Annotated in this window: 204 protein-coding genes, 2 tRNA genes and 4 pseudogenes (1 of these 210 running past the window's edge); 114 read left to right on the top strand and 96 right to left on the bottom strand. The window is 71.7% G+C overall.

Going from position 1 to position 224,841, the window contains the following annotated elements; genetic code table 11:
- Positions 1 to 769, top strand: the 3' portion of a protein-coding gene (locus ACIBM5_RS02780) for an aldo/keto reductase (protein WP_396005019.1). The gene continues 8 nt to the left of window position 1, outside the view; the window shows 769 of its 777 coding nt (coding positions 9–777); the start codon falls outside the window, past its left edge; it ends in the stop codon at positions 767 to 769.
- On the opposite strand, the gene ACIBM5_RS02775 is transcribed toward ACIBM5_RS02780, so the two are convergent.
- Positions 754 to 1,602, bottom strand: coding sequence for a hypothetical protein (locus ACIBM5_RS02775; protein WP_396005018.1), 849 nt, complete (start codon positions 1,600 to 1,602; stop codon positions 754 to 756). The genes ACIBM5_RS02780 and ACIBM5_RS02775 overlap by 16 nt on opposite strands.
- 377 nt (positions 1,603 to 1,979) lie before the next feature.
- On the opposite strand from ACIBM5_RS02775, the gene ACIBM5_RS02770 reads away from it, so the two are divergent.
- The gene (locus ACIBM5_RS02770; RefSeq protein ID WP_020552598.1) at positions 1,980 to 2,486 is read left to right on the top strand and encodes a MaoC family dehydratase; all 507 of its coding nucleotides are present in this window, start codon (positions 1,980 to 1,982) and stop codon (positions 2,484 to 2,486) included.
- 238 nt (positions 2,487 to 2,724) lie between these two features.
- Here the strand turns inward: ACIBM5_RS02770 and ACIBM5_RS02765 are convergent, their stop codons facing one another.
- On the bottom strand, positions 2,725 to 3,669 hold the full coding sequence (locus tag ACIBM5_RS02765; RefSeq protein WP_396005113.1) for a ribokinase: 945 nt from the start codon (positions 3,667 to 3,669) through the stop codon (positions 2,725 to 2,727).
- Between the two features lie 44 nt (positions 3,670 to 3,713).
- Positions 3,714 to 4,115 carry an NUDIX hydrolase gene (locus ACIBM5_RS02760; RefSeq protein ID WP_391585220.1) on the bottom strand — a complete coding sequence of 134 codons (402 nt, stop codon included), beginning with the start codon at positions 4,113 to 4,115 and terminating at the stop codon, positions 3,714 to 3,716.
- A gap of 189 nt (positions 4,116 to 4,304) precedes the next feature.
- Between ACIBM5_RS02760 and ACIBM5_RS02755 the strand changes: the two genes are divergently transcribed.
- The 4 genes from ACIBM5_RS02755 (at position 4,305) to ACIBM5_RS02740 (ending at position 7,977) form a co-directional block, all read left to right on the top strand.
- Positions 4,305 to 4,940 (top strand): DUF6758 family protein, encoded by a 636-nt coding sequence (locus ACIBM5_RS02755; protein WP_396005017.1) that lies wholly within the window; start codon positions 4,305 to 4,307, stop codon positions 4,938 to 4,940.
- A 299-nt stretch (positions 4,941 to 5,239) separates the two neighbouring features.
- Entirely contained in the window at positions 5,240 to 6,088 is an 849-nt protein-coding gene (locus ACIBM5_RS02750) for a PHP domain-containing protein (protein WP_396005015.1), read from the top strand.
- Positions 6,089 to 6,268: 180 nt separating this feature from the next.
- Complete coding sequence (locus ACIBM5_RS02745) at positions 6,269 to 7,354, top strand: S-(hydroxymethyl)mycothiol dehydrogenase (protein WP_391585217.1); 1,086 nt, start codon at positions 6,269 to 6,271, stop codon at positions 7,352 to 7,354.
- Entirely contained in the window at positions 7,354 to 7,977 is a 624-nt protein-coding gene (locus ACIBM5_RS02740) for an MBL fold metallo-hydrolase (RefSeq protein ID WP_391585216.1), read from the top strand. The genes ACIBM5_RS02745 and ACIBM5_RS02740 overlap by 1 nt, the downstream gene beginning before the upstream one ends.
- 127 nt (positions 7,978 to 8,104) lie before the next feature.
- Here ACIBM5_RS02740 and ACIBM5_RS02735 read toward each other — a convergent pair whose 3' ends face one another.
- Positions 8,105 to 8,269, bottom strand: coding sequence for a hypothetical protein (locus ACIBM5_RS02735; protein ID WP_391585215.1), 165 nt, complete (start codon positions 8,267 to 8,269; stop codon positions 8,105 to 8,107).
- Between the two features lie 312 nt (positions 8,270 to 8,581).
- On the opposite strand from ACIBM5_RS02735, the gene ACIBM5_RS02730 reads away from it, so the two are divergent.
- Positions 8,582 to 9,670 (top strand): NYN domain-containing protein, encoded by a 1,089-nt coding sequence (locus ACIBM5_RS02730; RefSeq protein ID WP_396005014.1) that lies wholly within the window; start codon positions 8,582 to 8,584, stop codon positions 9,668 to 9,670.
- Positions 9,671 to 9,679: 9 nt separating this feature from the next.
- Here the strand turns inward: ACIBM5_RS02730 and ACIBM5_RS02725 are convergent, their stop codons facing one another.
- The 3 genes from ACIBM5_RS02725 to ACIBM5_RS02715 all read right to left on the bottom strand — a co-directional run bounded on the left by ACIBM5_RS02725 (position 9,680) and on the right by ACIBM5_RS02715 (position 13,610).
- Entirely contained in the window at positions 9,680 to 10,747 is a 1,068-nt protein-coding gene (locus tag ACIBM5_RS02725) for a class I SAM-dependent methyltransferase (protein ID WP_396005012.1), read from the bottom strand.
- 272 nt (positions 10,748 to 11,019) lie between these two features.
- A complete protein-coding gene (locus ACIBM5_RS02720; RefSeq protein ID WP_396005011.1) occupies positions 11,020 to 11,913 on the bottom strand; it encodes an alpha/beta fold hydrolase in 894 nt (297 codons plus the stop codon).
- A 107-nt stretch (positions 11,914 to 12,020) separates the two neighbouring features.
- Positions 12,021 to 13,610 carry a DEAD/DEAH box helicase gene (locus tag ACIBM5_RS02715; RefSeq protein ID WP_396005010.1) on the bottom strand — a complete coding sequence of 530 codons (1,590 nt, stop codon included), beginning with the start codon at positions 13,608 to 13,610 and terminating at the stop codon, positions 12,021 to 12,023.
- Between the two features lie 437 nt (positions 13,611 to 14,047).
- Here ACIBM5_RS02715 and ACIBM5_RS02710 point away from each other — a divergent pair, with 437 nt between their 5' ends.
- On the top strand, positions 14,048 to 14,728 hold the full coding sequence (locus ACIBM5_RS02710; RefSeq protein ID WP_391585210.1) for a ferritin-like fold-containing protein: 681 nt from the start codon (positions 14,048 to 14,050) through the stop codon (positions 14,726 to 14,728).
- 125 nt (positions 14,729 to 14,853) lie between these two features.
- On the opposite strand, the gene ACIBM5_RS02705 is transcribed toward ACIBM5_RS02710, so the two are convergent.
- The 3 genes from ACIBM5_RS02705 to ACIBM5_RS02695 form a co-directional block, all read right to left on the bottom strand.
- On the bottom strand, positions 14,854 to 15,084 hold the full coding sequence (locus tag ACIBM5_RS02705; RefSeq protein ID WP_396005009.1) for a DUF3107 domain-containing protein: 231 nt from the start codon (positions 15,082 to 15,084) through the stop codon (positions 14,854 to 14,856).
- 188 nt (positions 15,085 to 15,272) lie between these two features.
- A complete protein-coding gene (locus tag ACIBM5_RS02700) occupies positions 15,273 to 15,911 on the bottom strand; it encodes a TetR/AcrR family transcriptional regulator (protein ID WP_391585208.1) in 639 nt (212 codons plus the stop codon).
- 219 nt (positions 15,912 to 16,130) lie between these two features.
- A complete protein-coding gene (locus ACIBM5_RS02695) occupies positions 16,131 to 16,376 on the bottom strand; it encodes a hypothetical protein (RefSeq protein ID WP_396005008.1) in 246 nt (81 codons plus the stop codon).
- A 307-nt stretch (positions 16,377 to 16,683) separates the two neighbouring features.
- Here ACIBM5_RS02695 and ACIBM5_RS02690 point away from each other — a divergent pair, with 307 nt between their 5' ends.
- The 3 genes from ACIBM5_RS02690 (at position 16,684) to moeZ (ending at position 20,818) form a co-directional block, all read left to right on the top strand.
- The gene (locus ACIBM5_RS02690; protein ID WP_391585525.1) at positions 16,684 to 17,541 is read left to right on the top strand and encodes an alpha/beta fold hydrolase; all 858 of its coding nucleotides are present in this window, start codon (positions 16,684 to 16,686) and stop codon (positions 17,539 to 17,541) included.
- A 10-nt stretch (positions 17,542 to 17,551) separates the two neighbouring features.
- On the top strand, positions 17,552 to 19,480 hold the full coding sequence (locus ACIBM5_RS02685) for a DUF3152 domain-containing protein (RefSeq protein WP_396005007.1): 1,929 nt from the start codon (positions 17,552 to 17,554) through the stop codon (positions 19,478 to 19,480).
- 156 nt (positions 19,481 to 19,636) lie between these two features.
- The gene (gene moeZ, locus ACIBM5_RS02680) at positions 19,637 to 20,818 is read left to right on the top strand and encodes an adenylyltransferase/sulfurtransferase MoeZ (RefSeq protein WP_396005006.1); all 1,182 of its coding nucleotides are present in this window, start codon (positions 19,637 to 19,639) and stop codon (positions 20,816 to 20,818) included.
- 166 nt (positions 20,819 to 20,984) lie between these two features.
- On the opposite strand, the gene ACIBM5_RS02675 is transcribed toward moeZ, so the two are convergent.
- The gene (locus ACIBM5_RS02675; RefSeq protein WP_396005005.1) at positions 20,985 to 23,327 is read right to left on the bottom strand and encodes a YbhN family protein; all 2,343 of its coding nucleotides are present in this window, start codon (positions 23,325 to 23,327) and stop codon (positions 20,985 to 20,987) included.
- 214 nt (positions 23,328 to 23,541) lie between these two features.
- On the opposite strand from ACIBM5_RS02675, the gene ACIBM5_RS02670 reads away from it, so the two are divergent.
- The 5 genes from ACIBM5_RS02670 to ACIBM5_RS02650 all read left to right on the top strand — a co-directional run bounded on the left by ACIBM5_RS02670 (position 23,542) and on the right by ACIBM5_RS02650 (position 33,206).
- Complete coding sequence (locus ACIBM5_RS02670) at positions 23,542 to 23,886, top strand: MGMT family protein (RefSeq protein ID WP_391585203.1); 345 nt, start codon at positions 23,542 to 23,544, stop codon at positions 23,884 to 23,886.
- Between the two features lie 236 nt (positions 23,887 to 24,122).
- Positions 24,123 to 27,374 carry an ATP-dependent helicase gene (locus ACIBM5_RS02665; protein WP_396005004.1) on the top strand — a complete coding sequence of 1,084 codons (3,252 nt, stop codon included), beginning with the start codon at positions 24,123 to 24,125 and terminating at the stop codon, positions 27,372 to 27,374.
- 144 nt (positions 27,375 to 27,518) lie between these two features.
- Complete coding sequence (locus ACIBM5_RS02660; protein ID WP_396005003.1) at positions 27,519 to 28,232, top strand: hypothetical protein; 714 nt, start codon at positions 27,519 to 27,521, stop codon at positions 28,230 to 28,232.
- A gap of 112 nt (positions 28,233 to 28,344) precedes the next feature.
- On the top strand, positions 28,345 to 31,929 hold the full coding sequence (locus ACIBM5_RS02655; protein ID WP_396005002.1) for a UvrD-helicase domain-containing protein: 3,585 nt from the start codon (positions 28,345 to 28,347) through the stop codon (positions 31,927 to 31,929).
- Positions 31,930 to 32,045: 116 nt separating this feature from the next.
- The gene (locus tag ACIBM5_RS02650) at positions 32,046 to 33,206 is read left to right on the top strand and encodes a PP2C family protein-serine/threonine phosphatase (protein WP_396005001.1); all 1,161 of its coding nucleotides are present in this window, start codon (positions 32,046 to 32,048) and stop codon (positions 33,204 to 33,206) included.
- Positions 33,207 to 33,221: 15 nt separating this feature from the next.
- Here ACIBM5_RS02650 and ACIBM5_RS02645 read toward each other — a convergent pair whose 3' ends face one another.
- The gene (locus ACIBM5_RS02645; RefSeq protein ID WP_396005000.1) at positions 33,222 to 34,070 is read right to left on the bottom strand and encodes an endonuclease/exonuclease/phosphatase family protein; all 849 of its coding nucleotides are present in this window, start codon (positions 34,068 to 34,070) and stop codon (positions 33,222 to 33,224) included.
- A 97-nt stretch (positions 34,071 to 34,167) separates the two neighbouring features.
- Between ACIBM5_RS02645 and ACIBM5_RS02640 the strand changes: the two genes are divergently transcribed.
- Both ACIBM5_RS02640 and nudC read left to right on the top strand, forming a co-directional pair.
- A complete protein-coding gene (locus ACIBM5_RS02640) occupies positions 34,168 to 35,586 on the top strand; it encodes a dipeptidase (protein ID WP_396004999.1) in 1,419 nt (472 codons plus the stop codon).
- Entirely contained in the window at positions 35,583 to 36,503 is a 921-nt protein-coding gene (nudC, locus tag ACIBM5_RS02635; protein ID WP_396004998.1) for an NAD(+) diphosphatase, read from the top strand. The genes ACIBM5_RS02640 and nudC overlap by 4 nt, the downstream gene beginning before the upstream one ends.
- A gap of 73 nt (positions 36,504 to 36,576) precedes the next feature.
- Here nudC and ACIBM5_RS02630 read toward each other — a convergent pair whose 3' ends face one another.
- On the bottom strand, positions 36,577 to 36,846 hold the full coding sequence (locus ACIBM5_RS02630; RefSeq protein ID WP_396004997.1) for a mycoredoxin: 270 nt from the start codon (positions 36,844 to 36,846) through the stop codon (positions 36,577 to 36,579).
- 150 nt (positions 36,847 to 36,996) lie between these two features.
- On the opposite strand from ACIBM5_RS02630, the gene ACIBM5_RS02625 reads away from it, so the two are divergent.
- The 4 genes from ACIBM5_RS02625 (at position 36,997) to ACIBM5_RS02610 (ending at position 40,548) form a co-directional block, all read left to right on the top strand.
- Positions 36,997 to 39,192, top strand: a complete 2,196-nt coding sequence (locus tag ACIBM5_RS02625; RefSeq protein WP_396004996.1) for an ATP-dependent DNA helicase UvrD2 — start codon at positions 36,997 to 36,999, stop codon at positions 39,190 to 39,192.
- Positions 39,193 to 39,367: 175 nt separating this feature from the next.
- Positions 39,368 to 39,790, top strand: coding sequence for a hypothetical protein (locus tag ACIBM5_RS02620; protein WP_391585193.1), 423 nt, complete (start codon positions 39,368 to 39,370; stop codon positions 39,788 to 39,790).
- Positions 39,791 to 39,928: 138 nt separating this feature from the next.
- On the top strand, positions 39,929 to 40,267 hold the full coding sequence (locus ACIBM5_RS02615; RefSeq protein ID WP_355541030.1) for a WhiB family transcriptional regulator: 339 nt from the start codon (positions 39,929 to 39,931) through the stop codon (positions 40,265 to 40,267).
- Positions 40,268 to 40,326: 59 nt separating this feature from the next.
- Entirely contained in the window at positions 40,327 to 40,548 is a 222-nt protein-coding gene (locus ACIBM5_RS02610; protein WP_355541032.1) for a hypothetical protein, read from the top strand.
- Between the two features lie 114 nt (positions 40,549 to 40,662).
- On the opposite strand, the gene ACIBM5_RS02605 is transcribed toward ACIBM5_RS02610, so the two are convergent.
- Together ACIBM5_RS02605 and ACIBM5_RS02600 are read right to left on the bottom strand one after the other, a co-directional pair.
- A complete protein-coding gene (locus tag ACIBM5_RS02605) occupies positions 40,663 to 42,039 on the bottom strand; it encodes an ABC1 kinase family protein (RefSeq protein WP_396004995.1) in 1,377 nt (458 codons plus the stop codon).
- Entirely contained in the window at positions 42,036 to 43,142 is a 1,107-nt protein-coding gene (locus ACIBM5_RS02600; protein ID WP_396004994.1) for a ThiF family adenylyltransferase, read from the bottom strand. Before ACIBM5_RS02600 ends, ACIBM5_RS02605 begins: the two co-directional genes overlap by 4 nt.
- Positions 43,143 to 43,361: 219 nt before the next feature.
- On the opposite strand from ACIBM5_RS02600, the pseudogene ACIBM5_RS02595 reads away from it, so the two are divergent.
- From ACIBM5_RS02595 to ACIBM5_RS02580, 4 genes and pseudogenes are all read left to right on the top strand, one after another.
- Positions 43,362 to 43,973 (top strand): annotated as a pseudogene (locus ACIBM5_RS02595) (M48 family metallopeptidase); the annotation flags it as partial.
- A 436-nt stretch (positions 43,974 to 44,409) separates the two neighbouring features.
- Entirely contained in the window at positions 44,410 to 46,212 is a 1,803-nt protein-coding gene (locus ACIBM5_RS02590) for a TerD family protein (protein ID WP_391585190.1), read from the top strand.
- A gap of 7 nt (positions 46,213 to 46,219) precedes the next feature.
- Positions 46,220 to 46,906, top strand: coding sequence for an AIM24 family protein (locus ACIBM5_RS02585; protein ID WP_396004992.1), 687 nt, complete (start codon positions 46,220 to 46,222; stop codon positions 46,904 to 46,906).
- Between the two features lie 22 nt (positions 46,907 to 46,928).
- Positions 46,929 to 47,684, top strand: a complete 756-nt coding sequence (locus tag ACIBM5_RS02580) for an AIM24 family protein (RefSeq protein ID WP_396004991.1) — start codon at positions 46,929 to 46,931, stop codon at positions 47,682 to 47,684.
- Between the two features lie 85 nt (positions 47,685 to 47,769).
- Here the strand turns inward: ACIBM5_RS02580 and ACIBM5_RS02575 are convergent, their stop codons facing one another.
- Both ACIBM5_RS02575 and ACIBM5_RS02570 read right to left on the bottom strand, forming a co-directional pair.
- A complete protein-coding gene (locus ACIBM5_RS02575) occupies positions 47,770 to 48,300 on the bottom strand; it encodes an NUDIX hydrolase (RefSeq protein WP_396004989.1) in 531 nt (176 codons plus the stop codon).
- Positions 48,297 to 49,775, bottom strand: coding sequence for a zinc-dependent metalloprotease (locus tag ACIBM5_RS02570; RefSeq protein WP_391585186.1), 1,479 nt, complete (start codon positions 49,773 to 49,775; stop codon positions 48,297 to 48,299). Before ACIBM5_RS02570 ends, ACIBM5_RS02575 begins: the two co-directional genes overlap by 4 nt.
- Before the next feature lie 398 nt (positions 49,776 to 50,173).
- On the opposite strand from ACIBM5_RS02570, the gene ACIBM5_RS02565 reads away from it, so the two are divergent.
- The 4 genes from ACIBM5_RS02565 (at position 50,174) to ACIBM5_RS02550 (ending at position 53,336) form a co-directional block, all read left to right on the top strand.
- Positions 50,174 to 51,241 (top strand): NAD-dependent epimerase/dehydratase family protein, encoded by a 1,068-nt coding sequence (locus ACIBM5_RS02565; protein ID WP_391585185.1) that lies wholly within the window; start codon positions 50,174 to 50,176, stop codon positions 51,239 to 51,241.
- A 212-nt stretch (positions 51,242 to 51,453) separates the two neighbouring features.
- Positions 51,454 to 51,876: a molybdenum cofactor biosynthesis protein MoaE gene (locus ACIBM5_RS02560; RefSeq protein ID WP_391585184.1), complete on the top strand. Its 423-nt coding sequence runs from the start codon at positions 51,454 to 51,456 to the stop codon at positions 51,874 to 51,876.
- Between the two features lie 123 nt (positions 51,877 to 51,999).
- The gene (locus tag ACIBM5_RS02555; protein WP_391585183.1) at positions 52,000 to 52,236 is read left to right on the top strand and encodes a hypothetical protein; all 237 of its coding nucleotides are present in this window, start codon (positions 52,000 to 52,002) and stop codon (positions 52,234 to 52,236) included.
- Between the two features lie 47 nt (positions 52,237 to 52,283).
- Positions 52,284 to 53,336, top strand: coding sequence for a PDZ domain-containing protein (locus ACIBM5_RS02550; protein WP_396004988.1), 1,053 nt, complete (start codon positions 52,284 to 52,286; stop codon positions 53,334 to 53,336).
- Between the two features lie 193 nt (positions 53,337 to 53,529).
- Here ACIBM5_RS02550 and ACIBM5_RS02545 read toward each other — a convergent pair whose 3' ends face one another.
- On the bottom strand, positions 53,530 to 54,072 hold the full coding sequence (locus ACIBM5_RS02545) for a PPA1309 family protein (protein ID WP_391585181.1): 543 nt from the start codon (positions 54,070 to 54,072) through the stop codon (positions 53,530 to 53,532).
- A gap of 153 nt (positions 54,073 to 54,225) precedes the next feature.
- Here ACIBM5_RS02545 and ACIBM5_RS02540 point away from each other — a divergent pair, with 153 nt between their 5' ends.
- Complete coding sequence (locus tag ACIBM5_RS02540; protein WP_396005112.1) at positions 54,226 to 57,309, top strand: UPF0182 family protein; 3,084 nt, start codon at positions 54,226 to 54,228, stop codon at positions 57,307 to 57,309.
- 112 nt (positions 57,310 to 57,421) lie between these two features.
- Positions 57,422 to 57,495: transfer RNA gene (locus ACIBM5_RS02535), tRNA-Met, on the top strand.
- 205 nt (positions 57,496 to 57,700) lie between these two features.
- Here ACIBM5_RS02535 and ACIBM5_RS02530 read toward each other — a convergent pair.
- Positions 57,701 to 57,973: a hypothetical protein gene (locus ACIBM5_RS02530; protein ID WP_391585179.1), complete on the bottom strand. Its 273-nt coding sequence runs from the start codon at positions 57,971 to 57,973 to the stop codon at positions 57,701 to 57,703.
- Between the two features lie 320 nt (positions 57,974 to 58,293).
- Between ACIBM5_RS02530 and ACIBM5_RS02525 the strand changes: the two genes are divergently transcribed.
- From ACIBM5_RS02525 to ACIBM5_RS02515, 3 genes are all read left to right on the top strand, one after another.
- Positions 58,294 to 58,370, top strand: a tRNA-Met gene (locus ACIBM5_RS02525).
- Positions 58,371 to 58,509: 139 nt separating this feature from the next.
- Positions 58,510 to 60,435, top strand: coding sequence for a sel1 repeat family protein (locus tag ACIBM5_RS02520; RefSeq protein ID WP_396004987.1), 1,926 nt, complete (start codon positions 58,510 to 58,512; stop codon positions 60,433 to 60,435).
- 735 nt (positions 60,436 to 61,170) lie between these two features.
- Positions 61,171 to 62,220 (top strand): hypothetical protein, encoded by a 1,050-nt coding sequence (locus tag ACIBM5_RS02515; RefSeq protein WP_396004986.1) that lies wholly within the window; start codon positions 61,171 to 61,173, stop codon positions 62,218 to 62,220.
- Positions 62,221 to 62,236: 16 nt separating this feature from the next.
- Here ACIBM5_RS02515 and ACIBM5_RS02510 read toward each other — a convergent pair whose 3' ends face one another.
- A complete protein-coding gene (locus ACIBM5_RS02510) occupies positions 62,237 to 62,653 on the bottom strand; it encodes a Fur family transcriptional regulator (RefSeq protein ID WP_396004985.1) in 417 nt (138 codons plus the stop codon).
- A 123-nt stretch (positions 62,654 to 62,776) separates the two neighbouring features.
- On the opposite strand from ACIBM5_RS02510, the gene ACIBM5_RS02505 reads away from it, so the two are divergent.
- On the top strand, positions 62,777 to 64,234 hold the full coding sequence (locus tag ACIBM5_RS02505; protein WP_396004983.1) for a catalase: 1,458 nt from the start codon (positions 62,777 to 62,779) through the stop codon (positions 64,232 to 64,234).
- Between the two features lie 88 nt (positions 64,235 to 64,322).
- On the opposite strand, the gene ACIBM5_RS02500 is transcribed toward ACIBM5_RS02505, so the two are convergent.
- Together ACIBM5_RS02500 and hisN are read right to left on the bottom strand one after the other, a co-directional pair.
- A complete protein-coding gene (locus ACIBM5_RS02500; protein ID WP_391585174.1) occupies positions 64,323 to 64,724 on the bottom strand; it encodes a cyclic nucleotide-binding/CBS domain-containing protein in 402 nt (133 codons plus the stop codon).
- 239 nt (positions 64,725 to 64,963) lie between these two features.
- Positions 64,964 to 65,761, bottom strand: a complete 798-nt coding sequence (gene hisN, locus ACIBM5_RS02495; RefSeq protein WP_391585173.1) for a histidinol-phosphatase — start codon at positions 65,759 to 65,761, stop codon at positions 64,964 to 64,966.
- 194 nt (positions 65,762 to 65,955) lie between these two features.
- Between hisN and ACIBM5_RS02490 the strand changes: the two genes are divergently transcribed.
- The 4 genes from ACIBM5_RS02490 to ACIBM5_RS02475 all read left to right on the top strand — a co-directional run bounded on the left by ACIBM5_RS02490 (position 65,956) and on the right by ACIBM5_RS02475 (position 69,103).
- The gene (locus tag ACIBM5_RS02490; RefSeq protein ID WP_396004982.1) at positions 65,956 to 66,495 is read left to right on the top strand and encodes a hypothetical protein; all 540 of its coding nucleotides are present in this window, start codon (positions 65,956 to 65,958) and stop codon (positions 66,493 to 66,495) included.
- Positions 66,496 to 66,600: 105 nt separating this feature from the next.
- Positions 66,601 to 67,710, top strand: a complete 1,110-nt coding sequence (locus tag ACIBM5_RS02485) for a ferritin-like domain-containing protein (RefSeq protein WP_396004981.1) — start codon at positions 66,601 to 66,603, stop codon at positions 67,708 to 67,710.
- A gap of 84 nt (positions 67,711 to 67,794) precedes the next feature.
- The gene (locus ACIBM5_RS02480) at positions 67,795 to 68,484 is read left to right on the top strand and encodes an HAD family hydrolase (RefSeq protein WP_396004980.1); all 690 of its coding nucleotides are present in this window, start codon (positions 67,795 to 67,797) and stop codon (positions 68,482 to 68,484) included.
- 73 nt (positions 68,485 to 68,557) lie between these two features.
- A complete protein-coding gene (locus ACIBM5_RS02475; protein ID WP_391585169.1) occupies positions 68,558 to 69,103 on the top strand; it encodes a DUF2087 domain-containing protein in 546 nt (181 codons plus the stop codon).
- A gap of 25 nt (positions 69,104 to 69,128) precedes the next feature.
- Here the strand turns inward: ACIBM5_RS02475 and ACIBM5_RS02470 are convergent, their stop codons facing one another.
- Positions 69,129 to 69,905, bottom strand: coding sequence for a DUF4097 family beta strand repeat-containing protein (locus ACIBM5_RS02470; RefSeq protein WP_396004979.1), 777 nt, complete (start codon positions 69,903 to 69,905; stop codon positions 69,129 to 69,131).
- 234 nt (positions 69,906 to 70,139) lie between these two features.
- Here ACIBM5_RS02470 and ACIBM5_RS02465 point away from each other — a divergent pair, with 234 nt between their 5' ends.
- Positions 70,140 to 70,655 (top strand): DUF2231 domain-containing protein, encoded by a 516-nt coding sequence (locus ACIBM5_RS02465; protein ID WP_396004978.1) that lies wholly within the window; start codon positions 70,140 to 70,142, stop codon positions 70,653 to 70,655.
- Positions 70,656 to 70,674: 19 nt separating this feature from the next.
- Here the strand turns inward: ACIBM5_RS02465 and rsgA are convergent, their stop codons facing one another.
- Together rsgA and aroA are read right to left on the bottom strand one after the other, a co-directional pair.
- Positions 70,675 to 71,715 (bottom strand): ribosome small subunit-dependent GTPase A, encoded by a 1,041-nt coding sequence (gene rsgA, locus ACIBM5_RS02460; RefSeq protein ID WP_391585166.1) that lies wholly within the window; start codon positions 71,713 to 71,715, stop codon positions 70,675 to 70,677.
- Between the two features lie 13 nt (positions 71,716 to 71,728).
- Positions 71,729 to 73,006, bottom strand: a complete 1,278-nt coding sequence (aroA, locus tag ACIBM5_RS02455; protein WP_396005111.1) for a 3-phosphoshikimate 1-carboxyvinyltransferase — start codon at positions 73,004 to 73,006, stop codon at positions 71,729 to 71,731.
- A 69-nt stretch (positions 73,007 to 73,075) separates the two neighbouring features.
- Between aroA and ACIBM5_RS02450 the strand changes: the two genes are divergently transcribed.
- The 5 genes from ACIBM5_RS02450 to ACIBM5_RS02430 all read left to right on the top strand — a co-directional run bounded on the left by ACIBM5_RS02450 (position 73,076) and on the right by ACIBM5_RS02430 (position 76,283).
- Entirely contained in the window at positions 73,076 to 73,846 is a 771-nt protein-coding gene (locus ACIBM5_RS02450; protein ID WP_396004977.1) for an SOS response-associated peptidase, read from the top strand.
- 118 nt (positions 73,847 to 73,964) lie between these two features.
- Positions 73,965 to 74,612, top strand: coding sequence for an alpha/beta family hydrolase (locus tag ACIBM5_RS02445; protein ID WP_396005110.1), 648 nt, complete (start codon positions 73,965 to 73,967; stop codon positions 74,610 to 74,612).
- Positions 74,613 to 74,760: 148 nt separating this feature from the next.
- Positions 74,761 to 75,396, top strand: a complete 636-nt coding sequence (locus ACIBM5_RS02440; protein ID WP_063744985.1) for a sigma-70 family RNA polymerase sigma factor — start codon at positions 74,761 to 74,763, stop codon at positions 75,394 to 75,396.
- Positions 75,393 to 75,713 (top strand): mycothiol system anti-sigma-R factor, encoded by a 321-nt coding sequence (gene rsrA, locus ACIBM5_RS02435; RefSeq protein WP_391585164.1) that lies wholly within the window; start codon positions 75,393 to 75,395, stop codon positions 75,711 to 75,713. Before ACIBM5_RS02440 ends, rsrA begins: the two co-directional genes overlap by 4 nt.
- Positions 75,714 to 76,067: 354 nt before the next feature.
- A complete protein-coding gene (locus tag ACIBM5_RS02430; RefSeq protein WP_355535427.1) occupies positions 76,068 to 76,283 on the top strand; it encodes a biotin/lipoyl-binding carrier protein in 216 nt (71 codons plus the stop codon).
- Between the two features lie 52 nt (positions 76,284 to 76,335).
- Here ACIBM5_RS02430 and ACIBM5_RS02425 read toward each other — a convergent pair whose 3' ends face one another.
- The 6 genes from ACIBM5_RS02425 to ACIBM5_RS02400 all read right to left on the bottom strand — a co-directional run bounded on the left by ACIBM5_RS02425 (position 76,336) and on the right by ACIBM5_RS02400 (position 81,765).
- Entirely contained in the window at positions 76,336 to 76,530 is a 195-nt protein-coding gene (locus ACIBM5_RS02425; RefSeq protein ID WP_020557291.1) for a hypothetical protein, read from the bottom strand.
- Between the two features lie 50 nt (positions 76,531 to 76,580).
- Positions 76,581 to 77,144, bottom strand: coding sequence for a GNAT family N-acetyltransferase (locus ACIBM5_RS02420; RefSeq protein WP_396004976.1), 564 nt, complete (start codon positions 77,142 to 77,144; stop codon positions 76,581 to 76,583).
- A 23-nt stretch (positions 77,145 to 77,167) separates the two neighbouring features.
- On the bottom strand, positions 77,168 to 78,859 hold the full coding sequence (locus tag ACIBM5_RS02415; RefSeq protein ID WP_396004975.1) for an acetolactate synthase: 1,692 nt from the start codon (positions 78,857 to 78,859) through the stop codon (positions 77,168 to 77,170).
- 147 nt (positions 78,860 to 79,006) lie between these two features.
- Complete coding sequence (bioB, locus tag ACIBM5_RS02410; protein ID WP_396004974.1) at positions 79,007 to 80,041, bottom strand: biotin synthase BioB; 1,035 nt, start codon at positions 80,039 to 80,041, stop codon at positions 79,007 to 79,009.
- Positions 80,042 to 80,046: 5 nt separating this feature from the next.
- Entirely contained in the window at positions 80,047 to 80,772 is a 726-nt protein-coding gene (gene bioD / locus ACIBM5_RS02405) for a dethiobiotin synthase (RefSeq protein ID WP_391585160.1), read from the bottom strand.
- Between the two features lie 207 nt (positions 80,773 to 80,979).
- Positions 80,980 to 81,765, bottom strand: a complete 786-nt coding sequence (locus ACIBM5_RS02400) for a GntR family transcriptional regulator (protein WP_391585159.1) — start codon at positions 81,763 to 81,765, stop codon at positions 80,980 to 80,982.
- A 323-nt stretch (positions 81,766 to 82,088) separates the two neighbouring features.
- Between ACIBM5_RS02400 and ACIBM5_RS02395 the strand changes: the two genes are divergently transcribed.
- The 5 genes from ACIBM5_RS02395 to ACIBM5_RS02375 all read left to right on the top strand — a co-directional run bounded on the left by ACIBM5_RS02395 (position 82,089) and on the right by ACIBM5_RS02375 (position 88,347).
- Positions 82,089 to 83,381 carry an extracellular solute-binding protein gene (locus tag ACIBM5_RS02395; RefSeq protein WP_396004973.1) on the top strand — a complete coding sequence of 431 codons (1,293 nt, stop codon included), beginning with the start codon at positions 82,089 to 82,091 and terminating at the stop codon, positions 83,379 to 83,381.
- Between the two features lie 220 nt (positions 83,382 to 83,601).
- Entirely contained in the window at positions 83,602 to 84,606 is a 1,005-nt protein-coding gene (locus tag ACIBM5_RS02390; protein WP_391585157.1) for a carbohydrate ABC transporter permease, read from the top strand.
- Entirely contained in the window at positions 84,603 to 85,436 is an 834-nt protein-coding gene (locus ACIBM5_RS02385) for a carbohydrate ABC transporter permease (RefSeq protein WP_391585156.1), read from the top strand. The genes ACIBM5_RS02390 and ACIBM5_RS02385 overlap by 4 nt, the downstream gene beginning before the upstream one ends.
- A gap of 6 nt (positions 85,437 to 85,442) precedes the next feature.
- Entirely contained in the window at positions 85,443 to 86,909 is a 1,467-nt protein-coding gene (locus ACIBM5_RS02380; protein WP_396004972.1) for a glycoside hydrolase family 3 protein, read from the top strand.
- A gap of 367 nt (positions 86,910 to 87,276) precedes the next feature.
- A complete protein-coding gene (locus ACIBM5_RS02375) occupies positions 87,277 to 88,347 on the top strand; it encodes an SIS domain-containing protein (RefSeq protein ID WP_396004971.1) in 1,071 nt (356 codons plus the stop codon).
- Positions 88,348 to 88,530: 183 nt separating this feature from the next.
- Here ACIBM5_RS02375 and ACIBM5_RS02370 read toward each other — a convergent pair whose 3' ends face one another.
- The 3 genes from ACIBM5_RS02370 to ACIBM5_RS02360 form a co-directional block, all read right to left on the bottom strand.
- Complete coding sequence (locus ACIBM5_RS02370) at positions 88,531 to 88,806, bottom strand: DUF4235 domain-containing protein (protein WP_396004970.1); 276 nt, start codon at positions 88,804 to 88,806, stop codon at positions 88,531 to 88,533.
- Positions 88,807 to 88,875: 69 nt separating this feature from the next.
- A complete protein-coding gene (gene nagA / locus ACIBM5_RS02365) occupies positions 88,876 to 90,030 on the bottom strand; it encodes an N-acetylglucosamine-6-phosphate deacetylase (RefSeq protein ID WP_396004969.1) in 1,155 nt (384 codons plus the stop codon).
- 339 nt (positions 90,031 to 90,369) lie between these two features.
- Complete coding sequence (locus ACIBM5_RS02360; protein ID WP_396004968.1) at positions 90,370 to 91,548, bottom strand: 8-amino-7-oxononanoate synthase; 1,179 nt, start codon at positions 91,546 to 91,548, stop codon at positions 90,370 to 90,372.
- A 78-nt stretch (positions 91,549 to 91,626) separates the two neighbouring features.
- Here ACIBM5_RS02360 and ACIBM5_RS02355 point away from each other — a divergent pair, with 78 nt between their 5' ends.
- Positions 91,627 to 93,096, top strand: a complete 1,470-nt coding sequence (locus tag ACIBM5_RS02355) for a sensor histidine kinase (protein ID WP_391581148.1) — start codon at positions 91,627 to 91,629, stop codon at positions 93,094 to 93,096.
- A gap of 170 nt (positions 93,097 to 93,266) precedes the next feature.
- Here the strand turns inward: ACIBM5_RS02355 and ACIBM5_RS02350 are convergent, their stop codons facing one another.
- Together ACIBM5_RS02350 and ACIBM5_RS02345 are read right to left on the bottom strand one after the other, a co-directional pair.
- Complete coding sequence (locus ACIBM5_RS02350; protein WP_020557388.1) at positions 93,267 to 93,521, bottom strand: WhiB family transcriptional regulator; 255 nt, start codon at positions 93,519 to 93,521, stop codon at positions 93,267 to 93,269.
- Between the two features lie 315 nt (positions 93,522 to 93,836).
- Positions 93,837 to 94,766, bottom strand: coding sequence for a diacylglycerol/lipid kinase family protein (locus tag ACIBM5_RS02345; protein ID WP_396004967.1), 930 nt, complete (start codon positions 94,764 to 94,766; stop codon positions 93,837 to 93,839).
- 74 nt (positions 94,767 to 94,840) lie between these two features.
- Here ACIBM5_RS02345 and ACIBM5_RS02340 point away from each other — a divergent pair, with 74 nt between their 5' ends.
- The gene (locus ACIBM5_RS02340) at positions 94,841 to 95,275 is read left to right on the top strand and encodes a hypothetical protein (protein ID WP_396004966.1); all 435 of its coding nucleotides are present in this window, start codon (positions 94,841 to 94,843) and stop codon (positions 95,273 to 95,275) included.
- Positions 95,276 to 95,375: 100 nt separating this feature from the next.
- Here the strand turns inward: ACIBM5_RS02340 and ACIBM5_RS02335 are convergent, their stop codons facing one another.
- From ACIBM5_RS02335 to ACIBM5_RS02325, 3 genes are all read right to left on the bottom strand, one after another.
- Entirely contained in the window at positions 95,376 to 96,365 is a 990-nt protein-coding gene (locus ACIBM5_RS02335; RefSeq protein WP_391581151.1) for an RNA polymerase sigma factor SigF, read from the bottom strand.
- Positions 96,362 to 96,805 carry an anti-sigma regulatory factor gene (locus ACIBM5_RS02330; protein ID WP_391581152.1) on the bottom strand — a complete coding sequence of 148 codons (444 nt, stop codon included), beginning with the start codon at positions 96,803 to 96,805 and terminating at the stop codon, positions 96,362 to 96,364. Before ACIBM5_RS02330 ends, ACIBM5_RS02335 begins: the two co-directional genes overlap by 4 nt.
- 263 nt (positions 96,806 to 97,068) lie before the next feature.
- Positions 97,069 to 97,635 carry a CGNR zinc finger domain-containing protein gene (locus ACIBM5_RS02325; protein WP_396004965.1) on the bottom strand — a complete coding sequence of 189 codons (567 nt, stop codon included), beginning with the start codon at positions 97,633 to 97,635 and terminating at the stop codon, positions 97,069 to 97,071.
- A gap of 373 nt (positions 97,636 to 98,008) precedes the next feature.
- Between ACIBM5_RS02325 and ACIBM5_RS02320 the strand changes: the two genes are divergently transcribed.
- Entirely contained in the window at positions 98,009 to 99,202 is a 1,194-nt protein-coding gene (locus ACIBM5_RS02320; protein WP_396004964.1) for an NADP-dependent malic enzyme, read from the top strand.
- Positions 99,203 to 99,415: 213 nt separating this feature from the next.
- On the opposite strand, the gene purB is transcribed toward ACIBM5_RS02320, so the two are convergent.
- Complete coding sequence (purB, locus tag ACIBM5_RS02315; protein WP_391582178.1) at positions 99,416 to 100,858, bottom strand: adenylosuccinate lyase; 1,443 nt, start codon at positions 100,856 to 100,858, stop codon at positions 99,416 to 99,418.
- Between the two features lie 139 nt (positions 100,859 to 100,997).
- Here purB and ACIBM5_RS02310 point away from each other — a divergent pair.
- From ACIBM5_RS02310 to ACIBM5_RS02300, 3 genes and pseudogenes are all read left to right on the top strand, one after another.
- Positions 100,998 to 101,332, top strand: a pseudogene (locus tag ACIBM5_RS02310) (YnfA family protein).
- A 90-nt stretch (positions 101,333 to 101,422) separates the two neighbouring features.
- A complete protein-coding gene (locus ACIBM5_RS02305) occupies positions 101,423 to 102,691 on the top strand; it encodes a YhjD/YihY/BrkB family envelope integrity protein (protein WP_396004963.1) in 1,269 nt (422 codons plus the stop codon).
- A gap of 12 nt (positions 102,692 to 102,703) precedes the next feature.
- A pseudogene (locus ACIBM5_RS02300) lies at positions 102,704 to 103,105 on the top strand (class I SAM-dependent methyltransferase); the annotation flags it as partial.
- Positions 103,106 to 103,121: 16 nt separating this feature from the next.
- Here ACIBM5_RS02300 and ACIBM5_RS02295 read toward each other — a convergent pair.
- The 7 genes from ACIBM5_RS02295 to ACIBM5_RS02265 form a co-directional block, all read right to left on the bottom strand.
- Positions 103,122 to 104,156, bottom strand: coding sequence for an EamA family transporter (locus tag ACIBM5_RS02295; RefSeq protein WP_396004962.1), 1,035 nt, complete (start codon positions 104,154 to 104,156; stop codon positions 103,122 to 103,124).
- Positions 104,157 to 104,187: 31 nt separating this feature from the next.
- Positions 104,188 to 104,883: a GPP34 family phosphoprotein gene (locus tag ACIBM5_RS02290; RefSeq protein WP_396004960.1), complete on the bottom strand. Its 696-nt coding sequence runs from the start codon at positions 104,881 to 104,883 to the stop codon at positions 104,188 to 104,190.
- A gap of 47 nt (positions 104,884 to 104,930) precedes the next feature.
- Positions 104,931 to 105,275: a hypothetical protein gene (locus ACIBM5_RS02285; protein ID WP_396004959.1), complete on the bottom strand. Its 345-nt coding sequence runs from the start codon at positions 105,273 to 105,275 to the stop codon at positions 104,931 to 104,933.
- A 9-nt stretch (positions 105,276 to 105,284) separates the two neighbouring features.
- Complete coding sequence (locus ACIBM5_RS02280; RefSeq protein ID WP_396004958.1) at positions 105,285 to 106,208, bottom strand: SPFH domain-containing protein; 924 nt, start codon at positions 106,206 to 106,208, stop codon at positions 105,285 to 105,287.
- Between the two features lie 197 nt (positions 106,209 to 106,405).
- Positions 106,406 to 108,466, bottom strand: coding sequence for a hypothetical protein (locus ACIBM5_RS02275; protein WP_396004957.1), 2,061 nt, complete (start codon positions 108,464 to 108,466; stop codon positions 106,406 to 106,408).
- A 275-nt stretch (positions 108,467 to 108,741) separates the two neighbouring features.
- On the bottom strand, positions 108,742 to 109,377 hold the full coding sequence (locus tag ACIBM5_RS02270) for a response regulator (RefSeq protein ID WP_396005109.1): 636 nt from the start codon (positions 109,375 to 109,377) through the stop codon (positions 108,742 to 108,744).
- Positions 109,378 to 109,388: 11 nt separating this feature from the next.
- Entirely contained in the window at positions 109,389 to 110,642 is a 1,254-nt protein-coding gene (locus ACIBM5_RS02265) for a sensor histidine kinase (RefSeq protein WP_396004956.1), read from the bottom strand.
- Between the two features lie 389 nt (positions 110,643 to 111,031).
- Here ACIBM5_RS02265 and ACIBM5_RS02260 point away from each other — a divergent pair, with 389 nt between their 5' ends.
- Together ACIBM5_RS02260 and ACIBM5_RS02255 are read left to right on the top strand one after the other, a co-directional pair.
- Positions 111,032 to 112,408: an FtsW/RodA/SpoVE family cell cycle protein gene (locus ACIBM5_RS02260; RefSeq protein ID WP_396004955.1), complete on the top strand. Its 1,377-nt coding sequence runs from the start codon at positions 111,032 to 111,034 to the stop codon at positions 112,406 to 112,408.
- Entirely contained in the window at positions 112,405 to 113,877 is a 1,473-nt protein-coding gene (locus tag ACIBM5_RS02255; protein WP_396004954.1) for a penicillin-binding transpeptidase domain-containing protein, read from the top strand. The genes ACIBM5_RS02260 and ACIBM5_RS02255 overlap by 4 nt, the downstream gene beginning before the upstream one ends.
- Before the next feature lie 54 nt (positions 113,878 to 113,931).
- Here ACIBM5_RS02255 and ACIBM5_RS02250 read toward each other — a convergent pair whose 3' ends face one another.
- A complete protein-coding gene (locus tag ACIBM5_RS02250; RefSeq protein ID WP_396004953.1) occupies positions 113,932 to 114,540 on the bottom strand; it encodes a TetR/AcrR family transcriptional regulator in 609 nt (202 codons plus the stop codon).
- A gap of 139 nt (positions 114,541 to 114,679) precedes the next feature.
- On the opposite strand from ACIBM5_RS02250, the gene hpnH reads away from it, so the two are divergent.
- The 4 genes from hpnH to ACIBM5_RS02230 all read left to right on the top strand — a co-directional run bounded on the left by hpnH (position 114,680) and on the right by ACIBM5_RS02230 (position 118,423).
- Complete coding sequence (gene hpnH, locus ACIBM5_RS02245; RefSeq protein WP_360316710.1) at positions 114,680 to 115,684, top strand: adenosyl-hopene transferase HpnH; 1,005 nt, start codon at positions 114,680 to 114,682, stop codon at positions 115,682 to 115,684.
- A gap of 163 nt (positions 115,685 to 115,847) precedes the next feature.
- Positions 115,848 to 116,162 (top strand): hypothetical protein, encoded by a 315-nt coding sequence (locus ACIBM5_RS02240; RefSeq protein ID WP_396004952.1) that lies wholly within the window; start codon positions 115,848 to 115,850, stop codon positions 116,160 to 116,162.
- A gap of 555 nt (positions 116,163 to 116,717) precedes the next feature.
- Complete coding sequence (locus ACIBM5_RS02235; RefSeq protein WP_396004951.1) at positions 116,718 to 117,086, top strand: hypothetical protein; 369 nt, start codon at positions 116,718 to 116,720, stop codon at positions 117,084 to 117,086.
- Positions 117,087 to 117,454: 368 nt separating this feature from the next.
- Complete coding sequence (locus ACIBM5_RS02230) at positions 117,455 to 118,423, top strand: helix-turn-helix domain-containing protein (RefSeq protein WP_396004949.1); 969 nt, start codon at positions 117,455 to 117,457, stop codon at positions 118,421 to 118,423.
- Positions 118,424 to 118,635: 212 nt separating this feature from the next.
- Here the strand turns inward: ACIBM5_RS02230 and ACIBM5_RS02225 are convergent, their stop codons facing one another.
- Positions 118,636 to 118,890 (bottom strand): hypothetical protein, encoded by a 255-nt coding sequence (locus ACIBM5_RS02225; protein ID WP_391582165.1) that lies wholly within the window; start codon positions 118,888 to 118,890, stop codon positions 118,636 to 118,638.
- Positions 118,891 to 118,939: 49 nt separating this feature from the next.
- On the bottom strand, positions 118,940 to 120,181 hold the full coding sequence (locus ACIBM5_RS02220) for an MFS transporter (RefSeq protein WP_396004948.1): 1,242 nt from the start codon (positions 120,179 to 120,181) through the stop codon (positions 118,940 to 118,942).
- Between the two features lie 57 nt (positions 120,182 to 120,238).
- Between ACIBM5_RS02220 and ACIBM5_RS02215 the strand changes: the two genes are divergently transcribed.
- The 8 genes from ACIBM5_RS02215 to ACIBM5_RS02180 all read left to right on the top strand — a co-directional run bounded on the left by ACIBM5_RS02215 (position 120,239) and on the right by ACIBM5_RS02180 (position 127,777).
- Positions 120,239 to 121,114 carry an acyl-CoA thioesterase gene (locus ACIBM5_RS02215; RefSeq protein WP_396004947.1) on the top strand — a complete coding sequence of 292 codons (876 nt, stop codon included), beginning with the start codon at positions 120,239 to 120,241 and terminating at the stop codon, positions 121,112 to 121,114.
- Positions 121,115 to 121,153: 39 nt separating this feature from the next.
- A complete protein-coding gene (locus ACIBM5_RS02210) occupies positions 121,154 to 121,528 on the top strand; it encodes a VOC family protein (protein WP_391582162.1) in 375 nt (124 codons plus the stop codon).
- A gap of 213 nt (positions 121,529 to 121,741) precedes the next feature.
- Positions 121,742 to 122,521, top strand: coding sequence for an enoyl-CoA hydratase/isomerase family protein (locus tag ACIBM5_RS02205; protein ID WP_396004946.1), 780 nt, complete (start codon positions 121,742 to 121,744; stop codon positions 122,519 to 122,521).
- Between the two features lie 3 nt (positions 122,522 to 122,524).
- Complete coding sequence (locus tag ACIBM5_RS02200; protein ID WP_396004945.1) at positions 122,525 to 123,454, top strand: SDR family oxidoreductase; 930 nt, start codon at positions 122,525 to 122,527, stop codon at positions 123,452 to 123,454.
- A gap of 203 nt (positions 123,455 to 123,657) precedes the next feature.
- Positions 123,658 to 124,797 (top strand): magnesium and cobalt transport protein CorA, encoded by a 1,140-nt coding sequence (locus ACIBM5_RS02195; protein ID WP_391582159.1) that lies wholly within the window; start codon positions 123,658 to 123,660, stop codon positions 124,795 to 124,797.
- Between the two features lie 164 nt (positions 124,798 to 124,961).
- Positions 124,962 to 125,702, top strand: a complete 741-nt coding sequence (locus ACIBM5_RS02190; RefSeq protein ID WP_396004944.1) for an alpha/beta fold hydrolase — start codon at positions 124,962 to 124,964, stop codon at positions 125,700 to 125,702.
- 147 nt (positions 125,703 to 125,849) lie between these two features.
- On the top strand, positions 125,850 to 127,163 hold the full coding sequence (locus ACIBM5_RS02185) for a sensor histidine kinase (protein WP_396004943.1): 1,314 nt from the start codon (positions 125,850 to 125,852) through the stop codon (positions 127,161 to 127,163).
- On the top strand, positions 127,127 to 127,777 hold the full coding sequence (locus tag ACIBM5_RS02180) for a LuxR C-terminal-related transcriptional regulator (RefSeq protein ID WP_391582156.1): 651 nt from the start codon (positions 127,127 to 127,129) through the stop codon (positions 127,775 to 127,777). The genes ACIBM5_RS02185 and ACIBM5_RS02180 overlap by 37 nt, the downstream gene beginning before the upstream one ends.
- A 131-nt stretch (positions 127,778 to 127,908) precedes the next feature.
- Here ACIBM5_RS02180 and ACIBM5_RS02175 read toward each other — a convergent pair whose 3' ends face one another.
- Positions 127,909 to 128,112 (bottom strand): hypothetical protein, encoded by a 204-nt coding sequence (locus ACIBM5_RS02175; RefSeq protein WP_158695784.1) that lies wholly within the window; start codon positions 128,110 to 128,112, stop codon positions 127,909 to 127,911.
- A gap of 546 nt (positions 128,113 to 128,658) precedes the next feature.
- Between ACIBM5_RS02175 and ACIBM5_RS02170 the strand changes: the two genes are divergently transcribed.
- Both ACIBM5_RS02170 and ACIBM5_RS02165 read left to right on the top strand, forming a co-directional pair.
- Positions 128,659 to 130,086 (top strand): hemolysin family protein, encoded by a 1,428-nt coding sequence (locus ACIBM5_RS02170; protein WP_391582155.1) that lies wholly within the window; start codon positions 128,659 to 128,661, stop codon positions 130,084 to 130,086.
- On the top strand, positions 130,083 to 131,150 hold the full coding sequence (locus tag ACIBM5_RS02165) for a hemolysin family protein (RefSeq protein ID WP_391582154.1): 1,068 nt from the start codon (positions 130,083 to 130,085) through the stop codon (positions 131,148 to 131,150). The genes ACIBM5_RS02170 and ACIBM5_RS02165 overlap by 4 nt, the downstream gene beginning before the upstream one ends.
- Before the next feature lie 83 nt (positions 131,151 to 131,233).
- Here ACIBM5_RS02165 and ACIBM5_RS02160 read toward each other — a convergent pair whose 3' ends face one another.
- Both ACIBM5_RS02160 and ACIBM5_RS02155 read right to left on the bottom strand, forming a co-directional pair.
- Positions 131,234 to 132,382 carry an epoxide hydrolase family protein gene (locus tag ACIBM5_RS02160; RefSeq protein ID WP_396004942.1) on the bottom strand — a complete coding sequence of 383 codons (1,149 nt, stop codon included), beginning with the start codon at positions 132,380 to 132,382 and terminating at the stop codon, positions 131,234 to 131,236.
- A 32-nt stretch (positions 132,383 to 132,414) separates the two neighbouring features.
- Positions 132,415 to 132,705 (bottom strand): hypothetical protein, encoded by a 291-nt coding sequence (locus tag ACIBM5_RS02155; protein WP_396004941.1) that lies wholly within the window; start codon positions 132,703 to 132,705, stop codon positions 132,415 to 132,417.
- 372 nt (positions 132,706 to 133,077) lie between these two features.
- Between ACIBM5_RS02155 and ACIBM5_RS02150 the strand changes: the two genes are divergently transcribed.
- The 4 genes from ACIBM5_RS02150 (at position 133,078) to ACIBM5_RS02135 (ending at position 136,627) form a co-directional block, all read left to right on the top strand.
- Positions 133,078 to 133,737, top strand: coding sequence for a hypothetical protein (locus ACIBM5_RS02150; protein ID WP_396004940.1), 660 nt, complete (start codon positions 133,078 to 133,080; stop codon positions 133,735 to 133,737).
- Positions 133,738 to 133,807: 70 nt separating this feature from the next.
- Positions 133,808 to 134,329, top strand: coding sequence for a pyridoxamine 5'-phosphate oxidase family protein (locus tag ACIBM5_RS02145; RefSeq protein WP_396004939.1), 522 nt, complete (start codon positions 133,808 to 133,810; stop codon positions 134,327 to 134,329).
- 54 nt (positions 134,330 to 134,383) lie between these two features.
- Positions 134,384 to 134,938 carry a TetR/AcrR family transcriptional regulator gene (locus ACIBM5_RS02140; RefSeq protein ID WP_396004938.1) on the top strand — a complete coding sequence of 185 codons (555 nt, stop codon included), beginning with the start codon at positions 134,384 to 134,386 and terminating at the stop codon, positions 134,936 to 134,938.
- Positions 134,939 to 135,058: 120 nt separating this feature from the next.
- Positions 135,059 to 136,627, top strand: a complete 1,569-nt coding sequence (locus ACIBM5_RS02135) for an MFS transporter (protein ID WP_396004937.1) — start codon at positions 135,059 to 135,061, stop codon at positions 136,625 to 136,627.
- Positions 136,628 to 136,791: 164 nt separating this feature from the next.
- On the opposite strand, the gene ACIBM5_RS02130 is transcribed toward ACIBM5_RS02135, so the two are convergent.
- On the bottom strand, positions 136,792 to 137,268 hold the full coding sequence (locus tag ACIBM5_RS02130) for a GNAT family N-acetyltransferase (RefSeq protein WP_396004936.1): 477 nt from the start codon (positions 137,266 to 137,268) through the stop codon (positions 136,792 to 136,794).
- Positions 137,269 to 137,406: 138 nt separating this feature from the next.
- Between ACIBM5_RS02130 and ACIBM5_RS02125 the strand changes: the two genes are divergently transcribed.
- Positions 137,407 to 138,249: a metallophosphoesterase gene (locus tag ACIBM5_RS02125; RefSeq protein ID WP_396004935.1), complete on the top strand. Its 843-nt coding sequence runs from the start codon at positions 137,407 to 137,409 to the stop codon at positions 138,247 to 138,249.
- Between the two features lie 69 nt (positions 138,250 to 138,318).
- Here the strand turns inward: ACIBM5_RS02125 and ACIBM5_RS02120 are convergent, their stop codons facing one another.
- Positions 138,319 to 138,726, bottom strand: coding sequence for a VOC family protein (locus ACIBM5_RS02120; RefSeq protein WP_396004934.1), 408 nt, complete (start codon positions 138,724 to 138,726; stop codon positions 138,319 to 138,321).
- 156 nt (positions 138,727 to 138,882) lie between these two features.
- Positions 138,883 to 139,743 carry a helix-turn-helix domain-containing protein gene (locus ACIBM5_RS02115; RefSeq protein ID WP_396004932.1) on the bottom strand — a complete coding sequence of 287 codons (861 nt, stop codon included), beginning with the start codon at positions 139,741 to 139,743 and terminating at the stop codon, positions 138,883 to 138,885.
- A gap of 52 nt (positions 139,744 to 139,795) precedes the next feature.
- Between ACIBM5_RS02115 and ACIBM5_RS02110 the strand changes: the two genes are divergently transcribed.
- The gene (locus ACIBM5_RS02110; protein ID WP_391582143.1) at positions 139,796 to 140,248 is read left to right on the top strand and encodes an RpiB/LacA/LacB family sugar-phosphate isomerase; all 453 of its coding nucleotides are present in this window, start codon (positions 139,796 to 139,798) and stop codon (positions 140,246 to 140,248) included.
- Here the strand turns inward: ACIBM5_RS02110 and ACIBM5_RS02105 are convergent.
- From ACIBM5_RS02105 to ACIBM5_RS02090, 4 genes are all read right to left on the bottom strand, one after another.
- Positions 140,214 to 140,975, bottom strand: a complete 762-nt coding sequence (locus ACIBM5_RS02105; RefSeq protein WP_396004930.1) for an HAD family hydrolase — start codon at positions 140,973 to 140,975, stop codon at positions 140,214 to 140,216. The genes ACIBM5_RS02110 and ACIBM5_RS02105 overlap by 35 nt on opposite strands.
- A 135-nt stretch (positions 140,976 to 141,110) precedes the next feature.
- Positions 141,111 to 141,797, bottom strand: coding sequence for a TIGR00266 family protein (locus ACIBM5_RS02100; protein WP_396004929.1), 687 nt, complete (start codon positions 141,795 to 141,797; stop codon positions 141,111 to 141,113).
- Positions 141,798 to 141,893: 96 nt separating this feature from the next.
- A complete protein-coding gene (locus tag ACIBM5_RS02095; protein WP_391582140.1) occupies positions 141,894 to 142,670 on the bottom strand; it encodes a VOC family protein in 777 nt (258 codons plus the stop codon).
- A gap of 296 nt (positions 142,671 to 142,966) precedes the next feature.
- Positions 142,967 to 143,584 carry a hypothetical protein gene (locus tag ACIBM5_RS02090; RefSeq protein ID WP_396004928.1) on the bottom strand — a complete coding sequence of 206 codons (618 nt, stop codon included), beginning with the start codon at positions 143,582 to 143,584 and terminating at the stop codon, positions 142,967 to 142,969.
- Between the two features lie 291 nt (positions 143,585 to 143,875).
- On the opposite strand from ACIBM5_RS02090, the gene ACIBM5_RS02085 reads away from it, so the two are divergent.
- The 6 genes from ACIBM5_RS02085 (at position 143,876) to ACIBM5_RS02060 (ending at position 150,580) form a co-directional block, all read left to right on the top strand.
- A complete protein-coding gene (locus ACIBM5_RS02085) occupies positions 143,876 to 145,405 on the top strand; it encodes an efflux RND transporter periplasmic adaptor subunit (RefSeq protein ID WP_396004927.1) in 1,530 nt (509 codons plus the stop codon).
- Complete coding sequence (locus tag ACIBM5_RS02080; RefSeq protein WP_396004926.1) at positions 145,402 to 146,241, top strand: ABC transporter ATP-binding protein; 840 nt, start codon at positions 145,402 to 145,404, stop codon at positions 146,239 to 146,241. Before ACIBM5_RS02085 ends, ACIBM5_RS02080 begins: the two co-directional genes overlap by 4 nt.
- A complete protein-coding gene (locus ACIBM5_RS02075) occupies positions 146,238 to 147,458 on the top strand; it encodes an ABC transporter permease (protein WP_396004925.1) in 1,221 nt (406 codons plus the stop codon). Before ACIBM5_RS02080 ends, ACIBM5_RS02075 begins: the two co-directional genes overlap by 4 nt.
- 99 nt (positions 147,459 to 147,557) lie before the next feature.
- Complete coding sequence (locus ACIBM5_RS02070) at positions 147,558 to 148,379, top strand: DUF5666 domain-containing protein (protein ID WP_396004924.1); 822 nt, start codon at positions 147,558 to 147,560, stop codon at positions 148,377 to 148,379.
- Between the two features lies 1 nt (position 148,380).
- Positions 148,381 to 149,112, top strand: coding sequence for a response regulator transcription factor (locus ACIBM5_RS02065; protein ID WP_396004923.1), 732 nt, complete (start codon positions 148,381 to 148,383; stop codon positions 149,110 to 149,112).
- A 10-nt stretch (positions 149,113 to 149,122) separates the two neighbouring features.
- Positions 149,123 to 150,580, top strand: a complete 1,458-nt coding sequence (locus ACIBM5_RS02060) for a sensor histidine kinase (protein WP_396004922.1) — start codon at positions 149,123 to 149,125, stop codon at positions 150,578 to 150,580.
- A gap of 50 nt (positions 150,581 to 150,630) precedes the next feature.
- Here ACIBM5_RS02060 and ACIBM5_RS02055 read toward each other — a convergent pair whose 3' ends face one another.
- Positions 150,631 to 151,041, bottom strand: a complete 411-nt coding sequence (locus tag ACIBM5_RS02055) for a VOC family protein (protein ID WP_396004921.1) — start codon at positions 151,039 to 151,041, stop codon at positions 150,631 to 150,633.
- 257 nt (positions 151,042 to 151,298) lie between these two features.
- Positions 151,299 to 153,440, bottom strand: a complete 2,142-nt coding sequence (locus ACIBM5_RS02050) for an MMPL family transporter (protein ID WP_396004920.1) — start codon at positions 153,438 to 153,440, stop codon at positions 151,299 to 151,301.
- 305 nt (positions 153,441 to 153,745) lie between these two features.
- Between ACIBM5_RS02050 and ACIBM5_RS02045 the strand changes: the two genes are divergently transcribed.
- The 3 genes from ACIBM5_RS02045 to ACIBM5_RS02035 all read left to right on the top strand — a co-directional run bounded on the left by ACIBM5_RS02045 (position 153,746) and on the right by ACIBM5_RS02035 (position 156,822).
- Positions 153,746 to 155,686: a histidine kinase gene (locus tag ACIBM5_RS02045; protein ID WP_396004918.1), complete on the top strand. Its 1,941-nt coding sequence runs from the start codon at positions 153,746 to 153,748 to the stop codon at positions 155,684 to 155,686.
- Positions 155,687 to 155,934: 248 nt separating this feature from the next.
- Positions 155,935 to 156,510 carry a TerD family protein gene (locus ACIBM5_RS02040; protein ID WP_020548622.1) on the top strand — a complete coding sequence of 192 codons (576 nt, stop codon included), beginning with the start codon at positions 155,935 to 155,937 and terminating at the stop codon, positions 156,508 to 156,510.
- 192 nt (positions 156,511 to 156,702) lie between these two features.
- Positions 156,703 to 156,822 (top strand): Rv0909 family putative TA system antitoxin, encoded by a 120-nt coding sequence (locus ACIBM5_RS02035; RefSeq protein WP_379989414.1) that lies wholly within the window; start codon positions 156,703 to 156,705, stop codon positions 156,820 to 156,822.
- 43 nt (positions 156,823 to 156,865) lie between these two features.
- On the opposite strand, the gene ACIBM5_RS02030 is transcribed toward ACIBM5_RS02035, so the two are convergent.
- Positions 156,866 to 157,681 (bottom strand): TetR/AcrR family transcriptional regulator, encoded by an 816-nt coding sequence (locus ACIBM5_RS02030; protein WP_396004917.1) that lies wholly within the window; start codon positions 157,679 to 157,681, stop codon positions 156,866 to 156,868.
- 69 nt (positions 157,682 to 157,750) lie between these two features.
- On the opposite strand from ACIBM5_RS02030, the gene ACIBM5_RS02025 reads away from it, so the two are divergent.
- Positions 157,751 to 158,200: a PaaI family thioesterase gene (locus ACIBM5_RS02025; RefSeq protein ID WP_355541924.1), complete on the top strand. Its 450-nt coding sequence runs from the start codon at positions 157,751 to 157,753 to the stop codon at positions 158,198 to 158,200.
- A 50-nt stretch (positions 158,201 to 158,250) separates the two neighbouring features.
- Here ACIBM5_RS02025 and ACIBM5_RS02020 read toward each other — a convergent pair whose 3' ends face one another.
- Entirely contained in the window at positions 158,251 to 159,171 is a 921-nt protein-coding gene (locus ACIBM5_RS02020) for a LysR family transcriptional regulator (protein WP_391582128.1), read from the bottom strand.
- 88 nt (positions 159,172 to 159,259) lie between these two features.
- Between ACIBM5_RS02020 and ACIBM5_RS02015 the strand changes: the two genes are divergently transcribed.
- From ACIBM5_RS02015 to ACIBM5_RS02005, 3 genes are read left to right on the top strand one after another with little or no spacing between them, the layout of a single operon-like run.
- Complete coding sequence (locus tag ACIBM5_RS02015; RefSeq protein WP_396004916.1) at positions 159,260 to 159,973, top strand: succinate dehydrogenase cytochrome b subunit; 714 nt, start codon at positions 159,260 to 159,262, stop codon at positions 159,971 to 159,973.
- Between the two features lie 5 nt (positions 159,974 to 159,978).
- A complete protein-coding gene (locus ACIBM5_RS02010) occupies positions 159,979 to 161,955 on the top strand; it encodes a fumarate reductase/succinate dehydrogenase flavoprotein subunit (protein ID WP_396004915.1) in 1,977 nt (658 codons plus the stop codon).
- Positions 161,952 to 162,698 carry a succinate dehydrogenase/fumarate reductase iron-sulfur subunit gene (locus tag ACIBM5_RS02005; RefSeq protein ID WP_396004914.1) on the top strand — a complete coding sequence of 249 codons (747 nt, stop codon included), beginning with the start codon at positions 161,952 to 161,954 and terminating at the stop codon, positions 162,696 to 162,698. The genes ACIBM5_RS02010 and ACIBM5_RS02005 overlap by 4 nt, the downstream gene beginning before the upstream one ends.
- A 527-nt stretch (positions 162,699 to 163,225) precedes the next feature.
- Here ACIBM5_RS02005 and ACIBM5_RS02000 read toward each other — a convergent pair.
- Positions 163,226 to 164,002: a FadR/GntR family transcriptional regulator gene (locus ACIBM5_RS02000; protein ID WP_391582124.1), complete on the bottom strand. Its 777-nt coding sequence runs from the start codon at positions 164,000 to 164,002 to the stop codon at positions 163,226 to 163,228.
- Complete coding sequence (locus ACIBM5_RS01995; RefSeq protein WP_396004913.1) at positions 163,999 to 164,934, bottom strand: aldo/keto reductase; 936 nt, start codon at positions 164,932 to 164,934, stop codon at positions 163,999 to 164,001. The genes ACIBM5_RS02000 and ACIBM5_RS01995 overlap by 4 nt, the downstream gene beginning before the upstream one ends.
- 115 nt (positions 164,935 to 165,049) lie before the next feature.
- Here ACIBM5_RS01995 and ACIBM5_RS01990 point away from each other — a divergent pair, with 115 nt between their 5' ends.
- Positions 165,050 to 166,249 carry a DegT/DnrJ/EryC1/StrS family aminotransferase gene (locus ACIBM5_RS01990; protein ID WP_396004912.1) on the top strand — a complete coding sequence of 400 codons (1,200 nt, stop codon included), beginning with the start codon at positions 165,050 to 165,052 and terminating at the stop codon, positions 166,247 to 166,249.
- A 115-nt stretch (positions 166,250 to 166,364) separates the two neighbouring features.
- On the opposite strand, the gene ACIBM5_RS01985 is transcribed toward ACIBM5_RS01990, so the two are convergent.
- Positions 166,365 to 166,511: a hypothetical protein gene (locus ACIBM5_RS01985; protein WP_396004911.1), complete on the bottom strand. Its 147-nt coding sequence runs from the start codon at positions 166,509 to 166,511 to the stop codon at positions 166,365 to 166,367.
- Between the two features lie 100 nt (positions 166,512 to 166,611).
- Between ACIBM5_RS01985 and ACIBM5_RS01980 the strand changes: the two genes are divergently transcribed.
- The gene (locus ACIBM5_RS01980) at positions 166,612 to 167,121 is read left to right on the top strand and encodes a MarR family winged helix-turn-helix transcriptional regulator (RefSeq protein ID WP_391582121.1); all 510 of its coding nucleotides are present in this window, start codon (positions 166,612 to 166,614) and stop codon (positions 167,119 to 167,121) included.
- A 189-nt stretch (positions 167,122 to 167,310) separates the two neighbouring features.
- Here the strand turns inward: ACIBM5_RS01980 and ACIBM5_RS01975 are convergent, their stop codons facing one another.
- Positions 167,311 to 168,057, bottom strand: a complete 747-nt coding sequence (locus ACIBM5_RS01975; protein WP_396004910.1) for an NDP-sugar synthase — start codon at positions 168,055 to 168,057, stop codon at positions 167,311 to 167,313.
- 126 nt (positions 168,058 to 168,183) lie between these two features.
- Here ACIBM5_RS01975 and ACIBM5_RS01970 point away from each other — a divergent pair, with 126 nt between their 5' ends.
- The 3 genes from ACIBM5_RS01970 (at position 168,184) to ACIBM5_RS01960 (ending at position 170,075) form a co-directional block, all read left to right on the top strand.
- Positions 168,184 to 168,912, top strand: a complete 729-nt coding sequence (locus tag ACIBM5_RS01970) for a hypothetical protein (protein WP_391582119.1) — start codon at positions 168,184 to 168,186, stop codon at positions 168,910 to 168,912.
- Positions 168,909 to 169,499: a hypothetical protein gene (locus ACIBM5_RS01965; protein ID WP_396004909.1), complete on the top strand. Its 591-nt coding sequence runs from the start codon at positions 168,909 to 168,911 to the stop codon at positions 169,497 to 169,499. The genes ACIBM5_RS01970 and ACIBM5_RS01965 overlap by 4 nt, the downstream gene beginning before the upstream one ends.
- A gap of 111 nt (positions 169,500 to 169,610) precedes the next feature.
- Positions 169,611 to 170,075, top strand: coding sequence for a hypothetical protein (locus tag ACIBM5_RS01960; RefSeq protein ID WP_396004908.1), 465 nt, complete (start codon positions 169,611 to 169,613; stop codon positions 170,073 to 170,075).
- 29 nt (positions 170,076 to 170,104) lie between these two features.
- Here ACIBM5_RS01960 and ACIBM5_RS01955 read toward each other — a convergent pair whose 3' ends face one another.
- Together ACIBM5_RS01955 and ACIBM5_RS01950 are read right to left on the bottom strand one after the other, a co-directional pair.
- Positions 170,105 to 172,366: a PI-PLC domain-containing protein gene (locus ACIBM5_RS01955; RefSeq protein ID WP_396004907.1), complete on the bottom strand. Its 2,262-nt coding sequence runs from the start codon at positions 172,364 to 172,366 to the stop codon at positions 170,105 to 170,107.
- Positions 172,367 to 172,498: 132 nt separating this feature from the next.
- The gene (locus ACIBM5_RS01950) at positions 172,499 to 172,963 is read right to left on the bottom strand and encodes a DUF4442 domain-containing protein (RefSeq protein ID WP_396004906.1); all 465 of its coding nucleotides are present in this window, start codon (positions 172,961 to 172,963) and stop codon (positions 172,499 to 172,501) included.
- An 88-nt stretch (positions 172,964 to 173,051) separates the two neighbouring features.
- Here ACIBM5_RS01950 and ACIBM5_RS01945 point away from each other — a divergent pair, with 88 nt between their 5' ends.
- Positions 173,052 to 173,858 (top strand): enoyl-CoA hydratase/isomerase family protein, encoded by an 807-nt coding sequence (locus ACIBM5_RS01945; RefSeq protein ID WP_396004904.1) that lies wholly within the window; start codon positions 173,052 to 173,054, stop codon positions 173,856 to 173,858.
- A 14-nt stretch (positions 173,859 to 173,872) separates the two neighbouring features.
- Here the strand turns inward: ACIBM5_RS01945 and ACIBM5_RS01940 are convergent, their stop codons facing one another.
- Positions 173,873 to 174,229: a hypothetical protein gene (locus ACIBM5_RS01940; protein ID WP_396004903.1), complete on the bottom strand. Its 357-nt coding sequence runs from the start codon at positions 174,227 to 174,229 to the stop codon at positions 173,873 to 173,875.
- 199 nt (positions 174,230 to 174,428) lie between these two features.
- Between ACIBM5_RS01940 and ACIBM5_RS01935 the strand changes: the two genes are divergently transcribed.
- Positions 174,429 to 175,802 carry a CoA transferase gene (locus tag ACIBM5_RS01935; protein WP_396004902.1) on the top strand — a complete coding sequence of 458 codons (1,374 nt, stop codon included), beginning with the start codon at positions 174,429 to 174,431 and terminating at the stop codon, positions 175,800 to 175,802.
- 200 nt (positions 175,803 to 176,002) lie between these two features.
- The gene (locus ACIBM5_RS01930; RefSeq protein WP_396004901.1) at positions 176,003 to 176,509 is read left to right on the top strand and encodes a hypothetical protein; all 507 of its coding nucleotides are present in this window, start codon (positions 176,003 to 176,005) and stop codon (positions 176,507 to 176,509) included.
- Positions 176,510 to 176,577: 68 nt separating this feature from the next.
- On the opposite strand, the gene ACIBM5_RS01925 is transcribed toward ACIBM5_RS01930, so the two are convergent.
- Entirely contained in the window at positions 176,578 to 177,393 is an 816-nt protein-coding gene (locus tag ACIBM5_RS01925) for an SAM-dependent methyltransferase (protein WP_391582110.1), read from the bottom strand.
- A gap of 188 nt (positions 177,394 to 177,581) precedes the next feature.
- On the opposite strand from ACIBM5_RS01925, the gene ACIBM5_RS01920 reads away from it, so the two are divergent.
- Positions 177,582 to 178,001, top strand: coding sequence for an STAS domain-containing protein (locus ACIBM5_RS01920; protein ID WP_396004900.1), 420 nt, complete (start codon positions 177,582 to 177,584; stop codon positions 177,999 to 178,001).
- Here the strand turns inward: ACIBM5_RS01920 and ACIBM5_RS01915 are convergent.
- Both ACIBM5_RS01915 and ACIBM5_RS01910 read right to left on the bottom strand, forming a co-directional pair.
- A complete protein-coding gene (locus ACIBM5_RS01915; protein WP_391582108.1) occupies positions 177,912 to 178,901 on the bottom strand; it encodes a sigma-70 family RNA polymerase sigma factor in 990 nt (329 codons plus the stop codon). The two genes, ACIBM5_RS01920 and ACIBM5_RS01915, sit on opposite strands and share 90 nt — an antisense overlap.
- 106 nt (positions 178,902 to 179,007) lie before the next feature.
- Positions 179,008 to 179,331 (bottom strand): UBP-type zinc finger domain-containing protein, encoded by a 324-nt coding sequence (locus ACIBM5_RS01910; RefSeq protein WP_396004899.1) that lies wholly within the window; start codon positions 179,329 to 179,331, stop codon positions 179,008 to 179,010.
- 237 nt (positions 179,332 to 179,568) lie between these two features.
- On the opposite strand from ACIBM5_RS01910, the gene ACIBM5_RS01905 reads away from it, so the two are divergent.
- From ACIBM5_RS01905 to ACIBM5_RS01895, 3 genes are all read left to right on the top strand, one after another.
- Positions 179,569 to 181,053, top strand: coding sequence for a flavin-containing monooxygenase (locus tag ACIBM5_RS01905; protein WP_396004897.1), 1,485 nt, complete (start codon positions 179,569 to 179,571; stop codon positions 181,051 to 181,053).
- Between the two features lie 124 nt (positions 181,054 to 181,177).
- Positions 181,178 to 182,101: an SDR family NAD(P)-dependent oxidoreductase gene (locus tag ACIBM5_RS01900; protein ID WP_396004896.1), complete on the top strand. Its 924-nt coding sequence runs from the start codon at positions 181,178 to 181,180 to the stop codon at positions 182,099 to 182,101.
- 32 nt (positions 182,102 to 182,133) lie between these two features.
- Positions 182,134 to 183,069, top strand: a complete 936-nt coding sequence (locus ACIBM5_RS01895; protein ID WP_396004895.1) for an alpha/beta fold hydrolase — start codon at positions 182,134 to 182,136, stop codon at positions 183,067 to 183,069.
- Positions 183,070 to 183,277: 208 nt separating this feature from the next.
- On the opposite strand, the gene ACIBM5_RS01890 is transcribed toward ACIBM5_RS01895, so the two are convergent.
- The 6 genes from ACIBM5_RS01890 to ACIBM5_RS01865 form a co-directional block, all read right to left on the bottom strand.
- Positions 183,278 to 185,506: a HelD family protein gene (locus ACIBM5_RS01890; RefSeq protein WP_396004894.1), complete on the bottom strand. Its 2,229-nt coding sequence runs from the start codon at positions 185,504 to 185,506 to the stop codon at positions 183,278 to 183,280.
- Positions 185,507 to 185,820: 314 nt separating this feature from the next.
- Positions 185,821 to 187,392: a putative Ig domain-containing protein gene (locus ACIBM5_RS01885; protein ID WP_396004893.1), complete on the bottom strand. Its 1,572-nt coding sequence runs from the start codon at positions 187,390 to 187,392 to the stop codon at positions 185,821 to 185,823.
- A gap of 804 nt (positions 187,393 to 188,196) precedes the next feature.
- On the bottom strand, positions 188,197 to 189,213 hold the full coding sequence (locus ACIBM5_RS01880) for a TIGR03617 family F420-dependent LLM class oxidoreductase (protein ID WP_396004892.1): 1,017 nt from the start codon (positions 189,211 to 189,213) through the stop codon (positions 188,197 to 188,199).
- Entirely contained in the window at positions 189,210 to 190,115 is a 906-nt protein-coding gene (locus tag ACIBM5_RS01875; protein WP_391582100.1) for an SDR family NAD(P)-dependent oxidoreductase, read from the bottom strand. Before ACIBM5_RS01875 ends, ACIBM5_RS01880 begins: the two co-directional genes overlap by 4 nt.
- 105 nt (positions 190,116 to 190,220) lie before the next feature.
- A complete protein-coding gene (locus ACIBM5_RS01870; protein ID WP_396004891.1) occupies positions 190,221 to 190,853 on the bottom strand; it encodes a response regulator in 633 nt (210 codons plus the stop codon).
- Entirely contained in the window at positions 190,850 to 192,100 is a 1,251-nt protein-coding gene (locus ACIBM5_RS01865) for a sensor histidine kinase (protein ID WP_396004890.1), read from the bottom strand. Before ACIBM5_RS01865 ends, ACIBM5_RS01870 begins: the two co-directional genes overlap by 4 nt.
- Positions 192,101 to 192,371: 271 nt before the next feature.
- On the opposite strand from ACIBM5_RS01865, the gene ACIBM5_RS01860 reads away from it, so the two are divergent.
- On the top strand, positions 192,372 to 192,929 hold the full coding sequence (locus ACIBM5_RS01860) for a heme-binding protein (RefSeq protein ID WP_396004889.1): 558 nt from the start codon (positions 192,372 to 192,374) through the stop codon (positions 192,927 to 192,929).
- A gap of 227 nt (positions 192,930 to 193,156) precedes the next feature.
- Here the strand turns inward: ACIBM5_RS01860 and ACIBM5_RS01855 are convergent, their stop codons facing one another.
- Together ACIBM5_RS01855 and ACIBM5_RS01850 are read right to left on the bottom strand one after the other, a co-directional pair.
- Positions 193,157 to 193,360 (bottom strand): hypothetical protein, encoded by a 204-nt coding sequence (locus ACIBM5_RS01855; RefSeq protein ID WP_391582096.1) that lies wholly within the window; start codon positions 193,358 to 193,360, stop codon positions 193,157 to 193,159.
- Between the two features lie 675 nt (positions 193,361 to 194,035).
- Positions 194,036 to 194,643 (bottom strand): annotated as a pseudogene (locus ACIBM5_RS01850) (family 1 glycosylhydrolase).
- An 85-nt stretch (positions 194,644 to 194,728) separates the two neighbouring features.
- Here ACIBM5_RS01850 and ACIBM5_RS01845 point away from each other — a divergent pair.
- A complete protein-coding gene (locus ACIBM5_RS01845; RefSeq protein ID WP_396004888.1) occupies positions 194,729 to 198,679 on the top strand; it encodes an ABC transporter ATP-binding protein in 3,951 nt (1,316 codons plus the stop codon).
- Positions 198,680 to 199,172: 493 nt separating this feature from the next.
- Here the strand turns inward: ACIBM5_RS01845 and ACIBM5_RS01840 are convergent, their stop codons facing one another.
- Genes ACIBM5_RS01840 through ACIBM5_RS01830 form a run of 3 tightly spaced genes read right to left on the bottom strand, consistent with a single transcriptional unit; the run spans position 199,173 to position 203,176 of the window.
- On the bottom strand, positions 199,173 to 201,713 hold the full coding sequence (locus ACIBM5_RS01840) for an FtsX-like permease family protein (protein WP_396004887.1): 2,541 nt from the start codon (positions 201,711 to 201,713) through the stop codon (positions 199,173 to 199,175).
- A gap of 6 nt (positions 201,714 to 201,719) precedes the next feature.
- Positions 201,720 to 202,499: an ABC transporter ATP-binding protein gene (locus ACIBM5_RS01835; protein ID WP_396004886.1), complete on the bottom strand. Its 780-nt coding sequence runs from the start codon at positions 202,497 to 202,499 to the stop codon at positions 201,720 to 201,722.
- Positions 202,496 to 203,176, bottom strand: a complete 681-nt coding sequence (locus ACIBM5_RS01830) for a hypothetical protein (RefSeq protein ID WP_396004884.1) — start codon at positions 203,174 to 203,176, stop codon at positions 202,496 to 202,498. The genes ACIBM5_RS01835 and ACIBM5_RS01830 overlap by 4 nt, the downstream gene beginning before the upstream one ends.
- A 438-nt stretch (positions 203,177 to 203,614) precedes the next feature.
- Between ACIBM5_RS01830 and ACIBM5_RS01825 the strand changes: the two genes are divergently transcribed.
- Entirely contained in the window at positions 203,615 to 204,877 is a 1,263-nt protein-coding gene (locus ACIBM5_RS01825) for a sensor histidine kinase (RefSeq protein WP_396004883.1), read from the top strand.
- The gene (locus ACIBM5_RS01820) at positions 204,874 to 205,548 is read left to right on the top strand and encodes a response regulator (protein ID WP_396004882.1); all 675 of its coding nucleotides are present in this window, start codon (positions 204,874 to 204,876) and stop codon (positions 205,546 to 205,548) included. Before ACIBM5_RS01825 ends, ACIBM5_RS01820 begins: the two co-directional genes overlap by 4 nt.
- A 287-nt stretch (positions 205,549 to 205,835) precedes the next feature.
- On the opposite strand, the gene ACIBM5_RS01815 is transcribed toward ACIBM5_RS01820, so the two are convergent.
- From ACIBM5_RS01815 to ACIBM5_RS01805, 3 genes are all read right to left on the bottom strand, one after another.
- The gene (locus ACIBM5_RS01815) at positions 205,836 to 208,370 is read right to left on the bottom strand and encodes an ABC transporter permease (protein WP_396004880.1); all 2,535 of its coding nucleotides are present in this window, start codon (positions 208,368 to 208,370) and stop codon (positions 205,836 to 205,838) included.
- A complete protein-coding gene (locus ACIBM5_RS01810; RefSeq protein WP_391582088.1) occupies positions 208,370 to 209,203 on the bottom strand; it encodes an ABC transporter ATP-binding protein in 834 nt (277 codons plus the stop codon). Before ACIBM5_RS01810 ends, ACIBM5_RS01815 begins: the two co-directional genes overlap by 1 nt.
- A gap of 164 nt (positions 209,204 to 209,367) precedes the next feature.
- Positions 209,368 to 210,753, bottom strand: coding sequence for an MFS transporter (locus ACIBM5_RS01805; protein WP_396004879.1), 1,386 nt, complete (start codon positions 210,751 to 210,753; stop codon positions 209,368 to 209,370).
- Between the two features lie 337 nt (positions 210,754 to 211,090).
- On the opposite strand from ACIBM5_RS01805, the gene ACIBM5_RS01800 reads away from it, so the two are divergent.
- Entirely contained in the window at positions 211,091 to 211,582 is a 492-nt protein-coding gene (locus ACIBM5_RS01800) for a hypothetical protein (protein ID WP_391582086.1), read from the top strand.
- A 162-nt stretch (positions 211,583 to 211,744) separates the two neighbouring features.
- Entirely contained in the window at positions 211,745 to 212,812 is a 1,068-nt protein-coding gene (locus tag ACIBM5_RS01795; RefSeq protein WP_396004878.1) for an aminotransferase class V-fold PLP-dependent enzyme, read from the top strand.
- An 88-nt stretch (positions 212,813 to 212,900) separates the two neighbouring features.
- Here the strand turns inward: ACIBM5_RS01795 and ACIBM5_RS01790 are convergent, their stop codons facing one another.
- The gene (locus ACIBM5_RS01790) at positions 212,901 to 213,782 is read right to left on the bottom strand and encodes a TIGR03620 family F420-dependent LLM class oxidoreductase (RefSeq protein ID WP_396004877.1); all 882 of its coding nucleotides are present in this window, start codon (positions 213,780 to 213,782) and stop codon (positions 212,901 to 212,903) included.
- Between the two features lie 278 nt (positions 213,783 to 214,060).
- On the opposite strand from ACIBM5_RS01790, the gene ACIBM5_RS01785 reads away from it, so the two are divergent.
- A complete protein-coding gene (locus ACIBM5_RS01785) occupies positions 214,061 to 214,960 on the top strand; it encodes an AIM24 family protein (protein ID WP_396004876.1) in 900 nt (299 codons plus the stop codon).
- Between the two features lie 52 nt (positions 214,961 to 215,012).
- Here ACIBM5_RS01785 and ACIBM5_RS01780 read toward each other — a convergent pair whose 3' ends face one another.
- The 3 genes from ACIBM5_RS01780 to ACIBM5_RS01770 form a co-directional block, all read right to left on the bottom strand.
- Positions 215,013 to 215,870: a thioesterase family protein gene (locus ACIBM5_RS01780; protein WP_396004875.1), complete on the bottom strand. Its 858-nt coding sequence runs from the start codon at positions 215,868 to 215,870 to the stop codon at positions 215,013 to 215,015.
- A 112-nt stretch (positions 215,871 to 215,982) separates the two neighbouring features.
- Positions 215,983 to 216,411, bottom strand: coding sequence for a proteasome activator (locus tag ACIBM5_RS01775; protein WP_396004874.1), 429 nt, complete (start codon positions 216,409 to 216,411; stop codon positions 215,983 to 215,985).
- Between the two features lie 45 nt (positions 216,412 to 216,456).
- Positions 216,457 to 216,777 (bottom strand): hypothetical protein, encoded by a 321-nt coding sequence (locus tag ACIBM5_RS01770; protein ID WP_396004873.1) that lies wholly within the window; start codon positions 216,775 to 216,777, stop codon positions 216,457 to 216,459.
- A 348-nt stretch (positions 216,778 to 217,125) separates the two neighbouring features.
- Here ACIBM5_RS01770 and ACIBM5_RS01765 point away from each other — a divergent pair, with 348 nt between their 5' ends.
- Complete coding sequence (locus ACIBM5_RS01765; protein WP_396004872.1) at positions 217,126 to 217,731, top strand: PadR family transcriptional regulator; 606 nt, start codon at positions 217,126 to 217,128, stop codon at positions 217,729 to 217,731.
- A gap of 182 nt (positions 217,732 to 217,913) precedes the next feature.
- Here ACIBM5_RS01765 and ACIBM5_RS01760 read toward each other — a convergent pair whose 3' ends face one another.
- Both ACIBM5_RS01760 and ACIBM5_RS01755 read right to left on the bottom strand, forming a co-directional pair.
- A complete protein-coding gene (locus ACIBM5_RS01760; protein WP_396004871.1) occupies positions 217,914 to 218,897 on the bottom strand; it encodes a ketopantoate reductase family protein in 984 nt (327 codons plus the stop codon).
- Between the two features lie 224 nt (positions 218,898 to 219,121).
- A complete protein-coding gene (locus ACIBM5_RS01755) occupies positions 219,122 to 219,643 on the bottom strand; it encodes a GNAT family N-acetyltransferase (protein WP_396004870.1) in 522 nt (173 codons plus the stop codon).
- Positions 219,644 to 219,943: 300 nt separating this feature from the next.
- On the opposite strand from ACIBM5_RS01755, the gene ACIBM5_RS01750 reads away from it, so the two are divergent.
- Positions 219,944 to 221,158 (top strand): pyridoxal phosphate-dependent aminotransferase, encoded by a 1,215-nt coding sequence (locus ACIBM5_RS01750; RefSeq protein ID WP_396005108.1) that lies wholly within the window; start codon positions 219,944 to 219,946, stop codon positions 221,156 to 221,158.
- Positions 221,159 to 221,210: 52 nt separating this feature from the next.
- Here the strand turns inward: ACIBM5_RS01750 and ACIBM5_RS01745 are convergent, their stop codons facing one another.
- Both ACIBM5_RS01745 and ACIBM5_RS01740 read right to left on the bottom strand, forming a co-directional pair.
- The gene (locus ACIBM5_RS01745; RefSeq protein WP_391582076.1) at positions 221,211 to 222,128 is read right to left on the bottom strand and encodes an LLM class F420-dependent oxidoreductase; all 918 of its coding nucleotides are present in this window, start codon (positions 222,126 to 222,128) and stop codon (positions 221,211 to 221,213) included.
- Positions 222,129 to 222,181: 53 nt separating this feature from the next.
- Positions 222,182 to 223,114 (bottom strand): glutamate ABC transporter substrate-binding protein, encoded by a 933-nt coding sequence (locus ACIBM5_RS01740; protein ID WP_396004869.1) that lies wholly within the window; start codon positions 223,112 to 223,114, stop codon positions 222,182 to 222,184.
- 209 nt (positions 223,115 to 223,323) lie between these two features.
- Here ACIBM5_RS01740 and gdhA point away from each other — a divergent pair, with 209 nt between their 5' ends.
- Positions 223,324 to 224,685, top strand: coding sequence for an NADP-specific glutamate dehydrogenase (gene gdhA, locus ACIBM5_RS01735; RefSeq protein ID WP_396004868.1), 1,362 nt, complete (start codon positions 223,324 to 223,326; stop codon positions 224,683 to 224,685).
- Positions 224,686 to 224,841 lie beyond the last annotated feature (156 nt).

The raw sequence follows: 224,841 nt of genomic DNA, 5'->3' as shown, positions 1-224,841 counted from the left end.
CCAATCGGTCGACACCGCGGTGAACTACGGCGGCTTCGAAGCACATGCACGTCTTGCGAGCGTGGCTGGGGACTTGCTTGACCGCCTACACGTCTCGACAAAGGTCGGATTTTTCCCGACGCCAAGAGGGGCGGAACACTCACTCGACCCACACCGGTTACGAGCGGCTGTGGAAAAGGCGGCCCGAGACCTGGGCCGTGAGCCGGACGTGGTCCTTCTTCACAGCCCGGAAAGGTCACTTGCGTGCCTGGGCCGGAACAAGGCGAAAGCGGTTTTCAACGCAGCCTGTGCCGAACTTACGGCGGCCACGGGGGTGGGCCTGTGTGGTGAATGGGGCATCGCGTCTTGGGATCCGCGCTGTCTACCCCCGCTTGTTGATGCCAGCCTGCCGACGCCGGACGTTTTGATGGTTCGCGCCGGCCTGCTCGCGGGAATCGAAGTTCTGGACACAGCCGATCTGCTTGCCATCCGGTGGCAAATCGACAGGCAGCGGTTCTGGGGCATGAGTCCCTTCGGCGGAAGCACAACGAGCGAGGTGTGGAGCCGAGTGGATCCGCGGATCTTTCTCCGGGATCCTCAGAGCGCAACGCGGATTGAGGCCGCCTTCCGGGTTTCGTACCACCTTCCAGGTGTGTCCCGCATGGCCGTGGGCGCTGATGATCCCGACCACCTGCGAGCCCTTGTCAAGTCACTCAAGGTCCTTCCACACACGGAACGGCTCTCCGCCTATCGCGGCGGGCTGCGAGCACGGGCTCAGCAGCGGGCCTGAAGCTCCTCGATCAGCCGCCCCGCCGCATGGCGCGCGGGCTCGTACAGGGGGTCGGCGGGGTCGCCATACCCGCCGATCACCTTGGCGCAGAAGAACAGAGCCATCACCCGGCCCTCCGTACTCTCCAGATCCGCCCGACGTTCACGGCGTACGCGCTCGGCCACATCCGGAAGGGCAAGCGAGGTTCCCCAAAGGGTGGCGGCATCCAGGCCACGGGGGGCCATGCCCCAGTCTTCCCAGTCCAGAATCCAGCACTCGCTCGACGACGTCACGTTCGCCCAGTGAAAGTCGGCGTGTGCCGGCAACCAAGTGCGAACTGCCGTGTCGAGGGGCTGCGGAAATGCTTCTCGGATCGTCTGCGAGACCAGGTCCTGGGTGATCGTCACCGTGTCCGGCGTCGCGACACGGGTGGTCTTTTGCTCGGCCAGGGCATCGAGTGACCTGTTGAGCGACACCCACCATTCATCCGGCAACAGCGGATTGCATAGAAGCCTCCCACCCGGTTTCACCGGCCGAGCGGTCACCAACTCGGTCTCGTCCGCCCGCCACATTGCCCGTGCTTCGTCATCCCTCCAGGACATGCCGGCAATCCATTTCGGTTGGAGAACGCCGCTCAAGACCGCGGCGGCCTCGATCCCGTTCCAGCCCTGGCCTTCGATCCGGGACAAGGGGCGACGCTCGATGCGCACCCACGTGCCCCGGTCGGTGGCTCCGCCGACGGATCTCCGCTTGCGGACCACGGTGGTCATATCGAGGCGCGTCTCCAAGCCGCGTGCGACACGATCGAGGACTCCTTCGATGGCCTCGGTACGCAAGTCCCCTACACCGCTCATACAGCGAACCTAACGCTTACGGACCCCGGCCGAGTCCTCCGTCGCCCGGCTGCGAGCCATCCGAGATGCCTCCTTCGAAGTGAGTGGAACAGGCGCGCAGGGCGTACGTGGCTCATGATCTACGTCACGGGGAACCCTCTACTGCGGCCACCCGGAAGGTACCTATCCTCGAACTCTCGCGTCGGCCCGGGGCATCGATCGATCGATCGAGGTCATGGGCCGCGTGTATGGGCACATCGTGGGGTTCGCACTCGACCGTCGTCGGCGGGTGCCGGATTGCGCGCTGGGCCCTGGTGTCGGGCAGGTCGAAGCCGGGCCGAAGCGGTGCCGGCCTCCGGTCGTGGATATGACGTTTTCGCAGGTGAGAGGGGACCGAAATGCAGTTCGGCCGCTACTACGAGGAGTTCGAGGTCGGTGCGATCTACAAGCACTGGCCGGGGAAGACCGTGACGGAGTACGACGACCACCTGTTCTGTCTGCTCACGATGAACCACCACCCGCTGCACATGGATGCCAACTACGCCGAGAACACCACCGATTTCGGCAAGAACGTGGTGGTGGGCAACTACATCTACTCGCTGCTGCTCGGCATGTCGGTGCCGGACGTCTCCGGCAAGGCGATCGCCAACCTGGAGATCGAGTCGTTGCGACACGTGGCACCCACGTTCCACGGGGACACCATCTACGGGCAGACCCTGGTGCTGGACAAGTGGGAGTCGAAGTCCAAGGACGACCGCGGGGTGGTGTACGTGGAGACCAAGGGGTACAAGCAGGACGGCACGCTCGTGTGCGTGTTCAAGCGCAAGGTCATGGTGCCCAAGGAGAGCTACGGCGAGAAGCGCGGTGGCGAGCAGCCCGGACGCCCCGAGTTGATCGAGGGCTGATCGGGCGCTGATCGAGCGCCGACCGGGGCTTCGCCCCCCGGGCGGCCGACCGGGGGTCCCGCCCCGGAATCGAGCGCGGGCGGGTCGCCCAGGGACGGCGCGGCCCGCCCGTTTTTTCGCGTCCGGGGGGCGGTTTGCACGCCCTGCGGGAGGACGCCTGTCCTACGTCGGACCGCCCGCCCCGCGGCAGTCCGCCGGCCCGACGCCGGCCCGCCTGCCCCGAGCCGGCCCGCCCGGCCTACGGCAGTTCGTCCGCCGTCGGGTACGACGACTGGGCACCCGCGCGCCGGACCGCCGCGGCGCCCACCCGGACCGCGTACCGGGTCGCCGTGACCGGGTCGTCGCCGGCCGCCAGGCGCCACGCGAGCGCGCCGGTGAAGGCGTCGCCCGCGCCCGTGGTGTCGACCGCGGCCACCTTCGGCGCGGTGACGTGCACCACCTCCGCGTCGCCCTCGGCGACCAACGCGCCGCCGCTGCCCAGCGTGAGCACGATCGAGCGCGGACGCGCGTCGAGCGAGCGCCATCCCTTCAGCGCCTCGTGTGCGTCGCCGCCGCCCGCCGTCGCGCTCGCCTCGTGCTCGTTGAGCACCAACGGGTCGCACGCTCGCAGCACCGACGTGGACATCGCCACGGCCTTCGGCACGACCGGCGACAGGTTCAACACCACCCGGGTATTGGCCGCGTGGCAGCGCCGGACCACCTCCCACACCGTGTCGAGCGGGATCTCCAACTGGAGCGAGACCACCGCGGCGGCCTCGATCGCCGGTGCCAGGTCGGCCACATCCGCCGGCCCGAATCGCCCGTTCGCCCCGGGCGCCACCGTGATGGTGTTCTCGCCCGCGTCGTCCACCGTGATCAGCGCCACGCCCGAGGCGCCCGGCACGGTCCGCATCGCGTCGGTGCGTACGCCCTCCCGGCGCAGCGTCGCGAGCAACATCCGGCCGTGGTCGTCGTCGCCGACCCGCCCGGCCAGCGCGACGTCGGCGCCCAGTCGGGCCGCCGCGACCGCCTGATTGGCGCCCTTGCCACCCGGGTGCACGGCCAGATCGCCGCCCAGGACCGTCTCGCCCGGCCGCGGATGCACCGGCACCCGGACCACCAGATCGGCATTGATCGACCCGACCACGAGCAACCGCGCGCGGCTCCCGCCGGAGCCGGCCTCGACCCCGCCGGCCTCCCGCACACCGATCCCGTGCCCGCCGGTCCCGCTCACGACACCCCCGGCACTCACGACACCCCTGGCACGTTCCACTCGCGCAGTGCGTCGAGCAGACCGTCGACCAGGTCGAGTCGACTCAGGTCGCCGGTGGCCACCCACCGCACCGCGTCCGCGTCGTCGCCCGCGCGCAACGCCCCGCCGTGCGGCGTGCATGCGTAGTCCCTGATCTCGTACGTCCCACCCTCGGGCGCGGGTCGCAACACCGAACCGACGAGCGGTCCGACGGTCACCTGCAGCCCGGTCTCCTCGACCATTTCGCGAGCGAGTGCGACCGCGTCGGTCTCGCCCTCCTCGACCCGCCCGCCGGGCAGCGACCACCGTCCCTCGCCCGGCATTTTCGCGCGTTGCACCAGGAGCACCCGACCCTCGGAGTCGAGGACGATCGCGCCGACGCAGGGAATGAGCCGCATGCCTCCGGAGCCTAGTACTCGGCGCCGACGCGCAGCGGGAGATCGCCCGTGGACCGCGCGGCGCCCGGCAGCGCAAGGGCGCGCAGTCCCGGCGCGGTGCGCGCTCCCGTACGCCGGTCGGCGGTGTGAACGCACCGAAGGAGTGATCGTCCTTGACGCGGAGCCCTGGGCAGTGGACCGTCTTGTCCTATGAAGGGCGAGCCGAGCTGCCCCCGCTGCGGCGGCCGGGTCCGCGCTCCGGGTCTGTTCTCACAGACGTGGGAGTGCGAGATCCATGCAGCCGTTCCGCCGCTGCAACCCGTCGTGCCGCCCAGTGTCGAGGCGCTGGACGCGGTGGTGCGCCGCTCGCGGGTTCCGGTCTGGTTGCCCTGGCCGCTGCCGGTCGGCTGGTTGTACACCGGCGTCGCGCACGCGGGCGACGATCGGGACGGCTCGCGGGCCGTCGCGGTGGCGTGCACGGGCCCCGCACCGCTGGGCGGACGCGGCGAACTGTTGTTGGTCGCCGAGGAGGTGGGCGTCGGACTCGGCGCCAGGTACGCCGGTTTGCCCGGGCACGACCCGGGCGGCGACTTCGTCAAGTCCGCACCGGCCAAGGTGATGGCGGCCGGTCGGCCCACCCCGCTGTGGTGCGTGATCGACGCGCCGCCCGACCGCGCGGTATACGCGGGCGAGGCAATGGGCCTGTGGTTGTGGGCGATCCTGTGGCCGGGCAAGGCCGGCCATCTCGTCTACGACGACGTGGTGCTCACCGATCTGCGGGAAGCCGGGGCCGAGTTGCAGTTGTTGCCGTGCGGCGCGCTGTCCCCGCAACTGCTGGCGTTCTGACCGACCCGGAGCCGGGGTTCGGACCGGCCGATCGGAGCCGGACCGACCAGAACCAGGCCGACCAGAACCAGGCCGACCCGAACCAGGCCGACCGCAACCGGTCTCGGGCGAGCAACCTACCCGGCCGCCCGCAACCGCACCCGCCGGGCTCGAACCCGTCCCTCGCCCCCCACAGCCCACTCGGCAGGCACCCCGGCCGGCCGGCCCGCGCACGACCCGACGGCCGCCCCGCGAACCCGCTCGATCAGGGTCGTTAGGGTCGAGAGCGTCCATCGACCCTCCCGGCAGACGAGGTCAGCGTGCGCATCGACCTGCACACCCACAGCACCGCATCCGACGGCACCGACACGCCCGCCGAACTGGTCGTCAAGGCGCGTGCGGCCGGTCTCGACGTGGTCGCGCTCACCGACCACGACACCACCGCCGGCTGGACGGCCGCGGCCCAGGCGCTGCCGCCCGGGCTGACCCTGGTCCCGGGCGCGGAGATCTCGTGTGTGGCCGAGGGCGGGATCAGCCTGCACATGCTGGGCTACCTGTTCGACCCGGCGGAGCCGGAGTTCGCCCGGGCCCGCGAACTGGTGCGCACCGACCGGATCCGCCGGGCCGAGGCGATGGTCGAGCGCTGCCGCGAACTCGGCGCCCCGATCACCTGGGCCCGAGTCCTGGAGATCGCGGGCGGCGGCGCGGTGGGTCGGCCGCACGTGGCCACCGCGCTGGTCGAGGCGGGCGTGGTCGCCGACGTGTCGGGGGCGTTCACCGCGGAGTGGCTCAAGGACGGCGGGCGGGCGTTCGTCGAGAAGTACGAGATCCACGCGGTCGAAGCCGTCCGGCTGATCGGTGGCGCGGGCGGGGTCGCGGTGTTCGCCCACCCGGGTGCGGTCAAGCGCGGCCGGACCGTCTCGGACGCCACGATCGCCGAACTGGCCGAAGCCGGCCTGGCCGGGGTCGAGGTGGACCACATGGACCACGACGACGCGATGCGGGCGCACCTGCGCGGTCTCGCCGGTGAGCTGCGACTGATCACCACCGGTTCGAGTGACTACCACGGCACCCGCAAAACCATCGATCTCGGAGAAAACACCACGGATCCGGAGTCCTACGAGGCGATAACGGAACTGGCAACAGGGGCAGCACCCGTCACCGCGTGAACCGGTTCGACGTCACCGTCCTCGGCTCGTCCTTCGTCACGCTCTTCGTGATCGGGCCCGCCCGGCGTCGTCCGGCCGTACCCGAGCCACAACTGTGCGCGGGCGGCGTTCGGGGGTTCGTCGAGGTGAAGCCATAAGGTGCGAAGCGGAGAATCCAGCGGTTGGGGAGAGGCGGAGGACATGAGCAAGTCGGTACGCGGCGTCGTCGCGCGCAGCAAGGGCGCACCGGTCTCGATCGAGACCATCGTGGTGCCGGACCCGGGTCCGGGCGAGGCGCGTGTGCGGGTCCGGGCGTGCGGCGTCTGCCACACGGACCTGCACTACCGCGAGGGCGGCATCGGTGACGAGTACCCGTACCTGCTCGGCCACGAGGCCGCCGGTGTCGTCGAGTCGGTCGGCGAGGGCGTCACCGAGGTGGCCGTCGGCGACTTCGTGATCCTGAACTGGCGTGCGGTGTGCGGCGATTGCCGTGCGTGTCGACGCGGCCGTCCGCAGTACTGCTTCGCGACGCACAACGCGAAGCAGAAGATGACCCTGGAGGACGGCACCGAACTGAGTCCCGCGCTCGGCATCGGCGCGTTCGCCGAACTGACCCTGGTCGCCGCCGGACAGTGCACCAAGGTCGACCCCGAGGCGGACCCCGCCGCGGCCGGCCTGCTCGGCTGCGGTGTGATGGCCGGCCTCGGCGCGGCGGTGAACACCGGCAACGTCGGGCGCGGCGACACGGTCGCGGTGATCGGGTGCGGCGGCGTCGGCGACGCGGCCATCGCCGGTGCCCGGCTCGCCGGCGCGGCGAAGATCATCGCCGTCGACCTGGACGACCGGAAGCTGGAGTGGGCACGCCGGGCCGGCGCCACCCACACGGTGAACTCGAAGGCGGGCGACCCGGTCGAGGCGATCCGCGAACTGACCGGCGGTTTCGGCGCCGACGTGGTGATCGACGCGGTCGGCCGCCCGGAGACCTACAAGCAGGCGTTCTACGCCCGCGACTTGGCCGGGACGGTGGTCCTGGTGGGCGTGCCGACCCCGGAGATGACCATCGAGCTGCCGCTGCTGGACGTGTTCGGCCGCGGCGGTGCGCTCAAGTCGTCCTGGTACGGCGACTGCCTGCCCTCGCGCGACTTCCCGATGCTGATCGACCTGTACCGCCAGGGGCGCTTCGATCTGGACGCGTTCGTCAGCGAGCGGATCACGCTGGAGGACGTCGAGGCCGCGTTCGAGAAGATGCACCACGGCGACGTGCTGCGTTCGGTGGTGATCCTGTGATGCGGATCGACCATGTGGTCACCTCGGGCGTCTTCTCGCTCGACGGCCAGGACTTCGACGTGGACAACAACGTGTGGATCGTCGGCGACGGCCGCGAGGTGGTGGTCGTGGACGCCGCGCACGACGCGGCGGCCATCGCGGCCGGGGTCGGCGACCGTACGGTGACCGGCATCGTGCTCACCCACGGTCACAACGACCACATCAACGCCGCCGCGGAGTTGGCCGAACTCACCGGCGCGCCGATCCACCTGCACCCGCAGGACCGGATGTTGTGGGACGCGGTGTACCCGGACCGCGCACCGGACGTCGCGTTGGCCGACGGCGAGGTGCTCACCGTCGCGGGCACCGAGCTGCGGGTGCTGCACACGCCGGGCCACGCGCCCGGCGCGGTGTGCCTGTACGCGCCGGAGGCCGCCGTGCTCTTCTCCGGCGACACGCTGTTCAAGGGCGGTCCCGGTGCCACCGGGCGCTCGTTCTCGTCGTTCCCGCTGATCCTCGACTCGATCCGGGGACGCCTGCTGGCGCTGCCCGAGCACACGCGGGTGCTCACCGGGCACGGCGACGAGACGACGATCGGCGCCGAGGCGAAGGACTACGACGCCTGGGTGGCGCGAGGGCACTGAGCCGTCGGGCCCCGGGGCGCGGAGCGGGGCCGCAGGGCCCCGAGCCGCCCGGCTCCGGCCCGGGCCGTCCGCGGACATGACGAGGGCGCTTCCCCCAAGCGGGGAAGCGCCCTCGGTTCATGGGTAATCAGCCGGCGTCCGCCACCTTGACGGGGCGGATGTACAGGCGCTCGCCGAATGCTTCGGCGCGTTTCAGGGCAGCCTGCACGGTGTCGATGTCGACGGCGCAGTTGACCGGGTTGGACCCGGTCTTTTCCTGGGCTCGGCTGAGGTTGGTGATTCGGTAACGCATACGCGTCTCCCTTCCCTCCGGTCCGAAGTCGTACGGAGCCGCATGGTGCCGCGACCCCGTCTACAAGGATTGGGTGCCGGGATCCGCAAGGATCAGCCTGACCCGGCAGGGGTCACAACCGGCACCGCCCTGAACAACAGCAGTCACACCGATATCATTCCCGTGACTGAAATGTTCCTTTCCTGACTTTCCTCGACTTACACGTGACGCATGACGCGACATTGCCCGCGAGGCAAGCGAGGACGCGACGGCGACCGGCATAGGACAATGCCGGTCTGAGCACATCGACCGGGCGCCGTACGCGCAGCCGCCATGGGAGGACGAGAGACTTTGCACGATCCGGGAGAGGACGACGTCCGGACGGGCGCGACGGCCGCCTTCGGCGCTGTGGTGCACGAATCCGGCGGGGACCTCGGCGCCGAGCAGGGAGGCCCGCTCGAGGACCACCCCGTCGCGGGCTTCGAAGACACACCCGGAGCACTGCCCGACCTGACGGAGTCGTTCACCCGACCGGCCGTACTGGTCCAGTCCGTCTCTCCGCCCCTGCACTTCGGCACCCACGCGCTGTTCGTCGACGTCGGCTACGTGTACGCGGCGATGGGCCTGCTGGTGGCCGGTTCGGCCGAGCGCAGGGCCTTCCGGGTGGATGCCGAGCAACTGATCACCGGCCTGATCGACGAGGCCCGCCGGGTCTTCCCGGAGGGTCGACTACTGCGGGTGTACTGGTACGACGGCGCGCGCGAGCGGGTGCACACCGTGGAGCAGCGGCAGATCGCCGAACTGCCCGACGTCAAGGTCCGGCTCGGCAACCTCAACGCGCACAACCAGCAGAAGGGCGTCGACTCGCTGATCCGCAGCGACCTCGAATCGCTCGCGCGCAACCACGCGATCGACGACGCGGTCGTGATCAGCGGCGACGAGGACCTGGTCTCGGCGGTCGAGGCGGCCCAGTCCTACGGCGTACGGGTGCACCTGTGGGGCGTGGAGCCCGCCTACGGCACCAACCAGGCCGACCCGCTGGTGTGGGAGGCCGACGTCACCCGGATGTTGCACCGCGAGTTCTGCGAGACCTGCGTGACGCCGGTGATGTTGCCGCCGTCGCACGCCGGCGCGCTCGCGGTCCAGCCGGGCGGCCCGCCGACCGCCGACCAGGCGTGGCGGATCGGCCAGGAGATCGCCAAGCGCTGGCTGGTGGTGCGCGGCCGGGAGAACCTGGCCGACCTGATGCCGGGACCGATGTTGCCGCAGGCGATCGACCGGGGCCTGCTCGTGGACGCGGAGAGCGTGCTGCAATATTCGCTCCGCCCGCACGAGGACCTGCGGCGCGCACTGCGCAACGGCTTCTGGGACCGCCTCAACCAGGAATTCGGCCTCCCGGGCACGGAACTGACGGAGGGCTGAGCGGGTCGGTCAGTCCTTGCGGGCCACGTAGTACAGGTTCAGGAAGTCGCCCTCCAGCGAATGCGTCCGGACGTCGGTGAAGCCGGCCTCCGCGAGCGCGGCGCGGGCGGCCTGTTCGCCCCAGACGGTGCCCAGGCCCTCGCCGCCCTCGCCCAGCGAGACGGTCATGCAGTAGAACACCGAGAACGTGTACAGCGCGGGCCCCAGCGGGTGGTCCAGGTTTTCCTCCAGCTTGCTGGAGGCGGCGATCTCGCCCATCAGGAACACCCCGCCCGGGCGCAGCGCGGCGGAGACGGCGGCCAGCGTGCGACCCGGCCGGGCCAGGTCGTGGATCACGTCGAACGCGGTGATCAGGTCGTACGAGCCGAGCGGTTCGGCCGCGTCGACCACGGCGAACTCCGCGTTCTCCAGGCCCAGTTCCTCGGCCTCGCGGCGTGCGGCGGCGATTCCCTGGGTGGAGATGTCCACGCCGCGGACCCGGCTGCGCGGGAATGCCCTGGCCAGCACGTTCATCGCGTGCCCCTGGCCCGTGCCGACGTCCAGCACGTCGATCCCGGCGGTCAGCCGCTCGGTCAGCCCGGGTGCCAACGGCAATACGCCGTCCACCAGCGCCGCGTCCCAGACCCGGCCGGACTCCTCGGCCTGGAGCTCCTGGAAGCGCGGATAGGCCGAGTAGGGCACGCCGCCGCCCTGCCGGAACGCGTTCACGACGGGCTGCTCGACCTCGCCCATCAGCGCCAGGTACTGGGTGATGCCGGCCAGGTTCTCCGGTCCGGCCGCGCGGGTCAGCGAGGCCGCGTGTTCGCGCGGCAGCAGGTAGGTGGCGGAGTCGGGGGAGTATTCGACGATTCCGCCGGTCACCATGCCGCCCAGCCACTCGCGCACGTAGCGCTCGGTCAACCCCGAGGCGCGGGCGATCTCCTCGCTCGTCGACGGCGGCAGCCCGGCCATCGTGTCGAACAGCCCGGTCTGGTGGCCGACGCTGATCATGAAGGCCAGACAGCCGTCGTCGATGATGTTGATCATGCGTCCCGCGAAGGCTTCCTGCCGCGCGGAATCGACTTCGATGAGCGTCATGGCAACTCCCGGTCGGTCGGCTCGACGGGAGCCGCCGTGGGTGCGCGGGCCTCGCGCCGGGGGTGCCGCCCCGGACGTTCCGACACACCGGAAACACGGGCGACGCCCGCGGTGAAAGACGTGTCTCCCAGCCACGCTACGCCCGATCCGCCCGCTCCGGGAGCCGACACCGGGCCGGGGCGGCGAGCCCGGTGTGAGCGCCCGGGCCGACCGATCCACGCCGAGCCGGGCCCCGGCCCGCGGCCTGGCGGGGGCGGATGTCCCGGCGCCGCTCAGGCTCGATCCGCGTACGCCGCCACGCTCGCCCAGAAGTCGGCCAACGCCGCGGCCGTGGCATCCGGCGACTCCACGTTCGGGGAGTGGTGGGTGTCCGGGATCACCACGTGCGGTACGCCCAGCCGGTCGGCCATCGCGGCCTGCCAGGGCAGCGGCCACGCGTAGTCCTCGACACCGGAGACCACGAGCGCGGGCAGGCCGGCCGCCACCAGTGCGGCGAGTTCGCCCACCCGGTCGGGTTCGGTGCGCAGTTGTTCGGCCATGCCGAGCAGCCCCTCGGGCGTGGTGCCCAGCCAGCGGGCGTGCACGAACGCGGCGATCGCCGGGTCGGCGGGCGGCAGCTGACCCGCCTCCAGTTCCACGGCCTGCATCGCCTCCCACACCTCCTGGGGGGTGAGCACCGGGAGCACCTCTTCGAGCATCAGCAGCCGGGCGACCTCCTCCGGACAGATCCCCGCCGGGCCGGTGCTCATCAGGGTCAGCGAGGCCAGCCGGTCCGGCGCATGCAGCGCCACCGAGCGGCACACCAGGCCGCCGAAGGAGTGCCCCAGCAGGTGGATCGGCTCGCCCGGGGCCACCGCGTCGGCGATCGCGAGCACGTCCGCCACGAGCGCTTCGCGGGTGTACGCCGCCGGATCCGCCGGGCCCGCGGTCTCGTACTGGCCGCGCTGGTCCACCGACACGGTGTGGAAACCGCGTTGCGCCAGCGGGTCGCCGAGCGCGATGAAGTCCTCCTTGCTGCCGGTGAACCCCGGTACCAGCACGGCGGTGCCCAGGCGCGGTGCGGCGCTCGGCGGGGTGCCCTCCAGGACGGCGAATCGTCCGCGCCCGGTCGCCAGGCGACGGGAGCGGACGGTCCCGGGCAAGGTCAGAAAGCGTGGCGTACTCACGCCTTCGAGCCTACTTACCCGCAGGTACGACAACGGCCCCCGGCGCGAAGCCCGGACGTGATCGTCCACACTCCACACCGGGGGCCGTCGGGCCGATGGTGCGACCGTCAGCCCTCGTCGGTCGCGACGGCGCCGGCCTCGGCACCCTCGGGACGGCGACGGGTACGCCGGCGGCGACGGCGCGGTGCGCGCTCGCCGTCCGCGTCCGCATCCCCGGCCACGGCCGGGCCGTCCGCGGGAGCCGCCTGGGCGGGCACGGTCGGCGGTTCGACGAACGCCGCGGCGGTCGCGCCGGCCGGGGCGATCACGACGGCCTCGCCGGTCTCACCGTTCACCCGACGGCGGCGCCGCGAACCCGGTGCCCGACGGCGGCTGGGGTCGCTCGCCTCGGCGTCGGCCGACTCCGGCGCCGGTCCGGACGCGGCCGGGCCGGACGCGGCGGGACCGCTGCGGCTGCGGCCGGTCGCGCCCTTGCGACCCGAGTTGCCCCGGCTGTTCTTGCCGGTCTCGCCCAGGTCCTCGACGTCCTCCGCGCCCAGGCCCGCACGGGTGCGGTCGGCGCGCGGCAGCACGCTGCCCACGGTGGTGGGGATGTCCAGGTCGGTGAACAGGTGCGGCGAGGTCGAGTAGGTCTCGACCGGGTCCGCGAAGCCCAGGTCCAGGGCCTTGTTGATCAGGCTCCAGCGCGGGATGTCCTCCCAGTCCACCAGCGTCACCGCGGTGCCCGAGGCGCCGGCGCGGCCGGTCCGGCCGATCCGGTGCAGGTAGGTCTTCTCGTCGTCGGGGCACTGGTAGTTCACCACGTGGGTGACACCCTCGACGTCGATTCCGCGGGCCGCGACGTCGGTGGCCACGAGCACGTCCACCTTGCCGTTGCGGAACGCCCGCAGCGCCTGCTCGCGCGCGCCCTGGCCGAGGTCGCCGTGCACGGCGGCGGAGGCGAAGCCGCGCTCGGCCAGGCCCTGGGCCAGGTCGGCCGCGGTGCGCTTGGTCCGGCAGAACACCATCACCAGGCCGCGCCCGTTGGCCTGGAGCACCCGGGCCATCAGCTCGGGCTTGTCCAGGCCGTGCGCGCGGTAGACGCGCTGCTGGACCGACTTGACGGTGGCGCCCAGGTCGTCCGGCTCCGAGGCGCGGATGTGCGTGGGGCGGCTCATGTAGCGGCGCGCCAGGGTGATGATCTGACCCGGCATGGTGGCCGAGAAGAGCATCGTCTGGCGACGCGCCGGGAGGCGCTCGACGATCTTCTCGACGTCGGGCAGGAAGCCCAGGTCGAGCATCTCGTCGGCCTCGTCCAGGACGAGCATCTTGACTTCGGACAGGTTCACGTGACCCTGGCCGACCAGGTCGAGGAGCCGGCCCGGGGTGCCGACGACGACGTCGACGCCCTTCTTGAGGGTGTCGATCTGCGGTTCGTAGGCCCGGCCGCCGTACACGGCCAGCACCCGCACGTTGCGCAGCTTGCCCGCGGCCTGGAGGTCGTTGGTGACCTGCACGCACAGCTCACGGGTGGGGACGACGACCAGTGCCTGCGGCATGCGGCCGGCGACCGTGCCCGCGGGAGCGCGGCCGGCCTCGATGTCGGCTGCGACGGTGATCCGCTGCAGCAGGGGGATGCCGAAGCCGAGGGTCTTGCCCGTTCCGGTCTTGGCCTGGCCGATCACGTCGTTGCCGGACAGAGCGACCGGAAGGGTCATCTCCTGGACGGGAAAGGCCTCGATGATGCCGAGTGCCTCGAGTGCCTCGGCTGTCTCCGAAAGTACTCCGAGTTCGCGAAAAGTTGTCAGGGGTCCAGCCTCTTCTGTGTGGTTGGGGGCCGTCCGTACCGAAAGCGGGTCGAGACCGTGGCGCCCACCGAAATTGCGGGGCGCTCCACGGGACCTCTCGCCTTCGGGCGGCCACCCGAGCGGGTCGGTCGGAGCCAGTCGTCCTCCGACCGGGCATCCGCGTTCACTACCACTGTACCCGGCGACGTGCGGCCGGTGGGGTGATGCTCATTACTGCTTGTCCGGAGATGGGCGACTCCGCCCGGACGTGGCGCCCCCGTGCCGCGGTGCGCTCACTACGCTGCGTACTTGTGAACACTGTGGCATTCGTGCACGGTGCGGGCGGCGGGACGAACGAAGGGGTGGACATGGGCGAGGGTGCGCAGCCGACCGGGGAGATGCGGGCCGCCGTGATCGAACTGCTCGGTGTACTCGCGTACGGCGAGATCACCGCCTTCGAGCGGCTCGCCGAGGATGCCAAGATGGCGCCGACGGTGGACGACAAGGCCGCGTTGGCCGCGATGGCGGTGGCCGAGTTCCATCACTACACGCTCCTGCGCGACCGCATCGCCGCGCTGGGCGCGGATCCGGCCGCGGCGATGGATCCGTTCATCGCGCCGCTGGACGAGTTCCACGTGCACACCGCGCCCGCCGACTGGCTGGAGGGCCTGGTCAAGGCGTACGTGGGCGACGGGATCGCGGCCGACTTCTACCGCGAGGTGGCCGCGCATCTGGACGAGGTCAGCCGGGATCTGATCGTCGAGGTGCAGCGCGACACCGGGCACGCGGCCTTCGTGGTCGACGCGGTGCGCTCGGCGATCGAGCGCGACCCCAAGGTGGCGGGCCGGCTCGCGCTGTGGGGCAGGCGGCTGATGGGCGAGGCGCTCAGCCAGGCCCAGCGGGTCGCCGCGGAGCGGGACGTGTTGTCCACGATGCTCATCGGCGGCGGCGCCGGCCCCGGTTTCGACCTGGCCGAGATCGGGCGCATGTTCAACCGGATCACCGAGGCGCACCAGCAGCGGATGGCCGCCCTCGGACTCGCCTCCTGACCGCAGGGGCCACGGCAGGACCGGGAAGCGAAAACCCGAGGGCGGGTGGATCCGGATCCGGATCCACCCGCCCTCGGGTGTGTGTATGGCGCCGATGCCGGCACCGTAGTTCGGGTGTCGGCTGCTCAGGCGCTGGCGCCGAAGCCGACCTTGCGCGCCGACGACTCGCCGATCTCGACGTAGGCGAGCCGGTCGGCGGGCACGAGCACCCGGCGGCCCTTCTCGTCCGTCAGGGACAGCAGCTTGGACGAGCCCGACAGCGCGTCGGCGATGGCCCGCTCGACGTCCTCCGGGTTGTCCGTGCTCTCCAGCACCAGCTCCCGAGCGGCGTGCTGTACGCCGATCTTGATCTCCACGGCTGTCCCTCCGGCCTTGAAATTCTGGAGATCGGCGCCGCGACGACCGCGGGCCGTACCTACCCCAGCAGGCTAGTCGAGAGCCGGGGTCACCGAACGCCATGACGGGTACGCCCAACGCGAACGCCGGACGGGAACAAGATCGCCCCCGCGCCCGTACGCGCAGGCCGTCCGCGGCTTCGAGCGGGTCAGTGCGGCGGGTCGTCCTTGCGCGGGAAACGGGAGATGCCGCGCCAGGACAGCGACGAGACCAGCAGCGAGGCGGCGTCGCGCGGGATGGTCGCGCCGCGTGCGATCCAGTAGCGCGCGGTGACCTGCGCCATGCCGGTCAGGCCGATCGCCAGCAGCATCGATTCCTCCTGGCCCAGCCCGGTGTCCTCGGCGATGATCTTGCTGACCGCCTCGGCGCACATCTCGCTGACCCGCTCCACGCGTTCGCGTACGGCGCTCTCGTTGGTCAGGTCGGACTCGAAGACCAGTCGGAAGGCACCGCCGTCGTCGTCCACGAAGGCGAAGTAGGCGTCGACCGTGGCGGCCACCCGGAACTTGTTGTCGTGCGTCGACTCCAGCGCCCGCTGCACCGCCGCGAACAGGGACTCGCAGTGCTGGTCGAGCAGCGCCAGATACAGCTCCAGCTTGCCGGGGAAGTGCTGGTACAGCACGGGCTTGCTGACGCCGGCGCATTCGGCGATGTCGTCCATCGCGGCCGCGTGGTAGCCCTGCTTGACGAAGACTTCCTGGGCGGCGCCGAGGAGTTGCGTCCTGCGCGCGAGCCGGGGCAGCCGGGTACCGCGAGGACGGGGATCCGCATCCTGGATGGCTGTCACGGGGCTCCTCAAGGTGTCGCTCAACGTGTCGCGGACGCCGGATGATCGGGTGATCCGGCGGGTTTCTCCACCACGTCATCCTACTTTCGGGTAACCCAGGGCGTAAGTTTCGTGGCGCAACGAAACAGGATCCCGCGCTTCCGGTAATCCTCGCAAGGGGGCGCGTGAGGTGCGCGGAAGGCCGTCGCAAGCCCCGCGGCGCCGCTGCCGAAGCGGGGCTCAGCGATAGTCGTCGTCCTGCGTGTGGCCGACCCCGCGGCGCTGCTCGGTCGCGTCCGCGGGATCCACGCCTTCGGGCACCGACTCCCACACCGGGTCGTCCTCACCGTCGTCCGCCTCCACCGGGGTGTGTTGTTCCACCACGTCGGGCACCGGAATCTCGGGGTCTCGGGTCGTGTCGTCGGAAACCGCGGCGTCACCGACGGTGACGTCTTCGAACTCGGGGGTCTCGTCGATTCCGTCCATACGGCCTCCCTGCCCGTGCGGTGCGCCGCCATGCGGCGTTCCCGCCCATGATCCGCCTCGGTCCCGTTGCCGCACTTTCGTGATCGATGTCGAAACGTGATGTGGGAAGCGTTTACAGTGACGTCATGAACCAGGGCATAAGAGCCGAGACCACCCCGCGTGACGAAGTCGGTCGAGGCATCCGCCCTTCCGTCCCAGTGATCATCTCGTAATATTGCCCACCGTGACGACCATCAGCCCCGCAAGCGACGCCGACGCAACGCCATGGCCTGCGCGTACGGTCGAAGTCGCCACCGGCAGTGAGGTCGTGGTGCGCCGCGACGCGCTCCACGATTCCGATCTGCCGCCCGCGATGATGATCCACGGCCTCGGCGGATCCTCGCTGAACTGGACGGAACTGGCCGCCGAACTGCGGTCGGACCTTTCCGTGGAGATGATCGACCTGCCCGGCTTCGGGCATTCGCCGCCGCCGCGGAACGGGGACTACTCGATCTCCGCGCACTGTCGAGCGGTCGAGGGCGCGATCCTGTCGCTGCGCAAGGGCCCGGTGCACCTGTTCGGCAATTCGATGGGCGGCGCGGTGGCCACTCGGCTCGCCTCCCGCCGGCCGGACCTGGTCCGCACACTGACGCTGATCTCGCCCGCGCTGCCGGACCTGCGGGTGCGCCCGTCGGTGTTGCCGACGGCGGCTCTGGGGGTGCCCGGTGTGGGCCGCGCGCTGCTGCGGCTCAGCCGCAACATGACGCCCGAGGATCGCACTCGGATGTCGATCGCGATGATGTACGGGAACCCGGACGCGGTCGGCGAGAAGGCCTTCGCGGATGCCGCGGCCGAGTACCGGCGCCGGCTCGAACTCCCGTACATGATGGACGCGTTCTCGCAGTCGACCCGGTCGGTCATCGGGGCCTACCTGGAGCGCGGCGAGCGGGCGTTGTGGCGGCAGGCGGCCGACGTGCGGGCGTCGACGCTGCTCGTCTACGGACGCCGGGACAGACTGGTCGACGCGCGCATGGCCAAGCGTGCGACCGAGACCTTCCCGGACGCCCGACTGCTGGTGGTGCCCGACTCCGGGCACGTGGCCATGCTCGAACACCCCCGCGTGGTGGCCCGGGGTTTCCGCGAACTTCTCGACGGGGCCCTCTCGCCGTCGAACGTGGTGGGGTGAACGCAGACTCATGGGACGTCACTCGGGAACGCAGACGAGCGTGCGGTACGACGGTGAGGGCCTGCCGGACGACGCGCTCTCCGGCGGTTACGCGGCGGTGCCGCAACAGGTCGCGTACGGGCAGGTCCACCAGGACGGCCAGGGCGGCGAGTGGACCGGCACCTCGTACGGCGGCGGCAGTTCCGAGCAGGACACCGGCTACCACGGCTACCCCGTGGAGCCCGGCTACGGCGGTTACCCGGCCGCGCAGCAGCACACCGCCGGCTACGGGTACGACGGCGGGCAGCAGCACGGCTGGGAGCACCCCGCGCCCGAGACCGGCTCCGGCACCTGGGCGGCGACCGGCACGATGCCCGGCGAGCCCACGCACTGGGACGACCCGCCGGCGCCGTACGGCACGCAGACCGGCTCGGTCGGCTACACCCCGGACGTGTTCCGCATCGACGGCCCGGGCACCGACACGTTCGGCGTCGACGCCTTCGGCGACGGCGCCCTGCACACCGGCTCGTTCGTCACCGGCACGTTCGGCACGGACGGCTTCGGGACGGACACCTTCGGCACGGACGCCTTCGGGGCCGATGCCTTCGGCGCTGACGCCTACTCCGGCGGCTACCCGGCGGTGAACCCCGGGCACGACCCGTACGCCGCGAACGGCCGTCCCGACGGGACGCACGCGATCGCCGAGGCGCCCGCCGCGCCGTCGTACGACACCACCACGTTCGAGCCGCAGAGCTTCGTCGGCTACGGCTACGACGCCTCGGGCGGCTACCCGGCGGTGATGCCAGTCGAGGATCCGCTCGCGGACGCGCTGTACGAGCTGCCCGCCGAGCCGGAACCGGCGATCGGGCCCGGGGCGGGGCAGTATCCGATGGAGTCCGAGCCGTGGGCCGCGTCCGCCCCCGAACTCGACCTGGAACAGCTCTCGTTCGCCACCGAGCCGACCGACGACATCCCGGGGCCCAGGCACTCGGCCGAGGAGTCGGAGCACGGCTTCGAGCCGGACACCGGGGGCGTCCCGCCCAGGGGCCGCGCGCAGACCCGCAAGGCCAACCGGCCCGCGCCGCGCAAGGGGCGGCGCACCCTGGTCGCGGCGAGCGGCGCGGTCGTCACCGGTGCGGTACTCGCCGGCGCGGTCGTGCTCCAGATGCCCGACGAGGGCTCCTCCAGCCAGGCGTCCGGCGACGACCAGGCCGCACCGGGCGGGGCCACCAGACCCACCGACCAGGCCGCGTCGCGGGGCTCGGAACGGGACCCGGTCACCCAGGGCGGCGCCTCCTCGCTGCCGCTGCCCACACCCGCGTCGCCGGTCACCACCGACCAGCTGACCGTGCGCTTCCCGCTCGACCCCAAGCTCGGCCTGAGCGGCAGTTTCGAGACCGTGCCCGGCAAGGAGGCCGCGCCCGGTCCCGGCCGCAAGTACACCTACGCGGTCCAGATCGAGCAGGGTCTGCAACTGGACGGCGAGTTGTTCGCGACGACCGTGCAGAAGACGCTGAACGACAAGCGCAGTTGGTCGAGCGGGGGGCTGACCTTCGAGCGCACCGACGCGTCGAAGGCGGACTTCGTGGTGCGGCTGGCGAGCCCGCAGTCGGTCCACAAGGCGTGCAGCCCCATCGTGGGCGACACCAGCGCGGACAACGTCTCGTGCGACGCGTACGGCACCCCGTACGTGATGATCAACGCGTGGCGCTGGGCCCAGGGCTCGACCGCCTACGGCGACGACATCGTCGGCTACCGACAGATGTTGATCAACCACGAGGTCGGTCACCGGCTCGGCCACAACCACGAGAAGTCCTGCGGCGCGGGCGGCATCGGGGACGGCCTGGCCCCGGTGATGATGCAGCAGACCAAGACCCGGGTCGCGAGCGAGGGCGCGATGAAGGGCGAGACCTGCGAGGCCAACCCGTGGCCGTACCCGTCGGGCAAGTTCACCAAGTAGCCCGATCCGCACCCGCCGGGCGCTCCGGAAGGCGCCCGGCGGCCCCGTCGTGGGTGAATCTCACGGACCGGACCCGATGCCCGGGAATCGGGACGAGCGTGGCACTGTTGCGATAGGAAAAGAGCCGAGATAGACAGTCCGACCATCGGAGTTTCCGTGTCGCAGCTACCACCCCTGGTCGAGCCGGCCCCCGAGCTGACCGTCGACGAGGTCCGTCGTTATTCGCGCCACCTGATCATCCCCGACGTCGGGATGGACGGGCAGAAGCGGCTGAAGAACGCCAAGGTGCTCTGTGTGGGCGCCGGTGGCCTGGGGTCCCCGGCGCTGATGTACCTCGCCGCGGCAGGCGTCGGCACGCTCGGCATCGTCGAGTTCGACACCGTGGACGAGTCGAACCTGCAGCGCCAGATCATCCACGGACAGAGCGACATCGGGCGCTCCAAGGCGGAGTCCGCGCGTGACTCGGTCAAGGAGATCAACCCGTACACCGAGGTCGTCCTGCACGAAGAGCGGCTCGAGGCCGACAACGTGATGGAGATCTTCGGGCAGTACGACCTGATCGTCGACGGCACGGACAACTTCGCCACCCGGTATCTGGTCAACGACGCCTGCGTGCTGCTGAACAAGCCGTACGTGTGGGGCTCGATCTACCGCTTCGACGGCCAGGCCAGCGTGTTCTGGTCCGAGCACGGCCCGTGCTACCGCTGCCTGTACCCGGAGCCCCCGCCGCCCGGGATGGTGCCCTCGTGCGCCGAGGGCGGCGTGCTCGGCGTGCTGTGCGCGTCGATCGGGTCGATCCAGGTCAACGAGGCGATCAAGCTGCTGATGGGCATCGGCGAGCCGCTGGTCGGTCGGCTGATGATCTACGACGCGCTGGAGATGACCTACCGCACGGTCAAGGTCCGCAAGGACCCCGAGTGCGCGGTCTGCGGGAAGAACCCCACGGTCACCGAGCTGATCGACTACGAGGCGTTCTGCGGTGTGGTCTCCGAGGAGGCCCAGGAGGCCGCGCTCGGTTCGACCATCACCCCGCGGCAGCTCAAGGAGTGGCAGGACGCCGGCGAGAACATCGACCTGATCGACGTTCGCGAGCCGGGCGAGTACGAGATCGTCAAGATCCCGGGTTCGCGGCTGATCCCCAAGAACGAGTTCCTGATGGGCCGTGCCCTGGAGGACCTGCCGCAGGACCGGCGCATCGTGCTCAACTGCAAGACGGGCGTGCGCTCGGCCGAGGTGCTGGCGGTGCTCAAGAGCGCGGGGTTCGCCGACGCGGTCCACGTCGGCGGCGGCGTGATCGGATGGGTCAACCAGATCGAGCCGGAGAAGCCGGTCTACTAGTCCTCGGGGCCGGACGGCCGGGCATCGACCCGGCCTTCGGCCGAGGTGTCCTCGAACGCCGGGCGGGCCGATTTTCGGCCCGCCCGGCGTTTTTCGGCTGCTTCGGCTGCTTCTTCGCCTGCTTCGGCTGCGGAAACGGCGCCGGCCTGTGCGGGCGGGACGGTGCTCAGATCGCCTGTTTGCGTTGCAGGTGGGCGAAGGCGAGCCAGCCCGGCAGGACCGGGAGCCAGAAGGTCAGGAAGCGGTAGAGCAGGACGGCCGCCGTCGCCGTCTCGAAGGGCAGGCGCGCGGTGCTGGTCAGGCCCGCGATCAGGGCCGCCTCGACCGCGCCGATGCCGCCCGGGGTGGGCGCGGCCGAGCCGATCGCGTTGCCGGCCAGGAAGACCACCGCGATGGCGGCGAAGTTGGCCGAGCCGCCGAAGGCCCGCACACTGGCGTCCAGGCACAGGATGAAGGACAGCGTGAGCAACACCGTGCCGCCCAGCCCGGCCGCGAGCTTGGTCGGCGTCTGGAGCACGTCCAGCAGTCGCGGCACGATGCCCGAGAACAACTGCCGCAGTTGCTTGACGATCCAGCGCCGCAGCGGCGGTACGGCCATCACCAACAGGATCAACAGGGCCAGGACCAACAGGCCCGCGATCACCGCGCCGGACGGCGCGAAGGACGGCGTCTCGGCGGTGCCGGCGATGTAGCCGAAGAAGGCCAGCAGGCCGACGTGGAAGACCAGGCCGCCCAACTGCGACACGCCCACGCTCGCGGCGGCCAGGGTGGGCGGGATGCCCGCCTTCTGCAGATAGCGCGTGTTCAGCGCGACACCGCTGACCGCCGGGGGCGCGACCAGCTTCACGAACGAACCGGCGAGCTGGACCATGGTCGTGCGAAACAGCGACAGCCGTTCCGGGACGAAGCCGAGCAACATCAGCGCCGCACACACGTAGCTCAGCGAGGAGGCCAGCAGGCCGATCGCCGCCCAGCCCCAGTTCGCGCTGTTGAAGATCTCGCCCAGGTCGACGTGGCTGAGCTGGGACAGCAGGAAGTAGCCCGCGAACGCACTGGCGACCACGGTGACCAGGGTGCGGGCCCGGACCCGCTCCAGCCGGACCGGCTCGACCTCGGCCTGCGGGCGCAGCTCCAGGATCTGCTCGCGGATCCGGGAGAGCAGGTTCTTGTCCTTGCGCAGCACCGAGCGGGTGCTGCGGCTGAGCGCGACCTTTTGCAACAGCGGCAGGCAGGCCGCGACGGTGTCCGCGCCGAGCACCTCCGCGGCGGTGTGCACGGCGCGTTCCTCGCCCACCCGCAGGGCGATGGTGGTGAGCAGTTGCGCGGTGTCGATCCGCAGCGCCAGATCGCTCGACGCGATCTCGCCGGCCCGCAGGTCCACCAGCCACGGCTGGCCGGTGCCGTCCACCAGGATGCTCTCGGCCACCAGCCGCCGATGGGTGAGCCGATGCGCCTGGAGCAGGCCGAGCAGCTCCCACAGCCGGGCCAGGAGCTCGTCGGTGAGTTCGTCGTCGTCGAGGGTGTCGAGGGTACGGCCGGGCACGTGCGCGTAGGCGAGCAGCGCGGCGTCCGGGCCGACCTCGGTGGTGGCCACCAGGCGTGGCGCACGCACTCCCGCATCCGCGCACGCGTAGGCCATCAGCGACTCCTGCTCCAGCGCGCGGCGCGTGGACAGCACGGTGCGGCGCTGGGTGACCCCGCGCAGCACGAGTCGACGATAGAAGCGATAGATCGCCCCGGAAGCCTGCTGGTCCCGGTCGAGCACGGTCACGTCCAGCAGCCGCTCGTCGGCCAGCCGGACCGCGTAGCGGCGGGTCTCCTCGGGGCCGTCGTCGGTGCGTACGCAGGACAGCGCGACCAGGCCGAACCGGCGCAGCGCGGCGACCACCGACTCGGCCGGCGGCCGGGTGTTCGGCAGTCCGACCGCGTACAGCGTCGCGTAGGCGATGGTGCGGCCGAACAGCACGCTGGTGAGCAGCGCGACGGGCGTGGTGTAGCCGCCGACCAGCACGGTTGCCGCGTTCAGCAGGAGCAGCGTCCACACCACGAGTTGCCAACGGGGCCGGCGGACCAGGCCGACCGCGGTGACGTAGGCGACGATCGGTGCGAGGTAGCCGTGCACCGGGTCGGTCCAGCCGCTCCGCGGCAGTGGCAGCGGGCGGGTCAGCGCGTCGCGCAGCGCCTCGGGGCCGGGGCCGGTGATCCACCAGTCCAGGCCGAGCGAGGCCAGGTAGGTCACCGCGGCGGCGATCACTCCGTCGGCCACCCGCAACCCGTCCCGGCTGACCAGGCGTTCGATGCCGTAGGCCACCGGCACCACGAGCACCGCGACCGCGAACACCCCGCCGGAGAGGTTGAGCAGCAGGTGCGGTGTGCTGTTCTGGGCACCGCGGACGATGTCCGACTCCAGGCCGGAGGTGGTCTGTCGGGCGATGCTGGCGAGGAAGAAGACGACGCCGAGGGCGAGCACACCGAGCAGGACTCGGATCAAATCGGACGATCGGTGCACACGCAGCGGTTGTGAGGGCTCGACTACGAGGGCGCGCCCGTTCCCGGGGGCACCCGCTGCGATCGTTCCGTCATGCTCTCGTATCACCCGTCACCACCGCGTCGATCGTGCCACGACCCGCGCCCGGGATTGCGCCCGGCCGCGCCGAAGTGCGACCGAAAGGGCTTCGGCCCCGCGCCGGCCCCGTGTCCGAGCACTCTGTCACCATGTGCGGATGAGTGACCCTAACCCCTTCGCCGAGCGGGTTCTCGACCTGGTCGAGCGCATCCCGCCCGGGCGGGTGATGGCCTACGGGGACGTCGCCGAGGCCCTCCAGGAAGGCGGCCCCCGACAGGTCGGCCGAGTGATGGCCCTGTACGGCGGTGGGGTGCCGTGGTGGCGGGTGGTGCGCGCGGACGGCTCGTTGCCGTCGAGCCACGCGGTGCGCGCGCCCGGGCACTACCGGGCCGAGGGCACGCCGCTGCGTTCCGGCGGCGAGCGGGTGGACATGGGGCGGGCGCGCTGGGTGCCGGAGTCCCACGAGGTGCCCGCCGACGGGGAACTTCCGCCGATCTCCTGACAGTCGGGCGCGGCTCGGGTCACAGTGGTCGCGCCCTGATACGGCAGTGCGCTCCCGTGTGCTTCCGGGGCGATCGGGCCGGGTGTGATCTGATGGGCTTCGGCCGCGCCCTGCCGACCGGGGCGCGGCCGACCCACCCGGACCCACCGCGACCGGGTCTGCGATCCGCTCGTCGCCGGCCCGGCCCCCATGCACACACCAGGATTCGACGGCGACCCGAAGGCACTTTCGGCCAGATGACCACCCCGACCCCGACCCCGGCATACCGGCTGCGGCGCACCCCCGTGGCCCCGCCCGCGCCCGTGATCCCCGACGACTACCAGCGCGCCGTCGTCGAGCACCGGGGCGGGCCGCTGCTCGTGCTGGCCGGTCCCGGCACGGGCAAGACCACCGTGCTCGTGGAGGCGGTCGCCGCCCGGGTGGCGCGCGGGATCCGGCCGGAGGAGATCCTGGTCCTGACCTTCGGTCGCAAGGCGGCGGGCGAACTGCGCGACCGGCTGACCGCGCGGCTGCGCGCCGCCGGGGCGCGGACCGCGGCGGTGCCGACCGCGACCACGTTCCACTCGTTCTGCTACGCGCTGGTGCGCGAGCATCAGCCGGCCGAGCTGTTCAGCTATCCGCTGCGCCTGCTCACCGGTCCCGAGCAGGACGTGTTCGTCCGCGAACTGCTCGCGGGCGGGGTCGAGGAGGGCAGCCAGAGCTGGCCCGCCGAGTTGCGCGCGGCGGTCGGCACCCGCGGGTTCGCGGACGAGGTGCGCGCGGTGATCGCCCGCAGCCGCGAACTCGGCCTCGATCCGGACGCGCTGGCCCGATTCGCCCAGGACACCGGGCGCCGGGACTGGCGGGCGGCGGCCGACTTCCTCGCCGAGTACCTGGACGTGATCGACGCGCAGGGCGTGGTCGACTACGCCGAGCTGGTGCACCGCGCGGTGCTGCTCGCCGAACAACCGGAGACCGCACAGGTGTTGCGCGGGCGCTACAAGGCGGTGTTCGTCGACGAGTACCAGGACACCGACCCGGCGCAGGTGCGGCTGCTCGCGGCGCTGGCCGGGGACGGCCGGGACCTGATCGCGGTGGGCGACCCGGACCAGTCCATCTACGCGTTCCGCGGCGCCGACGTGAACGGCATCCTCGACTTCCCGCACCGCTTCCCGCGGGCCGACGGCGAGCCCGCCGACATCGTCGTGCTGCGCACCTCGCGCCGGGCGCCGGCCGGGTTGCTGGCCGCGTCGCGGGTGGTCACCCAGCGCATGCCGCTGAGCCGGCTGCCCGGCGACCGGGTACGCGCGCACCGCGAGTTGATCCCGTCGGTGTCGGGGGCCGAGGACCCGAGCCGGGTCGAGGTGTACACGTACCCCACGCCCGGCGCCGAGTTGGACAACACCGCCGACATCCTGCGCCGCGCGCACCTGGAGGACGGGGTGCCGTGGGGGCAGATGGCCGTGTTGGTGCGCTCCGGTGCCCGCTCGATCCCGGGCCTGCGGCGGGCGCTGTCGGCCGCCGGGGTGCCGTTGGAGATCGCCGGCGACGAGTTGCCGATCGCGGCCGAGCAGGCGGTGTCGCCGCTGCTCACCGCGCTGCACGTGGCGGCGGAGCCGAGCGTGCTGGACGCGGAGACCGCGCGCGCGTTGTTGCAGTCCCCGCTGGGCGGCCTGGACGCGGGCGATCTGCGGCTGCTGGGGCGGGCGTTGCGGGCCGAGGAGCGGGCCGCCTCCGGCGCCGCGGTGACCGGCACCCGGCCCTCGGCCGAGTTGATCCGGGACGCGCTGGCCGAGCCCGGGCAGCTGGTCGGGATAGAACAGCGGGTCGGCGGCGGGGCGTTGCGGCTGGGCATGCTGATCCGCAAGGCGCGCGAGGTGCTGGCGGGCGGTGGGAGTACCGAGGACGCGCTGTGGGAGTTGTGGCAGGGCACGCCGTGGCCGGGCCGGCTGGAGCGGGCGGTGCTGCGCGGCGGTACCGCCGGGCGCAATGCGGACCGCGACCTGGACGCGGTGGTGGCGCTGTTCGAGGTGGCCGCCAAGGCCGAGGAGCGGGCCGGCCACCGGGGCGCGCTGAACTTCCTGGCCGAGCTCAAGGCCCAGCAGATCCCGGGCGACCGGCTCGACGACAGCGCGCTGCGCGGCGAGTCGGTGCGGTTGTTGACCGCGCACCGGGCCAAGGGCCTGCAGTGGCGTCTGGTGGTGGTGCACGGGGTGCAGGAGGGGCTGTGGCCGGACCTGCGCCGCCGCGGCTCGCTGCTGGAGGCGGACCGGATCGGCTCGGACGGGCTCGCCGAGCCGCTGTCGCCGGGGGCGCTGCTGGCCGAGGAGCGGCGATTGTTCTACGTCGCGGTCACCCGGGCCAGGGAGCGGCTGGTGGTGACCGCCGTCGACTCCAGCTACGACGACGGCGATCAGCCCTCGCGGTTCCTGGAGGAGCTGGGTGTGCCGCCGGTGGAGGTCAAGGAGCGGCCCAGGCGTCCGCTGTCCACCTCCGCGCTGGTGGCCGAGCTGCGTTCGGCGGCGGTGGATCCGCTGGCCCCGGCCGTGCTGCGCCGGGCCGCCGCGCGCCGGTTGGCCGCGCTCGCGGATCTGCGTGACGACGAGGGGCATCCGCTGGTCCCGGCCGCGCATCCGGACCGGTGGTGGGGGTTGGTGGAGCCGACCGACCCCGGGGTGCCGATCCGGGATCCGGGCAGCGCGGTGCGGTTGTCCGGCAGTTCGGTGGCCAAGGTGCGCGACTGCGCGCTGAGCTGGTTCCTGGGCAGCGAGGTGCACGCGGACTCGCCGCGCTCGGCGGCGCTGGGCTTCGGCAACGTGGTGCACGCGCTCGCGGACGAGGTGGGCACGGGCGCCACCCCGGCGGAGCTGCCGGTGCTGATGGACCGGCTCGATCGGGTCTGGGACGCGTTGGCGTTTGATGCGCCGTGGCAGTCCGAGCAGCAGAAGGACGAGGCCAGGACCGCGCTGGAGCGGTTCCTGTCCTGGCACACCCACGAGCGGCACCGGGTGGTCGCGGCGACCGAGCACGGCTTCGAGGTCGAGCTCACCGCGGGCGAGTACCGGGTGGTCATCCGGGGATCGATGGACCGGGTCGAGCGGGGCGAGGACGGGCTCGCGTACGTGGTGGACTTCAAGACCGGGCGCCGGCCGCCGACGCGGAGCGAGATCGAGGAGCATCCGCAGCTCGCGGTGTACCAGGTCGCGGTGGCCGCCGGTGCGCTCGACGAGGTGCCCGGTTTCGAGGGCGGCAGGCCCGCGTCCGGCGGTGCCGAGTTGATCCAGTTGCGTTCGCCCGACAAGGGGGACACCGAGCAGCCGCTGGTACTGGCCCAGGACCCGCCGCTGCCCGGACCGGACGGCGGTACGTGGGTGGGTGGCCTGCTCGCCGACGTGGCCGGTCGGATCCTCGGCGAGCGGTTCACCCCGAGCACGGGCACGCACTGCGACCGGTGCGACTTCCGCAGGTGTTGCAGCGCACGTCCGGAGGGACGGATGACGGTCGACTAGCCGGTGTCCATGACCGGTTTCGATGCGCCCTTCCGCCGGCATTTCCTCGTGAAACCCCTCATATCGGGGCGGTTGATCATGCCTTCTTTGCCATAGCCATACTCGTGCGGAAGCAACTCCAGTCCCCGAATCGCAAGGAGTTTCGTGCGCACTTCACGCATGGCCATGATCGTTCCCGTCGTTGCCCTCGCCTTCGCCGGCCTGACCGCCTGTGGCGGCTCGGAGGAGAAGTCGAACGCAGGCACCGACGCCAAGGTGTTGGCCGACGAGGCGCAGAAGCTGCTCAAGTCGGTCGCCGACTACAAGATGGTCGGCGGCGGGCAGGACGAGGAGACCAGGATCGAGTGGGACCTGTGCATCCGCAACGGTGCGGACGTGCAGGGCAAGATGGTCATCGACGGCAACCCGGTCGAGATGATCGTCGTCGGCAAGGACCAGTACATGAAGGCCGACGCCGCGTTCTGGAAGAAGTCGCTGGGCGAGAGCGTCCCGCCCGCCGTCCTGGACGGGGTCGTGGGGAAGCTGGCCGGCAAGTACATGAAGACCCCGGTCGAGGACGACGACTCGTTCGCGAACATGACCGACTTCTTCGACGGCTCCACCGACGGGGTGACCAAGGGCGAGCCGGTCAAGATCGACGGCGCCAAGGTGATCCCGCTCAGCAAGAAGGACGACGAGGGCGAGACGACCACCCTCTACGTCCAGGAGAAGGGCAAGCCCTACCCGTTCATGGTCAAGTCGGAGGGCAAGGGCAACGCCACGATGAAGTTCACCAAGGGCAAGAGCAAGTGCGAGCCCACCGCGCCCGCCGAGTCGGTGACCAAGGAAGACTTCAAGCGGTTGTCCCAGGACGCCTGATCGACCGCACGAACGCGGCGGCCCCACCCGGCGACCGTCCCTGTCGCCGGGTGGGGCCGATGCCGTGGCCGGCCACCGTCGGGTGTCCGGCCACGGCAGTACTGTTCCTCCGGTGCACGCCGTACTGACCGACCCGGACGACCTGTGTCGCCTCCTCGGGATCCCCTTCACGCCCGAGCAGCTGGACGCCGTGCTCGCCCCGTTGGCTCCCGGGGTGATCGTGGCCGGCGCCGGATCCGGCAAGACCACGGTGATGACCGCCCGCGTGGTGTGGCTGGTGGGAACCGGCGCGGTGCGCCCCGACCAGGTGCTCGGCCTCACCTTCACCAACAAGGCGGCCGGCGAGCTGGCACAGCGGGTGCGCAAGGCGATCGGGCAACTGCGCGGCGGCGAGATACCGGCCGACGAGGACGCGGGCGAACCGACCGTGTCCACCTACCACGCGTTCGCGGGCCGGCTGCTCCAGGAGCACGGCCTGCGGATCGGGCTGGAGCCCTCGGCCCGACTGCTCGCCGACGCGACCCGCTACCAGCTCGCGGCCCGGGCCGCGCGTACCGCCCGCGGACCCTTCCCCACCCTGACCGGCCGGCTGCCGGACGTGGTGGCCTCGGTCCTGCACCTGGGCGGCGAACTCGCCGAACACCTGGTGTCCCCCCAGCGGCTCCAGGAATGGGACCGGGCCTTCATCGCCGACGTCGAGGCCGCCGCCAAGCCCTCCGCCGCCGCGCGCAAGGCCGCCGACGCGGCCCGGAACCGGCTCGATTTGACCCGGCTGGTGGACGCGTACGGGCACGCCAAGAGCAGCCGCGACCTGCTCGACTTCGGCGACCAGATCGCCTACGCGGCCCGGATCGCGGGGGAGCGGCCCGAGGTCGGCGAGATCCTGCGGGACACCTACCGGGTCGTGCTCCTGGACGAGTACCAGGACACCTCGGTGGCCCAACGCGTGCTGCTGCAGGGGCTGTTCGGGCACGGCCACCCGGTCACCGCGGTCGGCGACCCGTGCCAGGCCATCTACGGCTGGCGCGGTGCCTCGGTCGCCAACATCCACGACTTCCCGGTGCACTTCCCGGACCGCGACGGTGCCCCCGCGGCCCGCTACGCGCTGTCCGAGAACCGGCGCAGCGGTGGCCGGATCCTGACCTTCGCCAACGACCTCTCCGCGCCGCTGCGCACCCCGGAGAGCGGGGTGGAGGCGCTGCGCCCGGGCCCCGGCGCGGAACACGAGGGGTGGGCGGTCGCCGCGCTGCTGCCCACCCACGGTGCGGAGATCGACTGGCTCGCGGACCGGATCAAGACCGCGATCGGCACCGTCCTGGACAAGGACGGCGATCCGATCACCCCCGGCGACGTCGCCGTACTCGCCCGCACCGCGGCCGACTTCGCGGACATCCACGCGGCCCTGGTGCGGCGGGACATCCCGGTCGAGGTGGTCGGCCTGTCCGGGCTGCTGCACCTGCCCGAGGTGGCCGACCTGGTGGCCGTGTGCGAGGTGCTCGACGAGCCCACCGCCAACTCCGCGCTGGTGCGCCTGCTGACCGGCCCGCGCTGGCGGATCGGCCCGCGCGACCTGGCCCTGCTGGGTCGCCGGGCGGCCGAACTGGTCCGGGTCGAGCGGGCCGGCGCCGACGACGCGGACGCGCGCCTGGAGGAGGCGGTGGCCGGAATCGACCCCACCGAGGTGGTCTCGCTCTCCGACGCGCTCGCCGACCCGGGCGAGGAGTACGCGTTCTCGGCCGAGGCGCGCCGCCGGTTCGCCAGGTTGGCCACCGAGATCCGCGACCTGCGCCGGCACCTGGGCGAACCGCTGATGGACCTGCTGCACCGGGTGCTCGCCGGGACCGGCCTGGAGGTCGAGCTGTCCGCGTCGCCCGGTGCTCTGGCCGCCCGCCGCCGGGAGACGCTGCACGCCTTCCTGGACGTCGCGGCCGGTTTCGCCGACCTGGACGGCGATCCCTCGCTCACCGCGTTCCTCGCCTTCCTGCGCACCGCCGCCGAACACGACAAGGGCCTGGACGGGAGCCTGCCCACGGCCGGCGACTCGGTCAAGGTGCTCACCGCGCACAAGTCCAAGGGCCTGGAGTGGGAGGTGGTCGCGGTTCCCGGGCTGATCGAGGGGGTCTTCCCGAGTGTGCGCACGCAGAGCAAGTGGATCACCAACGGCAAGGCGCTGCCGCACCCGCTGCGCGGCGACGCGGACGCGCTCGCGGTGTTGCCCGACCTGACGCCCAAGGGCTTCAAGGCGTTCGACGCCTCGATGCGCGAGCATCAGGCGACCGAGGAACTGCGGTTGGGCTACGTGACCTTCACCCGGCCCAAGCAGTTGCTGATCGCGTCCGGACACTGGTGGGGGCCCACCCAGAAGAAGCCGCGCGGGCCGTCCGAGTTCCTCACCCGCCTGCACGAGCACTGCCTGGCCGGCAACGGCACCGTCGAGGTCTGGACACCCGAGCCCGCCGAACCGGTCAATCCGTATCTCGCGGACACCGTCGAGCACGCCTGGCCGCTGCCGTTGGACGCGACCGCGCTGGTGGAGCGCCGCCGGGCGGCCGACGCGGTGCTCGCCGAGCTCGCCCGGCGCGAGGCGGCCCGACGGGTCGACCACGCGGTGCAACATCCCTCGGTCGAGCCCGAAGCGGGGTCGGGGGCCGGGCCCGAGCACGGGTCCGGGTCCGCGGACGAGCCCGGCTTCGGATCGGTCGACCACGAGCAGGTGCCGGTCGAGGTCTACGACACCTACGTCCCGGCGGACCCGGAGCAGGACGCGCCGCCGCCCGAGGACGACCCCGGGCCGCCCGACCACGAGCAGCCCACGCGCGAGCCCGAGGACGCGCGCGGGCACGACGAGGTACGCGAGCCCGAGGACGTCCGCGGGCACGACGACGCGCGAGTGCCCGCGGATCCGCGCGGGCACTCGGCCGAGGGCCGCGGCCGCTCCGACGAGGTGCGCGCCGGGCACCCCCCGGTCGAGGGCCCCGCGGCCGGCGCCGCCTTCGAGCCCACGCCGGACGAGCTGGCCCTGATCGAGTCGTGGGATCGCGACCTGGTCCGGTTGGCCGAGGAACTGCGCCGCGGTCGATCCGGGGTGCGCGAGGTGCCGCTGCCCGCGACGTTGTCCGCGTCCCAGATGTTGCGCCTGTCCAACGACCCGGACGGACTCGCGCGCGAGCTGGCCCGGCCGATGCCGCGTCCGCCCGCCCCGGCGGCCCGGCGCGGCACCCGCTTCCACGCGTGGGTCGAGTCGCTGTTCGGCGAGCGCCCGCTGCTCGAACCCGACGACCTGCCAGGCGCGGCCGACGAGGAGATCACCGACGAGGCCGACCTGCTCGCGCTCCAGGAGGCGTTCCTGCGCACGCCCTACGCGCAGCGCGCCCCGTACCGGGTGGAGGCACCCTTTCAGCTCTTTCTCGGCGGTCGGATCGTGCGCGGTCGGATCGACGCGGTCTACCGCGAGGGCGAGGGCTTCGAGGTGGTCGACTGGAAGACCAACCGGGTGCAGAACGCGGACCCGCTCCAGCTCGCGGTCTACCGGCTGGCCTGGGCCGAATACGCCGACGTGCCGATCGAGGAGGTCTCGGCCGCGTTCCTGTACGTGCGCACCGGGGAACTCGTCCGGCCCAGGGGACTGCCGGGCCGCGACGAATTGGAACAGTTGTTCACAGAAGCCGACGAATCGGGTCGGGACCGAGGTCCTTGATCCGTGCGAAACCCGGATCGGGGGACGATGGGCCCGATGCGGCCGGTTTCCGACGCTCGTATGGTTTATGGAAATCGGCAGTACGGCGAACTTCGACGGGACGGGAAACGGCACCGGTGCGCGGAACAGCACAGACGAGACGGGCACTGCGGCTCGTCGGCGTTGCGGGCGACCGTCCCCTGCTGCCGGTGATCGGCCTGTTCCTGCGCCTGTTGCCGTTCCTGGTGATCCTCGCGGTCGTGGTGCTGGCCGCCGCGACGCCGGAGGACGTACACGTGGGACCGCTGCTCGCGGTCGCGCCCGCGCTGTCCGGGCTCACCCAGACGGTGCCGCGCGGACCGTTGATCACCGGCGCGGTGGCGGCCGTGGTGGCGGTGGCGCTGGCCGCCCTCGGCCAGGGCCGAGGCGGCGGCGAGCCCTTCATCACGCTCGTCTCGATCGCGTTGGTGACCACCACCGCGTGGGCCGGCGTGCATGTGCGGATGCGCCAGGAGCGCACCATCGAGGAGGTGCGCAGCGTCGCCGAGGCGGCCCAGGAGGTGCTGCTGCCCCAGGTTCCCAGGAGCATGGGCCACCTCACCGTCGGCGTGCGCTACCGCGCGGCGGCGGCCGAGGCGCGGATCGGCGGGGACCTGTACGAGGTGGTGCCGACCCCGTTCGGCGTCCGGGTCGCGATCGGGGACGTGCGCGGCAAGGGACTCGGCGCGGTGCGGACCGCCGCTGCGGTGCTCAGCGCGTTCCGCGAGGCCGCGTACGAGGAACCGGACCTGCCGGGCGTGGCCCGACGGCTCTCGGCCAGCCTGGAGCGTCGACTCGGCGAGGACGACGAGGAGTTCGTCACGCTGATCCTGCTCGGCTTCCCGGGCGACGGCGCCTGCGTGGACATCCTCAACTGTGGCCACCCCGCGCCGCTGCTGCTGCGCGGCGTGCACGCCGAGCCGCTGGACCCGCCGGCCCCGACGCCGCCGCTGGGCATCCTGGACCTGCGCGAGCTGGAGCTGCCCGTGCTGCGGGTGCCGCTGCTGCCCGAGGACCGGCTGCTGCTCTACACGGACGGGATCATCGAGGCGCGCAACCCGGCCGGCGAGTTCTACCCGCTCCCGGACCGCGCGCCGGACAGCCTGCCCGGAGTCGAGGACACCCTGGACCGGCTGGAGGCCGACGTGCAGCGGCACGTGGGCCATCCGCTCCAGGACGACGCGGCGATGGTGCTGCTGCGCTACCGGCCCGTGCTCGCCCGACAGGACGGGCTGCGCGGGGAGCGGCTGACCGCCTGAGCGCCGCCGTCCCGCTCAGCCGACCTCCAGCTCCACCACGAGCGCGCAGTGGTCCGACACGCCCAACCGGACCGCCTCGGTGCGCCGGACCGCCTCGGGGCCGATGCCGTGCCCGAGCACGTGGTCGAACTGCACCCGCGGGCGATACGAGGGATACGTGGGCACCCGGGCCAGCGAGCGCCAGCGCACCGCACCCGCACCCCGCCCGCGCCGACCCACCACCGCCTGCGGGATGCGCCCGGGCAGGTTGAAGTCGCCGAGCAGCAGTTGCGGACCGGGCAGGTCGGCGGTGGAGCGGCGGATCCGGGCGAGCTGCGAGATGTTCCAGCCGGGTACGAAGGACAGGTGCGCCGCCAGCACCGTGAACGGTCCGTGCGGCCCCTCCACGACCGCCGCGAGCACGCCCCGGGGCTCGTCCGGGACGCGGGTCAGGCCGGGCCGGCCCTGGACCCGCAGCGGCAGGCTCAGCGGCGCCGCCGGGAAGCGCCGGACCCGCCAGCGCGAGACCGGCAGCCGGGACAGCAGGGCGATGCCGTATCCGGGCCCGCCCTCGCCGCGCTCGCCGTCCGCGTACACCCGACGCTCGCCCGGCACCGGTTCGTCCTCGGTCCACCCCGACACCGGCGCGGGCACGCCGTGCACCGACGCCAGGAAGCGCCACTGCGACATGCCCAGCGCGTCGGCCGCGATCGCCGCCTGGTCCGCGCCGCCCGAGCGTTGTTGATGCCGGTCCACCTCCTGGAGGGCCACGATGTCGGCGTCGAGGTCGGCCAGCGCGGCGCGCAGCCGCTCCGGATCGGACTGGCCGTCGGCCAGATCCATACCGTGCAGGAGATTGAAGGTCGCGATCCGCAGCGTCGTCATCGACCGACGGTAACCCCGGCGGGTTCGCCGGCGTGGGCCGATCGCCGCCCCGACGCCACACGCCGCCCGTCCGCGCGGCGGGCATATGGTCGGATCCATGAGCATCCCCGACCACGACATCTCCGCCTACGTGCACGCGCACGCGGCCGACTTCTTCGCCGATCTGCGCGCCTGGCTGGCCATTCCCTCGATCTCCGGCGACCCGGCCGCGGCGGCCGACGTCGAGCGCAGCGCGTGGTGGCTGGGCGGTGCGTTGCGCGATGCCGGCTTCCCCACCGTCGAGGTGTGGGAGACCGCCGGGTTGCCGGCGGTGTTCGCCGAGTGGCCCTCGGCCGACCCGGACGCACCCACCGTGCTGGTCTACGGGCACCACGACGTGCAGCCCGCGGCGCTCGCCGACGGCTGGAGCACGCCGCCGTTCGAGCCGACCGATCGGGGCGACCGGCTGTACGCACGCGGCGCGGCGGACGACAAGGGTCAGGTGCTCTTCCACCTGCTCGGCGTGCGGGCGCATCTGGCCGCGACCGGACGGGACACGCCCGCGGTCCACCTCAAGCTGATCGTCGAGGGCGAGGAGGAGTCCGGCTCGGAGCACCTGCCGGGGCTGCTGCGCGAGCGCCGGGATCGGCTGGCGTGCGACGTCGTGGTGGTCTCCGACACCGGCATGTGGGGCGCGGACACACCCAGCACCTGCACCGGCATGCGCGGTCTGGCCGAGGTCCGGATCGACTTCTTCGGCCCCACGTCGGACATCCACTCCGGCTCCTTCGGCGGCGCGGTGCCCAATCCGGCCACCGCGCTCGCCCGGCTGATCGCCGCGCTGCACGACGACGACGGCCACGTCACGATCCCCGGCTTCTACGACGGCGTCGGCGAACTGACGGACCGCGAGCGGGAGTTGTTCGGCAAGCTGCCGTTCGACGAGGCGGCGTGGCTGGCCAACGCGAAGTCCGCCGCGACGAGCGGCGAGGCCGGATACACCACGCTGGAACGGGTCTGGGCACGTCCGACCGCCGAGGTCAACGGCATCTGGGGCGGCTACACCGGCCCCGGCCGCAAGACGATCGTGCCCGCCTCCGCCCACGCCAAGCTCTCCTTCCGGCTGGTGGACCGCCAGGACCCGGAGCACATCGACCGGATCGTGCGCGCGTGGGTGGCCGAACGGGTGCCCGCCGGGATTCGCTGCGAACTCGACTTCGGCACCGGTGTCCGGCCGTGCCTGACCCCGTTGGACCATCCCGCACTGCGCTCGGTGGTGAGTGCGCTCGGCCGCGCGTTCGACACGGAGATCCTGTACACCCGCGAGGGCGGCTCCGGGCCGGAGGCCGACCTCCAGGAGGTGCTGGGCGCGCCGGTGGTCTTCCTGGGCGTCTCGCTGCCCGACGACGGCTGGCATTCGGTCGATGAGAAGGTGGAGAAGCCGCTGCTCCTCAAGGGCGCGGAGGCCGCCGCACACCTTTGGCACGATCTGGCGGCGACCTGGCACGAAGCACGATCCGGAAGGGACGTCAGTTGATCCACCCCAAGCCTGTCGCCGGACAGGCCCTGGCCCGGGCCACCCTCGACCGGGCGGCCGAACACCGCCTGGACCAGGCCTGGTTGGACCAGGCGTGGCGCACGCCCGAAACCCGCGTCCTGGTCCTGGCGCAGGGCCGGTCGCACTGGACGGGCGACCCGGGCGCGCCGCGCCTGGTCCTGGTCGAGCCGGCCCAGGCGCCCGCGGGCGAGCGGTACCTGCTCGGCGTCGACGCGGACGGCGTGCGCTACTTCGCGGTCACGGTGGAGGAGTTGGCGGATCCCGGGCCGGACGTGCGCGCGGGCACCCTGCGCGAGCTCGGCACGCTCCTGGACGATCGGGACGCGGGGCTGCTCGTGCACGCCACCGGGCTGCACCACTGGCACCGCACCCACCGGTTCTGCGCGCGCTGCGGGCAGCCGACCGAGATCGCCGCGGCCGGCCACGTGCGCCGCTGTCCGTCCTGCGAGGCCGAGCACTACCCGCGCACCGACCCGGCGGTGATCATGCTGGTGCTGGACCGGGACGACCGGTGCCTGCTCGGCCGGCAGGCGAGTTGGCCGGACCGGCGGTTCTCCACCTTCGCCGGCTTCGTCGAGCCCGGCGAGTCGCTGGAGCAGGCGGTCGCGCGCGAACTGCACGAGGAGGTCGGCGTCCGTACCGCGTCCACCGAGTACCTCGCCAGCCAGCCGTGGCCGTTCCCCTCCAGCCTGATGCTGGGCTTCATCGCCTACGCCGAGGACGACCGGGTGCGGGTGGACGGCGAGGAGATCTCCGAGGCCCACTGGTACTCGCGGGCACAGCTCAAGGAGGCGATCGACACGGGCGAGGTGTTGCTGCCCGGGACGCTCTCCATCGCCCGATACCTGATCGAGAAGTGGTACGGCGAAGCCTTGGACGAGGGCAACCACTGGTAGCCCCCGTCCGCACGTGCCGCGGCCCGCGACGGGAATCCGTCGTGGGCCGCGGCATGCGTCGGGTCGCTCGCGCTCAGGCGGCGAGTTCCGCGACGGCGGCCTTGACCTGGGCGAGGCTGGGGTTGGTCGCGGTCCACAGCGGCTCCCCGCCGTCCGCCGGCAGGATCACCAGCGTCGGCACCGTCTGGTTGCCGCCGTTCACACTCATCACGAAGTCGGCGGCGGCGGGGTCGTGCTCGATGTTCACCTCGGTGTAGGCGATGCCCTCGCGCTCCATCTGGCTCTTGAGCCGGCGGCAGTAGCCGCACCACGTCGTGCTGTACATCGTCACGGGGGCCGACATCGTCATGCACTCCTTTGTTCGCCCGGTCCGGGAACGGCTTCCGACATCGGCAACGTGTGTGCGACCGGTTTGATTCCACGCCTGTGCACAACCCGGGCGCCTGTGCACAACCGGGCTTCGCGTGCTCGGGATGCCTGAGAGGATGGGCCGATGATCGCTTCCCCCGACGACGTCCTGGACGCGCTCGATCCCGAGCAGCGCAGGGTGGCCAAGGCCGTCGACGGCGCCGTGTGCGTGCTGGCGGGCGCGGGCACCGGCAAGACCCGGGCGATCACCCATCGGATCGCCTACGGCGTGCTGACCGGCGCGATGCAACCCGGCCAGACCCTGGCGGTCACCTTCACCGCGCGCGCCGCGGGGGAGATGCGCGGCCGGCTGCGCGACCTGGGCGTGCCCGGCGTGCAGGCGCGCACGTTCCACGCCGCGGCCCTGCGCCAGTTGTCCTACTTCTGGCCGAAGGTCTTCGGCGGCGCACCGCCCCAGCTGGTGGAGACCAAGATCATGCTGGTCCGCGACGCGGTGCAGCACTGCCGACTGCGGGCCGATCGGGCCGAGCTGCGCGACATCACCGGCGAGATCGAGTGGGCCAAGGCGACCCAGACCGCGCCGGACGACTACCCGGGCGCGGTGCTCGCGGCGAGCCGCAAGCCGCCGCGTGCGGCGGCCGAGATCGCACACGTCTACGCGGCCTACGAGAAGATCAAGTCCGGCAAGGGCCGGATGGACTTCGAGGACGTGTTGCTGCTCACCATCGGACTGCTGGACGAGCGCCCCGAGGTGCGCGAGGCGGTCCGGGCGCAGTACCGACACTTCACCGTGGACGAGTACCAGGACGTCAACCCGCTCCAGCAGCGGCTGCTGGACCTGTGGGCGAACGAGGCCCGCAGCCTGTGCGTGGTCGGCGACGCGAGCCAGACGATCTACTCGTTCACCGGCGCGACGCCCGCCTACCTGCTCGGCTTCCGCCGCCGGTATCCGGACGCCGAGGTGGTCGAGCTGGTCCGCGACTACCGCTCCACCCCCCAGGTGGTGGGCCTGGCCAACCGGCTGCTCGCACACGCCTCGGGCGAGGCGGCGAAGCACCGGTTGAAACTGATCTCGCAGCGCGGCGAGGGCCCGGCCCCGCGCTTCGTCGAGCACGCCGACGAACAGGCCGAGGCGGAGAGCACCGCGAAGCAGATCCGCGCGCTGATCGAGGACGGTGTGCGGCCCGCCGAGATCGCCGTGCTGTTCCGGACCAACTCGCAGTCCGAGGCGTACGAGCAGGCGCTCGCCGAGCAGTCCGTGGCGTATCTGCTCAAGGGCGCCGAGCGCTTCTTCGAGCGCGCCGAGGTGCGCCAGGCGGTGGGCTTCCTGCGTGCGCACGCCATCTCGGGTGGATCCGAATCCGAGTCGGAGGCCGGCTCCCTGCCGGGCGAGGTGCGCGCGGTGCTGGGCAACACCGGGTGGAGCGCGGAGCCGCCCGCCGGATCCGGTCAGGCGCGGGAGAAGTGGGAGTCGCTGGCCGCGTTGTTGCGGCTCGCCGAGGAGTTCGCGGCCAAGCGGCCACAGGCGACGCTGCGCGACTTCAACGTCGAACTGGCCGAGCGGGCGAGTGCGCAACACGCGCCGACGGTGGAGGGGGTCACGCTCGCGTCGCTGCACGCGGCCAAGGGCCTGGAGTGGGACGCGGTGTTCCTGGTCGGCCTCAACGAGGGCATGATGCCGATCGCCTACGCGGACACCCCGGACAAGATCGAGGAGGAGCGCCGGCTGCTCTACGTCGGGGTGACCCGCGCCCGCGAGCGGTTGACCCTGTCCTGGGCGCTGGCCCGCACTCCCGGCGGGCGGCCGCGCAAGGCCTCCCGGTTCCTGGACGGCCTGCGTGGCGGCGGCTCGTCCGGCACCGGCTTCGGGCAGCCCGACGCGTTCCGCGCCCCGGGCTCGGTCCGCGGTCCGGACGGTACGACCCGGCCCCGGCGCAAGGTGGGACCGGTGCGCTGCCGGGTCTGCGCGCGGGCGCTCCAGGACGCCGCCGAGCGCAAGATCGGCCGCTGCCTGGACTGCCCCTCGGACATCGACGAGTTCCTGTTCGAGCAGCTGTGCGCGTGGCGGCTGGAGCAGGCGCAGGAACAGAGCCAGCCCGCGTTCGTCATCTTCACCGACGCGACGCTGACCGCGATCGCCGAGGCCCGGCCGCTCAACGAGCGCCAACTCGCCGCGATTCCGGGGGTGAGCCGGACCAAGCTGGACCGATTCGGTGACGACGTACTCGCACTGTGTGCCGGCCACGACCCGACGATCGAGCCCGTCCCGGACGACTTCGAGCACATCCCGGTGGACGAGGATGCCCCCGACGGGGTGTGAGGTGTGAGGGGTTTCCCTCGAGTGACGAGAACCATGCAATAAATCGTTTGCGTCTCGCTCCGAACCGCATCTACGCTCACGAGCACGGTCGGAACGTTCGACCGTGCTCGTCCGTGAAACTTGGAAGCACCCCTGCGGTGTTGCCCCGAAACCCTCTCGAAAGGAGGTGAACGTCGTGATCACCAGGAACTTGAAAGCCCAGCGTCAGGCGTTCGCCGCCGCTTCGGTCGTGGTGTCGGTGGGCTCCGCCAAGCTGTCGCATGCCGATCTCTCCCTGCCCAAGTCCGGCCTGGCCGGGCTCCCCCTGGATCTGTCCTATGCCGGGACCGATGCCCTGATCACCGCCTCCGCGCGACTGCGCGGCAACGGCAGTGGTGTGTCCGCAGCAGCGGGTGCCTCAGGTCTCGTCGGTCTGGCGGGCAGCGCCGAGGGTCCGTGGCAAGGCGAGCAGGCAGCCACGACGCGTCGCAACGAGCGACCGTCGAGCGCGGCGGCTTGCGAGCAGGCGCAGAAGCAGGAAACGCAGCAGGCCAATGGCATGACCATGGCCGGTTTTGCCGGTAACAACGGGTATCCGTCCTGGAGGAACAGGACCTGACGAGACGTCAGGTCGGCACCCTCCAGGGCCGCGGAATCCCGAACACCGGGATCCGCGGCCCTTGTCTTTTGTCGGCTGTCAGCAGCACCGAGTAGCGACCACCGGGGACACGAGTCCCACGAATCACAGGAGCACCACGTGCCCCACGTCAAACCCCCCGCACCCGGCAGCACAGCCACAGCGACATCGGAGGTAGACCTGATGACCCTCACCGCTTTCGAGGACGTCGAGCAGCTCGAGTCGACGATCCCCTGCCGTTCCTACGACCCCGAGGTCTTCTTCGCCGAGTCCCCCGAGGACGTCGAGTACGCGAAGGCCCTCTGCCGTGAGTGCCCCGTGCGCGAGATGTGCCTCCAGGGTGCGCTCGAGCGCCGCGAGCCCTGGGGCGTCTGGGGTGGCGAGCTCTTCGTGCAGGGCGTCGTCGTCGCCCGCAAGCGTCCCCGTGGCCGTCCGCGCAAGACGGAGGTCGCCGCGTGACCCCGCCCGCAGGACCCCGACGCACGAGCACCCGACGCACCACGTACGCGCAGGAACCCATGAAGCACATCCACGACACGAACGCCGTTTTGCCCAATGACAGGAGCAGGGAGTTGCATCTCATCAACGAAGCCCTCGCGAGGGCTCAGATGGATCAACAGCTCCGTGAAGCGGAGCTCCAACGCAGGGCGTACCACGTCCGGATGGCGCGCAGGATGCGCCGTCGGGCGGAGGTCGCCTCCATGCGCGCCCGCCGGGCCCTCGCCATCGCGGTGATGTAGCAGAGCCGGTGCGCAACACGCCGAAGGGCGGGCACTCCCCGAGGGGAGTGCCCGCCCTTCGGCGTGCGCGGGGTCAACACCCGGTGGTGCGCCCGGAGTTCTCGCCCCGTCGATCTACTCGACGTCTTCGACGTCCTCGGCGTCCTCGACGGAGAAGTCGAACTCCTCGGCCTCGTAGTCCTCTTCGGCGAAGCCGGGCAACCACGTGACCAGTTCGTCGCGGAACGGCGCGGTCGCACCGAGCTGGCACAACACGCCGATCGTGCTCAGCGTGACCCGGTGGATCAGCAGGTAGCTCGGCGGCAGATTCAGCTGTCGGGCCAGTGCGGACGCGGGATTGCGCGGGTCGCCGACCCGCGCGCCCTGTTCGCGCATCCAGGCCCGGGTGAAGGTGAACTCCTCGGCCTCGGCCGGTTCCAGGAACGGCAGCAGGTAGTCCAGGACTTCGGCCGCGTCCAGCCGGATCGACGGCTTGACGAAGCCCTCGGTGCGGAGCACCTGCATCACGCTCTCCGCGTCGCCGTCGAGCGCGAGCCGAAACGCCCGGCCGATCGGCTCGGGCAGCCCCTCGGGCAGTCGGTTGACCGTGCCGAAGTCCAGGACACCCAGTCGCCCGTCGTCGAGCAGGCGGAAGTTGCCCGGGTGCGAGTCGGCGTGCAGCATGCCGGTGCGCGCGGGGCCGGAGAACAGGAAGCGGCTGAGCATGTGCCCGGCCCGGTCGCGCTCTTCCTGGCTGCCCTTGTCGATCACCTGGGACAGCGGCTTGCCGTCCATCCACTCGGTGATCAGCACCCGCTCGGTCTGGTGCACCACGTGCGGCACGAAGATGTCCGGGTCGCCGTCGAACTCCACGGCGTGCGCGGTCTGCGCCTCCGCTTCGAGCTGGTAGTCCAGCTCCTCCGCGACCCGGGCCTTGAGCTCGGCGATCAGCGGCTTGACGTCGATGCCCGGGATCAGCGCGCCGGCGAAGCGTGCGACGTGGCCGAGCTGATTGAGGTCGGAGATCAGCGCGTCGCCGGCCCCGGGGTACTGGATCTTGACCGCGACGGCGCGCCCGTCGTGCCAGACCGCCCGGTGCACCTGGCCGATCGAGGCGGCCGCGGCGGGGGTCTCGGAGAACTCCTCGAACAGCGAGCGCCAGCCGCCGCCGAGATTGTCGGCAAGCGCCTTGTGCACGGTACGCGCCGGCATCGGCGGAGCCGCGTCCTGGAGTTTGGTCAGCGCCGAGCGGTAGGGCCCGGCCACCTCCTCGGGCAGCGCCGCCTCGAACACCGACAGGGCCTGCCCGAGTTTCATCGCGCCGCCCTTCAACTCGCCGAGCACCTTGAAGAGTTGTTGCGCGGTGCGCTGCTGGAGTTCGGCGGCGACGATCTCGGCCGGTCTGCCACCGATGCGCCTGCCCAGGCCCAGTGTCGCCCGGCCGGCCACCCCCAACGGGAGGGACGCGAGCTTGGCGGTGCGGGTCACGGCCCTACGCGGAAGATCGCTCACGCGACCCATTGTGTCCGACTCGACGCTTCGGCATGTGCGATGGGCCCCACCTCTTGCGCCGGGTGGGTGGCCCGACAGTCGCAGCGAGGGTGCGGCGACCAGCTCCGGCGCCGGGTCAGGCCGTCCGGCAGCTCGATCTCCACCGTGCCGTCCACGGTCGTGGGCAGCGCGCCGTCGAGGAAGGTGAGCACCTGCAGGCACGCCCGCGCCGCGACCTCGGTGGCGAGCACCACATCGCACGGGGCGTCGCCGGGCACGGGCGCCGCCGCGAGTTGGGCGAGCAGGCGCGGCCAACCGGGATCGCGGTCGCTGCGGGCCAGATCCAGGCAGCGCCCGCACGCCGACCGTCCCACCAGCACGAACGGCCCGATCACCCCGGTCGTCTCGCGGATGTCCGCGTACAGATGCGGCACCCGCTGCCGGACCAGCCGGGCGCCCGGCGCCGGATCCGGGCGGCCCTCCGGTACGAGCACCGCGACGTCGGGGGTGCCGCGTCCGGCGGGCAGCGCACACTGCACGCCCGGGGCCAGTCGGCGCAGCGCGGCTCGCACCGTGGTCTCCCGGCGCGGGCGCTCCTCGTCCCAGCCGAACGCCACCGGCCCCGCATCGCCCGGGCGCACCGGCCGGCGGTCCGCGGGCACCACGTGGCCCACGCCGGCGGCGGCGAGCAGTCCGGCCACCGCCGCGCCCACCCGGCCGGCGCCGTGCACCGCCACCACCGCCCGGGCGCGTCGGTCCAGCGCGGCCAGGCCCGCCTCGCCGCTGCCGTGCATCAGGGCGAGCGAGGTCAGGTCGGGACCCAGCCGGGCCCGCTCGCGAGGCAGCGCGGGCACCGGGGTGGGTCGCCCGGAGGCGTCCTCCAGGACGCCCTCGCGAGCCAGCAGGTCGAGCACCGCCTCGGCGTGCGCGCGACCCAGCCCCACCCGTTCGGCCAGCTCCCAGGTCCGGTCCAGGTCGCGGGTGCCGTCCAACTGCTCGACGAAGCGTGTGGTGGTCGGATCCAGCCCGCCGAGCAGCACCGCCCGGCGCGGATCCAGGCCCAGTTGCAGGGTCTGTCGATCGCGCCACAACCGACGCAGGGCGGGCTTGAGGAGCGGGCGCATGGTCGGGCCTCCGAGCAGCGATACACCGGGAACGGGAGAGGGACCGAGATCCGCGGGACGGCTCGGTCGGCCCAGCGTGCCCGACCGCGGACCGCCGGGTATTTCGTCGTCCACAACCGGCATATGAATATGCTATTTGGAAATATTAGGCACAGAAGAATGGAATGGGAGATATCGAACGAATAGCGCTTTCGCCGCGCTGCGACATGGGATCGGGCGATGTCGAATATCCCCCGGCCGGCCCGAAGTGCGGGCGCCCTGTCGGTGCGGTCGGTTAACGTCCTGGTTGTGGTCGCCGATCCCGGGGCCGGACGCGACACGTCGTCCGGAGCCCCCTACCAGGGTGCCGTCGAGGTGCGTCGCAGCGCCCGACGGAAACGAACCGTGTCGGCCTACCGGGACGGGGATCGGACCGTGGTCCTGCTCCCCGGCCGGATGACGCAGACCGAGGAGAAACGCTGGGTCGGCGTGATGCTGGAGCGGCTGGCCGCCCAGGAGCGCCGCCGACGGCCCAGCGACGAGGACCTCGCCGTCCGGGCCCGCGAGCTCTCCGCCCGCTATCTGGGCGGACGGGCACAGCCGGCGAGCGTGCGTTGGGTGGGCAATCAGAACACCCGCTGGGGTTCGTGCACGCCGGTCGACGGCACGATCCGACTCTCCACCCGGCTGCGCGGCATGCCGACGCATGTCGTCGACTATGTATTGCTGCACGAACTCGCGCATTTGCTGGTGCCCGGTCACGGGCCGCGCTTTTGGACGCTGCTCGCCGCGTATCCGCGCACCGAACGCGCACGGGGATATCTGGAGGGTGTCGCGGCCGCGAGCGGACTGGCGATGAGCGACGACAAGGACGACGTGGAAACCACGGCCGGCACCCCGCAGTCGGTGCCGCCGGAAGCGGCGCCGACCACCCGCGGCCGAGGCGCCTCGCCGGGCCCGCGCGCGGCCCGCAAGGGCACCGCCGCTGCGGACGGTACGCGCGCCGGGACTGCGCGCGATCGCACCGGCCGCAAGCCCCGCGGCTGACCCGGATCCGGGCCCCGCGAGTCGTCGCGGCGCCGGATTCGGGCGTATAGCGTGAGGCGCGTACGCAACCGGGAACCGGTCGTGGGGAATCGCTCGTCGGCGCTACGAGAGCGCCGTCGGGCGTTGTGCCGTTCCCGGACCGGGGCGGATCCGATGTTGTAGCGTGCCGAGCGCGGCGGGGACCCAGGTGGTGGGCGCCCGCACCGCCGGTGGGCGGAAAAGCGGGGAAGGGAGCCACACAGTGGTCGAGTTCAGGAAGGGACAGAAGTCGAAGCTGTCCGACCTGACCGCGGGGACCGATCTGTATGTCGGGGTACAGCTGGAAAGCCCCGGGCTGACGTTCGACATCGCGTGCTTCGGGTTGGACGCGGGAGAGCGGCTGTCCGACGATCGGTACTTCATCTTCTTCAACCAGCCCAAGTCGCCCGAGGAATCGATCCAGCTCCTCGGTGCCCAGGCCGGTGACACCGAGTCCTTCCGGGTGACCCTCGACCGAGTCCCGCCGAACGTCAACAAGCTCGCGTTCACCGCGACCGTGGACGGCGACGGCGTGATGTCCCAGGTCGCCTCCGGCTACCTGCGGATCGTCGCGGGCGGCCAGGAGGTCGCGCGCTACTCGTTCACCGGGCGCGAGTTCAGCACCGAGCGTGCCGTGATGATCGCGGACATCTACAAGAAGGACGTCTGGCGCTTCTCCGCCGTCGGACAGGGCTTCGACGGCGGGCTGCGCGCGCTCCTGGAGAACTTCGGCGGCGAGGTCGCCGAGGACGAGCCGGACGAGGCGCCCAAGCCCAACCCGGTGCCCTCCGGCGCCGCCCCGGGCTTCGCTCCGCCCGGCGCCGGCGGCATGCCGCCGCAGCAGCCCGCGCCCTCGTTCGGCCCGCCCGGAGGCGGCCCGCCGCCTGCCCCGACCCCGAACTTCGGCCCGCCGCCCGGCGCGCCCCAGCCGGTCGGCGCGATGCCGGCGCACGGCGGCCCGCCGCCCGGCCCGCCCCAGTACAACCAGCCCGGCACACCGCCGCACGGCGCCCCCGGCGGGTATCCGCCGCCGCCCGGCCCGCCGCAGTACAACCAGCCCCAGGGCACGCCGCCGCACGGCGCGCCGGGAGGCTACCCGCCGCCGCCCGGCCCGCCCGGTCCCGGCGGCTTCCCGCACCAGACGCCGCACCAGGGCCACATGGCGCCGCCCGCTCCGCCCGGCGGCTACCCGCCTCCGTCCGGCCCCGGGGGCTACCCGCCGCCCGGCCCGCCCGGACCCGGCGGCTACCCGGGAGCGGGTCAGCCCGGCCAGATGCAGCCCACGCTGCAGATGCCGGTGCCCGGCGGCCCGCCCGGCCCGCCCGCACCGCCGCCCGGCATGCAGGGAGTGGGCGTCGCCTCGTCCGAGCCCGCCTTCCAGTACGGCATCGAGCAGTACCGCGAGGTGGCCGCCGGCGGTCGCTGGACCCAGCAGAACGCCAAGATGGTCCGCGTCGACGTCTCCGGCGGCAAGGTGATCGCCCGCCAGGGCGTGATGGTGGCCTACCAGGGTGACGTGAAGTTCAAGTTCCAGGGGCAGAGCCTGCGCAGCCGCTACGACAACCGGCAGACCGGCCAGTCGCTCGAACTGATGCGCTGTGAGGGCAACGGCGAGGTGTTCTTCGCCGAGGACGCCGCCCACCTGCACCTGGTCGAGCTCCAGGGCAACAAGCTGTTCGTCAACGTGGCCAACGTGCTCGCCTTCGACGAGGGCCTGACCATCGAGCCGGCCCGGGTCGAGGGCGTGGGCATCCCCGGCGGTGCGCTGTTCGCGCAGACCTTCAGCGGCCAGGGCACGGTGGTGGTCAAGACCCAGGGCATCCCGCTGGTGCTCCCGGTCCAGGGGCCCACCTTCGCGGACAGCAACGCGATCGTGGCGTGGACCGACATGGACGTCTCGACCACGACCCAGATGCGGCTGCGCCGGACCGCCTTCCCCGGGCACAGCGGCGAGACGGTCAACCTGCAGTTCCGCTGCCCGCCCGGCAGCAACAACTTCATCGTCGTCCAGCCCTACGAGGTGTGAGGGGAACATGGATCAGCAACTGATCGCCGCGTACGGGCAGACCGCCCCTCAGGCTCGGATGAGCGCACACGGCAACAAGATCTGTCGGGTCAACATCCAGCCCGGCGCACCCGGCGTGTTGGCCAAGCAGGGCGCGATGATCGCCTACGAGGGCTACATCCGGTTCGCCGGTCACGGCCAGGGCGCGCAGCGCCGGGTGACCGGCGGCATCACCGGCGAACGCATGCATCTGATGAGCTGCACCGGCCAGGGCGACGTGTACTTCGCCGACTACGGCGCGGACGTGGCCATCATGCAGCTCAACCCGGGCGAGGGGCTGTCGGTCAACGCGAGCAACATCCTCGCGTTCGACGAGAACCTGGAACACCGGATCAAGATGGTGAGCGGGGTCACCGCGAAGTTCAGCGGCAACGGCCTGTTCAACATGGAGCTGTCCGGCCAGGGCTGGGTCGCGATCACCACGCGCGGAACTCCCGTCGTGCTCAACCCGTCCGAGCGCGAGACCTACGTCGACCCGGACGCGCTGGTGGCCTGGAGCACCAGCCTCAAGGTCGGCACCAAGCGCTCGATGCGGCTCGGCGGCATCGTCGGGCGCGGTTCCGGCGAGGCGATGCAGGTGTCCTTCAAGGGCAACGGCTTCGTCGTCGTGCAGCCGGCCGAGGACGCCACCGACCGTTTCCACGTGCGCGGCTGACCGCGAGCGAAGGAGGAATACCGTGCAAAGCTCGCTTTTCGGTCACGCACCCATGCAGACGCCCGAGCGGTTCAGTCTGCAGAACGCGCACATGCTCAAGGTGCAGCTCGGCAACGGACTGCCGGACCACTGCCTGGCCCGGGTCGGCTCGATGGTCGCCTACCAGGGCGCGATCGACTTCGACGGGAACATGCGCAGCGGCGCCGAGCAGCAGGCCGCCGCGGCGACCGGCGAACAGCTCAACCTGATGCGCGCCCACGGCACGGGCACCATGTGGCTGGCCAACATGGCCCAGTCGATCCACGTGCTCGACCTCGACTTCGAGGGCCTGACCGTGGACGGGCAGTACGTCCTGGCCCTGGACAGCACGCTCAGCTGGAACGTGGTCGCGATCGAGAGTGCGCAGTCGGTCGCCGGTGCCGGTTCCTACAACCTGGACATCAGCGGCAACGGCAAGATCGCGCTGATGACCTCCGGCAAGCCGCTGATCATGCGGGTCACCCACGGCGCCGAGGTGTTCGCGGACGCCGACGCGGTGATCGCGTGGAGCACCCGGCTGTCGATCAGCATGCAGGCGCAGACCAACTCGGCGCGGATCTACCGCCGTCGCCGGGGCACCGGCGAGGGCTGGAACATGGCCTTCATGGGCGAGGGCTACGTCGTGGTCCAGCCCAGCGAGATGTTGCCGCCCGTCGAGTTCATCTCGGCCGGCGGTTACCTGGCCAACCGGGGCCTGGGACAGGACGGCGGCGTCCGGGGCAACACCTGGGGCCAGTAGGCGGCAGCCGTACATCGCACGAGGGGCGCCCGACCGGAGATCGGTCGGGCGCCCCTCGCGGTGTCGCGTCGTGGCCTCGCGGCGCTCAGAGCACCTCGCGGGCCCGGGCCACCAGCGCCCGGACCGAGTCGTCCGTCTCGGTGGGCAGCGCATCGAACGCGAACCACTGCAGATCCAGCGACTCCTCGCTGATCAGCTCGGTCGAGCCGGGCGGGGCCAGCGCGACGTACTGCACGTCCAGGTGCACCGCGCACGGCGTGTGATGCCGGTCCAGACCGACCGGCGCGCCGCCCGCGAGCAGGGTCAGGCCGGTGATCCCGGACTCCTCGCGCGCCTCGCGCAGCGCCGCCTCGGCCACCGTGCGGTCCACCGGCTCGCAGTGCCCGCCGGTCTGCAACCACTTGCGGACCTTCGCGTGCAGGGTCAGCAGCACCTGCCCCCGGGCCGGGTCCACGATCACCGCGCTCGCCGTCACGTGGGCGTCCGGGCAGGCCTTGAGCATGCCGTCCTCGTGTGCGGCCAGGTGCGTCAGGTAGGCCCGACGCAGCCGGTCCGCCCGGTCGTCGGGCGCGTCCCACTTCGACAACACGTCGACCGCGTCGAGCCGCAGGCTCACGCGTCGGACCCCTTCCCGCCGTCCTTGCCCTCCGACTCGTCGCCGCGGCCGGACTCGCCGGCGGGCGCGTCGCCGGTGGACTCGTCGGCACCGGGCTTGTCGAGGCTCGGCTTGGCACCGCTCGGCTTGTCGTCGGTCGACTCCAGCCGGTCCAGGTCCGCATCCAGCTCGGCGTCCAGGCCGGACAGGTCCAGCTCGGCGTGGTGCACGAAGCCGTCCGGGTCGTCCAGGTCGTCGGCGGTCGGCAGCATGTCGGGGTGCTGCCACACCGCGTCCCGGCCGTCCACACCGCGCGCGTCCGCGAGCGAGGCCCACAGGCGCGCCGCGTCGCGCAGCCGGCGCGGGCGCAGCTCCAGCCCGACCAGCGTGGCGAACGTCTGCTCGGCCGGGCCGCCGGTCGCCCGTCGCCGGCGCAGCGTCTCGCGCAGCGCACCCGCCGAGGGCAGCCGAGGCTCGGCGGCGCTGTGCACGACCGCGTCCACCCAGCCCTCCACGAGCGCCAGCGCCGTCTCCAGGCGGGACAGCGCGGTCTTTTGCTCCGGGGTCTCCTCGGGCTCGAACAGACCCTGCGAGAAGGCCTCCTGGAGCGCCTCGGGGTTGCTCGGGTCGATCCGCCCCGCGGCCTCCTCCAGCCGGCTCATGTCCACCTTGATGCCCCGCGCGTACGCCTCGACCGCGCCGAACAGGTGCTGCCGCAACCACGGCACGTGCGCGAACAACCGCTGGTGCGCCGCCTCGCGCAGGGCCAGGTACAGCCGGACCTCGTCCTGCGGCAGCGACAGCCCCTCGCCGAACGCGGTCAGGTTGGCCGGCAGCAGCGCGGCCTTGCCCGCGGGCCCGATCGGCAGCCCGACGTCGGTCGAACCGACCACCTCGCCGGCCAGCGCGCCCAGCGCCTGCCCGACCTGGGCGCCGAACATCGCGCCGCCCATGCCGCGCATCATGCCGAGCAGCGGCCCGGCCATGCTCTGCATCTCCTCGGGCATCATCTCGCCCATGGCCGCGACCACCCGGGTCGCCAGCGGCTCGACCAGCGCGCGCCACTGCGGCAGCGTCGCCTCGATCCACTCGGAGCGACTCCACGCCGCGGTGGTGCTCACCCCGGAGGGCAGCGAGGTGGCCTCGTCCAGCCACAGTTCGGCCAGCCGCACGGCCTCCTCGACGCCCGCGCGCTCGACCGCGCCGATCGACGCGTCGCCCTGCTGGGCCACCGTCTGCCGGGCGATGTCCCGGGCCAGATCCCAGTTGACCGGGCCGCCCTCGTACGAGAGCAGCTTGCCCAGCTGCTGGAACGCGGCGCCCAGGTCGGCCTGGTTCATCTGCCCGAACAGCGCGCCGAACGGATTGTTGGGGTCACCGCCGGCCGCGCCGAAGCCGAACGGGTCGTTGGGGTTCGAGCCGCCGGAACCGCCGCCGGGACGATCGGGGTCGTCGTCGCCCGAGGGCTTGCCGAAGCCGAAGGGGAAGTCAGCCATGGTTGGGCCCCTCTACGTTGTCCACGTGTGCGGCGCCCTCGGGCCCGACCACTCGATGCTGACTCACGGTTACCTCGTCTCGCTCGGCCTGTCCGCCGTTCCGGCCGGAGGCAACGCCGCAGGAGCGCCGATTCGCGCCTGGCGTGAAGATCACAACAACACCTCCGGCAGGATGGATCGCGGACACTGACAGGAAAGGCAAGCAGTCGCGCGTACCTTTCTTGACGAACCGCTCGTACCAAACTAACCACGGGAGACCGCCAGTGAGTTCCCAGCCCCCACGCGTTCGCTCTGGGCGGAGCGGGCGGGAGAGCACGAGCGATGGCACCGGGACCGATGCCTCGGAGACCGCTCCGGAGCCCAACGCCTCGGCCTCGGCCCACCCCTCGGACAAGAGTGTGCCCCGGGTGCGCCCGGTCGTCGCGGTCACCGGCGCCGCGGCCGGGCTGGGACATCGCGTCGCCTCGCTTCTGGCCGCGAACGACCAGGTCAAACGTCTGATCGCGATCGACGAGCGGCGCGGCGAGATTCCCGGCGCCCAGTGGCGGATCATGGACGTCCGCGACCCCGCCCTGGCCGGTCGGCTGGAGGGTGTGGACGTGGTGGTGCACCTCGCGCTCGACATGTCGCTCGACTCCGAACCCCGCGCCCGCGGCGCACGCAACGTGCGCGGCACGCAGACCGTGCTGACCGCGGCCGCCGCGGCCCGGGTGCCCCGGGTCGTGTTGTGCACCTCGGCGATGGTCTACGGAGCGTTGCCGGACAACGCCGTACCGCTCGCCGAGGACGCGCCCCTGCGGGCGACGGCGGACGCCTCGCTGGTCGGCGACCTGCTGGAGATCGAGGAATTGGCCGAGCGCACCCCGCGCGCCCACCCGCACGTCAAGGTCACCGTGGTCCGCCCGGCGACCCTGGTCGGTGGGCCCGAGGCGGACAGCGTGATGACCCGGCACTTCGAGGCGCCGCGCCTGCTGGTGGTCTCCGGCGGGCAGCCCCGCTGGCAGTTCTGCCACCTGGACGACCTCGCCTCCGCGCTCGAGTTCGCCGCGCTGGGCCGGGTCGAGGGTGTGGTCACCGTCGGCTCCGAGGGCTGGCTGGAGCAGGAGGAGATCGAGGAGCTGTCCGGGATGCGCCGGATGGAGCTGCCCGCGTCGCTGGCGCTGGGTACCGCCGAGCGGCTGCACCGACTGGGCATCACCCCCGCCCCGGCGGGCGACCTGGCGTACACGATGCACGGCTGGGTGGTCTCCTCCGAGCGGCTGCGCGCGGCGGGCTGGCGCCCGGTGTGGACCAACGAGGCGGCCTTCGCGGTGCTCCTGGAGGACGTCGACGGACGGCATGCGCTGGTGGCCCGCCGACTGGGCCGCAAGGACGCCACCACGCTCGGTGCGGCGGGTGCGACCGTGGCCCTGGTGGGCACGGCCGCGATCGTGCGCAAGGTCCGGCGCCGGCGGCGCGGCTTCTGACGGGCCGCCCGGCGGGCACCGTCCGCCGGCGGCAGGCACCGGCGGACCCGTACGGCACCGGCGGCGCGCGGAACCGCGGCGCACGGCGTCCGTGGACCCGGCGTGCCCGCGGATCCGCGCGCACTCGCGGACGCACGCGCCTTGCCGGACCCGCGGGTGAAAACGGGACCGGGATGGTCGGTGTCGATCCGTCGCGCGCGATACTGCCCGTTATGGACGTCATCCGCATCGCCGAGATCCGCGACACGCCGTTGTCCGTCGAGGAGGTTTTCGCCGCCGTCGGCGACCCGTCCGCGGGCGGCACGGACCTGTTCGTGGGCACGGTCCGTAACGCCGACAGCGGGCGCACGGTCACCGCGCTGGAGTATTCCGCCCACCCCTCGGCCCAGGCCGAGCTGTATCGGGTGATGGAGAAGATCGCGGCCGATCTGCCCGTGCGCGCGATGGCGGCGGTGCACCGGATCGGCCGGCTGGAGATCGGCGACCTCGCGGTCGTGGTCGCGGTCTCGTGTCCGCACCGCGCGGAGGCGTTCACCGCGTGCCGGCGGCTGATCGACGAGCTCAAGCACGAGGTGCCGATCTGGAAGCTCCAGCACTTCGTGGACGGCGACTCGGACTGGGTCGGCGCCTGCTGAGACCCCGCGAGTCCCGTCCGTCACCTGGGTCACACCCGGCTCGGAGCAGCAGAAATGCACCATCATCACCACATACATATTATTTAAGCCATCAGCCTCTCCCTCCTGTGGACGGAGTACGTCATGGCGTCTGTCGCATGGTGGTGGGCCATCCCGGGAGTTGCACTCGTGATCGCGGTGATCTGGGCCGCGTGGGTTCGCCGGTCGTTTCGCACGCCGAGCATGCACGACTCGATGTCCGAATTCGCGGAATGGAACGCGGTCCTGGACCGGGTCCGCGCGGCGACCCCGGTCCGGCCCGAACCCACCCCCGGCGGCACCGCCGAGAAGGCTCCGGAACCGGGCTTCGAAAGCCCGTGACGGCCCGGGCCGCACCGGGAAATCCCGGGTGCCGTAGGGTCGGGCGCATGTCGCGCCGCACCGCCACACTGGTCGTCTCGGGGCTGTTGCTGCTGGCCCTGGCCTGCGCCGTCCTGTTCGCGCCGGTGCCCTACGCCGAGCTGAGCCCCGGGCCCACGTACAACACGCTCGGCGACGAAGGCGGCAAGCCGGTCATCGAGATCTCCGGCCACGAGACGTATCCCACGAGCGGTCACCTGAACATGACCACCGTGTCGGTGACCAACAAGTCCTACGACATGCCGCTGCTCGACGCGCTCGCCGGCTGGGTCAAGGGCGACGCGGACGTCGTGCTCAAGAAGTCGTTGTACCCCGACGACAAGTCCGCGGCCGAGGTGGAGCGGGAGAACGCCGAGGAGTTCAGCTCGTCGCAGGAGCACGCCAAGGTGGCGGCGTTCGCGGCACTCGGCATCCCGATCGAGAAGCAGGTGATCGTGGCCACGGTGGCCAAGGACGCGCCCGCGCTCGGCAAGCTGCACGCCGGCGACATCATCCTGGCCGTGGACGGCACGCCCATCGGCAAGCCCCAGGACGTCGCCGCGGCGATCACCAGGCACCAGGCCGGCGAGAGCGTCACGCTCACCGTCGACCCCGCGGACGCGCGCGGCACCCGGCGCGACGTACAGGTGGTCACCGGGAAGGCCGAGGACGACGGCCGGGCCCTGGTCGGCATCGCGCCGGGCATCCTGCCCAAGTTCCCGTTCAAGGTGGAGATCCACCTGGAGGACGTCGGCGGTCCCAGCGCGGGGATGATGTTCGCGCTCGGCATCGTGGACAAGCTCAGCCCCGGCGACCTGACCGGCGGCAAGTTCGTGGCCGGCACCGGCACCATCGACGACGAGGGCAAGGTCGGCGCGATCGGCGGCATCCAGATGAAGACCATCGGGGCCCGCCGCCAGGGCGCCAAGTACTTCCTCACGCCCAAGGCCAACTGCGCCTCCGCCGCGCAGACCAAGCCGGGCGGGCTGACCCTGGTCCAGGTGGAGACGCTGGACGACGCGCTCAAGGCGCTGGAGACGATCCGCACCGGCCAGGGCACTTTGACGGAATGTCATGCGTGACCGGTGCGGACCCGCTCGGGAAAGACGACTAGGCCGTGTCCGGCGGATCTTGGTGGGGCCGCGCCGCCTGGCACCGCGTCTCGCCGCACCGGAGAAACAGCCGAATAGAACCACTATGCGGCTGCTTCTCCGGCACGCCGAGCCACGGCACCAGACGACGCGACCTCATCCACCAAGATCCACCGGACACGGCCTAGTCCTCGTCACCCTCGCCGAACGTGGCCAGCAGCGCCTCGGCCAGCCCCGGCACCAGATCCGCGCCGGAGAGCACCTCGGAGTCGTCGTCCTTGTCCCGCAGCCGCACGGCCGACTCGCGCGAACCGTCGCGCAGCACGCCCACGGCGAGGCGGACCTCCTGGCGCTGCGGGTGCGACGCGACCCAGTCGTGGATCTCGCGATCACTGCCCACCGCGGGCATGGTCGCCTCGGCGGACGGCGGCAACATCAGCCGCTCGACCACCAGCGCGCAGCCGAGCACGGCCTCGGGCCAGGCGATACTCGCCAGGAATTCGTCGATCGCGACGTTCTCGGGGACTTCCTCCTGCTCGATCGGAGTGAGGGTGTCGATGGGCGCGTCGCGGTCGGCGGACAAGCCGAGCTGCGCCGCGAGGTCGGGTTCGGTACGGGCCAATTCCGCGGTGTCCACGAGCGCGTAGAGGCGGGCCTGCTGGTCCCAGCCGTACGCCGCCACGTGGCGTTCGATCTCGACGAGGGCCTGGGTGAGTGCAACGGTCATGACCCCATCTTCCCGTCTTCGCCCCACGGCGGATCACGAGCCTGTATCGGCCGTGTCGGTGGGGAACCACGTCCTGTCTCGGTAAGTTGACCCATCGAGCGCCGACCGGGCGCGTCCAGGTAATGATCGAGGTGCGCACCCTTGGTTTTTCAGATGCCCGAACGAGGCGGCTCAGGTGGCCGTCGGATCAGAATGGGAGCTCCGTCCCGCAGGTCCAGAACCCTGCTCCTGACGCTGGCCATCCTCGTGGTGATCGTTGTCGCGTGGGTGCTGTTCGCGAATTTCTGGACGGATTGGCTCTGGTACAAGTCGGTCGGCTACGGAAACGTATTCACGACCAAGTTGTGGACGCGCATCGGGTTGTTCCTGGTGTTCGGTCTGCTCATGGCCGTGGCCGTCGGCGCGAACGTGTATGTCGCCTATCGGCTGCGACCCGCGTTCCGGGGGATGTCGCTGGAGCAGCAGAGTCTCGACCGCTACCGGTCGGCCATCACCCCCTTCCGCACGTGGTTGCTGATCGGCCTCTCGGTCGTCATCGGCATCATCGCCGGCACCTCGGCGTCGGGGCAGTGGAAGACGTGGCTGCAGTTCGTGAACGGCGTCTCGTTCGGAACCAAGGACCCGCAGTTCCACAAGGACGTGTCGTTCTACGCGTTCGACCTGCCGTTCTATCGATTCCTGATCAATTTCGCGTTCGTCGCGGTCGTCGTCGGCCTCGTCCTCGCGGTGATCACGCACTACCTCTACGGCGGGCTTCGGGTCCAGAGTCCGGGGTCGCGGGCGACACCGGCCGCTCAGGCGCATCTTTCGCTGCTGCTCGGCCTTTTCGTGTTGTTCAAGGCCGTCGCGTACTGGCTGGACCGCTATTCGCTGGCGGTCTCGTCCGGTGATTTCAAGCAGGCGTCGCAATTCACCGGCCTGCGCTACACCGACGCGCACGCGGTATTGCCGGCCAAGACGATCCTGTTCATCGTCGCGCTGATCTGCGCGACGCTGTTCTTCGTCAACGTCTTCCGCCGCACCTGGGCACTGCCGATCATCGGCTTCGGCCTGATGGTGTTGTCCGCGGTGCTCATCGGCGGGCTCTACCCGGCGATCGTCGAGCGCTTCCAGGTCAAGCCGAACCAGCAGGCCAAGGAAGCCAAGTACATCGAACGCAACATCGCGGCGACGCGGGACGCGTACGGCATCGACGACGTCAAGCCCGAGGCGTACGCGGGCAACGTCGACGCCCGGCCGGAACTCAAGGACGAGGCGTCCGCCACGGCCAGCATTCGGCTGCTCGACCCGAACATCGTCTCCCCGACGTTCAACGTGCTCCAGCAACTGCGGCAGTACTACGGCTTCCCGGCCACTCTCGACGTCGATCGCTACATGATCGGCGGCAAGATGCAGGACACCGTCATCGCGCTGCGCGAGTTGAACCCGAAGGGCAACCAGAGCCACAACTGGGTCAACGACCACACCAAGTACACCCACGGTTACGGTGTGGTCGCGGCCGAGGGCACCGCTCGGGACCCCGAGGGCAAGCCGGTCTTCATCGAGAAGGACATCCGGACCGACACCCAGGAGAAGACGAGCCCGAGTCCGCTCGGCCCGTACGAACCGCGGATCTACTTCGGCGAGCAGACGACCGAGTACTCGATCGTCGGGGCCCCGAAGAAGGCCGCGGCGACCGAGGTGGACTATCCGCTCGACAACAGCCCGACGGGTCAGCAGACCTATACGTATCAGGGCAAGGGCGGCGTTCCGATCGGCGGCACGTTCAACAAGCTGCTGTACGCGACGAAGTTCCAGGAGGGTAACATCCTGCTCTCCGACTCGATCAACAAGGATTCCCGGATCCTGTACAACCGCACGCCCAAGGAGCGGGTCGAGGCGGTCGCCCCATGGCTGACCATCGACGGTGACCCGTATCCGGCCGTGATAAACGGCAAGGTGCAGTGGATCGTGGACGCGTACACGACCAGCAACGGTTATCCGTACGCGACCCGCACCACGCTCGGGGACGCCACCGCCGACTCGCTCAACGCCGAGGACCGGGCCCGCGGCGCGGTCGGCAACACGGGCAACGTCAACTACATCCGCAACTCGGTGAAGGCGACGGTCGACGCCTACGACGGCTCGGTCAAGCTCTACCAGTGGGACGAGAAGGACCCGGTCCTCAAGACCTGGATGAAGGCCTTCCCGAACACGGTCAAGAAGAAGACCACGATCCCGCCGACCCTGATGGAGCACCTGCGCTACCCGCAGGACCTGTTCAAGGTGCAGCGCGATCTGCTGACCCGGTACCACGTGACCGACCCGCGGACGTTCTTCAACGGCTCGGACTTCTGGAAGGTCCCGAAGGACCCGACGGGCACCGGGGTCGGCGGAGCCGACCAGCCGCCGTACTACCTGTCCATGAAGCTGCCGCCGGCTCCCGGCGACGCCCAGGCGCAGCAGGCGAAGGATCAGTCGTTCCAGTTGACGACCACCTTCGTGCCACGAGAACGGCAGAACCTCGCGGCGTTCATGGCGGTCAACTCGGAACCGGGACCGGACTACGGCAAGGTCAGACTGCTCACGCTGCCATCGGCGACGGCGATCAACGGGCCGGACCTGATGCAGAGTCAGTTCAAGTCCGACTCGTCCGTGATCGGGCTGCTGAACGTCTTCCAGATCGGCAACTCGAAGGTCGTCTTCGGCAACCTGCTGAGTCTTCCGGTCGGCGGCGGCATCCTCTACGTCGAACCGGTGTACCTCCAGGCCAATGCGGCCGGGTCGTATCCGGTGCTGCAGAAGGTGCTGGTGTCGTTCGGTGGCAAGATCGCGCTGCAGAACACGCTGCCGGAGGCATTGGCGGCGGTGTTCAACGGCGAGACGACACCGGCTCCGCCACCGACGGGGACCACACCCCCGAACACGGGCAACACCACGCCACCGCCCACCACGGGTGGGACCGGCACCCCGCCGGCCCAGAACCCGACGGTCAAGCAGGCGCTGGACGAGGCCAACCAGGCCCTCAAGGACGCCGACGCGGCGCTGAAGGCCGGTGACTTCGCCAAGTACGGCGAGGCACAGAAGCGCCTTCAGGCGGCCGTGGACCGGGCCCTGGCGGCCGAGGCGGCGGCGAAGAACCCGGCGGGCACTCCGTCGACGCCACCGGCCAACGGGACGCCACCGGCCAACGGGACGCCACCGGCCAACGGGACGCCGCCCGCGACCGGGTCGGCGACCGGGGCGCCCAAGCCGTGATCGACGGCGCGTGATGTAGGCGACGGGCCCGTTTCCCCTTCGGGAGGCGGGCCCGTCGCGTTATCGATTTGGTGTGCGGCCTCGGGTCACGTAAGCTCAAGGCACAACGCATCGCGGGGTGGAGCAGTTCGGTAGCTCGCTGGGCTCATAACCCAGAGGTCGCAGGTTCAAATCCTGTCCCCGCTACTCGGTAACACGTGAGAGGCCCGGTTCTTCGGAACCGGGCCTCTTGCGTATTGCCATGTCTTCGCTTCGCGTGGTTCTGCCTCGTGGTGTCGTCTCTCGCCCCGGTCGGTGTGGTCGCCCCGGAGGTCGTGCGGCTCGGGGCGTGACCCGACTCGGTGAGTCGGGTGGTGGCGCACGAGCTGAGGGCGCGGCGGACCGCGGCGGACTAGAGCGCGATCTGGCGGCGGCGCTTGGCGCGCAGCGGAGCCATCAGGGTCACGCGCGCCAGCCGGTGGGTGCCGCGCGATTCGTTGCGCGGGGCCACGCTCTGGATGATGGCGGCCGATTCGAGGCTGTTCGCCGTCTCCTGCGTGGAGGCACGGCCGATGAGGGCGAGGTGCCTCTCCAGGCGCTCGCCCACGCCGCTTCGACCGACGTCCATCGGTGGAACCGGGACTCGGCGCGGCATGCTCGGATGGTCCATTCCTGATATGACCACGACGCAGACCGTACCCCATCGGGGGCACGCCGTGACGGCTTCCGGCCCCATGTCGAGACCCGATCGTGTCCCCGATTGGCCGGGAACTCCGTTGTGGCGCAAACGAACTGCCGGGCAAGCAGGGGTAATTGCGGTCAAAGGTGGATCGGTTCGGGATCGGGGCCGAGTCGAGGAGGTTCACTCCATGGTCTGAATTCGGCCGCCCTCCCGAGTGGTACGCGCGTCGGACGCACGGCCGCGGACCCGGCGCGGCCGTCCGGGGCGGGAGTCGAGGGGATTTGCCTGCCCCCGGGACGCTGCCGTACAGTTGTGTCTACCGACGCGGGGTGGAGCAGCTCGGTAGCTCGCTGGGCTCATAACCCAGAGGTCGCAGGTTCAAATCCTGTCCCCGCTACCACATCGAAGGGCCCGGTCTTACGACCGGGCCCTTCGTGCGTGCCCTGACAGGGTGCGTATCGCGACAATTCGGCCGGAGTCGGGTGGTCGTTGCCGAATCGCGACTGCATGGATGTGGCCCGAGATGCCACGATGGACTCATGGGGGCGTGGAAGGGACATCGCGGACGGCGGGGGGACGACCCACCGCCGGAGGCCGACGTCTTCGAAGCGGTACCGGAAGGCCCCGACACGGTGGTCCTGGACCGCGGTCGGGCCGCCGCCGCCACGGCTCCCGCGCATCCCGACGACTATGCGGTCCTGGTCCCGTTCCGGCCGCGTCGGCGCAGCCCGAGCGGGAGCGTCGAGGGACACGAGGCGCTGGATCGGCACGAGGCGGCCGAACTCGAACGACGCTATCGCGAGCGGGCCGGCCGCAGCCCGTCGGCGGCGAACAGCCTCGCGCTGATGTTGCTGGAGCGCGGCGAACAGGACGAGGCCGCCGAGCTGTTGCGGCGGGCCGCCGAGGCGGGACACCGGGGCGCGGCGACCAACCTCGGTGTATTGATGCACCGTCAGGGGCGGGACGACGCCGCGTCGTTGTGGTGGCATCGTGCGGCGGAGGCGGGCAGTCGGATCGCCGCGTTCTCGCTCGGCGCGCTGCTGCTGGATCAGGCCGACGCGGCGCGTGCTGGTGCCGGCGCGAGCATGGGCGCCTACCACGACCTGTCCGGTCAGGGCGTCTATTGGCTGCGCAACGCGGCCGAGTCGGGGCATGTGCGGGCCGCGCTCACGCTGGGCGAGTTCTTCGAGTTGACCGGGCGCCCCGGCGCCGAGCGGTGGTATCGCCGGGCAGCCGAGGCGGGGCACCCCGAGGCGGCCTATCGGCTGGGCCGGATGGGACAGGAGCGGGACGACGAACGTGCCGCGTCGACGTGGTTCCTGCGCGCGGCCTCGTGCGGCCACGTGCGGGCCGCGGTACGGCTCGCGACCTCGCTGGAGCGGGCGGGGGACACCGCCGAGGCGATCGGGTGGTACCGGCTCGCGGCCGAGGAGGGCGACGCCGAGGGCGCCCGTGCGCTCGGGTTCCTGTTGCAGGACGCGGGTGATGTCGAGGGCGCGGCGCGGTGGTGGCAGGTCGCGGCGGAGGCCGGTGACGGGACGGCGGCCAATGCGCTCGGGGCGTGGTTCGCCGCCTGCGGGCGATCGAGCGAGGCGGCCCGGTGGTACGAGCGGGCCGCGGCGGCCGGCGAGTGCAACGGGGCCTTCAACCTAGGCCTGTTGCACGCCGAGCACGAGGACGCGTCGGGCGCCGAGCGCTGGTTCCGGATGGCCGCCTACGCGGGTCACGGGGACGCGGCCAACGCGCTGGCAGGGCTGCTTCTGGAGCGCGGGGACGACGAGGAGGCGCGGATATGGTTCGCGCGGGCCGCCGAGGCGGGCAGCGTGGACGGCTCGTACAACCTGGGCATCCTGCACGCGCGGGGCGGTCTGGACGACGCCGCCGAGACGTGCTGGCGGCGCGCCGCGGAGGCCGGGCACGCGGACGCGGCATTGCAGATGGGGCTGTTGCTGGAGCGCCGGGGGGATGCCGAGGGGGCGGCGCGCGCCTACGAGACGGCGGCGCGAGCGGATCGGCCGACGGCGGCATTTCGGCTCGGCGCGATGCTTGCCGACGCGGGGGCGGCCGAGCAGGCGGAGCGCTGGTACGCGGTGGCCGCGGACGCGGGGCATGTGACGGCGGCACTGCGGTGCGGGGTGTTGTGCGCGCGGCGTGGTGAGGACAAGTCGGCGGCGCGGCGGTTCAAGGTCGCGGCCGAGGCGGGCAGCGTGTCCGGGGCGTGGAACCTGGCGCTGCTGCATCTGCGGCACGAGGATCCGGACGGCGCGGAGCCGTGGTTGACGGTGGCCGCGCGCGGTGGGCACGGGCGGGCGGCTCTGCGGCTCGTGGTGCTGGCGTTGCGGCGCGGGGATCTGGCCGATGCGGAACATTGGTGTGGGCCGGCGGTCGCGCATGGTCCTGCGGAGGTCGCGGCCAAGGCGCAACGGTTGCTGGACGCGTTCCGGGCGGAATCGCTGGCGAGTTGAGTCTGGGCCCGGTCCACATGGTCCTCGGGCGGACGGGCCGACGGCGGGTGACCTTGGCTGGTTGTCCTCAAACGCCGGACGGGCTGGATTTGGTGCGGTCGGTGTGGTGGTTGCGGTGGGTGGTGTGTCGGCTGGGGTGTCCTCAAGCGCCGGACGGGCTGAACGTGCCGTGGCCGGCCGGCCTGGTGGGTTGGTTGCGGTCGTGCTTGGGCTGCGCTGGGGTGTCCTCAAACGCCGGACGGGCTGATTTTGGTGCGGTCGCTGCGGTGGTTGCCGTGAGTGGTGTGTTGGCAGGGTGTCCTCAAGCGCCGGACGGGCTGAACTCGGGCTGGTGGCAGGTGTGATGTTGCGCCGGAGTGTCCTTGGGCGTCGGACGCGCTGACTTGGTTGCGGTCGTGCCTGGGCTGCGTTGGGGTGTCCTCAAGCGCCGGACGGGCTGATTTTGGTGCGGTCGGTGTGGTGGTTGCGGTGAGTGGTGTGTTGGCTGGGGTGTCCTCAAGCGTCGGACGGGCTGAACTGGGGCTGGTGGCAGGTGTGATGTTGCGCCGGGGTGTCCTCAAGCGCCGGGCGGGCTGGGGTGTTTCAGGCGTCGGGTGGGTCGAGTCTGCTGTGGGTGGGCCGGGTTTGTTGGTGGGTGTGGGGGGTTTGGGTGGGGGTCGTTAGGGTTTGCGGGATGGAGGTGGCGGGATGGGGCTGTTGCGGAGGGGGCGAGGGGTCGGGGGCGGGGCCGTTGTCGTGGGTGATTGGCCCGGTGACGACGGGTCGCGGGAGCAGGCGGGGCGGTTGGTGGCGTACCTGCGCGGCGTCGTGCAGGCCGGGGACGGTGACTCGGACGCGGTCGCGGCGCGGGTGATCGGGTTGCCCGCGGCCACGCTGGTGCGGATGGATCGGGCCGCTCGGCCGCAGGCGGCGGGCGCGCCGGGTGGTCCGGGGGCGGCCAGGGTGCTGTTGCGTACCCGCCGGCACCCGTTGGTCGCCGCGGTGACGAGCCTGGACGCCAACGGCGGACTGCGCGAGGAGGCGGTGGTTCGGCTGGCGGCCGAACCCGGGCCGCTGGCCTCGGTCTTCCTGGCCCTGCGGACCGACGACTGGGTGGACTCGGTGCGCGAGCGGGCGCTGGCCGCGCTGCGCTGGCACGACGAGCCGGACGAGGTGCGGGCGGCGGTGCCCGTGCTCGACGCGTTGCGCGGGCGGAGCCGGTCCAAGGGTGCGTTGGATGCCTACCGGGAGGTGCTGCTCGCGAAGCCGCGTCAGCAGGCCCGAGGCCGCGCGGCGGTCACCGAGACGCAGCCGAGCGTGCGTCGCCTGGGCATGGAACTGCTGGACGAGGACGCGCTGTTGGCGATGGCGCTGCGCGACTCGGACCATGCCTGCCGGACCGCCGCCGGACATGCCCTGCTGGCCCGACTGCGCGGCCGGGACCGGCAGCACGTCGCGTTGCGGCTGCTGCGGGTGCCCGATCCGCGGGTGCGCGAGCGGGCGGTCGAGGTGTTGCCGGCCGGGATCGAACCGGCCGTTCTCGCGGGCGCGTTGGCGGATCGTTCGGCCAAGGTGCGGGACGCCGCACGGCGCCGACTGCAGGCCGGCGGCACCGATCCGGCCGCCGCCTACCGGGCCTTCCTGCGCACCCGGCCCTCGCCGGGCATGCTGCTCGGGCTCGCCGAATGCGGCGAGGACGCGGATCTGGACATCCTGCACGCGCACCTGGACGCGGAGCGGTCCGCGCTGCGCAGGGCGGCCCGCGCGGGCGCGGTGCACCTGGTCCGGCGGACCACGCCCTCGTAACGGACCGGGCGCGGGTTCAGCCCCCCGCGCAGTCCGGGCAGATGCCGCGGAAGGTGACCTCGACTCCGGAGATGTCGAAGCCGAAGCGCTCCGCCTCGGCGAGGCCGGCGATCGGGTCGCAGTCCGGATGTACGTCGCGGATCGTCCCGCACACGCGGCACACCAGATGCTGGTGCGCGGTGCGGGCGTTGGGGTCGTACCGCTTGGCCCGCCCGTCGGTGCCCACCTCCAGCACCTCGCCGAGTGTGACGAGTTCCCTCAGCGTGTTGTAGACGGTCGCCCGGCTGATCTCCGGCAGGCGCAGGCCCGCACGTGCGTGTACCTCGTCGGCGGTCAGGTGCACGTGGTCGCCGTTCAGGACCTCGGCGACGACGCGACGCTGCGCGGTCAGGCGCCATCCCCGCTCACGCAGTCGTTCCAGAAGGTCGCTCATGTACACGACGATACACGTCCCTGGATTGGAACTGGTCTAAATATTGTTCTGGACAAAGTCCAAACTTGGCTCTAGGTTGAGTGCCGGACCTCAGCACGGGCAACGCCAGGGGAGACGCAGACCATGTCGCAGCAGCCGAACACGTTGACCACCGAATCCGGCGCACCGGTGGCCGACAACCAGAACAGCCAGACCGCGGGCCCCGGCGGGCCGTTGTTGCTCCAGGACCAGTACCTGATCGAGAAGTTGGCCCGGTTCAACCGGGAGCGCATCCCGGAGCGCGTGGTGCACGCCCGCGGCTCGGGAGCGTTCGGCTACTTCGAGGTCACCGCGGACGTGTCCCGGTTCACCAGGGCGCACTTCCTCGCCGAACCGGGCCGGCGTACCGAGGTGTTCACCCGCTTCTCCACCGTCGCCGGCAACCTCGGCTCGGCGGACGCGGTGCGCGATCCGCGCGGTTTCGCGGTGAAGTTCTACACCGAGGAGGGCAACTACGACCTCGTCGGCAACAACACCCCGGTGTTCTTCATCAAGGACCCGCTGAAGTTCCCGGACTTCATCCACACCCAGAAGCGCGACCCGTACACCGGCAGCCAGGAGGCGGACAACGTCTGGGACTTCTGGTCGCACTCGCCCGAGGCCATCCACCAGGTCACCTGGCTGTTCGGCGACCGCGGCATCCCGGCGTCGTACCGGCACATGGACGGCTTCTCCTCGCACACCTACCAGTGGGTCAACGCCCAGGGCGAGGCGTTCTGGGTCAAGTACCACTTCAAGACCGACCAGGGCATCCGGAACCTGACCGCCGAGGCCGCCGCCGCTCTTGCCGGCGCCGACGCCGACTCGCATCAGCGCGACCTGCTCACCGCGATCGACGCGGGCTCCGCGCCGTCGTGGACGCTCAAGGTGCAGATCATGCCGGTCGCGGAGGCCGCGACCTATCGGTTCAACCCGTTCGACCTGACCAAGGTGTGGCCGCACGCCGACTACCCGCTGATCGAGGTCGGTCGGCTGGTGCTCGACCGCAACCCGGAGAACGTGTTCGCCGACGTCGAGCAGGCCGCGTTCAACCCGGCCAACTTCGTGCCCGGCATCGGCCCCAGCCCGGACAAGATGCTCCAGGGGCGGCTGTTCGCCTACGCCGACGCGCACCGTTACCGGGTCGGCGTCAACCACACCCAACTCCCGGTCAACGCGCCGCACGCCACCGTCGCCCGCAATCACGGGCGGGACGGCCACATGGCGACCAACCCGGGCGGTCGGGCCAAGAACTACGAGCCGAACAGCTTCGGCGGCCCGTACGAGAGCGGCGTGCCGCTGTGGGCGTCGACCGCGGTGACCGGCCTCACCGGAACGCACGATGCCCCCGCGCACGCTCAGGACGACGACTACGTGCAGGCCGGCGACCTGTACCGGCTGATGGCGGCGGACGAGCAGGCCCGACTGGTGGCCAACATCTCCGGCTTCCTGGCGCAGGTCTCCCGCGACGACATCATCGACCGCGTCGTGGGCCACTTCCGGGCCGCCGATCAGGACTACGGCGACCGGATCGCAGCCGCCGTGAAGGACCTGCGCGGCTGACCCCCCGAGAACCGCCGCCCGGTACCTGAGCCACGCATCGGTACCGGGCGGCGCTCACCCTGTCCGGCATCCGGTGTCGCGGACGCGGTCAGCCGACCAACTCCTCGGCGCGTTGTGCCTCGCGGATCTGGCAGCGCACGATGTCCCGGACCGAGATGATGCCGAGCACGTCGCCGCCGTCGAGCACGATCAGGTGGCGGAAGCCGCCGCGCGTCATGGCCGCCGCGGCGTCCGCCAGCGTCCAGGACGGGGTCGCGAAGACCACGTTCGAGGTGAGGTGGTCGCCGGCGTACTCGGTGTCGGGATTCTGGCCCGCACCGATCGACATCAGGATGTCCCGCTCGGTGAGAATGCCCAGGCCGGACGTGTCCGGGTCGATCACCACCGCCGCGCCGATCTGGCGGGCGGACATCAGGCGCGCCGCGGCGCGAAGTGTGTGGGCCGGGCCGATGGTCAGAACGATCGTGCTCATGCCGTCGCGGACGAGCATGTGACACCACCTCCGTCGGGGCGTGGATGTCAGGGCGGGGGGTGCGCTCGGGAAAGATTTCACAAGTTCACAAGCCCTGTTTTCACATGGTCACATGCCCGGGAAGGTCAAGGGAAGGTATAGCGGGCAACTCACTCGAAGGGAGTAGTCAAGCGGGGGTCGGACAGTTCTTCCGAATCCGTGGAAATCCGCCGAAACTCACCGAAGAACGCCGGGCGTTCGCCAAACCCGTCAACCCTTCAGCCCTGCTCGTGCGGATCGCCGAGCCGGTCCAGCAACTCGTCGTGCAGGAGGCCGTTGGACGCGGCCGCGGTGCCGCCGGCCGGGCCGGGGGTGCCGCCGAGCGAGGTGAACCGCCCGCCCGCCTCCTCGACGATCACCGACAGCGGCGCGAGGTCCCACAGGTTGACCTCGGGCTCCGCGCAGATGTCCACCGCGCCCTCCGCGACCAGCATGTACGACCAGAAGTCGCCGTAGGCGCGGGTGCGCCAGCAGGCGCGGGTCAGGTCGAGGAAGTCGTCCATCCGGCCGCGTTCCTCCCAGCCGCCCATGCTGGAGTACGCGAACGAGGCGTCCTCGATCGCGCCCACCTTCGACACCCGGCAGCGCGAGGCCTGGGACAGGCTGCGGCCGGTCCACGCGCCGGCGCCCTTGGCGGCCCACCAGCGACGGCCCAGGGCGGGCGCGGAGACCACGCCCATGACCGACTCGTCGCCGTCCATCAGCGCGATCAGCGTCGCCCACACCGGGACGCCGCGGACGAAGTTCTTGGTGCCGTCGATCGGGTCGATCACCCAGCGCCGGGGCCCGTGGCCGGTCGAGCCGAACTCCTCGCCCAGCACCGCGTCACGGGGGCGACCGCGTCCGAGCTGGTGCCGGATGATCTCCTCGGCGGCCTTGTCCGCGTCGCTGACCGGAGTCATGTCCGGCTTCGTCTCGACCTGGAGGTCGAGCGCCTTGAAGCGGTCCATGGTGGTCGCGTCGGCGGCGTCCGCGAGGACGTGGGCGAAGCGCAGATCGTCGTCATAGCCGGGCATGACACGAACAGTACTGGCGCCTCGGACGCGTTTGCGCACGCCCCGCGCGCACGGACACACTTACGCGCCGTCGCCGCGGCCTCGTACGCTCGTTATGCAGACAAGGAAGCGCGAGCAGCGACAGTCGACAACCGTTCATCGGTCGTACGCGTGTTACGGGTACGAGTCGATGGCGGAGGGGGTGCGGGACCGCGATGGCACTGTTCGGGGTCGGGCGCAGGACAACACACGGCAAAGAGGCCGTACCGGGACCCGGTCTCGTCCAACCGCGTCGAAGTCTGGACGGTTGGACGCTGGAGGGCACACCGCTCGCGGACCGATTGGAGCGCGAGGAACTGCGCGAACTGGGCACCCTGCTGCACGGCGTCGGTGCCGAGATGCGTACCGCGTGGACCTACGAACGCGCCGCCGACCTGCTGGAGCGGGCCGGCGAGCGACCCCAGGCGCTTGCCGTCGTGGAGGCGTGGTTCGCCCTGCCCGAGGAGGTGCGCCGGGCCAGCCCGGCCGCGACCCGCTCGCTGGGTCGACGCCGGCAGCGGCTGCGCAGCCGACTGGGCACCCCGGCCGGATCGGCGGCGGCCATCCCGCAGGCCAGGACCGGCGTGTCGATCCCGCCCGAGCCGAGCGCGCCGCCCGCGACTCCGGGCGAGAGCGGGACCGCGTCCCGGCGTACGCCGGCCAAGGGAGCGCCGGCCGAGGGAACGTCGCGGACGGAGCAGGCTACCCGCTGGTAATCGATGGCCCCGCGGGGGTTCCGGTCGGCGCGCCGAGGGCGTAGGACAGCGGGTACACGGCTACCGCCGACCGCACGTCACACGTCTCTCGCGAGGAGAACGCCCGTGTCGACGCACGATTTGTACGCGCTGCCCGCCGACATGACCGTCTGGGAGGTCCCCGCGTCGGGGGCGGCCCGGTTCAACTGGGAGTACGACGAGGGCCGGGACCGGCTCCTCGCCCTGTACGCCAAGGGCAAGGACAAGCAGTGGGACGCCGCCCGGCGGATCGAATGGGACCTGCCGGTGGACCCGACGAACCCGCTGGGCATGCCCGAGGAACTGCACACGCTGTACGGCACGCGCAGTTGGAACATGATGTCGCAGCGCGAGCGCGACGAACTGGGCCGGCACGCCATCGCCTGGCAGTTCAGCCAGTTCCTGCACGGCGAACAGGGCGCCCTGATCTGTAGCGCGCGGATCGCGGAGTCGGTGCCGGACCTGGACGCGAAGTTCTACGCGGCCACCCAGGTGATGGACGAGGCCCGGCACGCCGAGGTGTACGCGCGTTTCCTCAAGGACAAGGTCGGCCTGTACTACCCGATCAACCCGAGCCTGAAGTCGCTGCTCGACGACACGCTGTCGGATGCCCGCTGGGACATGCCCTACCTGGGCATGCAGGTGCTGATCGAGGGGCTGGCCCTGGCCGCCTTCGGGATGTTGCGCGACCTGACCACGGTCGCGTTGCCCAAGCAGATCCTGGCCTACGTGATGCAGGACGAGGCCCGGCACGTGGCCTTCGGGCGGATGGCGCTGCGCGACTATTACCGCGAGCTGACCGATGCCGAACGCGGCGAGCGCGAGGAGTTCGTGGTCGAGGGTTGCTATCTGATGCGCGACCGGCTGCGCGACGAGGAGGTGTGGGAGAACTTCCAAATCGACAAGGTCGAGGCGCGCGAGGCCACCGAGAACTCCGAATACCTGCGCGAGTTCCGCCGGTTGTTGTTCAGCCGGATCGTCCCGTGCATCAAGGACATCGGGCTGTGGGGACCGAAGGTGCGCGCCACCTTCGCCGAGATGGGCGTGCTGGACATGGGCGATTCGAACGTCGAGCACATGATGCGCGACGACGAGGACCAGGCCGAGGCGCTGGACCGGGACCGGCGCATCCGGGCGGAGGAACGGGCCCGGGCCGCCGAGGTCACCGACATGGTGGAGTTGGGCTCGGACGGATGAAAGCGGCCCGGCGGCGCGCGGACGCGGTGTCCGTGATCCGGCACGGGAGGGCCGCCCGCGCGGGAACGGGCTAGATTTTTCGGCATGACCGATCTTGTACGCAGTCGTCCGCCCGCTTTCGTCTTCGACCTCGACGGAACCCTCGTCGACAGCGTCTACCACCACGTCATGTCGTGGCAGGAGGCGCTCAGCGACGCCGGCATCGACCTGGCGATGTGGCGGATCCACCGCAAGGTCGGGATGAGCGGCGGGTTGTTCGTCAAGGGCATCCAGCGCGAGACGGGCATCGACCTCACGCCCGAGCAGGTGGAGGCGCTCACCGACGCGCACGGGCGCAACTACGCCGCCCGGGTGCCGTTCGTGGAACCGCTGCCCGGGGCCCCGGAGCTGCTGCGCCACCTCACCCGGGTGGGCATCCCGTGGACCATCGCCACCAGTGGGCGGCGGGCCGGCGCCGAGCCGATGTTGGCCAAGCTCGGCGCGCCCGCCGACCTGGCGATGGTCACCCGCGACGAGGTCGCCCGGGCCAAGCCGGATCCCGACCTGTTCCTGGCCGGCGCGGCCAAGCTCGGGGTCGACCCGGCGCAGTGCGTGGTGGTCGGGGACAGCATCTGGGACCTGCTGGCCGCCCGCCGGGCGGGCTCGCTGGGCGTGGGACTGCTCTCCGGCGGCTACGGTGCGGACGAACTCGAACGCGCGCACGCCTTCCGGGTCTACGACGAGCCGGGCGACCTGCTGGCGCACATCGACGAACTGGGCGTACGCGGCGACTGAGATCGCGCATGCATCCGGGTGATCCTGCTCGGCAAGCCGTCCCGGGCGGCGTCGAAAGTCCTACCCTTGAGCCATGGGTCCGGCCGACGAACCTGCGGAACTGCTCCGTCTCCTCGCCGACGACGCCCGATTGAAGGTGTTCGCCGCGCTGGTCCTGGAGGCTCATCTCAGCTCCGAGATCGCCGATCGGGCCGGGCTGCCGCTGCGGGACACGATCAAGGTGCTGGCCCGGCTGGAGTCCGTCGGTCTGGCCGCGCGGGCCGGCGACGGCTGGCATGCGTGCCCCGAGGCGCTGGCCCAGGCCGCGGCCGGCATGGGCGAGGAGCCGGACGACGCGTTCGCCGACCGCGGCCCGGCCGAGGCGGCCGTGTTGCGCACCTACCTCACGCGGGGCCGGGTCCGGCAGTTGCCGGTACAGCGGGCCAAGCGGCTGGTCGTGCTGGATCACGTCGCGGGCAGCTTCGAGCCCGGTGTGCGCTACGACGAGGCCGAGATCGAGGAGACGCTGCGCCGGTTCATGGACGACCATGCCGCCCTGCGCAGGCACCTCGTGGACGAGGGCTTCCTGGGCCGCGAGGGCGGGATGTACTGGCGTACGGGCGGGTCGTTCGTGGTCTGAACGACCCGCCGAGGTGCGCCGGGCACTAGCGGACCGGCGCCCGGTTCATGTCGATGCCGCCGTTGTCCGTGCGGACGTCGATCACGCGGTTCGAGCGCGTGTCGTTGCCGATCTCGTTGCGCACCCCGCCGTTGTCGGTCGCGGTGGACACTCGATAGCTGTTCTCGTCGTCCGGAACGCTGATCCGGACCCCGCCGTTGTCGGTGCGCACCTTCACGTTGGTGGGCGGGGTGTCGAAGCGCAGCCGGACGCCGCCGTTGTCCGTTTGCACGGAGACCCGCTCGGCGCTGACCCGGGACACGCCGATGCCACCGTTGTCGGTGCTCAGGCTCAGATTTCCGGCACTGTCGTCGATGTCGATGTGCCCGTTGTTGGTGGCGAACTCCATGTCCTGGCGCAGCCCGCTCGCGTTGATCGAGCCGTTGTCCGTGGAGACCTTGAGCGGGATGTCGAGCGGGATCCTGATCTTGTACGACCCGCCGCAGCCGACGCCCATGAAGCTCGGGCAGTTCAGCCGCAGCTTGAGCCGGTTGCCCTCCAGCGTCCAGCTCGGGTCGGGGCCGTTGACGCTGTCGGTGATCCGTCGGTCCACGGTGATCTTCCCCGGCTCGCCCCGTTCGAGGGTGACCCCGCCGTTGTCGGTGTCGATGACCAGGTTGGTGGACCCGATGGTGAACACCTTCGTGGCGTGCACATCGTGGGCGGAGAGCAGGGTGATCCCGGTCCACGCCGCCAGCAGGATCCCTCCGAGGGTGAACACCCCACCGAAGAAGATCAGTGACGTCCGTAGCGGCCTTTTCATGACACTCTCCCCGACAGGTGATCCGAAGCTGCCCAAACTGTATGAGCGGCCGACCGGGGGACGGCATCCGGCGGTCACCCGAACCGGAGGTAGGGCTGGCCCCCCTGAGCGGACCGTGACCGACCGGTGGTGCGGGTGTTCGGCGTCTACTGAACCCGGGCAGTGTCAGAGCCGTTCCCCTGTGCGAGGGTCGTGCTTTCCCCTCGGGCCCCGACTGCTTAGGAGAGCCGCTTCATGTTCGACACCGTCTCCGGCCTGCCCCTCCACGTCCTGGTCGTGCACTTGGCGGTGGTCGTCGTGCCGGCGGCGGCGATCGCGAGCGTGCTCGTGGCGGTTCGTCGTCCGTGGCTGCTGCGCGCCGGGTGGTGGGTGGTCGGCCTGGACGCCGTCGCCGCGCTGACCACCTTCGTCGCGAAGGAGAGCGGCGAGAAACTGCTCGCCCGGCTGGACCGGCTCACCGAGGGCCAACGGGCCGCCGCGGTACAGACCCACGTGGATCGGGGCGCGGACATGCTCTGGTACACGCTCGGCCTGTTCGGCATCACGCTCGTGCTGCTGCTGGTCGCGCGGCACCGGGCCGCCGCGACCTTCCGGCCGCGGACGATACCGCCGATCGTGGTTCCGATCGTGGCCGTGCTGACCGTGGTGGCCGCGGTGTTCGCGGTCGTCCAGGTGGTGCGGGTGGGCGAATCCGGATCCAAGGCGGTCTGGCACGACACGGTCGAGAACAGCCTCGCGGCACCGCGCTGACCCGAACCGGTACCGGCCGTCAGTCGCCCTCGTCGCGCTCGCGGGTGCTCAGCAACCGGCGCAGCGAGTACAGCCGGGCCGGGTCCGCGTGGCCGGCCTCGACCCACGCGTCGAGTGCGCAGTCCGGTTCGTCGTGCGAACACGCGCGCGGACACTCCTCCGTGCCGGCGGCGAGGTCGGGGAAGGCGTTGATCACCCGGCTGAGGTCGACGTGGTTGAGGCCGAACGAGCGCACCCCCGGGGTGTCCACGACCCAGCCCTGGTCCTCGCCCGCCTCGAAGACCGGCAGCCGCAGGGTCAGCGCCGACGTGGTGGTGTGCCGGCCACGGCCGGTCACCTCGTTGACGTGGCCGACCGCCCGCTGGTGGTCCGGCACCAACTCGTTGACCAGGGTGGTCTTGCCGACGCCGCTGTGTCCGACGAAGACGGTGATCTTCCCGGCCAGGCGGGCGCGGATCGGGTCGAGGTCCCAGTTCGACTCGCTCCTGGTGACCACGTACTCGACGCCGAGCGCGCCGTACATCTCCAACAGGTCGTCGGGCGAGGCGAGATCGGCCTTGGTCAGCACGAGCAGCGGCTCCAGGCCCGCGTCGTAGGCGGCGACCAGGCAGCGGTCGATCAGCCGCGGACGCGGCTCGGGATCGGCCAGCGCGGTGACGATCGCGAGCTGGTCGGCGTTGGCCACGATGATCCGCTCGTACGGGTCGTCGTCGTCCGCGGTGCGGCGCAGCGTGCTGCGGCGCTCCTCGACCCGGACGATCCGGGCCAGCGAGCCGTCCTCGCCGCTGAGGTCGCCGACGATGGCGACCCGATCGCCGACCACGACGCCCTTGCGGCCCAGTTCGCGGGCCTTCATCGCGGTGATCGAGCGGTCCGGGGCGTCCTCGTCCTCCAACAGGCACGTGTACCGGCCGCGGTCGACGGTCAGCACACGACCCTCGCGGGCGTCCTCGTGCTTGGGTCGGGTCCTGGTGCGCGGACGCGAACCGCGCTTGCCCGGACGGATCCGGATGTCGTCCTCGTCCAGGTCCTTGCGTCGGTTGGAGCCGAGTCCCGCCATCGTCCCGGGCCCCTCAGCCGCGTCGCGCGGTCAGCATGCGCGTCCACAGGCCGGTGAAGTCGGGCAGGGTCTTCGCGGTGGTCTCCACGTTCTCCACTTCCACGCCCGGGACCAGCAGGCCCAGTACGGCGGCGGCGGTGGCCAGCCGGTGGTCGTCGTAGGTGTGGAACACCCCGCCGTGCAGCGGACGCGGCCGGATCTCCAGGCCGTCCTCGATCTCGTTCACGTCGCCGCCGAGGTCGTTGATCTCCTTGACCAGCGCGGCCAGCCGGTCGGTCTCGTGCAGCCGCAGGTGGGCCACGCCGGTCAGCCGGCTGGGGCCGTCGGCCAGGGCCGCGACCGCCGCGATTACCGGGGTCAACTCGCCCACGTCGTGCAGGTCCGCCTCGATGCCGTGCACCGCACCGCCCCCGGTCAGGGTCAGGCCGGCCGGGGTGAGCGCGCACGAGCCGCCCATCGCGGTGAAGATCGAGCGCAACCGGTCACCGGGCTGCGTGGTGTACTCCGGCCAGTCCCGCACGGTCACCGAACCGCCGGTGACCAGCGCGGCGGCCAGGAACGGGCCGGCGTTGGACAGGTCCGGCTCGACCACCATGTCGCGGCCGAGCAGCGCGCCCGGGGCGACCCGCCACACGTTCGGCTCGGCGTCGTCCACCCGGGCACCGGCCGCCCGCAGCATGTCCACGGTCATCGCGATGTGCGTCATCGACGGCACCGAACCGCCGGTGTGCCGGACCTCGACGCCGAGGTTGAAGCGCGGCCCGGACAGCAGCAGCGCGCTGACGAACTGCGACGAGGAGGACGCGTCGATGTGCACCACGCCGCCCTCGACCCCGCCGCCGCCGAGCACGGTCATCGGCAGTCGGGCCTCGCCCTCGTCGTCGATCCGGGTGCCCAGGTCGCGCAGCGCGTTGATCACGCCGTCCAGCGGGCGCTCGTACGAGCGCGGGTCGCCGTCGAAGCGCACCGGCCCCTCGGCGAGCGCGGCCACCGGCGGCAGGAAGCGCATCACGGTGCCCGCGTTGCCGCAGTCCACCGTCGCGGGGCCGGTCAGCCCGCCGGGCAGCACGTACCAGTCCGCGCCGCGGTCCTCGATCACCACACCGAGCGCACGCAGGCCGGCCACCATCAGCAGCGAGTCGCGGCTGCGCAGCGGGCGGCGGACATAGCCGGGGCCGTCGGCGAGCGCGGCCAGCACGAGGGCGCGGTTGGTCACCGACTTGGACCCGGGCACCTCGACGGTGGCGGTCACGGGAGCGGGGGCGACAGGGGCAGACCACAACGCAGACATCACGTCCCAAGCCTAGTCGTTCGCGGCCCCCGCCCCGATTGGCTTTCCGTACGTGGCACCCTGGACGCCATGTGTGGCCGGTATGCGTCCAGCAAGAGTCCCGATGACCTCGTCGAGATCTTCGAGGTCGATCGGTTCGACCCCGCGGACGAGCTCCCTCCCGACTGGAACATCGCGCCGACCAAGCAGGTGTACGCCGTCCTGGAACGCCCGGTCGAGTCCGGCGGCGCGCCCGCCCGGCAACTGCGTCCGGTCAAGTGGGGCCTGGTGCCGTCCTGGGCCAAGGATCCCGGCATGGGCGCCAAGATGATCAACGCACGGTCGGAGACCGTGCACGAGAAGCCGGCCTACCGCAAGGCGTTCGCCGCCCGGCGGTGTCTGCTGCCGGCCGACGGCTACTTCGAATGGCACACCCCGGAGACCGCGCCGGACGGCCCCAAGGGCGCCTCGCGCAAGCAGCCGTACTGGATCCACCCGGCGGACGGCGCCGAGGTGGCCTTCGCCGGGCTGTACGAATGGTGGCGCGACCGCAGCCGGGCCGACGACGACCCGCTCGGCTGGTTGTGGACCTGCACGATCCTCACCCTGGACGCCGATCCCGAGCTGGCCCGGATCCACCACCGGATGCCGCTGGTGCTGACCCGGGACAAGTGGGACGGGTGGCTGGACCCGGCGTGGACCGAGCCCGAGGAGGTCCGCGGGCTGCTGGTGCCCCCGCCCACCGGGTTCATGACGGCGCATCCGGTCTCGACGGACGTCAACAACGTCCGCAACAACGCACCGCACCTGCTCGAAGCGATCCCCGAGGACGAGGTCACCGTTGACGCGACGCTCTTCTGATCGAGCCGCCGAGGCTGACCGAGCCGCCGAAACCGACCGGGTCGGCCCGGTCGACGGGGCTGCCGCGGACCCGGCGGGCGCCGCGGTGGGGCCGGATGCCGCCGCCGGGCCGCCGGAGGTGTTCGAGGTGGCGACGCCGGTCGGCGTCGCGCGGGTGACCCTGCGGCGCGCGACGACGGTGCCGGCCCGGGCGTGGTTCGTGGCGAGCCACGGCGCGGGCGGCGGGATCGAGGCGCGCGACCTGGCCGCGCTCGCCGCGGCGCTGCCCGCGCGCGGCGTGCATGTCGCCCTGGTCGAGCAGCCGTGGCGGGTGGCCGGTCGGCGACTGGCCCCCGCGCCCAAGACCCTGGACGCGGGCTGGCTTCCGGTGCTCGCCGAGATCGCCGGGCGCAACCCGCAGGGTCTGCCGGTGTTCGGGTCCGGCCGCAGCGCCGGCGCCCGGGTCGCGTGCCGCACCGCGGGTGAGACGGAAGTGGCGGGTGTGGTCGCGCTGGCCTTCCCGCTGCATCCACCCGGACGGCCGGAGCGTTCGCGCTTGGCTGAACTGCTCGGCGCCGGCGTGCCGACCCTGGTCGTCCAGGGCGAGCGGGACACCTTCGGCGGGCCGGACGAGTTTCCGGCGGACGGTCCGACCGTGCTGCGGGTGCCGTTCGCGGACCACGGATTCGCCGTCCCCAAACGCGCCGAGATCACCCAGGAAGCGGCGTTGGCCCTGATCACAGCGGGTGTCGGCGATTGGCTGGTGGCCGCGAGCACACGGGAATGATCCGTCTCGGCGACGTGTTCCCCCAACTGTCAAGCGTCGACGAGTGGAGGTCGCTCCCATGCTCAAGGCCGCCGGTTCGGTTGTCCGAAACGAGGCACCGTTTCTCGCCTGGCCCGAGTGGGGTGCGGGCACCGATCAGCCTCGGGCGATATCGTCGACTCCTGGCTTGAAGGAGGTGGGTCTCGTACCGGAGACCTTGGAGCAGCAAGACGCGCGGTTCGAGCGGGACGCCCTGCCGTTCCTCGATCAGTTGTATTCGGCGGCGCTGCGGATGACCCGCAACCCGGCGGATGCCGAGGACCTGGTCCAGGAGACGTTCGCCAAGGCGTACGCGTCGTTCCACCAGTTCAAAGAGGGCACCAACCTCAAGGCCTGGCTGTATCGCATCCTGACCAACACCTTCATCAACTCCTACCGCAAGAAGCAGCGGCAGCCGCTGGAATCGCATGCGGAGGAGATCGAGGACTGGCAGCTGCACCGCGCCGAGTCGCACATGTCCACCGGACTGCGCTCGGCGGAGGCGCAGGCGCTCGACCACCTGCCCGACTCCGACGTGAAGACGGCTCTGCAGGCGATCCCGGAGGAGTTCCGGATCGCGGTGTATCTCGCCGACGTCGAGGGCTTCGCGTACAAGGAGATCGCGGACATCATGGGTACTCCCATCGGGACCGTGATGTCGCGCCTGCACCGCGGGCGGCGCCAGCTTCGCGATCTGCTGGCCGACTACGCACGTGAGCGCGGCCTCGTCCCCGCAGGCACCGACCGGAAAGGCTCGGACTCATGAGCTGCGGTGACCACCACGAGGTGGATTGCTCCGAGATCCTCGGGCACCTGTACGAGTACATCGACAACGAGCTGGCGGACGCGGACTGCACCAGCATCCGCACGCACCTCGACGAATGCTCCCCGTGCCTGGACAAGTACGGCCTGGAGCAGCAGGTGAAGGAGCTGGTGCACCGCTGCTGCGGGCGCGACGAGGTCCCCTCGGAGCTGCGCAACAAGGTGCTGGAGCGGATCAAACTGGTGCGCGTCGAGGTGGACGCGCAGCGGGTCTCGGTCGAGGAGAGCGTGGTCGAGATAGAGCGCCCGGGTCGCACCTGAGGCGATCGGTGGGGCCCGCGTCGATCCGCCGGTGCCTCGGTCGTCGGTGCCTCGATCGCCGGGCCGAATCGCCGGGCCGATGCGAACGCCGCGCCGACGTCGGCGGGCTGCCGACCCGAACGAGCTGAAGCAGGGGCGCATGCTGGGACGAACCCGGCATGCGCCCCTTCGTCGTTCCCGGCGCGGCCTGTTCTCGGTGGCCCGAGCGGCCGGCGTCGCTATGCGCGGGCGACCCCTGTCCGGCGGGACGGCCGCCGCGGACGGTTTCCCGTGATTGGATTTCGGGCGGGGCGCCATCGCGCCCGCGGTACGCGCTTCGCAACGGCCCGACCCGGGCCCGAAGGAGGAACGACGATGGCCGAACAGGTCCTGGCGGAGATGGTGGCCAACGTGGCCAAGGTCGTCGCCCACGAGGGGGACACGGTCGAGGCCGGCAGCACCCTGGTCATCCTGGAGTCGATGAAGATGGAGATCCCGGTCCTCAACGAGTTTCCGGGCACCATCGCACGCATCACCGTCGCCGAGGGCGACGTGATCCAGGAGGGCGACCCGATCGCGGTGATCGAGTAGCAGCCCGGCGAAGCGCCCTGCCGGGGTGGCTGCGTCGGCCCGACCGCGGGGGTCAGATCGACGTGAGCACGCCGTGCTCGACGCATTTGGCGGTCCAGCCGCGCGGGGTCACCTGAACGGTCATCCGTCGCCGGCACCGACCGCAATAGCGGGGTGGTTCCAGTTCGCGGCGCCGCACACAGTCGTCGTGCGCGGCGCCGGCAAGCTGTTCGCCGCAGTGGTCGCAGAAGGCTGCATCGGTGGTCACGGCCGTAGATTACGGCCTGCGCCACGGGCTGCCGGTGTCGGGCGCGGCACCTAGACCTGCGGGGCCTCGCTCAGGTCCTTGAGGTAGCAGATCAGTTCCACCTCGGGCACCGGCCACCAGTCGCGCTCGGGTGCGCGGTGGAAGCCCATCCGCGCGTAGAGCCGGTGTGCGGCGCGCATGTCCCACACGGTGGAGATCGCGACGGCGGTGAAGTGGTATTTGCGGGCCCGCTCCAGGCACGCCTCCACCAGCGCCTCGCCGATGCCGCGACCGCGGGCGGCCGGGCTGACCGCGAGCATCCGGAACTCGCCCTCGCCCTCCCGGGAGACCTCCGCGTACGCACTGCCGGGCAGCACGAACGCCACGGTGCCCAGGATCTCGCCGCTGCTCTCGTCCACGGCCACGAGCAGTTCGGAGTTCTCCGCCCGGTGCGCGGCCTTGCGCAGATCGTTGACGTACTCCTGGTCGGCGGCGACGAGGCCCGCGTAGCCCGCGACGGTCACGTCTCCCACCGCTTCGTACTCCTCCGCACGGGCCTGGCGGATGCGGACGCCGGCCGGTGCGGGGTGGTGGTCGTGCGCTCGGGCCGCGGCGGCGGAAGGGGGAGGACTCATAGCCGTCCAGTTTACGCGGTGAATCACACGCCCATGGTCGTGCGCGGATAGACCGCCTCCGGATCGGTGAGCACGTTCAGCAGGTACGGCACGCCGGAGTCGAACGCCCGACGCAGTGCCGGGCCGATCCGCTCGGAGCGGGTGATCGTCTCGCCCGCGCCGCCCAGGGCGCGCACCACGTCGTCGTAGCGGGTGCCCGGGGTCAGGTCGGCGGCCACGTCGTGCCCGTACAACATGCGCATCGGGTGCTTCTCCAGTGCCCAGCAGCCGTTGTTGCCGACGATCAGCACCACCGGCAGGCGGTGTCGGACCAGGGTGTCCACGTCCATCAGCGAGAAGCCCGCCGCGCCGTCCCCGAGCAGCAGCACGACCTGCGCCGCGGGGCGGGCCAGCCGGGCGCCCAGCGCGTAGCCCAGGCCGGTGCCCAGGCAGCCGTACGGGCCCGCGTCGAGCCAGCCGCCCGGGCGGGCGGGTTCGATGTACTTGCCCGCGAAGGAGACGAAGTCGCCGCCGTCGCCGATCACCACGGCGTCCTCGTCGAGCCGGCGGAGCAACTCGCCGTGCACCCGCGCCGGATGGATCGGCCGGCCGGGGCTACCCAGAAGCGGTGCGTCGGACTGCGCGGCGGTGCGTGCCGCGTCGCGCACGTGCGCGGCCCAGATCCGGTACATGCCGACCCGACCGACCCGCTCCCACGCGGCGGTCAGCGCGTCGAACAGCGCGGTCAGGTCCGCGGCGAGCGTCATCGCGCAGTGCGCGTGCGCGGTCGGCCCCGCGGGTGCGTCGGTCAGGTGCACCACGCGGGCGGGGGCTCCGCCGCCCCGGCCGCCGAAACTGCCGTAACCCAAGCGGAAGTCCAGCGGCGCGCCCGCGACCAGCACCAGGTCGGCGCCGCCGAGGGCGGTCAGCCGGGCCCGACCGGCGAGCAGCGGGTGGCCGGCGGGCAACACGCCGCGGCCCATCCCGTTGGCCACCACCGGTATCCCCATGGTCTCGGCGGCCCGGCGTGCGGCGTGCTCGGCGCCGCCGATCCACACGTCCTGGCCGAGCACCAGCACCGGTCGTGCCGCGCGGGCGAGCAGGTCGGCGACCTCGGCGACCGGATCCGGGTCCGGGAGCACCGGCACCGGTGGCGTCGGATCCGGCAGCGACACCTCGGCGCGGTCGTAGAGCACGTCCATCGGCACGTCCAGGAAGACCGGACCCCGGTGCGGACTGTTCGCCAGGGTCAGCGCGGCGTCCACCTCGGCGGTGATCCGGTCGGTGTCGTGCACGGTCGCCGCACGCTTGGTGATCGGCGCCAGCAACGGCGGATGGTCGAGCTCCTGGAGCGCCCCCGAGCCCCAGCGGAACGCGGGTGCACGTCCGCCCAGCACCAGCATCGGCGAGCCGTTGAACCAGGCGGTGGCCACCGCGCTGATCCCGTTGGTGACGCCGGGACCCGCGGTCAGCACGGCCAGGCCGGGCCGGCGGGTGAGCTTGGCGGTCGCCTCGGCGGCGAACACAGCGGTCTGCTCGTGTCGTACGTCCACCACCCGCATCGGCGGCGCGGCGCCGGCCGCGGCGTCGTAGAGCGGGAGGACGTGTCCGCCCGAGAGCGTGAACATCGTGTCGATGCCGTGCGCCCGGGCGGCGGCGACGGCCAGCGTGCCACCGTGCCCCTCGACCGTGCGGTCGGCGTGGTCTCGTTCCTCGGCCCCTCGTCGTGTGCGCATGCCCGACCTCCGTCGCCGTGGACACGGCGGGCCCCGTGCCGCAGGGAAACCTATCCGCGTGCGCTACCGGTCAGTAAGAGGCGAACCGCCGACGGCCCCGGATCGTGCGGCCGTCGGCGGGTCGGGGCGGCCTTCGCCGCGCCGGCACTACAACGTCTGGTTGAGCGCCTTGACCGGCATGCTCAGTTCCTTGAGCAGCTCCAGGTCGGCGTCCGCGGCGCGACCCAGGGTGGTGAGGTAGTTGCCGACGATCACCGCGTTGATCCCGCCGAGCAGGCCCTCGCGGGTGCCCAGGTCGCCGAGCGCGATCTCCCGGCCGCCCGCGTAGCGCAGGATGGTCCGGGGGAGGGCGAGCCGGAAGGCGCCGATGATCTTGAGCGCCTCGCGCGGCTCCAGCACCTCCTGGTCGGCGAACGGGGTGCCCGGGCGCGGGTTGAGGAAGTTCAGCGGCACCTCGTCCGGCTCCAGCTCGGCCAACTGACCGGCGAACTCGGCGCGCTGTTCGGCGGACTCGCCCATGCCGACGATGCCGCCGCAGCACACCTCCATGCCTGCCGCGCGCACCATCCGCAGGGTGTCCCAGCGCTCCTCCCACGTGTGCGTGGTGACCACGTTGGTGAAGTACGACCTGGCCGTCTCCAGGTTGTGGTTGTAGCGGTGGATGCCCATGTCGGCGAGCTCGTCGACCTGCTCCTGGGTGAGCATGCCCAGCGACGCGGCGATGTTGATGTCGACGGCCGCGCGGATCGCCGCGACGCCCTCGCGCATCTGCTTCATCAGGCGCTCGTCCGGGCCGCGCACCGCGGCCACGATGCAGAACTCGGTGGCGCCGGTCGCGGCGGTCTCCTTGGCGGCCTCCACCAGCGAGGGGATGTCCAGCCACGCGGCGCGCACGGGGGAGGGGAACAGACCCGACTGGGAGCAGAAGTGGCAGTCCTCGGGGCAGCCGCCGGTCTTGACCGACACGATGCCCTCGACCTCGACCTCGGGCCCGCAGTGCCGGACCCGGACCTCGTGGGCGAGTTGGAGCAGCTCTTCGAGGCGGTCGTCCGGAAGTTCGAGCACGGCCAGCACCTGATCGGCGCTCAGGCCCTCGCCCCGGTCGAGGACTTGGCGCCGGGCCACGGCCAGGATGTCGTCGTTCACGGTCTGCGTACGGTCACTGTCGAGGGTTTCCGTCATGTCGCTCACCTTGCGGTCGGATCCTGTATGGCGCGGAACGCGGCCGGGTCGAAGGTACCGCCCAGCGCCGGCGACAAACTCGCGCGGGCGGTGAGCAGGAAGTCGGCGGGGTGCAGCGAGGCCGCGCCGGCGGGCAGCACACCGGCCAGCGGCCGGGCGGCGAGGGTCTCCAGATCCCGGACGTTGCACCGCATCGCCAGGTCGGGCTCGGCGGGCCAGGAACCGATCACCACGCCGACCAGATCCACACCCCGATGGGCCATCGACTCCAGGGTGAGCGCGGTGTGGTTGAGCGTGCCCAGGTCGGGCCGGGCCACCACCAGCGCGCCGGCCTTCAGCTCGTGGGCGAGGTCGGCGATCGTGGTGCCCTCGTCGTCGAAGCGCACGAGCAGGCCGCCCGCGCCCTCGACGACGACCAGGTCGGTCTCCTTGGCGAGCGCGCGGACCCGGTCGGCGACGCCGTACAGGTCCACCGGCGGCAGGCCGGAGACCCGGGAGGCGGCGGCGGGGGAGAGCGGGTCGGGATAGCGCGAGTACTCGTGCAGATCGGTCACCCCGGCCAGGCGCCGCACCTCGGCGAGGTCGCCCGCCTCGTTCGGCCCCACGCCCGTCTGCGAGGCCTTGACCACGGCCACCGTGCCGCCCCGCACCGCCGCGATCGCCGCGACGGCCGCCGTGACGATCGTCTTGCCCACCCCGGTGTCGGTACCGGTCACCACGAGAACGCTCATGGCGTGAGCCTAGGGCCTGTCCTCCATCGCACGCCGAGCACCGCGACGCCGGGCATCCGCCCTGCGGGCCCGGCTCGGCGAGGCGGCGTGACCGCCGTACGGGCGGCCCGGTGCACGGGCTGTGGGAGCGAACGGCGATCGGCCGGACGGCCCGGGTGGAACCGGGCCGTCCGGCCGATGGCATGCGCACGGGCGAGGTGCCCGGTCTCACTCCTGCGGGCGGCGCAACCGGGCGACGAACTTGTACCGATCCCCCCGGTACACGGAACGGACCCACTCGACCGGCTCGCCGTCGGTGTCGAAGCTGTGTCGGGACAGCAGCAACAGCGGCAGACCCACGTCGGTGCCCAGCAGCCCCGCCTCACGCGGGGTGGCCATCGCGGTCTCGATCGTCTCCTCGGCCTCGGCCAGGTGCACGTCGAAGCCGGCGGACAGGGCCCGGTAGAGCGAGTTGTGCTTGGCCAGGTGCTTGCGCAGACCCGGGAAACGTTTGGTGGACAGGTGCGTGGTCTCGATCGCCATCGGCTCCGAGTTGGCCAGCCGCAGGCGCTCTATCCGCAGCACCCGGTTGCCGGGCCGGATCGCCAGCCGCTCCGCGAGGTGGTCGTCGCACGTGATGTAGCCGATCTCGATCAGCCGAGAGGTCGGCTCCAGGCCCTGGGCCTGCATGTCCTCGGTATAGGAGGTCAGCTGGAGGCTCTGCGCGACCTTCGGCTTGGCCACGAAGGTGCCCCGGCCCTGGGCGCGCTCCAGCCGGCCCTCGATGACCAGTTCCTGAAGGGCCTGTCGCACCGTGGTGCGGGAGATGTCGAACTGCGCCGCGAGGGTGCGTTCCGGCGGCACGGGTGTGCCTGGTGGCTGGGTGTTCGTCAGCTCCTGAAGATGGCGCTTGAGGCGGTAGTACTTCGGCACGCGCGCGCTCGGCTCGAGGCCGGGGTCGCCTCCTGCCGTCACACTGTCCGCCGCGGTTGTGATCGCGTGTTCCGCCGTCACCGGTGCCCTCCTGACACGTTCGGTCCCCATCGTGGCACGACCACCGATCCCCCCAGGACCAGGAGTGCGGATGTCGGTCCGATAACGGCGCGGGTTCGCCGTCTACGGAACCTTGACACCCCAATTGGTCTATGCCAACCTCCGAAATGGTCTAAACCATTGATGGTCACCGCGCAACCCTCGTCCCTGGTGCGTCAGTGTTTTCCCATTCGAGTCCCCTCCCCAGTGGGGGACTCGGTCGATCCGCGCACCACACGGATCCGACGGGGGACATCGGCAACTCCATACCGAACTGCGGTGCCCGACATCCTGAGGAGGATGTAGTGAAGCGTCGTCTTCTCGTCGCGGCCGGTGTCGCGGCGGCGCTGACCGGTGTTGCCGCTTGTGGATCCGACAGCAGCGATGACAAAAAGGACAACAAGCCGGCGGCTTCCAACGCGCCGGCCGCGGCCAACGGCAAGACCGTTCGGGTCTGGCTGATGAAGGGTTCCGCACCCGACGACTACATCGCCGCGCTCAAGGCGAAGTTCGAGACGGACCACCCGGGCGCCAAGCTGGACGTGCAGATCCAGCAGTGGAACGGCATCGGCCAGAAGATCACCGGTGCGCTCGCCAGCAACGACGCCCCCGACGTGGTCGAGGCCGGCAACACCCAGATCGCCCAGTACGGCGCCTCGGGCGGTCTGAAGGACCTCAGCTCCAAGGTCACCGAGCTCGGCGGCAAGGACTGGCTGACCGGCCTGTCCGAGCCCGGCAAGGTCGACGGCAAGACCTACGGCATCCCGTTCTACGCCGCCAACCGCGTCGTGATCTACAACAAGGAACTCTTCGCCAAGGCCGGTGTGCAGCCGCCGAAGACCCGCGCCGAGTGGATCGAGACCACCAAGAAGCTCAACACCGGCGACCAACAGGGCATCTACCTGCCGGGGCAGAACTGGTACTTCTACGCGGGCCTGCTCAAGGACGAGGGCGCGGACATCGCGACCAAGTCCGGCAGCGCGTGGAAGGCCAACCTGGACGGCGCGCCGGCCACCGCAGCGTCCGCCTTCTACAAGGAGCTCCAGGCGCTCGGCAAGGCCGCCAAGGACGGCGACGAGAAGACCCAGCCCGAGGTCGTCGCGGCCGACGGCGGCAAGATCGCCCAGTTCATCGCCGTTCCGGCCGAGGCCGAGACGATCATCAAGTCGAACCCGGCCCTGAAGGACAAGTTCGGCTTCTTCCCGATCCCGGGCAAGGACGCGAGCAAGGCCGGTGCCGCGCTGACCGGCGGTTCCGACCTGATGGTCCCCGAGGCGTCGAAGAACCAGGACCTGGCCTACGACGTCATCAAGCTGATCAACAGCGACGAGTGGCAGACCAAGCTCGCGCAGGCGACCAAGCAGCTCCCGAACAAGACCACCCTCGCCGGCGCCGTCACGGCCGACCCGGGCGGCGCGGCGATGATGGAGGGCGCGAAGAACGGCTTCGCCACCCCCAACTCGCCGAACTGGGCCTCGGTCGAGGACAACAACCCGATCAAGGCGTATCTGACCAAGGTGATGACCGGCAACGACCCGGCCGCGGCCGGCAAGGAAGCCAACGCGTCGATCGAGAAGACGCTGAACACCAAGAACTGACCTGACGCGTGCACCCGAACCGCCGAGCGGATCGGGTGAAGCGCAGTCGGGCCGAACGGTCGGTTCCCGCCGCGGGGCACTCCCCCGGGGCGGGACCGGCCCGGCCCACCCGGCGCGGCCCGCCGGCGGACCCCCGTCGCCGGCTCCGCGCTCTCGCCACGTCCCGCCACCGGGCCGGACGGGCCGGAGACCCCCGACACCGAACAACGGGAAGGCAGCTGTGTCAGCCTCCAAGGCAGATGCGGTGGTCGCGACACCTACGCAGCCCCCGCGCAACCAGGCGCCCTCCGGCGCCAGACGCGCAACGAAGCCCCCACGCAAGCCGTCGGGGATCGTCAAGTCGGTCACCCCATACCTTCTTGTCGCGCCCGCGATCCTCGGGATCGTCTTCCTGCTGTTCTATCCGGTGGTCCGGAACGTCATGTTGTCGTTCCAGCATTACCGCTTCAAGCAGCTGATCTCACGATCGGCCGACTACGTCGGCTGGGAGAACTACCAGGAGATCCTCAAGGACAGCGAATTCTGGGAAGTCACCCGCCGTACGTTCTACTTCACCGCGGTCAACGTCGTGGCGATCATGGTGATCTCCACACTGTGCGCGCTGATGCTGATGAAGCTCGGCAAGTCCATGCGCATCGTGGTGCTGATCGGTCTGGTCGCCGCCTGGGCGACGCCGGTCATCGCCGCGACCACGATCTTCAAGTGGCTCTTCCGCTCCGACAACGGCGTGGTCAACTGGGCGCTGGTCAAGCTCGGCTTCGACTACGAGGGCTACACGTGGTTCGGGCACGCCGGATCCACCCTGACGGTGGTCACCCTGCTCATCGTGTGGCAGTCGATCCCCTTCGCGACGCTGACCCTGTACGCCGGTCTGACCACGGTCTCCACCGACATCTACGAGTCGGCCCGCCTCGACGGCGCGGGCCCGGTGCGGATCTTCAGCTCGATCACCTTCCCGATCCTGCGCCCGATCTTCGCGCTGGTGGCCTCGCTCGAAGTGATCTGGATCTTCAAGTCCTTCGCCCAGATCTGGGCGATCGCGGGTGAGAACGGTCCGATCAACGAGGTGCGCACGCTGCCCGTGTACGCCTACCAGCAGGGCATGTCGGCCAAATTGTTCGACATGGCCGGGGCGATCTCCACGATCACCGTGGTGATCCTCGCCGTAATGCTCGTCTTCTACTTCCGTCAGATGTTCAAGCAGGAACGGGAGGCCGACAAGTGAAGGCGCGCACCCTGAAGCGGATTCCGCTCAACATCGCGGCGCTGCTGGTATTCGCCGTGTCGATCTTCCCGGTCTACTGGATGATCCTCACCGCGTTCAAGCCGGCCAAGGACATCCAGTCGGCAACGCCGAAATTCCTGCCCAGCTCGATCTCGTTCCACAACTTCGACACCGCGACCAGCGAACCGCACTTCTGGGACTACTGGCGCAACAGCCTGTTGGTCGCGGGCGTGGGCGTGCTCCTGGCCCTGATCGTCGCGTGCTTCGCCGCGTTCGCGGTGGCCCGGATGCAGTGGAAGGGCCGGGCGCCCTTCATCCTGATGGTGTTCATCGCGCAGATGGCGCCGTGGGAAGCGCTGATGATCCCGATGTACCTGATCGCGCGCGACAACGACCTGCTCGACTCGCTGCCGATGCTCACCGCGATCTACTTCGTGATGACGCTGCCGTTCTCGATCGTGACCCTGCGCGGCTTCCTCGGCGGCATTCCGGTCGAGCTGGAAGAGGCCGCACGGGTGGACGGCTGTTCGCGGTTCACCGCGTTCCGCAAGATCGTCTTCCCGCTGCTGGCCCCGGGTCTGCTGTCCACGTCACTGTTCGGCTTCATCACCGCGTGGAACGAGTTCGCGTTCGCCAACGCGCTGCTGCTGAACAAGCCGGAGCAGCGCACGCTGCCGACCTGGCTCAACTCGTTCAGCAACGGAATCACCATCGACTGGGGCGCCATCATGGCCGCCTCCACCCTGTTCATGCTTCCGGTTCTTGCGATTTTCCTGGTCCTGCAGGGCAAGGTCACCGGCGGTCTCACCTCCGGCGCGGTAAAGGGCTGATCGACCATGTCCGAACGTCTCGAGCGCCTTGCGCTCGCCGTCCTGCAGCCCGGGTTCGACGGCCTGACCGCGCCCGGGTGGCTGCGGCACCACATCGCCGGCGGACTGGGTTCGGTGGGCCTGTTCGGTCGCAACATCGCGACCCCCGAGCAGGTCACCGCACTGACCGAGGAACTGCGCCGGGAGAACCCCGACCTCGTCGTCGCGATCGACGAGGAGGGCGGCGACGTCACCCGCATCCACGTGAACACCGGCAGCCGTTGGCCGGGCAACCTGGCGCTCGGCGTGGTGGACGACACCGCGACCACCGAGGCGGTCGCCCGCGGGCTGGGCCGTGAGCTGGCCGCGTGTGGCGTCAACCTCAACTGGGCGCCGTCGGCCGACGTCAACTCCAACCCGGACAACCCGATCATCGGCGTGCGGTCCTTCGGGTCCGACCCCGAGCTGGTCGCCCGGCATACCGCCGCGTACGTGACCGGCCTGCAGGCCGCCGGCGTGGCCGCGTGCGTCAAGCACTTCCCCGGGCACGGCGACACCGCGATGGACTCGCACCACGGGCTGCCGCGCGTGGACGCCTCGCGCGAGACGCTGGCCGCGCGCGAGCTGGTCCCGTTCCACGCGAGCATCGCGGCGGGCAGCAAGGCGATCATGAGCGCGCACATCGTGCTGCCCGCCTACGACACCGAGCTTCCCGCGACGTTGTCCCGCAAGATCATGACCGGGCTGCTGCGCGAGGAACTGGGCTACACCGGCCTGATCGTCACCGACGCGATCGAGATGGGCGCGATAGCCGACACCTACGGCATCGCCGACGGCACCGTGCGTGCGATCGCGGCCGGTGTCGACGCGGTGTGCGTGGGCGGCGGGCTGTGCGACGAGGAGACCGTGCTGCACCTGCGCGACGCGCTGGTGAACGCGGTCCGCGAGGGCCGGCTCGCCGAGGAGCGCCTGGTCGACGCGGCCACCCGGGTCCACGAGCTGGCCACGTGGGCCAAGGTCGGCGCGGCCGAACCGGTCGACTACGCGCTCGGCCTGGACGCGGCCCGCCGCGCGGTGCGGGTGACCGGCACGGTGACGCCGATCAGCACCCCCGCACACGTGGTCGAGTTGTCGCCCACCGCCAACATCGCGGTCGGCGAGCAGACCCCGTGGGGTATCGCCCCGGTCCTGACCGAGGCCCTGCCCGGCACCACCGTCACCCGGGCCCGGACGGCCGAGCCGCAGCTGATCGACGAGGTGCTGCGCGCGGCGACCGACCGCCCCCTGATCCTGGTGGTCCGCAACCTGGACCACCACGAGTGGGCCGGCGAAATCGTGGCGAGCCTGCTCGCCGCGCGGCCGGACGCCGTCGTGGTCGAGATGGGCATCCCCGGAGCTGCCACTCCGGGCACCGCCCACCTCGCCACGCACGGCGCCGCCACGGTCTGCGGCATCGCCGCCGCCGAGATCCTGACCGGCCGCCGGCTGGGCTGACGGCCCGGATCGACCCGGAGCGTCGACAGGCACGATGCGTCCGGACGCTGTGAACCCGTTCGACACGATGCGTCCGGACGCCGTGAACCGGCGCGACACCGGGGGGCCGGAGACTGGGGCCGGGCTCCGGGAGCCCGACATCGGGAGTCGGCGGCCAGGGGCTGGGTAGACGGAGCCTGGGTGGGGAGCCCGGGTACCAGGCGAGGCCGGGAACCGAGGGCCTGCGTGTCCCGCGTGGATTGTCCGAGCCGTCCGGGTTGCCCGGCTGAGCGAAGCCTCCGGCACCTCGAAAAATACTGCAAGCACTCACGCACCACAGCTGGCAACCACCGCAAAGCACCACATGAAACCAACGGAAGGCCGCACCATGTCCGCCACCGACGACCGTGACGCCCTGGGACCCGACCGGGGCACCATCATGTCCGCCGAGATGGCGGAGCAGCCTGCCGTCCTGCGCCGGATCCTGGCCGAGGGCGCTCCGACGATCCGGGCCATCGCGGCCGAGATCGCCGCGCGCAACCCGCGCTTCGTGCTGCTGACGGCGCGCGGCACCAGCGACAACGCGGCGCTGTACGCGAAGTACCTGATCGAGGTGCTGCTGGGCAAGCCGGCCGGGCTCACCTCGATGTCCACGACCACCGCCTACGGCGCAAAGCCGGACCTGACCGACTGCCTGGTGATCACGGTCTCCCAGTCGGGCGGCTCGCCCGACCTGGTCGCCTCCACCGAGGCGGCCCGCAAGGCCGGCGCGATCACCCTCGCGGTGACCAACAACCCGGACTCGGCCCTGGCCGCCGTCTCCGAGTTCCACATCGACGTGCTCGCCGGCCCGGAGAAGGCGCTGCCGGCGACGAAGACGTACACCGCGGAACTGCTCGCGCTGTACCTGTTCGTCGAGGGCCTGCGCGGCGGCGACACCTCGCCGGCCGACCTGCTGCCCACGCTGGCCCAGGACGTCCTGGACCGCCGGCACGAGGTCGCCGAACTGGCCCAGCGCTACCGCTTCGCGCAGCGCCTGGTGATCACCTCGCGCGGCTACGGCTACCCGACGGCGCGGGAGGCCGCGCTCAAGATCATGGAGACCAGCTACATCCCGGCCCAGCCCTTCTCCGGCGCGGACCTGCTGCACGGGCCGCTGGCCATGGTCGACAACGTCAGCCCGGTGATCGCGGTCGTCCCCGACGGCAAGGGCGGCGACGCGCTCCAGCCGGTCCTGGAGCGTCTGCGCGGCCGCGGTGCGGACCTGATGGTGATCGGTACGGCCGACCAGGTCGGCCGGGCCTCGGCCGGCTTCGTCCTCCCCGGGGGCGTGGCCGAGGAGGTCCAGCCGATCCTGGAGATCATCCCCCTCCAACTGCTGGCCTACGAGGTCACCATGGCCCGAGGCCTCGACCCGGACGCCCCCCGTGCGCTCGCCAAGGTGACGGAGACCCACTGAGTTCGTGGCCGCATGGCCCTGATGGGTTCGGTGGGTGTGGTTGCGAGGTGGGTGGCTCGGGTTGTTCACCCACCCGCTCCACCGTGGCGTTCGGTGCGGAGGTTGGGGTTTCAGGGGCTTCGAGGGGGCCTGCTCCGGCCCGGCGGCGCCCGGCGTGGCGGCGATTCCGCCGCCGCGCTTGGGTCAGGACCTCGGCCAGGATCCTGTGGCCTGTTCGATGCCGAGGGCGCTTGCTCGTTGGACTGCGGTGCGGGTGATGGCGAAGACGGCGCCCTCGATGGCGGCGGCGAGGAGGATTTCCGGCCAGCCCTGGTCGCGTTCCCAGGCGTCGGGTGGGTTGTCCCGGCCGGTGAGGGTCGTCCATGCCCGGTCGACGAGCTTCCCGGCGAGCAGGCCCGCGCCGATTCCGGCGAGGAGGCCGAGCGGGCGATAGGGCAGCGCTTTGGCGGTCTTGTTCATGTCCTGCGGCTGCCCTGGGAAGGACGGTCCACGCCGGTGGGTTGTCGGCGAGGGGTGTGGCGGGAGCGGTCAGATGTCCGCTTCGTACGCCACCACGCCGCCGACCCAGGTCTTGAGGACCCGCCAGTCGTCGCTCCACCAGACCAGGTCGGCGGCGGCGCCCGGGGCGAGGCGGCCCAGGTCGGTGCGGCCGAGCGCGTCGGCGGGGACTCGGGTGGCGCAGGTGAGGACGCGGGCCGGGGGGTTGCCCAGGGCGATCAGGTTGCGGACGGCGAGGTCCAGGGTCAGCGCGGAGCCGGCGATCGTGCCGTCGGGGTTGCGCGGGACGTCGCCCTCGACCAGGGTCACGTCGACGTCGCCGAGGCGGTAGCGGCCCGGGGGCATGCCCGCGGCGGCCATCGCGTCGGTGACCAGCGCGGTGCGCTCGCCGGCCACGCGCAGGACCAGCGAGCAGACCGGGCCCACCACGTGGTGCAGGTCCGCGATCAGGCCGGGGGTCAGCCGCGGGTCGCTCAGTGCCGCGCCGACCACGCCCGGTTCGCGGTGACCCAGGCCGCGTTGTGCGTTGAACAGGTGGGTGACCATGGTCGCGCCCGCGTCCGCGGCGGCGGACATCTCGGCGGCGGTCGCGTCCGTGTGTCCGGCCGAGACTCGGATCCCCGTGGCGACGATGCGTCGAATGGCCTCGAGCGCACCGGGAAGTTCGGGCGCCAGGGTGATCATGGTCAGCGCCTCGCGGACGGTGTCGTCCAGGAGCAGGCGGTCGACCAGTTCGGGGGTGGGCTCGCGCAGGTACTGCGGTGGGTGGGTGCCGACCCGGGCCGGGGACAGGAACGGCCCCTCCAGGTGCACTCCCAGGTCGCGCGAGATCGGCTCCAGGGCGAACTTGGCGCGCAGTTCGGCGGCCCGCACGAGCGCCGCGGTGAGCGTGTCCAGGTCGCCGGTGATGAAGGTCGGGCAGAACGCGGTGACCCCGGTCGACGGGAGCTTCGCGGCGACCTCGCGCCACGCGGTCGAGTCGGCGGCCACGAAGTCGTGTCCGAACGCGCCGTTGAGCTGGATGTCGATCAGGCCCGGAGTGAGCACGCCGTGCGGCAGTCGGATGGCGTCGGGGCCGCCGGGGCCCTCGGTCACGCCGGTGATCCGACCCTGCTCCACACCCACCTCGGCGGGGCCGACGAGCGTCCCGTCCACAAGCACGCGAGGTGCCCCAATGCCGGCCACGCGTGCCCTTCCTTCCCTGCGGGACCGCTACGCGGCCGAACGTTCGGCGGCCTCCCGGTGCGGGCCGGGAGGCCGTCGCCCATTTTGGTTCAGACCAATCCTAGTTGTCTAGACCAATGTCGAGGGACATGCCACGTATATGGGCGGTTATCGGGTCACGGGGTGGCGAACCGCAGTACTCATGCGGTGGCAGGCCGCGGTGCCCACGAGGTGGCGATCACCACGCCCGCGAGACGGCGACCGCGGTGCGCCCAGCCCCCGCGCCGACGAGCCCCCGACGCCGACGCCGACGCCGACGAGCCCGCGACCGCGGCGCCCCGATCCGGCGTACCGCGACGCTCACGACGTGGCCGACCGCAGCGCCGCCACCGCGCGCGCCACGTCGGCCGGCGTCAGGTCCGCGCGCGCGGCGAGGCGCAGTCGGGAGATGCCGTCCGGGACGGACGGCGGTCGGAAGCAGCCGACCAGGACGCCGGCCTCGGCGCAGCGCGCCGCGGTGTCGAAGGCGAGTTGCGCCTCGCCGATGAGCACGGAGGCCACCGCGCCCTCGGGCTCGGTCACCCGCAGACCCGCCTCCCGGGCGCCCGTCGAGAGCGCGCGTGCGTTCGCCCGTACCGCGTCGGCCAACCCCGGCTGCGCGCGCAGGATCCGCAGCGCCGCCAGCGCCGCCGCCACGCACGCCGGCGCCAACCCGGTGTCGAAGATGAACGGCCGTGCCGCGTCGATCAGGTGCTCGATCACCCGGGCGGGCCCGAGCACCGCGCCGCCCTGTGCGCCCAGCGCCTTGGACAGCGTCGCGGTCAGCACCACGTCGTCGGCCCCCGCGAGCCCGGCCGCGTGTACCGCGCCCCGGCCGCCCGGGCCCACCACGCCGAGCCCGTGCGCCTCGTCCACGAGCAGAACGGCGCCATATCGCCGTGTGACGGCCGCAAGCTCGGCGAGGGGCGCGATGTCCCCGTCCACCGAGAAAACCGCGTCCACGACCACCAGGGCGCGTTCCTCGGCCCGTTCCGCCAGTACCCGGGCCACCGCCGGCACGTCCCGGTGCCCGGTGATCGCCACCCGGGCCCGGGAGAGCCGGCACGCGTCCACGATCGACGCGTGGTTGATCGCGTCCGAGACGACCAGGCCGCCCTTGCCGACCAACCCGGCGATCACCCCGAGGTTGGCCAGGTACCCGGAGGAGAACACCAGCGCCGCCTCGGCGCCCATGTGGTCCGCGAGCTCCGCCTCCAACTCGGCGTGCAGCACGGTGGACCCGGTCACCAGCCGCGACCCGGTCGACCCGCCGCCCCACGTGCGCACCGCCCGCACCGTCGCCTCGACCACCCGTTCGTCGCGGGACAGGCCCAGGTAGTCGTTTCCGGCCAGATCCAATCCGCTCGCCGTCGCCTCGCGCGGCCGCAACCGGCGGCGCAGACCCGCCTCGACCCGGTCCTTCGCGCGGATGTCCAGCCAGTCGAGCGGGTGACCGCCGCCGCCGAGCGGCTGCCGGGGCGTGGGCGATTCGGTGGACATCGATACCTCACAGGTGCGGCGACGTGGGGTGGCCAGGATCGCAGGCCCGATGGAAAGTACGCTGCGCGTGTGCCCTCCATGAACGATCTCGTCCGCCGCCACGGCGCGCTGCCCACCGCCGACCTGGAGTGGCTGCACCTGCTCGTGTCCGAGTGGCAACTGCTCGCGGACCTGTCCTTCGCCGACCTGGTGTTGTGGGTGCCCACCAGCGACGGGCAGTACGTCGCGGTCGCGCAGATGCGACCGAACACCGGCGCCACCTCGCATCAGGACGACCTGGTCGGCGACTTCGTCCCGCGCGGGCGGCGGCCGATGCTCGACGCCGCGCTGGACGAGGGCCGGATCGTGCGCGAGGGCGACCCGGAGTGGCGCGACGACGTGCCGGTGCGGGTCGAGGCGATTCCGGTCTCCCGGGAGGGCCGGGTGATCGGCGTCATCGCGCGCAACACCAACCTGCTCACCGCGCGCACGCCCAGCCGGCTGGAACTGACCTACCTCCAGAGCGCCGCGGACCTCGCGCAGATGATCGCCGCAGGGACGTTTCCGCACGCCGGTGAACTGCTCGACATGGACGCGTCCCCGCGTGTGGGCGACGGCCTGATCCGCCTCGACGCGGACGGCATCGTGCAGTACGCCAGCCCGAACGCACTCTCCGCCTACCACCGGCTCGGCCTGACCACCGACCTGGTCGGCTGCCACCTCGGCCGGATCACCGCCGAACTCGCGCCGCACGAGGGCCCGGTGGACGAGGCCATCTCCGCGGTCGCCAGCGGCTGGGCCCCGCGCGAGACCGAGGTGGAGACACCCGCCGCAGTGGTGCAGCTGCGCGCGATCCCGCTCAAGCCGCGCGGGCAGCGGATCGGCGCGATCATGCTCCTGCGCGACGTGACCGAGCTGCGCCGGCGCGAGCGCGAGCTGATCACCAAGGACGCCACCATCCGGGAGATCCACCACCGGGTGAAGAACAACCTGCAGACGGTGGCCGCGCTGCTGCGCCTGCAGGCCCGGCGGATGGACGCGCCGCAGGCCCGGGCCGCGCTGGAGGAGGCGGTCCGCCGGGTCGGCTCGATCGCGATCGTGCACGAGACGTTGTCCCAGACGCTGGACGAGCGAGTGGACTTCGACGAGATCGCCGACCGGGTGTTGTCCATGGTCACCGAGGTCGCCGCGTCCTCGGTGCGGGTCCGCACCGCCCGGCACGGGAACTTCGGCGAACTGATCGCCGAGACCGCGACGCCGCTGGCGATGGTGCTGACCGAGTTGTTGCAGAACGCCCTGGAGCACGCGTTCGAGGATCCCGGCTACACCGACCGCATCGGCACCCTGGAGGTGCACGCGGAACGGCGCGCGGAGCGCCTGCTGATCACCGTCACCGACGACGGGATCGGGTTGCCGGCGGATTTCGACCCGCAGGTCTCCGGCAACCTCGGTCTGCAGATCGTCCGCACCCTGGTCGGCAGCGAACTCGCGGGCCGTTTCGACATGGTGCCCAATCCGGCCGGCGGCACGATCGTCACGTTGGACCTGCAAATCCGGCAGCGCCGCTGAGGCCCGGCCGCATTCGGTCGGCCGACGAATTCCTCGGCGCCGGGAAACGTCCGTACCACCGAAAGCAGTTGCCCCGCCCTGGTCCGACCGGACCCTGGCGGGGCAACTGCTGGCAATGCTTTGGTGTTTCCGGTGATCAAGTCCCCGGAGTGTTCAGCCTGTCGTACTGATCAGGCGGAGGCGCGTGCGCGGTTGCGGGCGGCGCGGCGCTTGAGAGCGCGACGCTCGTCCTCGCTCAGACCGCCCCACACACCCGCGTCCTGACCGGACTCGAGAGCCCAGCCCAGGCACTGCTCCATCACGGGGCAACGGCGGCAGACCGCCTTCGCCTCCTCGATCTGAAGCAGAGCGGGACCGGTGTTGCCGATCGGGAAGAACAGCTCCGGGTCTTCGTCACGGCAGGCAGCAACGTGGCGCCAGTCCATGCGGTCCAACTCCTCGTGGGTCAGCGGGGGCTTCCGGCCCCGCTGTGGCTTGTGAATGTGAACGCTTTCACGAACCCCCCGACAAGCAAGGGGCCGACGGAGTCGGTCCCCAGGTTTGGCAGTGGATTCGGGCGGTGAAGATGACCTTTCGGCCACGTCCCTGCCGCCTCGTAGAGCCTTACAAACCTCGGCCGCCGATACAACCCCCTTGGGCCAGGATTTTTTAAATCATCGGTGTCGACTAGGTCACACCACTACATCGAAGGGGTGAACCCGGTATTTGCGTTCGAGTGAAAGGCCAAAAGGCCCTTCCACTCACACAATCACACGCAGTGCACGGGGAACCCCCCGGAAGGTCACACTCCGATGTTCTCCCAGATGGTCCCCATCGACCTGAAGAGAAACAGGTTCTTCAGTCCGAAGAGTGAACGCATCGCAGTCGTGCAGGGACACGACGTGACGCCCATGTGGAGCATTACCCGTGGAGCCCAGCATCCGGGCCAGATGGCGCAATGTGGGCAGTGTTGACATCCGAGTGAGCGCGAAGAGGTCCAATCCGGTGTCATATGACGCTTGTGGGCACGGATTCACCGGCCGGTTGCGCAAAAACGTCCACGGCACCGTGTTCTGCACTATCCCCAGGCAGATTCCCTCGACCGGCTCCGCGCCGGGCACCTCCAGCGTCAGCGGCCCGTGCCTGCGCTCGGTCCGCCCGCCGTAGAAGCGGCGCAGCGCCGAGCGCATGTACAGCCCTGGCGTCGCGCGCCGGCCGTCGGCCCGACGCTCCTCCACCCTGCCGACCACCTCCGCGTCGAAGCCGAGGCCGGCGCAGAACAGGAACCAGCGCTCGTCGGCCAGGCCCAGGCCGATCTCCCGGCTGCGACCCGCGCGCAGCGCCTCCAGCAGGAGGCCGGTCGCCTCGACCGGGTCGTTGGGCATGCCGAGCGAGCGCGCGAACACGTTGGTGCTGCCGCCCGGGACCACGGCCATCGCCGGCAGCGACGGCGCCGGGCCGGATGCCAGCAGGCCGTTGGCCACCTCGTTGACCGTGCCGTCGCCGCCCAGGGCGATCACCAGGTCGATGCCGTCGTCCGCGGCCTGTCGGGCCAGTTCGCTCGCATGGCCGCGGTGCTCGGTGCCGATCACGTCGAGCTTGAGGTCGCCGGCGAGCGCGTGGGCCAGGACGTCCCTGGTTCGCTCGCTGGTGGTCGTGGCCTTGGGGTTCACGACGAGAAGGGCGCGCATGTACACCAGCGTATCTACCGGCGGGTAGGGCTCCCGTGGGTCGCCGGGACGCGGGCCCCGGTTACAGTCGTGGGGTGACCGAGAGCCCTTCCGCCCAGGACCAGTCGGGCCCCGCCGGGGCCCTCCCTCTCACCTGGCGCATCTGCACCGCGGTGGTCGGTGTCGAGGCGTTCGCACTCCTCGGATACTCCCTCTACCTGACCTTCCGCAGCGAGTTCGGCCATCCGAGCAACGCCTCCGAGGGGGTCGCGATCGGCATCTACCTGCTGATCCTGGCCGCCGGGATAGTCGCCGTGTTCGTGGGCATGCTGCGCGGCCGGCGCTGGAGCCGATCGCCGGCGATCACCGCCAACCTGATCGTGGTCGGCATGGGGTGGTACCTGATCAAGGCCGATCAGCTGGTGATCGGCATCCTGACCATGATCGTGGGCGTGGTCACCATCGCCGCCCTCGCGACACCCGGCATGTACAACGCGCTCGAAGCGCGCCACCAGGCCCACCGGGCCTGAGCCGGCCGCCGCCCGCGGATCCGGCGGCGCCCCGGCACGCACCGGAACGACGGCGGCCCCGGACCGAGATCGGTCCGGGGCCGCCGTCGCGGCCTCGGTGTCACTCCTCGACGAGCAGCCGCTCGCGCAGCTGCGCGAGGGTGCGCGCGAGCAGTCGCGAGACGTGCATCTGCGAGATGCCGACCTCCTGCGCGATCTGGGACTGCGTCATGTTGCCGAAGAAGCGCAGCAGCAGGATCTTCTTCTCCCGCGGCGGCAGCTGCTCCAGGAGCGGCTTGAGCGATTCGCGGTATTCGACGCCTTCGAGGGCGTCGTCCTCGGCGCCCAGCGTGTCGGCGACGGCCGGGGAGTCGTCGTCGGTGTCCGGTACGTCCAGCGAGAGTGTGCTGTAGGCGTTGGCCGATTCGAGCCCTTCGAGCACTTCCTCCTCGGAGATCCCCAATTGCACGGCGAGCTCGGCCACGGTGGGGGAGCGGCCGTTGCGCTGGGAGAGCTCGGCGGTGGCCGAGGTCAGCGCGAGGCGCAGCTCCTGGAGCCGGCGCGGCACCCGCACCGCCCAGCCCTTGTCCCGGAAGTGCCGCTTGATCTCGCCGACGATGGTCGGCGTCGCGTAGGTCGAGAACTCGACCCCGCGATCCGAGTCGAACCGGTCCACCGACTTGATCAGGCCGATGGTGGCGACCTGGATCAGGTCGTCCAACGGCTCGCCGCGGTTGCGGAACCGGCGGGCGAGGTGCTCGACCAGCGGCAGATGCATCTCCACCAGCCGATCGCGCACCGCGGCCCGCGCTGGCGGATCCGATTCGAGCACCGCGAGCTGCGCGAACAGGCCGCGCGCGATCTCCCGGTCGTGGGCGTGGCGTTCGGAACCGGCGCGTCGCCGGTTCGGCACCGCCGGCCCCGTGGGCCCGGCGGATCCGGCAGGTTGTGCCGGTCCGTCCGGTCCGGCCGCCTCGATGCCACCGTCCATCGTCATGCTCGCGTCGCTCACCATGCCCTCACCCTCCCCTCGGCCGCGCCCGGCGGCCTCGTCGGGTGAGGCCGCGCTCGGCTGCGGTTCGTTGGCCGCGCCTTCAACACCACTGCTCACGTCTGCTCCGGCCCGCCACCGCGCTTCTTGTGCAGGCTGATGCTGACCACCTTGTCCTCGCTCACCGTCGCGTCCACCTCGCCGGCCAGAGCCGACAGGACGGTCCAGGCGAACGTGTCGCGCGCGGGTGTTCGGCCGTCCGTGGTCGGCGCGGACACGGTCACGTGCAACGCGTCGCCCACCAGGTTGAACACGCAGGAGAGGACTCCGCCGGCCACCGCCTGGTCGAGCAGCATCGCGCACGCCTCGTCGACCGCGATGCGCAGGTCTTCGATCTCGTCCAGGGTGAAGTCGAGGCGGGCCGCGAGGCCCGCCGTCGCGGTGCGCAGGACGGAGAGATAGGCACCTTCGGCAGGCAGTCGGACCTCGACGAAGTCACGCTGTCCGGTGCCGGCTTCGTCCGCCGTGTATGCGGATCGCTGGGACACCCTCACCTCCAAGGTGCTGCTGTGGGTGGCCGCCGCCGGGCGGTCACCACCGATGTCGGGGGGAACCCCAGCGACGCTACCGCGCCGGCCGACAACTGTCGTCACCGATGCGGGAACGGGTGCGGGAACGAACGAGGCGGCTGCCTACTCGAACGGTACGTCACGATATGTGATTTGACGAGTACGTAGTGTACCCGACTTTGGTAATTTCGCACTTCGAGATCACGCCGTCGATGTACATGTGCCACAGTCCACCACTCGCCAACCCGCAAATGTCAGGTATGTCGCTCCGGCTGCGGGTCGCGGGCCCGGCGTCGGGCCCGATACAGCGCCACGTTGGTGCGCGAGGTGCACCGATCCGAGCAGTGCCGGCGGGAGCGATTTGTGGACAGGTCCAGGAAGACGTTCCGGCACGGCGGCGCCTGGCACACGCCCAACCGGTCGATGCCGTGTGCGGTCAGCTGGACGGCCAGGCCCATGCCGGCTATCGCCGCGAAGCCCTCCGCCGCACCCACCGCGTCGCCCGCCAGATGTAGATGCCACGGGCTCGCGTCGTGGCCGGTCAGCCGGGGGTGCACGGGGAATTCGGCGAGCAGGCCGTTGAGGGTGGCGACGGCGTCCGCCTCGCGGCCCGCCGCGGCGTCCGTGAAGACCGCCCGCAGGCGGGTGCGCACCGAGCGCAGCCGGGTCACGTCGGCATCCGTCACCCGGGGCGGGATGCGCCGAACGGGTGCGATCAGCGCCAGCACGTCCTCGGGTGAGCGCAACCGGTCCTCGCCGCGCGCCGGTTGCTCGGTGTTGACCAGGTGGACCGCGTGCTCGGCGTAGGAGGAGAGATCCAACGACTGCCCTTCGGTCGCGCGTGCCGGCCCGACCTCGGGCGGGATGCTTTCCGGATGCCTTCGCGCCCGTGTTCGCACGGCTTTGAGGCGCCGGATGTGGCGGCGGTTACTGTCAGCCTACTGCGCGTGGCGCTAGCGTCTGGGCCAGTTGCGAGATGGGGTCTGGCGCGCCATCACAAAAAGGTGGTAATCGGTTCATCGCCCCGGCGTACCCCCATTCGGGGGGTGTGCCAAAATCGGCGTCACGGGTGACCCCCGTAACCTCAGCCGGATCATGTGCGCTGCACGAAGCGCCGATGTCGCTGAGGCATGCAGCCTGCGATCGCGCTTCGAGAGCTGCACTTCTACTGACAATGTCGACAAAGGGGTCACTGTGGCAGCGGAGATCATCCCGACGGACAGCACGGCGACGGACGAACTCGATCCGGTCTTCGCCCTGCACCGGGGCGGGAAAATGGAAGTTCGCTCGACCGTCCCGGTGCGCAATCGGGACGACCTGTCCCTCGCCTATACGCCCGGCGTGGCCCGGGTGTGCACGGCCATCGCCGAGAACCCGGAACTCGTCCACGACTACACGTGGGTGTCCAATACGGTCGCGGTGATCACCGACGGGACCGCCGTGCTCGGCCTGGGCGACATCGGGCCCGCCGCGTCCCTGCCGGTGATGGAGGGCAAGGCGATCCTGTTCAAGGAGTTCGCCGGCATCGACGCCGTGCCGCTCGCGCTCTCCTGCACCGACGTGGACGAGCTGGTGGACACCATCGCCCGGCTCGCGCCCTCCTTCGGCGGCATCAACCTGGAGGACATCAGCGCCCCGCGCTGCTTCGAGGTGGAGCGCCGGCTCCAGGAGCGGCTGGACATCCCGGTCTTCCACGACGACCAGCACGGCACCGCGATCGTCGCGCTGGCCGCGCTGCGCAACGCGGCGACGGTGACCGGTCGTCGGCTCGCCGACCTGCGCGCGGTCATCTCCGGCGCGGGCGCGGCCGGCATCGCGATCGCCAAGATCCTGATCGAGGCGGGCATCGGCGACCTGTGCGTCGTGGACAGCCGGGGCATCGTGCACGAGGGTCGGGACGACCTCACGCCGATCAAGCGGATGATCGCCGAGCTGACCAACCGGGCCAAGCTCAAGGGCGGCATCGAAGAGGCCATGAAGGGCGCCGACGTCTTCCTCGGGGTGTCCGCGGGCAAGGTGCCCGAGGAGGTCGTGGCGACCATGGCGCCCCAGGCGATCATCTTCGCGATGGCCAACCCGAACCCGGAGATCGACCCGGATCTCGCGCACAAGTACGCGGCCGTGGTGGCCACCGGGCGCAGCGACTACCCGAACCAGATCAACAACGTGCTCGCCTTCCCGGGCGTGTTCGCCGGTGCCCTGTCGGTGCGCGCCAAGCGCATCACCGAGGGGATGAAGGTGGCTGCCGCCGAGGCGCTGGCCGCGGTCGTCGCCGACGAACTCTCCCCGGACAAGGTGATCCCCTCGCCGTTCGACGAGCGGGTGGCGCCGGCGGTGACCAAGGCCGTGGCCGAGGCCGCGCGCCGGGACGGCGTCGCACGCATCTGAGCCGCGGCCCGTGGATCGACGATCATCCGACGGCTCCTCGCCGACCGTTCGACGATCGATGCGTATCCACGGCGACCCGTGGACGTGGGGGGGGGGGGGGGGGGGGGGGGGGGGGGGGCGGGGGGGGGGCCCCCCCCGCCCCCCCCCCCCCCCCCCCCCCCGCGGTCGTTCGGCCGCCGGGGCCAGGCCGTGTCCGGCGGATCTTGCTGTGGCCTAGAGGATCGCGCCCGGGCGGTACTTCGCCGCCTCCGGGTGCTTTGCGGCGACCGTTTCCACGCGTCGGACCACCTCGGCCACCTGGGCCGCCGCCGCGCCGGTGAAGGACAGGCGGTCGGCGAGCAGCGTGTCCAGCGCCGCGCGGTCCAGCGGCAGCCGCTCGTCGGCGGCCAGCCGGTCGAGCAGTTCGTTGCGCTCGACGCCCTCGCGCAGCGCCAGCGCGGAGGCGACCGCGTGCTCCTTGATCACCTCGTGTGCGGCCTCGCGCCCCACGCCGCCGCGGATCGCGGCCATCAGCACCTTGGTCGTGGCCAGGAACGGCAGGTAACGGTCCAACTCGCGGGCGACCACGGCGGGGAACGCGCCGAACTCCTCCAGCACGGTCAGGAACGTCTCGATCAGGCCGTCGAAGGCGAAGAACGCGTCCGGCAGCGCGACCCGACGCACCACCGAGCAGGACACGTCGCCCTCGTTCCACTGGTCGCCCGCCAGCTCGCCGACCATCGAGGCGTAGCCGCGCAGGATCACCGTGAAGCCGTTCACCCGCTCGCACGAGCGCGTGTTCATCTTGTGCGGCATCGCGGACGAGCCGACCTGGCCGGGCTGGAAGCCCTCGGTGACCAGTTCGTGCCCGGCCATCAGCCGGATCGTCTTGGCCAGCGACGACGGCGCCGCGGCCAGTTGCACCAGCGCGGTGACCACGTCGTAGTCCAGCGAGCGCGGGTAGACCTGGCCGACCGAGACGAACGCGTGCTCGAAGCCCAGGTGCGCCGCGACGCGCCCCTCCAGCTCGGCCAGCTTGTCCTCGTCGCCGCCGAGCAGGTCGAGCATGTCCTGCGCGGTGCCCACCGGGCCCTTGATGCCGCGCAGCGGGTAACGGGTGATCAGGTCGTCGAGCCGGTGGTAGGCGACCAGCAGTTCGTCGGTCGCCGAGGCGAACCGCTTGCCCAGCGTGGTGGCCTGCGCGGCGACGTTGTGCGAGCGGCCCGCCATGACCAGCTCGGCGTGCTGCGCGGACAGTTCGGCCAGTCGTACCAGCAGGGCCACCACGCGGTCGCGGATCAGTTCCAGCGACGAGCGGATCTGCAACTGCTCGACGTTCTCGGTCAGGTCGCGCGAGGTCATGCCCTTGTGCACGTGCTCGTGGCCGGCGAGGGCGTTGAACTCCTCGATCCGGGCCTTGACGTCGTGCCGGGTGACCCGCTCACGCTCGGCGATCGAGGCGAGGTCCACCTGGTCGATCACCCGCTCGTAGTCGGCGACCGCACCCTCGGGCACCTCGATGCCCAGGTCGGCCTGGGCACGCAGGACCGCGAGCCACAGGCGGCGCTCCAGCACCACCTTGTGCTCGGGGGACCACAGCGTGGCCAGCGCCGGGGAGGCGTAGCGGTTGGCCAGAACGTTCGGAATGCGGGGCTTGCGCACAGGCTGGGACGTCACGAGCGGCGAGTTTACCGAGCCGTCGCAACCGCCCACGACGTACGTCCGGGTTCGCGCCCCGCGGCGCCGGCCCGCGCGCGCCCGCGACCGTCCGCGAGCGTGCTTTTCCCGGCTTCCGACGCGGCCCTGACGTACGCCCGTGATCGTCGCGCGCTCGCTCGTCCTGTTCGTGCTCGCCGCCCTCGCCGGGATCGGCGGCGCCCGGCTGGTCCGGCAGTCCGTAGGAGAGCATCGCCCGTGGTGACCGGCCGGCCTCGGGACGATCGTGCTGGGCATCCACGGGTTCGTGGCCACCCTCCGGCCGAACCCGAACTTCGGCCGGTCCCCGGCCGCCTACGGCGGTGTCCTCGTCGCGGGTTCACTCGCGTGGGGGACGGCCGTGGACGATTTCCGCCCGGACCGCCGGGATCTCGCCGAAGGGCAACCGTCCGCCTGGCCGGCGTCGCTTCGATCATGTCCGCGCCGCGGCGCTGACGCCGCGTCAGAACCCGTGTGCCGCACCGCATGTGCCGACCACCGCCGGGTAGACGCCGGCCATCGCGGGACGACGTTGGGGGCCGGCACATGGGCAAGTGGCAGGACGCACGAAACGCGCGCAGGGCACGAGCCGAGCGTGAGGAGCGAATCGCCCGTGCGCTGCGTGGCGACGGCAGTCGGCCGGCCGCGGACACCGAGCCGCCCGGCCCATCCGACCCGGCCGCGGAGCGGACCACAAAGGTCCCGGGCCCGCGCGCGACCGACCGCCCGAAGTCCGAGCAGCCGCCCGCCGACGCGGTGGACCTCGGCAAGACCGGACCCGGCAGCGCGGACACCGCCGAGGGCGCCGCCGAGCGAGCACCGGACCCCGAGCGCCTCCCGGAGCGCCCGAGCGACCTTCCCAAGTCGTCGTGGTTCAAGGCCGCCTGGCGCACGATCCGCGAGTTCAAGGAGGACGACCTCAACATCTGGGCCGCCGCGCTCACCTATCAGAGCGTGCTGTCGATCTTCCCGGCGCTGCTGGTCGTGGTTTCGCTGGTCGGTCTGGCCGGTCGCTCGGCCACCGACGCGCTGACCGAGAACGTGCAGAGCGTGGCGCCCACCGAGACGCATCAGATCGTGATCAACGCGATCCAGAACCTCGAACACAGCCGCGGCACGGCCGGCCCGCTCGCACTGGCCGGCCTGGGCCTGGCGTTGTGGTCGGCGTCCGGCTACGTCGCCGCCTTCATGCGCGCGTGCAACACCATCTACGACGTGCCCGAGGGCCGGCCGCTGTGGAAGACGGTGCCCACCCGGGTCGCGGTCACCGTGGTGACGCTGCTGCTGCTGTCGATCTGCGCAATCGCGGTGGTGTTCACCGGCTCGCTGGCCAAGCAGGCCGGACACGCGCTGGGGGTGGGCGAGGCGGGCGTGCTGCTGTGGGACTACGCGAAGTGGCCGGTGCTGATCGTGGTGGTCAACTTCCTGTTCGCGCTGCTGTACTGGGCCGCGCCGAACGCCAAGCAGGGCTTTCGCTGGATCACTCCCGGCGGCGTGCTGGCGGTGCTGCTGTGGGCCGTCTTCTCCGCCGCGTTCGCCTACTACGTGGCCAACTTCGGCACGTACAACAAGACCTACGGCACGCTCGCCGCGGTGATCGTGTTCCTGATCTGGCTGTGGTTGACCAACATGGCGATCCTGCTCGGTGCCGAGTACAACGCCGAGATCGAGCGGGCCCGGGCGATCGCCGGCGGCCACCCGCCGACCCTGGAGCCGTACGTGCAGATGCGCAACGCGCCCAAGCCGAAGGGTGCCTGGAAGCGGTGGTTCCGGTTCGGTCGTACGCCGAAGGCGGAGCGGGAGAGCGAAGAGTAGACAATCGAGGGCATGGACAAGATCCGGCCCGCCTACGAAGAACTGGGCGCCGAGGGCTTCTACGCCACACACGGCGCGCGGTACCGCAACCCGCACGAGCCACGAGTGCGGGCGGTGCTGGCCGAGGCGTTGGCGGAGCCGGTGGCGGCCGAACCGAGGCTCCTCGACCGTGTGCTCGACCTGGCCTGCGGCAGCGGCGAGGCCACCCTCGCGCTGCGCGAGCTCGGTGCACGCGAGATCTCGGGCATCGATCCGTACACGGGCGTCGCCTACCGCGAGCGGACCGGGACGCCCGCCGAGGCGCTGCGCTTCGAGGAGATCGCGGCGGGCGCGCTGGCGGGCCGGACCTACTCGCTCGTGGTGTGCAGCTACGCACTGCACCTGCTCGCCGAATCCCGACTGCCCGCGCTGGCCTACGCGCTGACCGAGGTCACGACCGCGTTCGTGGTGGTGACTCCACACAAGCGTCCGGTGCTGCGGCCGGAGTGGGGATGGCACCTGCGCCGGGAACTGGTCGTGGATCGGGCTCGGGCCCGGCTGTATCGGACCTCGCCCGAACCCGCCGAGGCGACTGGGCCACGGTGACGCCGGCGCTGGCGATCACCACCAGCGCGATGCCCGCGACCTGGATCGGCACGAGCGACTGGTGCAGCACGAGGAATCCGGCGATCGCCGCCACGGCGGGTTCCAGGCTGGCCAGCAGCCCGAACGTCGCGGGCGTCAGATGCTTCATCGCAAGCATCTCGAAGCTGTACGGGAGCGCCGAGGACAGCAGCGCGACACACGCGCCCAGCCCGAGCACCTCGGGCTCCAGAAGCGCGCTCCCGGCCGTGGCCACGCCGAACGGGGTGACCAGGACCGCGGCCACCGCGAAGCCGAGCGCCAGGCCATCGACGCCGTCGAAGCGCTTGGAGATCTTCGAGGCGACCACGATGTAGCCCGCCCAGCAGGCCGCCGCCGCCATCACGAACGCGACACCGACCGGGTCCAGCCCGCTGAACCCGCCGCGGCCCAGGAGCAGCACTCCGACGGCTGCGAGCACGATCCAGGTCATGTCGCGCAACCGGCGGGACAACACCACGGCCAGGCCGAGCGGCCCGAGGAACTCCAGCGTGACCGCCGGGCCGAGCGGCAGCCGGTCGATCGCCTCGTAGAAGAACATGTTCATGCCCGCGAACATCACGCCCAGGCCGACCACCACGAGCCAGTCCGCCCGGGTGCGCCCGCGCAGCCGCGGCCGGGCGAAGGCCAGCAGGATGCTCGCCGCCAGGACCAGCCGCAGTGTGACCGCGCCGGCGGGTCCCACGTAGGGGAACAACCGGGCGGCGAACGCCGCGCCGAACTGGATCGAGCACGCACTCGCCAGCACCAGCAACACCGAGCGTCCCTGTGCGCCCGGCAGCAGCCGGTCGACGAATGCGGGCAGCGCCCGCGGGGTCGCGTCGGGGGTGGTGCGGGAGGTCATTCCTCGACACTACGGACATCGTCAAGCCGATTCAGACACCGGCCCCGGACGCGGCGGATTTGCGATCGCGGACCACCTTGCGCAGCGCCTCGGGCACCGGGCCCAGGTCCGCCTCCAGCTCACGGATCCGGCCCTTGGCCGCCCGGCGTTCCCGACCGCCGAGCACCACCCGCAGTTCGCCCTCGTAGGCCAGTGCGGCCAACGCCGCATCCGCCGCGGGCACGCGTGCCACCGGCCGGCCCGGCTTGAGCGCGTCCCACATCGCCCTGGTCGCGGCGGTGCGCAGTTGCGGTTGGCGCAGCCGCATCCGTCGGACCGGGACGATGCCCAGGAGCCGGTGCGACTCGCACCTGATCACCCGCTCGCGTTCGAGGCAGGCACCGACGCGGCCGGTGGCCTGCCGGTCGCCCTTCTTGACCCAGTGGCGCCACCGGTGGGCCCGCTCGCTCGCGGTGATCCTGGCCAGCAGGTCGGCCGCCAGGTCGCAGTGCGGTGCGGCGGCACCCCGATGCGCGGTCGCGGTGACCCTCCCGGCGTCGTCACGGATCAGGCCCTGTTCGTAGAGGTCGTACAGGGCAGCGGCCTGGAGGGTAGCTCCCAGGTTGCTTCGGCTCAGCAGTCGTTGCCGCTCGGGACTGTAGGCGAGCAGGAACACTCGCCGGGCCAGGGACACGTTCACGTCGACCTCCAGGGATACGTTCACGTCGACCTCCAGGGATACGTTCACGTCGACCTCCTCGGCGCCAGGGCGTCGCGTCGTCTTCGGGCCGGTCCTCACGGCGCGGTACCGACGTCGCCAGGGTCGCCACCGCCGCGGCCACGATGGCCGGCACCGCCAGAATCGTCTCGATCGCCACCGTCGCCTCCCCCGGGCTCGGTATCGGACTCGGGTTCGGCTTCGGAGGACGCCGGGCGGGCGGCGGGGTCGGCCTTGGGCGGCCTGCCCCGGCGGGCCGGACGACCGGCGTTGCCCGGCATCCGACCCGCGTCGCCCAGCGCGCGCCGCAGCAGGAACTCGATCTGTGCGTTGGTGCTGCGCAGTTCGTCGGCGGCCCACTTGGCGATCGCATCGTGCACCGCCGGGTCCAGGCGAAGCAGGATCTTCTTGCGCTCGGTCACCGGGCCGGGCTACGCGTAAAGGGAACCGGTGTTGACCACCGGCTGGGTGGCCTGGTCGCTGCACAGCACCACGAGCAGGTTGCTGACCATCGCCGCGCGCCGGTCGTCGTCCAACTCGACCAGGTCACCCTCTTCCAGCCGGTTCAGCGCGAGTTCGACCATGCCCACCGCGCCCTCGACGATCCGCTGCCGGGCGGCGACCACCGCGCCCGCCTGCTGGCGGCGCAACATCGCCTGGGCGATCTCCGGCGCGTAGGCGAGCCGGGTGATCCGCGACTCGACCACGCTGACCCCGGCCGAGGCGACCCGCGCGCCGATCTCCGCGGAGAGCTTTCCGGTGATCTCGTCGGCGTTGTCGCGCAGGGACATGCCGCCGTTGCCGTGGTCGTCGTACGGGTAGCTGTTGGCGATGTGCCGCACCGCGGTCTCGGTCTGGATCGCGACGAACTCCTCGAAGTCGTCCACCTCGAACTTGGCCTGCGCGGTGTCCTTGACCTGCCACACCACGACTGCGGCGATCTCGATCGGGTTGCCGTCGTTGTCGTTGACCTTGGCGGTCTGCGTCTCGTGGTTGCGGATGCGGGTGGAGACTTTGGTGCGGTCGGTGAACGGGTTCACCCACCGCAGGCCGTCGGTGCGCACGGTGCCCTTGTAGTGCCCGAAGAGTTGGAGCACCCGGGCCTCGCCGGGGGCCACGGTGGTCAGACCGCAGAGCGCGAACAGCGACGCGACGATGATCACGATGCCGGCGGTGATGGCCGCGACCTTCCCACCGTCGTGCAGCAGGGCGCCGAAGATGATGAGCCCGACGCCGCCGCCGACGAAGAGCACCCCGACCGCGAGCGCGGGCAGACCGGAGACGCCGGTCACCACCTTCTCCCGGACCTGGGGGGCCGGCATTTCCACGATGGACTCGGGGCCGATATCGCTCATGTGGTCACTCCCGCTCGGTTTGGCTTGCCATCACCACCATAGCAAAGTGATATCACTTTATGTCGAGGGACAAGCCTCGATGCCTACACCGATGCGGCTGGGGCGGGTGCGGGCGGACGGGCCGGGGGCGGGCCGGGCACGTGCGGGCCGGGCGGGCGGGCGCGGGCGACCATCGCCGGCCGCGCCGGGTGCGGTGGTCAGCCCAGGGTCTTGATCGTGCTGCCGTTGCGTACGTTGGCCACCAGCGCCGGCGGTGGCGGCGGAAGCGTGCCGGGCGGGGCCTTGATCACCAGTTGGCGGGCGTCGGCGGAGCCGCTGACCGGGCCGGACGCGGTCACCTTGGCCACGTCGCGCGTGCCCGCCGCGACCAGGTACCAGGCGCCGGTCCGCGAGCGCCACCACGTCGAGGTGACGATGTCGTTCCCGGACCGACTGCACGCGGGCGAGTCGGCGAGCCGATTGACGGTCTGCGCGCCCGTCGCGGTCGCCCCGGGCGGCAGGAACTGCACCACCACGTCGCCGCCGCCCGTGCGGTCGAACGCGTGCAGGCAGGACCACATCGCCTCCCCCGCCGCCTCGGGCAGGTCGAAGTGCGCGAACTCCCAGTTGTTGACCAGCCGCAACCCCCGACCGCGCAACGTGTCCAGCGCGCACGCGGTCCGCGACCACACGCCGAGGGCGCGTTCACTGGAGGCGGCCTCGACCGGCCGGCCGGTGTGGACGTAGTCCGGTGGCGGCATGTAGGTGAGGTGCGTCGCGGACAACTCGCCCAGGTCCGCGAGCAGATAGGGGTGGTTGTCGGCGGCGCGCCCGGCCAGCAGTTCGAGCACGGGCACCGTGGCGCAGCCCTTCCCGGCCGTACCGAGGTCGGGCATCGGGGCGGTGACGCCGTCGGTGATCGCCAGCGGCCTGCTCTTGTCCTCGGGGCGACGCAGGTCCCGCACCGCGGCCTCGTCCACCCAGGGCGCGAGCAACATCCGTACGCCGCTCGGATCACGGCGCAGCACCACGGCCGAGGCCGAACGCTCGTCCGAGTCGTCGGCCGCGGCGACGTCCAGGGTGCGCCTGCCGTGGTCGTCGGTATAGCGGGCCAGACGTGTGCCGTCGGCGAGGAGCACGACGGTCGCCCCCGCGACGTCGCCCGCGTACAGCAGGCGGGGGGCGCCGGTCGGCGGGCCGGCGGCGGTGCCCCGGCCGAGCGTGACGGGGGTGCCGTCGGCGGGGTCGGTCCAGGCCCGCACCGCGCGCCGGGTCAACGCCTCGTCCCGGGCCCGGGTCCCTCGGGTGGACCACACGTCGAAGTCGAGGCGGGTCGTGCCGACCCAGGCTCCGGTCGGGATCGATCGGGGCGGACCACCGACCGGCTGCGCGGCGGGTGCGGCCCGGTCGGCTCGGCCGCCGCCGCCGGCCGAGGGGTCGGTACCGCCGGTCGCGTGCCAGGCGATCGTGGCGATCATGGTGGCCGAGGCCAGGACGCCGAGTGCGGTGTGCCGACGTCGCCGGCGGCGCAGCAGGTCGGAGGGAGTGGCCCGCAGGGTGCACGGGTCGAACGGGTCGGCGCGCAGCAGGTCGGGGACTGATCCGGGCGCGTCCGAATGTGCGGCCGGGCGCGGCTCCGGCGCACCGGCATCCGCCTCGGTCTCGGCGGCCAGGACGTCCTCGACCCCGGCGGCGAGCAGGAACTCGCTCGCCTCGCCGGGATCCAGGCCGTCCAGCACGCGCAGTACGAAGAACGCGCGGGCCGGGCCGGACAGTCGGCCGAGTGCCTGCTCGATCGCCGGTTCGTCCGCGCCGCCGGTCGGCGGGAACAGCCGCAGGCCCCAGACCTGCGGCAGCAGCGCCCGACGTCGCGTGGAGCGGTTCAGGCGCAGCGCTCCGCGCACGATGCGCAGCCGGACGAGGTCGGCATCGCTCATGCCCGCGACGCCCGGGGCGCGGCCGAGATCGCGCAGTCGGCCCGGCAGCGCGTCCTGGACCAGGGCGTGCGCGGCCAGCACCCGTCGGTGGCGCTCCATGGCGGGCGGCAGGATCAGGTAGGCGAGCCGGACGAGTTCGGGATAGCGCCCGACCACCAGGGCCTCGGTGCGACGCACCGCCCCCTGGTCCAGCCGGCGTCGGCACAGGGCGACGAGATCCCCCCGGGCCTGCCGGGCCCGATCCCGGGTGCTCCGGTCGCTCCGGCGGGCACGCGCACCGGTGCCGTTCGGGTCGGATCGGGTCGCCGGGTCGGGTGTGCTCTCGTCGCGACCGTGTCGCATGCGTGGATCCCCTCTCGCCGCGCCTCGGCCGGCGCCCGCGAATCGGTACGGGGCCCATGCGCACGATGGCCAACGAGCACCGTCGGGAGGGGTCACACATAGTACGAACATCTTCTTTTGTGTCGCCTTTTGGCCGAACCGATCGGACATGCGCTCGGCATCGACAACCGGATCGACCGATCTCGGTCAACAGGCCGACGAATTCGGCCGGACCGGGCGGAACGGCCGGCTCGGCCGAACCGACCGACATCGGCCGAACCGCCCCGAGGCCATGCTCAGCCGGGGCCCACGAAACCCGACTCGTAGGCGGCGATCACCGCCTGGGTGCGGTCGCGGGCGCCCAACTTGCCCAACACCGCGCTCACATGGCTCTTGACCGTTTCGGTGCCCAGGAACAGTTCGGCGGCGATCTCCGAGTTGTTCAGCCCCCGGGCCATCGCCCGCAGCACGTCGCCCTCGCGCTCGGTCAGATTGGCCCGGGCCACCGCGTCGGCACGGGCGGTCTTCCCGTGGCGCTCGACCAACGCGCGCAGCTTGGCCGGGAACAGCAGGGAGTCTCCGGTGGCCAACGCCCGCACCGCGCCGGTGATCTCCGCGGGACGGGCCCGCTTGAGCAGGAAGCCGTGCGCTCCCACCCGCAGCGCCTCGTAGACGTATTCGTCGTTCTCGAAGGTGGTCATGATCAGGATCTTGGGCGGCTGGTCGAGATGGGCGAGCAGGTCTCGGGTGGCCTGGATCCCGTCCACGCGCGGCATCCGCACGTCCATCACGACCACGTCCGGGCGCAGCTGGCGCACCAGCGAGAGCACGCCCGCGCCGTCGTCGGCCTCGCCCACGACCTCGAAGTCGGGCTGCGCACCCAGGATGGCCCGCAGGCCGGCCCGAACCAGTTCGTCGTCGTCCACCAGCATGATCGCGATCGTCACGACGCCCACCGTAGGGGCAGGCGCACGTGCACCCGCCAGCAGCCGTCCTGGGCGCCCGCGGTGGCCTCTCCGCCGAGCAGCGCGGCCCGTTCGCGAATCCCGCGCAGCCCACTGCCGCTGCCCGCGCCGACCACCGATCGCTCCGTGCCCGCGGCGGGCACGCTGTTCAGCACGGTCAGCTCGACGTCGTGGTCGTCCACCGCGACGGTGACGTCGATCGGCACCGGACCCGCGTGCCGCAGCACGTTGGTGAGCGACTCCTGCACGATCCGGTAGCCCTCGCGCGAGATCACCGCCGGCACCGCGTCGAGGGGGCCCGACACCCGCAGCTCGACCGAGGCCCCGGCGCCTCGCGTGCCGTCGACGAGCACCTTGAGCTCGGGCAGGCCGGGGCGGGGCGCGGCCGGCTCCGGCGCCTCGCGCAACAGCAGCAGCATGCGTTCCAGGTCCTCCAGGGCCTGCCGGCCGGTCTCCTCGATCGCTTCGAGCGCCCGATCCGCGAAGCCGGGATCGCTGTCGAGCAATTGCCGGGCGGCGCCGGCCTGAAGCACCGTCACCGACAGGGCGTGGCCGATCGAATCGTGCAATTCGCGGGCGAGCCGATTGTGTTCGAGCAGTTGCTCGGTCCGACGCTCGGCTATCGCGAGGCGTTCGCTCGCGGACGGCCCGAGCAGTCTGGTGCCGAGCCGGGTGAGCAGCCAACCCACGCCGGCCAGGTAGTAGAGCGCCCCGACGATGACGAGCAGGCCCAGCGGGATGAGCCACCAGTGCCCGGCACCACCGGCGAAGGCGATCCCGCTGAACGTCACGCCCCTGTCCGTGGCCGGCGACGCGATCATCGCGACCCCCACGAACACCGCGTTGGCGGCGAGCGCGAGACCGAGCCAGGCCAGTTCGACCCGCAGCACCAGCCACAGTGCGGTGCGCCATCGGTCCGCCCACCCCTGGGACCGGGTGACCACGATGTCGCTCTCGTCGCCGGGACGCAGCAGCAGTCGGGCCAGGAACCCCTCGAACCGACGCGCCTCGGCGAGCAGCCCGAAGGCGACCAGGATCGGGATCGGGACGGCCAGCAGCGCGAAGGCGTCGGCGGCCCCGCTCTCCCCCTCCAGGCCCGGATACACCAGTGCGACCGCAACGCCCAGGGCCAGCGCCGTGAACAGGTGGAAGGCTCGCGTGTAGGTGGAGGCCGCGACGAGCGGCCGGGTGAGGCGGGCGAGCGAGGTGCGAAGCGGCGCGATCCGGGGCATGCCGCCATCCTGCCGGGTCGTCGGGCGCGCGACCTCCCCCGCCCGGGGGAGACCGTCCCCACGGTTGGGGGATCCGGTACGGCGGCTCGACATCGCAGTCTTGAGGCACCGCAACAACCGGGCGTCGCCCACTCCGAAGCAGCCGAGGGAGCACAGCAGATGGCCGAGAGGCACAGCAGATGATGGCCCAGTTCGTCGACGCGGGCGAGTCCTCGGAAGCCGCCTTTCTCCGGCCGACCGCCGGAGACGAGCAGTTCAGGGGAGACAGCCGTGCATGAGCACCGCAACGCCACGGATACGCGGCGCGTTCCCGGCGGCACCGGCGTGATGCCCGACGCCGGGCGCGATCCTCCGGTTACCCAGGGTCACTTGTGGGCATTGCAGAGCGCATGTCCAGATGGCGGCGGCGCGCGACGACGGCAGGGGAACCCCGGCCGCCCACCCGGCGCAACACCGAACTCCTGCTGCTCGTCTTCGCAGTCCTGGTCCCCGTCCTCGCCTACGCGAACGTCGGCCTGGCCAAGGACGGCTCGATTCCACCCGATACCGCGCGCTACGGGCTGGGGCTCGGCTTTCTCGTGCTGGTCGCCCACATCCTGGTGCGCCGCTTCGCGCCGTATGCCGACCCGGTGCTGCTGCCGATCGCCGCACTGCTCAACGGCCTGGGGCTGGTGTTGATCTACCGACTCGACCTGGAGACGCCGAAGGTGCAGGCCGCACCCTCGCAACTGATGTGGTCGGCCATCGGGGTGATCCTGTTCGCGGTGGTGATGATCGCCGTGCGCGATCACCGCACCCTGGGCAAGTACGCATACCTGGCGGCGGCCGTGGCCCTGTTCCTGATGATCGTCCCGGTCTTCTTCCCGGCCATCAACGGCGCCAAGGTGTGGATCCGGCTCGGCCCCTTCTCGCTGCAACCCGGCGAGTTCGCCAAGATCATCCTGGTCGTCTTCTTCGCGTCCTACCTCGCCACCACGCGCGAGACGCTGATGATGATCGGCCGCCGGTTCTGCGGCGTGAACCTGCCGCGCGGCCGCGACCTGGGCCCGGTCGTCGCGGTGTGGCTGGCCTCGGTCGGCATCCTGGTCCTGGAACGCGACCTGGGCACGTCCCTGCTCTACTTCGGCGCATTCGTGGTGATGCTCTATGTCGCGACCGCGCGCATCAGCTGGATCCTGGTCGGCCTGATCCTGATCGCACTCGGCGCGTTCGTGGTCGGCTCCGCCGAACCCCACGTGCACGACCGGGTGCAGAACTGGCTGGACCCGTTCGCGAGCATCCACGCAGGACTCGGCCCGGGCCAACTGGCCCAGTCGCTGTTCTGTTTCGCGGCCGGCGGCCTGCTCGGCGCCGGCCTCGGCCTGGGGCACTCGATCCTGGTCGGCTTCGCCGCCAAGAGCGACTTCGTGCTGGCCACCGTCGGCGAGGAGCTCGGACTGACTGGCATCGCCGCGCTGTTCGTGCTCTACGCCCTGCTGGTCGCGCGCGGCTTCCGGGCCGGCCTGACCGCGCCGGACCCGTTCGGCTCGCTGCTCGCCTACGGGCTCTCCGCCGTGCTGGCGATCCAGGTGTTCGTGGTCGCGGGCGGGGTGACCGCGCTGATCCCGCTCACCGGCATGACCATGCCCTTCCTCGCCCAAGGCGGCTCGTCCGTGGTCACCAACTGGGCACTGATCGCACTGCTGATGAAGGTCAGCGACCGGGGCCGCCGACCACCCGCGCCGATCGAGGAACCCAGCCCGGTACCCGAGGAGGTGCCCGCGTGATCGTCACCGCCCGGCGAGCCGCCGGATTCTGTCTGCTGCTGCTCCTGGCGCTGCTGGGCAACGCCACCTGGCTCATGGCGCACAAGGCCGACGCCTACGACCACATGGCGGGCAACCGCCGTCCGCAGATCGTGCGTTACCAGCAGGCGCGCGGCGACATCCTGGTGGCCGGCCGGGCGGTCACCGGTTCACCGCACACCGCCACGTCCTCCGACCTGGCCTACGGCCGCAGCTACACCGACGGCCCGCTCTACGCCCCGGTCACCGGCTACGCCTCCCAGCTCTACGGCGCCTCGCTGCTCGAAGGCGTCGAGGACGACCTCCTGGCGGGCACCGATCCACGCCTGGGCGCATGGCCGGTGATCACCGCGATCACCCGCAGGCGCAGCCCCGCCGGCAACGTGGCCACCACGATCCTGCCCGCCGCCCAGCAGGCCGCGTTCGCCGGTCTCGCGAGCACCGGAAACAAGGGCGCGGTGGCCGCGCTCGACCCCGCCACCGGCGCGATCCTGGCCCTGGTGAGCACGCCGTCCTACGACCCGGGCAGGCTGGCCGGTGCCAACAAGGCGACCCGGAGCGCATGGACGGCACTGGACGCCGACCCCGACCGACCGATGCTCAATCGTGCGCTGCGCGAGACCTATCCCCCGGGCTCCACCTTCAAAGTGGTCACCGCCGCGGCGGCGCTCGCCTCCGGCACGGTCACCGATCCGGACGAACCGACCACCTCCCCCGACCCCTATCCGCTGCCCGAGTCGACCACCCGGCTCGGCAACGAGGTCTCCGGCTGCCGCGACGCATCCCTGCGTTACGCACTGGCGATGTCCTGCAACACCGTGTTCGCCAAGCTCGGGGTCGACATGGGCGCCGAGGTGATGCGCCGGCAGGCCAAGGCGTTCGGTTTCGACGACCCCGGGCTGCGGATCCCGGTCGCGGTCACCGAGAGCGTGTTCCCCAGGCATCCGGATCGCCCGCAGACCGCGCTGTCCTCGATCGGCCAGTTCGATACGCGGGCCACCCCGCTCCAGATGGCGATGGTCGCCGCCGGCGTGGCCAACGAGGGCGAGGTGATGCGGCCGTACCTGGTCGAGCGGCTCACCCGCAGCGACGGCAGCACCGTGCACACCACCGACCGCGAGACTCTGGCCCGGGCGGTCTCCCCGCCGGTGGCTCGCCGACTGCAGAAGATGATGGAGGACGCGGTCACCACCGGCACCGGCGGCAACGGGCGGATCGACGGCGCCGTCGTCGGCGGCAAGACCGGCACCGCCCAGCACGGCGAGAACAACCGCGCCGTGCCCTACGCGTGGTTCATCGCCTACGCCAAGGCCGACGCCACCACCAAACCCGCCGTGGCGGTCGCCGTCGTGGTCGAGGACGGCTCGGCCGACCGCGCCGACATCACCGGCGGCGGCCTCGCCGCCCCGATCGCCAAGGCCGTGATGTCCGCGGTGCTGGCCGCCCGATGAGCACGCCTCCGGGCCCGCCCGCCGATCGACCGCCGACCAACCCCCGCGCGGCGGTCAGCTCTTGCGCAGCCCGGCCAGCACCCGGTCGATGACCCGGCCCACCTCGGCCCGGGCATTCGCGGGGTCGGCGGCTCGCGCGGTGTACATGCTCGCCTCCGAGATCAGCGAGGCCAGCAGCCGGGCCAGCGGCGGCACCGGCAATTCGTCGATCTCGCCGTTGTCCATCGCCTGCCGCAACCACGCGGCCAACAGCCCGTGACCGTGCTCGTCCACGAGCGCGTCCCACGACCCGGGCCCGAGCACCGCCGGACCGTCCACCAGCACGATCCGCTGAAAGTCCCCGGTCGTGCACACGTCCAGGAACGACTGGAATCCGTGTCGCAGCTGATCCCACGGTTCGCTGGGGTGGTCCTGGGCATGACGCATCTCGTGGGCGACCAGCGCCTCGGCCGCCTCCGCCGCGACGGTCTCCATGACCGCGCGAAACAGATCGGCCTTGTCCTTGAAGTGGTGGTACAGCGCACCCCGGGTCACCCGGGCCGCGGCCACGATCTCCTCGGTGCCGGTCTGCGCGTACCCCTGCGTCGCGAACAGCTCGCGCGCGGCGGCCAGCAGGGCCGCTCGGGTGTCCGCCACATGTTGTGCCCGACGCGTGACCGCCATACAACCCCCACGTGACGTACAGCCTGTATGTTGAAGATGTTGTCATCATCGGGCACACCCGGGCAACGACGCCACGCCGAGTCGAGTTTCAGCGGACGCCGACGCCCCCGGGTTCGGGGATAGAGAGGACGCGACGGTCATGGGCCTGCCGCTGAACCTGGCTGTGAAAATCGGCACTCACCTGGTCAAGCAGAAGATCAAGCGGGTCGACAAGTTCGCGATGATCGTGGAGGTCGAGCCGCTGTTCGCGTGCAACCTCAAGTGCGGTGGGTGCGGCAAGATCCAGCAGCCGCACGACGTGTTGCGCAAGCGCATGTCGGTCGAGCAGGCCGTGGCGGCCGTCGAGGAGTGCGGCGCGCCGATGGTGTCGCTGGCCGGCGGTGAGCCGCTGATGCACAAGCAGATCGACCTGATCGTCGAGGAACTGCTCAAGCGCAAGAAGTTCGTGATCATCTGCACCAACGCCGTGCTGCTGCCCAAGCACCTGCACAAGTTCAAGCCGAACAAGAACTTCGCGTGGATGGTGCACATCGACGGCCTGCGCGAGAAGCACGACCAGGCGGTGGACAAGGAAGGCGTCTTCGACGAGGCCGTGGCCGCGGTCAAGATGGCCAAGGCCGCCGGATTCCAGGTCTACACGAACAGCACGTTCTTCAACACGGACTCCCCCGAGAGCATCGTGGACGTGCTGAACTTCCTCAACGACGACCTCAAGGTCGACCGGATCCAGATCTCCCCGGCCTACGCCTACGAGAAGGCCCCGGTACAGAACCGCTTCCTCGGCGTCGAGCAGACCCGAAAGCTGTTCGCATCCGCCTTCGCGGGCGGCAACCGCAAGAAGTGGCGGCTCAACCACTCCGCGCTCTTCCTCGACTTCCTGGAGGGCAAGCGCGACTTCGAGTGCACGCCGTGGGCCATCCCGTCCTACTCGTTGCTCGGCTGGCAGCAGCCCTGCTACCTGATGGGCGACGGCTACGTGCAGAGCTACAAGGAGTTGCTCACCGACACCGAGTGGGAGAACTACGGCCGCGGCAAGGACCCGCGCTGCGACAACTGCATGGCGCACTGCGGCTACGAACCCACCGCCGTCCTGGCCACCATGGGCAGCCTCAAGGAAAGCCTCCGCGCGGTCGTCGCCGGCTGACCCACGAGGGAGGGTCGGCGGCAGAAGCTCCGCCGCCGACCCGGAGTCGTAGCAACGGCGCGCCCTGTCGAACTCCCGGAAGCGGCAGGGCGCACACCTGCCCGCGCACACCCCCGAGTGCGCCGGCTACCGAGTGCCGCCTGCGCGGTGCCACGCTGTCTGCATGGACACCACCCCGGACATCCACCTCACCATCACCGGCACCGGGCTCCACTCACGCATCACCGACCAGGCCCTCGCCGTGGTCGACGACGAGCTTCGAGCCGACTACGAACGCACCGTCAGCCACGCTCTCAAGGCCGCCGCCGAGGCCTGGGATGGCCACCGGTACGACGAGTTCGCCATCCACCTTGCTCGCGCCACCGAGACCCTCACCGAGATCCAGCGCATGGCCATCACCTGCCACGACCGCGCCGGCTACGATGCCATGACCGCCAGGGCCCGCGAAATCATCGCCGACGGCGAGAGGCTTGCGTGATGTCGTACTCCATCAGCTACGACCGGCGCGCCCGTCGACAAGCGGCGAACCTCCCGTCGGCCGCAAGCCGGGCGCTGTCAGGGGCAGAGTCCCGGCTCGCGAGCGACCCGTGGGGCTGCACCCAGGCTGCGGGCGGGCTGAAGGAAATGAGGCACATGGAGTTCGTCGCGGGCGGCCTCATCACCCTGACCATCCAGGTCCAAACCAGCACCGTCGTCATCATGGACATCACCTACGTCGGCTAGGCCGTGTCCGGCGGCGACGCCCGTCCGCTCACCCAGGGGCCCACGGCGCGGCCGGAGGCTCACGGGCACGCCGATTGGGAAGCCCGGTCACCCCTCACCGGCGACCGGGCTGCCACAACCTGATGAATCGTCAGCGTAGCGGAATGATCGTTGACACGTGTCGCATGGGTCGGCTCGGAACCAAATCTTGACCCTTTTCGGCACGTGGGACCTGGCATGTCGGGTAGATTCGCGCCGCCATCGGCCCACCACGGGGCCATGGCGACTCCGCGAGGCGCGTGTTCCGCGGGTTGAAATGGGGGCTTGTCAGATGGTTCATCGTGTTCTTCGGCGTCTCGCCGGTCCGATCCTGCTCGCGGTGTTCGCGGCCGTGTTGACCGCCGTGCCCGCGCAGGCCGCGCCCGCGCCGGCCCAGGCGCAGGTCCGCCAGGTCTCGTCCGCGACAGTGTCGACCGCGCTCACCTCGGCCGGCGTGCAGACGGCCGCGGACACCTCGGCGCAGACCACGTCGCACCGGGCCGCCGCGCAGCAGAGTCACCCGACCAAGAAGGCCAAGAAAAAGAAGAAGAAGAAGAGCTTCTTCAAGAAGGCCGGCAAGTTCATCTTCGGGATCATCGCCATCATCATCGTCGCGATCATCATCTTCTTCGTCTGGCGGGCGCTCAAGCGCCGCAACTGATCACGTGCTCCATCCGGCCGGGCCCTCCCGGCCGATCCGGAACACACCGCGCGCCCGGCCCATGTCCCTTGGGCCGGGCGCGCGGTCGTTCCCTCGCATCGTCGTTCACCCGTGGCGCCCGCCGCCCGGAGCGCCGTCGGGCCTGCCCGCCATTCAGTGGTGCCACGACCGGGACTTGTCCCGATCGCGTGTGTCGGCCGATCGGCCCAGCACCGACAGACCACCGAGAACCATCGTGACCACCAGGAAAACCGCCAGAACTGTCATGCCTCGAGACTGCCCGATGCTTGCACATACATCGAGTGGCAGGACTGCCTGATGCGCACAACATCCTGCCATCTCGGCCGGACTGCCGGCATGCTGTACGCATGCTGCGCAACGTGGTCGTGATCGTTCAGGACGGGGTCGCGCCCTTCGAACTCGGGGTGCTGTGCGAGGTGTTCGGCATCGACCGGAGCGAGGAGGGGTGTCCGGTCTACGACTTCGCGGTGTGCGCGGTCACCCCCGGCCGGGTCCGCGCCAAAGCCGGCTACGACGTGTACGTCGAGCACGGCCTCGACCGGGTCGCGCAGGCGGACCTGGTCGCGGTTCCCGCGTCCGCCGAGCACGACGAGCACGCGGCGCCGGATCCGCTGCTCCTGGACGCGCTGCGGGCCGCCGAGGCCCGAGGCGCTTGGATCATGAGCGTCTGCACGGGTGCCTTCACGCTGGCCCGGGCCGGCCTGCTCGACGACCGGCGCTGCACGTCGCACTGGAAGTACACGGACCGCCTCGCCCGCCTGTACCCGAAGGCCGTCGTCGAGCCGGACGTGCTCTACGTCGAGGACCGGCGGGTGATCACCAGCGCCGGCACCGCCGCCGGCATCGACGCGTGCCTGCACCTGGTCCGAATGGAGGACGGCACCCGGGTGGCCAACGCGATCGCCCGCCGCATGGTCGTGCCGCCGCACCGCGAGGGCGGCCAGGCCCAGTACATCGCCCGACCGCTGCCCGAGCGCTCCGGCAGCCCGCTCCAGGCCACCCTCTCGTGGATGGAGCAGCGCCTGGCCCTGGAGGTGACGGTCGATCAGATGGCCGAGCACGCACTGATGTCGCCGCGTACGTTCGCCCGCCGGTTCCAGCAGGAGACCGGCACCACGCCCTACGAATGGCTCACCGCGCAGCGCGTGTTGCTCGCCCAGGAACTGTTGGAGGAGACCGACCTGCCGATCGACATCGTCGCCGAGCGCTCGGGCTTCGGCAGCGCCGCGACGCTGCGCCACCACTTCCTGCGCCGTCGCGGCACCACGCCGCAGAACTACCGTCGGACCTTCTGCCCCGGGAGCGCCACCGCGTGACCGGCATCGCCGATCCGCACCGCTCGCGCCGACGACCAGCACGCCTCGTCGCGGTCGCGGAGCCTGTCGGCATGGGCACGCGGCACCGACGCCGGCGGCCGAACCCGGACGGATCCGCAGCGCCGGCGCCGGATGTCGGTGCGGCGGCGTAACCTACGTCCTTCGACGGTCCGGTCCGGCGCTCTCTTGCCCCTGTTCGGGCCGGGCCGTCGTCAGGTCAGCTTGGCGGCGGCACGCAGCGCGCGCATGATCTTGAACCGGTTCGGTCCGAGCACCATCATCGGGTGTGCGTGCAGTGCGCGTATGGCATTGCGTTCCGCCCGAACCGCCGCCGACCACTGACGGGTCAGTTCGGCGTCCAGCCGCCCGGGGTTCTCGCGCGCGAACGTCGTGACGACGTCGGCCGCGTGGTCGCGGTCCCGCTGAAGGGCAACCAGCTCAGCCGGGATTTCCGCCGTTTCATACATGCGGATCATCGTAGGTGGCAAGCCGCCTTCGACCTAGGACATGCGTGCGTCACATATGTCGTGAATCCTGCGCATCGTCCGCCGGCGCCGGTTCCCGATCCGGCCCCCGCTCGCCGCGACCCGCCGCGCAGTACAGCGCGACCGCGCCGCCCAGGGCCGCCGTGCCGAGCAGGATGATCCGGTAGTCCAGGACCGCCAGCAGACCCGCCACGCCGAGGATGGCGAACGCCGTCGGCGCGAACATGATCGTCCCCGCGGTCGCCGCGACCCGGCCCACCAGGTGCCCCGGCGTCTCCCGCTGCAATACGGTCATCGCCGCCACGTGCACCGCCGGCAGCCCGAAACCGATCGCCACGCTGCCGGCCAGGACCACGGGCAGCCACTCGACCACCCGCAGGCCCACCCCGACCGCGAACAGCGCCAGGCCCAGCACCGCGAACCCGCGCGCGCCGAGCCGGCGGATCAGCGTGCCCGCGCAGAGCCCCACCACCACGGACCCGGCGCCCTGCGCGGTGTACAGCACGCCGACGAACGCAGGCGAGCGCCCGAGTCCCTGGTCCACCACGGCGTAGACCGCGCCGCCGCTGAGCCCGGACACCAGCATCGCCAGACCGCCGGAGAACACCAGCCGGCGCAGCGGACGATGCGCCCACAGATAGCCCGTGCCCGCCGTGGCCTGCCCCCACCAGCCGGTCTCGGCCTTCGCCTTGACCGGTTGGTCGAAGCGCATCAGCGCGAAGACCCCGGCGGCGAGTACGAACGTGCCCGCGTCCAACAGCGCGACGGTGTGCCCGCCGGACCACGCGAACAGCCCCGCGCCCGCCAGCGGGGCGATCAGCTTCATGCCCTCGGCGGCGCTGAGCCGCATCCCGTTCAGATCGCCCAGGATGCCCGGTGCCACGCCGGCCGTGAGCGCGGTCGACTCGGCGGCGTCCAGGAGCACGAAGCCGATGCCGTAGCCGAACATCACCGCGAACAGGATCCACACCCGATCGCCCGAGTGCACGGTCAGGGTGAGGGTCAACAACGCGGCGAGGGCCAGGTTGACGGACAGGAGCACGCGTCTCGCGGGCCATCGGTCCGCGGCCGCGCCGAGCAGCGGGCCGAGCAGGGTCGGCGCAAACACCCCGAGCGCCATCAGCGCCGCCACGCTGTCCGAACCGGTCAGCGTCTTGGCCCAGACCCCGGCGACGAGCGACATCGCGCTGCTGCCGAAGCTGGAGACCACCACGCCGCTCAGATACAACCCCGCGTTGCGGTCCTTCAGCACCTTTACCGCACCCCACGCCACGTGCCCACCGTGCCCCTCGTTGTCGTCGTCGCGCCCGTCCTTGCTGTACTAGCAGCCATGAGCTGCGCCGTCACCCAATTCGTCGAAGAAGTTGAGCCGACCCGACTCAAGTCCGATCTGTTCGAGGGGAAAAGCCCTGATCCGGACGCCTTTCGAGTCTTCGGCGGCTGGCTGGTCGCGCAGGCGCTCGCCGCCGCCGGGGCCACCGTCGACGGCGACCGGGTGCCGCACTCCCTGCACGCGTCGTTCCTGCGGCCGGCCGATGCCACGCTGCCGCTGACCTACCGGGTCACCCGCACCCTCCAGGGCCGGACGCTGAGCCATCGTCAGGTCGACGTGCTCCAGACGGACAAGGTCGTCGTGCACCTGGTCGCGTCCTTCCGGGTGACCCGCCCCGAGACGCCGTTCGACCACGCGCCGAGCGCACCCTCCGTGCCCGACCCGACGACGCTGCCCACGCTCGCACAGCGGCTGAACGCGCTGAACGGCCCGCTGCGCCGACCGCAATTGGTCCGGCGCAACCCGGTGGACCTGCGCTTCGTCGAGCCGCCGACCTGGGCCGACGAGACGTCCACCGCGCGACCACCGCACAACGCGCTGTGGTGTCGCGCCGACGGCGAACTGCCGGATCGCCCGCTGCTGCACGCGTGCGCCGTCGCGTACGCGACCGACCTGAGCATCCTGGACACGCTGGTACTGCCGCATGCCGCGACCCTGGGCCGGCGCTGGATCCCCCGGGCCAGCCTGGACCACGCGATCAGGTTCCATCGCCCGTTCCGCGCGGACCGGTGGTGGCTCTACGACCAGGAGGGCACCACACTGCACGCCGCGCACGGCACGGTGCACGGTCGGATCTTCGACGCGGCGGGGGCGCTGTTTGCGACGGTGAGTCAGGAGGCACTGTTCGGCGAACCGGTCGAACACCGGTCGTAGCGCCACCGAGGGCCGGGGGCGCCTGCCGAGGGAGTGCGCATGTTGCAGGTCGGAAAGGTCTCACTGAACGTCAGCGACCAGGACGCGGCGAAGCGCTTCTGGGTCGACAAAATGGGCTTCGAGGAGGTCATGGACACGCCGATGGGCGAAGCCGGCAGCCCGCGCTGGATCGAGGTCCGCGCCCCGGGTGACGGCATCACGCTGATCCTGTTCAGCCACCGCTTCGACATGGAGAAGGTCGGCTCGCTCAACAACGTGTTGTTCACGTGTGACGACCTGCAGAGCACCTACCGGGAACTGGTCGCCCGGGGCATCGACTTCCCGGACAAGCCCGCCCAGCAGGAATGGGGCTGGTGGGCCACCTTCCGCGACAACGAGGGCAACTTCTACGGAGTCACCCAGCGCAACCCGTGACCACGATCGGCCGACGCGGCTGCGCCGCTGCCGTCGCCTCGGGCCGGTGACACCGGCGCGACACCGCCGTGACCGCGCGGATCGACGGCACCGACGCGACCCGGCCGACGGCCGCGGCCCGGCCGGGCGACCGGCTGTGATCTTGCCCGCTTGCGGTCGTTGCCGCGCCGTGGGTCTCGATTCCTGTGCGGCGTTGGGATATCCCAAGGTGTCATGGCGGACAAGGTGCTTCTCGACTACGACGGACCGATCGCGACGATCACCAACAACAACCCGGACAAGCACAACGCGTTCGACGACGAGATGGATCAGCTCCTGTGGCAGATCCTCGGCGAGTTGAGGCGGCGCCCCGAGATTCGGGCGGTGATCTGGCGTGCGGTGGGCAAGTCCTTCTCCTCCGGTCGCGACGTGTCCTCGATCGGCGGTCACCGGGTCGAATTGACGCACCATCAGTTGATGACGCGCGGGCATCGCGGCGTGCAGCAACTGTTCGAGTTGGACGCGCCGGTGCTGGTGGCCTGCCAGGGCTGGTCGATCGGCGCGTCCTTCCAGCGCGCACTGTTGTGCGACATCCGGGTGGCCGCCGAGGGGGCTCGGTTCATGCTGCCCGAGACCACGCACGGGGTGATCCCGGACACCGGCGGCGTGGCCCGGCTGTACCAGATCTGCGGGCCCGGGGTGGCCGCCGACCTGGTGCTCACCGGCCGCCCGATGCACGCCGCCGAGGCGTACGCGCACGGCATCGTCTCGCGCGTGGTGCCGCCCGCCGAACTGGACGCCACGGTGCGCGAGATGGCCGAGCGGATCGCCGCCGCGCCGGCGGTGACCGTCAAGATGGCCCGGCGCGTGCTCGGCCACCTCGCCGAACCCGCCGTGCGCACCTCGATGGCGGAGGAACTGATCGCGCAGACCTTCGTCAACAAGTCGGACGACTACGCCGAGTTCCGCGCCGCCCGCGCCGAACAGCGGCCCGCCCACTACACCGGGAGCTGACCCATGACCGAGGCATCCGACGGCATCATCGGCCTGCCCGAACCGCCCGCCCTGGGCGCCGGCGCGCTGCCGGCCGGAACCTACGCGGACCGTACGGTGTTCGTCACCGGCGGCGGCACCGGCCTGGGCAAGGCGATCGCGATCGAGTTCGCCCGACTGGGCGCGAACCTGGTGGTGGCCAGCCGCAAGGAGGACCACCTGGAGGCGGCCCGCGAGGCGCTGACCGAGGCCGGCGCCAAGGTGCGCACCGTGGCGTGCGACATCCGCGAGCCCGCCGAGATCGCCGCGGCCTTCGACGCGGCCGTCGACACGTTCGGGCTCCCGGACGTGCTGATCAACAACGCGGCGGCCAACTTCCCGGTGCCGGCCGAGGAGATGTCCCCCAACGCGTGGCGCACCGTCGTGGACATCACCCTCAACGGCACCTATTTCTGCGCGCGCGAGTTCGCCCGCCGACACCTGGCGGCGGGCACACCCGGTTCGATCGTCAACATCGGCGCGTCCTACGCCTGGACCGGCGGCCCCGGCTTCGCCCACAGCGCGGCGGCCAAGGCGGGCGTGAAGAACATGGTCGAGACGCTGGCCGTCGAATGGGGCCCGTACGGGATCCAGGTCAACGGCCTGGTCCCGGGCCTGTTCCCGCACGAGGACATGACCGCCGCCATCAAGGAAAACCTGGCCGACAAAGGCAACCCGGCCGGCATCCACGCTGCCGGCACCCACGACAAGGACCCGTGCCAGCCCGCGATGCGCGTCGGCCGACCGCGCGAGCTGGGCTGGGCCGCGACCTTCCTGGCCTCGCCCTACGCGCGCTTCATCTCCGGCCACACCCTGGTCGTGGACGGCGCCAACTGGCAACGCCGCGGCCTGGTCAACCCGCCGGTGGTCACCGTCCGGCAGCAGATGGGCAAGGGTCCGTTCGAGCTGCCGTGAGCACGACCCGGGCGGTGGGTCGGCAAACGCCCCGCGCTGCGGCGCCGCGGCACTGCCGGTGATCGAATCGCCAAATGGCATAAATCCGTAATATCTGCGCGGAAAAATGGACAATACGATGGTCGGGTCGGTCGCGATTTTCCGGCGCGACCGCCCCGTCGTCAGGTCCGTGCTCTTCGCCGCCCAGTGTCTCGGAGCCCCGCATGCCCGATCGGCGTCTGCCCTTCCGCGCCCGCAGGCACGGTGCGATCGAACCCTCCGAACCACCCGAGCGCTCGATGGACCCGCGGGCGGCGGACTCCCCGGAGCCGCCGCCCGTCGAGCACAGCCTGATCGACGCGGCGATCTACGTGGACGGGGCACGGGTCGCCTCGCCGAGCACGCTCGCCGACACCTACCGCGAACTGCACGCCCGCCCCGGCGCGATGGCCTGGATCGGGCTCTACCGCCCCTCCGAGAGTCAACTCCTCTCCGCAGCCGACGAGTTCGACCTGCACGCGCTCGCCATCGAGGACGCGATCGTGGCCCACCAGCGCCCCAAGCTCGAACGCTACGGCGAAACCCTGTTCGTGGTGCTGCGCGCGGCCCGCTACCTCGACGATGTCGAGGAGGTCGACTTCGGCGAGCTGCACGTCTTCCTCGGCGCCAACTTCGTGGTCACCGTGCGCCACTCCGAGTCCCCCGACCTCTCCGCGGTCCGCCGCTGGGCCGAGGACCGGCCCGAACTCCTGCGCCAGGGCCCGGAGGCGGTGCTGTACGCGATCCTGGACAGCGTCGTGGACGCCTACGCCCCGGTCGTCGGCGGCCTGCAGAACGACATCGACGAGATCGAGGCGGAGGCCTTCCTCGGCGCCCCGAACGTCTCCCGGCGGATCTACGAACTCTCCCGCGAGGTGATCGAGTTCCAGCGCGCGACCCGGCCGCTCCTGCTCATGCTCACCGACCTGTCCACCGGCTTCGACAAGTACCACGTGGACCAGGAACTGCGCCGCTACCTGCGCGACGTCCAGGACCACGCGACGATCGCGGTGGAACGCGTGGCCGGTTTCCGCCAGCTGCTCGAAGGCATCATGCGGGTCAACGCGATCGTGGTGACCCAGGCCCAGAACGAGGAGATGAAACAGCTCACCGCGGCCAGCAACGCGCAGAACGAGGAGGTCAAGAAGATCTCCGCGTACGCCGCCATCCTGTTCGCGCCGACCCTGATCGGCACCGTCTACGGGATGAACTTCGACGACATGCCCGAGCTGCACTGGACCCTCGGCTACCCCTTCGCGGTCGGCCTGATGGTCCTGGTCTGCGTGGTGCTCTACGTCGTCTTCAAGCGCCGCAACTGGCTCTGAGCCCGCCGGGTCCGACCCGGGCGCAACCGGCGAGCGCGCGACCCACCGGCACACCGCGGGGCCCGGGCCCGACCCGCGCTCGAACCTGTCGCGTTCTGTCAGGTATCCGGTCCAGGATCGGAGGTGCAAGGACGCACACGAAACATCACTAGAGGAGCATTCCCATGGCGCACATCGTTCTCGTTCCCGGCTACTGGCTCGGCGCTTGGGCGTGGGATCGGGTCGTCGAACCGCTGCGCGCCGCCGGACACGACGTGCTCGCGGTGACGCTGCCGGGGCTGGCCGACGAGGCCGCCGACGCCACCGGAATCGACCTCGCGACCCAGACCGACGCCCTGGTCGAGGAGATCACCTCGCGCGACCTCACCGACGTGGTCCTGGCCGCCCACTCCGGCGGCGCGTTCACCGCCTACGAGGCGCTGGGGCGGATCCCGGAACGCATCGCCCGGATCGTCTACGTGGATTCCGGCCCGGTGGCCGAGGGCGTCTCGCTCCTGGACCTGACCGAGCCCGCCGAGCGGGCCCGGATCGAGGCCGAGGTGGCCGAGCGCGGCGACGGCCGATACACCTACCCCTGGGATCCGACGACCGCCGCCGAGATGCTCGACGGGCTCGGCCCGGCCGATCTGGAGATGCTGCGCACCCGCGCGGTGGCGCAGCCGTACGCGGTCGCGGCCAGTGCGGAGCAGGTCGGCGACCCGGCCCGGCTCAAGGTGCCCGCGCACATGATCACGTGCCTGTTCCCGGCCGAGCAGGTCGAGGCCATGATCGCGCAGGGGCACCCGTTCATGGCCGAGTTCGCACTGGCCGAGCAGCGGAGCGTGCACGGCCTGCCGACCGGCCACTGGCCGATGTTCTCCCGTCCCGAGGAACTCGCCCGGTTGTTGGCAACCATCGCCTCCTGAGCGGCGGCCGACGCCGGCCAACCGGTATGCGGGGGTGGGCCCAGCCCCACCCCCGCGCGGGGTGCCTCCCCAGTGACCTGCACGGTCGTCGCCCGACACACTGGTGCCACCACCGGCAGTGCACGCAACATCCACGGGAGGACCCCTATGAGCACGCTCACGCCGCACAGCGCCGATCCACCGGCGACGGGTTGGCGGCTCGGTCGGGCGCTGTTGTCCGCCTGGCGTGGGTTCATCCTGGTCTTCCTCTCCGTACCGACCCTCGCGCTGTTCATCACCTGCGTCGTGTTCCTGGCGCTCGTGCCGATCGGCGTCGGCCTGCTGTTCTTCCTTCCCCTGATGCTGCTGCTGCGCGCCACCGCCAACCTGACCCGCACCGCGATGCGCTCGTGGGCCGGCGTGCCGATCGCGACGCCCTACCGGCGGCTGCCGCCGGGCAAGGGCGTGACCGGGCTGTGGCAGCGCACCCGGCAGACGATCACCGAGGGGGCGACCTGGCGGGACCTGCTCTGGGCGCTGCTCTACCTGCCGTCGAGCCTGCTGCTCGCCTGCTTCCCGATGATGCTGATCGTGAACGGCCTGCACGGCGCGCTGATGCCCTTCCTGTGGGAGGTGGCCTACCGCCACGTCGACCCGCAGTGGTACACGTTCATCAAGGTGGACAGCTCGCAGCGGGCCGGTCTCGCGGTGCCGTGGGGCCTGGTCCAGATGATCGCCGGCCTGGCCCTGGCCCCCTGGTTCGCGCGGGTCAACGCGCTGTGGAACCGGTCCCTGCTCGCCCCCACCAAGGAGGCCGAGTTGGCGCTGCGGGTGCAGCACCTGACCGAGAGCCGGACCGACGCCGTGGACGCCTCGGCGGCCGAGCTGCGCCGGATCGAGCGCGACCTGCACGACGGCGCACAGGCTCGCCTGGTCGCGATGGGCATGAACCTGGGCGCCGCGGAGGCGCTGCTGAGCACCGACCCGGAGGCGGCCCGCACGCTGCTCGCCGAAACCCGCGCGGCCTCCGCCAAGGCCCTGCACGAACTGCGCGACCTGGTCCGCGGCATCCACCCGCCGGTGCTCTCCGACCGCGGTCTGGGCGACGCGGTGCGCGCGGTGGCCCTGGAGAGCCCGCTCGACGTCAACGTCAATGTCACGCTGCCCGCCCGGCCGGAGCTCCCGCTGGAGTCCGCGGCCTACTTCGCGGTCACCGAGGTGCTCACCAACGCGGCCAAGCACTCCGGCGGACAGCACGTCGAGATCGATCTGACCTACGTGGACGGCAAGTTGCGGATCACCGTCACCGACGACGGCGTCGGCGGTGCCGATCTGGCGAAGGGCACAGGTCTGCGCGGCATCGAGCGGCGACTCGATACATTCGACGGAACGCTCGCCCTGCACTCCCCCGAGGGCGGCCCGACGACTGTGATCATGGAGCTGCCGTGCGACTTGTCCTCGCGGAAGACCTCGCCCTCCTGAGGGATGGGCTCGTCCGCCTGCTCCAGGCCCACGGCTTCGAGATCGTCGCCGCCGTGGACAACGGTCCGGAATTGCTCCGAGCCCTGGTGGAACACAAGCCGGACGTCGCGGTCGTCGACGTCCGGCTGCCGCCCACCTTCACCGACGAGGGCCTCCAGGCCGCCCTGGAGGCCCGTCGGCGCGTTCCGGGGCTGCCGATCCTGGTGTTGTCGCAGTACGTCGAGCAGTTGTACGCCCGCGAGTTGCTCGCCGACGGCACCGGCGCGGTCGGCTACCTGCTCAAGGATCGGGTGTTCGACACGGACGAGTTCGTGGACGCGGTCCGCCGGGTCGCGGCGGGGGGCACCGCGATGGACCCCGAGGTGATCTCGAAACTGCTCGCCCGCAACGTGCGGGACAAACCGCTGGCGCAGCTGACGCCGCGGGAGCGCGAGGTGCTGGAGCTGATGGCCGAGGGTTGTTCGAACGCGGCCATCGCGGGTCGGCTGTTCGTCTCGGAGGGTGCGGTGAGCAAGCACACCACGAACATCTTCGCGAAGTTGTCGATCGACACCTCGGACGAGACGAATCGGCGCGTGCTCGCGGTGCTTGCCTACCTCAACGGGAGCAACTGAACACCGAAGCCGACCGGACCACCGGCAGGTGTCCTCCCGACGATGCGACCGGGCGAGACCACCGACCACGCGAGCGGCCGAGTGGGATCGCTCTCACGACGGCCGACCGGGCCGGGTCGCCACGTGGGTGTTCACGAACCGGTGGTCAGCCGCAACAACCGGTCCCGCTCCTCCTCCACGATGCGCTGGGCGCGCAGTACGACGGCCTCGGGCACGCCGTCGGGCAGTTCTCCGAAATCGCGGAAGCGGCGAAGGTCGCGTGGACGAACGCCGGTGATGTCGTAGGCCTTCAAAGCGGCGAGCGACACGGCGTAGTCGTCGAGTGTGCGAGGCATGGTCTCCTTCTCGCGCGCTGGGAGGTCCGATGCGGGCACCTCGGGCGAGCCGGCGTCGGCCGGATCAGGGCTGCTGTCGTACACGCTGCCCCCGTCTGATGTTGTCAACGTCATTGCGGCGGTGCAGGTTCCCGGTACCAATCTTCCGGACGGGAAGGCGCGGGTCGCTCCCCCGTACGGATGAACTTCGCGACGCCTGCGGCAGGAGGCGCAGTGCGTCCGTACTCCCCTCGCCGCAGCACGCGGGATGCACGTGTTCGACGAGCCTGATCACCACACGGTGTTCGAGGAAGCACAGATTGTCATGACGCGGGGCACAAAGCCAAGCATCTTTTGCTACCGGTTCGAATCCGACGCCCTTCGCACGCTTCCGCGCCCGGGCCCGGGGAACAAGCGCGCACGATGATACGTTCGGCGAGGTAAGTGTTTTGACCCCGAATTGCCCGTTGAGCAAGGAGCGTGCGTGTCCGCCCAAGAGACGGACCCCCCTAGTACCGGTCCCTCCCGAGACTGTGATCGAAGCCGCGATGTCCGGGAGGCGGTCTCATGACCGCGGCTCTGGGCATAGCCGCGATCGTCGTGCTGACCCTCGGTACCGGTTTCTTCGTCGCCCAGGAGTTCGCCTACGTGGCGGCCGATCGGAGCCTGCTGCGCCGCCGTGCCGAATCCGGCGACAAGGCGGCGGCCCGGGCGATGACCGTGATGGGGCGACTTTCGTTCATGCTGTCCGGTGCCCAACTGGGCATCACCGTGACGGCCCTGTTGGTCGGCTTCATCGCCGAACCCGCGCTCGCCGCGGTGATCTCCCCCCTCCTGGACCTGATCGCCGTACCCGGCGGCGCGGTCCCGGTGATCTCGCTGATCCTCGGCTTCGCGGTGGCCACCGCGATCCAGATGGTGCTCGGTGAGCTGGTCCCCAAGAACTGGGGCATCGCCGAGCCCGAGCGGGTGGCGATCCTGCTGGGGCGGCCCACGCTGGTCTATCTCAAGGTCGCCGGCCCCCTGATCCGCCTCTTCGACACGCTGGCCAACCGCATCGTGCGCGCGATCGGCATCGAACCGGTCGAGGAACTGCACGGCGGCGCCACCACCGAGGAACTCGCGCACATCGTCGACGAGGCCGGCCGGGACGGCGACCTGGACCCCGCGCTGTCCGGGATCCTGCGCCGCGCGATCGCCTTCGGCGACCTGACCGTGGACCAGGTGATGGTGCCGCGTCCGGACGTGGTCCGGGTGCGGGCCGAGACCACCGCCGCCGAACTGATCGAGCTGGTCGCCGAGTGCGGCCACTCGCACTATCCGGTGGTCGGCGAGCGGGTGGACGACGTACTGGGCGTGGTCGGGGTGGCCTGCCTCCTGGAGGTGGCACCCGAGGACGCCGCGCACGTGACCGCCGGGTCCATCGCGCGCCCCGCGCTGCTCGTTCCGGACACCGCCGGGCTGGCCTCGCTGCTGGAACAGCTGCGGGCCGCGCACGAGGAGTTCGCGGTCGTCCTGGACGAGCACGGCGGCCTGGCCGGGATCGTCACCTACGAGGACGTGGCCGAGGAACTGGTCGGAGAGATCGCCGACGAGAGCGACGACGAGGACCCCGTCGACACCGAGCCCGAGGACGGCTGGTGGCGGCTGGACGCGGGGCTGCGCGTGGACGAGGCCGAGCGGATCGTCGGCGCGGAGTTGCCTGACGGCCCGTACGACACGCTGGGCGGCCTGGTCATCGCCCACCTCGGCCGGTTGCCCGAGGTGGGCGACCGGATCAGGGTGCCCGACCCCGACGAGGTACGCGCCGGGCGCGCGGCCGACGAGGACGACGAACCGATCCGCTACACCGAGATCGAGGTGCTGGAGGTCGAGCGGCACGTGCCGGCGCTGGTCCGGATCCGCGTGCTGACCTCGGCCCCCTCGTTCCCCCGGAACGCTTCCGAATGGAGCGCCGAGGGGCGCTCCAAGCGCACCACAGAGGTGACCGCATGACCCCGTCCCTGGCCTCCGGTGGCGGCCTGGGCTCGCTGGAGCTGGGCCTGTGGCCGGCGCTGGCCGTCACGATCGCGCTGCTCGTGGGCAACGCGTTCTTCGTGGCCGCCGAATTCGCGATGGTGGCCGCACGCCGGCATCGCCTGGAGGCGCTGGTCGCCGAGCGCAAACGTGGCGCGAAGTCGGCCCTGGCCGGCGTGCGCGAGCTGTCGCTGATGCTGGCCGGTGCCCAACTGGGCATCACCATGTGTTCGCTGGGCCTGGGCATCGTCTCCGAGCCGGCCATCGCGACCATGCTGGACCCGCTGTTCGACGCGGTCGGCATGCCGGCCGCGGCCGGGCACGCGGTGGCGTTCACGATCGCACTCGTGGTCGTGGTGATCCTGCACATGGTGCTGGGCGAGATGGCGCCCAAGTCGTGGGCGATCGCCGGCCCCGAGAAGGTCGCGCTCGTGCTCGCGCCGTCCTTCCGCGGCTACACCCGGGTGGTGCGGCCGCTGTTGCTGGCGATGAACGGGGTCAGCAACGCGATCCTGCGGCTCGCCGGGGTGGACCCCAAGGACGAGTTGTCCCATCCCAAGGACGCGGAGGGGCTGCGCCGGCTGGTCGGCGAGTCCCGTCGGCTCGGCCTGATCGACGGTTCGTCGCACGATGTTCTCTCCGGCACGCTGCGCACGCACACTGAGCCGCTGGCCCGATTGGTCGTGCCGACCGCCGAGATCGACTCGGTGCCGGCCGACGCGGGGCCGGACGAGATCGTCGCGATGTCCCGGCGCAACGGCCGCAACCGGCTGCTGGTGCGCAGCGAGGACGGCACGCTGTTCGGCGTCGTGCACATCCGCAAGGTGCTCACGTCGCGCACCCAGAGCTCCGGCAACACCGCCGGCGAGCTGGCCACGTCGGTGCTCACCCTGGGCGTGGACACCCCGATCCAGCGCGCCGTCGCCGCCCTCCAGGAACGCCGGGCATCGCTGGCCCTGGTACACGCCGCCGACGGCACGCTGCTGGGCCTGGTCGGCCTGGACGACCTCCTCGGCAGCGTCCTGGGCGCACGCGCGGCATAGCGCACGAGGCAGGAGGTCCCGTCCGCCCCAGGCGTGACGGGACCTTCCACTCGCCTCGCCCACCGCCTCCCGGGCCGCCCGGCTCAGTCGCGGATCAGGCGGAAGAAGCGACGGACCTCCTCGACGAAGGTTTCCGGTTGTTCGAAGGCGGCGAAGTGGCCGCCGCGGTCGAGTTCGTTCCAGTAGCGGAGATCGGTGAAGCGGCCGGCCGCCCAGCGGCGCGAGGAGCGGATGATCTCGTGCGGGAAGATCGAGCAGCCGGTCGGGACACCGACCTCGGACAGGTCGGGGTTGCGGTAGCTCTCCCAGTACAACCGGGCCGAGGACGCGGCTGTGCCGGTGAGCCAGTACAGCATCACGTTGTCCAGCATGTGATCGCGGGACAGCGCGTTCTCCGGGTGGCCCTCGCAGTCGGTCCACTGCTGGAACTTCTCCACGATCCAGGCCAGTTGGCCGACCGGCGAGTCGGCCAGGCCGTAGCCGAGCGTCTGCGGCCGGGTGGACTGGATCTTGCTGTAGCCCGCGCCCCACTCGGAGTGTGTGCCCAGGTCGGCCAGCGCCTGCTGTTCGGCCGGCGTCGGATCCTTCATCGCCTCCGCGTCCGGCATCGCCACCGGCATGTTCAGGTGGATGCCGAGTACGTGTTCGGGGTCCTGCCGACCGATGGACGCGGTGACCATCGACCCCCAGTCGCCGCCCTGCGCGCCGTAGCGCGAGTAGCCCAGGTCGGCCATCAGCACGGCCCAGGCCCGGGCGATCCGGTCGATCCCCCACCCGGTCTCGGCCGGCCGGTCGCTGAAGCCGTATCCGGGCAGCGAGGGCAGCACCACGTGGAACGCGTCGGCCGCGTCCCCGCCGTGTGCGGTGGGGTCGGTCAACGGGCCGATCACGTCCATGAATTCGACGATCGACCCGGGCCAGCCGTGGGTGAGGATCAGCGGCAGCGCGTCCGGATGCGGTGAGGGCGCGTGCAGGAAGTGCACCCCCAGGCCGTCGATTTCGGCCTTGAAGTGGGCATGGCCGTTCAGCCGCGCCTCGGTTTTGCGCCAGTCGTAGGTGGTCCGCCAGTACTCGGCCAACTCGCGTGTATAGGCCAGCGGGATGCCCTGGGACCAGTCGTCCACCGGTTCGGCCTCGGGCCAGCGGGTGCGCGCCAGGCGCTCCCGCAGGTCCACCAGGTCGGCGTCGGGTATGTCGATCCGAAAGGGCGTGATGTGCGACGGGTCGGGCATGGACCGGCAACTCCTCCGTGGCGGGGATCGGGTCACGGAGACGATTGCGGGCCCCGACCGTCGTCGACGATCGGTGCGACCGGATCGGGGCTCCTGTCGTGCGTCTCCGGGTTGGTACTCAACCCGATCACCAGGGCCCCGCACCAGAGCGCCGCCACCACGGACAGCACGATTTTGGTCATCGGCGTCCATCGGGTGACCATCCACATCAACAGCGCACCGATCGGCGGCAGGAGCACGAGCAGGAGCAGGATCCACCGCTGTCTGGTGAACCAGGGGCGTTCGTTCTCGACGTGCCGCTTCCGGCGGCTGGTGCGTATCACTGGTTCCGGCCCCCTAGGAACACCCGACGGACCACCCGCGGGTGGGTAGCCCCATGTCTGCCCGGCGAAGCGCGGCTCAGTCCCGGCAAAGCGCGACGCGGATGCCGGGCGAGGTGCGGCCCGGATCCCGGCAAAGCACGGCCGGGTCCCGAGACTTCGCGGCTCCGTCCCGGCGAGGCGCGGCCCCCTTCCCGCGAGGCGCGGCCCCCTCCCGGCGAAACGCCGGCCGGTCCCGGGCGGATCCCGATCCGGTCCCGCCGGGGGCGTGCGTGCTCCGTATGGGTGAAGTCCGCGCCGAAGTGCCCGGTCGGCTTTCGTCCGGCCCGCCGGACCGGCAGTTTGTTCACTTCGTCCGCCTCCGGAAGGCCCCCGATGAACCGTCACCTCCGCGGCGGGGTCGGCGTCGCAGCCGCGCTCCTGACCCTGAGTTCACTCGCCGCCGGCACGCCCGTGTCCGCCCACGAGCCCCCGCCCGGCGCCGGGCCCGCCGTGTCGCCCGAGCGCGGCGCCCCACAGGGGCCGCTGCCGCACCCGAAGGCGGCAACCAACGCCGAGTTGCCGCCCTGGCCGGTCCCCGAGGACAGCGCCCGGCGCGGTGCCGACGCGGGTCTGAAGCTGGACACGATGGAAGGTGCCCTCCAGCACTTCCACGTGCACCTGGACATCTTCGTCGGCCTCGACCGGGTCGATGTCGCGCCCGACATCGGCATCGACAAGCGAACGGGGCTGCCGGCCGATCTGCACACGCACGACGACAGCGGTGTGTTGCACGTGGAGAGCCACGACGCGAACGCCCGCTTCGTACTGGGCCAGTTGTTCGCCATGTGGAACGTGCGCTTCGACGAGACCCACCTGGGCGCCCTCACCCCGGACGCCACGCACACCTACCGCACCTACCTGAACGGCACGTTGGTCGGCGGCGATCCGGCCCGGATCGAACTGCGTCCGCACGATCAGATCTCGGTGATGTTCCAGGGCGACAAGGTCCGGATCAAGCCGCCGGCCTCGTACGACTTCCCGCCGGGCCTTTAGGGTCGCGCGCGTTCACGACAGTATGGGTGGTGAGGTACCGGGACGTCAGCACGAGACAGGGGTTGCCGCCATGACCGATCTGGAAACCGCGGCCCCGGCCTTCATCGCCATGGCGCACTCGATCGTGTGGGCCTCGATCGCCACCGTGGACAGTGCGGGTCGGCCGCGGACCCGGATCCTGCACCCGTACTGGGTGTGGGAACACGGGCGATTGACCGGTTGGGTGGCCACCGCGCCCACCGCGACCAAGCGCGCGCACATCGCCCGCAATCCGTTCGTGTCGTGCAACTACTGGTCGCCCTCACACGACACGTGCGTGGCCGAGTGCCGCGCGGATCTGCTCTTCGAGCCGGAAATCCGCGAGCGGGTGTGGAACCTGTTCCGGGACACCCCCGAGCCGCTGGGCTACGACCCGGCGGGAACAGGGGTGCCCGGCTGGGAGGACCCCCTGTCGCCGGGCTTCGCGGTGATGCGCCTGTCGCCGTGGCGGCTGCGGATCTTTCCCGGTGCGGCGCTCAAGGGCGGGGCCGCCGAGCCGGTGCTGACCTGGCAGGAGCCGCGACCGGAGCTGACGCCACAGGGTTGCAACTGAATCCATCCGGTAAATCATGAGACACGATTGTCTCATTCGGGCTACAGTTGATCCATGCCCACCGACAACGAGCACGTGCTGCGCGCCGCCGTCACCCTGCTGCTCCGGCGACCCGCATCGTCCATGGACGAGATCGCCCGAGCCGCCGGGATCAGCCGCGCCACGCTGCACCGGATGTTCCCGGGCCGGCCGGCGCTGATCGCCGCGCTCGGTGCGCAGGCCTCGGCGCAGATCGGCCGCGCGATCGACGCCGCCGACCTGACCGCCGGCGAGGACGTCCCCGCGGTGCTGCGCGGACTGGTGGACCGCCTCATGCCGTGCGCCGAATATCTGGCGTTCCTGTACGGGGAGAGCTCACTGGTCGGCGATCCGGGCCTGGAGCAGGCCTGGAGCGTGATGGACGAGCAGGTCGCCGCCGCGGTCCGGCGCGGCCAGGAGAACGGCTCGATGCGGGTGGACCTCACCGCGCAGTGGGTCTCCGAGGCGCTGTTCTCGTTCGTCGCCGCCGCCGGCTGGGCGGTCCACGAGGGCCGGCTCGCCGGCCGTGACGCGGCCCGCTCGGTGGCCGAACTCCTCCTGGGTGGTGCCGCCCGCCGCCCGCCCGGCTGATCCGGCTTCGGCACGCATCGGCCGCCGCCGCCCGCCCACGCCGCCGCCCCGGCATCGTCCCGCCGCGACTCCCCGGCTGATCCGCACAGCCGATCCGTCTCTTTGCTTGGAATCCTGATCATGGCAAGTGGCACGACCTCCTCGACTCCCGTTCATACCGGCACCGGCGACTCCGCGAAGGGTGCGCCGGGCCGTTGGATCGCCCTGGGTGTACTGACCCTGTCGGTGCTGCTCGTGGCGATCGACGCCACGGTGCTCGGCCTGGCGATCCCCTTCCTCAGCGAGGACCTCGAACCGACCGGCACCCAGTTGTTGTGGATCGGTGACGTCTACTCGTTCGTCATCGCCGGTCTGCTGGTCACCGCCGGCACCCTGGGCGACCGGATCGGCCGCAAGAAGCTGCTGCTCTGGGGCTCGGCCGCGTTCGGCGCGCTGTCCGTGGTGGCCGCCTACGCGCCCAGTGCCGAGGCGCTGATCGCGGCCCGCGTCGCGATGGGCGTGGCCGGTGCGTCGCTGATGCCGTCCACGCTCGCGCTGGTGCGCAACATCTTCCCGGACGCCCGCGAGCGCAGTTTCGCGATCGGTGTGTGGGGCGCGATGTCGATGGCCGGCGCCGCGTTCGGCCCGGTGGTCGGCGGCTTCCTGCTCGAACACTTCTGGTGGGGCTCGGTCTTCCTGATCAACCTGCCGGTAATGGCAGTGCTGATCGTGGTCGGCATCAGGATGTTGCCGGAGTCGCGCAATCCGAACCCGGGTCCGTGGGACATGCTCAGCGCGGCGCTGTCGCTGGTCGGCATGATCGCCACCGTCTACGCGATCAAGGAGGCCGCCACACACGGTCTGCTGCGCTGGGACGTGTGGGCGGCGCTGGTGATCGGCGTGGGCGCCCTGGCCTGGTTCGGCCGCCGCCAGTTGTCGCTGCCGGTACCGCTCCTGGACATGCGGTTGTTCCGCAACCGGGCGTTCAGCGGCTCGGTGCTCGCCGACCTGCTCACCGTGCTCGGCATGTCCGGGCTGATCTTCTTCCTGTCCCAGTTCCTGCAACTGGTCCAGGGCCGCAGCCCGTTGCAGGCCGGTCTGGCCGAACTGCCGGCCACGGCCGGGGCGATCGTCTCGGGTCTGCTCGCGGGCCTGGCCGCACGTCGGTTGACCCCGCGCGTGGTGGTGACGAGCGGTCTGACCGCGATCGGTCTCGCCCTGGGCGCGCTGACCGTGCTGTCCGAGGACACGCCGTACCTCTACCTGGGCGGTGTGCTGCTCCTGGTCGGTGTCGGCGCGGGCTTCTCGTTCACCGTCACCGCCGACCTGATCCTGGGCAGCGCGCCGAAGGAGAACGCGGGCGCGGCCTCGGCGGTCTCGGAGACCGCGTACGAGTTGGGCGCGGCGCTGGGCATCGCGCTGCTGGGTTCGGTGGTCACCGGGATCTACCGGGGCCACGTGACGATCCCCGAGGGCGTCTCCGCGGACGCGGCCTCCGATGCCCGCGAGTCGCTCGCGGGCGCCGCGGAGGCGGCCGGGACGGTCCACGGCCAGGTCGCGACGGACCTCACCCACTCGGCGAACGACGCGTTCCTGGAGGGGCTGCGGATCGCGGCCGGCGCGGGCGCTGCGGTACTGCTCGCGGCGGCCGTCGCGGCCTGGTTCATGCTGCGCGGCGCGCGCACGGCCGAGTCGGACGTCGAGCACTAGAGTCCGCCCGGCGCACGTCGGGCCGGGGGTCCGGCGGCGGGATCGGTCCCGTCGCCGGGCCCTCGACGTGCGGAGCAGGCCGTGCGCCAGAGATCTGCGAAGCGGACCTCGGGGTCGGGTCGCAGGGCGCGTCGCCCGGCCCGGCCGCGTCTCGGGTGTGCCGCTCAGAGCACCTTGGCGAAGCACATGCTGTTCTCGTGGTCCTTGTAGTAGCCGAACCCGGGTATCGGTTCGTAGCCGCACGAGCGGTACAGCGCGATCGCCTCGGGCTGCTTGTCGCCGGTCTCCAGGACCAGGCGCAGTCGGCCGGCCGCACGGGCGGCCTCCTCCAGGTGCGCGAGCATCACCCGGGACAGGCCGCGTCCGCGCGCGTGCGGCACCACGTACATGCGCTTGAGCTCGGCGTCGCCCGCCCGCAGGCTCGGGTCGTCGTCCGCGCTGCCGCGGGCCCGCCAGCCGCCGCTGGCGACCGGGGCGCCGTCCCGGTAGGCCACGCAGAACAGGCCCTCCGGCGGCAGGAAGTCGGCCGGGTCGACCGCCGACTCGTCGGGGTCGCCGTAACGCTCCACGTACTCCTGCTGCACATCCGCGACCAGTTTGCGCACGTCGGGGTGGTCGTACCCCAGAGTCTTGATCTCCACGGGAAAACGCTAGCTCGTGCGTTCGGGCAGGTCGTCGGCAGGTCGTCGGGAGAAATGCTTGACCTTGTCGCCTATCAGCGATGAACTGTGCCCCCCGGGTGACACGTGTCGCGTCACCCTGCCCGCAGGAGGATTTCCGTGCGTATCCCGCACCACACGCTGGTCCAGTTCAGCGACGTGCACCTGGTCCCGGAGGGTGAGCTGCTGCTCGACCGGCTGGACACCGCCGAACAGCTGCGCCAGGCGCTCGCGGCGGTGGAGGCGGCCGATCTGGCACCCGCCGCCCTGCTGTTCACCGGCGACCTCGCGGACACCGGCGACCCGCGGGCCTATCGGCGACTGCGGGAGCTGCTGGCCGAGGCCGGACCGCGGATCGGCGCGCCGGCGCTGTACGGGATGGGCAACCACGACGACCGCGCGGCGTTTCGCGAGGGGCTGTTGGGCGTGCCCGCCTCCACCGGACCGCACGACTTCGTGCACACGGCCGGCGAGGTACGGGTGATCATGCTGGACAGCACCACGCCCGGCAGCCACTCCGGCGACCTGACCGAGGATCAGTTGCAGTGGCTGCGCGCCGAGTTGGCCACGCCGGCGGCCGGCGGCACGGTGCTCGGCCTGCATCACCCGCCGATCCCCACGCCGCTGGCGTTCCTGGAACGACTCTCGCTGCGCGACCCGGCCCGGCTGGGCGCGGTGATCGCCGGCACCGATGTGCGGATCGTGCTGACCGGCCACAACCACCACGCGACCTGCGGAGTGCTGGCCGGAGTGCCGGTGTGGGCGGCCCCGGCCGTCGCCTACCGCGCCGACGTGTTCCCGCCGGCGGGCACCTACCAGGGGGTGGCGGGCGTCGGCTACACCCGGGTGGACCTGTATGAGGACTGCGCGACGGCGACCTTCGTGCCGGTCGGCCCGATCGAGCCGGTGTACGCCTACGAGCGGACCAAGGTGGACCGCTACCTCGCCGCGCACGAGGGCTGATCGGCGCGGTCCGAGCGGCGCCCCGCGTCGCCGCTCGGACCCCCGGCCGAACCGCGCGGACGGATCGGGTCAGACCGTCGGGCGGTACGTCCCGAAGCTCCACAGGTTGCCCTCCGGGTCGCGCACGGTGTAGCCGCGGCCGCCGTAGTCCTCGTCCTTCGGCTCGCGCACCACGGTCGCGCCCGCCGCCACCGCGCGGGCGCAGTGCGCGTCCACATCGCCGTCGAGGATGCCGTAGAGGGACGCGCCGCCGACCGGCCAACGCAGTTGCTCGCCGCAGCCCTCGGGCAGGTTGGTGCCGAGCATGACCATGCTGTTGCCGAACGTCAGCTCCGCGTGCGCGACGATGTCGTCGTCGCCGGGAACCACCATGACCGCGCTCATTCCGAAGGCGTTCTCCAGGAAGGCGATCGCGGCGGTCGCGTCGTTGTAGCGCAGCGTCGGGATCAGGTCGGAGACGAGGGTCTTGTCGCTCATGGTGCACTCCTTGATGCCGGATGTTGCCGAATGCCGCCGGACATCACCGGATGCGGTGCGCTGCTTCCGATGTCTGCCGGGTGGACGATTCCAGCTTCCGGCGAGTGACCCCGCGCGGTATTGGATAAACGGGAACGATCGGCGCGGGCCGGCCGGTCAGCCCGCGAGGCCGCCGCCGGCGGGCATCCGGGCGGCCGGATAGGCACCGGGCGTGCAGCCCGCGAGCATCTTGAAGTCGCGGTTGAAGTGCGCCTGGTCGTAGTAGCCCGCTTCGGCGGCGATCCGCGCCCGGCTCCGCGGCTCCCCGTCGAGCAGTTCGATCGCGTGCCGAAAGCGCAACACCCGGGCCACCGTCTTGGGCGGCAGGCCGAGCGTCTCCCGAAAGCGCGCTCCGAGGTGGCGCCGGCTCCAGCCGGTCTCCCGGGCGAGTGCGGCGATCTCGACCCGGCCCGCGCTCGCCACCATCAGCTCCCAGCAGCGGACCACCTCGGGCAGCGGCACGGGGCCACGCTCGCGGCGGCGCAGCAGGATCTCGTCCAGGTGGGCGAACCGCGCGGGCCAGTCGGGCGCGGACCGCAACCGGTCCACCAGCGCGTCCACGTCCCACCCGGGCAGGTCGTCGAGGTGCACGGCCCGGTCGGCGATCTCCGCGAGCGGCAGGCCGAGCAGCGTGTACGCGCCGAGCGGGGTGAGGTCGAGCTGGATGCCGGCCTGGTGGCCGTCGTGCTCGACGAGCGCGGGCCCGTCGTGCAGGCCGGCCACGAACGAACCGGTGGTGCCCGGCCCGTATCCGGGCTCGCGTGGGGACCACACCCGCACCGGTGCGAAGCCGATGACGAGGGTGATCGACCCGGTCGCCGGCTCGCGGCGGCGCAGCGGTGCGAGGGTGTGCTCGTCGTAGCCGCGGTAGGCGTCGATCAGCGACGCGAGCGCGGGATGCGGGGGCCCTGCCACCGTCTCCATCGACCCGAGCGCGGAGGTGTGTCGGGTCACGTGCAGAGTGTCCGTGGGGACCATGCTTTCCACTCTCACACCCGGCACCGACAATGCACCGACCAAGGAGTGTCCGATGCGTATCGCGATCTCGGCCGACCAGATCAAGGGCTGTGGCGTCTACCTCGCCGACGAACTGCGCAAGCGCGGTCACGAGGTGCTGCCGTTCGGCGCCTTCGACCCCGAGCACCGACCGGAGTTCGCCGACGACTGGGCACCGGTGAGTGCGGCTGCCTCGCGGGAGGTGACGGCGGGTCGGGCCGATCAGGCGATCGTGTGTTGCTGGACCGGTACGGGCGCCTCGATCGCGGCGAACAAGGTGGACGGGATCCGGGCGGCGCTGTGCACGGACGCGGCCACCGCGGCCGGTGCCCGGCGCTGGAACCACGCCAACGTGCTCGCGCTGAGCCTGCGGCTGACCTCGGGGCCGGTGCTGATCGAGATCCTGGACGCCTGGTTCGACACCGCCGAGAGCCGGGACATCGCCGACGTGCTCAACGTCGAGCGTGTGGCGGAGATCCGCGGCTGAACCGGATCCGGGGGTCCGCTCGGCCCGCGGCGGCGCGATCGAGGTAGTCGGGGAGGTCGGCGAAGTGGTCGATCACCCCGATTGCCTCGGCCAGGCCCGCGGGACGTCCGGCGGGCGCGATCAGCACCGCCCGCATGCCGTAGACGTGCGGTCCGGTGGCGTCCTTCGTCGGGGTGTTGCCGACGAACATGATCTGCTCGCGGGCAATGCCCCCGCACGCGCGTTCGACCTCGGCGTAGAAGTGCGGGTTCGGTTTGCGCAGGCCGATCGCGCAGGACAGGACGACGGCGTCGAAGCACTCCTCGATGCCCGCCTCGGCCAGGGTCCGCCGGCGCACCGACTCGGGACGCTGGGTGTCGCAGGCGAGCACGCACACCAGGTCGCGGCGCTCGCGGATGCGCAGCAGCGCCTCGGCGGCCCGGCGGATGACCCGCGAATCGGGGACCTGCTCGAAGACCGGTTCGGCGACCGCCTCCGGGTCCGGGATGCGCGCCCCGCACAGGGCCGCGGCGTGCCGGATCTCGTCCGCGAACGAGGTGTGCGTGTCCCGGACCCGGTCGCCCTCGCGGGTGATGCGGTGCACGTGGTCGAAGGCGGCGACGAAGGTGTCCGGGACGTCGGTGCCGGGCATCGTGCGCAGCACCTCCAGGACCGTGCGGCCGTCCGGATTGCGCCCGGGAACGGCCAGGGTGCCGCCGAAGTCGAGGGCCAGGGCGCGAAGGGTCATGATCACGTGGATCCCCGGAAGGGGTCGGGCCTACTCCTTCCCGGGCGGCGCCGGTGGACGATGCGGGGACTGCCCCCAGGCGCGCCGCCCGGCCGAGCGAGGGGCACCATCGGGCCGACGCTCGGCGGCGGCGGGTCAGCTGCGTACGCCCGGCAGGCTCGTGACGAACTCGGCGAACGCGGACGGGTTGCGGGTTTGCACGAGTACCCGGCCCGGGCCGGTGAAGTCGAAGACCAGGCCCTCGCCGGAGGTGACCGAGGCGATGGTCCGCCCGCGCGCGGCCCGGCGGGTGGCGAAGGTGATCGTGGGTGCGTAGGCGACCACGTGGCCGGTGTCGACCACGACCTGCTCCCCCGCCTCCAAGTCCAGCACGTCCAGCGCGCCGTAGCAGCCCATGATCACCTCGCCCCGGCCGGACGCGTGCACCAGGAAGCCGCCCTCGCCGCCGACCAGGTTGCGCAGCCCGCCCCAGCGGGTGTCGATGCGCACGTCGGCGGAGTTGGCCAACCAGGTGCTGCGGGTCAGCAGGAACTCGGGCACGTCGGGAGTGAGCGTCACGTTGGCGATGTCGCCGGGCAGCGCGGCGGCCACGTCGACCCAGCCTCCCCGGGCGGGTGCGGTGAACGTGGTCTGGAAGAACGACTCGCCGCCGAGCACGCTGCGCTTGAGCCCGCGGATGATGCCGCCCTCGACCTTGGCGGAGATCTCCACGCCCGCGCTGTGCGCCATCATCGCGCCGGACTCGGCCCGCATCGCCTCGCCCGGATCGAGCCGGCAGCGGGCGGCGGCGAACGCGGGACCGTGTCTGACTTCGACTCTCATCCCGCGAACGTGCCACGCGCCGGCCCGGCGCACCGACCGGAACGACCCGACCGGACGACTCGCGTCACCCGATCGGGTCGGCGCCTCGGCCGCCGTCTACTCGGCCGGCGGAATGCCCTTGATGATCGCGAAGCGCGCGCCGAAGGGGTCGTTCAGCATCGCGATCCGGCCGACGTCCGGGATGTCGTACGGCGCCATCAGCTCGGTCGCGCCCAGCTCGATCGCCCGGGCGAACGACGCGTCGCAGTCGTCGACGCCGATGTAGATCTGCCATTGCGGGGCGGTCTGCCCGGGGTCGACCTCCATCACGCCGCCGTGCATGGCGTCCACGTCCTCGCCCGGGTAGGCGAGGCTGTAGATGCCGGCGGGCGAGGGGAAGTCCTGGTAGTTCCAGCCGAACACCGAGTGGTAGAAGCCGGTGGCGGCGACCCGGTCGGCGGTGTACAGCTCGGTCCAACACAGCGCGCCGACGTCCTGGACCAGTTCCAGGCCCTTGTTCGTGCCCTGCTGCCACGCCATGAAGCTCACACCGGTGGAGTCGGCGTAGCCGGCCATCCGGCCCATGTCCATCACGTCCATCGGCGGGAGCAGCACCCGACCGCCGGCCTGCTCGACCGCCTTGGTGGTGGCGTCGATGTTCGGGGCGTGGAAGTACACGGACCACGCCGGGGAGGCGCTCCGGTCCATCAGCGGGGCGAAGGCGGCAACGCTCTTGCCATCCTTGCGCAGGATCCCGTAGCCGCCGGTCTCGGGACCGGTGATCTCCAGATCCCACCCGAACAGGTCGCCGTAGAACGCGCCGGCCGCCGGGAGGTCGGGCACCCCGAGGTCGATCCAGAGCGGGGCGCCGGGGGCGAAATCGGTCGTGAGCATGACTGGTCACTCTCCAGTGGGTCGATCGCGGTGCGGAGCGCGGTATCGCCGGTACAGAGGTGGACCGGACCCGGCCGAAGAACTCATCGCTCCCCGGCGGCACCATCCGGCATCTCGCACACGGCCTTACCGAATGCCCTGTTTGCCGCAATTGACACTGCCGGTGGAACCCGCGGCTCGCACCGACCCGAGCAACCGCACGAACCCGCCCTCGGGCCCCACGCGCGACACGGCCGGACCGGCGGGCGGCGCGGGACAGGGGCGCGGGGGCACGGGGGCACGGGCAGCCTCCCCGCCTACGTCGTCGGCGCCGCCGTGGGCGGGGCCGTGGGTGCCGCCGGAGTCGAGGGCAGGAGGGCCTCGCAGATCTTCAGCGCCTCGACGACCTTGGGATCCGACCGGTCCAGCGCGGCGGCCCCACCCGCCGGCAACTCCACCCGATGGTCCTTCAGGCAACCCGCGAACGCCTCCGCGGAGTTGCCGCCGCGCCGGGGGCGGTCCGTGCCGCCGCCCGGCCCCCGCGAGGGCCGCAGCTTCGCGCACACCTCCTCGGCCTTGCGGTACGCCGGATCGGTCGAGCGCGGATCGGGCCGCCCGCTCGGGAACCCGGTGGGGCGTTCGCCGGCCGGCCGACTCGGGCGCGCCGACGGACGACCGGACGGGCGGCCCGCGCCCGGGGGACGGGTGCCGCCGTCCGGTCGGCCAGTGGGTACCTCGACCCCGTTCGCGCGCAGGCAGTCGGTGTACGCCTTGCCGGCGTCCCCACCACCGCTCGCCGCGCTCGACGGGGCCGAGGCACTCGTGTTCGTGTCGCCGCCGCTCCCCCCACATCCGGCCAGCGACAACACGAGTGCCGAGGCGGCGACCGGCAGCACCGATGGGGTCCACGCCGGTCGAGCCGGGTACCTCGTCATGACGTCCTTCCCACGAGCCTCGGGGTCGGCGTCGGACGACGCACCGCCCATCCTGCCCGGACTCAAGCACGGCGGGGTGGTCGTCGCCCGCGCGCCGCCTGGGAGTTCCCTGGGAGCCCCGCCCCGGATCGGGCGCCGCTCCGCCCGCGTCGGCGCGCGACATGTCACGATCGGGCTCGGTTTCGGCGGGTCCGACCGGTGGCCGCGGACCCCGGGCCACTTCCGCGCTCCCAGGCAACTCCCAGGCGCCGGACAGCCTTCGAGGACGTGCCCGGACCAGGCTGTGCGGCCATGAGGCGTGTACGACTGCGACGGAAGTCGGTCCTGATCAACCTGGCCCTGGCCACCGCGATGGTGACCGGCGCCGGCTTCGCCTACGCGGCCGTGGACGACGGCGGCGGGTCGTCCCGCGCCGGCCGGACGCGCACCGGCAAGGTGACCAAGGGCACGGTGCTGGCCACGGTGTCCGCGTCCGGGTCGTTGTCCTCCCCCTCGGATGTCGGCGTCGGCTTCACCGCCGCCGGCAGGGTCACCACCGTCGCGGTCAAGGTCGGCGACACCGTCACCGCCGGCCAGGTCCTCGCGCAGATCGACCCGACCCAGGCACAGGAGGCCCTCGACGCGGCGAAGGCGGCCGTCACGGTGGCCCAGGCGAACCTGACCAAGGCCCGGGCGGGCACTCCGGTCCAGCAGAACGGCGGCGGCGGCAACGGCAGTGGCGGCGGCAATCAGGGCGCGGACGCCCAGAACACGGTCCTGCGCGGCTCGACCGGCGGCGGCGCCACGAGCAAAGGCAACGGCACCGACGCTGTGCCCACCGCCACGTCCACGACGGCGCCGCCCCGGACCACGTCGCCCCCCGTCACCCAGCCGCACCCGACCGTCACCGTCACCGTCACCAAGACCCCGGCGGCCACCCCGTCGCCGAGCACGACAGTGGACGCGGCAGCGGTGAGCCAGGCCGAGTCGGCCCTGATCACGGCGAACAACAAACTCGCCGACGCCCAGCGGGCCCTGGACGGCTGTGTGCTCAAGGCACCGTCGGCCGGCATCGTGGCATCGGTGTCCGGCAAGGTCGGCGACACCGTCTCCGCGACCACCTCCGCAAGCGGGTCGGGCGGGTCGGGCGGGTCCGGCGGCGGCCAGGGAGGCTCGTCCACGTCGTCGTCGAGCACCGCCGTGACCGGCTTCGTGGTGATCGCCAACCCGACCGGCATGGAGACCCGGGTGTCCTTCCCGGAGGCCGACGCCGCCAAGGTCAAGGCCGGGCAACCGGCCACCGTGACGCTCAACGTGAACTCCGCGATCCGACTCAATGCCAAGGTGGTCGGCGTGAACCCGCTGCCGGACGGCGGCTCGACCTCGGGTTCGGTCAAGTACGGCGCGACGATCGCGCTGGAGGGCGACGTCTCCGCGCTGCGCACCGGACAGACCGCGAACATCTCGGTGGTCGTCGCCGAGGCCGACAACACGTTGCAGGTGCCCTCGGCGGCGGTCACCGGCACGGGCGCGACGGCCTCGGTCCGGGTCCTGGTCGACGGCGTCGAGCAGCGCCGCACGGTGACCGCGGGCGTGGTCGGCGACCAGACCACCCAGATCGTCTCCGGTCTGGCCGAGGGCGACGAGATCGTGATCGGCACCGTCGCCGCGACCGGTGGTGCCGGCTCCACGTCGGGACGCTCCGGCCAATCCACCCGAGGCGGCACGGCGGGCGGCGGCCTGCCCGCCCCGGGCATCGGCAACTTCCCCGGCGGCGGCGCGCTGGGCGGCAACACGACCGGCGGGTCCGGCGGCGGCGTCCCGCGCGGCGGCTCGCGATGACCGGGCCGGACGCGGGCCGATCCGCACCGGTGATCGACGTGCGCGCGGTGACCAAGTCGTACGGGCACGGCGCCGCCTCGGTACACGCGCTGCGCGGCGTCGACCTGACCATCGAGAGCGGCGAATACGTCGCCATCATGGGCAGTTCGGGTTCGGGCAAGTCGACCCTGATGAACGTGCTCGGTTGCCTGGACGTACCCACCGCGGGCCGCTACCTGCTGGACGGCCTGGACGTCGGCCGGCTGGACGAGCACCAGCTCGCGCTGGTCCGCAATCGCCGGATCGGCTTCGTCTTCCAGTCGTTCAACCTGATCCCGCGCACCAGCGCCCTCGCCCAGGTCGAACTTCCGCTCTCCTACGCCGGGGTGCGGACCAAGGAGCGCCGCCGCCGCGCCCTGGCCGCGCTCGACCTGGTCGGCCTGGCCGACCGCACCGACCACGCGCCCAACGAACTCTCCGGCGGCCAGCAGCAACGCGTCGCCCTGGCCCGGGCATTGGTCACCGCACCGGCGCTGCTGCTGGCCGACGAGCCGACCGGGAACCTGGACAGCCACAGCACCGCCGAGGTGCTCGGCATCCTGGACCGACTGCACGGCGCCGGACGCACGATCGTGATCATCACCCACGAGGACGAGGTGGCCGCGCGCGCCGAGCGGGTCCTGCGCCTGGTCGACGGCCTGGTGGTCGCCGACCACCGCCGCCCGCCCGGACCGGCGTCCGCACCGCCGCCGACCCCACCGGTTCCGGCCGCCGAGACCGTCCCACCCGCAGCAACCGTCCCGTCCGGCGCTGCTTTCGGCGCATCCGGCGCATCCGGCGAAGGAGCCCGCCGGTGAACCCCGTCGAGGTACTGCGCTTCGCCGTCCTGGGTCTGGCCGCCAACAAGATCCGCACCGCGCTGACCATGCTCGGCGTACTGATCGGCGTCGGCGCGGTGATCCTGCTGGTCGCCGTCGGCAACGGCTCGTCCGAGTCCGTCCAGGCCTCGATCCAGCGGCTGGGCACCAACCTGCTCACCGTCTCGCACACCGCGGGTGGCGGCCGGTTCGGCGCGGCCGGCCAGGGCGGCGCACTCAAGGACCTCACCCCGGACGACGCCCAGGCGCTCGTCGACAAGACCACGGCCCCGCACGTGCGGTCCGCCGCACCGGTGCAGACCACGTCGCAGAGCATCACCTACGCCGGCCAGTCGGTGACCGTGTCCCAGATCGTCGGCACCACCCCGGACTGGTTCGCCACCACCAACCACGACCTCGGCCGGGGCGCCCTGTTCGGCACCGAGGACGTGAGCGCCCGCCGCAAGGTCGCCGTCCTGGGCAGCACCACGGTGGAGAACGTGTTCGGCACGGAGGACCCGATCGACAAGGAGATCCTGATCGCCGGCATCCCCTTCCGGGTCGCCGGCGTATTGCAGACCAAGGGCGGCACCGGCGCCGGGGACTCCGACGACACGATCGTGCTGCCGGTGACCACGATGCGCGACAGCCTGACCGGCTACGGCTCGTTGTCCTCGATCGCGGTCCGGGCCACCTCCTCCGCCGACACCGTGCTCGCCCAGGACGAGGTCACCTCGATCCTGAACAACCGGCACCGGATCACCGGTTCCGCGCAGAGCGACTTCCGGATCACCAACCAGCAGTCGCTGCTGAGCGCCAACGACGAGACCAACAAGACCTTCACCGTGCTGCTCGCGGCGGTCGCGGCGATCTCACTGCTCGTCGGCGGGATCGGAATCACCAACATCATGCTGGTGACCGTCGCCGAGCGCACCCGCGAGATCGGCATCCGCAAGGCGATCGGCGCCCCGCGCGCCGCGATCCTGGGCCAGTTCCTCGCCGAGTCGACCCTGCTGTCCGTCCTCGGCGGCGGTCTGGGCGTGGCCGCCGGGCTGTTCGCGGCGCGCTTCGAGGTGGTCGGGATCAAGCCGGTGGTGGTGCCGAGTTCGGTGGTCGGATCGTTCGCCGTGTCGGTGGCCATCGGCCTGTTCTTCGGCGGCTACCCGGCCGCGCGTGCCGCCGCGCTGCGGCCGATCGAGGCGCTGCGGCACGAATAGGCCGCACGAACGGGCCGTACGCGTGGGCCGAACCGACCGGCCCGACGAACAGCCCGTACGATCCCCGCCGTTCCCGCGTCCAGGAGGAGACCCGAGACCATGACGCCGAAGCACCACGCCGGTCGGCCCGACGCTCGGCCGCAGAACCCGGTCGCCGACCGGGCGCGACCCGACTCCGAGGCCCTCGGCTCCCCTTCCCGCGTCCCCGCGCCCGGTGACCCCGGGTCGGCGGCGAACGAGGGGGCCGAGACCGGGTTCGTCGCCGGCTTCCGAACCGAGGCGGAAGCCGGCGACGAGCCCCACCCCGACGAGTCGCCGGCGGACATCCTCCGCCGACCGCCGACCGCGCGCGACGTCGCCGCCGAACTCGCCGCCCCGCCCCGGCGCCGACTGCCCCTGGTCACCCTGGCCCTGGGCGCGGGCGTGTTCGCCTCGGTCGGCTTCCTGGCCGGCGTCGAGGTGCAGAAGGACCACGGCGGCGGCACGAACCAGGTCGCCGGACCCGCCGCCGGACCCGCGCAGGGCGCGAACCCCTACGGCGCCCGCGCCACGGCGGGCGGCGGGGCGGCCACGGCCGGCGGCCAACCGGGCACCGGCCGCACCGGCGGCGGCACGGGCGGCACCGGCGCCGCCGCGGACCTCACCACCGGCACCGTGAAGGTCGTGGACAACTCTTTCATCTACGTCTCAGATTCAGCCGGCAACATCGTCAAGGTGAAAACCGACGCCGGTACCCGGATCCAGGTCGTCCGCGACGGCAAACCCGTCGACCTCGCACCCGGCGACACCGTCGTGGTGCGCGGTGCCACCGACGCCGACGGCTCGGTGACCGCCACCTCGGTCACCGAGGGCACCGGCGCGGCCGGACGCCCCGGGGCGGGCGGCTTCGGCACGGCCGGCGGCACGGGCGGAGCGGGCTGACGTGGCCGCGCCCGTCGAGGTCGGCGCCCGGGCCCGCCTGCTGGTGGTCGACGACGAACCCAACATCCGCGAACTCCTGTCCGCCAGCCTGCGCTTCGCCGGCTTCGAGGTGGACTCGGCGGCCGACGGCGCGGCCGCACTGGCGGCGGTGGAGCGCTGTCGGCCGAGCCTGGTCGTGCTCGACGTGATGCTCCCGGACCTGGACGGCTTCGAGGTGGTCCGCCGGCTGCGCGCCGACGGAACCCACCTGCCCGTGCTGTTCCTGACCGCCAAGGACACCACCAAGGACAAGATCACCGGGTTGACCCTGGGCGGCGACGACTACGTCACCAAGCCGTTCAGCCTGGAGGAGTTGATCGCCCGCATCCACGCGGTGCTGCGCCGGGTGGACGGCGGCGCGGGCGTACCGACCCCCTCGAACCGGATCGTGGTCGCCGACCTCGAACTCGACCCGGACGGCCACGAGGTGCTGCGCGGCGGCCGGCCGGTGCCGCTCTCGCCCACCGAGTTCAAGCTGTTGCGCTACCTGATGCTCAACACCGGCCGGGTGGTGTCCAAGACCCAGATCCTGGACCACGTCTGGCAGTACGACTTCGGCGGCGACCTGAGCATCGTCGAGTCCTACATCAGCTACCTGCGGCGCAAGGTCGAACTCGACGTCGGCGGCTGCAAGTTGATCCACACCGTGCGCGGCGTGGGCTACGTGCTGCGCCGTCCGCAGCCGACGGCCTGACGGCGCGCCGATGCGCCTCCCGCACCCGAGCCGGTCCTCGCTGCGCGTCCGGGTCCTGATCATCGCGATGGCCCTGGTCGCCGTCGCGCTGCTGGTCAGCCAGACGGTCGTGGTGGGCTCGCTGCGCGGCTACCTCACCGATCAGGTCGACCGACAACTGAGCCAGGCCGCACGGGGGATGGCGTTCCGCCTGCCGGAGGGCCCCGGCGAGCAGCGCGGCGGCCCGTCGGGCAATCACGGCCGGGCACCCGGCGTGCTGCCGAGCCGGCTCGTGGCCGAGTACCTGTATCCGAACGGCGGCACCCGCCAGCGGCTCCGCTCGCCGGGCACCGAGGAGGAACTGGGACCGCGGTTGCCGAAACTGGACATCGCGGCGGTGCTGGCCCTGAACCGGCGCCCGTTCGAGACCGACTCGGTGACCGGCGGCGCGCGCTGGCGGGTGCTCGCGGTGCCGATGGCGGGCGGCGAGGGCAGCGTGGTGCTGGCCCAGCCGATGAACGACGTGCGGGCCACGGTGGACCGCATGCGCTCGGTGTGCCTGATGATCGGCCTGACCTGCCTGGCCGTACTGGCGGCGGCCGGCTGGTTCGCGCTGCGTGGCGGCCTGCGTCCGCTGCGCCGGATCGAGGAGACGGCGGCGGCGATCGCGGCCGGCGACCTCTCGCATCGGGTCCCGGTGCCCGCGCCCGGGACCGAGATCGGCCGACTGTCCACGTCGATCAACGGCATGCTCGCCCAGATCGAGACCGCGTTCGCGGCCCGCGCCGAGTCGGAGACCCGGATGCGCCGATTCGTCGCCGACGCCGGCCACGAACTGCGCACCCCGCTGGCCAGCGTACGCGGCTTCGCCGAGTTGTACCGGATGGGCGCGCTCACCGACCCGGCCGAGGTGGCCCGCACCATGCGCCGGATCGAGGACGAGGCGATCCGGATGGGCGGCCTGGTCGAGGACCTGCTGCAACTGGCCCGCCTGGACGAACAGCGCCCGCTCTGCAACGAGCCGGTGGACCTGCGCATCCTGGCCGCCGACGCGGTGCACGACATCAAGACGCTGGCCCCGGACCGGCCGGTGACCCTCACCGGGTCGGACGGCGGCGCGGCCCATCCGGTCGTCGTCTCCGGCGACGAGTCGCGGCTGCGTCAGGTGGTGGCCAACCTGGTCTCCAACGCGCTCACCCACACCCCGGCCGGGACCGCGATCCGGATCACGGTGGGCCGCACCCCCGCCCGGGACTCCTGCGCGGTCCTGGAGGTCGCCGACGCCGGCCCCGGCCTGGCCCCGGCCGACGCCCAACGCGTCTTCGAACGCTTCTACCGCGTCGACTCCTCCCGCAGCCGCGCCGCGGGCGGCGGCTCGGGCCTGGGCCTGGCCATCGTCGCCGCCCTGGTCAACGCGCACGGCGGCCGGGTGGAGGTACGCACGGCCCCCGGCGCGGGCGCGGCCTTCCGGGTGCTGCTGCCGGGGTGACCCTCGCCACGGCCGCCCGGGCGGCCCGACCCGCAGCGGGGGTGTCGCGATCAGCCCTGCGCGGGCATCGCGGACATGTCCATGTACACGACCTCCCACAGGTGCCCGTCCGGGTCCTGGAAGCTGCGGCCGTACATGAAGCCCTGGTCCATCGGGTCGTTCGACGTGCCGGCTCCGGCCGCGAACGCCTTCTCGACCAGTTCGTCCACTTCCTCGCGGCTGTCCGCGCTCAGACACACGATGGCCTCGGTGGTCCGGGTCGCGTCGGCGATCTCCTTCTTGGTGAAGGTCTTGAAGAAGGGCTCGACGAGCACCATCAGGTGGATCGTGTCGCTGATCGCGAACGAGCTCGCGTTCTCGTCGCTGAACTGCGCGTTCTGCTCGAACCCGAGCGCGGTGTAGAACGCGGTCGCCTTCGCGAGGTCCTGCACCGGCAGATTTACGAAGATCATCCTGGCCATGACGCGCCCCATCTCGTAGGTCTCGATGTTGTCGAAGGTTCAGACGGTCCCCCGCCGAAAAACTCATCGGCCCCGCCACATCTTTTTCGCTCTCGCCGCAGAGCATCCCGAACGGCACCGACATCACCGGCAACCGCACTGCCCCCACCGGGTGAACCGGCCCCCAGCGGCCGGGACGGTGCGGGCCTTTCATCCGCCGCGAGCCCCGCCGCCCCGCGAGGCCGCCGCGGTCCCCGCGCAGGCGGCGATGCCTCGGGTCAGACGACCCGTTCGGTTTCGCGTTGCTTCTCGCCGGCCGGCCCGGTGTCGCCGTGGCCGGGCCACCAGGCCGCGTGGCCGATCAGGGCGGTCAGGCTCGGGGTGAAGATCAGCGCCATGATGAAGGCCGCGATCGCGATGCCGCTGGAGAGGGCGAAGCCCATCTGGGAGAGCGTCGAGTTGCCGGCCAGCATCAGGGTCGCGAAGGTGCCGGCCAGGATCACGCCCGCCGCGGCGATCGTGGGGCCCGAGTGCTTGACCGCCACGGCCGCCGCGTCGTGCGGGTTGTGGCCCTCGCGGGCCTCCTCGCGCAGGCGCGACACCATCAGGATGTTGTAGTCGGTGCCGAGGGCGACCACGAAGAGGTACATGATCACCGGGAGCATGAACATCAGCCCGGGCTGGTCGCCGATCCTCTGGAACAGCACCGACGTGGCCCCGAGCGTGGCGCCGAAGCCCAGGGCCACCGAGGCCATCAGGTACCACGGCGCGACCAGGCTGCGCAGCAGCAGGCCCAGGATGATCATGATGCACACCGCCGCGACCGGGAAGACCACCGAGTAGTCCCGATCCACCGCGCGGTTGATGTCCACGTACACCGCGCTGATCCCGCCCACCAGTGCCCGGGTCCCGGGCGGCGCGGCCTTGTGCATGATCGGGCGCAGGCGGTCCTTGATCGTCGACAGGGCATCGTCGGTGGCCGGCGAGTCGGACAGGACCACCGAGTAGAACGCGGTCCGCCCGTCGGCGCTGAGCACCGCCTCGGTCACCGAGCCGACCCCCTCGACCCGTGGCAGCGCCGCCTCGAAGGGCGCCCGCTCCGCCGGCGTGAGCGGCCGGCCGGTGGTGGACGTGGACGTCAGGTAGACCTCGGTCGGGTCGGTCGTACCGGGCGGGAAGCCCTTCTCCAGGTTCTTCATCGCGACCACGGATTCCTTGTCCGAGGGCAGCGACGAACCCGCCAGGTCGAAGTTGGCCTTGTAGCCCAGGGCGCCGATCGCCAGCACGCCCATCACCAGCGCGGACGACACCGCGAACACCGCCGGCCGCCGGCCGATGCCCCGACCGAGCCGGGCGAAGCCGCTGCCGTGCGGCGTCACCCGCCAGGACTTGGACGGCCAGAACACGCGTGTACCCAGCAGCGACACCACCGCCGGCACCAGGGTCAGACCGGCCAGCAGCGTCACGAACACCGCGATCGCCAGCGCCGGCCCCATCGAGCGCAACATCCCGAGCGTGGACAGCGTCAGCGCGGCGAAGGCCACGATCACCGCCGCCGCGGCGGACGCGATCGCCTCGCCGACCCTGGACACCGCGTGCACCATGCCGTTCTTGGCGTCGTCGCCCTCGCGCAGCACCTCGCGGTAGCGGAACAGCAGGAACAGCACGTAGTCCGTACCGACGCCGAACAGCACCACGGTGAGCAGTTGTTCGATCGAGCTGTCCGCCTTCATGTCGAAGATCTTGTTGGCGGACGCGATCAGCCCGGTGGCCATCGGCGCGATCAACCCGATGATCACCACCGGCAGCAGCGCGATGATCGGGCTGCGGAAGATGATCAGCAGCAACAACACGATGATCACGATGGTGCCGACCGCGACCAGAGTGCCGGCGCTCTCGGACGATTCCCGTTCGTCGAGCGCCTGCGCGGCCTGACCGGTGATGCCGGCACTCAGCCCGGTCCCGGCCACCTGCGCCTTGACGTCCTTGCGCATCGCCTCGACCGCGTCCTGCGGCGTCTCGTCGTTGGGATCGGTGATCTCCGGCATCGCGACCGTCGAGGTCTGCACGAGCCCGTTCGGCGAGACCTGACCCGGCGTCACCGCGAGCACGTCCTTGATCCCGCGCGCCTGCACCGACGCCGAGATCCGGGCCACCTCGGCGCTGTCCGCGGCGGTCATCGGCGTGCCGTCCGAGCGCTGGAAGACGATCACCGCGCCGATGTTCTCCTGTTGCGGGAAGTCCTCGCTGCGCAGGTCGGACGCGCGCACCGACTCATAGGACTCGGGCAGGAAGCTCTTCTCGTCGGTGGAGGACGTGAGCTTCGGCGCGAGGCCGATCACCACACCGGCGGCGATCACCCAGGCCAGGATCACCCACCAGGGCCTGCGTACGACAAACCCGCCCAGGGCCGCGAACATGGGCGCCTCGCTTCGCACTCGTGACGGATACCGCTGCCTCACGTCACCGTCGAACGAGCCGAACGGGTGCGCCAGTGGGGTGCTCCGTGCGAGTGACCCGCCCGTACCCGCGCGGGCGACGCGCTCCAGGGCATCCGACCGGGGTTCCCGGGCGCGGTCGACCCGGGGGGTGACGGCCGGATGTCCGGTCGGTACGGTTTGCCTGCCGTCGAGACAGGGGCCGGGGCCGGAGCGGCGTCCGGGCCGGCCGGCATGCCCGCAGCCGCCGGCGGCGGCTGCACCGCGGAACAGCACGGGGGATGGTCATGGTGGCGTCCAGGGTTCGTCGCGACGCGCTGCGGGCCGCCTTCGGCGCGCGTGCGGACGCCGAGCCGGCCGCCCTGCTCGCGCGGGTGGTGGTCGCGACGGTCACCTGCGGCTTCTTCTTCGGCGGCTTCGTCGGCCTGGTGCAATCGACCCGGTTGTCGACCGGCGCCAAGGCGATCGCGCTGGGACTCCTGCTCGCCCTGGTCACCCTGCATCTGCGCAACTGTGTACGCCCGGCGGACGGCTCGCGGCCGGCCGGCTGGGCGTGGACGCTCGGTGCGCAGGCGGTGCTCACCTACCTGCCGATGACCTGGTTCCACGAGACCTGGTACGGCAACCCGGGCTTCCTGGCCGGCGCCGCGCTGCTTCTGCTGCGGCCGGCCTGGGCGGGCTGGGCCGGGTTCCTGGCGGTGGTGGCCGCCCAGGTGCCGGTCGGACTCGCGGTGCGGCCGACCGTGGTGGAGGCGCTGTACCTGGTGGTGGGCCAGGCCGTGCTGGTCGGTCTGGCGGTGTACGCGCTCGCCGGGCTGGCCGACCTGGTCGCCGCGCTGGCCGCGACCCGCACCGCGCTCGCGGACGCCGAGGTCGCCCGCGAACGGCTGGGCTTCGCCCGGCAGCTGACCGAAGGCGTCGGGGCGAGCCTGACCCGGATCCTGGACCGCGGCGACGCGCTGCTCGCCGGCCTGCGCGAGCACCCCGAACGCACCCGCCCGGAGCTGGCCGACGCGCTGGCGGAGGCGAGGGGCGCGATGACGTCGGCCCGGGCCTTCGCGCACGCGCACAAGAGCGCCGAGAGCACCCCGCCGCCCGCGATCACCGACGAGCCGACGCCACGCGCGGTCGCGGTGCTGCGGGTGGTGATCCTGGTGCTGATCATCGTGCCGCTGCCGCTGCGGGTGCTGGCCGCGAGCGACTACTCGGCCGGCCGCCGCGCGCTGTTCGGGCTGCTGCTGGTCGCCTTCGTCGCGCTGTACATCCGCAACTGCACACCGGTCCCGGGCGGGCGACCCCGGTGGTGGCAGTGGACGTTCGCGGCGCAGATCGCACTCGCCTACGTGCCGCTCGTGGTGTTCGACGCCGGAGTCTGGTCGGTGGGGCTGTTCCTGGCCGGGCTCGCGCTGGTGCTGCTGCGCGGGCCGTGGCGGGTGCTCGCGGTGGCCGGGTTCGCGTGCCACGACGTGTACTTCGGCACCTGGAGCCCGACCGCGCTCGACCACGTCTACCACGTGGTGTGGATCCTGGAGCGTGCGGCGCTGGTGTACGGGCTGGTCCGGATGGCCGACCTCGCGCGGGCGTTGTGCGTGGCCCGGATCGAGTTGGCCGCCGCGCACGTGGCCCGCGAGCGGCTGCGTTTCGGGCACGACCTGCACGATCTGCTCGGGTTCAGCCTGTCCGCGCTGGTACTCAAGAGCCAACTCGCGCTGCGCCTGGTCGACCGCGATCCGAAGGCGGCGGCGGCCCAGCTCGCCGAGGGCCTGGCGCTGGCCCGACAGGCGCTGGCCGACGTGGGCACGGTCGCGGGCGGGTATCGCGGGATGTCCTTGGCGGTGGAGGCACTCGCCGCGCGGGACGTGCTGGCCGGGGCCGGGATGGTGGTGGAGGTCGCCGTCGACGTGGGCGAGTTGCCCGCCGGCGCCGACACCGTATTGGCGACCGTGCTGCGCGAGGGCGCCACCAACGTGCTGCGGCACAGCGCCGCGAGCCGGTGCGCGATCACCGCGACGGTCGAGCCGGACGGTGCCGTCGTCCTGGTCCTGACCAACGACGGCGTCCGCGCCGGCGCCGATGCCGCGCCGACCGGGTCGGGGCTGGGGCTGCGTTCGCTCGACGGACGACTGGCGGCGCTGGGCGGCACGCTCACCGCCGGCGTCGTCGGCGAGGCGTTCCGGCTGTCCGCCCGGGTGCCCGGACCGGGGCGGACTGCGCCCCAGGATGCGTGAATCCGCCCGGATGGGGCCGAAACGACGGACCCGGACCCAGAGTTCGGCTGCCCGTAGTCGTCCGCCGATGGTGGGATGGGGTATCACTGCATTGGCGATCGCACGTCACACGACTTGCGCACGTCGCGCCGGGCGCACGCCGGGCTTCTACAGTCCTGTAGATCCTGTAGATTTACCCATCGGGCGGCCGTCGCGTGATCACCCGATCCGCCTGTACCCCGATATGCACGAGGGAAGGAAGCACTGCCATGGGAGTCAGTCTCGCCAAGGGCGGCAACGTATCCCTGTCCAAGGCCGCGCCCGGTCTCACCGCCGTCGCGGTGGGTCTCGGATGGGATGCGCGCAGCACGACCGGTGCGGACTTCGACCTCGACGCGAGCGCACTGCTGCTCGGCAACGACGGTCGGGTGCTGTCCGATCTGCACTTCGTCTTCTACAACAACCTGACCAGCCCCGACGGCTCGGTCCAGCACACCGGTGACAACCTCACCGGCGAGGGCGAGGGCGACGACGAGACCGTCAACGTCGACCTCGCGTCCGTGCCGGCCGACGTCCAGCGGGTGGTCTTCCCGGTGTCCATCCACGACGCGGTGGCCCGGGACCAGTCCTTCGGCCAGGTGCGCAACGCGTACATCCGGGTCGTCAACCGCGCGGACAACAACGAACTCGCGCGCTACGACCTCACCGAGGACGCGTCCACCGAGACCGCAATGGTCTTCGGCGAGCTGTACCGCAACGGCAACGAGTGGAAGTTCCGCGCGGTCGGCCAGGGCTACGCCTCGGGTCTGGCCGGCATCGCGAAGGACTTCGGCGTCAACGTCTGAGCCCACCCCCGGGATCGAACCCGGGCGCACGAACCGCACGCGCCGTGCAGCAGGGCCGCATCGTCCTCGATGCGGCCCTGACGTCGCACCGGGAACGATTCGTCCCGGACGGCGGTTGATCCTGAACCAGAGCACGAAGCACCTCGGCGGCGGTGCGACCCACCGCCCCGTACCGAACAAGGAGTGGGCGTCATGGCCGGTCTCGACAAGTTGATCAAGAAGGCGACCGACTACGCCAAGAAGAACCCGGACAAGGTCAAGTCCATCGTGGACAAGGTGAAGAAGCAGGCGGACAAGCGCAAGGGTCACTGACCTCCACGCGCACCGGGCGCGCGGCCGCCTCCCCCGCCTGCCGCTACGGGAGCGGCCCGCCGCCCGAGGGTTGGGCGCCCTCGGGTGCGTCGTCCGGGGATTCGCCGCCCCGGGCTTCGCCGCCCGCCGGCTCGAAGGCATCCGCCGAATCCGCGCACTCCGGCCGGTGCAGGCGCTCCGCCAGCGCGTCGAATCCCGCCGCGAACGCGCTCGTGCTCGGCGCCGGACCGGGACCGCGCAGTCGCCCGGCGAGCGCGGAGCCCAACCCGGCCATCCGGGTCACCTCGTCCGCCATCGTCTCCACGTCGTCCGGCCACGGGTAGTTCGGCTGCGCGAGATACAGCGCGACCAGGCCGTGCAGCGCCGCGAGCATCTGCAGGGTCAGCCGGGTCGGGTCGCCGACCAGGACACCCGCGTCCAGGCACGGCTGGATCGCCTCGCCGACGTAGGCAAGACAGGCGTCCGCCGCGGTCCGTCCGGTCTGTGCGTCGGATTTCGGGCGCATCATCAACAGCCGGTACTGCACCGGGTGTTCGAGCCCGAAGCGAACGAACGCGGCACCGCGCCGACGCATCGACTGGTAGGGGTCCTCGACGCCGGCTCCCACCTCGCGCATCCGCCGCCCGAGGTCCTCCCACACCGCGAGGCAGACCGCCTCGACCAGGTCCTGCTTGCTCGCGAAATGCAGGTATACCGACGGCGTCGTGACGCCCACCCGCGCGGCCACCGCGCGCAGCGTCAGCGCGGACTCGTCGCCTGCCTCCTCCAGCAGCGCGGTCGCCGCGCGCAGGATCTCGTCGCGCAGCAGCGCACCGTCCCCGGGTCGGGCGCGGGTGCGGGATCGGCTGGTGGAAGGCACGCTCCCAGTTGACAGCCGCCGAGTTGACGTTGTCAACTTGACAACGTCAACTCAGGTGAGGGGTTCGGGATGAGCACTACGTCGTCGACTGCGGGACCGACCGGTCTGGAGCAGCTCCAGGCGCTGCGGGAGCATGGCATGCCCACGGGAATCGGTCCGTTCATCGGCATGGAGCCGGAGGAGGTCGAGGACGGCCGGATCGTGTTCAGCGCGTCCGCCCGCCCGGAGTTCGCCAACCCGATCGGCACCATGCACGGCGGCATCGCGGCCACCCTGCTCGATTCGGCGATGGCCTGCGCGGTGCACACCACGCTGCCGCCCGCCACCGGCTACACGTCGCTGGACATCTCGGTGCGCTACCTGCGCCCCGGCCCGCTGGACGGCAGCAAGCTGCGCGCCGAGGGCCGGGTGATCCACCGCGGGCGAACCATCCGCACCGCCGAGGCCGAACTCACCGACCACCAGGGCCGGTTGCTGGCCACCGCGACCACCACCTGCCTGATCATGCCGCTGGGCTGATCGCGACGTGGTCGCCCGGCGGACGCCGGGTCGGGTCCGCCGGCGGCGGCTCACGCTTCGGCGCCGCCGATCCGCTCGACCCCCGCCGGGAGCCGGTCCGGGACCAGGAACGCCCGCAGTTCGTCCCGGAAGGCGCGCGCCGCGTGGGTGAGCGCGGCGTCGCTGCGGTGCGCGAGCGCGATGGTGCGGGACAGGCCCGGCGGGGTGAGCGGCGTCGCGGTCAGCCCCGGCCGCCCGGCCAGCACCATGCTCGGCACGATGGCCGGCCCCAGACCCACTTCGACGAACCGCAGCACCGCGTCCATCTCGCCCCCCTCGATCGCGAACTCCGGTTCGAAACCCGCCTCGTGACACGCCGTCAGGGTCGCCTCGCGCAGGTCGTAGCCGTCCCGGAACATCACCAGGCGCACCCCGCGCAGCGCCGCGATCGGCACCGTCGCACCGGTCACCGGCGGCGTACCCGCGAGCACCAGGTCCTCGCGCAGCAGCGGCTCGGTGGTCAGCGCCGCGCCCACCCCCTGCGGCGGCACCACGATCAGCGCCAGATCCAGGTCACCGCGCAGCAACGAGCGCACCAGGTCGCGTGAGCCGTTCTCGTCGACCAGCAGCCGGATGCCCGCGTAGCGGTCCTGGAAGCTGCGCAGCACCTCGGCCAGCAGGCTCGCCGACAACGACGGCGTGGCGCCGATCCGCACCCGGCCCGAGCGCAGCCCGACCAGCTCGGCCACCTCCAGGTGTGCCACGTCCACGTCCGCCAGGATCCGCCGCGCGATCGGCAACAACCGCTCCCCCGCCGGCGTCGGCGCGATGTTGCCGCGCACGCGGGTGAACAGTTCGGCGCCCAACTCGTGCTCCAGGGCCCGGATCTGCTTGGACAACGACGGTTGGGCGACGTGCGTGCGCGCCGCCGCGCGGGTGAAGTGGCGGGTCTCGGCGACCGCGACGAAGTAGACGAGCTGCTGAAACTGCATGCCTCCAGCCTTGCATAGCCGTCGGCTATCGAAACCAGGCATTTCCGATCTTGGACGGCATGACCTCGGTCCACCTACCGTCGAACGCATGGCGACCCTGACCCGCGCTCCCGCCTCCGCCGGGCAGCGCAGGCAGGGAGCGTCGCACCGTTCGACCGTCGTGATGAAGATCGCGATGGCGCTCAGCGGTGCCGTGCTCCTTGCCTATCTGACCGCCCACATGTTGGGCAATCTGAAGATCTTCTTCGGCGAGTCGAGCTTCGACCACTACGCCCACTGGCTGCGCACCATCGGCGAACCGCTGGTACCGCACGAGGGCACGCTGTGGATCATTCGGGCGGCATTGACGGTGAGCGTGGTCGTGCACATGGCGATGGCGATCCTGCTCACCCGGCGCGCCCGCCGGGCCCGGCCGGTCAAGTACGTGCACCGCCCGCCGGTGCAGGGCTCGTACGCGGCCCGCACCATGCGCTGGGGCGGTGTGATCATCGCCCTGTTCGTGGTCTACCACCTGCTCGACCTCACCGTCGGGGTGGCCAACCCGGTCGGCGCCTCCGGCAAGCCGTACACGAACGTCACCGCCGACTTCGAGCACTGGTACATCACCGCGATCTACACGGTCGCGGTCGTCGCGGTCGGCTTCCACCTGCGGCACGGCGTGTGGAGCATGACCCGCACGCTCGGTCGGCAACGGCCGGGAAGCGAGCGGCTGATCGCGTCGATCGCGACCGGCTACGCCGTACTGATGACGGTCGGATTCCTGTCCGTGCCGTTCGCCGTGACCGTCGGAATCGTGGGGTGAACGTGATGGAACCGCACACGGAGTACACCGAACCCGCCGGGCGCACCGACTACGCGCGGTACACCGTCGGCGCGGAGATCGCCGACCACGCCGCCCCCGCCGGCGACCTGGCCGAGCGCTGGGAGCAGCGCCGGCTGGCCGCGCGGCTGGTCAACCCGGCGAATCGGCGCCGGCTCCCGGTGATCGTGGTCGGCACCGGCCTGGCGGGCGCCTCCGCCGCCGCCACGCTGGCCGAACTGGGCCACCCCGTCACCTCGTTCTGCTACCAGGACTCGCCGCGCCGGGCACACAGCATCGCCGCGCAGGGCGGCATCAACGCCGCCAAGAACTATCGCGGCGACGGCGACAGCGTGGCCCGGCTGTTCAAGGACACCATCAAGGGCGGCGACTTCCGCGCCCGCGAGTCCAACGTGCACCGACTGGCGGAGGTCAGCACCCGGATCATCGACCAGTGCGTCGCGCAGGGCGTGCCGTTCGCGCGCGACTACGGCGGCCTGTTGGACACCCGCTCGTTCGGCGGCGCCCAGGTCTCCCGGACCTTCTACGCACGCGGCCAGACCGGCCAGCAACTCCTGCTCGGCGCCTACCAGGCGATGTCGCGCCAGGTCGCGGCCGGCAACGTCACCGTGCACGCGCGCACCGAGATGCTCGACCTGGTGGTGGTGGACGGGCGGGCCCGCGGCGTGGTGGTGCGCGACCTGGTCACCGGCGAGGTGTCCACCCACCTGGCCGAGGCGGTCGTACTGGCCACCGGCGGCTACGGCAATGCCTACTTCCTGTCCACGAACGCGATGGGCTGCAACGCGAGCGCCATCTGGCGCGCGCATCGGCGCGGCGCGCTGTTCGCCAACCCGTGCTTCACCCAGATCCACCCGACCTGCATCCCGGTCTCCGGCGAGCATCAGTCCAAGCTCACCCTGATGAGCGAGTCGCTGCGCAACGACGGCCGGGTATGGGTGCCCACCGTCGGCGGCGACACCCGCGCGCCGGGCGACATCCCGGCCGCGGAGCGGGACTACTTCCTGGAGCGCATGTACCCGGCCTTCGGCAACCTCGTCCCGCGCGACATCGCCTCGCGCGCGGCCAAGCGGGTCTGCGACGAGGGGCGCGGGGTGGGGCCGGGCGGACTGGGCGTCTACCTCGACTTCGCGGACGCCATCGCCCGGCTGGGCGCACCGGCCGTCGAGGAGAAGTACGGCAACCTCTTCGCGATGTACGAGCGCATCACCGGCGAGGACCCGTACACCGTGCCGATGCGGATCTACCCGGCGGTGCACTACACGATGGGCGGCTTGTGGGTCGACTACGACCTCCAGTCCACCATCCCAGGCCTGTTCGTGATCGGCGAGGCGAACTTCTCCGACCACGGCGCGAACCGGCTGGGCGCCTCGGCGCTCATGCAGGGGCTGGCCGACGGCTACTTCGTGCTGCCGACCACGCTCACCCACTACCTCGCGGCGGGACCCTTCGCACCGGTGGACGCGGACGATCCGGAGCTGGTGGCCACGGAAGCCGGCGTCCAGGACCGGGTCAAGCGGCTGCTCGCGATCGACGGCGACCTGTCCGCCGACCACTTCCACCGGGAGCTGGGCCTGCTGATGTGGGAGAAGTGCGGCATGGAGCGCGATGCCGCCGGGCTGCGCGAGGCGCTGGCGCGGATCCCGGAGCTGCGCGCGCGGTTCTGGTCGCGACTGCGCGTACCGGGCACCGGTGCCGGGTTGAACCAGTCGCTGGAGAAGGCCGGCCGGGTCGCCGACTTCCTCGAACTCGCCGAGCTGATGTGCCTGGACGCACTGCACCGCGAGGAGTCCTGCGGCGGCCACTTCCGCGCCGAACACCAGAGCCCCGGCGGCGAGGCGGCCCGGGACGACGAGGCCTTCGCCTACGTCGCCGCTTGGGAGTACACGGACGGCCCGCCGATCCTGCATCGCGAGCGGCTCACCTTCGACAACGTCACTCTGGCCACAAGGAACTACGCGTGAAACTCACCCTGCGCATCTGGCGGCAGAAGGGCCCCGCGGATCGGGGCGGCATGGTCGCCTACGACGTGCCGGACGCGTCTGCGGACATGTCGTTCCTGGAGTTGCTCGACGTGCTCAACGAGCGGCTCACCGAGAGCGGCGAGGAGCCGGTGGCCTTCGACCACGACTGCCGCGAAGGCATCTGTGGCGCGTGCAGCCTGGTCATCGACGGGGTGCCGCACGGGCCGCAGAAGGCCACCACGACCTGCCAGTTGCACCTGCGGCACTTCCGCGACGGGCAGACCATCGACGTCGAGCCGTGGCGTGCGGCGGCGTTCCCGGTGGTCAAGGACCTGGTGGTGGACCGTTCGGGCCTGGACCGGATCATCGAGGCGGGCGGCTATGTGACCGCCCCCACCGGCTCGGCCCCCGAGGCGCACGCCACACCGATTCCCAAGGCCGACGCGGACGCCGCGTTCGAGGCCGCGACCTGCATCGGCTGCGGCGCGTGCGTGGCGGCCTGCCCGAACGGCTCGGCGATGTTGTTCACCGCCGCGAAGGCCACCCACCTGGGCCTGCTGCCGCAGGGCAGGGTGGAGCAGGACACCCGCGTCGAGGCGATGATCCACGCCCACGACGAGGCGGACTTCGGCGGCTGCACCAACACCGGCGAATGCACAGCGGTATGCCCCAAGGGCATCCCCCTGGGCGTCATCGGCCGCTTCAACGGCGACGTCCTGGGCGCACTCTGGCGAAACCGCTGACCACTCCACCCGCCAAGGCCAACAGCTGCGGTCGAGCACTCAAAGCCCAACCGCAACACATCCCAGCCAGACCGCCCCACGAGACCACCCAGCCCGGCCGACGCTCGGGCCCGGCCGGGCATGAGGCCACTCAGCCCGGCCGGCGTTTGAGGCCAAATAGCCCGGCCGGCGCATGAGGCCACTTAGCCCCGCCGGCGCTTGAGGCCACCCAGCCTCGCCGGCGCTTGAGGCGAACCAGCCCGGCCGGCGCTTGAGGCCAAGCAGCCCGGCCGGCGCTTGAGGCCAAATAGCCCGGCCGGCGCTTGAGGCCACCCAGCCCGGCCGGCGCATGAGGCCAAGCAGCCCGGCCGGCGCATGAGGCCAAGCAGCCCGGCCGGCGCTTGAGGCCAAATAGCCCGGCCGGCGCATGAGGCCACTCAGCCCCGCCGGCGCATGAGGCGAACCCAGCCCGGCCGGCGCATGAGGCCAAGCAGCCCGCCGGCGCATGAGGCCAACCAACCCGCCCCCCAACACCGCATGGCCCGAGTTCAGGTCGACGTGATGGGCGCCCCGCCGCGATCCCGCAGGGGGTAGTCCTGGGCCGCTTCGAGGTGGCGGACCGATTCGCGGTAGACCTCGGTCTCGTCGCCGGCCTCGATCAGCGCGATCAACCGCTCGTGGTCACGCAATCCCGCGCGTCGAACCCGCTCCCCCGTGTCGGCCAGTGCCTCCTGGGCCCACTCCCGTTCCTGCTGCGCCCACAACACCTCGACCGCGCCGAGCAGGATCTTCATCGTCTCGTTGCCGCACAACAGCACCAGCGCCTCGTGGAAGTCGCGGCCGGCCCGGATGTAGGCCGGCCCGTCCTCGACCGCGCGTTCCATCCGCGCGTGCACCTCGCGCAACCACGGCAGCACCTCGGTGGCCCGGTCCGGGCGCGCCGCGCACAATGCCGCGCAGACCGGCTCCAGGCGGCGCAGCGCCTGTGCGAGGTCGTCCAGGCGGACCTGGCGCGCGTGCATCACCATGCCGAACATGTGTGCCGCGTCCGCGGGTTGCGGGACGTGTACCACCGCACCGCCGGTATTGCCGCGTTTGACGGTGATCAGGCCCTCGGTCTCCAGGATCCGAAACGCCTGCCGCAGCGTGGTGCGACCGACCCCGAACTCGGCGATCAGGTCGTCCTGTTTGGGCAGCATGTCCCCGTCCCGCAGCGGACCGTCCAGGATCCGGCGGCGCAGCCGGCGGGCGAGTTCGTCCGCGATGCCGGCGTTGCGCAGGGATCGCTCGGTACCGGCGCGGACGGGCTGCGCCGCCGCGTTCACGCCGGTACCGCCGCGGCGAGTTCGGCGATCTCGGCGACCTGGTTCGCGGTCAGCTCGACGATCGCGGCGGCATTGGCCGTGGCCTGTTCGGGGCGGGTCGCGCCGACCAGGACGGAGGACACCTCGGGCTGCGCCGCCAGCCAGGACAGCGCGAGTTGGAGCAGGGTCAGGTCCCGGCTCTCGGCGTAGGCGGTGAGCCGCTCGACGATGGCGAAGTTGTCGTCGGTGGCCACGCCCTGGGCGAAGCGCGGGATGGCCGCGAACCGGCTGCCTTGGGGAAACTCCTCGCCGCGCCGGTACTTGCCGCTGAGCAGGCCGGACGCGAGCGGGAAGTACGGGATGACCCCGACGCCGAAGTGTCGCGCGGCGGGCACCATGTCCCGCTCGACGGTGCGCTCCAGCAGGCTCCACTCGACCTGCGCGGCGACGAAGCGGGTCGGGCCCGCGAGGTGCGCGGCGTCGGCGAGTTGCCAGGCGGCCAGGTTGGAGGTGCCCGCGTAGCGCACCTTGCCCGCCCGGACCAGGTCGTCGAGCGCGCTCAGCGTCTCCTCGATCGGGGTCTCCGGGTCGGCGTAGTGCTGGTAGTACAGGTCGATGTGGTCGGTGCCCAGGCGCCGGAGGCTGCCCTCGCAGCTGCGCACGATGTGCCGGCGCGAGGAGCCGCGGCCGTACGGCCCCTCGGCCGCCTTCGCGCCGAACTTGGTCGCCACGACCACGTCCTCGCGGCGACTGCCCAGGGCCTTGCCCAGCAGCACCTCGGATTGCCCGCCGCCGTACACGTCGGCGGTGTCGAACAGGGTCACTCCCGCGTCGAGCGCCGCGCCGACCACCTTGTCGGCGCCGTCCTGGTCCATCCGCATCCCGAAGTTGTTGCAGCCGAGGCCGATCGCGGAGACCTTCAGACCCGACTTGCCCACGGTGGTGTAGCGCACGCTCAGCTCCCGTCGTCTTGTTCGCCCATCATAGCCATGATAGCTATGACACATCGTCAGCTGACGTTACGTCAGCCATGTTGCGCTCGCGACATCACCACGAGGGTAGGCACTCATGCGCAAGATCCCGTACGCCGGCAGCGTGCACGACCAGAGCGAGATCGACGCGATGTTGACGGTGCTGAACGGGCCGCCCTCGGCGATGGGCATCGGGCGCAACGTGGCGGCCATGGAGACGCGCGTCGCGGAGTTGTTCGGCAAGCGCAACGGCCTGATGTGCAACTCGGGTTCCTCCGCGCTCTACCTCGCGATCGAATTGTTGCGGCTGTCCCCGGGGGACGAGATCATCACCTCCACGCTGACCTTCTCCACGGACATCGCGCCGATGGTCAAGGCCGGCCTGGTGCCGGTGCTCGCGGACGTCGAGCCGGACACCTACCAGATCGACCCGGCCCGGATCGAGGCCCTGATCGGCCCGCGCACCCGGGCCGTGCTGACCCCCAATCTCGCGGGCAACGCCCCCGACTGGGACGTGATCCGCACGATCGCGGACCGGCACGGCCTCAAGGTGATCGAGGACTCCTGCGACGCCCTCGGCGCCACCTTGCGCGGCACGCCGACGGGGACCCGCGCGGACATCTCGGTGACCAGTTTCGCGATGTCGCACATCATCACCTGCGCGGGCAACGGCGGCATGGTGCTCACCGACGACGAGGACCTGCGCGACCGGGGCCTGATGTTGCGGCGCTGGGGTCGGCGCAGCGAACTGCAGTTGTTCGGCTCCAAGCGCGGCAACCGCGACTTCTTCGAGGAGATCGACGGCGTGCTGTACGACAACCTGTTCATCTTCGACGAGATCGGCTGGAACTTCGAACCCTCCGAGCTGGGTGCCGCCTTCGGCCTGGCCCAACTCGCCAAGCTGCCCCGGTTCCTGGCCACCCGCCAGGCGCACTTCGCGGCGCATCACGCCTACTTCGACGCGCGCCCCGAGTTCACCGCGCCGCGGCAGACCGAGGGTCTGGAGACGGGTTGGCTCAACTTCCCCATCCTGTTGAACGAGGGGTTGTCCTTCACCCGCGGCGAGATGCAGGCGTGGCTGGAGGAGCGCGGGGTGTCCACCCGCACCGTGTGGTCGGGCAACATCCTGCGTCAGCCGGGCTTCAAGGACATCGCACATCGCGCCGACCCGGCCGGCTACCCGAATGCCGACCGGGTGATGGAGCACGCGCTGATCGTGCCGATGAACCACCGAATGGACGCCGAGGACGTGGCCTACATCCACGAGCAGGTGGACGCGTTCCTGGCGAGCCGCTGAGTTCGGGGCCCCGACCGGGAGAGCGCGGCGGGCCGGCCGGGGCCACCGAAGGCATGTCGAAGGGGCCGGGCGCATCGCGCCCGGCCCCTTCGACACGTCCCGTCGATCGGGTGGATCAGCCCTCCCGGCGGACGGCCTCGCCCTCGATCTCGACCTCGCTCTCGATCTTCTTCGAGACCGGCACGCCGCCGCTCTCCAGCGCCCGGTTCCAGGTGGGGATGGTGAGCCCTTCCCAGTCGCGGCGGGGTGCCGTGGCGGTCATGTGGCACTCTTCGGAGAATATCGTTGCCTTGCGGATATCGACCTCAGCAATAGCTTTCGCATAGATATTCCGCATGTCAACTACTCGCTATGATAGTGACATGCACACTCCCCCGAGAGCCGCATCCCCAGCCCCTTCGACGACCACCCCCTTCGACGATCCACGCATCACCGCCATGGGACTGCTCGTGGAGGTCTACACCGGCCTGATGGACCGGCTCAGTCCGCAGTTGGGCGAGCACGGCCTGTCCACGGTGGACTTCAACGTGCTGGTCCGGTTGTCCCGCTCGGCCGAGCAACGCCTGCGGATGAGCGACCTCGCCGCCCAGACGTCGTTGTCCACATCCGGCGTGACCCGGGTGGTGGATCGCCTGGAAAAGGAGGGACTGGTCGCCCGGGAGAACTGTCCCACCGACCGCCGGGCACTGTTCGCGGTGCTCACCCGCGACGGCGCGGATCGCATCGGCGGCGTCCTGCCCGGCCATGTCGAACTGCTGCAGACCTGGCTGATCGACCCGCTGACCGAGAGCCAGCTCGCCGGTCTGCTGGACGGACTGCGGGTGGTGCGCGACACCGCCAACCCGGGCGCCCGCGCGGGGATCACGTCCTGACACCGCGGCCGGCGACCCGCTCAGTACGCTCGAGCCCGTGGCCGCGGGGGTCACGGGAAGCGCGCACACGAGACCCCGAACAACCCACTCGCTGACGGAGGAAGCCGCCAGGAAAACCCCCGGGAGAACGGCCCGGTCCCAGCCGCTCGACGGCTGGGGCCGGGCCTGTTCGATCCCGGCGGGAAGCGCTCAGCCGTCGCCGCGCAACTCCCTGGCCGCCTCGGACAGGTCCTTGGCGGTGTCGATCGCACGCCAGTAGGCGCCCTGCGGAATCGGGAAACCGGCCAGCCGCTGGGCCCGGGCCAGCCCGGGGAACGTGGTGCGCTCGTGGTCGCCGACGTCCGGCAGCAGCGCGGTGAACTCGGGCGCGAACACGTACACGCCCGCGTTGATCAGGTACGGCGAGGGCGGCGCCTCGATGAAGTCCAGGACGTGGCCGTACTTGTCGGTCTCCACCACTCCCCACGGGATCCGGGGCCGGGCCAGCGCGAGCGTGGCCACCGCGGTGCGCTCGTGATGGAAGGCGGCCATCTCGGTGAGCGAGAACCGGGTCCAGATGTCGCCGTTGGTGGCGTACCACGGCTCGTCCGGGCGCGGCAGCGCGGCGGCGGCGAACTTCAACCCGCCGCCCCGGCCCAGCGGCTCGGTCTCCACGACGGTCTCCACGCGCACCGGCAGATCGGCGGTCTTGAGCCAGTCCTGGAGCACCTCGGCGAGGTGCCCGCAGGAGACCACGACGTCGCGCACGCCCTCGGCGGCCAGCCAGCGCAGCTGGTGTCCGATGATCGGGGTGCCGGTGCCGGGAATCTCCACCATCGGCTTGGGTCGATCGTCGGTATAGGGGCGCAGCCGGGAACCCTGCCCGCCGGCGAGGATCACGGCCTGCGTGACCGCGCGAGCCCCCGGGTGGGTGGTTGAGTGTGGTGCGGAAGTCATGGGCGCATTATCGCGCCCTCACATCCCCCTCGACTTGCAAGGGAGGTACCACTCGTTCGGGAACGCCTCGGGCCCTAGGTTCATCTCATGGACGACTGCACTTCGAACACCGGGGGGAACACCACAGTGCGCACCAGGACTGTCCGCACGGGCGTGGTCGCGGTACTCGTCGCGTTGACCGTGGGCGCCGGCGTCGCCGGCTGCGGAAACAACGACAGGTCGCCGCTGGACACCGTTCGCGCACTCGAAAGCGCCAAGCCGACGCCGACGAGCGCGCCGACCGGTCGACCGACGAACACCGCGACCAAGCCGCCGCGCCGCACCACCGCGCCGCCCACCGACGGCGCCTCGTCGTCCGCGAGCACATCGGCCACGGCCTCGCCGAGCGCCTCCTCGACCGGAACCTCGGCGCCGGCGACCGGGACGACCGGTCCCTACATCAACGACCCGTGCCGGTTCTTCACCGCGGCCGAGGTGGCCACGCTGCTCGGACTGCCGGTGGTCAAGGCGGAGGTGGATCAAAAGCTCAAGAGCGCGAGCAGCTCGTTCTGCGACTACCGGGACTCCCGAGGGTTGTCCATGATGACCGTGATGATGTCCTCCAGCGACGCCAAGTACAGCACCGCCGAACAGGCCGCGAAGGGCACCATCGACGGGGGCGACAATCCCACGGCCCTGCCCGGGGTGGGCGATGCGGCCTTCACCTACCGCGACTCGACCGCCAACGGCGTGGTCTGGGCAAAGCTCCTCGGCGACACCTACCTGGACGCGGACGTCTACGTCACCCGCAGCGACAAGGACGTGTCGGCCGACGTCCTGGCCGGCATCGCCCGGACGATGGTCGGCCGGCTGTGACCGCGCGCGTCGGACCCGCCGCCACCCTGGTGGGGGTGGTGGGTCTGGCGTGCCTGCTCGGCGGCTGCGAGGACTCGGACGAGCCGCCCCGGCACGCGGCCGTCTCCGCCCCCGCGCCCGGCGACAACGCGGGCGCACCCCCTCGGCCCACGCCCTCCCCGGTGGGCAACAGCATCTCGCCCGCCGACAGTTGCGACCTGCTTTCGCCCACCCGGGTCGAGGAGGTGCTCGCGATCGGCCCCGTGCACACCAGGCCCGCGGACGCCGGGCGCACCTGCGAATACGTCGATGCCGGGGGCCGGCGCGTACTGACCGTCACCGTCGGGCAGTTGCCGCAGGCGATGGTCGGCGGACCGCTGGACACCGCGCGCTCGACCGCCACCGGTCCCGGCCCGCACGAGGTGCTGCCCGGGATCTCGGACGCGGCTGTGGTCTACCGCGATCCCGCCCGCGGCGACGGCATCGCCTTCGCCCGGGCCCGCGGCGATCTGGTCACCTCCGTGGACATCACCATCCCGGTCGTCGATCGCGAGCGACTGGTCGCGCTGGCCCGCACCGCGGCCGCGGCACTGGACGCGCCGGGCTGAGCAGGCCGGTTCGGGGTAGGCACCGGCAACCTGGTGCCCGAGACGTCGTCCCCGACGCGTAGGGTCCGGGGTCAGGGCGGCGCCTGCCGCGGCCGGGAGGAGGGCTCACCCATGACGGACCGGGACCCGCACGCCGTCGTGCTGCTCACGAACCGCATCAGCTCACGGATCAGCACGAGCGGCGGACCGGCCCTACCCCTGCGCGACGCGTTGCGCGTGTACACCGAGCACGTCGACGCCGGCGTCGCGGCCCGCTACGCGACCGTGGTGACCGACCTCGCGGACGCCGACGTGGCCCTGCTGCGCCTGCCCGAGGACCACCACGGCGCCGAGTTGGATCGGATCGTGGACATCGCCGCGTCGGTGCCCACGGTCGCGGTGATCGACCTGTACCGACCGGCCGCGGTGGCCGATCTGGTCGGCTACTGCGCCGCGTTGCTGGGCACCCGGGGTGCGGACGACGAGGGTGTGCTCGATGTGGTGTTCGGCCGCTACGCGCCCGCCGGGCGGCTCGCCAGCGACCTGCCGGCGGACGCGGAGCCGCTCTTCGAAATCGGACACGGCCTGTCCTACTGATCCTTCACTATCGATAAATTGACGGCTCATCAGCGAGTTTTCCGGGTGATGTTCAACACGTCCACGGCACCCTTGGCGTCGCCGATGGTGGCGAAGTCGACCGCGACGAAGTTCACCTGTGCGCCGCGTTCGCGTTCGCACCGACGGGCCCGATCCAGCAGGAACGGCCGCGAGTTGACCTGTCCGGCGTCGAGTCGGCTGCCGCCGGTGGAGGTGACGAAGTTGTTCATCAGGAACAGCCGCTTGTCCACGTCGCCGCGATTGGGCGAACAGTTCATCTCGGCCGGGCTCGCGAAGGCGTACGGCGTCTCCATCCCGTACCTGTAGAAGTTGCGGTACCACGGGAGCGGTCCGTCGGCGCGTTCGGCGAAGACCACCAGACGACGGTTCTTCTCGACCATCGAGCCGAGCGTGGGCCACGGCTCGTTCGGATCGGCCGCCGGCGTGAACAGCAGTCGCTCCAGGCCCGCCTCGCGAAACGCCCATTCGGTCTGCTGCGCGGTGATCGCGTCCTGCACGATCATGGTGACCACCTCGTGCGGGTTGCGGTCCATCCACTGGCCCACCGCGCGCAGCGTCTCCACCATCGGCAGCGCACCGCCCCGGCACACCGAGTGGCACAACCACAGCCCGGGTCGGGCCGGCGCGACGTCGTTGACCACCCCGGCGACGATCTTGCGCGACTCGGGATCCAGGTCCGACTCGGCGAGCCGACCGGCCACCTCCTCCGGTGCCTCCCACGTGTACGAGTCCACCAGCAGGCCGCGCACGCCGGCGTCCAACTGGGTGACGATGTCCGCGTCCTGGAGCGGGCTGAGGAAACGGGCCGCGGTGGAGGACATCGAGTTGTGCGTGGCCAGGTAGGCGACCTGGTCGTAGCGCCGGTTGCACAGCTCGGTCATCCCGTTGCAGCGCTTGGCGTCGGAGCCGGATCCGGAGGTGGGCACCGGGACGAAGATGGTCAGTGCAATCGCGCCGGCCGCGACCACCGCGGCGCCGGAGGTGAGCACTCGCCGGGTGGTGTGCCGCACCGGCGCGGCCCGCCGGTGCTTGTGCTTGTCCCACAGCGCGACCGCGCCGAAGGTGACCCCGCCGAACACCAGCGGCACCGCCGCCGCGGCCAGCCAGACCCCGACGATGTCGCGCGCCGCGGCCTCCTGGAGGTCGCCGGTCAGCCGGACCACCGAGGGCGCCCAGCCCTCCCGGTGCTCCGAGACCACGTGCGGCAGCAGACCCCACGCGACCAGGCAGCCCACCCCGGCGAGCAGCCCGCCGCCCGCCAGGGCCAGCGCGGGCAGCCGCAGCCGGGCCGCGCCGCGCGCCGACCCGGTCCGCCACAACACCACCAGGCCCAGCAGCGCGGTCACGCTCGCCACGGTGAGCAGCCGGCCCAGGCCGAACACCGTCATCGCGCGCAGTTGTTCGAGCTGACCCAGCTTCAGTCTGGTGTCCCGGTCGGCCTGACTCGCCCGCAGATCCAGGGTCAGGTCCCAGGTGCCGCCGCCCGAGAGCCCGGTCAGGCCCAGCTGCGCCTGACGCACCTTCTCGCCGAAGATCACCGGGACGATCGCCACCAGCACCCCGCCGAGGTCGTCGGCGCGCAACGAGGCGACCACCTGGCCGCGGATCGGCTCCCGCGCCTCCACCGGCAGCCGGGCCAGGATCAGGTCGGCCACCTCGGGAGCCGCGGCCGGGTCCAGGTTCAGCGCCGGCAGCGCCTCGGGCGGACGGCCCTGCGCGAGCGCGTCCAGCGCCTTGGAGACCCCGTCCACCAGCGCCGGCGCGTTGTCCTCGGTCACCCGCGGCACGTCGCCGGTGAGGTCGCCGACGAACACGTCGGCGACCTTGCCCAGGTTGTTGATCACCGGCTTGAGGTCGACGGTCAGTCGCAGTTCGCGCTCGTCGCCGCGCAGGTAGCCGACGGTGTGCCCGACCTGCTCGCGCACCATCCCGCGCAGCGTGGACGGCGGCAGCACCAGGCGCAGGTTGGCGGTGACCTGGTTGGGCGGTATCGGCAGCCGGCCCAGCAGGTCGTTGGTGACCCCGGCCAGGCGCGGGTCGACCAGCACCTCGTCGTAGAGCCGGTCGTAGGCGTGCTCGCGTTCGAGCACACCGTCGTACCAGTCGCCGGAGAGCACGGTGGCCCGCGCGACCCCGAGTCCGGTGACCACGGTGATGGACAACACCACGAGAGCGGTCGTCAGGGCCCGCAGCACGCGGCGCCACCGTCGCCACGCCTCGTGGATCCTGAGTCGGCGGGACACCTTGCCCACCACGATCGGCCCGGTCATCCGAGCAGAATAGGAAACCATCACCAACCCGAACAAACACATGATCGGGACGTTCCCGACCGGCACGGGCGCTTGCCTGCCCTGGCGCCGTGACCGGAAACGTCCACCGGTAACCGCGCCAGTGTGCGCTTCTCAGCCGCGATGGGGGCGCAGCGTCCAGGTGACGGTCATCTCCGCGGTGATTGTGCCCGCTTCGTCCCGAATGGTGATCGCAACCACGAACTCCGGGCGCTTGCCCGCGTCGAGTTCGGCCACCACGTCGGCGGCGGGGCGGCCCAGGCGGGCCTCGGCCAGCACGGGGCCGTGCGCGACCTTGAGGTATCGGATCGCGGCGTCCACCGCGAGCGGCGTCGCGCGGGCGAGCTGATCGCCGAACGCCGCGATCACGATCGCCCCGGAGGCGGACTCGGCGAGGGTGAACATGGCACCGGCGTGCGGGCCGCCGATGTGGTTGTGGTGCGCGGGCTCGTCCGGCAGGCGCAGCACGGCGCGGTCGGCGGCGAGTTCCACGAACTCCAGGCCGAGCGTGCGCACGAAGGGCACCGAGGCGCGCAGGCCCTCGGCGACGGCATCGAAGTCGGTCGTCGATTCAGTCATGGGCGCGATGCTACCGGCAGGTAACTTCATCGGACGCGGCGGCTCGCGGGCATTTCCTTCACTTCGTGAATATGCTTGACTGAGTCACATGAAATACGTGCGCATCGAGCGTCCCGAACCCCGCGTCGCGATCGTCCGACTGGATCGACCGGACCGGCTCAACGCCCTCTCCGCGACCATGGTGAGCGACCTGAAGGCGGCCTTCGCCGGCCTGAACCGCGAACGCGGGCTGCGCGCGATCGTGCTGACCGGCGCGGGCCGCGGGTTCTGCTCCGGCGCCGACCTCTCCGGCGACCCGGACCATGCCCCCGACGCCGAGGGCCGCGGCCCGGTCGGGCACGTCTACCGCTCGCAGGAGCACCTGTCCGAACTGATCCTGGCCGTGCACGAATGCGAGAAGCCGGTGATCGCCGCCGTACACGGCGCCGCCGTCGGCGGCGGCCTTGCCCTGGCCCTGGCCTGCGACCTGCGGGTCGCGGACGAGAGCACCCGCTTCGGCTCCGTGTTCATCAAGGTCGGCCTCTCCTCCGCCGACGTGGGCACCAGCTACCTGCTGCCGCGCCTGGTCGGCCCCACCCGCGCAGCCGAACTGATGCTCACCGGGCGACACTTCGACGCCGCCGAAGCCGACGCCTACGGCCTGCTCAACGCACGCGTGCCGGCCGGCGAACACCTGGGCGCCGCGCTGGACCTGGCCCGGGGCATCGCCGCCAACAGCGAGTACGGCGTATGGATGACCAAGAAGGGCCTGTGGTCCGGCATCGGCGCGACCTCGCTGCGCCAACAACTCGAACTGGAGAACCGCACCCAGGTGCTCGGCACCTTCACCGGCAACATGACCGAGGCTGCCGCGGCCTTCCGCGAGCGCCGGACCCCGACCTGGCAGGACATGTAACCCGCGAACGACGCTCAGTCGCCCACCGCAGGCCCGGGTCTCGCCCAACGGAACGCCCGCCCGGCCGCGGCCGCGTGCTCCCCCGGATTCGCCGCGAGCCGGACCTCCTCGATCGCGTTCCCGTGCGCGTCCCGGCCCGGAACCCGGGTCAGGTAGCCCGCCGCCGCCAACTCGTCCAGGTAGGCCGCGATCGACGCGGCGCTCTCCCCCGGACGGCCGCCCAACACCTGCGGATCCGGACGGGCTCCGTCCGGCAACAACAGCAGATACACCGCGAGGCCCCGCGCGGGCACGCTCAGCCGGGAGTCCTTCAGGAGCGCGTCGTGGGACCCGAGCCCCGACCCGCCGTCCTCGCCCCAGATGCGCCTCATGACCCCAGTCTCGAACACGACCCGGCCCGACGGGGCAAACCGCACAACCCCTACACAAACGAGTGACCAATCGTTTGCCCGGACGCCCACAGTGCGGACACGGGCACACTCGGACACCGACGACCCGCTAGTTTGCCTCCGGGACTCCTCGAACAGGCAGTCCACCAGGCTGCGGAGTTCCCGGAACTGTGAGGCTTCGATGCGTACCACCCCCGCGCAACTCCTCGACCAGGCCTGGCGCGCCCTCGGCGGCGACCCCGCCGACCGCGCGCACATCACCCTCACCGGCCCCGACCACACGTTCTCCTCCGCGCTGCCGGTGACCGCGCTCGCCCAGGCCTCGATCGGCGCCGTCGTACTCGCCGCGCGCGAACTCGGCGCGGCCCGCGGCACGTCCTTCCCCGCACCGCCGGTCCTGGACAGCCGCGCCGCAGCCGTCGCCATCGGCAGCGACCGGCATCTGCGCCTGGCCGGCGAGCCGTTGGTGTCCATGCATACGCTCTCCCGCTTCCACCGCAGCGCCGACGGCTGGGTGCGCCTGCACGGCAACTACCCGCACCACCGCGCCGCGGCGTTCGCCGCACTCGGCGTGGACTCGGTGGACGCCGCGGTCGACGCACTGACCCGGCTCACCGGCACCGAAATCGAGGAACTACTCGCGGCCCACGGCGCGTTGGGCTTCGCCGTGCGCGAACCGGCCGCATGGACCGCACACCCGCAGGGCGCCTCGATCGCCGCCGCGCCGCTCCTGGAGCTGACCCGCACCGCCGCCGGCGAACCGTGGTCCCCCACAGCCGACCCCGCGCCCGCCGCCGGCGTCCGGATCCTGGACCTGACCCGGGTACTCGCCGGCCCCACCGGCACCCGAACCCTCGCCCATCTGGGCGCCGACGTACTCCGGGTGGACCCGCCGCACCTGCGGGAGAACCCCGGCGAGTACTGGGACAACGCGTTCGGCAAACGCTCCACCCTGCTCGACCTGCGCGACCGCACCGATCGGGCCCGTTTCGACGAACTGCTCGCCGGGGCCCATGTGTTGATCACCGGCTACCGCACCGACGCGATGGCCGCGCTCGGCCTGGACCAGGACACGCTCGCCGCCCGGCACCCGGGGTTGATCACCGCCGCATTCAACGCGTGGGGCCCCGGGCCGTGGGTGAACCGGCGCGGCTTCGACAGCCTGGTCCAGGGCGCCTGCGGCATCGCCCGGATCGAGGCGGGCGAGCGACCGGAGCCGGGGGCGCTGCCGACCCAGGCACTGGACCGGGCCACCGGATACCTGCTCGCGGCGGCCGTCCTGCGCGCCCTGACGCTGCGCCTGGCCGACCGCCGCGGCAGCAGGATCGACCTCGCGCTGGCCCGTACCGCCCACTGGTTGATCGGCGCCCACGCGCCCGGCGAGCCCGAGATCGCGCAACCGTACGACCCGGCCCCGTACCTGGCCACGACCGAGACGGCGGTGGGCTCGCTCACCCACGCACTGCCGCCGTTCGAACTGCCCGGCCTGCCCGCCGCATGGGCCCGTCCGCCCACCCCCTGGGGCTCCGACGAACCGGTGTGGCGCACCGCCTGAACCGCCGGGCCAGGACGTGTCGGCCACCTCCCACGAACCTGGTGACCCACCGTCAACTCCCGTACCGGTCAACGGACTTGATCGGACGAATGCGCAGGTCGCACGGGTCCCGATGTCAGTGCCGGATGGGATGCTTGACGCATGGGTTGAGCGCCACCGCGGCCGACCCGCCGCGGCTCGACGCAGAGGAGGATCCCTCGATGTCCACTGTCAACACCATGATCCGGCTGACCCCCGTGAAACCCGCGACCGTGCGCCGGGCCCTGACCCGGATCGACACCAAGACCGTGCGCACCCACCCCGACGGCGTGCGGCCCGGCGCGCCCGGCATCTCGGTGCGCACCCTGGCCACCCTCCAGCGCGGGCGACTGATCCGACTCGGCGCCGAAGTTCCGCTGCGTGGACGGAACATGGGCATCACCAGGGCCGGCCGACAGGCGCTGATCGCCCGCGGCGCGCACCGCAAGGGCGCCTGGGCGCGGCTGCTGCGCGAGGAACTGACCTGGACCACCGCGGGCGGCGAGGTGCTGGAGATCGCCGACATGCATCCCTACCACTGCGCGAACGCGGCCGCCTGGCTCCAGCGCAACGCGTCCGCGATCCGCGCCGACGCCGAACCCCGCCGGCGCGGCGACGCGGTCGCCTGGATCGACGAGACGCCGCTGATGCGCGCGCTGGTCGCGGCGGTCGAAGGCGCCCTGCCGTAAAGCGCGTCGGGACCGGCGTGCGCCCACCGATCCGGTGGACGCACGCCGGTCCCGCACCGTGCTCGGGTTCAGACCTTGCGGCCGACCGCGGTGTAGATCCACGACTGCGCCAGTCGCTCGGGCGACAGGTCCGCGCCCTCCTCCGGACGCCACAACGGCGCCTGGACCAGCCCGGGTTCGACCAATTCCACGCCGGTCAGGAAGGACGCGATCTCGGCGTGCGGACGCGGCAGCATGAACTCGGCGTCGGCGTTGATCTCCAGGACCTGCTCCGCGGCGATCGGCGGCAGGAAGTCCGACGTGGTGTGCGAGGCGATCAGCAGGCTGCCCGAAGGCACCGCGGCCAGCAACCGGTTCACCACACCCGCCGGGTCCTCGGCGGCCGAGACGTAGTGCAGGATCGCCACCAGCAACAACGCCACCGGACGCTCGAAGTCGATCACCTCGCGCACCTCGGGCGCGGCCAGGATCTTCTCCGGCTCGCGCACGTCACCCATGGTGAAGCTGGTCCGGCCGCGATCGGTGGCGGGCATCAACGCACGGGCGTGCGCGAGCACGATCGGGTCGTTGTCCACGTAGGCCACCCGGGCCGACGGAATGATCTCCTGGGCGACTTCGTGCGTGTTGCCGGGCGCCGGGATCCCGGTCCCGATGTCGAGGAACTGGTCGATGCCCTGCTCCGCCGCGTATCGCACCGCGCGTCCGAGGAAGGCCCGGTTGTCCAGCGCGGTGACCGAGGTCTGCGGGGCGACCGCGATGAACCGTTCCGCCAACTCGCGGTCGACCGGATAGTTGGTCTTGCCGCCGATGTGGTAGTCGTACACACGGGCGGGGTGGGGACGACTGACGTCGATCCCGGTGGGTGCCCAGTCCTGCTCGGACAACGTGTCATCCCCTCGAAGTCGGTACGGCGTCAGCCTACGACACGCCAAACAACCCGTTCCACAAGGGACTTGCCACGCTTTGCACCCCCGCCGGGAAATCCTCGGCGACCTCCGGGCGAACCCGGGTGATGAGTTTTGCCCGCCACAACGGTCATAACCGGGTACAGCGTCGTCACAGGAGGTCGTCGATGGTCGATCCGCCCGAAGAACCCACCCCGCCCACCGGCGCACTGATCGTGTACGCGCCCCTCGTGCGTGCGGACGTCCCGGGCCTGTGCGCCCGCCTGCTCGAACTGCTGCACGGCGATGCGGCCGACCCGTTCCCGTGCGACGTGCGCGCGCTCACCCACCCGGACCTGGCCGCGATCGAGGCGCTGGCCCGACTGCAACTCACCGCCCGCGGCCTCGACCGGCGGATCCGACTGCACGGCGCGAGCGGCGAGTTGCGCGACCTGCTGACCCTGACCGGCCTGGACGAAATCGTCCCGACCGGCCCGGGTCCGCTGCGCTCGGGTCCACTAGGCGTCGAGTGTCGCCGGGAGGCCGAACAGCGGGAACAGATGCGGGACGTCGAGGAACGCGTTGAGGCCGATGATCTGCCCCTGTGACATCTCGATCACCTGGAGCGCCCACGGCTCGAAGCTGCCGCCGGGACCGCTGGGGCGGTACTGCCCGAAGCCCGGCGTGCCGTTCGCCACGATCGGGACCAGCCGCGAGCCCCGGCAGCCGATGCCGGTGCCCAGGAACCACGCCCGAATGTCCTCGTGCCCGCGCAGCCACAGCTCGTACGGCGGCATCGACAGGGTCGCGTCCTCGCGCAGCAGGGCGGTGAGCGAGTCGAGGTCGTAGCGCTCGAACGCGTCCACGTAGCGGGCGAGCAGCGACTGCTGCTCCTCGTCCAGCGGGCGCACCGGGTCGGTCGCGGCGACCTCGTTCTCCGCGAGCGCGGCCCGGGCCCGCTGGAGCGCGCTGTTCACCGACGCCACCGTGCTGCCGAGCAGCTCGGCCACCTCGCTCGCCTTCCAGGCCAGCACCTCGCGCAGGATCAGCACGGCGCGCTGCCGGGGCGGCAGGTGCTGAAGCGCGGCGACGAAGGCGAGCCGCACACTCTCGCGCGCGACCGCCAACTCGGCCGGGTCGGCCACGCTCGGCACGACCCGGCCGTCCGGGATCGGCTCGATCCAGGTGGCCTCGGGCAGCGCGGGAGTCAGCGCCGAGGAGGCGGACACGGGCGAGGAGAGGTCCATCGGTCGGGCCCGGCGCTCGCGCCCGTTGAGACTGTCCAGACACACGTTGGTGGCGATCCGGTACAGCCAGGAGCGGACCGAGGAGCGGCCCTCGAATCGCTCGAAGCTCTTCCAGGCCCGCACCATGGTGTCCTGGACCGCGTCCTCCGCCTCGAAGACCGAGCCCAGCATCCGGTAGCAGTAGCCGGTGAGCTCCACCCGAAACGGCTCGAAGTGCACCTCCACGACATCGGCGCCGTCCGTTGCCACGAGATCACTCATCGGGTACTCCCACCGGTTTCGGCTGTGTCGACCACGCCCCAGAGTCTAGGCAGCCGCACCGACACACGCCTCGGCATCGGTCCGCCGCCGCGCTCGCACCGGGGCGTCAGTCCACCGGCACCGCGACCAATTCGTCCGCATAGCACCACGCCCAGTCCTCGCCGGGCTCGAACGAGCACACCAGCGGATGGCCCGCGGCGTGCCAGTGCGCGGTCGCGTGCCGGTTCGGCGAGCTGTCGCAACAGCCGATGTGACCGCACGTGAGGCACTCCCGCAGGTGCACCCACTGCGTACCGTCGCGCAGACAGTCCTCGCAGCCCTTCGTCGAGCCCGGAACCACCGTCTCGGGCAGCGTGTCCAGGTGCTCGCAGGGCCCGTCCGTGGGTCGCCCGGCACCGTCCTGGACCACCTGGTAACGAATCCCGGCCATCGTCGTACTCCTCACCACAGTGCCACGGGCACCCGCGATCCCGCGGGCCCGATCGATCTCCCCTTCCCTACCACGTGGGGCCGTACGCGTGCCCGATCGACCGCGCGACGGCGGCCGGCGGGCGGCGCCACGAGGCAGCGGCAACGATGGGCGAAGGACCGCGCTCCGGTCTTCCGCGCCGAGGCTACTTGTCAGTAGCCTCCAGATGCAGCGCCCCTATCCGGTACGGAGGCCGCAGTGGACACGACGCACGTTCGAGTGGCCGTGATCGGAGCGGGCTTCTCCGGCCTGGCCGCCGGCCATCGGCTTCGACACCACGCCGGCATCGAGGACTTCGTCATCCTCGAGCGCGCCCACGACGTCGGCGGCACCTGGCGGGACAACACGTATCCGGGCGCGGCCTGCGACGTGCCGTCCAACCTGTACTGCTTCTCCTACGCACCGAACCCGGCCTGGACGCACGCGTTCTCGCCGGGCGCGGAGATCCAGGCTTATCTGCGCCGCTGTGCGCGCGAGTTCGGCCTGTCGCCGCACCTGCGGCTGGGCCACGAGGTGACCGCCGCCCGGTGGGAGCACGAGCGTGCGCGCTGGCGACTGGCCACCGGCGCAGGCACCTACACGGCCGACGTGGTGATCGCCGGGGCCGGCCCGCTCACCGAGCCGGCGCTGCCCGCGCTGCCCGGTCTGGAGGACTTCGGCGGGCACGTGTTCCACTCCGCCCGCTGGGACCACGAGCACGACCTGACCGGCAGGCATGTCGCGGTGGTGGGCACCGGTGCCTCCTCGGTCCAGTTCGTTCCCCGGATCCAGCCGCGGGCGAGCCGGCTGGACGTGTACCAGCGCACCCCGCCGTGGATCATGCCGCGCCGCGACCGACCGCTGCCCGGCTGGCAGCGGCGGCTCTACCGGCGACTGCCGGTGGCGCAGCAGGTGGTGCGCCAGGGCCTGTACTGGCAGCGCGAGGCCACTCTCGGCGCATTCCTGGGGCCGAGCGACCTCGTCACCGCACTGGCCACGAAGCAGTGCCTGGCGCACCTGCGCAAGCAGGTCGCGGATCCGCAGCTGCGTGCCCGGCTGACCCCGGACTATCGGTTCGGCTGCAAGCGGGTGCTGCTGTCGAACGACTACTATCCGGCGCTGACCAGGCCCAACGTCGAGGTGGTGACGTCCGCGATCAGCGCGGTGCGCCCGGGCGGATTGCTCACCGCAGACGGGATCGAGCACAAGGCGGACACGATCGTCTTCGGCACCGGATTCGAGGCCACCAGGCCGCCGATCGCAGGCATGGTGACCGGGCGTGACGGACGCACGCTGAGCGAGGTGTGGCGCGACGGGATGGCGGCCCACCGGGGGGCGATGGTGGCCGGCTTCCCGAATCTGTTCCTGGTGATCGGTCCGGGCACCGGGCTGGGGCACTCGTCGATGACCGTGGTGATCGAGGCACAGGTGCGCTACGCGGTGGACGCCATCCGGCAGATGCACGATCAGGGCATCGCCGACGTCGAGGTGCTGCCCGAGGCGCAGGACGCCTACAACGCGTGGTTGGACGAGCGCATGGGCCGCACGGTGTGGACCACCGGCGGGTGCACGAGTTGGTACATGGACGAGCGCAACGGCCGGGTCACCGCGCTGTGGCCGGGTTCGCTGACCCGGTTTCGGCGGATGAGCCGACGGTTCTCGCCGGCGGGTCATCGGGCCCGGCGGTGGGACCGGGTCGCCTAGGCCAGTTATCCGATTGTCAGACTTATCTGATCGTCGAAATCTGATGAGATGCATGCGGTTCTGCGTGCGGGGCCAGCGGAACCGGCGGTTGCCGGGGTTCGGGCGGTACGGACAGGGAGTGCGTGTGATCCGGGAATTCACAGGTCGGGTGTGCGTCGTCACCGGCGCGGGATCGGGCATCGGGCGGGCCCTCGCGTACGAACTGGCCGCGCACGGAGCGCGGCTGGCGCTCGCCGACGTGGACGCGGTGGGGCTGGAGGAGACGAGGGCGCAGGCCGCGAGGCTGGGCGCGGCGCAGGTCCACTGCACGGTGCTCGACGTCGCCGACCGCGCGGCCGTACACGCCTGGGCGGACGCCACCGCCGACCGGTTCGGCGGGGTCGACCTGGTGGTCAACAACGCGGGCGTGGCCCTGACCGCGGACGTCGAGGAGATGTCCTGGGACGACTTCGAGTGGCTGATCGGGATCAACTTCTGGGGCGTCGCCTACGGCACCAAGGCATTCCTGCCGCACCTGCGCCGCTCGCCCCAGGGGCATCTGGTCAACATCTCGTCGGTGTTCGGATTGTTCGGCGTGCCCTCGCAGAGCGCGTATTGCGCGGCCAAGTACGCGGTGCGCGGCTTCACCGAGTCGGTGCGCCAGGAGATGCGGCTCTCCGGCTCCGGGGTCGGGGTGACCACCGTGCACCCCGGCGGGATCAAGACGAACATCGTGCGCAACTCGCGGGCCGCCGCCGGACACGACAAGGACGAGGTGGTGGCCCTGCACGACGCGGCGTCGCGCACCTCGGCGCAGCGCGCGGCCCGGATCATCCTGCGCGGTGTGCGCCGCGGCCGGGCCCGGGTGTTCGTCGGCGCGGACGCGACCGCGATCGACGTCGGCTCCCGCCTGCTCGGATCGATATTCGAACCGGTGGTGCGCGTGGTGTCCAGGCGAACGGGCCCCACCACCCTGGTGCCCGCCCGGCCCAACGTGCCCGCGCAGTCGCCCGCCGCGGTGCCGGTTTTGCCGGCGGACGAGTATTCAGACCCCGTTACCGGCGGGTAGAAATGAGGTGAGGGCGTGAGCGGGAGGCGAACATGACGGCGGACATCAGGGGCACCGAGGCACTCGTACGAGACGACGTCACGGTCCGCACCGGCGACGGCGCGGCACTGCGGGTGAACGTTTCGGGGCCGCCGGACGCGGCGGTCACCGTCGTCTTCGCGCACGGCTGGACCCTGCACGGCGACATCTGGCGGACCCAGGTGGAGGCGCTGGTGGCGGCGGGTGTGCGGACGGTCAGCTACGACCACCGCGGCCACGGGCGATCCACCGCCGGGCGGGCCGCGCCGTGGACGATCGACCTGTTGGGCGACGACCTCGCCGACGTGATCGACGCGGTCGCGCCGAGCGGCCCGGTGCTGCTGTGCGGACACTCCATGGGCGGCATGACGATCATGGCGTTGGCCGCGGCCCGGCCCGAGCTGTTCGGGTCCCGGGTGGCCGGGGTGGTCCTGGTCGGCACCTCGGCGGGCGATCTGGTGCCGACCGGACGCGGGCTGCCCGCGGCGGTGCGGCTCAGGTCGGCGGCGCAGATCCGGTTCTTCGCGTTCGGCCGGCGCCACCCGCGCCTGGTGACCCGGGGGCGCACCCTGCTGCCCGGCCCGAACCGGCCCGGTCACCTGCGGATCGTGCGGCGCAGCCTGTTCGGCCCGACGGCCGACCCGACGGTGGTGCACGCCTGCGCGCAGATGTTGTTCGCCACGCCGATGACGACGGTGTGCGGGTTCTTCCCCGCGCTGGCCGGGCACGACAAGGCCGGCGCGCTGACCGCGCTCGCGGACGTGCCGGTGCACATCGTGGTGGGCGCGCACGACCGGCTCACCCCGCTCGCGCACAGCCGGGCGCTGGCGGCCGAGCTGCCCGGGGCCACGCTGCACGTCGAGCCCGAGTGCGGGCACATGGTCTTCACCGAACGCCCGGACAGCGTGACCGAACCGCTGCGCACACTCTGCGCGAGGGTGGCCGCGTAGGGCGCGTACCGCCGCGAACGCCGGACGGGCCGGGGTCGGCCGCGGCCGGCGTTCGCGAACCGGCGCCGACCCGGCCCGGCGGTCGAGGACGGTCGCCGACCCGTCCGGCGCTCGATAACGACCGCCGTCGTGGGGACCGGCGGAGGACGACCGCCGTCCCGGGACCGGTGGGCATTCGACGACGGCCGCCCATCGGTCCCCGGGGCCGTCAGCGCGGTTCGATCCCCAGCAGCTCGGCGGTCCAGTCCGGATCCGCCGTGACCACGGCCAGCAGCCGGGTGGCCCGGGTCAGCGCCACGTAGAGCGTGCGCATGCCGTTCGGCGACTGTTCGACGATCCCGCGCGGGTCGACGATCACCGCCACGTCGAACTCCAGGCCCTTGGCGTCCAGCGCGTCCATCGGCTGCACCCGCGGATCCAGGCCCGCCAGCTCGGCCGCCAGCTCCTCGGTCGCCCCGACCGGGGTGACCACGCCGATGGTGCCCTCCACGGTCTCCAGCAGCTCGCGCACCAGCTTGCGCACCACCGGTCCGGTCCGCTCCCCCGCCGTGGCGTGCACGGTCGGCGGCTCGCCGCCGCTGCGCACCGCCCGGGCCGGCCGGGCCCCGGGCACCGCCCTCACCAGCACCCGCGCGGCGACGTCGGCCACCTCCACCGGGTTGCGGTAGTTGGTGGTCAACTCGAACTCGTACCGGCCCCGCTCGCGCAACGCCTCGGCCATCGCGGCCGCCGATGCGCTCGGGTCCTCCCACGCGCTCTGCGCGGGATCCTCGACGATGGTCCAGGTCGCGTGCATGCCGCGGCGGCCGAGCATGCGCCACTGCATCGGCGTCAGGTCCTGCGCTTCGTCGATGACGATGTGCGCGTACTCGACCGGCTCGTCCTCGTCCTCGTCCCGCGGCCTGCGGGCGCCGCGCCCGCCGGCCATCCGGTCCGCGTAGGTGGTCACCTCGGTGATCTCGTCCGGGACGTCCCGACCCACCGTCTCGCCGCTGAAGATGTCCCGACCGTCCACGACGTACGGGTTGTCCTCGTCCGGGTTGCCGTAGGCCACCGTGCGCTTGCGCGGGATCGGCCCGAGCAGGCCGGTCAGCTCGTCCATCAGCGCCACGTCGTGGAAGGAGACCTCGCCGGTGCGCGCGGTGCGCGCCCACGAGTTCGCCAGCACCGACACCTGCGCGGGCGTCAGGTCGCGTTCGTAGCGGCGCAACCGCTCCGGGTCGGCCAGCGCGGCGAGCACGTCCACGGGCCGCTGGAGCGGCCACCACGCGCGCAGGAAGGCGGCGAACTCGTCGCGCGCGGCCACGTCCTCGTGGAACGCGTCCTTCTCGCCGCGCCCGGCGCCGCGGGAGAGCAGTCGGCCCCACAGTTCGGTGAGCAGTTGGCGGGCCACCTGGAGCCGGGCGGTGTTGGGGCCGCCGCGGTTCTTGGCCAGCACCTCGCGACGGATCCGGCGCAGCGCCTTGTGGTCGAGCACGATCCGGGTGCCCCGGTGCGAGATCGCGAACTCGGTCGGCGCGCCGGCCGGCACGTCGGCCACCGCGCGGCGGAGCAGGTGGGTCATCGCGGCGGCACCCTTGAGCTTGGCCGCCGCCGCGTCGTCGTGGTACGCCGCCTCGACGCCCTCGACCATGTCGCCCAGCGAGCGCAGCACCGCGCCGCCCTCGCCGAGCGAGGGCAACACCCGTTCGATGTAGGCGGTGAAGCGCGGGTTGGGACCGACCACGAGGACGCCGCGGGAGCCGAAGCGGCGGCGGTGTTGGAACATCAGGTACGCCACGCGGTGCAGCGCGACGGCGGTCTTTCCGGTACCCGGGCCGCCGCGCACGATCACCGAGCGGTCGATCGGGGCCCGGATGGCCTCGTCCTGCTCGCGTTGGATGGTCGCCACGATGTCGTGCATCGAGCCGTCCCGGGTGCGCGAGAGCGCGGCCAGGAAGGCGCCGTCGCCGACGATGACCATGTCGCCGGCGGCGTCCGGGTCGAGCAGGTCGTCCTCGATGTCGACCACCGAGCGGCCCCGGCAGTGCAACACCCGGCGGCGGACCACGCCGCGCGGGTCGTCCGGGGTGGCCCGGTAGAAGGCCTCCGCGGCGGGCGCGCGCCAGTCGACGACGAGCACCTCGCTGTCCTCGTCGCGGATGCCGATCCGACCGATGTGGCGGACCTCGTCGTCGAGCTGGTCGAGGCGGCCGAAGACGAGGCCGTCGTCGGCGGCGTCGAGCGAGCGGGCCCACAGTTCGGCGCGGTAGACCATGACGTCCCGCTCGACCAGCGCCGCGCGCGTGCCGACCTGCGCCTGCCGGTAGCCCTGTTGGAGCAGCGCCTGGGCTTCGTCGCGCATGTGTTCCAGGCGCGTGTAGGAGCGATCGACATGGCCCTGTTCCGCGGCGAGCTCGCGTTCCTTGGCCTGGGGGTCGCCTGCCGGCGCGGGCATAGTGATGCTCCTTGTGACGTGACACAGGTCTGCGCCCACGATGGACGAGGCGCCGACGATCGTATGGCGTCGCCGGCGCTGTCCCCCGCGGGCCGATCCGCTCACGGGGGTTGCGGCTGGGGTCGGGGGTGCTCCCCCGAGGGACACAGTATTCGGGACCCGCCGCGGTCTTCGCGACGCCCGGGCCCGGCGGAGCCGATCGGGCGGGCCCGGCGGGCCGATCCCGGCCGGTGCGAGGCCGGCTCCGGGACGTCGGCGGCGGGCCGGTGCCCGGCCCGTGCTCGGACGCTGCGCGGGCCCGGCTCGGGTCCTGCTCAGCCCTGCCTGGCGCGCAGCCGGCGCACCGCGACGACGACCCCGATCAGGCCCAGGAGTCCGAGTATCCCCCACAGCCAGATGCTCACGTTCGACCCGCCGTCCCCGCCGGTGTTGCCGGGCGCGAGTGCCGCCTGGGCGGACCCGGCGGACGCCGCGGCCGGGGCCGTCACGGTGATCCCGAAGCGGGCCTTGGCCTCGTGCCGGGTCGGCGCGTTGTCCGAGACGGTGATCCCGAATCCGGTCTCGCCGGGGGCGGTGGGAGTGCCGGTGATCACACCGCTGTCCGGGTCCAGGGTCAGTCCCGGCGGTAGCGGGTCGTCGGCGACCCAGTGGTAGGGGGCGGTGCCGCCCTGGGCGGCGAGTTTGGCGGTGTAGGGCTGTCCGACGGTGGCGTGCGGCAGTATCGCGGCGGGCAGCACCAGTGCGGCCGAGGGCACCACGTCGACGGGTGCGGACGGGTCGGATTCGCCGATCGCGTTGAGCGCGGTGATCGCGTACGAGTAGGTGGTGCCGTTGTCCAGGCTCTGGTCGGCGTAGGTCAGGGTGTCCGCGCCCAGGGTGGCGAGCGGCGATGCCGACTTGGGTTCGCCGTTGGTCGAGCGCAGGATCCGGTAGCCGGTGATCGGGCTGTCGCCGGTGTCCGCCGGCGGCATCCAGGACAGCACCGCCTGGCCCTGTCCGGCGGTGGCGGCCAGGCCGCCGGGCGCGCCCGGCTTGCCGCTGCCAACTCCGGAGAGCGTGACCGTACGGCTGCCGCCGGGGATGTTGCCGGTCAGCGTGAGCGTGCCGGCGGCCGAGCCCCGCTTGGTCGGGGTGAACGTGATCGCGAAGGAGCACGCGGAGCCGCCGGGCACGTTGGTGTCCGGGCCGGACGCGCACGTGGTGCCGCCGGCGTCGATCGCGAACGGGCCGTCGACCTTCGCGGAGGCGATCATGAACGGCACGTCGGCCGTGACGGTGATCGGCAGGTTGCGGGTGGCCCTCTGGCCGACCGGGGACGTGCCGAAGTCGACGGCCGGGAGCAGATCGCCGACCTGGGCGGCGGGCACCGTGAAGGACAGCAGTGCGTGGCCGTCGCCGACCCCGCCGGTGGCCGAGGTCTGCGCGCCGGGGAAGACGATCGGGTCGGCGTACGCGCCGATGCCGCCGGCGGCGGGGGCGAACAACCAGGGCAGCGGGGCCGTCGCCGAGGACAGCGTGGTGCCGCTGTCGGTGACCCCGACCACCAGGGTCGCGCCGGACCGGACCGGACCGGACGCGGCGATCGCGGCCGAGCCGGCCACCGACGAGCCGGGAACGGTGCCGGCCGCCTTGCCGTACACGGTCACCGTCATCGCGGTGGCGCCGACCGGCACGGTCACCCGGTGGTCGCCGTTGCCGGTGACCGCCGTCTGCACCTGGGTCGTGCCGCCCGGGGCGGTCGGCGCGGCGGGTCGGGCCCGGACGGCCTCCGGCCGGCCGGCACCGGCGACCGCCGCCGGCGCGAGCGCGGCGAGGGCGCACATCGTCGCGAGCAGCCCCGCCCCCAGGGCTCCGGGGCGGATACGACGGCGGATGGCGCTGTGCATGGAGATGGACCCCCGGGTGGGCTGCGGCTGTCGATACCGGACGGCACCGGACGGCCCACCGCGGTCCCCGATTCACGGGGTCGGCGGATTCCGCGCGCACGGTTTTTCCGGCAGCTCCTCAGCGCGGATGCTAGCGCTCACAGGGAGCGACCGGGAGTGCCCCCGACGAGAAGATCACCCGATGGATTTCGCTGGTCCGGGCCGCCCGTACGGGCGGGACCCGGCAAAGCTGACCATCCGTCAGATATTGCCGGCACCGCCGGGGCCCGCACCGACGCCGATGTGCCGGCCGGCGCCGGTTCACCGGCCGGCGGCGGGTCGGGCCGGTGGACGGCCGGCGTCCCGATCCGTTCCCGCGGCGCGGACCAATCCGCGCCGTCGCGCGTGTCGGCGCCGAAGCGGGGGCCGAGCAGGGCGGTGCCCGCGATGAACAGGACCAGGGACCAGGCGACATACGCGTTCACGACACACTCCCGGCGGCACGATGGAATCGGCCTGCACAACGACCAGGCCAGTTCCCATTGTTCGCCCGACTGGCCTGCCCATAAAGAGCCAATCCCCGGGAGGTGGACTGTGTTCGACGACCCATGGGGATCGGATATGGCGATCCTCCGGCGCGAAGGGGTACCGAGGCGGCATCGTGGCCTCAAGCTCCCGCCGGGCCCGGGACGGTACCGGCGGGGCAGCCGGCGGCGTGCACCTCCCCCCAGTGCGCCGCCGAGGAAGGCGGGCCCGCGGGCATTCCCCCCGCTCGCGGGCCCGTCGCCCGCTCCCGACACCGATCCCCCGGCCGGCGGGCCCGGTTCAGCGCAGCGCGAGCACCACGTCCCGGATCCGCGCATCGTGCGCCGGATCGACCGGCAGCGGCACGGTGACCGCATCCACCAGACCGCCCCAGCGCGCCCGGATCAGCGCGGGCAACTCCTCGTACGGCGCCATCGGCACCAGCGTGTCCAGCACCTCGTCGGTGACGTGCCGAGCCAACTCGGACCAGTCGTCCCGGCGGATCATCTGCTGCAACCGGTCCTGGAGTTCGCCCCATCCGTACAGGTCGAGCGTGCCGCGATACGCGGGTGTCGAGTACAGGAACGCGAACAGCCGTCGCTGCCGCTCGCGTTCCGCGGCCAGCCCGGCCCGGGCCGGGCCGGCGATCAGTTGGGTGCCGGCGACCAGTTCGAACGCGCGCGGAACCGCCGCGCGGGCCCGGCCCTCGGCCACCGCGGGACGGGCGACGGTCTCCAGCCAGCGCGGGCCGGAGTTGGTGGGATGGGTGACCAGGCCGTCGGCGAGTTCGCCGGCGAGCGTGCACATCGCCCGGCCGACCCCGCCGAGCAGGATCCGCGGGGCGGCGGTGTCCGGATCCGGGCCGGGGTTGAAGTACGGCTGCATCCGGGTGAGTCGGTAATGCGGTCCCTCGTACCCGGGTGGTTCGCCGGTCCGGAACGCCTGGAAGGCGGCCCGCACCGCGCCCACGTAGTCGCGCATCCGGGCCACCGGCGGCGACCACGGCATTCCGTACCGGTCCTCGATGTTCTGCCGCACCTGGCTGCCCAGGCCGAGTTGGAAGCGCCCGCCGGAGAACCGGGCCAGGTCCCACGCGCCGTACGCGGTCAGCAGCGGCGAGCGCACGAACGCCGGCGCGACCGACGTGCGCACCACGATCCGCTCGGTGTGTTCGAGGGCGAGCAGCGCGACCGCGAACGCGTCGTGCACCGTCTCGGCCACGTGCAGCCCGTCGAACCCGGCCGCCTCGGCCCGGCGCGCGTGCGCCGCCACCTCGCGCAGCGGCAGCCGCGGATCCATCCCGGTGTAGACCCTCACCAGGGGAAGTCTTCGCCGACCAAGCCCTCGGACAGCGTCCACAACCGCGCGGCGTCCGCCTCGTCCAGGGCCCACGGCGCGTGCTCGGTGGTGATCGCGCAGTCCGCGAGGTAGACGCCGCCGACGTCCGCGAGTTCGCTCCCGACCGCCGCCCAGACCTGGGTCGCCGCACCGTTCGCGACCTGCTTGAGCGGCGGCATGTTCGCGGCGGTGACCTTCTTCTGCAGGTCGCGCCCGGCGTCGCGGGTCATATGCCGACCGAGGTTGGTCGCCACCATGCCCGGGTGCACCGCCAGGGACCGTACGCCGCGCCCGCGCAGCCGGCGATCGAGTTCGACGGTGAACAGGATGTTGGCGGTCTTGGACGCGCCGTACGCCTGCCAGGGGTGGTAGTCCTGCGGCGCGCTCTCGTAGTTGGGGTCGGCCCAGCGGATCCCGGACGCGACGTGCCCGGCGGAGCTGAGGTTGACCACCCGCGCGCCCGGACCGAGGGTGGGCACCAGCAGGTTGGTCCACAGGAAGTGGCCCAGGTGGTTGGTGCCGAATTGCAGCTCGAAGCCGTCCGCGGTGCGGGCGAACGGAGTCGCCATCACTCCCGCGTTGTTGAGGAGCACGTCCACCTTCGGAAAGCGCTCACGCAGTTCGGCGGCGCCGGCGCGGATCGAGGCGAGCGAGGTGAGGTCCAGGACGACGTACTCCACCGTCGCGGGCAGCTCCGCGACCGCCGCCCGGCCCTTGTCCGCGTCCCGCGCGGTCAGCACCACGTGCGCACCCGCCGCCGCCAGCGCCCGCGCGCTCTCCCGCCCCAGGCCGGAGGTGCCGCCGGTGATCACGATGGTGCGGCCGGTCGGGTCCAGGCCCGCCAGGACGTCGTCGGTGGTGGTGTCGGGTCCGAATGGCATGGCACACTCCGCCGGATAGATGCTTGACTGTGTCGAGCACTATGCGGCGCGGCCGGCGGGTTTGCAAGACCGCGGGTGCGCTCCGGACGCCGGGATGACGGGTCGTCAGGTCAGCCGGATCAGGCGCCGCTCGGTGGCCACGCTCACCGCGGCGGTCCGGGTGTCCACGCCGAGCTTCGCGTAGATGTGGCCCAGGTGGGTCTTCACCGTGGCCTGCGAGATGAACAGTTCCCGGGCGATCTCCGCGTTGCCGACGCCGCGCGCGAGCAGGTGCAGGATCTCCACCTCGCGTGCGGTGAGCGTGTTGTCCGGCTTGCGCATCCGCGTGAACAGGCGCGCGGCCACCTCGGGAGCCAGTACGGTCCGGCCCGCCGCAGCGTCGTGCACCGCGCGGAACAGGTCCTCGGGGCTGCCCGCCTTGAGCAGATAGCCGGCCGCCCCCGCCTCGATCGCACGGGAGACGTCCGCGTCCGTGTCGTACATCGTCAGCACCAGCACGTGCGGCGGCTCGGGCAGCGCGAGCAGGCGCCGGGTGGCCTCGACGCCGTCGATCCCGCCGACCAGTTGCAGATCCATCAGCACCACGTCGGGGCGCAGCGCGGCGGCCAGCCGAACAGCCTCCTCCCCGCTCGCCGCCTCGCCCACCACCTCGATGCCCGCCTCGCCGGCGAACAGCGCGAGCAGGCCGGCCCGGACCACGGCGTGGTCGTCGCACACGAGCAGGCGAATCGGGTTCACGGTGCGGCTCCCGGGGTCGGGCGGGGGGTGGGCTCGGCAGCGCCGTCCGCGGCCTGCGGCGCGGGGGCGGGGGACGGGTCGGCGCGGGATGGGTCGGCGCGGGATGGGTCGGCCGGCGGCGCGTCGGCCGCGTCGGGGACGGTGGCGGCCAGGGCCGTGCCCTCGCCGGGGGCGCTCTCGACGGTGAGTTCACCACCCAGCTCGGCCAACCGGCGGCGCAGCGACGGAAGGCCGTAGCCGCGCAGCTCGCCCACGCGGGTCAGGCCCGGGTCGAAGCCGACGCCGTCGTCGCGGATGTCCAGCGCCACCCGATCCGGCAGGTAGGTGAGACTCACGTGCACGGTCCGGGCCCGGGCGTGTTCGCGCACGTTGGCCAGCGCGCCCTGGGCGGTCCGGGTGAGTGCGGCCTGCACCGGCTCGGCCAGTGCGCGGATCCGGCCGTCCACGGCGAGGGTGACGTTCGGCCCGTCCTCGCTTCGGAACCGCTCGACGACCCGGGCCAGGCCGCCCGCGAGGCCGGGGTCGTCGGCGAGTTCGGCGGGTGCCAGGTCGCGGACGAACCGGCGGATCTCCTCGACGCCGAGCGCCGCCACCTGTTCCGCCCGATGCACGTGCGCGCGAGCGGCGGCGGGGTCGGTGTCCCAACTGCGGTCCGCGGCCTGGAGCAACATCCGCAGGCTGGAGGTGCCCTGCGCGATGGTGTCGTGGATCTCCCGGGACAACCGCTCCCGCTCGGCCAGCACGCCCGCTCGGCGCTCGCTGACCGCCAATTCGTCGACGGTCTCGCGCAGCCGTCGCTCGTCGCTGCGCATCCGGGTGAACACGGCGGTGGCAATCGCGGCCACGGCGGGCGGGCCGAGGAACAGGCTGGGGTCGATGGTGTCGGCGAGTCGGTACTGGGCGATCACCACGGCGCCGGTGAGCAGCACCACCGTGCCGATCGCCGCCCGGGTCGACAACACCCGCAGCCCGGTGTAGAGCAGCGGCACCGCGCACCACGCGAAGCTCGGCGCAACGGTGACCAGCGCCAGCCAGGTGGCGAGCACCGCGGTCAGCCAGGCCGCTCGGGCGGACGAGGGGTCCTCGGGCAGGGTCAGGCCGGCCAGGTAGAGCACGGCGAGCAGCAGCGCGAGCGCGAGTACCCACGGAGCCCGGCCGTCGGTGCCGTGCCGGACCGTGTATCGGCCGAGCGACGCGGCGAGCAGCAGCAGGAAACCCGCGTGGATCACCAGCCCGGCGTGCCGCACCGGCCATGGCTCTGTTCGCTGTCGTGGCACGACGTACCTGTTCCCTGTCCCGCTCGGCTCGATCACGCGCGACGCGCGCGGATCGACGATCCCCTCCACCGTGGACCGGCTCGCCCGGGTCCGGATCGGCCGATCGGTTGATCTTCGCACCGCCCGACCGGCGCGCCGGAACCGGCGACTCTGCCGATGGCGGGCGGGCGGATCGACGGGAGTGTGGAGGCATCGGGGCAATGCCCGGGAACGACGCAGGAACGTGAAAGAGGTACGGACGATGAGCAACTTTTCGACGCGTGGTCGGGTGCTGACCGGGGTCTTCTCGCTTGCGGCGGTCGGCGCGGTCACCGCCGGTGTCGCGGCGGCCCAGGTGCCCGGCACCGCCGAGGCCAAGCACGACGAGCGCCCGGCGGCGGCCGTGGTGTCGGTCAAGACGCTGGGCGTGGACGCCGCGAGCAAGGCGGCCCAGGCCGCCCTCGACGCCGCCGAGAAGGACGGCCAGAAGGTCACCGTGGTCGTGGTCGCCCGGGACGGCTCCACCCGCGTGGTGCTCAAGGGCGACGGCGCCGGCCCGCAGTCGGAGGAGTCGGCCCGGCGCAAGGCGTTCACCGCCGTGTCCTGGAACGCCCCGACCTCGGCGCTCGCCCAGCGGGTCACCGCGCCGGGCGCATCGCTCCGGGACATCCCCGGCACGCTGTTCCTGGCCGGCGCGGTGCCGGTCGCCGTGGACGGCGCCCCGATCGTGGGCATCGGGGTGGCCGGTGCTCCCGGCGGCGACTTGGACGAGAAGTACGCCGCCGAGGGTCTGAAGGCGATCGCCGGTCAGCTGAAGTAGCCGAGCGCCGAGCCCGCCCGCGCGCCCGACGGGACCGGGCGCCGGGCCTGCTCCCCGGCGTCGGGCGATTCCGGATCGAGGGGACGAGGCACCGCTCCTCGCCCCTCGACTCCGGGTCCGGGTCCGGGTCCGGGTCCGACCCTGTCGGTTCCGGGGCCGACACCGCCTCCGCCGTCGCCGGGACCCGCCGGGTAGTGAGTCGCCGGGACCCGCCGGGTAGGGGGCGGTCAGCCGAAGAACACCGCACCGTCGGTGTTGAAGACCGCGCTCTGGAAGGGCAGCAGCAGTTGGGCCGGCAGGAAGCTGTCCGGCATCAACGGTTCGCGGGGCGTCTGCGCGGCGCGCGCCGCGGGAATGTACAGCGAGGCCATCGAACCGAAGATGACCGCCGTGATGATCACGGCCGCCTTGCGAAATCCGTGCTTGACCATGGAATTGCCCTTCACCGGGGACGTCGGGGGAAACGAATCGGCGTCCCGCCGCACTCGGGAATTCCGGGCACGGCTCCGCCGCGCCGCCCGGGGATTTCATGGCGGCGCGGCAACTCTAAGGTTTTGTCGGCAAAGGAAAAGACGCCGTTCGCCCTCCCGGGTGACGTCATCGGTTGGCCCAGGGCCCAGGACACGCAATTTCACTCGGAAGGGTGAGGATTGTGCGCCTGCGCGCTCCGGCACGTGTCCAAGTCCCGTGCCGGGCGTTATCCGGGCCGCCCGATGCCGATTCGCTCGCGCAGTCGGTGAAAGGACATTGCGGCGTCCGGTTCCCGGTCGGGAAGTCGACATGGATCAAGCCGAACCGTTGCCGGTACAAACGCGGGGATTGTTTCCTGGGTCGGCTCGTCCCGGTGACGAGAAACGACCCGCAGCACTCCTCGCTCCTGCCGGCTCCCGCCGGCCGGGCGGTATTCGGTCGGCCGGCAGGAGCGAGGAGACCTACGCGGGACGGGTGTCTCGCGCCCTCCGTCGCACCCCGAGCACCGAGCGGTGGCAACCACTCGCCCGCCGGGACGTCATGGGCGAGGCAGCGAGCGCGAACCGGAACGTGAAGGCCTCGGCCACGTCGCTTCGTACGCCGCGCCGTCCGCGCTCGGGGGCCGACCAGGTTTGTCACGGCAGCGGCGCGCCCAGCCCGCCCTCGGCGATCACCGTCGGGTTGTAGTGGTTCACGCCCAGGCCGGTGAGCGAACCGCCGATCAGGTCGAGGTCGCCGGGCTCGGCGAAGGGCAGCGCCGTACCGTCCTGGCCGTACACGCTCGGGTCCGGGTAGCGGCCGAGCAGCAGCGGGTCGGTGAACAGCCGATTGTGCAGCACGTCGTAGGCGGCCGCGGCGGCCTGATCGGCGGCGCTCTCGCTCGCGGCGGTCACCGGGGTCGGGTTGTTGCACACCAGGATGTGTTCGGCGCCGGCCTCGCGCAGCACCCCGGCGGCCGGACCGTGGCCGAGCAGTTGGTGGTGCGCGGCGGGCAGCGCGTCCAGGAGCAGCGCACGACCCGGCGCGTGCACGCCGAGCGCATAGCGGCCTGCGGCAGGTCCCAGTGGAACAGCGTCGGGGTGGGCGTGATGCCGCGTTCGATCAGCGCGTCGACCAGACGGTCGTAGAAGTCCAGGCCCGCCGAATTCGGCTTGCCCCGATCGTGCGGCTGGATCCGGGCGATCGACCGGGCCGGGCCGGCGCGCCTGCGGGCGGGTCCGGTCGGCAGCGGATCGCGGCCCATGATGGCCCGCGCGGTGTGCACGGTCCAGGGTGTGATCGGGTCATCCGAACATCGTTTTCTCGGTTGACAATTAGAATGGTTGTCCATGACAACCGGACCCGCGCCCGGCCGCCCCGAACAGGGTTGGCTACGCCGCCTGATGGCCGCCTCGTGGCGGTATCGAAGCAGCGTGCTGATCGCGTTCGGCGCGTCCCTGGTGGGCATGGCGGTCACCGCGCTGGTCCCGCTGGTGCAGCGCAGGGTGGTCGACGACGCGGTCGCCGGCGAGCTCGGCGGGCTGCTGCCGCTGTCGGTGCTGCTGCTGGGCGCGGCCGTGGTGGTCTTCGGCTGTACGTACGCGCGGCGCTATGTCGGCGGCAAGTTGTCCCTGGACGTGCAGTACGACCTGCGTACCCGCATCTTCGGCGCGCTCTCCCGACTGGACGGCGCCCGGCAGGACGAATTGCAGACCGGGCAGATCGTCAGTCGGGGGATCTCCGACGTGACGATGGTCCAGGGCTTCCTGTCGATGATCCCGATGATGACCGGCAGCGTGCTGCTCTTCGTCATCTCGCTCGGCGTGATGTTCTGGCTGTCGCCGCTGCTCACGCTGGTGTCGCTGGCGGTGGGGCCGGGTTTGTTCGCGGTGGCCTACCTGTCCCGGAAGCGGCTGTTCCCGGCCACCTGGCAGGCCCAGCAGGATGCCGCCGCGCTGGCCGGTGTCGTGGAAAGCGCGGTGACCGGGGTCCGGGTGGTCAAGGGCTTCGGGCAGGAGGAACAGGAGCTGGACCGGCTGGAGGCGGCCGGCCGCAGGCTGTTCGCCTCCCGGCTGCGCTCGGTCCGGTTGAACAGCCGGTACACGCCGACGCTTTCAGCGATCCCCGCCATCGGCCAGGTCGGCGTGCTCGCGCTCGGCGGCTGGTTGGCCGTCCGCGGCGAGATCACCCTGGGCACGTTCCTGGCCTTCTCCACGTATCTGGGCCAGCTGGTCGGGCCGGTGCGGATGCTCTCCGGCCTGCTGACCTTCGGTCAGCAGGCGCGGGCCAGCGTCGAGCGCATCTTCGAGGTGATCGACTCCCAGCCGATCGTCACCGAGAAGCCGGACGCCGAGGTGTTGCCGGTGGTGGCCGCGTCGGTGGAGTTGGCCGACGTGCGATTCGGCTACGTCGCCTCGCGGCCGGTGCTCGACGGGTTGTCGCTGCGGGTGGAGCCGGGCGAGACCCTGGCCCTGGTGGGCACCTCCGGATCGGGCAAGTCCACCGTGTCGATGCTGCTGCCCCGGTTCTACGACGTGCAGTCCGGCGCGATCCTGGTGGACGGGCGCGACGTGCGGGATCTGACCTTCGACTCGTTGCGCTCGGCGATCGGGCTGGTGATGGAGGACAGCTTCCTGTTCTCGGACACCGTGCGGGCCAACATCGCGTACGGCCGGCCGGACGCGACCGAGGAACAGGTCCTCGCGGCGGCGCGGGCGGCCGAGGCCGACGCGTTCATCCGCGAACTGCCGGCCGGCTACGACACGGTGGTCGGCGAGCAGGGGTTGACCCTGTCCGGCGGGCAGCGGCAGCGGGTCGCGCTCGCCCGGGCGTTGCTCACCGATCCGCGGATCCTGCTGCTGGACGACGCGACCTCGGCGGTGGACCCCAAGGTCGAGGCGGAGATCCATGCCACGCTGCACCGGGTGATGGCCGGGCGGACCACGATCCTGGTCGCGCACCGGCGCTCGACGCTGCAACTGGCCGACCGGATCGCGGTCCTGGATCGGGGCCGGCTGGTGGACGTGGGCAGCCACGACGAACTGAGCGCACGCTGCCCGCTGTACCGGCTGCTGCTGTCCGGGCCGGGCGAGGACGCCGAGGGGGTGGACGCGCACGAGGCGGCCGCGGCTGCCGGGTCGGTCGCGGCTGCCGATCCGGTCGTGCCTGCCGAGTCACCGGCGGTTGCCGAGTCGGTCGCGGTTCCCGAGCCGGTCCCGGCTGCCGGGCCGGTCGCGCCGCTCGACGCGAGCGGGGTGACGCCCGCGCTGTGGGATCGCTCGACGCCGGCCGACCCGGCGCCGGCGGCCGCGGCCGGTGCACTCGCCGGGACCGGGACGGGCGGTGGCCCACGCGGTTGGGCGGCCATGCTTCAGGCCACGCCGGAGTTGCTGGCCCAGGTGGACAAGCTTCCACCCGCGACGGATCGGCCCGACGTGGACGAAGCGCAGGCGCGGCGTTCCGACTCGGCGTTCGATCTGCGCTCGTTGTTGCGGCCCTTCCGGTGGGCGCTGTTGCTCGCCTTCGTCCTGGTGATCCTGGACACCGGCGCGCAACTCGCGCTGCCGGCGCTGATCCGGGACGGGATCGACCGGGGCATCGACGACGGGGCGACCGGCGCGATCATGACGGTGTCGCTGATCGCCGTCGTGATCGTGGCGGCCGACTGGTTCGTCAACGTCGCCCAGGCGCTGATCGCGGGCCGCACCGGCGAGCGGTTGCTCTACACGCTGCGGGTGAAGACCTTCGCCCATCTGCAACGGCTGGGCCTGGACTACTACGAACGCGAGTTGTCCGGGCGGATCATGACCCGGATGACCACCGACGTGGACGCGTTGTCCACGTTCCTGCAGACCGGGCTGGTCAGCGCGGTGGTCAGCGTGCTGACCTTCTTCGGGATCATGGTCGCGCTGCTCGTGCTCGACTGGGAGCTCGGGCTGATCGTGATGAGCGTGCTGCCGATCCTGATCGCGGCGACCGTGGTGTTCCGGTCCAGGTCGTCCAAGGCCTACACGGAGGCGCGCGAGAAGGTCAGCGTGGTCAATGCCGATCTCCAGGAGAACGTCGCGGGGTTGCGGACGTCGCAGGCGTTCCGCCGCGAGGGCCGCAACTCGGAGCGGTTCGCCGAACGCAGCGACGACTACCGAGCTTCGCGGCTGCGGGCGCAGCGCTATATCGCGCTCTACTTCCCGTTCGGGCAGTTCCTGTCCAACGTCGCGGCCGGCATCGCGCTGATCGTCGGGGCGCATCGGGTCGGCGGCGGGACGTTGTCGGCGGGTGCGTTGATCGCCTACCTGCTCTACATCGACATGTTCTTCTCGCCGATCCAGCAGCTCTCCCAGGTCTTCGACGGCTACCAGCAGGCGGCGGTGGGGCTGCGCCGGATCCGCGATCTGCTGCGTACCCCCACCACGACGCCGCCCCCGGCCGTGCCGGTACCGGTGCCGGCGAGCGGGCTCAAGGGGGCGATCGCCTTCGAGAACGTGCGATTCGCGTACAACGCACCCGCGTTCGTGAACTTCGCGGACGAGGACGCCACCGCCGTCGCCACCGCCGCCCGGTCGGGCGAGGACGGGCCGGGCGAGGGCGAGTCTGCGGCGGGCCCGCCCGAGGTGTTGTCCGGCATCTCGCTGTACATCGAGCCCGGCGAGACGGTCGCGCTGGTGGGACAGACCGGGGCGGGCAAGTCCACGCTGGTCAAGCTGGTGGCCCGGTTCTACGACGTGACCGCCGGCGCGGTGCTGGTGGACGGCGTGGACGTGCGCGACTACGACCTCTCGGCCTACCGACACCGGCTCGGCATCGTCCCGCAGGAGGCCTATCTGGCTCAGGGCAGCGTGCGGGACGCGATCGCGTACGGCCGCCCGGACGCCACGGACGCCGAGGTCGAGGCGGCGGCCCGCGCGGTCGGCGCACATGCCGCGATCGCCGACCTGAACGGGGGCTACCTGCACGACGTCGGCGAGCGTGGACGCAACCTGTCGGCGGGCCAGCGCCAACTGATCGCGCTCGCCCGCGCCTACCTCGTCGACCCGGACATCCTCCTGCTCGACGAGGCCACCGCCGCATTGGACCTGGCCACCGAGGCCGCAGTCACCCGCGCCACCGAGGCACTCACCGGCCGCCGCACCACCCTGGTCGTCGCCCACCGCCTGACCACCGCCGCCCGCGCCGACCGCATCGCCGTCATCGACCAGGGCCGCCTGGTCGAGCTCGGCACCCACACCCAACTCCTCACCCAGGCAGGCCCCTACGCCTCCCTATGGGCAGCCTTCACCGGCACGAAAGAACACGCGGCCTAACCCCCCATCCCACCCGAAATCCTTCACCCGTCCGGCACTTGAGGAAAACGGCGGCACACCCCCGACAGCCCATCGAACCAAACCCCTCAGCCCGGCCGGCGTTCGAAGCCACCTCGGCCGAAGGCCGGGTCCGGCCAGTCCGACGCTCAAGGACCGCCGCAACCTCACCGCACACCACGGACGCAACCCCGAACACCGACCGGACCGAATCCTCCAGCCCGGCCGGCGTTTGAGGACAACAACAACGCGACCCCGAACGCCGACCGAACCAAACCCCTCAGCCCGGCCGGCGTTCGAGGCCCCCGGCCGAAGGCCGGGTCCGGCCCGTCCGACCCTCAAGGACCGCCGCGACCTCACCGCACACCACGGGCGCAACCCCGAACACCGACCGGACCGAATCCTCCAGCCCGGCCGGCGCTTGAGGACAACAACAACGCGACCCCGAACGCCGACCGAACCAACCCCTCAGCCCGGCCGGCGTTCGAGGGCATCCCTACTCGGTCGCAACCGAGCGCAGGACCGGCAATCGCGCAGCCCGCGCAGCGGGCCTCGCCCCGGCCGCCAGGCCACCGAGCGCGCCCACCCCCACCAGCACCGCCAGTTGCACCGTGGGCACCGTGAACGGCAGCGCCGCCCCCGTATCGGCGCCGCCGATCGCGCGGATCGCCACCCAGCCCAGGAACAGGCCCACCACGAGCCCGCTCGCCGCACCGATCACCGCGACCAGCGTCGACTCCCAGCGCAGCGCCGACCGCACCTGGGAGCGCGCCGCGCCGATCGCCCGCAACAGGCCCAGCTCACGGGTGCGTTCGTAGGCCGCCAGAGACAGCGTGTTGGCGATCCCGCCCAGCGCGATCACCAACGCGAGCGCCAGCAACACGTAGACCACCGCGACCAGCGTCTGCAACATCGCGGCCCGCGCCTGCACGAACCCTTCCCGGTCCCGTACCGGCGGCGCGCCGTAGTCCTTGGCCAACCGCTCGACCGCCGCCTCGACCGTGTCCGTCGAGGTGCCCGGCGCCAACCGCAGCACCGTCGCCGCGTCCAGGGCCGCGTCCGCATGCGGCTCCCATGCGGTGCGATCGATGAGGTAGTCGCCGACCACGGCGGTGCGGTCGTAGAGCCCGGTGACCGTGAACATCTGCCGCGCACCGTCCGGGAAGGTGACCTCGGCGGTCGAGCCGACCTGCCAGCCCCGGTCCTTCGCGGTGTCCGCGGACACCGCCATGCCGTTCGCGCCGAGCCCGGTCACCCGCCCCTGCTTCACGTCGAGGTCGAACAGCCGGTCCAGCCGGTCCGAATCCACCGCCAGCAGTTGCCGACCGTGCCCGTCCACGAGCGCACCCGCGTTGCGGATCCCGGTCGCCGCGATCACGCCGGGCAACTCGGAAGCCCTGCGGGTGAGTTCGGGACTGTGACCGCCACCGGCCCAGCCGCCGGGCGAGGATCCGCCGATCACCAACTGTCCCGCGATCACCTTTCGGGTCTGCTCACCGGCACCCTCCTTGAGCGAGGCCGCGAACACGGCGAACAGCGTGACGATGGCGATTCCGAGCAACATCGCGGTCGCCGCCCCGGCCGTCCGGCGCGGACTGCGCAGCAGGTTGCCGCGGGCCAACGCGCCCGGCGCACCACGCAGTCGCGGCAGCGGGGCGGTCAGCGGTCCGCCGGCCGCCCGGATGCCCGCCGGGGCGACCAGCAGCACACCCGCGAGCAGGGCCGGCGCGGCGATCGCCAGTCCCACGAGGCCGCCGCCGGCGATGCCCACCGCGAGGCCGGCCGCAAGCAGCACCAGGCCCGCGATCAGTCGCCGCCGCGGCAGTTCGGTGCGCTCCGCGCCCGCCCCGCGCAGCGCCGTCACCGGTGCCACGCGCGAGCCGCGCACGGCCGGCACCAGGGCTGCGAACGCGGTCACCAAAATGCCGACGGGCAGCACCGTGAACACGGTGGACGCCTTGAACGTCAGCCCCCGGGCGGGCAGTTCGAAACCGAGTACGGCGAACAGCTCCTCGAGTCCGGCGGCCAGGCCGAGCCCGGCCGCAAGGCCGAGTGCGGAGGCCAGCACGCCGATCACCAGGGCCTCGATCAGCGCCTGTCGCAGCGCCTGACCCCGGCTCGCCCCCAGCGCCCGCATCAGCGCGACCTCCCGGGTGCGCTGCGCGGCCACCACGGAGAACGTGTGGTTGATCGAGAAGGCCGCGACGACCAGCGCGATCGCGGCGAAGACGGTCAGGAAGATGCGGAAGACGCGCAGGAAGCTGTCCTCCACTGCGGACACCGCCTCGCCGGTGGCCACACTGCCGGGCACCGCCTCGACGTCGGCCGGCAGCGCCTGTCGGATCCGCGCGGCCAGGTCCTTCTGGTCGGTGCCGGGCACCGCCCGGACCGCGATCGTGCCCACCTTGCCGGGGTCGCGCAGCACGTGTCGGCGCGCGCCGTCGAGATCGAAGGCGGTGTAGGAGCCGCCGCCGAAGGCGTCCAGGTCACCGAAGGTGGCCACGCCCACGACGGTCACCGGCACCGGCCCGGGGGTGAGCACCGTGACCCGGTCGCCGGGCTTCAGGTGCCCCTGTTTGGCGGTACCCCGGTCGATCACCACCTCGTCGGGCGCCGTCGGCGCGCGGCCGGTGGCCAACCGGTACGGCGTCAGGGCCGGATCGGGTATCCAATTACCCGCCGTCCGTGGGCCGTTGCCGGTCAGCGCCTTGCCGTCCTTGCCGACCACCTGGCCGTAGCCCTGGATCACCGGTTCGGCGCCCGCGACCCCGGGCACCGCCCGGACCCGGTCCACCAGTGCGGCGTCGATCGCGCCGCGCTGGGTGCCGGGTCGGTCGGTCACCGAGGTGGCGTTGCGCACCACCACGTCGGTACCGGCGCCGCTGTCCCGGATCAGCCCGCCGATGGAGGAGTTCATCGTGTCGGCGAGCACGAGCGCGCCGGAGAGGAAGGCGGTGCCCAGCAGCACGGCGAGGGCCAGGCCCACGAGCCGGCGTTTGCGGGCCCACAGGTTGGCGAGCGAGAGTCGGATCAACATCGCGCGTCACTCCCCTCGGGCGCCGGCACCCGCGGCGACACGGTCGAATGCCTTCATCCGGTCCAGCACCCGGTCCGGCGTCGGCGCCTGCATGTGGTCGGCTATCCGGCCGTCGGCCAGGAACACCACGCTGTCCGCGTAGCCCGCGGCGACCGGGTCGTGGGTGACCATCAGCACGGTCTGTTCGAGTTCGTTCACGGCGTCGCGCAGCAGCGCGAGCACCTCGGCACCGGAGCGCGAGTCGAGGTTGCCGGTCGGCTCGTCGGCCATCACGATCTCCGGCCGGCCGACCAGGGCCCGGGCCACCGCGACGCGCTGCTGTTGCCCGCCGGAGAGCTCGCCGGGCCGGTGGTGCAGCCGCTGCTGCAACCCGACCGCGGCGACCACCCGATCCAGCCAGGCCGGGTCCGTCCTGCGGCCCGCAAGCGATGCGGGCAGCACGATGTTCTCCAGCGCGGTCATCGTGGGCAGCAGGTTGAACGCCTGGAAGACGAACCCGATCCGGTCCCGGCGCAGCCGGGTGAGCTGCCGGTCGGTGAGCGAGCCCAGCTCGGTGTCGCCGAGGAAGACCGCGCCGTCGGTGACGTCGTCGAGGCCGGCCAGGCAGTGCAACAGCGTGGACTTGCCGGATCCCGAGGGGCCCATCACGGCGGTGAACCTGCCGCGCGGGAAGCCGATGGTGACGTCGTCCAGGGCGCGGACGACGGTGTCCCCCTCGCCGTGCACCCGCGAGACGCGTTCGGCGCGGGCCGCGTGGTTGTTCGTGGGGTCGATGGTGGTGGTCATGACAATCCTTCTCGGGAGAGGGGACGGGGTGAACGAAGGGGTGCGGGTCGGCCCGCAGCGGCGGGCTCCCGCACGGCGCCGGCCGGGTCGGTGTCGCCGGCGGCACCGGCCGAGGCGCGTCGAGTGTGCGGCGGACCGTCGGTGTGTCGGCCGGACCGCGGGCGACCGCGGCCGCGGTGGCCCGAAGGCTTGAAGACGGACAGCGCCGTCGAGACGATCAGCGCGAGCAGTTGGAAGATCACCACGACCAGATGCCAGGTCTGCAACGCCGGCAGTGCATCGGCGTCGCCGCCGGAGGCGGAGGCGGCGATCATCCGGTGAGCGAACTGGCTGACCACCCCGGCGCCGGCCACGATCACCGCGATCAGCAGCACGATCTTGATCTTGATCCAGAGGTGCTGCCACAGCCCCCACGGCGTCCGCAGACACAGCAGCACGCCGGTGATCAGGGACAGCACGGCGAACGGGATGCCGCCGGCCAGCGCGAATATCCGCATCAGTTGATACGCACCGTGTCGCAGCGCGGGGTCGTCGGTCGAGCGGGCCACGACCGCGATCAGCAGCATGACCCACTCGACGCCCAGCAGGCCGACCGCGAACACGACGTGCCCGGAGTTGACCGCCCTGCGAACGGACCTCGAATAGCGCCGTTTGCCGGTCGTCGGGGACGCGTTCACGGTGACCTCCTGGGAAGCAATGGCGGACGGGGGCGGGGTCGGGGCGTGGGCCCGAGCCGCATCGGCAAGGTGTGGAATCGGCTTCGCTCCGGGGCCTTGCCGACGGGATCAACTCTTCCGATTCGCGGCCCGGCCGGCGTCCGGCCCGGGGATGCACCGGACCTGCTGCCCCGGCAGGCCCAAGGGGGCGTCGACCAGCACGTTCCTGCTCCCTGGGGAGCAGTCCGCAGGGGCCTGCCTGCTTCCCCGGGAGCATGCGACAAGCCCACGCGCAGCCGACGCGCGCGGCGCCCCACGCGCCCTACCGTTGATCACATGACGTGCCCCTCGAATCCCCCGCCCCGGCGTCCGGGCTCGCGGCCCCGACCACCGTGGTCGCGGGTTTCCCGCCCCGGTGCGCACTGGCTCGCGCACACCCTCCGCCCGGTCCCGCCCGTCGTGCGCGACATCGCGCTCGGGGTGCTGGTCTGCGTGGTGCAACTGGGCACGATGCTCTTCGCGGCGCACCGCCAACCGGACGCCGCCCGGGACCAGGACGTGTGGAGCGTGCTGCTGATCGTCGCCGGCCCGCTGGCGCTGATCGTGCGCCGCCGTCACCGCGCCGGCGTACTCCTGGTGGCGGTCGGCACGGCGCTGCTCTACACGATGCTCGACTATCCGCGCGGCCCGATCTTCTTCGCGATGATCATCGCGTTGTGGGGCGCCTTCGCCGCCGGCCTGCGCCTGTTGGCGTATGTGGTCCTGGTGCTGGGCTACCTCGGCTTCGTCTGGATCTCGCCGCTGGTGACCTCCGAGCCGACGCCCGACCTCGCGCCCGCGTTGGGCATCGCCGCGTGGTTGCTGGTGCTCGCGGGCATCGGCGAGGTGGTCCGGCTGCGCCGCGCGTTCAACGCCGCCGAGGCGCAACGCGCCCGGGTGCAGTCGCTCGGCCTGGCCGAGGCCGAGCGCCGCCGAGCGGGTGACGAACGGCTGCGGATCGCCCGCGAGTTGCACGACGTGCTCGCGCACCACATCTCGCTGATGAACGTGCAGGCGTCGGTGGGCCTGGAGTTGATGGATTCCTCGCCGGAGCAGGCCCGCGAGGCGCTGACCGCGGTCAAGTACGCGAGTCGGGAGGCGCTGCGCGAGTTGCGCTCGGTGCTGGACATCCTCAAGGGCGACTCGGTCGACCGTTCGGGTCCGGACGGCGCCCCGCGCGCGCCCACCGCCGGCCTGGATCGGCTCGACGACCTGGTCGCGCGCACCTCGGCGGGCGGGCTGACCGTGCGGGTCGAGCGCGCCGGCACCGCCCGCCCGCTGAGTTCGGCGGTGGACCTGGCGGCATACCGGATCGTGCAGGAGGCGCTGACCAACACCCTGCGGCACGCCGCGGCGAGCGAGGCCGTGGTCAAGGTGACCTACGGCGATACCGGTCTGGAGTTGTCGATCCGCGACAACGGCCGAGGCGCCGGGCCCGAGCCGAGGCCGGCCCCCGCCGACGCGCTGAGTTCCGGCGGCAACGGACTGCACGGCATGCGCCAACGGGCCGCCGCGCTCGGTGGCCGCTGTGTCGCGGGGCCGGTGCCCGGGCGCGGCTTTCACGTCCAGGCCCACCTGCCCTACGGTGATCGCGCCGACGGGCAGGATGGCAGCGGGCGTGCGCCGACCCGGTCGGCGGCGACCGCCGGCGGTCCGACGCGGCCCATCGAGGGGGATGCATGATCAGGTTGGTGCTGGCCGACGACCAGGCCCTGGTGCGCGCGGGCTTTCGGGCCCTGTTGTCCGCGCAGCCGGACATGGAGGTCGTGGGCGAGGCGGGCGAGGGCGGCGAGGCGATCCGGCTCACCCGCGAGTTGCGCCCCGACGTCGTGCTGATGGACATCCGGATGCCGGGCATGGACGGCTTGGAGGCCGCCCGGGTGATCGCGGCGGACCCGGCGTTGACCGATGTGCGGGTGGTCATCCTGACCACGTTCGACCTCGACGAGTACGTCTTCGAGGCGCTGCGCAACGGCGCGAGCGGCTTCCTGGTCAAGGACACCGAACCGGCCGAACTCCTGCGCGGGGTGCGGGTGGTCGCGGCGGGCGACGCGCTGTTGTCGCCGAATGTGACCCGCCGATTGATCGAGGAGTACGCGGCCGGCGCCTCGCGCCCCACCGCCCCGCCCTCCGCCGAACTGGCCCTGCTCACCGAACGCGAGCGGGAGATCGTCGGGTTGGTCGGCCGCGGGTTGTCCAACGACGAGATCGCCGAACACCTGGTGCTCAGTCCGCTCACCGCGAAGACCCACGTGAGCCGGGCGATGACCAAGCTGTCCGTGCGCGACCGGGCCCAACTGGTGGTCTTCGCCTACGAAACCGGCCTGGTCACACCGGGCCGCACATCCCCCTGAACAACCGCGCCCCAATCGGCCCCGAAAACCCCACCGAACCGCACCGAACCGCACCGGCCCGCATCGGGCCCGACCCGGCCGGGCCCGGCCGCGCCCAACCAGGCGGCTCCTCCCCGATCCACCGACACCCACCGACCCCGTCCCGACCCGGCCCGACGGCCCGGGCCCAGACACAATCCCGAACCCGAACCCGAACCCGAACGCACGAAAGCGCCGGACGGACCAGGATCGGTCCGTCCGGCGCTCGTACCGTGGCGACTTCGGCTATCGGCCGATTGCCGCGCGCCCTACTCCTTGGCGCCGACCGCCTCGATCGGAGTCGACCGCAACAACCGGCGGGCCACCGGGGCCACCGTCAGCGGCGCCAGGAGCAGCGCCGCCGCGCTGATCGCCAGGCAGAGCGGCAGCGGCACATACGGCACGGTGGTCCCGTAGGAGCCCTTGTTGACCGGGACCAGCGTGGCCAGCGCCACCGACAGGCCCAGGCCCAGGCCGATCACGCCCACCATGATCGCCTCGCGGCGGATCACCGCCCGAACCTGAGCGGTGGTGCTGCCGATCATCCGCATCAGGCCCAACTCCCGCGTGCGCGCCGCGGTGGTGACCGCCATCGTGTTGATCGCCGCGATCGTGGCGAAGCCCGCGAGGATGACCAGCATCACGTAGTTCAGCCACTTGTTGGTCTCGCGGTCCTTGTCCATCTGCGTGGCGTACCCGGCACGGTCCGCGACCGACGCGCCCGCGTGACGCCCGGTCAGCGTGCTCAGCGCCGCGTCGGTGGCCCGGGTGTCCGCACCCGCGGCGAACCTCACCAGCAGGCGGGTGTCCATCGCGGTCTGCACGTGCCCGGCGACCGCGGCCCGCGGCAGCGTCACGGCCGCGGTGCCCAGCCCGCGGTCGTACAGGGCCACCACGGTCGGCCTGATCTCCGTGCCGTCGCCGAGCCACATCGACACCTGCCCGCCGACCCTGCCGTGCAGCGCCGAGGCGATCATCCGGTCCAACGCGACCGCACCACCCGCCGGTTGCGGCGCACCGGGCCGCAGCGCATCGGTGCTGCCCTCGCGCACGTCCAGGTCCAGCGTGCTCGCCAGATCCTTCGTGGTGCCGCCGATGCCCTGCGCGCTCTGCTTCTCCAGGCCGCCGCTGCGGACGACCACGACAGAGGTGTTCAGCACCGAGGTCACCGACGCCACACCAGGGGTGCCCGCGACCTCGGCGGCGGTCTGCGCGGTGAATCCGGGCCCGGCCAGCACCCGGTCCGCGGTCACCGCGTCCTTGGACTGCACGCTCGCGTAGTGGTCCTCGGCAGCGAACATGAAGCTCAGCGTCGCGGCGAAGGCGACCGACAGCGCGATCGGGGTGATCGCCGAGGCGAGGCGCCGCGAGTTGGCCCGGGCGTTGTCGAACGCCAGTTGTCCGGTGGTGCCGAACAGGCTTCCCACCCAGCCGAGCAGCGTCACCAACACGTGCGCCAGGCTCGGGCCGAGCAGGCCGATCGCGACCATGAACAGCATGACCACGCCACCGGCCGCGGCGACCGCGTCCTCACCGGTCGCATTCAGCGCGATCCGGGTCACCGCGATCCCGCCGCCGAGTGCGCCCAGACCCAGCACCAGCCGGAACCAGCCGACGAAGGCCCGTTCGGTGGCGGCGTCGCCCAGTGCCTCGGTGGGCCGGATCTTCGCGCTGCGCCGGGCCGCGAGCAGGCCCGCGCCCAGTGCGGTGAGCGTGCCCGCGCCGACCGCGACGAGCATCGGGATCGGGCCGACCGACACCTCGACGCCGGGTGCGATGAGCCCGCGGTCGTCCATCGCGCCGAACCACCAGTGGGCCAGCAGCGTGCCGGGCAGCACCCCGAGAGCACCCGCGACCAGCGAGACCAGACCGGTCTCGGTCGCGATCATCCGGCGGATCTGCCACGGGGTGGCGCCCACCGCGCGCAACAGGGCGATGTCCCGACGGCGCTGGCCCACCGACAGCGCGGTCGCGCCGGCGACCACGAAGATCGCCACCGCGAGCACGATGCCGCCCAGGGTGCCGCCGATCGAGGTGAGCATTTCCTTGGTTTCGCCGAACTGGGCGAACTCGACCGCACCGCGGGCGTCCCCGGTGGACACCTTGGCGCCGGTGCCGGCCAGTGCGGTCCGCACGTCGTCGGCGACCTTGCCGGTGTCCGCGCCGGCCGCCGGGAGCACCCCGATCGCGGTGACCGTGCCGGGGTGTCCGGCCAGGCGCTGCGCCTCCGCGTCCGCCACGTACAGGTGTGCGCCGTGGCCCGGCACCACGCCGGTCACCCGCAGCGCGACCTCACCGCCCGGCGTGGCCACCCGCAGCGTGTCGCCGACCTTGGTCGCACCGGCGGCGGCCGTGGTCAGTACGGCCTGCCCCGCACCGGGCGCGGTGCCCTCGCGGGTGCCCGCCAGCGGCGCCGAGGACCACCCGTGGGCGTCCAGGACGACCCGGTCGGTCTGTGCCGGGAAGGTCAGGTCGGGAACGACCGTACGCACCCCCGGCACCGCGGCGATCCGGCCCGCGAGCCCGGCGTCGATCCGGGACCGCTCGGGCAGCGGCGCGGACTCGGTGTACGTGCCCTCGCCGTGGCCCAGTCGCTTGCTCACCTTGTCCGCGCCGCTGACCAGCACGGGCGTGTCGGCGTAGCGCTCGGGTGCGGAGTGTGCGCGCAGGCCGGTCTCCATGAACACGCCGCACATCGTGACCAGCATCGCGGCGAACAGCAGCGCCACGAACGAGCCGGCGAAGGACGCGGGCCGAAAGCGCACCGAGGTGCGCGCGAGACCGTTGGGTCGAAGAAGGGACATCAGGCGGCCTGTTCCTGTCGGGTGCCCACCTGCGAGAGGTCGACCATCCGGGCGGCGACCGCCTCGGGGGTGGGCCGGTACAGCTCACCCGCGAGGTTGCCCTCGGCCAGGAAGACCACCCGGTCCGCATAGGACGCGGCGACCGGGTCGTGGGTGACCATGACGATGGTGGCGCCGGTGTCGTCCACCGCGCGGCGCAGCAGGCCGAGCACCTCGGCGGCGGTGGTGGTGTCCAGCGCACCGGTGGGCTCGTCCGCGAACAACACGTCGGGCCGGGTGACCAGCGCGCGGGCGATCGCCACGCGCTGTTGCTGGCCGCCGGACAGTTGGGCGGGCCGCCGGTTCGCGTGCCGGTCCAGGCCGACCATCGCGAGCACGTCGGCGGCGCGCCGGCGGTCCGCGCGTACCCCCGCCAGGCGCAGCGGGAGCAGGACGTTCTTCTCCACGGTCAGCGAGGGCAGCAGGTTGAACGCCTGGAAGACGAAGCCGAGCCGGGTCCGGCGCAGCCGGGTGAGTTCGTTCTCCTTCATCGCGGTCAGGTCGTCGGTGCCCAGCAGCACCCGGCCGCCGTCCGGCCGGTCCAGGCCCGCGGCGCAGTGCAGGAACGTGCTCTTGCCGGATCCGGACGGACCCATCACCGCGGTGAACGTGCCCCTGGGGATGGCCAGGTCGATGCCGCGCAGCGCGTGTACCGCCGACGCGCCCTTGCCGTACGCCTTGGTCACCGCGTCCAGGCGCACCGCGCAGTCGACCGACGCGGGCGCCGCGTACCGCGGGGTGTACGCGGCATCCTTCTTCGCCTGCCGTGTACCGCGACCGCCTCGCCCGAACATGCTGCCTCCCGTGCCTCGTAACGCCTGTCGAAACCAACGGGTTCGACGCTACGGATGGGGGGGTGTGCGGCACGAGGGTGCGACCACGCGGATCGGGGGTGGGGTCAACCCCACCCCCGTCGGGGGGCAGGGACGTACGGCCGGGGCGACGCCCGGCCGCGGGCTCAGCCGACGGGGCGGGCGCCCGGCTTGGCCCGGCTGGGCACCACGAAGGTGACGCCGAGGGCGACGAGCGCGGCGACCGCGGCGCAGCCGAAGGTCAGGACGAAGCCGCGTTCGGCGGGCAGTCCACCCGGGCCGGGGTTGGCGGTGAGCAGCGTCGTGGAGATCGCGCTCGCGCAGGACATGCCCACGGTGCGGGCAATCGTGTTGATGCCGGTGGCGATGCCGGTCTGCTCGACCGGGACGGCGCCGACGATCAGGTTGGCCATCGCCGACATGGCGAGCCCGATGCCGATGCCGAAGACGAACATCGCGACCAGGATGTGCCAACCGCTGGTGTGCAGGAGCGCCAGGAAGGTGAAGCCCGCGGCCATCAGCACACAGCCGGCGACCATGGCCATCTTCGAGCCGAATCGTTTGTCGATCACGCCCGCCATCGGGCCGATCAGCAACATCGCGAACGCCTGCGGGAGCACGTACAGGCCGGACACGGTCACCGTGGTCCCGAAGCCGTAGCCGGTGCTCTCGGGCATCTGCAGAAAGCGCGGGACGAGCAGCATGCCCGCCATCATCGAGAAGCCGACGAGCAGGCCGCCGAGGTTGGTCGCCCACACTCCGCGCAGCCGCATCACCCGCATGTCCACGAGCGGTTCGTCCGTGCGCGACTCGGCGAACACCCACAGTCCGAGGAAGACGAAGCCGGCCACGAACAGGCCGACGGTGTTCGTCGAGCCCCAGCCCCAGGACTCGCCCTTGCTCAGCGCCAGCATCACGCCGACCAGGCCGAGCGACAACAGCGCACCGCCGAGCCAGTGGATCCTTGTCTTGACCCGGACCGGCGAGTCGGGGATCAGGAACCACGACGCGATCGCGGTGATCAGGCAGGTCACCATCGGGATCCAGAACAGCCAGTGGTAGGACAGGTGGTCCATGATCGGGCCGGTGACCACGATGCCTATGCCGCCGCCGATGCCCATGATCGCGGACATCAGGCCGATCGCACCGGCCCGGCGCTCCGGCGGGAACTCGTCGCGCACGATGCCGAAGGAGAGCGGGAAGACCGCGCCGCCGAAGCCCTGGATCACCCGGCCGATGATCATCAGTCCGACCGAGTCGGCGAGCGCACACACCAGCGAGCCGAATGCGAGCATGCCGATGGTGAACACGAACAGGCGCTTCTTGCCGTACATGTCGCCCAGGCGCCCGAGGATCGGCGTGGTCACCGAGGCGCACAGCAGGTAGCCGGTCATCAGCCACGAGGTGGCGTCGGCGGTCGCACCGATCTCGGTCTGGATCTGTGGGAGGGCCGGCGCCAGCATCGACTGGAGCAGCGAGTAGGTCAGCGCACCCATGATCAGGACGAGCAGGACGAATCCCGTCCGGCTCATGCCCGCGGACGAGGTCTTGCTTAGTGTTTCGGGTGCGACGGGCGGGACAGTGGCGGACGGCGCCTGCTGCGCGCTCTTCAAGGCTGGTTCCTTACATGTACGGGCCACCGACAGGAACACACGGCGCCCCGCGACAGGTTTTTGGTTGGGTGTATCAACCGACTTTATGCGCCGCCGGGACAACTCGATCACCGCCCGACGAGCCCTCGGGGTAAATTCCGCGTAAGAATTTGGTGCGCAAGTTCCGGAAATCCCCCCAATATCGGGCAAAACTCGACGTCGGATTCTGTGCCAAGATCGATCTGACGCATCGTCACTTCCTGGGAAGGCAACCCCCGTGGCGGATCGAGAGCCCGAACTGCGCATCACCCACATCTCCGAAACCCCGTGGCACGAGGTCAAGGCCCAGTCACACGGTGGCCGACGCACCTCGGTCTGGGAGAAGTTCCTGGAGTGGTCCCCCGAGCGCATGGTCATCTACGCCCGCTACGACGCGGGAGTCGTGGTCGAACGCCACGGCCACATGTCCGAGCACTACGTCTTCGTGCTCGCCGGCGAGGTCCTGATCGGCGACCGCCCGTGCCCCACCGGCACCCACATCACCCTGGAACAGGGCGCCGCCTTCGGCCCGCTGATCGCCGGGCCCGAGGGCGCCACCCTGTACGAGATCATGTGCGGCGACCCCCGCGCGGTCCCCGCCGACCGGGAGGGCTTCGACCGCCTGTGCGCCGAACGCGACATCACCCCCCTGCCCAACCCCCCGGTCCCGTGGCCCAGTTGGCTCGCCACCCGCACCGACGGCGATCCGGGCGACGCGGACCGGCCCTGACGAACGGTTCAAGGGGCCGGCCACGGTCCCCGGAGTACGAGCCGGGGGCCGTGGCCGGCGGGACCACGCATGAGCGCAGCCTCCTCCTGTTCACCGGAAATCAGGCCACCTGCGACAAGGTGGACCTGTATCCGGAGGCCGCGAGCCGCCTAGCCTCGGGGCATGGACCTGAAACTGGACCCGAATCCGAATCCGGAGCCGAGCGAGGCGCCTTCGTACTGGAGTGCGGAGCCCGGCTGGCTCAACACCGCAAGCAGCGGTCTGCCGCCCGACGCCGCCCTCGCGGCGCTGACCCGGGCCCAGGAGACGTGGCATCGCGGACGTACCGACATGGACGGCTTCCACGCGGCCGGCGAACGGGCCCGCGCGACCTTCGGGCGGATCGTCGGCGCGCCGGCCGAGGCGATCATGGCGGGCAACACCACCTCCGGACTGCTCGCACCGTTCGCCGCCGGGCTGCCGGCAGGCGGGCGACTCGTGGTGCCGGCGGTCGAGTTCACCTCGAATCTGTTCCCGTGGCTGGTCCAGGAGGCCCGCGGCGTCGAGGTGGTCACGGTGCCGGCCGCCGAACTGGTCGAGGCGATCGACGAGCGCACCACGGCCGTCGCGTTCAGCCTGGTCCAGTCCGCGGACGGGTCGATCGCGGCCGAAGCGGACATCGTCGCGGCGGCCCGCGCGTACGGCGCGAGCGTGTACGTGGACGGCACCCAGGCGTGCGGATGGCTGCCGGTGGACGCGACCCGGTACGACCTGTTCGTGGTCAGCGCCTACAAGTGGCTGATGGCCCCGCGCGGCGCGGCCTACGGCTACGTCTCGCCGGAACTGGCCGCCCGCACCCTCCCGCACGCCGCCAACTGGTACGCCGGCGCGCCCGACGTCGACCCCTACTACGGCCCGCCGCTGCGCCTGACCGACACCGCGCGCCGGTTCGACACCTCGCCGTCGTGGTTCTGCCAGGTGGGCGCCGATCCCGCGCTCGCACTGGTCGAGCGGATCGGCGTCGAGCACATCCACGCCCACGACGTCGCCCTGGCCAACCGCTTCCTGACCGCCCTGGGCCTGCCTCCCGGCGACAGCGCGATCGTCGCGATCGACCTCCCCGACGCCCGGGCCCGTCTGGAGGCCGCCGACATCCGCGTCTCGGCCCGCGCGGGCCGCACCCGGCTCGCCTTCCACCTGTACAACACCGAAGCCGAAGTCGACGCCGCCGTGGCCGCACTCACGTCCTGACCGGCACGGCCCCGGCCGCGCGCCGGCCCTACGCGGCCGGGGCGCCGGACGGGCCCACGCCACCTTCCGGCGCCCGGCCGCACATGCCTCAGAGGAGCACCGAAGCCAACGACCGCCAATCCGCCGTCGGCGCCTCGGTCATCGTCTCGCCGAGCACCTGGACGCAGACGTGGTCGGCACCGGCGGCGAAGTGCGCGTCCACGCCCGAGCGGATCGCCGATTCGTCGCCCGAGACCACCAGCCGGTCCACCAGGCGTTCGCTGCCGCCGTCCGCGAAGTCGTCCTCGGTCAGACCCAGACGCAGCAGATTGCGGCGATAGTTGGGCAGTCCGAGGTAGATCCGCAGGTGCTCGCGGGCACGCCGCAACACCGTCTCCCGGTCCGTCGCGACGACCACGGCCTGCTCCACCGCGAGCAGCCGATCCGGGCCCAGCGCCGCCCGCGCCTCGGCGGTGTGCTCGGGGGTGACCAGATAGGTGTGCGCGCCGTCGGCCCGCTCCCGGGCGAGATCCAGCATCCGCGGGCCGAGCGCCGCGAGCACGCGCGGCGGCCGCGGATCGTCGCCGCCGGCCGCGAAGTACAGCGCGGAGTCCATCGCGTCCAGGTACTCCCGCATCAGCGCGAGCGGCTTCTCGTACCGGCGCCCGCCCGGCCGCAGCCCCTCGACCAACCCGCCGTGGCTGATTCCCAGTCCGGTCAGGAAGCGTCCCGGGTATGCCTCGTGCACCGTGCGCGACGCCGCGTTGGCGGCCATCGCGTCCCGAGCCCACACATTGGCGATCCCCGTCGCCGCGGCGATGCGCGGGGCGGCGCCCAGTACCAGGAGCGCCTGGGTGAACGCCTCGCGGCCCACCGTCTCGCCCCACCACAGTGCGCCGTAGCCGAGTTCGTCCAGCTCGGCCACGGTCTCGCGCAGTCGCGGCACGGGCAGGAAGTCGAGCGCGGCGGTCCACAGCCCGATCCGGCCCACGTCCGGAAGAAGTCCCTTCCCGGGCGGCCGAGGCCCGGTCGATGTCGGTGCCGGTTCCGCCGCCGGTGTGGGTGTCGGTCCCGATGCCGGTGTCGGTGTGGTCATGGCGCGCTCCCGAGTCGTCCTGTAACGCCGTAACAGAGAGATTCTCCCGCACCATACCCGTCGACATGGGCCACCCTTGGTTCCGAGGGAACCATCGACGCGGAATCATGGTCTGGTCACACGAACCATGTGCCAACCGCACCCATGCCGTTGCCGGATCCGTCGGAGACCTCGTGCAGAGTCCGCTGTTCAACCACACGGTGAGCCAGTCCGCAGAGCGCTACAGCCTGCAGAACGCGCACATGCTCCGGGTACTGCTGGCCCCGGAGGTGGGCACCGAGGTACTCGCCCGCAAGGGCGCGATGGTGGCGTACCAGGGAAACGTGCAGTTCGAGGGGGCGTTCCAGAGCGCCGCGGAGATCCGCACCGGCGCGCTGACCGGCGACATGCTGGACCTGATGCGCTGCCACGGACACGGCACGGTCTACCTGGCCAACCAGGCGCAGAGCATCCACATCCTGAATCTGCACAACGAGTCGCTGATCGTCGAGGACGAGAACGTCCTGGCCCTGGACAACACGCTGAACTGGAGCGTCGTCCAGATCGACGCGGGCTATAACGTGGGCGGCATGGGCGCCTATTCGATGCAGATCGGCGGCACCGGAAAGATCGTGATCACCACGTCCGGCGCACCGCTGGTACTGCGCGCCGCCAACGATCGCGAGGTGTTCGCGGACGCCGACGCGGTGATCGCCTGGACCGCCGGCCTGCAGACCAGCCTCCAGGCGCAGACCACGTCGTCGCGGATCTGGCGGCGTCGCCGCCAGACCGGCGAGGGTTGGACGATGGCCTTCATCGGCGAGGGCTACGTGGTGGTCCAACCCAGCGAGATCCTGCCCCCGAACGTGACCGCGATGGACGGAAACCGCTTCGTCGGCATGGGTCGGGACGGGTTCCAGAACAATACGTGGGGCGGCCCCGGCGGCCCGCACGGCGCCCCGCCCCCGCCGCCGCCCGGTCCCGGCCCGTACGGCGGTCCCGGGCCCTACCCCCCGGGTCAACCGGGTCCGTACGGCCCGCCCGGCCCGCAGGGTCCCTACGGTCCGCCCGGGCCGTACGGACCCCCGCGCTGAGCCCGCCCCGAGCCCGCGGTCGGCCACCTCACCCACGGGCGGCCGACCCGGCCTACACCTCCCGCGGTCGAGGCGCCCGCGCCAACTGCCGGGACTGCGCGACCAGGCGGTCCGCCGAGTCCCACACCTCGCCGTCCTCCTCCAGGTAGCCGCCGGCCAGATTGCGCGTGGTCAGCGACACCCGCAGCCACCCGGGCACCGGCCGGGCCCGCACGTGCACGGTCAGCTCCACGGTCGGCACCCAGCCACGCAGGCCCAGGTCGAACGCGGTCGGCGGAAGCGCGTCGACGGCGAGCAGCAGCGCGATCGGATCGGGCTCGCGGCCGTCCGCAAGCCGCCACCAGGCGCGCATCTCGCCGCGTCCGGACGGCTTCCCGGCAAGCCAGCCGGCCGTCGCCGGGTCGAGCAGTTGCTCGGTGCGGTCCATGAACGTGGTGCGCCGAAACGGCGCCACGTCGGCAAAACTCGCGGCGCACTCCTCGGGCGAGGGCAGTCGCGGCGGCCGGGCGTCGGTCCGCACCTGCGGGTCCAACCCGGCCAGGTCGCCGTAGGAGGCGGTCACGTGCACCCGGGTCTCGTCGTCCTGCACGATCCGGGCGGTGCCGGTGCTGAGCGTGCGCCCCGCGCGCAGTATCTCCGTACGCACCTCGGCGGGTCCCGGGTGCGACGTGGTCAGGTAGTGCGCGGTGATCGTGAACGGGTCCGGGTGCGGTAGGGCGGCACCGAGCGCGCGGCCGGCGAGGGCGAGCAGGTACCCGCCGTTGAGGCCCATGCCGAACGCCCAGTCCGGGGAGAGTGTGGTGTCGTAGGTGCCCGGTGCGTCCGGACGCGGGACGCACGTGGTGTCCCGATCCAGTTCGTGGCGCGGCACGGCGGCCGGCCCGGTCTCGGCGGATGCCTGGTCGGTCATGGTGACGACTCCACGGATGCTCGACTGACGAACAATCAGCTTGGCACAGTCATGGATCCGGGCCGCCGCCGCATCCTCGCGACCGGCGGCCCGACGTCGGCCCGGCCCGCACTCACAGATACGAGCCGTCGTCCTCCCCGCCCGGGAGCCCGGGCGGCCCCACCTCGGCGTTGTTCCGCAACATCAGGGTCAATCGGATGCCGCCCCACAACCCTTCCAACCAGCCGATCAACTGGGCGTGCACTATCCGCAGTTCCGCCACGCTCGGTGCACCGCCGTCGGCGAAGGGGCGGGTGAGCCGCTCCAGCTCCTCGTACAGGTCGGGCGCGAGCGAGCGCCGCAGTTCGGGCAGCGAACGCTCGTAGACGGCGCGCACTCGGTCGCGGCCGGACTCGTCCAACGGCGCGTCGCGCAGCTCCTCCAGCAGGTGGCGAATCATCTCGGCGACCCTCATCACGCGGTCGGGTGCCGGGACCAATTCGCCCAGCGGACGCTGGTCGTCCCCGTCGTGGGTGGTGGTGACAACAATCGGATCAGCCATGCGCCGCGCCTACCCTGCGCCCGGGCCGGAAAACCGTGGGCGGGTTCAGCCCCGGACCCGCGAGGCGGGCGGAGCGGGCGGTCCGGGCGGTCCGGGATCGCATCCGCGCACCGGCCGAGCGTGCGGCTCGTCGGGCAGCGGATGGGCGCGCGCCTCGTCGTCCTCGATCGACGGTCCGGCCGCCGGGCGATCGCCCCCGGGCGCCGGCGCGACCGCCGTCTCCCCCGCGGGCACCGGCGCCCCGGCCGCCTGCATGTCGGCGCCGCGCTCCGCCCGGGCCCGTGCCTTGGCACCCCGAAGCACCACGATCACGCACGCGAGGAATGCCAGGTATGCGACCACCCCCACCGACAACCAGGTCCACACAGCCCTCTCCCCACGCCGTTCGATCACCAAGAGCCATCACCCGAAATCTACCCGTGAGCGGCCCTCGCCCAACGCGTCTCGTGCGTCCGCCTCGTGCGGGTTCCGTGGAGATCCTGCGCAGGGAGGCCGCCCGAAGGGGCCGACCGGTCGATCGAGGGCCGACGCATCGCACACCCCCGGCCGAAGGCACGCCATGACACATGCTTGCGAAAGAAGCACTCCCGATATATCGTTGAGCCATCGCGAACGATCGCGATACGCACACCGGTCGGACCGGAAGATCACCCGGGAGGCCGAACGCGCGAGATCGGCGGCTCGACGAGTCGCCACTTCACAAGGAGAAAACTCATGCACCGCAGCAAAGGACGCCCCCTGTGGGGCGCAGAGGGACAGAACCGCCCGGCCTTCGGACCGTGGGGCCCGCCCGGCCCCGGCCCGTGGGGACGCGGGCACGGCCACGGTGGCCGTGGCGGACCGGAGGGGCGCGGCCGAGGCCGTGGGCGCGGTCGCGCCCGCCGCGGCGACGTGCGCGCCTCGATCCTGGCCCTGCTCACCGAACGGCCGATGCACGGCTACGAGATGATCCAGGAGATCGGCGAACGCACCGGCGGCGTGTGGAAGCCCAGCCCCGGTTCGGTCTACCCGACCCTCCAGCTCCTGGAGGACGAGGGTGTGATCGAGGGCGTCGAGGGCAGCGGCCGCAAGCTGTTCACCCTCACCGACGCCGGCCGCGAGGAGGCCGCCGCGCTCCCCGAGGGCACCAAGCCCTGGGACGAGGCCAGTCGGGGCGTCGACTTCGAGGCGGTCCACGACCTGCGCTCGGCGATGCACGGCATCGGCGACGCACTGCGCCAGTTGATGATGAACGGCACCGAGGCGCAGCGGGCCAAGGCCCTGGAGGTCGTCACCGACACGCGCAAGCGGCTCTACCTGATCCTGGCGGAAGCCGACTGATGTGGGTCGCCCGGATCACCGATCACCGGCTGCGGCTCGGCCGGCCCGTGCCGCCGCCGCACCAGCCGGTTCCGCGCAGGGCGTCCCGGTAGTCGAACCCGACTGCCGGGGCGCCCTCTGCTCCGCCGTTCGAACCCGACCGTCGGATCTTTCCCGACCCCCGGATCGAGTCCCGATCGTCCTCAGCGGGTCGAATCCCGGCCGTCCACGACGGCACGGAGCAGGTCGAGTTCGGACACCGAGCCGGGTTCGCCGCCGGTCGCGACCAATCGGTTCGCCGCGCGCTGCAACTCGGCGTTGACCGGGGTCGGCACGCCGTGCAGCCGGCCGAGCCGGACGATCTCGCCGTTGAGGTAGTCGGTCTCGATGCCGCCGGTACGGCGGTACAGACTCTGCCAGGACGAGCCGCCGGGGCGCCGCTCGCCGCCCACCGGGCGCACCTGCACGAGCGGGCTCACCGGCGCGAACTCGGCGTGGATGCCGGCCGAGAAGAGCACCGTGCGGGCCTCGTCCATGGCCAATCGGTCCAGATTCCCGCCGCGCGCGCTCGGGCCGCACAGGGCCTCGACCGCGTTGCCCAGGTTGGTCACCAGCTTGCCGTACTTGTACGCGGTGATGTCCTCGAACACGTCGGAGCCGTAGCCGGCGCCCGACAGGACACGTGACACCTGGGCCGCGAACGCGTCCCGACCGCGCGGGTGGCGGCCGATGTCGAGCACTCCGGTCACCGGCGACGAGTAGGCGTGCACGATGCCCGGTTCGAGGAAGGCGGTCGGACACGCGACCAGGACGCCGTACACGTTCGCGAACAGGCGCAGCGCGGTGTCCTCGTTGGTCACGCCGTTCTGCGCACACAGGATCGGCACCCACGAAGGGGCGTGGCGGGCCAGCTCGCGCAGGGCGCCGGCGGTGTCCTGGGACTTCACGCACAGCACCACCGCATCGACGTCGGCCCAGTCCACGAGCGGGTCCAGCGTCGCGATGTCGGTCACCGCGTCGAGCCGCACGACGTCCTCGCCGTCGGGGAACCGGACCCGCAGCCCGTGCGCACGGATGGCGTCGACATGGGCGCGCCGACCCACCAGATGTACCCCGTGCCCCGACTGCGCGAGGCGAGCACCGAGGACGCTGCCGATTGCCCCGGCCCCCAGGACTACAAATCGCATGGCCGATCCCTCCCCGACGCGAGAGGCCATCCAAACACGTCCCGGCACCGCCGTGGGGCCCACGCGGCCGGCGGTTTCCGGCCGGCACCCGGCACGCGTGCGCGCGTGCCGGTGGGCCCGCGCGCCGCGTGGGTGCGCACGTGTGCCGAACGGCGCCGCGCGGGCCCGGGCCTCGTCGGGTCAGCGGCTCGTCGGGCCGACGCCTGTCCGGGGCGGCGCCTCGCTCAGGTCGACGCCCAGGCCGGTACGTACCCGCCGCCCCGGTGGCCCGGACCGGACCCGCCGGACGGCGCCGGTGCGCGTCGCGCCGCGGGGACGTGCCGGATCGAGGTGTGCGGCTCGCCGTCCACCACAGTGCGCCCGCCGCGCGGTTCGAAGCCGCGACGGGTGAACCAGTCGGCGCTGCGCGCGTACACGTCGGAGATCACCGGACGCGGGCCCGCCAGGACCAGGGCGTGCCGGACCAGGACGGTGGCGTGCCCCTGCCGCCGGTGCGACAACAACGTGCACACGCGGCCCATCCGCAACAGGCCGTCCCCCTCCTCGGTCAGTCGCAGAGTGGACACCGCCACGCCGTCCTGTTCCGCCCACAGGTGCGCGGTTCCGGGCTCGATGTCACGGCCGTCGGGATCGAGCCAGGGCTGTCGACGTGCGACCACGAATACCCGGCTGCGCAGCGTCAACAGCCGATACAGACTCGCGGCGTCGATTTCGCCCGCAGTTCCGTAGAAGTACGACACGTCCATATGCCGCAGGGTGGCACCGCGAACGCGCCCTCGGGTGATTTGGATCTGCCACGCGGGCAACGCGCGGATGAACTCTTGTCGTCCAACCGGCGGCGTCACGAACGGGTGCCGAGCCGGTCCCGGGCGGGTACCGGGTGATCCACGTGGCAAATATCCCACTGCGTGCCGGACCCCGGGCGTGGAAGACTCGCAGCGTCGCCCGCGCACACCGTGCACCCGAGGATCGCGCGGGCGATTGCCCTGCGAGGAGGAGATATCCAGGTGAGCGTCGAAGAGTTGTCGCAGTCACAACATCGTCCGTTGCCCGAGGTGCGCCAGTCGGGGAAACTCGCGGACGTCTGTTACGACATCCGCGGCCCGGTCCTCGACGAGGCGAAACGCCTGGAGGACGAGGGTCACCGGATCCTCAAGCTGAACATCGGCAACCCGGCGCCGTTCGGCTTCGAGGCACCCGACGAGATCCTGCACGACATGATCCGCAACCTGCCGGCCGCGCAGGGCTACTCGGACTCCAAGGGCGTGCTGTCCGCCCGCAGGGCGGTAGTGCAGCACTATCAGACGCGCGGCATCGAGGGCGTCGACGTCGACGACGTCTACCTGGGCAACGGCGTGTCCGAGCTGATCGTGATGGCTCTGCAGGCGCTGTTGAACAACGGCGACGAGGTGCTCGTGCCGATGCCGGACTACCCGCTGTGGACCGCCGCGGTGAGCCTGTCCGGCGGTACCCCGGTGCACTACCTGTGCGACGAGGGCGCGGAGTGGTATCCCGACCTCGACGACATCGCGGCCAAGATCACCGACCGCACCCGCGCGATCGTGGTGATCAATCCGAACAACCCGACCGGCTCGGTCTACCCGCAGCCGATCCTGGAAGGCATCGTCGAGCTCGCTCGCCGGCACGGGCTCCTCCTCCTCGCCGACGAGATCTACGACAAGATCCTCTACGACGACGCCGTGCACGTCCCGCTCGCCTCGCTCGCGCCGGACCTGCTGTGCCTGACCTTCAACGGGCTGTCCAAGGCATACCGGGTGGCCGGGTTCCGCTCCGGCTGGCTGCTGCTGTCGGGCCCCAAGCGGCACGCGGCCAACTACATCGAGGGCCTGAACATCCTGGCCAACATGCGCCTGTGTGCGAACGTGCCCTCGCAGCACGCGATCGCCACCGCGCTGGGCGGCTACCAGAGCATCAACGACCTGATCCTGCCCGGCGGCCGGCTGCACGCCCAGCGCGACGCCGCGTATCAGGCGCTGACCTCGATCCCGGGGGTGACCTGCGTCAAGCCCAAGGGTGCGCTGTACGCGTTCCCGCGGATCGACCCGGACGTGTGCAAGATCGTCGACGACGAGAAGTTCGTCTTCGACCTGCTCCAGAGCCAGCGGATCCTGGTCGTGCAGGGCACCGGATTCAACTGGCACCAGCCGGACCACTTCCGCGTCGTGACCCTCCCCCAGGTCGACGACCTGACCGACGCGATCACCCGGATCGGCGACTTCATCGGCTCCTACGGCCAGTGAGCCGGTAGCACCGCGCGGGCCCGGCGTCGGATCGGCGCCGGGCCCCGCCCGCTCAGCCCAGGAGCGGACGCACGACCAGCTTCTTCACCCGAGGCACGACCAGCTCGCCGAACGCGGCGGTCTGCTCCAGGTACTGCGCCCGCGACGTGGCCGGCAGCGTCAGCGTCACCCCGGTCACCCCGGCCTCGGCCTGCTCGGTCAGGTCCGCGACGATCGCCTCGTGGTCGATGCCGTCGCCGTCGAACATGCTCATCCCGCGCGGCATGAAGGTGACGTCGATCGGATCGGTACGGCCCACCGAGGCCGCGTACTCGCGGGCGTAGTCCAGCCGCGCCGCCAGGTCGGCGAGCGTCTCCAGGCCCGGGGTCTTGAGGTACTTGGACGCGCCCGCCGGGGCCGGCATCGGCAGCCAGCCGTCGCACAGGTCCACCACTCGCCGGATCGCCCGCTTGCTGTTGCCGCCCACCCAGATCGGGATCCGCGGCTGGGCCGGCCGCGGGCGCATGGTGTTGCCGCCCACGCTCTCCCCGGTCCACGCCGCGCGCATCGCCCGCAGCGCGTCGTCCAGCACGTCGTTGCGGTTCGCGTAGTCGGCGCCCAGCGCGGCGAACTCGGGCTCCAGGTAGCCCGCGCCCACGCCCAGGATCACCCGACCGCCGGACAACGCGTCCAGCGAGGAGATCATCTTCGCGGACAGATACGGATTGCGGTACGCCGGTACGAACAGGTTGGTGTGCAGCCGCAGCCCGGTGGTGGCCGCCGCCGCGAAGGACAGCGTGACCATCGGATCGAGCGTGTGGTGGCCGCCGTGGGCGAGCCACTGGTCGCCGGGGAACGGATGGTCGGTGGTGAAGACCGCGTCGAACCCGGCGGACTCGGCCGCGCGGGACATCTCCATCACGGCCTCGGCGCTGATCAGATCGGCGCCGGCCTCGACCAGGTGCGTGGGCAGTCCGAGCGAAAGGAACATGGCGGCAACGTAGCAGCGACCTGACGCATCGTCAGTAACCGCTGCCACAACGGTCATCCGCCGTAGGTGGTGGTCGGCGGCTTGGCCGGCCCGAGCGACACGCGCAGCCACTTGTCGTAGAGCTCCTGCCACCGGTTGTTGCTCTTCAACTGCTCCAGCACGCCGTTGAGGAAGCGCACGAAGTCGGTCTGCCCCTTGGGCACCGCGATGCCCTTGACCTCCTCCACGGCGGTCGGCCCGACCACCTCCAGCCGCGGGTCCTGCTCGCGCAGGCTCTCCAGGAGCGACGCGTTGGTGTACACCGCGGCCACCCGGCCCTCCTGGAGCGCGACCAGGCAGTCGGTGCGGTCCGCGACCGCGTACACCCGGGCCTTGGACTCGGCCACCCGGCGCTCGGGCGTGGTGTTCGAGGACACGCACACGTACTGTCCGGCCAGATCGGCCAGGCTCGCCACCTTCGTCTTCTTGGGCACCAGGAAGCGCAGCGCGTCCTCCAGGTACACGCCGGAGAACTCCACCTGCTGCATGCGCTCGCAGGTTATGGTCATCGCGTCCACGACCATGTCCACCTCGCCGTTGACCAGGACGTCGATCCGGCGACCGGGCGGGATGGTCTTGAACTGGATCCGGTCGGGGTCGCCGAAGATCGCCCGAGCCACCTCCCGGGACAGGTCGATGTCGAAGCCTTCGAGTTCCTCTCTTTCCAAACTGCGCGCGGCAAACATCCGGGTGTTCTGGTCGACGCCGACCACCAGTCGGCCCCGGTCCTGGATCGCCCGCATCGTCGAACCGGCCGGCATCGCGCCCGCCCGGGCCGGGGTGGTCGGGGTCAGGCTCCGGCTCGGGTCGCACGCCGGCGCCGGCGCCGGGGGCGCGAGCACCGGATCGGGCTTGCCGACCTCGACCGGGGTGAACCGGGCCGACGGCTCGGAGCGCGCGTCGGCGCCGCCCGACCCGCCCGTCCCGCACGCCGTCGTCAGGAGCACGAGTGTCAGGGCCGCCACTCGACGTGACGCTGCATCAAATCTTATGGGCCACACGGGATGCAGCATCGCAGGTGAGCGTTCGACAGGAACGAGGGCGTTCCCTCATCCCGACGCGCCGACCCGCCGACATCGTCCGGGGCCGCGGGCCGGATAGCGTGACCGCAGTGCGATCGCCCGCGACGCGCCCGTCGACGGAAGGACAACCACCCATGAGTCCCCAGACATTCGCCGAGCTCACCGGCCCTGCGGCAACGACGTTCGACGAGGTGCTGCGCCGCAACCCCGGCGAGCCCGAGTTCCACCAGGCGGTGCACGAGGTGTTGGAAAGCCTCGCCGCCGCGCTGATCAGGCGACCCGAACTCGCCGACGCGGCACTGCTGGAGCGGCTCGTGGAACCCGAACGCCAGGTGCTGTTCCGGGTGCCGTGGACCGACGACTCCGGTCGGGTCCGGGTCAACCGCGGCTTCCGGGTCGAGTTCAACGGCGCGCTCGGTCCGTACAAGGGCGGACTGCGCTTCCATCCCTCGGTCAACCTGAGCGTGGTCAAGTTCCTCGGCTTCGAACAAATCTTCAAGAACGCCCTGACCGGGCTGGGCATCGGCGGCGGGAAGGGCGGCTCGGACTTCGACCCGAAGGGCCGCTCGGACGCCGAGGTGATGCGCTTTTGTCAGTCGTTCATGACCGAGCTGTACCGGCACCTGGGCGAGCACACCGACGTGCCGGCGGGCGACATCGGCGTCGGCGGGCGGGAGATCGGCTACCTGTTCGGCCAGTACCGCCGGATCACCAACCGGTACGAGTCCGGCGTGCTCACCGGCAAGGGGCTGGGCTGGGGCGGTTCGCAGGTGCGCACCGAGGCCACCGGCTACGGCTGTGTGTACTTCCTGGCCGAGATGTTGCGGGTGCGCGGTGACGACCTGATGGATCGCCGGGCGGTGGTCTCCGGTTCGGGCAACGTGTCGATCTTCGCCATCGAGAAGGCCCGCGAACTCGGCGCCAAGGTCGTGGCGGCCTCCGACTCGGCCGGCTACATCGTCGACGACAAGGGCATCGACCTGGATCTGCTCAAGGAGATCAAGCTGGAGCGGCGCGGCCGGATCGCGGAGTACGCGGACCGGGTGCCGCACGCGCGTTTCGTGTCGGGCGGCTCGGTCTGGGAGGTCCCGTGCGATGTCGCGCTGCCCTGCGCGACGCAGAACGAGCTGTCCGGTGCCGCTGCCGCGCACCTGGTCAAGCACGGTCTGATGGCGGTCGCGGAGGGCGCCAACATGCCGTGCACCCCGGACGCGGTGCACGTCTTCCGCGCGGCGGGCGTGTCGTTCGCACCGGGCAAGGCGGCGAACGCGGGTGGCGTGGCCACCTCGGCCCTGGAGATGGCGCAGAACGCGGCCCGCACGTCGTGGAGCTTCGCCGACACCGACGCCCGACTCGGTGCGATCATGCGCGACATCCACGCCACGTGCCTGGAGACGGCCGCCGAGCACGGCCACGAGGGCGACTACGTGTTGGGCGCCAACGTCGCCGGCTTCCTGCGCGTCGCCGAGGCGATGACCGCCTTCGGCGTGGTGTGACCGGGTAGTCCCGTCCCGGTGCCGCGCGCGGCACCGGCGGTACGGCCGTGGGCCCCCCCCGGCCCGGGGGGGGCCGGGGGGGCGGCGCCCCCCACCCCCCCCCGCCTCTTGCGTGGGTGGGGGTGTGGGCGGGTCGAGTTTTCGGCGGGCCGCACG

This window comes from Embleya sp. NPDC050493, assembly GCF_044458105.1.
In the GTDB taxonomy this organism is placed as follows: domain Bacteria; phylum Actinomycetota; class Actinomycetes; order Streptomycetales; family Streptomycetaceae; genus Embleya.
Note: the sequence above shows the minus strand (reverse complement) of the source record. Positions and strands in the feature narration are given on the sequence as shown.

What these genes read in the sequence shown, in the direction of transcription:
- ACIBM5_RS02230 (WP_396004949.1), top strand. Translation starts at nt 117,455, where the DNA reads ATGCTGCGCAACGTGGTCGTGATCGTTCAGGACGGGGTCGCGCCCTTC.
- bioB (WP_396004974.1), bottom strand. Translation starts at nt 80,041, where the DNA reads ATGACGGAAACCCTCGACAGTGACCGTACGCAGACCGTGAACGACGAC.
- ACIBM5_RS02200 (WP_396004945.1), top strand. Translation starts at nt 122,525, where the DNA reads ATGACCGAGGCATCCGACGGCATCATCGGCCTGCCCGAACCGCCCGCC.
- ACIBM5_RS02560 (WP_391585184.1), top strand. Translation starts at nt 51,454, where the DNA reads ATGGACGTCATCCGCATCGCCGAGATCCGCGACACGCCGTTGTCCGTC.
- ACIBM5_RS02165 (WP_391582154.1), top strand. Translation starts at nt 130,083, where the DNA reads ATGACCCCGTCCCTGGCCTCCGGTGGCGGCCTGGGCTCGCTGGAGCTG.
- ACIBM5_RS01820 (WP_396004882.1), top strand. Translation starts at nt 204,874, where the DNA reads ATGATCAGGTTGGTGCTGGCCGACGACCAGGCCCTGGTGCGCGCGGGC.
- ACIBM5_RS02040 (WP_020548622.1), top strand. Translation starts at nt 155,935, where the DNA reads ATGGGAGTCAGTCTCGCCAAGGGCGGCAACGTATCCCTGTCCAAGGCC.
- ACIBM5_RS02370 (WP_396004970.1), bottom strand. Translation starts at nt 88,806, where the DNA reads ATGAACAAGACCGCCAAAGCGCTGCCCTATCGCCCGCTCGGCCTCCTC.
- ACIBM5_RS01835 (WP_396004886.1), bottom strand. Translation starts at nt 202,499, where the DNA reads ATGACCACCACCATCGACCCCACGAACAACCACGCGGCCCGCGCCGAA.
- ACIBM5_RS01885 (WP_396004893.1), bottom strand. Translation starts at nt 187,392, where the DNA reads ATGCACAGCGCCATCCGCCGTCGTATCCGCCCCGGAGCCCTGGGGGCG.
- ACIBM5_RS02345 (WP_396004967.1), bottom strand. Translation starts at nt 94,766, where the DNA reads ATGCGCGCCCTTCTCGTCGTGAACCCCAAGGCCACGACCACCAGCGAG.
- ACIBM5_RS02195 (WP_391582159.1), top strand. Translation starts at nt 123,658, where the DNA reads ATGCCCGATCGGCGTCTGCCCTTCCGCGCCCGCAGGCACGGTGCGATC.
- ACIBM5_RS01990 (WP_396004912.1), top strand. Translation starts at nt 165,050, where the DNA reads ATGCGCAAGATCCCGTACGCCGGCAGCGTGCACGACCAGAGCGAGATC.
- ACIBM5_RS02770 (WP_020552598.1), top strand. Translation starts at nt 1,980, where the DNA reads ATGCAGTTCGGCCGCTACTACGAGGAGTTCGAGGTCGGTGCGATCTAC.
- ACIBM5_RS02280 (WP_396004958.1), bottom strand. Translation starts at nt 106,208, where the DNA reads ATGAGCGATATCGGCCCCGAGTCCATCGTGGAAATGCCGGCCCCCCAG.
- ACIBM5_RS02465 (WP_396004978.1), top strand. Translation starts at nt 70,140, where the DNA reads ATGTTCGACACCGTCTCCGGCCTGCCCCTCCACGTCCTGGTCGTGCAC.
- ACIBM5_RS02640 (WP_396004999.1), top strand. Translation starts at nt 34,168, where the DNA reads ATGAGCATCCCCGACCACGACATCTCCGCCTACGTGCACGCGCACGCG.
- ACIBM5_RS01930 (WP_396004901.1), top strand. Translation starts at nt 176,003, where the DNA reads ATGTCCACTGTCAACACCATGATCCGGCTGACCCCCGTGAAACCCGCG.
- ACIBM5_RS02380 (WP_396004972.1), top strand. Translation starts at nt 85,443, where the DNA reads ATGTCCGAACGTCTCGAGCGCCTTGCGCTCGCCGTCCTGCAGCCCGGG.
- ACIBM5_RS02715 (WP_396005010.1), bottom strand. Translation starts at nt 13,610, where the DNA reads ATGACCCTTCCGGTCGCTCTGTCCGGCAACGACGTGATCGGCCAGGCC.
- ACIBM5_RS02350 (WP_020557388.1), bottom strand. Translation starts at nt 93,521, where the DNA reads ATGGACTGGCGCCACGTTGCTGCCTGCCGTGACGAAGACCCGGAGCTG.
- rsrA (WP_391585164.1), top strand. Translation starts at nt 75,393, where the DNA reads ATGAGCTGCGGTGACCACCACGAGGTGGATTGCTCCGAGATCCTCGGG.
- ACIBM5_RS02120 (WP_396004934.1), bottom strand. Translation starts at nt 138,726, where the DNA reads ATGAGCGACAAGACCCTCGTCTCCGACCTGATCCCGACGCTGCGCTAC.
- ACIBM5_RS02600 (WP_396004994.1), bottom strand. Translation starts at nt 43,142, where the DNA reads ATGCGCCCGCTCCTCAAGCCCGCCCTGCGTCGGTTGTGGCGCGATCGA.
- ACIBM5_RS01855 (WP_391582096.1), bottom strand. Translation starts at nt 193,360, where the DNA reads ATGGTCAAGCACGGATTTCGCAAGGCGGCCGTGATCATCACGGCGGTC.
- ACIBM5_RS02760 (WP_391585220.1), bottom strand. Translation starts at nt 4,115, where the DNA reads ATGCGGCTCATTCCCTGCGTCGGCGCGATCGTCCTCGACTCCGAGGGT.
- ACIBM5_RS02140 (WP_396004938.1), top strand. Translation starts at nt 134,384, where the DNA reads ATGCCCACCGACAACGAGCACGTGCTGCGCGCCGCCGTCACCCTGCTG.
- ACIBM5_RS02115 (WP_396004932.1), bottom strand. Translation starts at nt 139,743, where the DNA reads ATGGTCCCCACGGACACTCTGCACGTGACCCGACACACCTCCGCGCTC.
- ACIBM5_RS02105 (WP_396004930.1), bottom strand. Translation starts at nt 140,975, where the DNA reads ATGACCCTTCGCGCCCTGGCCCTCGACTTCGGCGGCACCCTGGCCGTT.
- ACIBM5_RS02665 (WP_396005004.1), top strand. Translation starts at nt 24,123, where the DNA reads ATGACCACCCCGACCCCGACCCCGGCATACCGGCTGCGGCGCACCCCC.
- ACIBM5_RS02015 (WP_396004916.1), top strand. Translation starts at nt 159,260, where the DNA reads ATGGCGACCCTGACCCGCGCTCCCGCCTCCGCCGGGCAGCGCAGGCAG.
- ACIBM5_RS01775 (WP_396004874.1), bottom strand. Translation starts at nt 216,411, where the DNA reads ATGGCTGATCCGATTGTTGTCACCACCACCCACGACGGGGACGACCAG.
- ACIBM5_RS02110 (WP_391582143.1), top strand. Translation starts at nt 139,796, where the DNA reads ATGCGTATCGCGATCTCGGCCGACCAGATCAAGGGCTGTGGCGTCTAC.
- ACIBM5_RS02010 (WP_396004915.1), top strand. Translation starts at nt 159,979, where the DNA reads ATGGAACCGCACACGGAGTACACCGAACCCGCCGGGCGCACCGACTAC.
- ACIBM5_RS01910 (WP_396004899.1), bottom strand. Translation starts at nt 179,331, where the DNA reads ATGGCCGGGATTCGTTACCAGGTGGTCCAGGACGGTGCCGGGCGACCC.
- ACIBM5_RS02550 (WP_396004988.1), top strand. Translation starts at nt 52,284, where the DNA reads ATGTCGCGCCGCACCGCCACACTGGTCGTCTCGGGGCTGTTGCTGCTG.
- ACIBM5_RS01845 (WP_396004888.1), top strand. Translation starts at nt 194,729, where the DNA reads ATGACAACCGGACCCGCGCCCGGCCGCCCCGAACAGGGTTGGCTACGC.
- ACIBM5_RS02545 (WP_391585181.1), bottom strand. Translation starts at nt 54,072, where the DNA reads ATGACCGTTGCACTCACCCAGGCCCTCGTCGAGATCGAACGCCACGTG.
- ACIBM5_RS02610 (WP_355541032.1), top strand. Translation starts at nt 40,327, where the DNA reads ATGAAGCACATCCACGACACGAACGCCGTTTTGCCCAATGACAGGAGC.
- ACIBM5_RS02505 (WP_396004983.1), top strand. Translation starts at nt 62,777, where the DNA reads ATGTCGCAGCAGCCGAACACGTTGACCACCGAATCCGGCGCACCGGTG.
- ACIBM5_RS01935 (WP_396004902.1), top strand. Translation starts at nt 174,429, where the DNA reads ATGCGTACCACCCCCGCGCAACTCCTCGACCAGGCCTGGCGCGCCCTC.
- ACIBM5_RS02035 (WP_379989414.1), top strand. Translation starts at nt 156,703, where the DNA reads ATGGCCGGTCTCGACAAGTTGATCAAGAAGGCGACCGACTACGCCAAG.
- ACIBM5_RS02305 (WP_396004963.1), top strand. Translation starts at nt 101,423, where the DNA reads ATGGGCAAGTGGCAGGACGCACGAAACGCGCGCAGGGCACGAGCCGAG.
- ACIBM5_RS02625 (WP_396004996.1), top strand. Translation starts at nt 36,997, where the DNA reads ATGATCGCTTCCCCCGACGACGTCCTGGACGCGCTCGATCCCGAGCAG.
- ACIBM5_RS02210 (WP_391582162.1), top strand. Translation starts at nt 121,154, where the DNA reads ATGTTGCAGGTCGGAAAGGTCTCACTGAACGTCAGCGACCAGGACGCG.
- ACIBM5_RS02755 (WP_396005017.1), top strand. Translation starts at nt 4,305, where the DNA reads ATGAAGGGCGAGCCGAGCTGCCCCCGCTGCGGCGGCCGGGTCCGCGCT.
- ACIBM5_RS02025 (WP_355541924.1), top strand. Translation starts at nt 157,751, where the DNA reads ATGAGCACTACGTCGTCGACTGCGGGACCGACCGGTCTGGAGCAGCTC.
- ACIBM5_RS02520 (WP_396004987.1), top strand. Translation starts at nt 58,510, where the DNA reads ATGGGGGCGTGGAAGGGACATCGCGGACGGCGGGGGGACGACCCACCG.
- ACIBM5_RS01875 (WP_391582100.1), bottom strand. Translation starts at nt 190,115, where the DNA reads ATGCCATTCGGACCCGACACCACCACCGACGACGTCCTGGCGGGCCTG.
- ACIBM5_RS01945 (WP_396004904.1), top strand. Translation starts at nt 173,052, where the DNA reads ATGAAATACGTGCGCATCGAGCGTCCCGAACCCCGCGTCGCGATCGTC.
- ACIBM5_RS02185 (WP_396004943.1), top strand. Translation starts at nt 125,850, where the DNA reads ATGAGCACGCTCACGCCGCACAGCGCCGATCCACCGGCGACGGGTTGG.
- ACIBM5_RS02175 (WP_158695784.1), bottom strand. Translation starts at nt 128,112, where the DNA reads ATGCCTCGCACACTCGACGACTACGCCGTGTCGCTCGCCGCTTTGAAG.
- bioD (WP_391585160.1), bottom strand. Translation starts at nt 80,772, where the DNA reads ATGAGCGTTCTCGTGGTGACCGGTACCGACACCGGGGTGGGCAAGACG.
- ACIBM5_RS02100 (WP_396004929.1), bottom strand. Translation starts at nt 141,797, where the DNA reads ATGAGAGTCGAAGTCAGACACGGTCCCGCGTTCGCCGCCGCCCGCTGC.
- ACIBM5_RS02570 (WP_391585186.1), bottom strand. Translation starts at nt 49,775, where the DNA reads ATGGCTGACTTCCCCTTCGGCTTCGGCAAGCCCTCGGGCGACGACGAC.
- hpnH (WP_360316710.1), top strand. Translation starts at nt 114,680, where the DNA reads ATGGGCCTGCCGCTGAACCTGGCTGTGAAAATCGGCACTCACCTGGTC.
- ACIBM5_RS01860 (WP_396004889.1), top strand. Translation starts at nt 192,372, where the DNA reads ATGAGCAACTTTTCGACGCGTGGTCGGGTGCTGACCGGGGTCTTCTCG.
- ACIBM5_RS02295 (WP_396004962.1), bottom strand. Translation starts at nt 104,156, where the DNA reads ATGACCTCCCGCACCACCCCCGACGCGACCCCGCGGGCGCTGCCCGCA.
- aroA (WP_396005111.1), bottom strand. Translation starts at nt 73,006, where the DNA reads ATGTCTGCGTTGTGGTCTGCCCCTGTCGCCCCCGCTCCCGTGACCGCC.
- hisN (WP_391585173.1), bottom strand. Translation starts at nt 65,761, where the DNA reads ATGCCCGGCTATGACGACGATCTGCGCTTCGCCCACGTCCTCGCGGAC.
- ACIBM5_RS01955 (WP_396004907.1), bottom strand. Translation starts at nt 172,366, where the DNA reads ATGACCGGGCCGATCGTGGTGGGCAAGGTGTCCCGCCGACTCAGGATC.
- ACIBM5_RS01810 (WP_391582088.1), bottom strand. Translation starts at nt 209,203, where the DNA reads ATGTTCGGGCGAGGCGGTCGCGGTACACGGCAGGCGAAGAAGGATGCC.
- ACIBM5_RS02725 (WP_396005012.1), bottom strand. Translation starts at nt 10,747, where the DNA reads ATGACGCTCATCGAAGTCGATTCCGCGCGGCAGGAAGCCTTCGCGGGA.
- ACIBM5_RS02145 (WP_396004939.1), top strand. Translation starts at nt 133,808, where the DNA reads ATGACCGATCTGGAAACCGCGGCCCCGGCCTTCATCGCCATGGCGCAC.
- ACIBM5_RS02585 (WP_396004992.1), top strand. Translation starts at nt 46,220, where the DNA reads ATGGATCAGCAACTGATCGCCGCGTACGGGCAGACCGCCCCTCAGGCT.
- ACIBM5_RS02730 (WP_396005014.1), top strand. Translation starts at nt 8,582, where the DNA reads ATGGGAGGACGAGAGACTTTGCACGATCCGGGAGAGGACGACGTCCGG.
- ACIBM5_RS02085 (WP_396004927.1), top strand. Translation starts at nt 143,876, where the DNA reads ATGAGGCGTGTACGACTGCGACGGAAGTCGGTCCTGATCAACCTGGCC.
- ACIBM5_RS02160 (WP_396004942.1), bottom strand. Translation starts at nt 132,382, where the DNA reads ATGCCCGACCCGTCGCACATCACGCCCTTTCGGATCGACATACCCGAC.
- ACIBM5_RS02430 (WP_355535427.1), top strand. Translation starts at nt 76,068, where the DNA reads ATGGCCGAACAGGTCCTGGCGGAGATGGTGGCCAACGTGGCCAAGGTC.
- ACIBM5_RS01805 (WP_396004879.1), bottom strand. Translation starts at nt 210,753, where the DNA reads ATGAGCCGGACGGGATTCGTCCTGCTCGTCCTGATCATGGGTGCGCTG.
- ACIBM5_RS02630 (WP_396004997.1), bottom strand. Translation starts at nt 36,846, where the DNA reads ATGTCGGCCCCCGTGACGATGTACAGCACGACGTGGTGCGGCTACTGC.
- ACIBM5_RS02415 (WP_396004975.1), bottom strand. Translation starts at nt 78,859, where the DNA reads ATGCGCACACGACGAGGGGCCGAGGAACGAGACCACGCCGACCGCACG.
- ACIBM5_RS02555 (WP_391585183.1), top strand. Translation starts at nt 52,000, where the DNA reads ATGGCGTCTGTCGCATGGTGGTGGGCCATCCCGGGAGTTGCACTCGTG.
- ACIBM5_RS01780 (WP_396004875.1), bottom strand. Translation starts at nt 215,870, where the DNA reads ATGACCGACCAGGCATCCGCCGAGACCGGGCCGGCCGCCGTGCCGCGC.
- ACIBM5_RS01985 (WP_396004911.1), bottom strand. Translation starts at nt 166,511, where the DNA reads ATGACCGCCACGGCACCCCGCCGCGACTGGGAAGGGCTCACCATCCCC.
- ACIBM5_RS02055 (WP_396004921.1), bottom strand. Translation starts at nt 151,041, where the DNA reads ATGGCCAGGATGATCTTCGTAAATCTGCCGGTGCAGGACCTCGCGAAG.
- ACIBM5_RS02490 (WP_396004982.1), top strand. Translation starts at nt 65,956, where the DNA reads ATGGCACTGTTCGGGGTCGGGCGCAGGACAACACACGGCAAAGAGGCC.
- ACIBM5_RS01915 (WP_391582108.1), bottom strand. Translation starts at nt 178,901, where the DNA reads ATGAGTGATCTCGTGGCAACGGACGGCGCCGATGTCGTGGAGGTGCAC.
- ACIBM5_RS01975 (WP_396004910.1), bottom strand. Translation starts at nt 168,057, where the DNA reads ATGACTTCCGCACCACACTCAACCACCCACCCGGGGGCTCGCGCGGTC.
- ACIBM5_RS02215 (WP_396004947.1), top strand. Translation starts at nt 120,239, where the DNA reads ATGAGCTGCGCCGTCACCCAATTCGTCGAAGAAGTTGAGCCGACCCGA.
- ACIBM5_RS01760 (WP_396004871.1), bottom strand. Translation starts at nt 218,897, where the DNA reads ATGCGATTTGTAGTCCTGGGGGCCGGGGCAATCGGCAGCGTCCTCGGT.
- ACIBM5_RS02090 (WP_396004928.1), bottom strand. Translation starts at nt 143,584, where the DNA reads ATGACGAGGTACCCGGCTCGACCGGCGTGGACCCCATCGGTGCTGCCG.
- ACIBM5_RS01890 (WP_396004894.1), bottom strand. Translation starts at nt 185,506, where the DNA reads ATGCCCGCGCCGGCAGGCGACCCCCAGGCCAAGGAACGCGAGCTCGCC.
- ACIBM5_RS01960 (WP_396004908.1), top strand. Translation starts at nt 169,611, where the DNA reads ATGACGGACCGGGACCCGCACGCCGTCGTGCTGCTCACGAACCGCATC.
- ACIBM5_RS02685 (WP_396005007.1), top strand. Translation starts at nt 17,552, where the DNA reads ATGGGACGTCACTCGGGAACGCAGACGAGCGTGCGGTACGACGGTGAG.
- ACIBM5_RS02510 (WP_396004985.1), bottom strand. Translation starts at nt 62,653, where the DNA reads ATGAGCGACCTTCTGGAACGACTGCGTGAGCGGGGATGGCGCCTGACC.
- ACIBM5_RS02225 (WP_391582165.1), bottom strand. Translation starts at nt 118,890, where the DNA reads ATGTATGAAACGGCGGAAATCCCGGCTGAGCTGGTTGCCCTTCAGCGG.
- ACIBM5_RS02740 (WP_391585216.1), top strand. Translation starts at nt 7,354, where the DNA reads ATGCGGATCGACCATGTGGTCACCTCGGGCGTCTTCTCGCTCGACGGC.
- ACIBM5_RS01920 (WP_396004900.1), top strand. Translation starts at nt 177,582, where the DNA reads ATGGTCGATCCGCCCGAAGAACCCACCCCGCCCACCGGCGCACTGATC.
- ACIBM5_RS02240 (WP_396004952.1), top strand. Translation starts at nt 115,848, where the DNA reads ATGGACACCACCCCGGACATCCACCTCACCATCACCGGCACCGGGCTC.
- ACIBM5_RS02360 (WP_396004968.1), bottom strand. Translation starts at nt 91,548, where the DNA reads ATGTCCACCGAATCGCCCACGCCCCGGCAGCCGCTCGGCGGCGGCGGT.
- ACIBM5_RS02480 (WP_396004980.1), top strand. Translation starts at nt 67,795, where the DNA reads ATGACCGATCTTGTACGCAGTCGTCCGCCCGCTTTCGTCTTCGACCTC.
- ACIBM5_RS02500 (WP_391585174.1), bottom strand. Translation starts at nt 64,724, where the DNA reads ATGCTCGTCCGCGACGGCATGAGCACGATCGTTCTGACCATCGGCCCG.
- ACIBM5_RS01765 (WP_396004872.1), top strand. Translation starts at nt 217,126, where the DNA reads ATGCACCGCAGCAAAGGACGCCCCCTGTGGGGCGCAGAGGGACAGAAC.
- ACIBM5_RS02475 (WP_391585169.1), top strand. Translation starts at nt 68,558, where the DNA reads ATGGGTCCGGCCGACGAACCTGCGGAACTGCTCCGTCTCCTCGCCGAC.
- ACIBM5_RS02190 (WP_396004944.1), top strand. Translation starts at nt 124,962, where the DNA reads ATGGCGCACATCGTTCTCGTTCCCGGCTACTGGCTCGGCGCTTGGGCG.
- ACIBM5_RS02275 (WP_396004957.1), bottom strand. Translation starts at nt 108,466, where the DNA reads ATGCGACACGGTCGCGACGAGAGCACACCCGACCCGGCGACCCGATCC.
- ACIBM5_RS01755 (WP_396004870.1), bottom strand. Translation starts at nt 219,643, where the DNA reads ATGGACGTGTCGTACTTCTACGGAACTGCGGGCGAAATCGACGCCGCG.
- ACIBM5_RS02540 (WP_396005112.1), top strand. Translation starts at nt 54,226, where the DNA reads ATGCCCGAACGAGGCGGCTCAGGTGGCCGTCGGATCAGAATGGGAGCT.
- ACIBM5_RS01815 (WP_396004880.1), bottom strand. Translation starts at nt 208,370, where the DNA reads ATGTCCCTTCTTCGACCCAACGGTCTCGCGCGCACCTCGGTGCGCTTT.
- ACIBM5_RS02060 (WP_396004922.1), top strand. Translation starts at nt 149,123, where the DNA reads ATGCGCCTCCCGCACCCGAGCCGGTCCTCGCTGCGCGTCCGGGTCCTG.
- ACIBM5_RS02080 (WP_396004926.1), top strand. Translation starts at nt 145,402, where the DNA reads ATGACCGGGCCGGACGCGGGCCGATCCGCACCGGTGATCGACGTGCGC.
- ACIBM5_RS02135 (WP_396004937.1), top strand. Translation starts at nt 135,059, where the DNA reads ATGGCAAGTGGCACGACCTCCTCGACTCCCGTTCATACCGGCACCGGC.
- ACIBM5_RS01895 (WP_396004895.1), top strand. Translation starts at nt 182,134, where the DNA reads ATGACGGCGGACATCAGGGGCACCGAGGCACTCGTACGAGACGACGTC.
- ACIBM5_RS02265 (WP_396004956.1), bottom strand. Translation starts at nt 110,642, where the DNA reads ATGCCCCGGATCGCGCCGCTTCGCACCTCGCTCGCCCGCCTCACCCGG.
- ACIBM5_RS02250 (WP_396004953.1), bottom strand. Translation starts at nt 114,540, where the DNA reads ATGGCGGTCACGCGTCGGGCACAACATGTGGCGGACACCCGAGCGGCC.
- ACIBM5_RS02070 (WP_396004924.1), top strand. Translation starts at nt 147,558, where the DNA reads ATGACGCCGAAGCACCACGCCGGTCGGCCCGACGCTCGGCCGCAGAAC.
- ACIBM5_RS02695 (WP_396005008.1), bottom strand. Translation starts at nt 16,376, where the DNA reads ATGGACGGAATCGACGAGACCCCCGAGTTCGAAGACGTCACCGTCGGT.
- ACIBM5_RS02670 (WP_391585203.1), top strand. Translation starts at nt 23,542, where the DNA reads ATGAGTGACCCTAACCCCTTCGCCGAGCGGGTTCTCGACCTGGTCGAG.
- ACIBM5_RS02745 (WP_391585217.1), top strand. Translation starts at nt 6,269, where the DNA reads ATGAGCAAGTCGGTACGCGGCGTCGTCGCGCGCAGCAAGGGCGCACCG.
- ACIBM5_RS02775 (WP_396005018.1), bottom strand. Translation starts at nt 1,602, where the DNA reads ATGAGCGGTGTAGGGGACTTGCGTACCGAGGCCATCGAAGGAGTCCTC.
- ACIBM5_RS01980 (WP_391582121.1), top strand. Translation starts at nt 166,612, where the DNA reads ATGCACACTCCCCCGAGAGCCGCATCCCCAGCCCCTTCGACGACCACC.
- gdhA (WP_396004868.1), top strand. Translation starts at nt 223,324, where the DNA reads ATGAGTCCCCAGACATTCGCCGAGCTCACCGGCCCTGCGGCAACGACG.
- ACIBM5_RS02170 (WP_391582155.1), top strand. Translation starts at nt 128,659, where the DNA reads ATGACCGCGGCTCTGGGCATAGCCGCGATCGTCGTGCTGACCCTCGGT.
- ACIBM5_RS02270 (WP_396005109.1), bottom strand. Translation starts at nt 109,377, where the DNA reads ATGCTGGTGGACGACGACGAACTGGTTCGGGCCGGCCTGCGGGCCATC.
- ACIBM5_RS02150 (WP_396004940.1), top strand. Translation starts at nt 133,078, where the DNA reads ATGAACCGTCACCTCCGCGGCGGGGTCGGCGTCGCAGCCGCGCTCCTG.
- ACIBM5_RS02420 (WP_396004976.1), bottom strand. Translation starts at nt 77,144, where the DNA reads ATGAGTCCTCCCCCTTCCGCCGCCGCGGCCCGAGCGCACGACCACCAC.
- ACIBM5_RS02020 (WP_391582128.1), bottom strand. Translation starts at nt 159,171, where the DNA reads ATGCAGTTTCAGCAGCTCGTCTACTTCGTCGCGGTCGCCGAGACCCGC.
- ACIBM5_RS02045 (WP_396004918.1), top strand. Translation starts at nt 153,746, where the DNA reads ATGGTGGCGTCCAGGGTTCGTCGCGACGCGCTGCGGGCCGCCTTCGGC.
- ACIBM5_RS02205 (WP_396004946.1), top strand. Translation starts at nt 121,742, where the DNA reads ATGGCGGACAAGGTGCTTCTCGACTACGACGGACCGATCGCGACGATC.
- ACIBM5_RS02450 (WP_396004977.1), top strand. Translation starts at nt 73,076, where the DNA reads ATGTGTGGCCGGTATGCGTCCAGCAAGAGTCCCGATGACCTCGTCGAG.
- ACIBM5_RS01940 (WP_396004903.1), bottom strand. Translation starts at nt 174,229, where the DNA reads ATGAGGCGCATCTGGGGCGAGGACGGCGGGTCGGGGCTCGGGTCCCAC.
- rsgA (WP_391585166.1), bottom strand. Translation starts at nt 71,715, where the DNA reads ATGGCGGGACTCGGCTCCAACCGACGCAAGGACCTGGACGAGGACGAC.
- ACIBM5_RS02260 (WP_396004955.1), top strand. Translation starts at nt 111,032, where the DNA reads ATGTCCAGATGGCGGCGGCGCGCGACGACGGCAGGGGAACCCCGGCCG.
- ACIBM5_RS02095 (WP_391582140.1), bottom strand. Translation starts at nt 142,670, where the DNA reads ATGCTCACGACCGATTTCGCCCCCGGCGCCCCGCTCTGGATCGACCTC.
- ACIBM5_RS01950 (WP_396004906.1), bottom strand. Translation starts at nt 172,963, where the DNA reads ATGACTGAATCGACGACCGACTTCGATGCCGTCGCCGAGGGCCTGCGC.
- ACIBM5_RS02735 (WP_391585215.1), bottom strand. Translation starts at nt 8,269, where the DNA reads ATGCGTTACCGAATCACCAACCTCAGCCGAGCCCAGGAAAAGACCGGG.
- ACIBM5_RS02050 (WP_396004920.1), bottom strand. Translation starts at nt 153,440, where the DNA reads ATGTTCGCGGCCCTGGGCGGGTTTGTCGTACGCAGGCCCTGGTGGGTG.
- ACIBM5_RS02645 (WP_396005000.1), bottom strand. Translation starts at nt 34,070, where the DNA reads ATGACGACGCTGCGGATCGCGACCTTCAATCTCCTGCACGGTATGGAT.
- ACIBM5_RS02470 (WP_396004979.1), bottom strand. Translation starts at nt 69,905, where the DNA reads ATGAAAAGGCCGCTACGGACGTCACTGATCTTCTTCGGTGGGGTGTTC.
- ACIBM5_RS01745 (WP_391582076.1), bottom strand. Translation starts at nt 222,128, where the DNA reads ATGTTCCTTTCGCTCGGACTGCCCACGCACCTGGTCGAGGCCGGCGCC.
- ACIBM5_RS02235 (WP_396004951.1), top strand. Translation starts at nt 116,718, where the DNA reads ATGGTTCATCGTGTTCTTCGGCGTCTCGCCGGTCCGATCCTGCTCGCG.
- ACIBM5_RS02710 (WP_391585210.1), top strand. Translation starts at nt 14,048, where the DNA reads ATGGGCGAGGGTGCGCAGCCGACCGGGGAGATGCGGGCCGCCGTGATC.
- ACIBM5_RS02375 (WP_396004971.1), top strand. Translation starts at nt 87,277, where the DNA reads ATGTCCGCCACCGACGACCGTGACGCCCTGGGACCCGACCGGGGCACC.
- ACIBM5_RS01840 (WP_396004887.1), bottom strand. Translation starts at nt 201,713, where the DNA reads ATGTTGATCCGACTCTCGCTCGCCAACCTGTGGGCCCGCAAACGCCGG.
- ACIBM5_RS02355 (WP_391581148.1), top strand. Translation starts at nt 91,627, where the DNA reads ATGAACGATCTCGTCCGCCGCCACGGCGCGCTGCCCACCGCCGACCTG.
- ACIBM5_RS01795 (WP_396004878.1), top strand. Translation starts at nt 211,745, where the DNA reads ATGGACCTGAAACTGGACCCGAATCCGAATCCGGAGCCGAGCGAGGCG.